General features: G+C 62.8%; 209 protein-coding genes and 2 pseudogenes (2 of these 211 only partly in view). 82 read left to right on the forward strand and 129 right to left on the reverse strand.

Translation table 11 applies throughout. The features are described 5' to 3' along the window. The 7 genes in view from AACZ17_RS00280 to ttcA are tightly spaced (at most 56 nt apart) and all read right to left on the reverse strand, a layout consistent with a single transcriptional unit that may run on beyond the window. Positions 1-831: the 5' portion of a heme lyase CcmF/NrfE family subunit gene (locus AACZ17_RS00280; RefSeq protein ID WP_290743717.1), read on the reverse strand. The gene continues 1158 nt to the left of window position 1, outside the view; only the first 831 of its 1989 coding nucleotides appear in the window; the start codon lies at positions 829-831; its stop codon lies off the left edge, out of view. Further along, positions 828-1295, reverse strand: coding sequence for a cytochrome c maturation protein CcmE (gene ccmE, locus AACZ17_RS00285; RefSeq protein WP_290743723.1), 468 nt, complete (start codon positions 1293-1295; stop codon positions 828-830). Before ccmE ends, AACZ17_RS00280 begins: the two co-directional genes overlap by 4 nt. After that, positions 1295-1498: a heme exporter protein CcmD gene (gene ccmD, locus AACZ17_RS00290; RefSeq protein WP_290743728.1), complete on the reverse strand. Its 204-nt coding sequence runs from the start codon at positions 1496-1498 to the stop codon at positions 1295-1297. Before ccmD ends, ccmE begins: the two co-directional genes overlap by 1 nt. Then, positions 1498-2244, reverse strand: a complete 747-nt coding sequence (locus AACZ17_RS00295; RefSeq protein WP_290743730.1) for a heme ABC transporter permease — start codon at positions 2242-2244, stop codon at positions 1498-1500. Before AACZ17_RS00295 ends, ccmD begins: the two co-directional genes overlap by 1 nt. A 56-nt stretch (positions 2245-2300) precedes the next feature. After that, entirely contained in the window at positions 2301-2984 is a 684-nt protein-coding gene (gene ccmB / locus AACZ17_RS00300) for a heme exporter protein CcmB (protein ID WP_290744827.1), read from the reverse strand. Then, entirely contained in the window at positions 2984-3577 is a 594-nt protein-coding gene (gene ccmA / locus AACZ17_RS00305) for a cytochrome c biogenesis heme-transporting ATPase CcmA (RefSeq protein ID WP_339637490.1), read from the reverse strand. Before ccmA ends, ccmB begins: the two co-directional genes overlap by 1 nt. Before the next feature lie 27 nt (positions 3578-3604). After that, the gene (gene ttcA / locus AACZ17_RS00310) at positions 3605-4447 is read right to left on the reverse strand and encodes a tRNA 2-thiocytidine(32) synthetase TtcA (protein WP_290743732.1); all 843 of its coding nucleotides are present in this window, start codon (positions 4445-4447) and stop codon (positions 3605-3607) included. A 127-nt stretch (positions 4448-4574) separates the two neighbouring features. Between ttcA and AACZ17_RS00315 the strand changes: the two genes are divergently transcribed. Both AACZ17_RS00315 and AACZ17_RS00320 read left to right on the forward strand, forming a co-directional pair. Next, complete coding sequence (locus tag AACZ17_RS00315; RefSeq protein ID WP_290743734.1) at positions 4575-5555, forward strand: malate dehydrogenase; 981 nt, start codon at positions 4575-4577, stop codon at positions 5553-5555. Continuing rightward, positions 5556-6185 (forward strand): TetR/AcrR family transcriptional regulator, encoded by a 630-nt coding sequence (locus AACZ17_RS00320; RefSeq protein WP_290743736.1) that lies wholly within the window; start codon positions 5556-5558, stop codon positions 6183-6185. 13 nt (positions 6186-6198) lie between these two features. On the opposite strand, the gene AACZ17_RS00325 is transcribed toward AACZ17_RS00320, so the two are convergent. Next, entirely contained in the window at positions 6199-8667 is a 2469-nt protein-coding gene (locus tag AACZ17_RS00325; protein WP_339637493.1) for an FtsX-like permease family protein, read from the reverse strand. Positions 8668-8677: 10 nt separating this feature from the next. Further along, positions 8678-9343 (reverse strand): ABC transporter ATP-binding protein, encoded by a 666-nt coding sequence (locus AACZ17_RS00330; protein ID WP_290743740.1) that lies wholly within the window; start codon positions 9341-9343, stop codon positions 8678-8680. On the opposite strand from AACZ17_RS00330, the gene AACZ17_RS00335 reads away from it, so the two are divergent. Continuing rightward, on the forward strand, positions 9342-9974 hold the full coding sequence (locus AACZ17_RS00335) for an arylesterase (protein ID WP_290743741.1): 633 nt from the start codon (positions 9342-9344) through the stop codon (positions 9972-9974). The genes AACZ17_RS00330 and AACZ17_RS00335 overlap by 2 nt on opposite strands. After that, positions 9971-11278, forward strand: coding sequence for an adenosylmethionine--8-amino-7-oxononanoate transaminase (gene bioA / locus AACZ17_RS00340; protein WP_290743743.1), 1308 nt, complete (start codon positions 9971-9973; stop codon positions 11276-11278). The genes AACZ17_RS00335 and bioA overlap by 4 nt, the downstream gene beginning before the upstream one ends. 3 nt (positions 11279-11281) lie before the next feature. On the opposite strand, the gene AACZ17_RS00345 is transcribed toward bioA, so the two are convergent. Beyond that, a complete protein-coding gene (locus AACZ17_RS00345) occupies positions 11282-13150 on the reverse strand; it encodes a hypothetical protein (protein ID WP_290743747.1) in 1869 nt (622 codons plus the stop codon). 140 nt (positions 13151-13290) lie between these two features. Here AACZ17_RS00345 and AACZ17_RS00350 point away from each other — a divergent pair, with 140 nt between their 5' ends. Both AACZ17_RS00350 and dbpA read left to right on the forward strand, forming a co-directional pair. Continuing rightward, positions 13291-15426, forward strand: coding sequence for a YgiQ family radical SAM protein (locus AACZ17_RS00350; RefSeq protein WP_339637496.1), 2136 nt, complete (start codon positions 13291-13293; stop codon positions 15424-15426). A gap of 48 nt (positions 15427-15474) precedes the next feature. Further along, a complete protein-coding gene (gene dbpA / locus AACZ17_RS00355) occupies positions 15475-16866 on the forward strand; it encodes an ATP-dependent RNA helicase DbpA (protein ID WP_290743753.1) in 1392 nt (463 codons plus the stop codon). Positions 16867-17025: 159 nt separating this feature from the next. On the opposite strand, the gene AACZ17_RS00360 is transcribed toward dbpA, so the two are convergent. Continuing rightward, positions 17026-19059, reverse strand: coding sequence for a DUF3604 domain-containing protein (locus AACZ17_RS00360; protein ID WP_290743759.1), 2034 nt, complete (start codon positions 19057-19059; stop codon positions 17026-17028). Between the two features lie 117 nt (positions 19060-19176). After that, positions 19177-20079, reverse strand: coding sequence for a hydrogen peroxide-inducible genes activator (locus AACZ17_RS00365; protein ID WP_290743767.1), 903 nt, complete (start codon positions 20077-20079; stop codon positions 19177-19179). A 126-nt stretch (positions 20080-20205) separates the two neighbouring features. Here AACZ17_RS00365 and AACZ17_RS00370 point away from each other — a divergent pair, with 126 nt between their 5' ends. The 3 genes from AACZ17_RS00370 to AACZ17_RS00380 all read left to right on the forward strand — a co-directional run bounded on the left by AACZ17_RS00370 (position 20206) and on the right by AACZ17_RS00380 (position 22671). Then, a complete protein-coding gene (locus tag AACZ17_RS00370; protein ID WP_290743769.1) occupies positions 20206-20625 on the forward strand; it encodes a rubrerythrin family protein in 420 nt (139 codons plus the stop codon). A gap of 107 nt (positions 20626-20732) precedes the next feature. After that, entirely contained in the window at positions 20733-22055 is a 1323-nt protein-coding gene (locus AACZ17_RS00375; protein ID WP_290743771.1) for a heterodisulfide reductase-related iron-sulfur binding cluster, read from the forward strand. 16 nt (positions 22056-22071) lie between these two features. After that, positions 22072-22671, forward strand: coding sequence for a DUF3501 family protein (locus AACZ17_RS00380; RefSeq protein ID WP_290743773.1), 600 nt, complete (start codon positions 22072-22074; stop codon positions 22669-22671). A 14-nt stretch (positions 22672-22685) separates the two neighbouring features. Here the strand turns inward: AACZ17_RS00380 and hrpB are convergent, their stop codons facing one another. After that, positions 22686-25244, reverse strand: a complete 2559-nt coding sequence (gene hrpB, locus AACZ17_RS00385; protein ID WP_290743775.1) for an ATP-dependent helicase HrpB — start codon at positions 25242-25244, stop codon at positions 22686-22688. Positions 25245-25523: 279 nt separating this feature from the next. On the opposite strand from hrpB, the gene AACZ17_RS00390 reads away from it, so the two are divergent. After that, entirely contained in the window at positions 25524-26303 is a 780-nt protein-coding gene (locus AACZ17_RS00390; protein ID WP_290743777.1) for a lysophospholipid acyltransferase family protein, read from the forward strand. An 18-nt stretch (positions 26304-26321) separates the two neighbouring features. Here the strand turns inward: AACZ17_RS00390 and AACZ17_RS00395 are convergent, their stop codons facing one another. After that, a complete protein-coding gene (locus AACZ17_RS00395; RefSeq protein WP_290743779.1) occupies positions 26322-28061 on the reverse strand; it encodes a DUF885 domain-containing protein in 1740 nt (579 codons plus the stop codon). Between the two features lie 139 nt (positions 28062-28200). Here AACZ17_RS00395 and ptsP point away from each other — a divergent pair, with 139 nt between their 5' ends. Both ptsP and AACZ17_RS00405 read left to right on the forward strand, forming a co-directional pair. Continuing rightward, the gene (gene ptsP / locus AACZ17_RS00400; protein ID WP_290743781.1) at positions 28201-30444 is read left to right on the forward strand and encodes a phosphoenolpyruvate--protein phosphotransferase; all 2244 of its coding nucleotides are present in this window, start codon (positions 28201-28203) and stop codon (positions 30442-30444) included. Between the two features lie 36 nt (positions 30445-30480). Further along, a complete protein-coding gene (locus AACZ17_RS00405) occupies positions 30481-31362 on the forward strand; it encodes a lysophospholipid acyltransferase family protein (protein WP_290743782.1) in 882 nt (293 codons plus the stop codon). Positions 31363-31368: 6 nt separating this feature from the next. Here AACZ17_RS00405 and AACZ17_RS00410 read toward each other — a convergent pair whose 3' ends face one another. After that, entirely contained in the window at positions 31369-32730 is a 1362-nt protein-coding gene (locus AACZ17_RS00410; protein ID WP_290743784.1) for an MATE family efflux transporter, read from the reverse strand. Positions 32731-32945: 215 nt separating this feature from the next. Continuing rightward, positions 32946-33470, reverse strand: coding sequence for a peroxiredoxin (locus AACZ17_RS00415; RefSeq protein WP_290743786.1), 525 nt, complete (start codon positions 33468-33470; stop codon positions 32946-32948). A gap of 132 nt (positions 33471-33602) precedes the next feature. Here AACZ17_RS00415 and AACZ17_RS00420 point away from each other — a divergent pair, with 132 nt between their 5' ends. Next, positions 33603-36839: an amidohydrolase family protein gene (locus AACZ17_RS00420; RefSeq protein ID WP_290743788.1), complete on the forward strand. Its 3237-nt coding sequence runs from the start codon at positions 33603-33605 to the stop codon at positions 36837-36839. An 8-nt stretch (positions 36840-36847) separates the two neighbouring features. On the opposite strand, the gene AACZ17_RS00425 is transcribed toward AACZ17_RS00420, so the two are convergent. Together AACZ17_RS00425 and AACZ17_RS00430 are read right to left on the reverse strand one after the other, a co-directional pair. After that, entirely contained in the window at positions 36848-38254 is a 1407-nt protein-coding gene (locus AACZ17_RS00425; RefSeq protein WP_290743790.1) for a DUF3482 domain-containing protein, read from the reverse strand. After that, the gene (locus tag AACZ17_RS00430; RefSeq protein WP_290743797.1) at positions 38251-39726 is read right to left on the reverse strand and encodes a DUF2868 domain-containing protein; all 1476 of its coding nucleotides are present in this window, start codon (positions 39724-39726) and stop codon (positions 38251-38253) included. Before AACZ17_RS00430 ends, AACZ17_RS00425 begins: the two co-directional genes overlap by 4 nt. Between AACZ17_RS00430 and AACZ17_RS00435 the strand changes: the two genes are divergently transcribed. Next, positions 39725-40603, forward strand: a complete 879-nt coding sequence (locus tag AACZ17_RS00435; RefSeq protein WP_290743811.1) for a WYL domain-containing protein — start codon at positions 39725-39727, stop codon at positions 40601-40603. The genes AACZ17_RS00430 and AACZ17_RS00435 overlap by 2 nt on opposite strands. A gap of 13 nt (positions 40604-40616) precedes the next feature. Here AACZ17_RS00435 and AACZ17_RS00440 read toward each other — a convergent pair whose 3' ends face one another. Genes AACZ17_RS00440 through AACZ17_RS00455 form a run of 4 tightly spaced genes read right to left on the reverse strand, consistent with a single transcriptional unit; the run spans position 40617 to position 44657 of the window. Then, entirely contained in the window at positions 40617-41597 is a 981-nt protein-coding gene (locus tag AACZ17_RS00440) for an NAD(P)H-quinone oxidoreductase (protein ID WP_290743815.1), read from the reverse strand. Positions 41598-41616: 19 nt separating this feature from the next. Continuing rightward, complete coding sequence (locus AACZ17_RS00445) at positions 41617-42363, reverse strand: slipin family protein (protein ID WP_290743817.1); 747 nt, start codon at positions 42361-42363, stop codon at positions 41617-41619. Beyond that, the gene (locus AACZ17_RS00450) at positions 42363-43745 is read right to left on the reverse strand and encodes a nodulation protein NfeD (protein ID WP_290743819.1); all 1383 of its coding nucleotides are present in this window, start codon (positions 43743-43745) and stop codon (positions 42363-42365) included. The genes AACZ17_RS00445 and AACZ17_RS00450 overlap by 1 nt, the downstream gene beginning before the upstream one ends. 57 nt (positions 43746-43802) lie before the next feature. Beyond that, positions 43803-44657 (reverse strand): mechanosensitive ion channel domain-containing protein, encoded by an 855-nt coding sequence (locus tag AACZ17_RS00455; protein WP_290743821.1) that lies wholly within the window; start codon positions 44655-44657, stop codon positions 43803-43805. A 28-nt stretch (positions 44658-44685) separates the two neighbouring features. Here AACZ17_RS00455 and AACZ17_RS00460 point away from each other — a divergent pair, with 28 nt between their 5' ends. From AACZ17_RS00460 to AACZ17_RS00485, 6 genes and pseudogenes are all read left to right on the forward strand, one after another. Next, entirely contained in the window at positions 44686-45654 is a 969-nt protein-coding gene (locus tag AACZ17_RS00460; RefSeq protein WP_290743823.1) for a magnesium transporter CorA family protein, read from the forward strand. Positions 45655-45731: 77 nt separating this feature from the next. Beyond that, the gene (locus tag AACZ17_RS00465) at positions 45732-47348 is read left to right on the forward strand and encodes a wax ester/triacylglycerol synthase family O-acyltransferase (protein ID WP_290743825.1); all 1617 of its coding nucleotides are present in this window, start codon (positions 45732-45734) and stop codon (positions 47346-47348) included. A 10-nt stretch (positions 47349-47358) separates the two neighbouring features. Further along, positions 47359-48813 carry a helicase HerA-like domain-containing protein gene (locus tag AACZ17_RS00470; protein WP_290743829.1) on the forward strand — a complete coding sequence of 485 codons (1455 nt, stop codon included), beginning with the start codon at positions 47359-47361 and terminating at the stop codon, positions 48811-48813. Between the two features lie 125 nt (positions 48814-48938). After that, positions 48939-49487: pseudogene (msrA, locus tag AACZ17_RS00475) on the forward strand (peptide-methionine (S)-S-oxide reductase MsrA); the annotation flags it as partial. A 147-nt stretch (positions 49488-49634) separates the two neighbouring features. After that, positions 49635-50075 (forward strand): peptide-methionine (R)-S-oxide reductase MsrB, encoded by a 441-nt coding sequence (msrB, locus tag AACZ17_RS00480; protein ID WP_290744832.1) that lies wholly within the window; start codon positions 49635-49637, stop codon positions 50073-50075. A gap of 8 nt (positions 50076-50083) precedes the next feature. Beyond that, complete coding sequence (locus tag AACZ17_RS00485) at positions 50084-50893, forward strand: hypothetical protein (protein ID WP_290743836.1); 810 nt, start codon at positions 50084-50086, stop codon at positions 50891-50893. On the opposite strand, the gene AACZ17_RS00490 is transcribed toward AACZ17_RS00485, so the two are convergent. The 12 genes from AACZ17_RS00490 to AACZ17_RS00545 form a co-directional block, all read right to left on the reverse strand. Further along, positions 50857-51549 carry a hypothetical protein gene (locus AACZ17_RS00490; RefSeq protein ID WP_290743842.1) on the reverse strand — a complete coding sequence of 231 codons (693 nt, stop codon included), beginning with the start codon at positions 51547-51549 and terminating at the stop codon, positions 50857-50859. The two genes, AACZ17_RS00485 and AACZ17_RS00490, sit on opposite strands and share 37 nt — an antisense overlap. A 13-nt stretch (positions 51550-51562) precedes the next feature. Next, a complete protein-coding gene (locus AACZ17_RS00495) occupies positions 51563-52345 on the reverse strand; it encodes an FTR1 family protein (RefSeq protein ID WP_290743849.1) in 783 nt (260 codons plus the stop codon). Positions 52346-52354: 9 nt separating this feature from the next. Beyond that, on the reverse strand, positions 52355-52657 hold the full coding sequence (locus tag AACZ17_RS00500; protein ID WP_290744834.1) for a cupredoxin domain-containing protein: 303 nt from the start codon (positions 52655-52657) through the stop codon (positions 52355-52357). Between the two features lie 26 nt (positions 52658-52683). Continuing rightward, on the reverse strand, positions 52684-54000 hold the full coding sequence (locus AACZ17_RS00505; RefSeq protein ID WP_290743852.1) for an ATP-binding protein: 1317 nt from the start codon (positions 53998-54000) through the stop codon (positions 52684-52686). Further along, complete coding sequence (locus AACZ17_RS00510) at positions 53997-54659, reverse strand: response regulator transcription factor (protein ID WP_290743854.1); 663 nt, start codon at positions 54657-54659, stop codon at positions 53997-53999. The genes AACZ17_RS00505 and AACZ17_RS00510 overlap by 4 nt, the downstream gene beginning before the upstream one ends. A 9-nt stretch (positions 54660-54668) precedes the next feature. Then, positions 54669-55463, reverse strand: a complete 795-nt coding sequence (locus AACZ17_RS00515; RefSeq protein WP_290743856.1) for an SDR family oxidoreductase — start codon at positions 55461-55463, stop codon at positions 54669-54671. An 8-nt stretch (positions 55464-55471) separates the two neighbouring features. Further along, positions 55472-56158, reverse strand: a complete 687-nt coding sequence (locus AACZ17_RS00520; RefSeq protein WP_290743858.1) for an iron-containing redox enzyme family protein — start codon at positions 56156-56158, stop codon at positions 55472-55474. After that, the gene (locus AACZ17_RS00525; RefSeq protein WP_290743859.1) at positions 56155-57651 is read right to left on the reverse strand and encodes an AMP-binding protein; all 1497 of its coding nucleotides are present in this window, start codon (positions 57649-57651) and stop codon (positions 56155-56157) included. The genes AACZ17_RS00520 and AACZ17_RS00525 overlap by 4 nt, the downstream gene beginning before the upstream one ends. Beyond that, positions 57648-58361, reverse strand: a complete 714-nt coding sequence (locus tag AACZ17_RS00530) for a thermostable hemolysin (RefSeq protein ID WP_290743861.1) — start codon at positions 58359-58361, stop codon at positions 57648-57650. Before AACZ17_RS00530 ends, AACZ17_RS00525 begins: the two co-directional genes overlap by 4 nt. Before the next feature lie 96 nt (positions 58362-58457). Then, positions 58458-60608, reverse strand: coding sequence for a polyphosphate kinase 1 (gene ppk1, locus AACZ17_RS00535; protein ID WP_290743863.1), 2151 nt, complete (start codon positions 60606-60608; stop codon positions 58458-58460). A gap of 95 nt (positions 60609-60703) precedes the next feature. Beyond that, positions 60704-61933: a spore maturation protein gene (locus tag AACZ17_RS00540; protein ID WP_290743865.1), complete on the reverse strand. Its 1230-nt coding sequence runs from the start codon at positions 61931-61933 to the stop codon at positions 60704-60706. Beyond that, positions 61933-62757, reverse strand: coding sequence for an alpha/beta hydrolase (locus AACZ17_RS00545; protein WP_290743867.1), 825 nt, complete (start codon positions 62755-62757; stop codon positions 61933-61935). Before AACZ17_RS00545 ends, AACZ17_RS00540 begins: the two co-directional genes overlap by 1 nt. A 137-nt stretch (positions 62758-62894) precedes the next feature. Between AACZ17_RS00545 and AACZ17_RS00550 the strand changes: the two genes are divergently transcribed. Then, on the forward strand, positions 62895-64001 hold the full coding sequence (locus tag AACZ17_RS00550; RefSeq protein WP_290743872.1) for an S-(hydroxymethyl)glutathione dehydrogenase/class III alcohol dehydrogenase: 1107 nt from the start codon (positions 62895-62897) through the stop codon (positions 63999-64001). A 15-nt stretch (positions 64002-64016) separates the two neighbouring features. Then, positions 64017-64859 (forward strand): S-formylglutathione hydrolase, encoded by an 843-nt coding sequence (gene fghA, locus AACZ17_RS00555; protein WP_290744836.1) that lies wholly within the window; start codon positions 64017-64019, stop codon positions 64857-64859. Positions 64860-64866: 7 nt separating this feature from the next. On the opposite strand, the gene AACZ17_RS00560 is transcribed toward fghA, so the two are convergent. From AACZ17_RS00560 to pspA, 4 genes are all read right to left on the reverse strand, one after another. Further along, the gene (locus AACZ17_RS00560; protein ID WP_290743879.1) at positions 64867-65670 is read right to left on the reverse strand and encodes an alpha/beta hydrolase; all 804 of its coding nucleotides are present in this window, start codon (positions 65668-65670) and stop codon (positions 64867-64869) included. A 104-nt stretch (positions 65671-65774) separates the two neighbouring features. Then, a complete protein-coding gene (locus AACZ17_RS00565) occupies positions 65775-66299 on the reverse strand; it encodes a PspC domain-containing protein (RefSeq protein WP_290743885.1) in 525 nt (174 codons plus the stop codon). Continuing rightward, entirely contained in the window at positions 66292-66561 is a 270-nt protein-coding gene (gene pspB / locus AACZ17_RS00570; RefSeq protein ID WP_290743892.1) for an envelope stress response membrane protein PspB, read from the reverse strand. Before pspB ends, AACZ17_RS00565 begins: the two co-directional genes overlap by 8 nt. A 62-nt stretch (positions 66562-66623) precedes the next feature. After that, positions 66624-67310, reverse strand: coding sequence for a phage shock protein PspA (pspA, locus tag AACZ17_RS00575; protein ID WP_290743898.1), 687 nt, complete (start codon positions 67308-67310; stop codon positions 66624-66626). A 214-nt stretch (positions 67311-67524) separates the two neighbouring features. On the opposite strand from pspA, the gene pspF reads away from it, so the two are divergent. The 3 genes from pspF to AACZ17_RS00590 all read left to right on the forward strand — a co-directional run bounded on the left by pspF (position 67525) and on the right by AACZ17_RS00590 (position 71082). Further along, positions 67525-68586: a phage shock protein operon transcriptional activator gene (gene pspF / locus AACZ17_RS00580; protein ID WP_290743904.1), complete on the forward strand. Its 1062-nt coding sequence runs from the start codon at positions 67525-67527 to the stop codon at positions 68584-68586. Between the two features lie 82 nt (positions 68587-68668). Next, positions 68669-70132 (forward strand): NAD-dependent succinate-semialdehyde dehydrogenase, encoded by a 1464-nt coding sequence (locus AACZ17_RS00585; RefSeq protein WP_290743910.1) that lies wholly within the window; start codon positions 68669-68671, stop codon positions 70130-70132. 11 nt (positions 70133-70143) lie between these two features. Beyond that, on the forward strand, positions 70144-71082 hold the full coding sequence (locus AACZ17_RS00590; RefSeq protein WP_290743917.1) for a LysR family transcriptional regulator: 939 nt from the start codon (positions 70144-70146) through the stop codon (positions 71080-71082). A 1-nt stretch (position 71083) separates the two neighbouring features. Here AACZ17_RS00590 and AACZ17_RS00595 read toward each other — a convergent pair whose 3' ends face one another. The 7 genes from AACZ17_RS00595 to AACZ17_RS00625 all read right to left on the reverse strand — a co-directional run bounded on the left by AACZ17_RS00595 (position 71084) and on the right by AACZ17_RS00625 (position 81861). Further along, entirely contained in the window at positions 71084-73237 is a 2154-nt protein-coding gene (locus AACZ17_RS00595; RefSeq protein WP_290743924.1) for a PQQ-dependent dehydrogenase, methanol/ethanol family, read from the reverse strand. 17 nt (positions 73238-73254) lie between these two features. Further along, the gene (locus tag AACZ17_RS00600) at positions 73255-75495 is read right to left on the reverse strand and encodes a TonB-dependent receptor (RefSeq protein WP_290743931.1); all 2241 of its coding nucleotides are present in this window, start codon (positions 75493-75495) and stop codon (positions 73255-73257) included. Positions 75496-75663: 168 nt separating this feature from the next. Then, complete coding sequence (locus tag AACZ17_RS00605) at positions 75664-77202, reverse strand: arylsulfatase (RefSeq protein ID WP_290743939.1); 1539 nt, start codon at positions 77200-77202, stop codon at positions 75664-75666. Between the two features lie 114 nt (positions 77203-77316). Then, positions 77317-78669, reverse strand: a complete 1353-nt coding sequence (locus AACZ17_RS00610; protein ID WP_290743946.1) for an aminotransferase — start codon at positions 78667-78669, stop codon at positions 77317-77319. An 80-nt stretch (positions 78670-78749) separates the two neighbouring features. Continuing rightward, positions 78750-78935: a hypothetical protein gene (locus AACZ17_RS00615; protein ID WP_290743952.1), complete on the reverse strand. Its 186-nt coding sequence runs from the start codon at positions 78933-78935 to the stop codon at positions 78750-78752. 9 nt (positions 78936-78944) lie between these two features. Continuing rightward, on the reverse strand, positions 78945-80432 hold the full coding sequence (glpK, locus tag AACZ17_RS00620) for a glycerol kinase GlpK (RefSeq protein WP_290743969.1): 1488 nt from the start codon (positions 80430-80432) through the stop codon (positions 78945-78947). A 1-nt stretch (position 80433) separates the two neighbouring features. Continuing rightward, positions 80434-81861 (reverse strand): aldehyde dehydrogenase family protein, encoded by a 1428-nt coding sequence (locus tag AACZ17_RS00625; protein WP_290743977.1) that lies wholly within the window; start codon positions 81859-81861, stop codon positions 80434-80436. Positions 81862-81972: 111 nt separating this feature from the next. Here AACZ17_RS00625 and AACZ17_RS00630 point away from each other — a divergent pair, with 111 nt between their 5' ends. Beyond that, positions 81973-83112 carry an acyl-CoA dehydrogenase family protein gene (locus AACZ17_RS00630; RefSeq protein ID WP_290743996.1) on the forward strand — a complete coding sequence of 380 codons (1140 nt, stop codon included), beginning with the start codon at positions 81973-81975 and terminating at the stop codon, positions 83110-83112. A 6-nt stretch (positions 83113-83118) separates the two neighbouring features. Then, a complete protein-coding gene (locus tag AACZ17_RS00635; RefSeq protein ID WP_290744003.1) occupies positions 83119-84633 on the forward strand; it encodes an NAD(P)/FAD-dependent oxidoreductase in 1515 nt (504 codons plus the stop codon). A 10-nt stretch (positions 84634-84643) separates the two neighbouring features. Here AACZ17_RS00635 and AACZ17_RS00640 read toward each other — a convergent pair whose 3' ends face one another. Genes AACZ17_RS00640 through AACZ17_RS00650 form a run of 3 tightly spaced genes read right to left on the reverse strand, consistent with a single transcriptional unit; the run spans position 84644 to position 88242 of the window. Continuing rightward, complete coding sequence (locus tag AACZ17_RS00640; protein WP_290744010.1) at positions 84644-85849, reverse strand: CaiB/BaiF CoA-transferase family protein; 1206 nt, start codon at positions 85847-85849, stop codon at positions 84644-84646. 51 nt (positions 85850-85900) lie between these two features. After that, entirely contained in the window at positions 85901-86869 is a 969-nt protein-coding gene (locus tag AACZ17_RS00645; protein WP_290744016.1) for an AEC family transporter, read from the reverse strand. A gap of 35 nt (positions 86870-86904) precedes the next feature. After that, entirely contained in the window at positions 86905-88242 is a 1338-nt protein-coding gene (locus AACZ17_RS00650) for an aspartate aminotransferase family protein (RefSeq protein ID WP_290744021.1), read from the reverse strand. Between the two features lie 160 nt (positions 88243-88402). Here AACZ17_RS00650 and AACZ17_RS00655 point away from each other — a divergent pair, with 160 nt between their 5' ends. Further along, positions 88403-89083, forward strand: a complete 681-nt coding sequence (locus tag AACZ17_RS00655; protein WP_290744028.1) for a glutathione S-transferase family protein — start codon at positions 88403-88405, stop codon at positions 89081-89083. A 32-nt stretch (positions 89084-89115) separates the two neighbouring features. On the opposite strand, the gene AACZ17_RS00660 is transcribed toward AACZ17_RS00655, so the two are convergent. The 14 genes from AACZ17_RS00660 to AACZ17_RS00725 form a co-directional block, all read right to left on the reverse strand. Beyond that, positions 89116-89571: a GNAT family N-acetyltransferase gene (locus AACZ17_RS00660; protein WP_290744035.1), complete on the reverse strand. Its 456-nt coding sequence runs from the start codon at positions 89569-89571 to the stop codon at positions 89116-89118. 2 nt (positions 89572-89573) lie between these two features. Beyond that, positions 89574-90140 (reverse strand): GNAT family N-acetyltransferase, encoded by a 567-nt coding sequence (locus AACZ17_RS00665; protein WP_290744042.1) that lies wholly within the window; start codon positions 90138-90140, stop codon positions 89574-89576. Between the two features lie 30 nt (positions 90141-90170). Beyond that, positions 90171-91601 carry an arylsulfatase gene (locus tag AACZ17_RS00670; protein ID WP_290744048.1) on the reverse strand — a complete coding sequence of 477 codons (1431 nt, stop codon included), beginning with the start codon at positions 91599-91601 and terminating at the stop codon, positions 90171-90173. A 105-nt stretch (positions 91602-91706) separates the two neighbouring features. Next, entirely contained in the window at positions 91707-92099 is a 393-nt protein-coding gene (locus AACZ17_RS00675) for a GFA family protein (protein WP_290744053.1), read from the reverse strand. Between the two features lie 110 nt (positions 92100-92209). Further along, complete coding sequence (locus tag AACZ17_RS00680) at positions 92210-93472, reverse strand: TonB family protein (RefSeq protein ID WP_290744060.1); 1263 nt, start codon at positions 93470-93472, stop codon at positions 92210-92212. Between the two features lie 1523 nt (positions 93473-94995). After that, complete coding sequence (locus AACZ17_RS00685; RefSeq protein WP_290744067.1) at positions 94996-95511, reverse strand: GNAT family N-acetyltransferase; 516 nt, start codon at positions 95509-95511, stop codon at positions 94996-94998. 167 nt (positions 95512-95678) lie between these two features. Next, positions 95679-97181 carry an amidohydrolase family protein gene (locus AACZ17_RS00690; protein ID WP_290744074.1) on the reverse strand — a complete coding sequence of 501 codons (1503 nt, stop codon included), beginning with the start codon at positions 97179-97181 and terminating at the stop codon, positions 95679-95681. Positions 97182-97579: 398 nt separating this feature from the next. Next, positions 97580-98839: an acetamidase/formamidase family protein gene (locus tag AACZ17_RS00695; RefSeq protein ID WP_290744080.1), complete on the reverse strand. Its 1260-nt coding sequence runs from the start codon at positions 98837-98839 to the stop codon at positions 97580-97582. Between the two features lie 335 nt (positions 98840-99174). Continuing rightward, positions 99175-99375 (reverse strand): hypothetical protein, encoded by a 201-nt coding sequence (locus AACZ17_RS00700; protein ID WP_290744096.1) that lies wholly within the window; start codon positions 99373-99375, stop codon positions 99175-99177. A 116-nt stretch (positions 99376-99491) separates the two neighbouring features. After that, on the reverse strand, positions 99492-99902 hold the full coding sequence (locus AACZ17_RS00705) for a type II toxin-antitoxin system RelE/ParE family toxin (protein WP_290744109.1): 411 nt from the start codon (positions 99900-99902) through the stop codon (positions 99492-99494). Positions 99903-100162: 260 nt separating this feature from the next. Beyond that, positions 100163-100576 (reverse strand): hypothetical protein, encoded by a 414-nt coding sequence (locus AACZ17_RS00710; protein ID WP_290744115.1) that lies wholly within the window; start codon positions 100574-100576, stop codon positions 100163-100165. Positions 100577-100685: 109 nt separating this feature from the next. Further along, entirely contained in the window at positions 100686-101675 is a 990-nt protein-coding gene (locus AACZ17_RS00715) for a hypothetical protein (protein WP_290744117.1), read from the reverse strand. Positions 101676-101695: 20 nt separating this feature from the next. Then, positions 101696-102058, reverse strand: coding sequence for a VOC family protein (locus AACZ17_RS00720; RefSeq protein WP_290744118.1), 363 nt, complete (start codon positions 102056-102058; stop codon positions 101696-101698). A 115-nt stretch (positions 102059-102173) separates the two neighbouring features. Then, a complete protein-coding gene (locus AACZ17_RS00725; RefSeq protein ID WP_290744120.1) occupies positions 102174-103241 on the reverse strand; it encodes a hypothetical protein in 1068 nt (355 codons plus the stop codon). An 800-nt stretch (positions 103242-104041) separates the two neighbouring features. Here AACZ17_RS00725 and AACZ17_RS00730 point away from each other — a divergent pair. Together AACZ17_RS00730 and AACZ17_RS00735 are read left to right on the forward strand one after the other, a co-directional pair. Further along, on the forward strand, positions 104042-104629 hold the full coding sequence (locus tag AACZ17_RS00730; protein ID WP_290744122.1) for a HupE/UreJ family protein: 588 nt from the start codon (positions 104042-104044) through the stop codon (positions 104627-104629). Between the two features lie 11 nt (positions 104630-104640). Then, the gene (locus tag AACZ17_RS00735; RefSeq protein ID WP_290744124.1) at positions 104641-105225 is read left to right on the forward strand and encodes a HupE/UreJ family protein; all 585 of its coding nucleotides are present in this window, start codon (positions 104641-104643) and stop codon (positions 105223-105225) included. Positions 105226-105229: 4 nt separating this feature from the next. On the opposite strand, the gene AACZ17_RS00740 is transcribed toward AACZ17_RS00735, so the two are convergent. Beyond that, positions 105230-106942 (reverse strand): FAD-dependent oxidoreductase, encoded by a 1713-nt coding sequence (locus AACZ17_RS00740; protein WP_290744126.1) that lies wholly within the window; start codon positions 106940-106942, stop codon positions 105230-105232. 203 nt (positions 106943-107145) lie between these two features. Here AACZ17_RS00740 and AACZ17_RS00745 point away from each other — a divergent pair, with 203 nt between their 5' ends. After that, positions 107146-107625 carry a cytochrome c gene (locus tag AACZ17_RS00745; protein WP_290744128.1) on the forward strand — a complete coding sequence of 160 codons (480 nt, stop codon included), beginning with the start codon at positions 107146-107148 and terminating at the stop codon, positions 107623-107625. Positions 107626-107637: 12 nt separating this feature from the next. Here the strand turns inward: AACZ17_RS00745 and AACZ17_RS00750 are convergent, their stop codons facing one another. From AACZ17_RS00750 to AACZ17_RS00775, 6 genes are all read right to left on the reverse strand, one after another. Beyond that, entirely contained in the window at positions 107638-108324 is a 687-nt protein-coding gene (locus AACZ17_RS00750) for a cytochrome b/b6 domain-containing protein (protein ID WP_290744130.1), read from the reverse strand. Between the two features lie 6 nt (positions 108325-108330). Beyond that, positions 108331-109068, reverse strand: a complete 738-nt coding sequence (locus AACZ17_RS00755; protein ID WP_290744132.1) for an NUDIX domain-containing protein — start codon at positions 109066-109068, stop codon at positions 108331-108333. Between the two features lie 5 nt (positions 109069-109073). Continuing rightward, complete coding sequence (locus AACZ17_RS00760) at positions 109074-109475, reverse strand: TIGR01244 family sulfur transferase (protein ID WP_290744140.1); 402 nt, start codon at positions 109473-109475, stop codon at positions 109074-109076. 12 nt (positions 109476-109487) lie between these two features. Next, positions 109488-110168, reverse strand: a complete 681-nt coding sequence (locus AACZ17_RS00765) for a DUF3313 family protein (RefSeq protein ID WP_290744146.1) — start codon at positions 110166-110168, stop codon at positions 109488-109490. A 76-nt stretch (positions 110169-110244) separates the two neighbouring features. Then, positions 110245-111000: a sulfite exporter TauE/SafE family protein gene (locus AACZ17_RS00770; protein WP_290744152.1), complete on the reverse strand. Its 756-nt coding sequence runs from the start codon at positions 110998-111000 to the stop codon at positions 110245-110247. Between the two features lie 9 nt (positions 111001-111009). Then, entirely contained in the window at positions 111010-112113 is a 1104-nt protein-coding gene (locus AACZ17_RS00775; RefSeq protein WP_290744157.1) for a phosphoribosylaminoimidazolesuccinocarboxamide synthase, read from the reverse strand. Positions 112114-112288: 175 nt separating this feature from the next. Here AACZ17_RS00775 and AACZ17_RS00780 point away from each other — a divergent pair, with 175 nt between their 5' ends. The 3 genes from AACZ17_RS00780 to AACZ17_RS00790 all read left to right on the forward strand — a co-directional run bounded on the left by AACZ17_RS00780 (position 112289) and on the right by AACZ17_RS00790 (position 115907). Continuing rightward, positions 112289-113314, forward strand: a complete 1026-nt coding sequence (locus AACZ17_RS00780; protein WP_290744162.1) for a phospholipase A — start codon at positions 112289-112291, stop codon at positions 113312-113314. Between the two features lie 103 nt (positions 113315-113417). Then, positions 113418-113846 carry a group II truncated hemoglobin gene (locus AACZ17_RS00785; RefSeq protein ID WP_290744168.1) on the forward strand — a complete coding sequence of 143 codons (429 nt, stop codon included), beginning with the start codon at positions 113418-113420 and terminating at the stop codon, positions 113844-113846. A 3-nt stretch (positions 113847-113849) separates the two neighbouring features. Continuing rightward, complete coding sequence (locus AACZ17_RS00790) at positions 113850-115907, forward strand: TonB-dependent receptor (RefSeq protein ID WP_290744170.1); 2058 nt, start codon at positions 113850-113852, stop codon at positions 115905-115907. A 6-nt stretch (positions 115908-115913) separates the two neighbouring features. Here AACZ17_RS00790 and trpS read toward each other — a convergent pair whose 3' ends face one another. The 4 genes from trpS to tsaB all read right to left on the reverse strand — a co-directional run bounded on the left by trpS (position 115914) and on the right by tsaB (position 119848). Continuing rightward, on the reverse strand, positions 115914-116921 hold the full coding sequence (trpS, locus tag AACZ17_RS00795; protein WP_290744172.1) for a tryptophan--tRNA ligase: 1008 nt from the start codon (positions 116919-116921) through the stop codon (positions 115914-115916). A gap of 94 nt (positions 116922-117015) precedes the next feature. Then, complete coding sequence (locus tag AACZ17_RS00800) at positions 117016-118323, reverse strand: M18 family aminopeptidase (protein WP_290744174.1); 1308 nt, start codon at positions 118321-118323, stop codon at positions 117016-117018. 26 nt (positions 118324-118349) lie between these two features. Then, positions 118350-119150, reverse strand: a complete 801-nt coding sequence (locus tag AACZ17_RS00805; protein ID WP_290744176.1) for an undecaprenyl-diphosphate phosphatase — start codon at positions 119148-119150, stop codon at positions 118350-118352. Continuing rightward, complete coding sequence (gene tsaB, locus AACZ17_RS00810; RefSeq protein ID WP_290744178.1) at positions 119150-119848, reverse strand: tRNA (adenosine(37)-N6)-threonylcarbamoyltransferase complex dimerization subunit type 1 TsaB; 699 nt, start codon at positions 119846-119848, stop codon at positions 119150-119152. Before tsaB ends, AACZ17_RS00805 begins: the two co-directional genes overlap by 1 nt. Before the next feature lie 102 nt (positions 119849-119950). Here tsaB and mobA point away from each other — a divergent pair, with 102 nt between their 5' ends. Further along, positions 119951-120532 carry a molybdenum cofactor guanylyltransferase MobA gene (gene mobA, locus AACZ17_RS00815; protein WP_290744185.1) on the forward strand — a complete coding sequence of 194 codons (582 nt, stop codon included), beginning with the start codon at positions 119951-119953 and terminating at the stop codon, positions 120530-120532. Positions 120533-120603: 71 nt separating this feature from the next. Here mobA and AACZ17_RS00820 read toward each other — a convergent pair whose 3' ends face one another. From AACZ17_RS00820 to rpoE, 17 genes are all read right to left on the reverse strand, one after another. Beyond that, positions 120604-121452 (reverse strand): hypothetical protein, encoded by an 849-nt coding sequence (locus tag AACZ17_RS00820; RefSeq protein WP_290744193.1) that lies wholly within the window; start codon positions 121450-121452, stop codon positions 120604-120606. 188 nt (positions 121453-121640) lie between these two features. Next, a complete protein-coding gene (adk, locus tag AACZ17_RS00825; RefSeq protein WP_290744199.1) occupies positions 121641-122288 on the reverse strand; it encodes an adenylate kinase in 648 nt (215 codons plus the stop codon). 162 nt (positions 122289-122450) lie between these two features. Beyond that, entirely contained in the window at positions 122451-123263 is an 813-nt protein-coding gene (gene mazG / locus AACZ17_RS00830) for a nucleoside triphosphate pyrophosphohydrolase (RefSeq protein WP_290744201.1), read from the reverse strand. Between the two features lie 8 nt (positions 123264-123271). Further along, the gene (gene relA / locus AACZ17_RS00835) at positions 123272-125506 is read right to left on the reverse strand and encodes a GTP diphosphokinase (RefSeq protein ID WP_290744203.1); all 2235 of its coding nucleotides are present in this window, start codon (positions 125504-125506) and stop codon (positions 123272-123274) included. 13 nt (positions 125507-125519) lie between these two features. Then, positions 125520-126419 (reverse strand): cysteine synthase CysM, encoded by a 900-nt coding sequence (gene cysM, locus AACZ17_RS00840; protein WP_339637653.1) that lies wholly within the window; start codon positions 126417-126419, stop codon positions 125520-125522. A 79-nt stretch (positions 126420-126498) separates the two neighbouring features. Continuing rightward, positions 126499-126870: a holo-ACP synthase gene (acpS, locus tag AACZ17_RS00845; protein ID WP_290744207.1), complete on the reverse strand. Its 372-nt coding sequence runs from the start codon at positions 126868-126870 to the stop codon at positions 126499-126501. Beyond that, entirely contained in the window at positions 126867-127595 is a 729-nt protein-coding gene (recO, locus tag AACZ17_RS00850; RefSeq protein WP_290744209.1) for a DNA repair protein RecO, read from the reverse strand. Before recO ends, acpS begins: the two co-directional genes overlap by 4 nt. Positions 127596-127612: 17 nt before the next feature. Further along, the gene (gene era, locus AACZ17_RS00855) at positions 127613-128521 is read right to left on the reverse strand and encodes a GTPase Era (protein WP_290744211.1); all 909 of its coding nucleotides are present in this window, start codon (positions 128519-128521) and stop codon (positions 127613-127615) included. Continuing rightward, entirely contained in the window at positions 128514-129188 is a 675-nt protein-coding gene (rnc, locus tag AACZ17_RS00860) for a ribonuclease III (protein ID WP_290744214.1), read from the reverse strand. Before rnc ends, era begins: the two co-directional genes overlap by 8 nt. A 6-nt stretch (positions 129189-129194) precedes the next feature. Continuing rightward, entirely contained in the window at positions 129195-129581 is a 387-nt protein-coding gene (locus AACZ17_RS00865; protein WP_290744216.1) for a DUF4845 domain-containing protein, read from the reverse strand. A 24-nt stretch (positions 129582-129605) separates the two neighbouring features. Next, complete coding sequence (gene lepB, locus AACZ17_RS00870; protein ID WP_290744218.1) at positions 129606-130445, reverse strand: signal peptidase I; 840 nt, start codon at positions 130443-130445, stop codon at positions 129606-129608. Positions 130446-130449: 4 nt separating this feature from the next. After that, on the reverse strand, positions 130450-132249 hold the full coding sequence (gene lepA, locus AACZ17_RS00875) for a translation elongation factor 4 (RefSeq protein WP_290744220.1): 1800 nt from the start codon (positions 132247-132249) through the stop codon (positions 130450-130452). Positions 132250-132364: 115 nt separating this feature from the next. Beyond that, a complete protein-coding gene (locus tag AACZ17_RS00880; RefSeq protein WP_290744222.1) occupies positions 132365-133765 on the reverse strand; it encodes a Do family serine endopeptidase in 1401 nt (466 codons plus the stop codon). Between the two features lie 31 nt (positions 133766-133796). Continuing rightward, positions 133797-134282 (reverse strand): SoxR reducing system RseC family protein, encoded by a 486-nt coding sequence (locus AACZ17_RS00885; RefSeq protein WP_290744224.1) that lies wholly within the window; start codon positions 134280-134282, stop codon positions 133797-133799. Beyond that, complete coding sequence (locus AACZ17_RS00890; RefSeq protein WP_290744226.1) at positions 134283-135236, reverse strand: MucB/RseB C-terminal domain-containing protein; 954 nt, start codon at positions 135234-135236, stop codon at positions 134283-134285. It lies immediately after the preceding gene. 6 nt (positions 135237-135242) lie between these two features. After that, positions 135243-135845: a sigma-E factor negative regulatory protein gene (locus AACZ17_RS00895; RefSeq protein WP_290744228.1), complete on the reverse strand. Its 603-nt coding sequence runs from the start codon at positions 135843-135845 to the stop codon at positions 135243-135245. A 112-nt stretch (positions 135846-135957) separates the two neighbouring features. Then, on the reverse strand, positions 135958-136542 hold the full coding sequence (rpoE, locus tag AACZ17_RS00900) for an RNA polymerase sigma factor RpoE (protein WP_290744229.1): 585 nt from the start codon (positions 136540-136542) through the stop codon (positions 135958-135960). 262 nt (positions 136543-136804) lie between these two features. On the opposite strand from rpoE, the gene nadB reads away from it, so the two are divergent. The 3 genes from nadB (at position 136805) to AACZ17_RS00915 (ending at position 139491) form a co-directional block, all read left to right on the forward strand. Next, the gene (gene nadB / locus AACZ17_RS00905; RefSeq protein ID WP_290744231.1) at positions 136805-138412 is read left to right on the forward strand and encodes an L-aspartate oxidase; all 1608 of its coding nucleotides are present in this window, start codon (positions 136805-136807) and stop codon (positions 138410-138412) included. Between the two features lie 117 nt (positions 138413-138529). After that, positions 138530-138847 (forward strand): hypothetical protein, encoded by a 318-nt coding sequence (locus AACZ17_RS00910; RefSeq protein ID WP_290744233.1) that lies wholly within the window; start codon positions 138530-138532, stop codon positions 138845-138847. A gap of 68 nt (positions 138848-138915) precedes the next feature. Next, positions 138916-139491, forward strand: a complete 576-nt coding sequence (locus AACZ17_RS00915) for a CBS domain-containing protein (RefSeq protein ID WP_290744235.1) — start codon at positions 138916-138918, stop codon at positions 139489-139491. Positions 139492-139576: 85 nt separating this feature from the next. On the opposite strand, the gene AACZ17_RS00920 is transcribed toward AACZ17_RS00915, so the two are convergent. Then, positions 139577-141136: an arylsulfatase gene (locus AACZ17_RS00920; RefSeq protein WP_339637550.1), complete on the reverse strand. Its 1560-nt coding sequence runs from the start codon at positions 141134-141136 to the stop codon at positions 139577-139579. 54 nt (positions 141137-141190) lie between these two features. On the opposite strand from AACZ17_RS00920, the gene AACZ17_RS00925 reads away from it, so the two are divergent. Further along, complete coding sequence (locus tag AACZ17_RS00925; RefSeq protein WP_290744237.1) at positions 141191-142888, forward strand: carboxypeptidase; 1698 nt, start codon at positions 141191-141193, stop codon at positions 142886-142888. Here AACZ17_RS00925 and AACZ17_RS00930 read toward each other — a convergent pair. Beyond that, the gene (locus tag AACZ17_RS00930; protein WP_290744239.1) at positions 142885-143328 is read right to left on the reverse strand and encodes a hypothetical protein; all 444 of its coding nucleotides are present in this window, start codon (positions 143326-143328) and stop codon (positions 142885-142887) included. The two genes, AACZ17_RS00925 and AACZ17_RS00930, sit on opposite strands and share 4 nt — an antisense overlap. Further along, the gene (locus tag AACZ17_RS00935; RefSeq protein WP_290744241.1) at positions 143285-143545 is read right to left on the reverse strand and encodes a succinate dehydrogenase assembly factor 2; all 261 of its coding nucleotides are present in this window, start codon (positions 143543-143545) and stop codon (positions 143285-143287) included. Before AACZ17_RS00935 ends, AACZ17_RS00930 begins: the two co-directional genes overlap by 44 nt. A gap of 110 nt (positions 143546-143655) precedes the next feature. On the opposite strand from AACZ17_RS00935, the gene AACZ17_RS00940 reads away from it, so the two are divergent. After that, positions 143656-144627, forward strand: coding sequence for a hypothetical protein (locus AACZ17_RS00940; protein WP_290744243.1), 972 nt, complete (start codon positions 143656-143658; stop codon positions 144625-144627). On the opposite strand, the gene ung is transcribed toward AACZ17_RS00940, so the two are convergent. Genes ung through npdG form a run of 5 tightly spaced genes read right to left on the reverse strand, consistent with a single transcriptional unit; the run spans position 144606 to position 150944 of the window. After that, entirely contained in the window at positions 144606-145307 is a 702-nt protein-coding gene (gene ung, locus AACZ17_RS00945) for a uracil-DNA glycosylase (RefSeq protein WP_290744245.1), read from the reverse strand. The two genes, AACZ17_RS00940 and ung, sit on opposite strands and share 22 nt — an antisense overlap. Before the next feature lie 3 nt (positions 145308-145310). Next, positions 145311-148544, reverse strand: a complete 3234-nt coding sequence (gene cofH / locus AACZ17_RS00950; protein ID WP_290744247.1) for a 5-amino-6-(D-ribitylamino)uracil--L-tyrosine 4-hydroxyphenyl transferase CofH — start codon at positions 148542-148544, stop codon at positions 145311-145313. Beyond that, a complete protein-coding gene (gene cofD / locus AACZ17_RS00955) occupies positions 148541-149500 on the reverse strand; it encodes a 2-phospho-L-lactate transferase (RefSeq protein ID WP_290744249.1) in 960 nt (319 codons plus the stop codon). The genes cofH and cofD overlap by 4 nt, the downstream gene beginning before the upstream one ends. Then, positions 149497-150264 (reverse strand): coenzyme F420-0:L-glutamate ligase, encoded by a 768-nt coding sequence (gene cofE / locus AACZ17_RS00960; protein WP_290744251.1) that lies wholly within the window; start codon positions 150262-150264, stop codon positions 149497-149499. Before cofE ends, cofD begins: the two co-directional genes overlap by 4 nt. Beyond that, positions 150261-150944: an NADPH-dependent F420 reductase gene (gene npdG, locus AACZ17_RS00965; RefSeq protein WP_290744253.1), complete on the reverse strand. Its 684-nt coding sequence runs from the start codon at positions 150942-150944 to the stop codon at positions 150261-150263. Before npdG ends, cofE begins: the two co-directional genes overlap by 4 nt. 209 nt (positions 150945-151153) lie before the next feature. Between npdG and AACZ17_RS00970 the strand changes: the two genes are divergently transcribed. From AACZ17_RS00970 to AACZ17_RS01040, 15 genes are all read left to right on the forward strand, one after another. After that, positions 151154-151936, forward strand: a complete 783-nt coding sequence (locus AACZ17_RS00970; protein ID WP_290744255.1) for an SDR family oxidoreductase — start codon at positions 151154-151156, stop codon at positions 151934-151936. Next, a complete protein-coding gene (locus AACZ17_RS00975) occupies positions 151933-153960 on the forward strand; it encodes a pyrroloquinoline quinone-dependent dehydrogenase (protein WP_290744257.1) in 2028 nt (675 codons plus the stop codon). The genes AACZ17_RS00970 and AACZ17_RS00975 overlap by 4 nt, the downstream gene beginning before the upstream one ends. Positions 153961-154167: 207 nt before the next feature. After that, the gene (locus AACZ17_RS00980; protein ID WP_290744259.1) at positions 154168-157593 is read left to right on the forward strand and encodes a DUF1631 family protein; all 3426 of its coding nucleotides are present in this window, start codon (positions 154168-154170) and stop codon (positions 157591-157593) included. Then, positions 157590-158789 (forward strand): hypothetical protein, encoded by a 1200-nt coding sequence (locus AACZ17_RS00985; RefSeq protein ID WP_290744261.1) that lies wholly within the window; start codon positions 157590-157592, stop codon positions 158787-158789. The genes AACZ17_RS00980 and AACZ17_RS00985 overlap by 4 nt, the downstream gene beginning before the upstream one ends. 92 nt (positions 158790-158881) lie before the next feature. Next, positions 158882-159634, forward strand: coding sequence for a fumarate/nitrate reduction transcriptional regulator Fnr (gene fnr, locus AACZ17_RS00990; protein WP_290744262.1), 753 nt, complete (start codon positions 158882-158884; stop codon positions 159632-159634). Between the two features lie 116 nt (positions 159635-159750). Beyond that, positions 159751-160353 (forward strand): Yip1 family protein, encoded by a 603-nt coding sequence (locus tag AACZ17_RS00995; protein WP_290744264.1) that lies wholly within the window; start codon positions 159751-159753, stop codon positions 160351-160353. 54 nt (positions 160354-160407) lie between these two features. Further along, entirely contained in the window at positions 160408-161856 is a 1449-nt protein-coding gene (gene ccoN, locus AACZ17_RS01000; protein WP_290744266.1) for a cytochrome-c oxidase, cbb3-type subunit I, read from the forward strand. Beyond that, positions 161853-162461: a cytochrome-c oxidase, cbb3-type subunit II gene (ccoO, locus tag AACZ17_RS01005; protein WP_290744268.1), complete on the forward strand. Its 609-nt coding sequence runs from the start codon at positions 161853-161855 to the stop codon at positions 162459-162461. Before ccoN ends, ccoO begins: the two co-directional genes overlap by 4 nt. A gap of 5 nt (positions 162462-162466) precedes the next feature. After that, complete coding sequence (locus AACZ17_RS01010; RefSeq protein ID WP_290744270.1) at positions 162467-162646, forward strand: cbb3-type cytochrome c oxidase subunit 3; 180 nt, start codon at positions 162467-162469, stop codon at positions 162644-162646. Continuing rightward, entirely contained in the window at positions 162639-163517 is an 879-nt protein-coding gene (gene ccoP / locus AACZ17_RS01015; RefSeq protein WP_290744272.1) for a cytochrome-c oxidase, cbb3-type subunit III, read from the forward strand. Before AACZ17_RS01010 ends, ccoP begins: the two co-directional genes overlap by 8 nt. A 73-nt stretch (positions 163518-163590) precedes the next feature. After that, positions 163591-165000, forward strand: a complete 1410-nt coding sequence (gene ccoG / locus AACZ17_RS01020) for a cytochrome c oxidase accessory protein CcoG (protein ID WP_290744274.1) — start codon at positions 163591-163593, stop codon at positions 164998-165000. Continuing rightward, positions 164997-165509, forward strand: a complete 513-nt coding sequence (locus AACZ17_RS01025; RefSeq protein ID WP_290744276.1) for a FixH family protein — start codon at positions 164997-164999, stop codon at positions 165507-165509. The genes ccoG and AACZ17_RS01025 overlap by 4 nt, the downstream gene beginning before the upstream one ends. A 7-nt stretch (positions 165510-165516) precedes the next feature. Then, the gene (locus AACZ17_RS01030; RefSeq protein ID WP_290744278.1) at positions 165517-167931 is read left to right on the forward strand and encodes a heavy metal translocating P-type ATPase; all 2415 of its coding nucleotides are present in this window, start codon (positions 165517-165519) and stop codon (positions 167929-167931) included. A 13-nt stretch (positions 167932-167944) separates the two neighbouring features. Further along, positions 167945-168121: a cbb3-type cytochrome oxidase assembly protein CcoS gene (gene ccoS / locus AACZ17_RS01035; protein WP_290744280.1), complete on the forward strand. Its 177-nt coding sequence runs from the start codon at positions 167945-167947 to the stop codon at positions 168119-168121. Continuing rightward, on the forward strand, positions 168111-168824 hold the full coding sequence (locus AACZ17_RS01040; RefSeq protein ID WP_290744282.1) for a sulfite exporter TauE/SafE family protein: 714 nt from the start codon (positions 168111-168113) through the stop codon (positions 168822-168824). Before ccoS ends, AACZ17_RS01040 begins: the two co-directional genes overlap by 11 nt. Positions 168825-168925: 101 nt before the next feature. Here AACZ17_RS01040 and AACZ17_RS01045 read toward each other — a convergent pair whose 3' ends face one another. The 5 genes from AACZ17_RS01045 to ectA all read right to left on the reverse strand — a co-directional run bounded on the left by AACZ17_RS01045 (position 168926) and on the right by ectA (position 173655). Then, positions 168926-169609: an OmpW family outer membrane protein gene (locus AACZ17_RS01045; RefSeq protein WP_290744284.1), complete on the reverse strand. Its 684-nt coding sequence runs from the start codon at positions 169607-169609 to the stop codon at positions 168926-168928. 125 nt (positions 169610-169734) lie between these two features. Next, entirely contained in the window at positions 169735-171177 is a 1443-nt protein-coding gene (locus AACZ17_RS01050) for an aspartate kinase (RefSeq protein WP_339637557.1), read from the reverse strand. Between the two features lie 92 nt (positions 171178-171269). Further along, complete coding sequence (locus AACZ17_RS01055; protein WP_290744288.1) at positions 171270-171674, reverse strand: ectoine synthase; 405 nt, start codon at positions 171672-171674, stop codon at positions 171270-171272. A 56-nt stretch (positions 171675-171730) separates the two neighbouring features. Next, positions 171731-173065 (reverse strand): diaminobutyrate--2-oxoglutarate transaminase, encoded by a 1335-nt coding sequence (gene ectB, locus AACZ17_RS01060; RefSeq protein ID WP_290744290.1) that lies wholly within the window; start codon positions 173063-173065, stop codon positions 171731-171733. 74 nt (positions 173066-173139) lie between these two features. After that, entirely contained in the window at positions 173140-173655 is a 516-nt protein-coding gene (gene ectA, locus AACZ17_RS01065) for a diaminobutyrate acetyltransferase (protein ID WP_290744292.1), read from the reverse strand. Between the two features lie 228 nt (positions 173656-173883). Here ectA and AACZ17_RS01070 point away from each other — a divergent pair, with 228 nt between their 5' ends. After that, positions 173884-174438 (forward strand): MarR family transcriptional regulator, encoded by a 555-nt coding sequence (locus tag AACZ17_RS01070; RefSeq protein WP_290744294.1) that lies wholly within the window; start codon positions 173884-173886, stop codon positions 174436-174438. Positions 174439-174533: 95 nt separating this feature from the next. Beyond that, on the forward strand, positions 174534-175934 hold the full coding sequence (gene sthA, locus AACZ17_RS01075; RefSeq protein ID WP_290744296.1) for a Si-specific NAD(P)(+) transhydrogenase: 1401 nt from the start codon (positions 174534-174536) through the stop codon (positions 175932-175934). Between the two features lie 51 nt (positions 175935-175985). Here the strand turns inward: sthA and dmpG are convergent, their stop codons facing one another. The 6 genes from dmpG to AACZ17_RS01105 all read right to left on the reverse strand — a co-directional run bounded on the left by dmpG (position 175986) and on the right by AACZ17_RS01105 (position 181800). Beyond that, the gene (gene dmpG, locus AACZ17_RS01080; protein ID WP_290744298.1) at positions 175986-177017 is read right to left on the reverse strand and encodes a 4-hydroxy-2-oxovalerate aldolase; all 1032 of its coding nucleotides are present in this window, start codon (positions 177015-177017) and stop codon (positions 175986-175988) included. 14 nt (positions 177018-177031) lie between these two features. Next, a complete protein-coding gene (locus AACZ17_RS01085; protein WP_290744300.1) occupies positions 177032-177940 on the reverse strand; it encodes an acetaldehyde dehydrogenase (acetylating) in 909 nt (302 codons plus the stop codon). A 30-nt stretch (positions 177941-177970) separates the two neighbouring features. After that, positions 177971-178759 (reverse strand): fumarylacetoacetate hydrolase family protein, encoded by a 789-nt coding sequence (locus AACZ17_RS01090; RefSeq protein ID WP_290744302.1) that lies wholly within the window; start codon positions 178757-178759, stop codon positions 177971-177973. Continuing rightward, on the reverse strand, positions 178752-179585 hold the full coding sequence (locus AACZ17_RS01095; protein ID WP_290744304.1) for an alpha/beta hydrolase: 834 nt from the start codon (positions 179583-179585) through the stop codon (positions 178752-178754). Before AACZ17_RS01095 ends, AACZ17_RS01090 begins: the two co-directional genes overlap by 8 nt. Before the next feature lie 21 nt (positions 179586-179606). After that, the gene (locus AACZ17_RS01100) at positions 179607-180830 is read right to left on the reverse strand and encodes an acyl-CoA dehydrogenase family protein (RefSeq protein ID WP_290744306.1); all 1224 of its coding nucleotides are present in this window, start codon (positions 180828-180830) and stop codon (positions 179607-179609) included. A gap of 106 nt (positions 180831-180936) precedes the next feature. Then, the gene (locus AACZ17_RS01105) at positions 180937-181800 is read right to left on the reverse strand and encodes an SDR family NAD(P)-dependent oxidoreductase (protein ID WP_290744308.1); all 864 of its coding nucleotides are present in this window, start codon (positions 181798-181800) and stop codon (positions 180937-180939) included. Between the two features lie 70 nt (positions 181801-181870). Here AACZ17_RS01105 and AACZ17_RS01110 point away from each other — a divergent pair, with 70 nt between their 5' ends. Beyond that, positions 181871-182668 carry a serine protease gene (locus AACZ17_RS01110; RefSeq protein ID WP_290744310.1) on the forward strand — a complete coding sequence of 266 codons (798 nt, stop codon included), beginning with the start codon at positions 181871-181873 and terminating at the stop codon, positions 182666-182668. A gap of 18 nt (positions 182669-182686) precedes the next feature. Here AACZ17_RS01110 and AACZ17_RS01115 read toward each other — a convergent pair whose 3' ends face one another. Continuing rightward, positions 182687-183643, reverse strand: coding sequence for a rhodanese-related sulfurtransferase (locus tag AACZ17_RS01115; protein WP_290744312.1), 957 nt, complete (start codon positions 183641-183643; stop codon positions 182687-182689). Further along, positions 183640-183975: a BolA/IbaG family iron-sulfur metabolism protein gene (locus tag AACZ17_RS01120; protein ID WP_290744314.1), complete on the reverse strand. Its 336-nt coding sequence runs from the start codon at positions 183973-183975 to the stop codon at positions 183640-183642. The genes AACZ17_RS01115 and AACZ17_RS01120 overlap by 4 nt, the downstream gene beginning before the upstream one ends. A 151-nt stretch (positions 183976-184126) precedes the next feature. Between AACZ17_RS01120 and AACZ17_RS01125 the strand changes: the two genes are divergently transcribed. After that, positions 184127-184807, forward strand: a complete 681-nt coding sequence (locus AACZ17_RS01125) for a hypothetical protein (protein ID WP_290744316.1) — start codon at positions 184127-184129, stop codon at positions 184805-184807. Here the strand turns inward: AACZ17_RS01125 and AACZ17_RS01130 are convergent. Together AACZ17_RS01130 and AACZ17_RS01135 are read right to left on the reverse strand one after the other, a co-directional pair. Beyond that, complete coding sequence (locus AACZ17_RS01130; RefSeq protein ID WP_290744318.1) at positions 184776-186158, reverse strand: HAMP domain-containing sensor histidine kinase; 1383 nt, start codon at positions 186156-186158, stop codon at positions 184776-184778. The genes AACZ17_RS01125 and AACZ17_RS01130 overlap by 32 nt on opposite strands. A gap of 6 nt (positions 186159-186164) precedes the next feature. Beyond that, positions 186165-186845 carry a response regulator transcription factor gene (locus AACZ17_RS01135; protein WP_290744320.1) on the reverse strand — a complete coding sequence of 227 codons (681 nt, stop codon included), beginning with the start codon at positions 186843-186845 and terminating at the stop codon, positions 186165-186167. A 124-nt stretch (positions 186846-186969) separates the two neighbouring features. On the opposite strand from AACZ17_RS01135, the gene AACZ17_RS01140 reads away from it, so the two are divergent. Further along, complete coding sequence (locus AACZ17_RS01140) at positions 186970-187431, forward strand: RDD family protein (RefSeq protein ID WP_290744321.1); 462 nt, start codon at positions 186970-186972, stop codon at positions 187429-187431. Positions 187432-187449: 18 nt separating this feature from the next. On the opposite strand, the gene lptG is transcribed toward AACZ17_RS01140, so the two are convergent. Together lptG and lptF are read right to left on the reverse strand one after the other, a co-directional pair. After that, positions 187450-188511 carry an LPS export ABC transporter permease LptG gene (gene lptG, locus AACZ17_RS01145; protein ID WP_290744322.1) on the reverse strand — a complete coding sequence of 354 codons (1062 nt, stop codon included), beginning with the start codon at positions 188509-188511 and terminating at the stop codon, positions 187450-187452. After that, the gene (lptF, locus tag AACZ17_RS01150) at positions 188498-189616 is read right to left on the reverse strand and encodes an LPS export ABC transporter permease LptF (protein WP_290744324.1); all 1119 of its coding nucleotides are present in this window, start codon (positions 189614-189616) and stop codon (positions 188498-188500) included. The genes lptG and lptF overlap by 14 nt, the downstream gene beginning before the upstream one ends. 123 nt (positions 189617-189739) lie before the next feature. Here lptF and AACZ17_RS01155 point away from each other — a divergent pair, with 123 nt between their 5' ends. From AACZ17_RS01155 to AACZ17_RS01180, 6 genes and pseudogenes are all read left to right on the forward strand, one after another. Continuing rightward, on the forward strand, positions 189740-191227 hold the full coding sequence (locus AACZ17_RS01155) for a leucyl aminopeptidase (protein WP_290744840.1): 1488 nt from the start codon (positions 189740-189742) through the stop codon (positions 191225-191227). Between the two features lies 1 nt (position 191228). After that, positions 191229-191657 (forward strand): DNA polymerase III subunit chi, encoded by a 429-nt coding sequence (locus AACZ17_RS01160; protein WP_290744326.1) that lies wholly within the window; start codon positions 191229-191231, stop codon positions 191655-191657. Positions 191658-191690: 33 nt separating this feature from the next. After that, positions 191691-194525, forward strand: coding sequence for a valine--tRNA ligase (locus AACZ17_RS01165; RefSeq protein ID WP_290744328.1), 2835 nt, complete (start codon positions 191691-191693; stop codon positions 194523-194525). 88 nt (positions 194526-194613) lie between these two features. Continuing rightward, entirely contained in the window at positions 194614-194826 is a 213-nt protein-coding gene (locus tag AACZ17_RS01170) for a cold-shock protein (RefSeq protein WP_290744330.1), read from the forward strand. 390 nt (positions 194827-195216) lie between these two features. Continuing rightward, positions 195217-195429, forward strand: a pseudogene (locus AACZ17_RS01175) (cold shock domain-containing protein); the annotation flags it as partial. A gap of 1 nt (position 195430) precedes the next feature. After that, positions 195431-196060, forward strand: coding sequence for a methyltransferase domain-containing protein (locus tag AACZ17_RS01180; RefSeq protein WP_290744332.1), 630 nt, complete (start codon positions 195431-195433; stop codon positions 196058-196060). Here the strand turns inward: AACZ17_RS01180 and AACZ17_RS01185 are convergent. Beyond that, a complete protein-coding gene (locus tag AACZ17_RS01185; protein WP_290744334.1) occupies positions 196038-197342 on the reverse strand; it encodes a hypothetical protein in 1305 nt (434 codons plus the stop codon). The two genes, AACZ17_RS01180 and AACZ17_RS01185, sit on opposite strands and share 23 nt — an antisense overlap. A gap of 144 nt (positions 197343-197486) precedes the next feature. Between AACZ17_RS01185 and AACZ17_RS01190 the strand changes: the two genes are divergently transcribed. From AACZ17_RS01190 to AACZ17_RS01210, 5 genes are all read left to right on the forward strand, one after another. Continuing rightward, the gene (locus tag AACZ17_RS01190) at positions 197487-198962 is read left to right on the forward strand and encodes a wax ester/triacylglycerol synthase family O-acyltransferase (RefSeq protein WP_290744336.1); all 1476 of its coding nucleotides are present in this window, start codon (positions 197487-197489) and stop codon (positions 198960-198962) included. 144 nt (positions 198963-199106) lie between these two features. After that, complete coding sequence (locus AACZ17_RS01195) at positions 199107-200123, forward strand: LysR family transcriptional regulator (RefSeq protein WP_290744338.1); 1017 nt, start codon at positions 199107-199109, stop codon at positions 200121-200123. After that, positions 200116-200934, forward strand: a complete 819-nt coding sequence (locus tag AACZ17_RS01200) for a TatD family hydrolase (protein ID WP_290744340.1) — start codon at positions 200116-200118, stop codon at positions 200932-200934. Before AACZ17_RS01195 ends, AACZ17_RS01200 begins: the two co-directional genes overlap by 8 nt. A gap of 113 nt (positions 200935-201047) precedes the next feature. Then, a complete protein-coding gene (gene rapA / locus AACZ17_RS01205; protein ID WP_290744342.1) occupies positions 201048-203852 on the forward strand; it encodes an RNA polymerase-associated protein RapA in 2805 nt (934 codons plus the stop codon). Between the two features lie 22 nt (positions 203853-203874). Continuing rightward, on the forward strand, positions 203875-205434 hold the full coding sequence (locus AACZ17_RS01210; protein WP_290744344.1) for a leucyl aminopeptidase family protein: 1560 nt from the start codon (positions 203875-203877) through the stop codon (positions 205432-205434). A gap of 54 nt (positions 205435-205488) precedes the next feature. On the opposite strand, the gene AACZ17_RS01215 is transcribed toward AACZ17_RS01210, so the two are convergent. The 6 genes from AACZ17_RS01215 to AACZ17_RS01240 are packed head-to-tail and all read right to left on the reverse strand — an operon-like array spanning position 205489 to position 211818. Further along, positions 205489-206256 (reverse strand): SDR family NAD(P)-dependent oxidoreductase, encoded by a 768-nt coding sequence (locus tag AACZ17_RS01215; protein WP_290744346.1) that lies wholly within the window; start codon positions 206254-206256, stop codon positions 205489-205491. A 31-nt stretch (positions 206257-206287) separates the two neighbouring features. Next, a complete protein-coding gene (locus AACZ17_RS01220; RefSeq protein ID WP_290744348.1) occupies positions 206288-207850 on the reverse strand; it encodes a carboxyl transferase domain-containing protein in 1563 nt (520 codons plus the stop codon). 27 nt (positions 207851-207877) lie between these two features. After that, positions 207878-208660 (reverse strand): enoyl-CoA hydratase/isomerase family protein, encoded by a 783-nt coding sequence (locus AACZ17_RS01225; RefSeq protein ID WP_290744350.1) that lies wholly within the window; start codon positions 208658-208660, stop codon positions 207878-207880. 25 nt (positions 208661-208685) lie between these two features. After that, positions 208686-209819: a CaiB/BaiF CoA-transferase family protein gene (locus AACZ17_RS01230; RefSeq protein WP_290744352.1), complete on the reverse strand. Its 1134-nt coding sequence runs from the start codon at positions 209817-209819 to the stop codon at positions 208686-208688. A 12-nt stretch (positions 209820-209831) separates the two neighbouring features. Beyond that, positions 209832-210605, reverse strand: coding sequence for an SDR family NAD(P)-dependent oxidoreductase (locus AACZ17_RS01235; protein WP_290744353.1), 774 nt, complete (start codon positions 210603-210605; stop codon positions 209832-209834). 37 nt (positions 210606-210642) lie between these two features. Continuing rightward, the gene (locus AACZ17_RS01240) at positions 210643-211818 is read right to left on the reverse strand and encodes an acyl-CoA dehydrogenase family protein (RefSeq protein ID WP_290744354.1); all 1176 of its coding nucleotides are present in this window, start codon (positions 211816-211818) and stop codon (positions 210643-210645) included. A 131-nt stretch (positions 211819-211949) separates the two neighbouring features. Between AACZ17_RS01240 and AACZ17_RS01245 the strand changes: the two genes are divergently transcribed. Genes AACZ17_RS01245 through AACZ17_RS01255 form a run of 3 tightly spaced genes read left to right on the forward strand, consistent with a single transcriptional unit; the run spans position 211950 to position 217052 of the window. Continuing rightward, positions 211950-213119, forward strand: coding sequence for a GGDEF domain-containing protein (locus AACZ17_RS01245; RefSeq protein WP_290744355.1), 1170 nt, complete (start codon positions 211950-211952; stop codon positions 213117-213119). Continuing rightward, positions 213119-214117 carry an AraC family transcriptional regulator gene (locus AACZ17_RS01250; RefSeq protein WP_290744356.1) on the forward strand — a complete coding sequence of 333 codons (999 nt, stop codon included), beginning with the start codon at positions 213119-213121 and terminating at the stop codon, positions 214115-214117. The genes AACZ17_RS01245 and AACZ17_RS01250 overlap by 1 nt, the downstream gene beginning before the upstream one ends. A gap of 49 nt (positions 214118-214166) precedes the next feature. Continuing rightward, positions 214167-217052, forward strand: coding sequence for a DUF748 domain-containing protein (locus AACZ17_RS01255; RefSeq protein ID WP_290744357.1), 2886 nt, complete (start codon positions 214167-214169; stop codon positions 217050-217052). Between the two features lie 7 nt (positions 217053-217059). Here AACZ17_RS01255 and AACZ17_RS01260 read toward each other — a convergent pair whose 3' ends face one another. Both AACZ17_RS01260 and AACZ17_RS01265 read right to left on the reverse strand, forming a co-directional pair. Continuing rightward, positions 217060-217608: a SprT-like domain-containing protein gene (locus tag AACZ17_RS01260; RefSeq protein WP_290744359.1), complete on the reverse strand. Its 549-nt coding sequence runs from the start codon at positions 217606-217608 to the stop codon at positions 217060-217062. Between the two features lie 32 nt (positions 217609-217640). Next, a complete protein-coding gene (locus tag AACZ17_RS01265) occupies positions 217641-218525 on the reverse strand; it encodes a LysR substrate-binding domain-containing protein (RefSeq protein ID WP_290744361.1) in 885 nt (294 codons plus the stop codon). A gap of 114 nt (positions 218526-218639) precedes the next feature. Between AACZ17_RS01265 and AACZ17_RS01270 the strand changes: the two genes are divergently transcribed. Beyond that, positions 218640-219413: a ferredoxin--NADP reductase gene (locus AACZ17_RS01270; RefSeq protein WP_290744363.1), complete on the forward strand. Its 774-nt coding sequence runs from the start codon at positions 218640-218642 to the stop codon at positions 219411-219413. Here AACZ17_RS01270 and AACZ17_RS01275 read toward each other — a convergent pair whose 3' ends face one another. Beyond that, positions 219414-221114 carry a class I adenylate-forming enzyme family protein gene (locus AACZ17_RS01275; protein ID WP_290744365.1) on the reverse strand — a complete coding sequence of 567 codons (1701 nt, stop codon included), beginning with the start codon at positions 221112-221114 and terminating at the stop codon, positions 219414-219416. Between the two features lie 180 nt (positions 221115-221294). Here AACZ17_RS01275 and AACZ17_RS01280 point away from each other — a divergent pair, with 180 nt between their 5' ends. The 3 genes from AACZ17_RS01280 (at position 221295) to AACZ17_RS01290 (ending at position 223396) form a co-directional block, all read left to right on the forward strand. After that, positions 221295-222314 carry a phosphotransferase family protein gene (locus AACZ17_RS01280; protein ID WP_290744367.1) on the forward strand — a complete coding sequence of 340 codons (1020 nt, stop codon included), beginning with the start codon at positions 221295-221297 and terminating at the stop codon, positions 222312-222314. 101 nt (positions 222315-222415) lie between these two features. Then, a complete protein-coding gene (locus tag AACZ17_RS01285; RefSeq protein ID WP_290744369.1) occupies positions 222416-222754 on the forward strand; it encodes a DUF393 domain-containing protein in 339 nt (112 codons plus the stop codon). A gap of 9 nt (positions 222755-222763) precedes the next feature. Beyond that, the gene (locus AACZ17_RS01290) at positions 222764-223396 is read left to right on the forward strand and encodes a flavin reductase family protein (RefSeq protein ID WP_290744371.1); all 633 of its coding nucleotides are present in this window, start codon (positions 222764-222766) and stop codon (positions 223394-223396) included. A gap of 4 nt (positions 223397-223400) precedes the next feature. On the opposite strand, the gene AACZ17_RS01295 is transcribed toward AACZ17_RS01290, so the two are convergent. The 4 genes from AACZ17_RS01295 to AACZ17_RS01310 form a co-directional block, all read right to left on the reverse strand. Further along, positions 223401-223646, reverse strand: a complete 246-nt coding sequence (locus tag AACZ17_RS01295; protein WP_290744373.1) for a DUF2164 domain-containing protein — start codon at positions 223644-223646, stop codon at positions 223401-223403. A 27-nt stretch (positions 223647-223673) separates the two neighbouring features. Then, a complete protein-coding gene (locus tag AACZ17_RS01300) occupies positions 223674-225338 on the reverse strand; it encodes a DUF3336 domain-containing protein (RefSeq protein WP_290744375.1) in 1665 nt (554 codons plus the stop codon). 82 nt (positions 225339-225420) lie between these two features. Continuing rightward, positions 225421-226995, reverse strand: coding sequence for an acyl-CoA synthetase (locus AACZ17_RS01305; protein ID WP_290744377.1), 1575 nt, complete (start codon positions 226993-226995; stop codon positions 225421-225423). A 72-nt stretch (positions 226996-227067) separates the two neighbouring features. After that, positions 227068-227907, reverse strand: coding sequence for an acyl-CoA thioesterase domain-containing protein (locus tag AACZ17_RS01310; RefSeq protein ID WP_290744379.1), 840 nt, complete (start codon positions 227905-227907; stop codon positions 227068-227070). A 99-nt stretch (positions 227908-228006) separates the two neighbouring features. Here AACZ17_RS01310 and AACZ17_RS01315 point away from each other — a divergent pair, with 99 nt between their 5' ends. The 4 genes in view from AACZ17_RS01315 to AACZ17_RS01330 are tightly spaced (at most 30 nt apart) and all read left to right on the forward strand, a layout consistent with a single transcriptional unit that may run on beyond the window. Further along, positions 228007-228792, forward strand: a complete 786-nt coding sequence (locus tag AACZ17_RS01315) for a putative hydro-lyase (RefSeq protein ID WP_290744381.1) — start codon at positions 228007-228009, stop codon at positions 228790-228792. Positions 228793-228822: 30 nt separating this feature from the next. Next, positions 228823-229557, forward strand: a complete 735-nt coding sequence (locus tag AACZ17_RS01320; RefSeq protein ID WP_290744383.1) for a 5-oxoprolinase subunit PxpA — start codon at positions 228823-228825, stop codon at positions 229555-229557. Beyond that, the gene (gene pxpB / locus AACZ17_RS01325) at positions 229554-230261 is read left to right on the forward strand and encodes a 5-oxoprolinase subunit PxpB (RefSeq protein ID WP_290744385.1); all 708 of its coding nucleotides are present in this window, start codon (positions 229554-229556) and stop codon (positions 230259-230261) included. The genes AACZ17_RS01320 and pxpB overlap by 4 nt, the downstream gene beginning before the upstream one ends. Then, a protein-coding gene (locus AACZ17_RS01330) for a biotin-dependent carboxyltransferase family protein (protein WP_290744387.1) crosses the window boundary here: on the forward strand, positions 230258-230686 show its start. Its footprint extends 513 nt past the window's final position; the window shows 429 of its 942 coding nt (coding positions 1-429); it begins with the start codon at positions 230258-230260; its stop codon lies off the right edge, out of view. Before pxpB ends, AACZ17_RS01330 begins: the two co-directional genes overlap by 4 nt.

A 230686-nucleotide genomic window follows, 5' to 3' on the forward strand; every position in this document is an offset into this window, starting at 1 on the left:
CACTGTCCAGCTCTTGAACAGGCCGCGTTTCTCGGTGGCCGCCAGCGAATGCACGAGCGCCGTACCGGCCAGCCAGGGCATGAACGAGGCATTCTCAACCGGATCCCAGAACCACCAGCCCCCCCAGCCCAGTTCGTAATAGGCCCACCAGCTGCCCAGCATGATGCCCAGCGTCAGAAAAGCCCAGGCGACATTGGTCCACGGCCGCGACCAGCGCGCCCATGCGGCGTCCAGTCGACCGCCGAGCAGCGCGGCAATGGCAAAGGCGAACGCAACCGAGAAGCCCACGTAACCCATGTAGAGCAGCGGTGGGTGAATAATCAGCCCGAAGTCCTGCAGCAGCGGATTCAGGTCCTGGCCGTCGGCGGGCGTGCCGGGTAGGAGGCGCGCAAAGGGGTTGGACGTCAACAGTGAGAACGCCAGAAAACCGACGCCGACAAAGCCCATGACCGCGAGCACCCGGGACAGCATCACCAGCGGCAGCTGGGGGCTGAACACCGCCACGGCGAAGGTCCAGAGGGCGAGGATCCAGACCCACAGCAGGAGGGAACCTTCATGATTGCCCCACACGGCGGAAAACTTGTAGTACCAGGGCAGCAGGCTGTTGCTGTTGTTGGCAACGACCTCTACCGAGAAGTCATCCTGCAGGAATGCCCAGGTCAGGCAGGCAAAACTCAGCGACGTAAACACCAGTACGCCAATCGCCAGGTTCGGCGCCAGTGCCATGGCCGTCACGTTGCGACGCCAGCTGCCCCAGAGGGGAACGGTGCATAGCAACACCGACAGGCAAAGGGCCAGAATCAGCGCAAAGTGACCCAGCTCGGGGATCATTGTCCGTACCCCTGCCCGGCAGCCTGTTCGGCCATGCGGGACTTTGACGCCTCCAGCGCCTCGGCCACCTCTGGCGGCATGTAGTTCTCGTCGTGCTTGGCCAGCACTTCCGATGCCTGCAGCACGCCGTTCTCATCCAGCTTGCCGGCGGCAACCGCTCCCTGCCCCTCATCGAACAGGTCCGGCAGGATACCCGTGTAGACCACAGGTACCACAGCCTCGTAATCGGTGACCGCGAAACGCACTTCCAGGCTGTTATCGCTGCGCTGTACGCTGCCGTCAACCACCATGCCACCCACCCGGATATTCTGACCCACCGGCGCCAGGCCGGCTGCCACGTCAACCGGCGGATAAAACAGGTTGATATTGCCACGCAGGGCGTAGGCCATCAGGCCTATCGCGGAGCTGGAGAAGACAACGAGAAACAACACCAACCACAAACGTTGCTTGCGAACCGGGTGCATCACACCTCCTTGCTGGCGCCGGGCGGACTGCCGCCCTCCGAGCGCCGGATTTGCCCCTCAAGCTGCCGCAGGAAACGCTTTTCCCGCCGCCGGGGCGCGTAGACCATGAACACGATCACCCCAATTGTAATGAAGTAGGCGGACCAGACAAACGCACCGTGGCCCTCCATCTGCACGACCGCCGCCAGCGACTCGAAATACATCAGTTGCCCCCCCGCTCGCCAGCCAGCGCCCGGACCCAGGCGGTCCGCTGTTCGCGCTGCAGTATCTCCGCACGCATGTTCAGCAGCAGCGCGCAGGTAAACAGCGCGTAGAATGCGAGAATCATGAACAGCAGCGGATACAGCATGCTGGGGTCGATGGTGCTGCCGCCGGTGAACTTGATCGACGCAGGCTGGTGCAGGCTGTACCACCAGTCCACCGATTTGTAGATGATCGGGATATTCACCGTGCCCACCAGACTCAGTACCGCGCAGGCCTTGGCAGCCAGTGCCTTGTTCTCGTAGGCCTCGTACAGGGCCACTACGCCGAGATACAGGAACAGCAGGATGAGCATGGACGTGATGCGGGCATCCCACACCCACCAGGTACCCCAAGTCGGCTTGCCCCATATGCTGCCGGTGACCAGGGCGATGAAGGTCAGCGCTGCGCCAATCGGGGCACAGGCGCGCATCGCGATATCGGCCATTTTCATGCGCCAGATCAGGCTCACCGCGCCGGCAATGGCCATCACGTAGTAACCGGCCAGTGCCACCACGGCAGCGGGCACATGAATGTAGATGATCCGGTAGCTGTTGCCCTGCCGGAAGTCCGGTGCCGTGAACAGCAGCCCCCAAACGGACCCGGCTACCAGGGCCACCACAGTGATCGGCAGCAACCAGCGAAGAATGGACCCGGAGAGGCGATACAGCCACGGCGGGGACCCGAATTTATGGAAGAGCGTCCACATGGCGCGGGATTATACAGTGACCACAGCGGCGAACAATCCAAATCAGAGGAAATTACTCAGGTATCGACACTGATGCGTAAACCTGCGGCGATGGCCAGCGGAGCCAGCGCGATGGATATGCACAATAACGCACCCAGAATCGCCAGATAGGGCCCCGCCGGGTTACCGTTCAGGGCGGCCTGCACCGCGCTGCTGCCAAAGATCAGCACCGGCATATAGAACGGCAGGATCAGCAGGGAAATCAGCATGCCGCCTCGCTTCAGGCCCACGGTGAGCGCACCGCCAATGCCGCCAATCAGGCTGAGCACCGCAGTGCCGAGCAGCAGGCTGAGGGCCAGCGCGGGAATGGCTGTCGGCGCCAGGCCGAGCATCAGCGCAAACACCGGCGACGCCAGCCCGAGCAGCAGCCCGGTCAGCAGCCAGTGCGCCAGCACATAGGCCAGTGCGGAAAAATACAGCGGCTGGGGCGCCAACAGCAGCTGCTCCAGACTGCCGTCCTCGAGGTCACTGCGGAATACCGCATCAGAGGTCAGCAGATTCGAGAGCAGCGCCACAATCCACAGGATGCCGGGGGCGAAATCCGCCAGCGTGTCAGGTGCGGGACCCAAGCCGAGTGGGAACAGGGCCACCACCATGGCAAAAAAGAGCAGCGGATTGCCAAGCTCTACCGGACGCCGCAACCCGAGCACCAGTTGCCGGCGCACCAGACGAAAACAGAACCCGGCGGCAGAGGCAGGCATCACTGCAGGGCTCCCGTCGCAAGGTCGAGGCGCAGCAGCGGGTACGCCACGGCAATCGGCTGGTGTGAGGTCAGCAACACGCCGCCCCCCTGCTGCAGATGCGCCAGCAGCCGCGCTTCAAGTACGGCGACACCTGCGCGATCTATGGCAGTAAAAGGCTCGTCCAGCAGCCACAGCGGTGCACGGGTCAGGAACAGACGCGCCAGATTGACGCGCCGGTGCTGGCCCGCGGACAGCGCATGGCTCGGCACATCCTCGTAACCGTACAGACTCACCGCTGCCAGCGCCGCATCGATGGCCTCTGGGCTGAAGCCCGCCTCCCCCGCCACATGCCACGCCAGGTTTTCACGCGGCGTCAGCAAGCCCTTGACCGCACTCTGGTGGCCGAGGAACAGCTGTGGTGCGAAACGCTCCACGCTGCCGCTGAAACCGTAGCGCGAGAGCCCGGCAAGAATGCGCAGCAGGCTGGTCTTGCCGGCGCCATTGGCACCCTCGACCTGCACCAACTGGCCGCGCTGCAGTGCCAGCTCAATACCACTGAACAGCTGTCGCCCGCCCCGCTCCAGACCCAGTTCCCGGGCCCTGAGCAACACGTCCCCTGTCGCGCTCTCGCTCGCCACCTAGAGGTTGACGACGCGGATCGCGGGCAGGTGCAGGTCGCGATCAACCTCCGCGCGCAGGCTGGTGAAATCGAACAGCGCCGTATCCGCCAGCTGTGAGGGTGCCACATTACAGATGCCCCGGAAGATGGTTTCGGTGCGTCCGGGATACTGTCGCTCCCAGTCCGCCAGCATCTGCTTGATCTGCACCCGCTGCAGGTTTTCCTGCGAGCCACAGAGATTGCAGGGAATGATGGGGAAGGCCTTGTAATCCGCGTAGGCCGCGAGATCTTTTTCCTTGCAGTAGGCCAGGGGGCGTATCACCACATTGCGGCGGTCGTCGCTGAGCAGTTTCGGCGGCATGGCCTTCAGACTGCCGCCGAAGAACAGGTTCAGGAACAGGGTTTCGACGATATCATCGCGGTGATGTCCCAGCGCAATTTTGGTGGCACCGATATCGGCGGCGAAACCGTAGAGGCTGCCGCGACGTAAACGCGAACACAGGCCACAGGTGGTCTTGCCCTCAGGTATCACCGAGCGCACGATGCTGTAAGTGTCCTTTTCGAGAATGTAGTACGGTACGTCCAGCTGCTCGAGGTACGCTGGCAATACGTGCCCGGGAAAGCCGGGCTGCTTCTGGTCAAGGTTTACGGCTATCAGCTCGAAGTCCACCGGCGCGCTGCTGCGCAAGGCCAGCAGCACATCGAGCATGGCATAGGAATCCTTGCCGCCAGACAGGCACACCATCACGCGGTCGCCCGCTTCAATCATGCCGTAGTCGGCGATTGCATTGCCGACATTGCGCCGCAAACGCTTCTGCAACTTGTTGAATTCTGTTCGTTCTTTTCTGCTGAGCTCGCGCACAACCGCCTGCCGCCAATGCCTGAGAGGGGCGCCATTTTACAGGCAGCGGCTTGTTTTTTCACCCGTTTCACTCGACAATGACGCCCCCTTGTTTGCCAACCACCCGACCCTTGAGGACTCTCTTCCCATGAAAGCACCCGTTCGAGTGACCGTTACCGGCGCCGCTGGCCAGATTGGCTACGCGCTGCTGTTCCGTATCGCCTCCGGCGCCATGCTGGGCGACGATCAGCCCGTGATTCTGCAACTCCTGGACATCACGCCGGCCATGGAAGCCCTCAACGGCGTGCGCATGGAACTGGATGATTGCGCGTTTCCGCTGCTGACCAATATCATTTGCACCGACGACCCTGCCGTGGCCTTCAAGGATACCGACTACGCCCTGCTGGTCGGCGCCCGTCCGCGCGGCCCCGGCATGGAGCGCAAGGACCTGCTGGAAGCCAATGCGGCCATCTTCTCCGTGCAGGGCAAAGCGATTGATGCCCACGCCAGCCGCAACATCAAGGTACTGGTCGTCGGCAACCCGGCGAACACCAACGCACTGATCACCCAGCGCAACGCGCCGGACATCAACCCGCGCAACTTTACCGCGATGACCCGCCTGGACCACAACCGTGCGATGACCCAGATCGCCCAGAAAACCGGCAAGACGGTCAATGATGTGAAGAAAATGACCATCTGGGGCAATCACTCGGCCACCCAGTATCCCGACCTGTTCAATGCCGAAGTGGCGGGCGAAAAAGCCATTTCCCTGGTCGACCAGGCCTGGTACGAGAACGACTTCATCCCCACCGTGCAGCAGCGCGGTGCCGCCATCATCAAGGCGCGCGGTGCGTCCTCCGCTGCCTCCGCAGCGAATGCCGCCATCGACCACATGCGCAGCTGGGCACTGGGCACTGACGGTGACGACTGGGTTTCCATGGGCGTGTATTCCGATGGCTCCTACGGCATCGCCGAGGGTCTGATCTACTCGTTCCCCTGCCGCTGCAGCAACGGTGACTGGGAGATCGTGCAGGGCGTTGACGTCGGCGAGTTCAGCCGCGGCAAGATGCAGGCCACGGAGCAAGAACTGGCCGAAGAGCGAGACGCCGTCCAGCACCTGCTGCCCTGAATGGCAGCGACAGGAACACCCTCTGCCCGCCAGCGGAGCTATCACCATGGCAACCTGCGGGCAGAGCTGCTGGATTCAGCGCTGGAGCAGCTTGAGGCTGCAGGCGCTGATGCCCTGAGCCTGCGGGCCCTGGCCCGCGGCGTTGGCGTCTCGCAAACCGCGCCCTACCGGCACTTCAACGACAAGGGCGATCTACTGGCGGCGCTTGCAGCCGTCGGCTATCGGCGCCTGCTGAACGATCTGCGCAAAGCGGCGGATGACACCGGCGACTGCCCCGAAGAGCAATTGCACGCCCTGGCGCGCAGTTACATCGCCTACGCCGAGCGCTACCCCCAGATGTTCAAGCTCATGTTCGGCCCCGCTGTGCAACCGGCGGAGGCCTATCCCGAACTGCGTGAAGCGAGCCGCGACACCTTCCAGCAGGTGCGCTCCATTCTCCATCACGGTATTGCCCGCGGCAGCTTTCGCGAGCTCGACATCGCCTACCTCACCAACGCCGCCTGGGCGGGCATTCACGGCCTTGCCACGCTGCTGGTTGACGCACCGCAGCTGTTCAAGCGGCACATTGACCTGCCGCGCCAGATCCAGCTCAGCGTGCAGACGTTTATCGACGGTATCAGTACGCACTGACCCGTCGCTCCGGTCAGAGCTCCCGCAGCACCGCCAGCGGCGGACTGGACACCACCCGCCGACAACTGAACACGCCCAGCCCTGCAATCAGCACGGCGCCACCCCCCACGCCCAGGGGCCACATCCAGGGCGAGGGCGCATAGGCCATGCCCATGACCTGTGCCTGCAGTATGTACACTGAGAGCTCCGCGCCGACCGTGGCAAGCAGGCCGGCGAACACCCCCAGCGCAGCAAACTCGATCCACAGCCCACCCAGCACCAGTCGCCGACGGGCCCCCAGCGCACGCAGGATGGAGCTTTCGTGCATGCGCGCGTCCACGCTGGCCTGAACCCCGGCGACCAGTACCAGGGCACCGGCGGCCATAATAACTGCCAACACCAGCTCCACCGCCGCGGACACCTGGCTGACGATCCCGCGCACCTGCTCCACCACCACGTCCATTTCCACCACGGTGACCGTGGGGAACTGGCGTATGAAGCCGTTGAGAAAGGGCTTCTGCTCCGGCTGCAGGTAGAAACTGGTCATGAAGGTGGCTGGGTACGGCGCCAGCAGGCGCGGCGGAAACACCAGCCAGAAGTTGGGATTGAAGGATTGCCAGTCCAGCTCGCGGATACTGGTGACGGTGGCCTCAAAGGCCTCGGAGCCCACCTGGAAGCCGATCCGGTCGCCCAGCCCCACAGCAAAACGCTCGGCAAATTCCACTTCCAGCGACACCTCGGCAGCGTCGCTGTGGGGCGCCCACCAGCGCCCCTCGAGCAGGCTGTTGTCGGCGGGCAGCGTATCTGCCCAGGTAAAGTTTGCTTCGCGCTGCCGGCGCCCTTCCTCTTGGTCGTCTGTCTGCGGCAGGTCTTCGCCGTTGACGCTGAGGATACGGCCGCGAATCATCGGGTACAGCGGCGCGCCGGGTATCTCGCGGCTGCGCAGCATTTGCTCCACACCCTGCACATCCTCCGGCGCGATGTTCAACGCAAAGTGGTTGGGGGTATTCTCGGGGAGTTGGGTCTGCCAGGCGTCGATCAGGGAGGTACGCACCAGCAGGAGCACCAGCAGCAACATGATCGCCATGGCGAAGATTACCACCTGCAGCGCATTGGCGGTGCCGCGCCGCTGCAGACCCGCCAGCGCCAGGCGCCAGATGCTGCCAGCGCTCATGCCAACCAGCCGTCCGCCCCGCAGCAGGGTCAGCGCCAGACCGAGGCCGAGCAGCACAGTGACCGCCAGCCCGCTCAGGACCGCCAGGGTGATTTTCCAGTCGCCGCTGTACCACCACATGAGGCCCGACACGGCGCTGAGCCCCACGGCGTAATCCAGGAGCGTGCGGCGCTGTTCCTGGGGCATGTCACGCCGCAGCACGCGCAGGGGACTCGCCTGACTCAACCGGCGCAAGGGCGGCCAGGCAAAGCACAGCAGGCAGACCAGCGCGGTCGCTGCGCCGATGGCGTAGGGACGCACGCCCGCGGGGCCCGGAGTCACCGGCAACTGCTCCCCGAACAGGGTGAAAAAAGCGGACTGCAGGGCCCAACCCAGGCCACACCCCAGTGCAGTGGCACCCACGCCCAACAGCAACAGGCTGCGCCCGTAGAGACGCGTGATGTTTGCAGATGTCGCCCCGAGGCTTTTCATGATTGCCACATAGTCATTGTGACGCTCGCTGAAACGCCGCGCGGCAAGCGCTATTGCCACCCCCGCGAGCACGACACCCAGACTGCCGGCCAGCAGCAGAAAACTTTCGGCACGTTGCAGGGCCTGACCCAGCCCGGGCTGACCCTCGTTGACGTCCAGCAGCCGCTGCCCCTCTTCCAACTGCGGGGCCAGCCAGCGTTCGAAGCGCTCCACGGCCGGCGGCTCGCCGGCGAACAGCTGCCGATACTCCACCCGGCTACCGGGCTGCACCACGGCGGTCGCCGCAATGTCGTCGTAGTGCATCAACACCCGCGGCCCCAGGCCGAGAAAGGAGCCACCCTGATCGGGTTCCGTGCGCGCCGCCGCCGCAATCCGGAACGACGCTTCACCGACGCTCACGGTATCGCCGATGGCGACACCGAGTAGCGGGAACAGTCGCGAGTCCAGCCACACTGTACCTGCGGCCGGGCCACCGGTGGCAACCTGTACCTGACCGAAGGGCTGCTCGCTGTAGCGCAGCTCTCCCCGCAACGGATAGCGGCTACTCACCGCCTTCACCGAAGCCAGTACCATGCCCTCCTCCCCGGCGTACACCATGGAGGGAAATGTCAGCACCTGCGCCGTATCCAGACCACGACGCCCGGCCTCTTCCAGCCAGGCCAATGGCGCCTCGCTGCCGCTGCGTACCACCCGGTCAGCAGCGAGGAAACGGTGACTCTCCTGCGCCAGCGCGCTCTGCAGGCGGGTGGTGAAGGCGCTGATCCCGGAGACCACCGCCACCGCCAGCACCAGCGCCGCCACCAGCACGCCCAGTTCGCCACCGCGCCAGTCCCGTGCCAGCATACGGGTTGCTGTCATGGACACGGCCCTAGCCTCCGTCAACAAGTGCGCCGGCCGCCAGGCGGAACCGGTGCTGACAGCGCTCAGCGAGGCTCAGGTCGTGTGTCACCAGCACCAGCGTGGTGTTCTGCTCCCGGTTGAGTTCAAACAGCAGATCAACGACGTGGCCACCTGTTGCAGTGTCCAGATTGCCCGTCGGCTCATCGGCAAACAGAATCGAGGGATTGTTGGCAAAGGCGCGGGCGATGGCCACCCGCTGCTGCTCTCCGCCCGACATCTGCCGCGGGTAGTGCTGGATGCGGCCCGCCAGGCCGACGCGTTCCAGAAACGCCTGCGCCTGGGCCAGCGCGTCGCCCTGCCCCTGCAGCTCCAGCGGCAGCATCACATTTTCCAGCGCCGTCAGTGCCGGCAGCAGCTGGAATGACTGGAACACAAAGCCCACATGCTGGCCACGAAACACCGCACGCTGGTCCTCGTCGAGTGCGGTGATGTCCGTGCCGTTAATAACCACGCGTCCGGCACTCGCTTCATCCAGCCCTGCAAGCAGGCCAAGCAGGGTGGATTTGCCAGATCCGGAGGCGCCGATGATAGCCACCGACTCCCCCGACTTGATTTCCAGAGTGATCCCTTTCAGTATCTCCAGCTCGCTGCCGCCCATCGGCACCCGCTTCTGGAGATTTTCAGCCTTGATCATGTCGCGATTCCTTTTCGCACTGATACGCACCACACGCGCCGCCGGATTGTGCCTGCTGCTGGCATGGCCGGGCATGGCGCAGGCAGACAGAACCCTTCTGGTGCTGGGGGATAGTATCAGCGCTGCCTACGGTATGTCTCTCGAACAGGGCTGGGTGAGCCTGCTGGCAGAACGTCTGCGCAGCAGTCACCCCGAGTATACTGTGGTCAACGCCAGTATCAGCGGCGAGACCACCGGGGGCGGGCTGCGCCGGCTGCCGGGCCTGCTCGAGCAGTACAACCCAGAGGTGTTGCTGCTGGAGTTGGGCGGCAATGATGGCCTGCGCGGCCACCCGCCCATGAAGATACGCAGCAACCTGCAGCGCATGACAGAGCTGGCCCAGGAGGCCGGTGCCCGCGTGCTGCTGTTGCCCATGGAGATTCCGCCGAATTACGGCGCGCGCTACACCGAAGCCTTCCGCGACAGTTTCCGCATCGTGGCCAGCCGCACCGGCGCGCAGCTGGGCCCGTTCATCCTCGACGGCGTGGCCACGGATGGAACGCTGATGCAGGACGACGGCATTCACCCCACGGCAGCTGCGCAGCAGCGCCTGCTGGACAACATCATCGACAGCCTGCTGGAGATTCTGTGACAGCAACGGTACACGACTGGACACAGCTGCAGAGCGCAGACGCCGCGCATATCTGGCATCCCTACGCCTCGGCTACCAACCCGCCGGAAGTGTATCCCGTGCGCAGTGCGCGCGGTGTAAGGCTGACATTGAGCGATGGTCGCGAACTCATTGACGGCATGGCCTCCTGGTGGTGCGCCATACACGGCTACAACCACCCGGTGCTCAACCGCGCTGTGCAGGCGCAGCTGGAGTCAATGTCACACGTGATGTTCGGCGGCCTGACACATGCACCGGCAGTGCGCCTGGCGCAGTTGCTCTCCGACATCACGCCGCCGGCACTGGAACGGGTCTTTTTCAGCGATTCCGGCTCGGTGGCCGTGGAAGTTGCTCTGAAAATGGCCATTCAGTACTGGTACTCGGTCGGCCAACCCGGCAAGCAGAAATTCCTCGCCCTGCGCAACGGTTATCACGGTGACACCTTCGGCGCGATGTCGGTCTGCGACCCGGTCACCGGCATGCATCACCTGTTCGGTGACGTACTGCCGAAACACCATTTTGCGCCCGCCCCGGAAACCCCTTTTGGTGAGGCCTGCGACGACAGTGCCATGGCGGCCATGGAAGAACTGCTGGCCAGCCATCACCGGGAACTTGCCGCCGTGATCGTGGAGCCGATTGTCCAGGGTGCCGGTGGCATGCGCTTCTATTCGGCCGACTATCTGGTGCGACTGCGCGCGCTCTGCGATGCCTTCGACGTGCTGCTGGTATATGACGAAATCGCCACCGGATTTGGCCGCACGGGCAAACTGTTTGCACTGGAGCACGCCGGCGTCGAACCCGACATACTGTGCCTGGGCAAGGCCCTGACCGGAGGTTACATGACGCTGGCGGCGACCCTCTGCACCCGGCGCATCAGCGATGGCATCAGCAACGGCGAGGCCGGTGCGTTCATGCACGGGCCAACGTTCATGGGCAACCCACTTGCCTGCGCGACCGCGGTAGCCAGTGTGGAGCTGCTGCTCTCACAGCCCTGGCAGCGCTGTGTTCAGCGTGTGCAGAGCGGACTCGAGGCAGGGCTGGCGCCGGCGCGGGAGATCCGCGGCGTCAGCGATGTGCGTACCCTGGGCGCGATCGGCGTTATCGAGCTTGCCGAGCCGGTGGATATGCGCCAGATACAGCCGCTGTTCGTACAGCGGGGTGTTTGGATACGCCCCTTCGGTCGTCTGGTGTACTGCATGCCGCCCTACATCATGAACGAGACGGACCTGGCCACACTCACCGCCGCCATGGTGGATACTGTCGCTGAAGTCTGCGCGGCCGGCTGAACCTCAGGCCATGAATTCCCCGGCCTGATCCAGCCGGGCGGCGACCCCGACACTGGCCTCCCGTACCGCAGCCCAGTGGTCCAGCGCATCGGCAAAGCCGCAGGCGTATTGACGAAACGTTTCCAGCAACTGGTCTTCACGGCTGCCCTCGGGGACACCGTGCAGCATGGCCGGAGACTGCGGCTGTGCAATCAGCGCCTGGGTTTCGTCCAGCGCGCGCTGCAGGTAGGCCAACCAGGCTTCGGAGCCAATTTTTGCGGCCTTCTGGCGCTGATCGATCACCATGCCCAACTGGTTGGCGTGGCCCCGGGCCACCTCTGTGCGAAAATCCAGCAGCAGGTCGCGATCCGAGCGCGCGGCGAGGCGCCGCGCATCCTCGGCGACGTGACGCAGGCGCAGCAGTGGACCCGAGGCATCCTTGTAATCGATATGGTCTGTGAGAAAACGGGCGAACAGGGACACGCCGCCAGTAGCAGCGATGGGCTCGCGGATGCTGAAATGCCGCCCCTCTACGGGCAGGTGGGGCACGCACCAGGGGTATTCCAGGGCCGTAGCGCGGGGATGAATGGCTTCGACCATGGCACCGAACAGGCGATCCTCACCCCGGAACGCGGGAAAGTACGGCGGCAGCAAGGCGCTGTTGTCCAGCCCCGTCACCTGGGACATGGAGGCCATCTTGATCAGTGACAGGCGCGGGCTTCCCAACCAGTTGCAGCGGTTCTCGATGATATCAACCAGCGATGCCTCCTGGCCCAGGAGGCGCGTCAGGGAAGCGTCCTGCAGGGACAATACCCAGTGCACAGAGGACGTGCCCGGATCGCCCCAGGAACCGGACTGGGTGACCAGAATCGGCGCCGACGCCTCCAGTACGCTGACCAGGGAAGCATTCACACCGTGCAACTGCTGCTCGGAGAGCCCATCGGGACAGGCCGCCGCCACTGTGGCGCCGACTGTGCGCCCCAGCAGGCTGGCGTGACCGCTCAGCGGGTCGAAGTCTGCCGGCACTGCTGCCTGCATCAGGGCATCGCGGTCGGCGAAAAAAGCGGCCTGGCGCGAAGCCGAGCCGGCGATAGCAAGCCCCGGCTCGCTCACGGGCGGCAGCAGCGCCTGACACAGCACATCGTCGTCCATCACGATGGCACGGTAACCGACCGACAGCAGCAGGCTCAGTGTGCGGGCGCGCCCGTAGGTTTTCTGGCCGGACCACTGGGCAGGGTCGAGCAGAAAGCGCAGACCTGCCTCGGCACCGGGCGTGCTGGCGATCAGCCCCTCAAGCAATACCTGCTGTGCGGCCTCGCCGACGTAACGCATGTCAACGGGACTGCGGGTATTGAAGCCCGCCACCAGCTCGCGATTGGCGGCCCGCGATTCTGCCTCGCGCGAATCGTCAATAAGGTAAAGCGCTTCGTGCCGCGTCAGCTTGCCGTTGCGCAGCAGGGACTCCAGCAGGCGCTCCACGGCCGCAGGGCGATCACAGGTGATGAGGAACACACGGGTGGCTGCCGGCTCCGGACCCGCGTCGCCGGAAAGCCGCTCCGCCGCGTCGCTGGCGCGCAACAACATGCCGTTGGCCAGCAGCCCCTCAAGTGCCTGCACCGCCAGCTCGGGACGCCCCTGCAGCTCGGGCCGGCTTGCGGCAAGCAGCGCGGCATGTTCGGCGATCGTGCGAAACGTGGTGCAGCCGGTAAGCCCCTGCACCACCTGGGGCGCCATCATCTGCTGGCGATTGTTGTCGCGGTTGATCACCAGCACCGCCGTGTCACTCATGCGAACAAGCTCGCAGTTGGCGAAGGCCACCAGGGGCTGGTGGCTGGCGGCGAGCGGCGGGGCAAGATCACTGGACATGGCGGCAACATCTGGCTGGGAAAACACGCGCGAAATTCTACCAGAGACGACCGCGCCATGGCGGGGATGCGGAATAATACCGCCGGTCGGCTGTCGCTGCGCGGCAGAACCCGGCCCAATCACGTATAATGGCAGGTCACACTGCCACCGATATCCTCCTCACACCCATGTCGAACAACGCTGACGTCAAGCACCTGTTTTCCTACCGCAAGTACTGGGCGGAATGTTTCGGACCCGCGCCGGAACTGCCCATGTCCCGTGCGGAGATGGATGCCCTGGGCTGGGACAGCTGCGACATCATTATCGTCACCGGCGATGCCTACGTGGATCACCCGAGCTTTGGCATGGCTGTGGTCGGTCGCACGCTGGAGGCCCAGGGGTTCCGGGTGGGCATCATCGCCCAGCCCGACTGGACCAGCGCCGACGCGTTCATGGCCCTGGGGCGCCCCAACCTGTTCTTTGGCGTTTCTGCGGGCAACATGGACTCCATGATCAACCGCTACACGGCGGATCGCAAGCGGCGCAATGACGATGCCTACACGCCGGGCAATGTGGGAGGCAAACGCCCGGATAGAGCGGTGATTGTCTACAGCCAGCGTGTACGTGAAGCCTACAGGGATGTGCCACTGATCATTGGCAGTATTGAAGCGAGCCTGCGGCGCATCGCCCACTACGACTACTGGAGCGACAAGGTGCGCCGCTCCATACTGCTCGACGCCCAGGCCGACCTGCTGCTCTACGGCAATGCCGAGCGGGCACTGGTCGATGTGGCGCACCGGATAGCCGCCGGGGAACCGGTTCAGCAGATCCGCGATGTGCGCGGTACGGCCTTCGTCTGCAAGCGGCTGCCGGCAGAATACCGCGTGATCGACTCTACCCATATCGACGTTGTGGGCCCTGTCGACCCGCCGATAAATCCCTACATCGACACCAGCAGCCCCGCTTGTGCCGAAACCTCCGAGGCTGCCGCCGGCGCTGTCCAGGAGGTGGCTGCCGTGCGTCTCCTCGACCGACCGGAAAGCGACCAGCCAAGCGTGATTCGCCTGCCCGCCTACGAGCAAGTGCGCGACGACCCCGCCCTGTATGCCCACGCCTCGCGCATCCTGCACAAGGAGACCAACCCCTACAATGCGCGCCCGCTGGTGCAGGCACACGGCGATCGGGATGTATGGCTGAATCCTCCGCCCATTCCGCTGGAAACCGACGAACTGGACCTGGTGTTCGAACAGCCCTACACACGCCTGCCCCACTCCAGCTACGGCGACGCGCGTATTCCGGCTTACGAGATGATTCGTCACTCGGTCAACATCATGCGCGGCTGTTTCGGTGGCTGTACCTTCTGCTCCATCACCGAGCACGAGGGGCGCATCATCCAGAACCGTTCGGAGGACTCGATCATCCGCGAAGTGGAGCGCATCCGGGATACCTCCAAGGCCTTCACCGGTGTGATCTCGGATCTTGGTGGCCCGACCGCCAACATGTGGCGCGTCGCCTGCAAAAGCAAGACGATCGAGGCCGCCTGCCGCAAGCCCAGCTGCGTATACCCGGGCATCTGCAAAAACCTGGATACCGACCAGACACCTTTGATCAGCCTCTACCGCCGGGCCCGCGCGGTCAGTGGCGTGAAGAAAGTGCTGATTGCATCGGGATTGCGCTACGACCTGGCCGTGGAAACACCCGCCTACGTCGAGGAACTGGTGAAGCACCATGTGGGCGGCTATTTGAAAATCGCCCCGGAGCACACGGAAGACGGCCCCCTGTCGAAAATGATGAAGCCCGGCATGGGCACCTATGACCGGTTCAAGGTCATGTTCGACAAGTATTCAAAGGAGGCCGGCAAGCAGCAGTACCTCATTCCCTACTTCATCGCCGCCCACCCCGGCACCCGCGATGAGGACATGATGAATCTGGCACTGTGGCTGAAACGCAACAAGTTTCGCGCCGACCAGGTACAAACCTTTTATCCGTCGCCCATGGCGACGGCCACGGCCATGTACCACAGCGGCAAAAACCCGCTGAAGCGCGTCACCCGCCACAGCGACACCATGCCGACCGTGCGCAAGCTGTCACAGCGGCGCCTGCACAAGGCATTCCTGCGCTACCACGACCCGGAAAACTGGCCGGAACTGCGCACGGCACTGAAAAAAATGGGACGCGCCGACCTGATCGGGAACGGCAAGCTTCACCTGGTTCCCCCGCGGCAGCCCGCCAAGCGCCACGCCAAAGTACCGGCCGACACACAGACATTCGCCACCCAGCACAATGGGCTGCCCCGCAACCCAGCACGCAAGCGTCAGCGCTAGCCGCACACGCTGCAACCGACGGCGCCAGACGCCACAGAAGGACACACCTTGACCATTGAATCCTTTGCATCGCTGGCTCTGCGCCCGGCCCTGCTCGACAATCTGGCCTCACTGAATTACCTGTCGATGACAGCGATCCAGGCAGGCAGCCTGCCACCGATACTGGCGGGACGCGATGTCATCGGCCAGGGCAAGACGGGGTCGGGAAAAACCGCCGCCTTTGGCTTGGGCCTGCTGCAGTCGCTGGCAGAAAAGCACTTCGCGGTGCAGGCGCTGGTGCTTTGTCCGACCCGGGAACTGGCAGACCAGGTGGCCGGGGAACTGCGCCGGCTGGCGCGCGCCATCGACAACGTCAAGGTGCTCACTCTCTGCGGCGGCACGCCAATCGGCCCGCAGATCGGCTCATTGGCCCACGGCGCGCATATCGTCGTGGGCACCCCCGGCCGCGTGGAGGAGCACCTGCGCAAAGGGACGCTGAAGCTGGAACAGCTCCGCACCCTGGTGCTGGACGAGGCCGACCGTATGCTCGATATGGGGTTTCAACCCGCGCTGGACGCCATCCTGGAACACGTGCCCGAAGAACGGCAGACCCTGCTGTTCAGCGCGACATTTCCACCCGGTATTGCGGCGATGGCTCAACGCATCATGCGCGAACCGCAGCAGGTGCAGGTGGCCGCCACCCACGGCAGCGACACCATTACCCAGCTGTTCTACCCCGTGGACGATGCCGAGCGTCTGACCGCTCTGCGCCTGCTGCTGCTGGAACAGCGCCCCGAGTCAGCCGTGGTTTTCTGCAATACGCGTGAGGACTGTGCGCGGGTCGCCAGCGCATTGGCACGCGAAGGCTTCAGTGTCGCGGCCCTGCACGGCGATCTGGAGCAGCGGGAGCGCGAACACACGCTGATCCAGTTTGCCAACAAGAGTCTCTCCGTGCTGGTCGCCACCGATGTCGCCGCACGGGGTCTGGATATCGATGCGCTGGACGCCGTGATCAACCTTCAGATTCCCCGGGACCTCGATGTGTACATCCATCGCATCGGCCGCACCGGACGTGCAGGCGGCAGTGGACTGGCCTGCACCCTGTTCAGCGAGCAGGAACGGCACAAGCTGGCGCGCCTCGAAACCCTGCTCGAGGACCGGATAGAAACCTCAGACCTGCCCCCGGCGAAGCTGCTGCAGACCCCGGGCTACAAGCCACCGATGGTCACGCTGCAAATCGACGGCGGCAAAAAACAGAAACTGCGTCCCGGGGACATTCTCGGCGCGCTCACCGGCGATGGCGGTATTGAAGGTTCCGCGGTGGGCAAGATCACCGTACAGGACCGCTGCGCGTTCGTGGCTGTGCGCCGGGGCTTGGCTGGCGACGCACTGCACATCCTCCAGCAGGGCCGGATGAAGGGCCGCAACTTTCGCGCGCGAATCCTGCGCGGGCAGGCCTAGCAGCCTGTCGGACCCAGGCTCATCTGCTGCGGCTGATGGGAATCGGTCCAGAATCCCGCTCGTTTTCGTTAAATAGTCACCACTATTCGCCTCAAACGATCGACGTTCTGCCCTCGATTCCCACACGCCTCGCGACGATGCCCTGAGTCCGACAGGCTGCTAGAGCCCGGAGCGCCCCGACACCCAGATCGGCGAGGACCAGGCCCGCTCCTGAATGACCGGCGAATAGAACGGCTCCTCTGCCGCCGCCAGGCAACAGCGACCGTAGACATCACCCGACGCGCCCTGCGCCTGCGCCCGCGCTGTCGCGGCCTCGGCCTGTGCCGCACACGCCGTTGACAGCGGGTTCACCCCCGCCGCCTGGCACTGTAGCGTGCTCCAGCGGCACGTGGGGTTTTCCAGCACACGGACATAGTAGAAGGCGTCCTCCGTGGCGTTGAAGTCCGGATCCTGCCACACCACACAACTCTGTTTCAGACCCTCGCCGACAGGCGCGCAGCTGTGTGGATCCACCGTGGCGCCGTTGTCGGCGTCGCCCGCAATGTCGAACACGCGCTCGCGCGCCGCGCCATCGCGGTCAACCCAGCCCTTCACCACCTGCACCCGCTGCAGGTCGGTTCCGGGGTAGCGCTCCGTGCCAGTGTCCTTGCCGGCGACCACCAGAAAGCGCAGTTCTTCGGTGGGCGTCTGCACGTGGCCGCCCATGGGGACACCCTGCGCGTAGGCGTTGCTCAGCATGTCCGGGTCTTCGCACATATCGGACGGGTAGCTGCCGGCAAAGAAGCGCACCAGCGGGCGCGTACCACTGGTGGCGTAGGTTTCCCTGCGCCGTATGGCCTCGAACACGCTGTCCCGGGAGTTTTCCTCAGCCCACACCACAGCCAGACCACCGGGGTTGGAGTAGAAGTGATCCTGCACGTTGGCGTATTCCGCGTCGCGACGCCCCAGGTGGCCGGGGTAGTTGTTCTCCTCCGCGCCACCGGGCGCGGCACTGTGCGTGTCCGTACTGCCAATGAACCCCAGCCTGAACGGGTTGCTTCCCAGGGTATCTTCCAGTTGCAGGCCGGCCTTTAACGCATTGCGCACCATATTGCGGGGCGCAAACAGCTCCAGCGGTACCTCCCGCGCGCGCTCGGTCAGGACCTCGCCCTGAATTGTGCCCATCATGTTCAGGTTGTCCGCGGGAATCTGCTCGAAATCGCAGGCTTCATCCACCGTATCCAGGCCCAGCCCCCTGAGCCTGTCGAAGCGACATTCGGACGCCCCCTTGTGCTGTATCAACTCAACAACCGGCTCAAAGAACAGCCTGTCTTCCAACTCCTGGACCGTGCGCGGATCACGGAACATCAACCCGCCGGAGAGGTTCGGATTGTGCGGGATGGACAACACATCACAGCCTGTGCCCGCGTTGATGCAGCGCTCGCGCAATTTCTGCCAGAGGTCGGGAAAACCTTTTTCGTAGGTGTCGTAGACCGAGACCGGTCGCTCGGGCACGTTTGCATTGCGAAAAATCACATTGCGATGCATGTTCTTCTGGTCAAAGGCCTCCGTGTACTCGTAGCCGACAAAGGTGGTGAATGTACACGCCGCGCTGCGATCGTAGTGCGCCTCCGCCGCCTGCTGAATACTGCCCCAGGCATTGAGCTCTGCGGCGTCGCAGTCAGACAGCTTGCAGGCAAAAGACTTTTGCGGCGGTACCTCCAGCTGGCCGCCAAGCCGGGTCCACCAGTGCGCGGCCAGCAACTGGGGCCAGAGTCCCTGCGCGCGAGTCATCGCGCAATGCGGCCACCAGTAGCCGAGTTTTCTCGCGTCCATGGTGCACACATCGATCTGCCCGAGAAACTCGGCGTGATCCGTGACGGCCGCAAAATCCAGCGGCCGTCCAATACGCGCAACAATCGACTGTTCGCCGTTTGCATCAGGCAGCGTGATCGGCTCACCCCTGGCGTAACCGTAGGCGTCCCAGGGATCACGGCGCTGGCTGGACAGATAGGAATCGAAAGAGTAGCTGGTATGCACATGCAGGTCTCCGAACAGTGCCTGCCGTTCGGGCACGACGTGCCGGCAGGGTTCACGGATCTCCGTGGGTTGCCGCATCCCCGCATCCGCCACAGACAGGGTGCTCCACAGAGACAGGCAGGCCAGTGCGCACGGCATGAATGCGCGCTGACGTTGCTTTTGCGTTGGGATCATTTTCCACTCCGGATTCGGTTGACAATGCTTCGGCAGCCCCCTGCCGGGGGATACACCAGGCGGCCGCGACGCGCGACTGCGCGTGCCGAGCACGGGAGGACGCCGCGGGGCCACCTGCTAGACCGCATGGCAACTCTGCACGAAATCACCCAGCATCCTGAACTCCGCCCGTCGCGGCGTCTTGCGCCGCCACATGAGGCCGATGCTGCGCGCCACATTGCGCTCGCTGAATTCGCTGATGCACACATTGGTCCCCGAGAGGATGTGCGCATCCAGGGCCATGCGCGGCAGCAGCGTAATGCCGATACCGTTGGCGACCATTTGCACAATCGTGTTGAGGCTGGTGGCCTGGTACGGCACAGACACATCGGAATCGCGCAGCTTGCAGGCTTCGAGCGCGTGCTCGCGCAGGCAGTGGCCATCTTCCAGAAGCAACAGGCCCTCCCCCTTCAATTGCGCCGTGCGCACGACAGGCTGACTGGCGAGTTCGTGACCCGGTGGGCTGGCCAGCAGAAACTCGTCGCTGAACAGCGTCATGGTTTCCACCCCCTCCGCGGGAAAGGGCAGCGCCAACAGCAGTACGTCAAGCTCACCGTGATGCAGCGCTGTCAGCAGGTGCTGACTGAGGTCCTCGCGAATGAACAGTTGAAAGGCCGGGTGCTGCTCGCGCAACCGGTTGAGCAGGCGTGGCAGGATAAAGGGCGCCACCGTGGGAATAACCCCGAGGCGCATTTTGCCGGAGAAAGGTTCCGCCGCGGCGTCACACAAGGTCACGAGATCTTCAACGTCACGCAGCAGATCCTGGCTGCGGCGCACCACATCCTCACCCAGCGTCGTCAGCAACACCTGCCTGTTGTTGCGCTCCACCAGAGAAACACCCAGCGTATCCTCCAGCTCAAGAATGCCGGCGCTGAGGGTCGACTGACTGACATGGCAGGCCTTGGCGGCCTGACCAAAATGGGCGTGTTCTGCGACTGCGCACAAGTAGCGCAGTTGCTTCAATGTGGGTTGTCTGCTCATACATTCTCAATCGTTTTTATCGATCAGATTTAACCATTTTTTCAACTAGACGAATAGCTGCCAATGGCATAGCTTAAGGCTACCGCACCTCTGTGCCGGCACGTAATCGTCAACAGGAGAAACGCCATGTCCTTGAAAGGCAGTCAAACAGAACAAAACCTTAAAGATGCGTTTGCAGGTGAGTCCCAGGCCAACCGCCGCTACCTGTACTTTGCGGCCAAAGCGGACGTTGAAGGCTACAACGATGTGGCTGCAGTATTCCGCTCCACTGCAGAAGGTGAAACCGGTCACGCCCACGGTCACCTCGAGTACCTCGAGGAAACCGGCGACCCGGCGACCGGCCTGCCGATCGGCGCCACCGCCGACAACCTGAAGGCGGCCATCGCCGGCGAGACGCATGAGTACACCGACATGTATCCCGGTATGGCCAAGACAGCGCGCGACGAAGGCTTCGATGAGATCGCCGACTGGATGGAAACACTGGCCAAGGCCGAACGCAGTCATGCCAACCGCTTCCAGAAAGCGCTGGATTCGCTGGACGCCTGAACCGGTCGCCGGCTCCCGCCGGCACCACCGTCGCTGTACCTGAAAACGGGTTCGTGGCTCCCCTGCGAACCCGTTTTTTTTGACACCCCGCACACGAGGAACTCGCCGTGAGAGAAGGAAGCCTGGAAGCCCCGACACGACACCCGGTTGAATGGCGCTCAGAGGATTTCTGGGACCAGGAGAAACTCGACGCCGAACTGGAGCGTGTCTACGACATCTGCCACGGCTGCCGGCGCTGCGTCAGCCTCTGCGACAGCTTCCCTACCCTGTTCGACCTAGTCGACGAATCCGAGACGATGGAAGTGGACGGCGTTGCGAAGTCCGACTACCACAAGGTGGTCGAGCAGTGTTACCTCTGTGACCTCTGCTACATGACCAAGTGCCCTTACGTTCCGCCGCACGAGTGGGCTGTCGACTTCCCGCACCTCATGCTGCGTGCGAAGGCGGTGCATTTCCGCAAAGAGGGCGCACGCCTGCGCGACCGGGTCCTGACCAGCACCGACCGCACCTTTGGCCTGGCGACAATTCCTCTGGTCGACATCACAGTCAATGCGCTGAACAGGAACGGCACCTTTCGCAAGGCGCTTGAGTCAGGCTTCGGCATTCACCACGAGGCACCGGTACCGACCTTCAACAGCAATACGCTGCGCAAGCGGGTCAAGCCGCTGGTGCGCAACCTGGAGCCCAAGGCGGTGGGAGAAACCACCGGCAAGGTGGCGCTCTACGCCACCTGCTACGGTAATTACAACAGTCCGGAAATTGGCGAGGATTTTGTCAAGGTCTTCCAGCACAACGGTATTCACATCGATATCGTGCCCAAGGAGAAGTGCTGCGGCATGCCCAAGCTGGAGCTCGGCGACCTGGACGCGGTGGAGACGCTGAAGAAGGCCAATATTCCGGTGTTGGCAAAACTGGTTGATGAGGGTTACGACCTCATCGCACCGATCCCCTCCTGCGTACTGATGTACAAGCAGGAGCTGCCGCTGCTGTTCCCCGAGGACCCCGATGTCCAGAAGGTCAAGGAGGCGTTCTACGACCCCTTCGAGTATCTCTGGCTGCGCCACAAGGGCGGCGCGCTGCACACTGAATTCCCCAACGCGATGGGGGATATCGCCTACCAGGTGGCCTGCCACCAGCGAGTGCAAAACATCGGCCTGAAAACCCGCGATGTGCTGCAACTGGTCCCGGGCACCGCCGTCACCGCCCAGGAGCGCTGCTCCGGTCATGACGGCACCTATGCCATCAAACAGGAAACACGCGACAAGTCGATTAAAATTGCACGGCCCGTGGTACGCAAGGTGGACCAGCAGGAGCCCGACCACTTCATGAGCGATTGTCCAATGGCGGCCACGCACATTGCCAACCTGTCGGACAAGGTCGACAGGGCGGAACATCCCATGACGCTGTTGCGCATGGCCTACGGCCTGTAATCACAAGGAGCCCCCCATGAGTCATTTAACCCGCGCCGACCTCTGGTCGCTGGAGCAGTACGCAGAGGAGCGCCCCCGTTTTCGCAGCCAGGTGCTGGAGCACAAGAAAAAACGTCAGCTGGCTCTCGGAGAGCATGCCCGCCTCTATTTCGAAGATGCGCTGACCATCAAATACCAGATACAGGAAATGCTGCGCATCGAGAAGGTGTTCGAGGCCGCGGGCATCAACGAGGAACTGGACGCCTACAATCCGTTGATCCCCGACGGACACAACTGGAAAGCGACCTTCATGATCGAATACAGCGATCCCGCGGAGCGGGCCCGGCGCCTCGCCGAAATGATCGGGATTGAGGACAAGGTATGGCTGCAGGTTGGCAATGGGGAGCGTGTTTATGCGATAGCCGATGAGGATCTCGATCGCAGCAATGAGGTGAAGACCTCCTCGGTGCATTTCATGCGCTTTGAGTTGACCCCGGACATGATCACCGCCGCCAAGCAGGGTGAACCGATCCAGGCCGGCATTGATCACCCCGCCTATCCCGTGGCGGCTTTTGAGATAGACAGCGTGATACGCGATTCCCTCACCGCCGACCTGGAGAGCAGCGCGGTTCACTGAAGCCGCGCCGGCGCTCACCCCCCCGGCATGCGGTTGCGGGTCAGGCGGGTGGCCACCGCGCTCAGTGGGTCATCCGGCCAGGGGTGCTTGGGATAGCGCCCCTTCATCTCCTTCTTTACGTCCGGATAGACATTGCGCCAGAAGGTGGCGAGGTCCTGGGTCACCTGCAGCGGGCGCCGGGCCGGCGACAACAGGTGCAGCTGCAGTGGCTGCAACCCGTTGGCAATCCGGGGCGTTTCCTCACAGCCAAACATTTCCTGCAATTTTACGGCCAGCACCGGCGTATCACCGCTGTAATCAATGCGCAGGCGGCTGCCGGAGGGGACTTCGATCTGCTCGGGGGCCAGACGCTCCAGTTCCCGCGGCAGAGGCCAGGGCAGCAGGACAGACAGGATGCTGTGCAGGTCGAGCCGGGCGAAATCCGAGGCCCGCGCGATACTTCCCAGGTGCGGCAACAGCCATTCCTCCAGCGTCGCGAGCAGTGCGACGTCATCCAGCGCTGGCCACGACGCATCGGGGCCATGGGGCTGCAAACGTCGCAACAGCTTGATCCGGGCCCGCCATTGCTGCAACCAGGGTGTCCAGGGCAACATGCCCAGCCCGCGCCGGCGCAGCAGCGTGAGCAGCGCCTGGTTGCGAGCACCCGGCGGCACGCTGGAGAGCGGCTGTCGCGACAGCAGCAATCGACCCACCTGCCGCCTGCGTTCGGCGACAAACCGATCGCGACCTTCATCCCATTCAGCGCGATCCAGCTCACCTGCCAACGGCGCGAGCACGTCGTCAAAACGCGCGACATTGAGCGCCGCCGCCGCGTAAATGCGGTCCTCGGACTGGCCTTTGACACCCCCGAGGTCCGCCACGGCCAGCCACCGCGAAGCTGCCAGTGGATCGTCATCTGCCAGACTGGCGCTGCGACCATTGGCCAGTTGGAAGCGCCCCGGGGCAGCGCCCTCCCGGGCACAGGCCACACGCTCCGGCCAGGCCAGCGCAATGAGAACCGCCAACTGCTCTTCTGCGGGCAGCGGCCCCTCGCCCAGCGCTGACGAGGCCACGGACGGCGCCTCCGGCAGCGCGTCAGCCAGTTCACGGTAACGCCGGGCCTGCTGCCGGGTGCGCCGATGCCACTCGCGCAGTGGGCCCCGCCGCGGGGTCTCGCCCTGAAGGCTGGCGAGCGCCGGACCCAGGTCCACCCCGGCGCTGGAGAAAGGGTTGCGTTCGGCAAGCAGCGCCGCGAGCAAGGCCGCGGTCTCACCCGCACCCATCGTCAGCCCACGCAGTAACATATGGCCCAGCCGCGGGTGCAGGGGCAGGCTCGCGAGTTGCACACCGTGTTGGGTCAGCTGCCACGGACCCGATGTACGGGGAAATGCCGCCTCGCAGCGCTGCAACACATCCAGCGCCTGTTGCCAGTGTGCCGCGGGGGGCACCTCCAGCCAGGCCAGTTCCTCCGGAGAGGTAACGCCCCAGGCCAGCAGCTGCAGCGCGAGCGGTGCCAGATCCGACTGCCGCAACTCCGGCACACGCTGCTCCTGCAGGGCAGCGTGCTGCGCCGGACTGTAGAGCCGATAGCAGTAGCCCGGGGCCAGGCGCCCGGCCCGTCCGGCGCGCTGCGCAGCGGAGGCCTGTGAAATACGCCGCGTGGTCAGGCGCGTGGTGCCACTCCCCGCATCGAACAGCGCCTGGCGTTCCAGCCCAGTGTCGATCACGGTCGTGACACCCTCTATCGTCAGGCTGGTTTCTGCGATATTGGTTGCCAGCACCACCTTGCGCTGCCCCCGCTCACACGGGGCAATCGCGGCCTGTTGCTGCGCCAGCGAAAGGCTGCCGTAGAGCGGCAGAACGCGCGCATCCAGCGCAGTGTCCGCAAGCCGGCGGTGCACCCGCTGGATTTCCGCCTGCCCGGGGAGAAACACCAGCACGCTGCCATCCCGCTTCGCCAGCGCGTGCCGTACGGCACTTGCCACGGCGGCGTCGATCGGCTCGGCGAGGGAAAGACCGGGGCCGTGTTCGATCTCGACCGGGTACTGTCGACCGCGCGATTGCAACACGCAGGGATCGCGCAGCAAGTCTGCCACCGGCACGCCTTGCAGGGTGGCAGACATCACCGCGATGGACAGCGGATCGTCCTCGCGAAACAGTTCACGACTCTGCAACGCAAGCGCCAGGCCCAGTTCCGCGTCGAGATTGCGCTCATGAAACTCGTCGAAGATCAGCAGACCCACACCGCTCAGCCCGGGGTCGCCCTGCAACCTTCGGGCGAGCACACCCTCGGTAACCACTTCGACGCGGGTGTGGGCGCTGACCCGACTCTCGAGGCGCATGCGATACCCCACCTGTTCACCCACTGCCTCGCCCAGCAGGTCTGCCATGCGCGCCGCTGCCGCACGAGTGGCCACCCGGCGTGGCTGCACCAACAGAATGGATCGCCCCGCCAGCCATGTGTCTGCGAGGAGGGCCAGGGGTACCAGCGTGGTCTTGCCCGCACCCGGGGGAGCCTCCAACACCACATCACGACCCGCAGCCAGCGCCTCACGCAGCGCTGGCAGTACGTCGGTAACGGGCAGTGAAGGCAAGTCTGGCGGCATGCTGCCATGGTAGCCGAGGGCACGCTGCGAACCAATGCTGGTGCATCGTCAGGGGGGTACGCACTGTGCTGGTGCAAGCAGGGGCCTGCGGGAGACCGGAACCCGCCGCCCGGAGCGGCGAGCGCGCCCGCTGTGGGCCGCTGTCACGCGGCTGTCACGCCGCAAGCGCAGGATTACACGCAGGTGGCAGGGTTATTGCTGGAAAAAACCCGGGCACCCGACGGGCTCTGCCCGCCGCAATGATCGGTTCACCATGGGAGATGCTGGATGATGCAGACACAGGTCCTGGAAAAACAGCAGCGGAGCCTCGCAGACCATCCCGCCCTGCCGGATCTTGAATCGGTGTTGCGCACGGTGCTCACCGGTCAGGCCGTCGCCGCCACGTCGTTACTGGGCATGCTCGGTGGCCGACTGGGAACGTCACCACGAAACAACGCCAACCGCATCACTCAGCTACTGGGGGATCTCGGCTGCGGTTTCGCGGGGCTGGAACTCGACATCGACGGTCCTGAACACCTGCGTCAGTCTGGGCCGGTGATCTATGTCTTCAACCACCAGAGTCTGCTGGACGCCATGATTCTGGCGCGTCTCCTGCGGCGTGACGTGGTCCCCTTCTGCAAGCAGGAGATGGCCGGTAAGCCGCTACTGGGTGCCCTGCTGGCGAGGGCCGGGACGATCTTTGTTGACCGCACAGCGCAGGACCAGTCGGCGGTGCTGCAGGCGGGATTGGCGGTGCTGGCTGACGGACGATCACTGGTCATCGCGCCCGAAGGCACCCGCAGCGCCTCGGGAACGTTGCAACCGTTCCGCCACGGCGCGTTTTTCCTGGCGAAAAAGGCCCGCGTGCCCATCGTCCTGCACAATGTGCATGATGCCCTGCCCAAGGGCGGCCTGCTGTTGCGACCGGCAACTGTGCGGGTGTCGGTACTGCCACCGGTTGCACACGATGCCGAGCGCAATGTGCGAGGGTTGTGCGAACAGGTGGAAAATCGCTATCGCAGGCGCCTAGGCCAGCCACCCGGGGCGCGGCTCTGCAGCGCGGGCTGAATCATCAGGGCTGAATAATCAGCCACGCTGCTCCAGCAGCCAGTCATCCATGCGTCGCTCCAGCGCGTCGAGTGGGATCGCCCCTGCGCCGAGCAGGTGGTCATGGAAGGCGCGAATATCAAAATCCTCACCCAACGCCTGCTCTGCGCGCTGGCGAATTTCCAGAATCTTGAGCTGACCGATCTTGTAGGCCAGCGCCTGCCCCGGCCAACCAATGTAGCGATCGATTTCATTGACAATGTCGGCCTCACTCTTGCCGGCATTGGCCTTGAAATAATCGATGGCCCGTTCCCGGCTCCAACCAAAGTAGTGAATGCCCGTATCGACGACCAGCCGCACGGCACGCCACATATCGTAGGTGAGCTGGCCGTAGCGCGAGTAGGGATCTGTATACAGCCCCATCTGGTAGCCCAGGCGTTCGGCGTACAGGCCCCAGCCCTCGACGAATGCCGTCTCGCCGCCGGTGGTGCGGAACATGGGCAGCCCTTCCAGCTCCTGCGCCAGTGCAATCTGCAGGTGGTGCCCGGGTACGGCCTCGTGCACTGACAAGACTTCCATTTCGTATTTGGGGCGCACTTCCGGGCGGTAGAGATTTACGTAGTAATAGCCGGCCTGGGTGCCATTCGCCGCGGGTCGGCTGTAGTACGCCGTAGTGGTGTCGGGTGCGATGGTGTCCGGAATCGGACGCACGCCATAGGGCATGCGCGGCAGCTTGCCAAACAGCTTCACCAGTTCCGGGTCAAGGCGCTTGGAAATGGCCAGGTAGCCTTCAAAGAGCGCCTCCGGTGTCTCGTAATAGAAGCGGGGATCAGAGCGCAGGAAGGTGTTGAAGGCCTGCAGGTCACCCTCGAAACCCACGCTCGCCTTCACCTCCTCCATTTCGGCCAGCAAGCGTGCCACCTCTGCCTTGCCCACCGCGTGAATGGCTTCAGGGGTCATATCCGTCGTGGTGAAATAGCCCGCGAGAAAACGGTACAGCGCCTTGCCATCGGGAAGACTGCCAATGCCCGGCTGTTCGCGACAGGCGGGCAGATAGGTCCCGGTCAGGAAGGCCCGGAATTCGGCGAGCGCCGGGTTCAGCTCGCGATCAATCACCTCGGCAGCACGGCCCTGCAACTCGACCCACTGTGATTCCGGGACACCCTCGGGCGCTGCGCGAAACGGCTTGTAAAACGGGCTGTCAGCCGGTTCACCCGCAAGCAGGCGGTCAATCTGGGCGGGGACCCGCTCCATCACCACCCGCGCCTGGGTGCGCTGCTGTGCAATCCCCTCCTCCAGCACTTCACGGTATTGTGCCAGCAGGGCGGGCATGCGCTGCAGACGCTGCAGCCAGTCCCGATAATCTCGCTCGCTGCTGAAGCGGATACGCTCCTGCAGCGAGTGCAGGTGTTGCGGACCCGAGCGCATGTTGATGGGGATCAGGTGAAGGCCCAGCCTGTACTCACTGCGCTCACTCTGCAGGCGCCGCAGGAGCATGGCATAGCTCAATTGCGCCTGCTCACCGAGCGCGTCCGCGTCAATCGCCTCCAGCTGCGCCAGGAATTCCGCGCGTCGCGTATCGCGCTGGGCGTGGGCAGCAAGGCTCATGTCGCCCCAACGGTCGTTGGCACCCGAATCGCCAAGGTGCGTGCGCAGCTGGGGCGACTGTTCCAGCGTCCAGGCCCAGTGGTCCTCGACGAGCGCCTCGAACTCCTCTGCCGGCGAGGCAACAGCCAGGGAGACGGCCAGCATCAGCAGGCCAAACAGGGTAAATTGCATGTCGGTCTCCAATCCAGAACCGGAATCTGTCCGGCGGGTCTCACAGTTTACGCTTGTAGACTGGTCACGATCGGGCACTATAGCGGATACTGGGGTCACGTGCTTCAACCCCGCCACACAGGCACCGGATCGCCCATCAATGAATACGCTGCAGGAACTGACCCGCATTGTGCAGGCCGCCGCCCAGGCGGACCAGACTGAAGACCAGGTCAAGCTGATTGTCGAAGCCATCCATCGTGCCATTGCCGTGGACGTGTGCAGTCTTTACATCGCCGCGACGGATGGCGCCATGGTGCTGGTGGCCAGTCACGGTCTCGACCAACAGGCGGTCGGCTACAGCCGTCTGCCCGCCGGTCGCGGGCTTGTTGGCCGCGTGGCACAGACCCGACACCCAATCAACGTCGCGGAAGCCGCCTCCCATCCGGATTTTTGCTACCTGGCAGAGACCCGCGAGGACGAGTTCATCAGCTTCTGCGGGGTGCCCGTGGTCAGGGCTGGCGCGGTGATCGGCGTGCTGGTGGTGCAGTCCCGCGAGGGCCGCCTGATGTCCGCGGATGAGCAGGCCTTCCTGGTGACCCTGTCGACCCAGTTGGCGCTTGTGCTGCCTCCAGAACCTCTTGCCGTGCACACTCCTGCCAACGCCGTGCGCCGGGTGCGCGGCGTCAAGGGGGCGCCGGGTACCGGCATCGGCAGCGCCTGGCTGTGCGAGTCTGTCGACCTCTACGCAGTACCTGACCGTCCCTGCGAGGACCCTGCCGCCGCGATCAGCGAATGGCACCAGCTGTTATCGACGGTCAGCCAGGATGTGGAAAATGAACGCAAGGCACTGGGAGAACAACTTTCCGACGGTGTCAGCGCAGTGTTCACAGCCTATCAGATGCTGCTCAATGACCCCGGATTGCGCGTCGGGGTTGAACAGGCGATCGCCGCAGGGCAATGGTTGCCCGGTGCGCTGCGACAGGTCGTGCACCACTACGCCGAGGTATTCCTGGCGATGGAGGACCCCTATCTGCGCGCCCGCAACGAGGACCTGCATCACCTGGGTAACAAGCTCTACCAGTCCTGGGCCGGAACCAGCGGGAACCTGCCCGCGGATGACCACGGCCCCATCGTGCTGGTCGGCGCCAAGGTGAGCGTGTCGGATATTGCCGCCTGTGATCCGGTGCGACTCGCCGGCATCGTGTGCTACGAGGGGTCAAGTCTGTCCCACACCGCGGTACTTGCCAATGCGCTGGGTGTGCCCGCGGTGATGGGCACCGGCAAACTGAAAAACATCGAAGACGGCAGCCCGCTGATCGTGGATGGGAATACGGGGCAGGTTATTCTCTACCCCAGCCCGTCGATTCGCCTGGAGTTCGAGCGGCTGCAACGGGCCGAACAGGCGTTGAAGGGAGAACTCGCGAGCCTGAGAGATGAGCCGGCGACAACGACGGATGGCGAGCGCGTGCGCCTCATGGCCAATACCGGCCTGCTGGCGGATATCTCCCCCGGACTCGCCAACGGCGCGGAAGGTATCGGACTGTACCGCACCGAGATGCCCTTCATGATCAGCGAAACCTTTCCCTCCGAGGAAGAACAGCTGCAGATCTACCGCCAGGTCCTGCAGGCCTACCATGGCCGACCGGTGTATATGCGCATTCTCGACATTGGTGGCGACAAGCCACTGCCCTACTTCCCGATCCACGAGGAAAACCCGGCCCTGGGCTGGCGCGGCATCCGCTTCTGCCTCGACAACAGCTCGCTGCTGATGACCCAGGTCCGCGCCATGCTGCGTGCCGCAGAAGGCACTGCAGATCTGCATATTCTGCTGCCCATGGTCAGTAACAGCGGAGAAATCGCCGCCTTCAAGGGCGTCCTGGACGACGCGCTGCAGCAGTTGCAGGACGAGGACGCGGACGCGCGGAGACCCCGGGTGGGCATCATGGTTGAAGTACCCGCGGCGATCTCGCTGTTGCCGGCCTGGGCAGACAGGCTGGACTTTATCTCGATCGGCTCCAACGATCTCAGCCAATACCTGCTGGCACTGGATCGCAACAACCCCAGGGTGGCCGGTGCCTACGACCATATCCACCCTGCCGTGCTGCAGGAAATCGCCCGCATTACCGCTGCTGCGAAGGCTGGTGGGCTGCCCCTCAGCCTGTGCGGTGAAATGGCGGCGGATCCCGCCGCCGTGGTCTTTCTGCTCGGGATTGGCATTCGCACCCTGAGCATGAGCGCCTCGAAACTGCCCCGGATCAAGTGGCTGCTGCGCTCGATGTCAGCAGAGGACGCCGCCGTGCTCGCGCAGCAGGCACTCGCGCTGGACAACAGTGCCGCTATCCGCGCCCTGCTGGAGGGTGCGCTGCAACAGCGCGGTCTCGGGCGCCTGCTGGGCAGTGAGTGATATACTGCCCGGCTCCTCGGCACAACGGACCATCGCATGACAGCACTCGACAGGGATAACCAGCCACTGGAGGGCGAACGCCTGCAGCGGCACATTGAGCGCGCCCTGGCACTGACCGAGGTGCCACGCAGTCGCGACCTGCAGATCGCCTACCAGATCATCAAACGCTACTTCAGGCCCGAAGTACGGGGGATCGAGCGCATACCCCAACGACCCTGCCTGTTCGTCGGCAACCACAGCCTGTTCGCACTGGATGGCATGGTGGTCGTTTCCATACTGCAGCAGCAGTACGGCCGCTTTCTGCGCCCCCTGGGCGATAAATTCCTGTTTACCCACCCGCAGATGGAACAGGCCCTGCTGGCGCGCGGCGCGGCCATGGGTCACCCCGAAGTCTGCAGCGCACTCATGGCCCACGGCCGGGACCTTCTGGTGTTTCCCGGTGGCGCACACGAAGCGGTGAAGCCAAACCGCCTGCGGTACCAGCTGCAATGGAAGGAGCGCTTTGGCTTCATCCGCATGGCCGCGCAATACGGCTACACCATCATGCCTTTTGGTATTGTGGGGCCGGACGAGTTCTACGACCACCTGATAGAAAGCGAGGCGCTGCCGGATTCGCTGCCGGGAAGACTGTTGCGTCGTGTCGGCCTGCTGACAGAGGACACGCGCAGCGACGCCCTGCCCCCGCTCGCCATCGGTGCACTGGGCACCGCGCTGCCCAAACCCCAGCGCTGCTATCTCGGCTTCGGCCGGCCGGTTGACCTGGCAGCCTATGCGCGCCGGAAACCGGGCAAGGCGCAGCAGCGCAAGATTCGCGATGAAGTCGCCGGCGAGATCGAGGAACAACTGCAGGCGCTGTTGCTGTTGAGAGAACAGCAGCGCAGTGAAAACAGCCTGCTGCGCCGCATACTGACCCTGTAGCGTGGATTATTCGGCCATCACACGGGCCAGCCGGGACGGCCTGCGCCAGGTCGTGCCGCGCAGTCGCAGGAGATACACCAGCGCCAGCGCCAGCAGCATCGCCACAAAGCCCCACCAGCTGACCAGAGGGCCTACGCCGAGATGCTTGATCATCACGTACTGCCCCAGAAGCATCAGCACGTGCAGGGTCATGGAGGTGTTCATCAGCCAGCGGGTATCTCCGGCACCGCGCAACACCCCGCTGCAAACCAGAATCACCGCATCTGCCACCACATAGGTCGCCATGCCCAGCATCATGCTCGCGCCCAGTGCGGCGATGGCGCTGAAATCCTGCTCCGGGGTGGCAAACACCATCATCAGTTCGTACCGGAACAGCACAAAGAACAGGGCCAGCAGCACGGAAAAGCCAAGTGCAACGGTGAAACCGGCTGCGATCACCTGGTTGGCCCGGGTCATGTCCCCCGAACCCACATAGCGCCCGATCATACTGGTGACGGCGATGTTCAGGCCGATTAACGGCACGTAGTTGAGCATGTCCCAGTTGAAAACAATCGCCATGGCCGCGCCCTCGGTGATGCCGTAGGACTGGAACAGCAGCAGAAAGAAATTGAACGTGGCGGCGCCAACAAACGTTTCGAAGCCCGATGGCAGACCGAGCCGCACATAGCGACGGAGAATTCCCCGGTCATAGTGGAATGCCTCAGCGACGTGAAAGCGCTCACGATGGATACGGTTGAAGAAGAAGACCGCATAGATGAGCAGGCTGCACGCCGTGGCGATTACGGTGCCCAGCGCGGCGCCACGAATACCCAATTCGGGAAAGCCGAACTTGCCGAAGATCAGTACCCAGGTGAGCGGTACATTGATCAGCACACCCAGCACATCGGTAATCATCACGACGCGGGTTTTACCAATACCGCAGAAATAGCCCGCCACACAGGCCTTGACCAGGGCAAAGAAGGCGCCGCCCATCATCACGTAGTAGTACTGCCGCTCCAGTATCACCTGTTCCGGCGGGTGCCCCATAGCGGCAAACAGGCCGCCCATACCCCAGGCAATCAGCAGTAACAGGGGTTGGCAGGCGAACGCCATGATGACCCCCTGGACGAGCACGCGCGGGCACTTCTGCAACTGACCGGAGCCGTAATACTGTGCCACCAGCGCCGTCGCGTAGGACATCACGCCAATGAACAGGGACACACTGACAAAAAACGTAACGCCACCACCCAGCGCAGAGGCAATGTGCAGGGCATCAATTCGCGACAGAAACAGGCGGTCGGTGAACACCATCAAGGCAAACGCGCTCTGCGAGACCACCATGGGTAGCGCCAAGCGGAGCAATTCACGTGTCTGGCCTGTGCTGAGCATTGTTATCTCCGACGGCGCGGGCACCGGCCCCGGCAGCTGCGCCCAAAAGCGCGGTCTGCGGGCACCGGCCGCCGTTGCGGCGTCAGCGTTGCTTGAGAAAAAAGGCCGACATTATAGAAGCCGCTCGCGGAAGTGCCAGCTCAGTCAGGGATAAAACGACCAACGGAGGGTGCCGCGGGACGAACGGGGGTCCCGCGGCAGCGTGAACGCAGGGCCTAGCGCTTGGGAATGCCCAGGGCGCCGAGGTTCTCCGCCATGTCCTGTGCGGCCGTAGCGGGGTTGATAGTGCGGTCAATCTTGAGAATGGTGCCATCAGCACCGATGTAAAACGTATGCCGCTTGGCAAAGCCCATCATGGCCAGCACGCCATAGGCCTCTGCCACCTGCTTCTCCGGATCGCTCAGCAACGGAAAATCAGCCTCAGTCTCCTCGGCAAAACGGCGGTTCTCCTCGACCTCGTCGACACTGGCCATAAAATAGCTCACGTCGTATTCCCGAATCAGGTGCCCGTTTTCGGCGAGCGACTTGCACTCAACGGTGCACCCCGAGGTAAAGGCGCGCGGATACCAGGCCAGCACCACTGCCTGTTTGCCCCTGAAGTCGGCCAGCGAATACTGTTTGCCATCGCTGCCCATCAGACTGAACTCGGGGGCGACATCTCCGACCTGCAGTTCTTCCGCGATGGCCGGAGCTGCGCAAGCCAGAGCCAGTAGCAACGCGAGGGATCGAATCAATTCCATAGAAACTCCATGACTGAACAGGGCTGCATTTCACAGCGGGGGAATCACGTAGTATGGTACGCGCCAGGCGGCGGCTGGATCACTGCCTGTGCCCTGACCGCTCTCTTCAAGCCACCGAACCCGGACCCTGCCATGCACTCACTGACCCGAACACTCCTTGGCCTGTTCCTCGCGGGCCTGATCCCAGGCGCAACCGCCCACGCTGACAACGGTAGCACATGGCGCGTCGACCAGCCTGATTTCTCGGCCGCGGCCACCCGCGCCGCTGTCGATGTACGCGAAGGCACGTGGATGAGCATCGACGTCTCCCCGGATGGCAGGCACATTGCCTTTGACCTGCTGGGCAACCTCTACGAAATGCCTATCAGCGGCGGCACCGCAACAGCGCTGACCACGGGGTTCGCCTGGGACATGCAGCCTCAATACAGCCCCGATGGCCGCCATATCGCCTTCACCTCGGATCGCACCGGCGGCGACAACCTGTGGCTGCTGGAGCGCGAGAGCGGAGCACTGCGACAGCTCACCTTTGAAGATTTCCGCCTCCTCAACAGCCCCAGTTGGAGCCCGGACGGCGAGTATCTGGCGGCCCGCAAGCATTACACCACCTCGCGCTCCCTGGGGACTGGCGAAATCTGGATGTACCATGTCGGCGGCGGTGCACAGAACGCCGGGCAGATGCTGATTCCCCGTCCCAGCCCAACCTTCCAGAAAGAACAGGGCGAACCCGCTTTCAGCCCGGACGGCAAAAGCCTGTATTTCTCCCTGAACACGACACCGGGCGACACCTTCATCTACCATCAGGACAGCAATACGGAACTGTTCCAGATTCGCCGGGTTGATCTCGCCAGTGGGGATGTCAGCACCGTAGCGGGTGGCCCCGGCGGCGCAGTGCGCGCCACGCCGTCACCGGACGGCAAGCAACTCGCCTACGTCAAGCGGGTACGGGCGCAGTCACGGTTGTTCGTCAAAGACCTCGCCAACGGCACCGAACGAATGCTGTTCGACGGCCTGGACCTCGACATGCAGGAGACCTGGGCCGTGCACGGGCTCTACCCCACCATGGAGTGGACCCCCGACAGCCGCGATATCGTTTTCTGGGCACAGGGCAAGATCTGGCGTTTGAATACGCTCGATGGGTCCCTGCTGAACGTCCCCTTTGAGGTCAGTGACAGCCGCGACATCTATCCCGCCGTGCGCTTCCCGGTCGAGGTGGCGCCGGAGTACTTCAACACCCGCATGGTGCGCTTCGCCACACCGTCACCGGACGGCAAGGCCATCGTCTTCGAATCGCTGGGCCGACTGTATATCAAGCGTGGCGACGCGGAACCCCGGCGCCTCACGGGGGACGGCGAAAGTGGTTTCGACTACGCCCCCGTGTGGAGTCCCGACGGTCGTGACATCCTGTTCCTGCGCTGGACAGACAGCGAACTCAGCCGGATTCACCGCGTGCCGGCTCGCGGCGGCAAGGCGCGTGCCCTGGATCATCCGAAGGGCCAGTACACGGAACTGGCTATCGACGGCAGCGGAGACACCCTGGCGCTGCGCAAACTGGCCGGCAGTGCCCTGCTCCACCCGGAGTGGTCGGTACAACCCGGCATCTACCTGGTCTCACGCGCCACCGGCGACATGCAGTTTGTCAGCGCACGTGGCGAACACCCCCATTTTGGCCCGGATGGCCGCATCTACGCACAGGAACGCGCCGATAGCGCCTCGGGCCGCGGCAGCAGCACCGCGAGCACGGTGCTCATCGCCATGTCGCGCACTGGCCACGATGTACAACAGGTCGCCAGCGCCGAGCTGGCCACGCGCATCCGTCTGGCCCCCGACGGCCGGCACATCGCCTTCGAGAACGGCCACCAGATGTACCTGGCAGCCGCCGCGCCCACCGCGGGCAAAACGCTGGTGCTCGACGATCCCAGGCCCGCCTTCCCCATCGTACGCCTGAGCCGGGTCGGTGGCGACTACCTGAACTGGAACGCCACGGGGAGCGCAGTGGTCTGGAGCACGGGCCCGACACTGAACACGGTCACCGTCGCCGATGCAATGCGCGCAGACTTTACGCCCCCGGAAGACGGTGTGGATCTCAGCATGCGCGTCGCCAGTGCCCGCCCCGCCACGCGCCTCGCACTCACCAATGCTCGGGTGGTCACGCTGAACAGCGAGCGCGAGGTGATTGACGGCGGCACGGTGCTGCTGGAGGGTAACCGCATCCGCGCCGTGGGCGGTGCCAGCCTGGCAATACCAGAGGGCTTCCGCACTGTGGACCTGGGCGGCAAGACGCTGGTGCCCGGTTTTGTCGATATCCATGCGCACGGACCCTACGGACGTGCCGACATCATCCCGCAGCAGAACTGGGATCTGCTCGCGCACCTTGCGCTGGGCGTTACCACGGTGCACAACCCGTCCAGCGTCGCCTCCCAGGTGTTTGCTGCCGCTGAGTATGCCCGTGCCGGACGCATTCTCGGGCCGCGGATTTTCTCCACGGCTGAAATCATTTACGGTGCGAAATCCACCTATTACTCGCCGGTGGAAACCCTCGACGATGCCCTGGCACACGTGCGCAGGCTCAAGGCGCAGGGCGCAGTGACCGTGAAAAACTACAACCAGCCGCGTCGCGATCAGCGGCAGATGGTTATCGAAGCCTCACGCCGCGAGGGCCTGATGCCGGTCGCCGAAGGCGGGGCCCTGTACCACATGGACATGAACCTGATCGGCGACGGGATCACCGGGGTCGAGCACAATGTCCCTGCCCTGCGCCTGTACGAGGATGTCCTGCAGTACTGGCGACAGAGCGAGGCGGGTTATACCCCCACGCTGGTGGTGACTTTCGGTGGACTGACCTCCGAGGACTACTACTACCAGGACACGGAGGTGTGGAAACATCCCCTGCTCGCCAACTTCGTGCCGCCAGCCGTGTTGCAGCCTCGCTCGGTGCGCAGGCCCATGGCCCCGGAAGCCGACTATCGCGATGACGATGCCGCTGCTGCCGCCAAGGGCTTGCTGGACGCCGGGATACTGGTCAACACCGGTGGACACGGCCAGCGCGAGGGTCTCGCCACACACTGGGAAATGTGGAGTTTCGTGCGTGGCGGCTTCAGCCCGATGGAGGCGCTCGCCGCAGCGACCATCAACCCGGCGCGCTACCTGGGAATGGATGGCGATATCGGCTCACTCGAGCCCGGCAAGTTGGCCGACCTGGTGATCATTGACGGCAACCCACTGGAGGATATCCGCCAGACAGACCGGATCAGCCACGTCGTGCTGAACGGCCGCGTCTATGCGGCGGAGTCGCTGTCCGAGGTATTTACCGGCGACAGCACGCTGCAGCCCTTCTACTGGCAGGGCAGGCCGGAGTCGGCAATTCGCTGAGGTAGCGCTCAGGCCTCAGCCTGCGCCGTGCCACTGCGGGCCAGCATCCAGTCGGCCAGCGCCTGGCGCGCGGCGGCTGCTCGGCGCGGCTGGCGCAGGGACGCAAACCAACGCGCCAGCTGGCGGCGTTCGGCGTCGCTGACATCGGCCAGCAGGGCGCTGTCCAGCTGCAGCGCACTGCGGTCGGCGTGTGTACGGCTGCACAGGCGGTGCTGATGCAGCAGCGCCCTACCCAGCAATACGAAGGGAAAATTCGGGTTTCGCGATGGCCCGTAGCTCACCAGTTTGCCGCCACTGGGAATGCCCTTGACCCTCAGCTGAGCAATCTCGTCGGCATAGCGCAGGGCGGCCACGCCGCCGGACGCAGCGCCCAGCGCACCACTGACCAACGTGCCCAGACCGCCCGTGAGCCCCGCTGTGACGCCGTCCAGGGCCATTCCCGTGCCGCCGCCCAGCAACGCGCCTGCCGAGGCCGCCACCAGTGCCAGCGCGCGACGATCCAGCCCCCACAGATACCATTGCTCCACGTTGAACAGCTCTGACGCCTCCAGATCGATATCCAGCTCACTGCGCTGCAGACGATGGTAATGGTAAACCTCCTCCACCTGGCGACGACAGCGCCGCTCACGAGCCTGTAGCTCACGCTGGTAGCGACTGAACAGGAGGTCCTGCACCGGTTGCACTGGCAGCCCCTCGGGTACGCGCTGCGAGACCTGGAACTCCAGAGCTTCGGCAATCCATTCGGCAATCAGTGCCGCAGCCTCACGGTGCTCGCGCTCGCGTTCCCCCCGCAACACCTCGACCGCGCGGTCCAGTGACTGCCGCCACTGCTCATCGAGGTGCCCAAAGAGGACCAGCAGTTCAAGCTGTTTCGCTGCCTCCGCACGCTGCGCGTTGAACAGACGCACCGTCTGAAAGTACTGCCCCAGGCCGGCCTGCCATTCCGCCACGTAGTCTTCATTGTCGATGGGGTTGATCAGCGCGAGGCTGGGGCGGCCGGTCCAGCGCAGAATTTCCATTTCCGCCTCGTAGTCGGCACCGAAAGGCACAGACCCGTCAACCACGTAAATAATGCCGGCCCCGGCGACAACCGGTCGCAACAGTGCGCACTCATCGTGAAAGCGCGGGTCGTCGCGATGCGCGTCGACAAAGTCGCGTACCGCCCGGGGCCTGCTGGCCGCGTCGGCAGCGTGCGCGCGCAGCCATTCCAGAACCGCACGCGCCCGCTGTATGCCGGGCGTATCCACCAGCGTGTACAGGGTCTCGCCATCGACGCGCATCGGAAATTCCCGCGCTTCGCGCGTGGAGCCCGCACGCGCCTCAATCCCCACGGAATCGTCTCGCGCGAGCGTTGCCACGATGCTCGACTTGCCTTTGTTGGGACGCCCCACCACCGCAAAAACCGGCAGGCTCATGAGATCACCACCGGATTCAGCAGCTGCACATCCACCGTCTGAAACGGCATGGCGCGAGCAAACAGACGCCAGTCTTCCACCTTGCGATGCGGCAAGGGACGACCCGGCAGGGGAACCAGGAGAACACTGCACTGCGGAATGCCGAACAGAGGCTCCAGGAGGTCGGCCAGTTCCGCGACGGGTGGCTCCCAGCCCTTGACCGCAAGATAGAGCCGATCGATATCCGCAAGCCGCAGTGCCGCCAGCGTCCGGCGGTCCGTGGCAAGATCGCTACCGGCAATACCGGCGTGCTGCGCAGGTTGCCCATCCGCCAGCTCCTCGTAGCTTGCCGGCGCCTGTTCGCCGAAAGCGCCAGCCACCTCCAACAGCAAGGTACGCGGCCATGCGACCGGCGCGGCATCGACCCCCGGCTCCCCGGCGCGCGTCTTACCCGGCACCGTGACGCCAGCCTCAGGTGCCGCACCGGTTGCGACCAGCGGCGCCTGCATCCGTGCCAGCACGCGCTCGACACCCGGATAGCTGAGCAGGCTGGCCAGTAACTGGCGTCGGTACAGGGCACGCGACAGGAGGTACAACAACACCCGCGGCAACAGGCTGTACACCAGCAGGCACAGCATCAGGAAACCCCACCAGCCGCGCATTCGCTCCAGACGCTCCGCATCAAGCAGCTGCAACGCCGCGTGATAGCGGCTGCTGCTCAGCAACTCGGGCGCGATCGTGGCGCCGGGAAGCAGGCTGTGCCAGGGCCAGGCAAGCGCGTCTACCAGGGCCTGCATGAACGGGTCGCTGAGTGGGTAGGTGGACCCCCACACAAATCCGTAGTTGTCCACTGCTGGCAAGACGAGAAACGCCGCAGCGGCGCCCGCCGCGAACAGTGCCCCCAGCGCCTGGCCGTGACGCAGGAAGAGCAGGCGCAACAGCGGCTGCGCCTCGCGCAACGCGCGGGCATCGGGCCAGCGCCGCTGCAGGACAAAACGTATCGGCTGTACCGGCGATGCCGGGGGCACCCTGCCCCATAGCAGCTGCAGCAGCACCAGCAGCGATCCCGCCATCAGCAGCCCCTGCAGCCCTACAAACAACAGTAGCCAGAACAGCACGTTGACCAGCGCATTCGCGCTACCGAGTAGCAGCCCCGCCATGGCAGCGAAGCCCCCACACAGCGCCAACAGATTGAGCAGCACCGCAGGATTGGCACGGCTGGCCCACTCCGGCCTGCGCTGCGCCTGCGGGTCCACCGAGTGCAACCAGTGCTGTAGCCGCGTCCAGTCATCCGCGGCACCCTCGCAGCTCCGCCCGATTTCCCGGTCGCGCAGCCGTCGTTGCTCCAGCGACAGATCCCGGTCGTGCTCAAGCTGATTGGCTAGGTGATAAAAGTCACTGATGTCGGGAGAAGCGATTGCCGTGTCCTCAGTATTCGCTGGCTGCACTGCAGTGTACGATACAGGCAATTCAATCTGAACAGGAGCAGCCATGCCAGCAACGCCCACCAACCCGTGGCCCATACGCTGGGACCTGCTGGTACGTTATCGCTACATAGAGACCATCGTTCTGTGGGAGGGTAGACTGACCACGCGCCACCTGTGCGAAACCTTCGGCATTGGCCGCCAGCAGGCGAGCAAGGATATCAATCGCTACATCCGTGACATCGGGCCGGGAAATCTTGTTTATGATTCATCGCTGAAGGGTTACATGCCGGCTGCGGGGTTCAGGCCGCGGGTGACAGAGGGCGTGGCCGACGAGTACCTGCACCTGATGGCGCGCAACAACGAACTGTCCAACGTGTTCGAATCGCTGGCGCTTAACGTCGCAAACATCGAGGTGCTGCGGGTACCGGTGCGCGATGTACGCCCCGAGGTGCTGCGACCCATCATGCAGGCCGCACGTCAGCGCAAACGCCTGGAAGTGGATTATGTGTCACTGCACAACCCCAACCGCGAGGGGCGAATCATCGTGCCGCATACTCTGGTATTCACCGGGCTGCGCTGGCACGTACGTGCCTGGTGTGAAAAGAACCAGGAATACCGCGACTTTGTGCTCAGCCGTTTCCGCGATATTCCGGAGATGCTCGACGACTCCACCCAGGGGGTCGAGAACGACCACGACTGGAACACCCACGTGACGCTGCGTATTGTGCCGGATCCAAGGCTGTCGCCTGCACAGCAGCAGGTGGTGGAGACCGATTACGGCATGCTCGAAGGCGCCCTGCACATCACCGTGCGCGGGCGGCTCGTGCCCTACGCCCTGAAGCTGTTGCACATTGACCCCGAGCCGGCCTCACTGGAAGACCCCATGGCACAGCAGATCGTGGTGGAGAACCGGGAGCAACTCCGGCCCTGGCTATTCAGTTGATCAAAGACCGTTTTCAGCGCACCGTGAGTATGATTTTTCCTATATGGGCGCCGCTTTCCATCAGCTCGTGAGCCGCCGCAGCGTCCTGCAGCGGGAAGGTTGCCGCGATCACCGGCTGGATTTCACCCGCATCCAGCAGCGGCCATATGCGCTCACGCAATTGCGCCGCGATCTCTGCCTTCGCCTCAATCGACTGAGGGCGCAGGGTGGACGCGGTCAGGGTCAGACGCTTCAACAACATGGGAACGAAGTTGACCGGCGCCTCGAAACCACCCTGGTAGGCGATGTTCACAATGCGACCGTCGGTCGCCGCCAGGCGCAGGTTGCGGTTGATATACTCACCGCCGACCATGTCGAGTATGACATCCACGCCGCTGCCAGCGGTCAGCTCCCCGAGCACCTGCTCAAAGTCTTCACAGCGGTAGTTGACCGCGTGGGCAGCACCGAGCCGCACACAGGCCGCGCATTTCTCCTCACTGCCCGCCGTTGCGTACACCGTTGCGCCAAGCGCCCGCGCCATCTGGATCGCGCTGGTGCCGATCCCCGAGCTGCCGCCGTGCACCAACAGGCTTTCGCCGGCCTGCAGGCGCCCGCGCATGAACACGTTGGTCCACACGGTAAAGAACGTCTCGGGAAGGCCGGCAGCCGCGACAAAATCCATACCTGCAGGCAGCGGCAGACACTGCCCCGCCGGGGCAACGACCTGCTCCGCATAGCCACCACCGTTGGTGAGGGCGCAGACGTGGTCGCCAACCTGCCAGCCGACAACGCCCGCCCCCACCGCCACCACGCGACCCGCCACTTCCAGGCCGGGAAGGTCTGATGCCCCGGGGGGCGGGGGGTACAGGCCCAGCCGCTGCATCACGTCCGGCCGGTTGACACCCGCGGCGACAACATCAATCAGAAGTTCGCCGGCACCCGCAACCGGGGCTTCACGACGTGCCATTTTCAATACGGCAGGCGCACCGGGTTCAGTGATTTCAATACATTGCATGGGGACGTGATTCCACTGTCTAGGAGGTAAATTTCTTCATGATATCCACCGGCAGCGGGAACACAATCGTCGAACTCTTGTCACCGGCAATCTCCACCAGCGTCTGCAGATACCGAAGCTGGATTGCGGACTCTTCAGTGGCCAGCATCTTGGCGGCTTCAGCCAGTTTCTCGGCAGCCTCGGCCTCACCGATGGCGTGGATCACCTTGGCCCGACGTTCGCGCTCAGCCTCCGCCTGTTTCGCAATCGCCCGCACCATGGACTCGTTGAGATCCACATGCTTGATCTCGACGTTGGCCACCTTCACACCCCAGGCCTCCGTCTGCTTGTCGAGAATGGACTGAATGTCGTCGTTCAAACGATCACGCTCGGCGAGCATGTCATCGAGATCGTGCTGCCCCAGCACCGAGCGCAGCGTCGTCTGGGACAGCTGGCTCGTTGCCTCAAGGTAGTTCTCCACCTGGATGATGGCCCGCTCCGGATCAACCACACGGAAATAGATCACGGCGTTGACCTGTACCGACACGTTGTCGCGGGAAATCACGTCCTGGGTGGGCACATCCATGACCAGGGTACGCAGGTCCACGCGCACCATCTGCTGCAGCACGGGAATGATGATGATCAGCCCGGGGCCTTTCACCTTGTAGAAACGGCCCAGCATGAAAATCACACCCCGCTCATATTCGCGCAGCACGCGAAACATGGACAACAGCAGCACTATCGCGAGCACAACAAAAGCGCCGGTAAACATCTCGATCTCGAACATCAGGCTTGTCCTTTCTCTGGAGATTGTTCGGATTGACGGCGGACGACCGCAGTCAGGCCGTCGATTGCCAGCACAACGACTGGCTCGTCAGGTTGCAGGGGGGCCTCGCTGCGCGCATGCCAGAGTTCCCCATCCAGCCATACCCAGGCCTCGCCATCGTGCAGGCGTGCCACCTGTGTCGTCATGCCCACCAGGCGCTGCACACCACTGACCACCGCGTGCTTGCGCGCGCGCAAAACCATGCCCAGGGCGAACACCAGCAAGCCGACACTGAATACGGTGACTGCGAGGACGATAGGCAGTGCCAGTTGGTAGGCGGGCAGGTTGGTATCCATCAGCATGATCGAACCTGTCACGAAGGCGGCAGCGCCACCCAGCCCCAACACCCCGAAGCTGGGCGCAAAGGCTTCGGCCGCCATCAGGGCGACGCCGAGCAACAGCAGGCCCATACCGGCGTAGCTGACGGGCAGCATCTGCAGGGCATACAGGGCAATCAGCAGGCTCACGGCGCCAACGATACCGGGCAGACCGATACCCGGATTGTAGAACTCAATGACCAGCCCGTAGATACCGACCAGCAGCAGGATATACGCGATGTTCGGGTTGGTGATGACAGCGAGGAACTCACTGCGCCAGTCCGGCGCCTGATCCACGATGGCCGCGCCAGCCGTGTCGAGAACCCGCGAAGCATCCCCCACATCAACCGCTGTCCCGTGCACGCCCTGCAACAGCAGGGGGATCGAGTCCGCCAGTTGATCGATGACCCCGGCGGCCAGTGCGTCCTCTGCCGGCAGGCTGACCCCGTCGCGTACCGCGCGCTCCGCCCAGTCACCATTGCGTCCGCGCAGCTGCGCGAGGCTGCGGATGTAGGCCACCGCATCGTTCACCACCTTGCGCTCCATCGCTGTACTACCGGCGGCGGGCGGCGGCGCTGCGCCCTGTTCCTCCTCACCCGCGCCCGGCAACCCCGGCAGACCGCCACCGCCAAGCTGCACCGGCGTCGCCGACCCCAGGTTGGTCCCGGGCGCCATGGCCGCGATGTGTGTGGCATAGAGCAGGTACGTGCCGGCGCTGGCTGCGCGCGCTCCGCTGGGGCCCACGTACCCCAGCACCGGGACCGGCGCCGCCAGGACCGCCTTGATCATGTCGCGCATGGCGCTGTCCAGGCCGCCCGGTGTGTCGATGCGCAGTACAACCGCCTCGGCGTTCGCAGCGATGGCGCGCTCCAACGAGCGAGTCATGTGGTCCGCGCTTGCCGGCCCGATGGGACCGTCGATATGAATCACCCAGACCTGCGCCGCAGCAGCGGGGGACGCGAGCACCCAGGCCAGCAGCAACAGGCGCAGCTGGGCGAGACAGCGGTGTAAGGGATACCTTTTCATGCCCCCAGTATAGTGCAAGCACGCGGGCGGCGCCGAGACCAAGGCAAGCCCACTGCCTCAGGAGTTCAACAGGCGAAGCTCACCATTCAGGTGCACATCCCGCTGCGGGAAGGCGATAACCAGCCCATGTTCGCGGAACAGCGCATCGATCTGGAAGCGAAGATCGCTGCGAATCATGCGCAAGCCGCGCTCGGCGGTGGAGTGCACCCAGAAATTGAGTTCGAACTCCAGCGAGCTGTCGCCGAAGTTATCGAATATCACCATCGGCTCCGGTGTCTTCAAGACGTTGGGGTGCTTCTCGGCGACGCGGTACATCAATGTCTCGGTAAGCCGTACATCGCTGTCGTAGGCGACACCGACCCGCACCGCGGTACGCACCAGGTCGTCCACCAGCGTCCAGTTGGTCACGGTGTTTTCGAGCAGCTGGCTGTTGGGAATCAACAGGTGTACGCCGTCGACTCGCCGGATACGCGTTGAGCGGGTGTTGATCGACTCCACCGTTCCGCGCACGTCGCCAAGCTCGAGAAAATCACCGATCTTGATGGGCCGTTCCCACATCAGTATCCAGCCACTGATAAAGTTGTTGATGATGTTCTGCGCACCGAAGCCAAACCCGATCGCGACGGCGCCCGAGACAAACGCGAACGCTGCCAGCGGCACACTCAGCAAATCCAGCGTCGACATGCCGACAATGGCCATGCCGAGGATCAGGTAGGCACGGAAGGCCAGCTGCACCACGTTCGGATCGAGGTTGCGCTTGAGCATGCGCGAGCGCAGGAAGCGACCGCTCCAGAGCACGAAAAAGATCCCGCCCACCAGCAGGGCCAGAACGGTCAGCACCTGGGCCAGGGTAATGGCAACGTCGCCAAATACGATTAGAGGCGCATTGAGGATTCGGTTAAGCTGTTCCATGCAGGGTTCCTTGAAGGGTCACGGACACATGATCAGGGCAAAATTACTCTCACCGCAAGGGCAGTACCAGACAGGCGACGAATCGTTGATCGCCGCCTGGCGGGAACAGGAGAGCAGCGTACTCTGGCTGGACATGGAGGGCGAGCTGACCGCAGAGCGGCAGGAGTTGCTCGCTTCACTCAATTGTGACCGGCTCGCTGTCTCTGACTGCGCCCGCACCCGGCATCCGCCCAAGGTGGAAGAGTTCGACCACGACACGTTCATCCTGTTTCGCGGCATGACCAGCCTGGACGACAACCTGGAATTACAGCCGATGCCGGTCGGCATGTGGGTGGGCAAGCGGATTCTCATTACCAGCCATCCTGGCACCGCCGTCAGTGTAAACCACTTCTGGGACAGCGAGGAACAGCAGTCCCTGCTGAAAACGCCCAATGTCCTCGCGCTGCGTATTCTGCACTACGTGGGTGGGCGATACCTGGAAAAGCTCATGGATTTTGAGGACACGCTGGCCGGACTGGAGGACGCCCTGCTGACCGACCAGACCGATACCGTGATGAAAGAACTGGTGATCTACCGCTCGCGATTGCGCAAGCTGCTGCGCATTTTCAACTACCATGAAGCGCTGGCCGAGCACATTCTGCACAGTGGCACTGTTCACCTGGGTGCCGGCAAGGACAAGAGCCACCACGTGCGGCGCGACCTCTTCGACCGTTGCGAACGGCTGCGAACCCTGTGCTCGATGTACTACGAGATCTGCGGCGACCTCGTCGAGAGCCATATATCGATCACCTCCCACCAACTCAACCAAACCATGAAGATCCTCACCATCATCACAGCGATTTTTGTCCCGCTGAGTTTTGTCGCGGGTCTGTATGGCATGAATTTCCAGCACATGCCCGAGCTGCAGTTCCGCTACGGTTACTTTGTGGTTCTGGGGCTGATGGCACTCCTGGCGGTGGGCATGCTGACGCTGTTCCGGAGGGTGCGCTGGCTGTAATCACGAAATCAGGCCTTTGCGGATAGCCGCATTGACGCTATTGTTTGGTCAAACAGAATAACGAAAGGTCATCCCCCATGCGCCCAGTCAACCTCGCCGATGCCGGCTTTCTGCTGATGGAGAAGCGTCAGACCCCCATGCATGTGGGCGGACTGCACCTGTTCAATTACCCGAAGGGCGTAGACCAGCGCGAGTTTCTGCAACAGGTGCTTGCCGCCCTGCGCACCGAAGAGGAGTATCGGCGGCCGTTTGGTGAGTATGTCACCACCGGTCGCGCAGGTCCCCTGCGGCTGTATTGGGAGAAGGATGAGCACTTCGACATTGACTACCACGTGCGCCACTCCGCCCTGCCCCAACCCGGCCGCTATCGTGAGCTGTTCATGCTGGTGTCGAGGCTGCACAGCACGCTGCTTGACCGCACGCGGCCACTCTGGGAACTGCATCTCATCGAAGGCCTGCGCAACAACCAGTTTGCCGTGTACAGCAAATGCCATCACGCGGCGACCGACGGCGCCTCGGCGATGCACATGATGAACGCCATGTACTCCACCAGCCCCCGCAGTCGAGCACGCCACTCCGCAATGTCCTTCGAAGCCTTCGAGCGCTACAAGGCCAGCCGACTGCCACCCCCCGTGGAGCGTGTGGAGCCGCGCGGGCGGGAGCTGAAGACCGTGCTGGAAGCACTGCGCCAGCAGTACGACACCACAACGAACCTGGTCAGCGCCTTTCGCCAGTTTGGCGGCGCGTTCTTTGGCCGCAGTGGTAACCTCGCCGTGCCCTGGCATCAGGTGCCGCGCACCTCAATCAACACCAATGTCAGCGGGTCCAGGCGTTTCGTTGCCCAGTCCTTCGAGTTCGAACGTGTACGCAGCGTTTGCAAGGCGACCAATGCCACCGTCAACGATATCGTGCTGGCGATGTGTGCAGGTGCCCTGCGGCGCCACCTTGCCAACCTGGGCGAAAACCCCGCGCACTCACTGAAGGCGATGGCCCCGGTCTCACTCCGGGAAGAGAGCGATCTGGATTCATCCAATGCCATAGGGTTCATTACCGCCGACCTGGCAACCGACGTCGCCGATCCGGAACAGCGGCTGCGCAAGATCCAGGCCTCAATGGCGGCGGGCAAGGCACTGTTGCGCAGCATGTCGCAACGCGAGGCGACGCTGTTCATGCAGATTACCCAGATACCCGCCCTGCTCACCTCCGTGCTCGGCGTTGCGGCCAACTTTCCCGCCTTCAGCACCGTGATATCCAACGTCCCCGGACCGCGTGAGCAGCTCTACTGGAACGGCGCCAGCCTGGAAGGCGTATACCCGGCATCCATTGTCTTCGATGGTTTCGCCATGAACATCACACTGGTGAGCTATCGCAAGCAGCTGGATTTCGGCATCGTCGCCTGCCGGCGCTCCATGCCCCAGGTGCAGCGCATTATCGACTACCTCGAGGAAGCGCTGACAGAGCTGGAGGAACTGGCGGGGCTGCGCGTGGCCCCCAGACGCCCGGGCCGTAGCAGGGTAAAAGCGGCAGCCGGCAGCGCCGCCAGGGCATCAACGAAGACCGCAACCAAGACCAAGACCGCGGCCAAAACCAAACCGAAATCCCGTCAGGCCGCTGGCAGCAAGGCCGCGCCGCGCGCCAGGCCAAAGCGCACGAGCAAGCCGAAAACGGCGGGTAGCAAAAGCACAAAAGGGTGACACGCCAGTAATGAACGAGCAAATTCTGATTGGCGGCAACGCCGAAGGACAGTGCGGCCTGCTGCCACGCTACGCCAACCGCCACGGCCTGATTGCCGGCGCTACCGGAACCGGGAAAACCGTCACCCTGCAGTGTCTCGCAGAGAGCTTCTCTGACCGCGGTGTGCCCGTGTTCATGGCGGATGTCAAAGGCGATCTCTCCGGTATCAGCCAGGCGGGAACGCCACACCCCAAAGTGGATGAACGGAACCAGTACATCGGGATTACCGGCTACCAGCAGCGCGGCTTTCCCGTCGCTTTCTGGGATGTGTTCGGGGAGGCCGGGACTCCGGTGCGCACCACCGTCACCGAAATGGGCCCCGCGCTGCTTGCCCGCCTGCTGGACCTCAATGACACCCAGGAAGGTGTGATGAACGTGGTCTTCGAGTTCGCCGACAGCGAGGGCCTGCTGCTGGTGGATCTAGCTGACCTGCGCACAACCCTGGAGTATCTCGCAGAGCACGGCTCGGAACTGGGAGCAGGCTTCGGTGTCGCCAAGGCTTCGGTAAACGCCATTCTGCGCCGGTTGCTGGTGCTTGAGCGCGAGGGGGGACGCGCGTTTTTCGGCGAGCCCTCACTGGAACTCAAGGACTTCATGCAAACCACCCGAGACGGCCGCGGGGTGATCAACCTGCTTGCCGCCAACACCCTCATCCAGAGCCCGCGCGTGTACTCCACGTTCCTGCTCTGGTTGCTCTCCGAGTTGTTTGAAACACTGCCCGAACTCGGGGACCCCGAGCAGCCCGTGCTGGTGTTCTTTTTCGATGAAGCGCACCTGCTGTTCCGCGATGTGCCGCGCGCACTGCTGGAAAAGATCGAGCAGGTCGTGCGCCTGATTCGCTCAAAGGGTGTCGGTGTCTACTTCATCAGCCAGAGCCCCAGCGATATACCGGATTCGGTACTGGGTCAGTTGGGGAACCGTATCCAGCACGCGCTGCGGGCCTACACACCCCGTGAACAGAAAGCCGTGCGCGTGGCCGCGCAGTCATTTCGCGAGAACCCGGCACTGGATACGGTCACCGCCATCACCGAACTGGGCGTCGGCGAAGCGCTGGTGTCCCTGCTGCAGGACAAGGGCATTCCGGCGCCCGTGCAGCGCGTGCTGATTCGCCCACCGTGCTCACGCATGGGGCCTGCGAGTCCGCAGGAGCGCGCTGCGGTTCTGGCACACGACCCCAACCAGCGCCGCTATGCCGAGCCGGTTGACCCCCGCTCTGCCCACGAGGTGTTGCGCGAGAGAGTTGAAGCCGCGAGCGCTCAGGACGCGACGCAAAAATCCGCCAAAGCGAAAACCCGCGGCACAGGTGGACGCCAGAGCACCAGCGAGGCGTTTATCAAGAGTATGGCCCGCAGCCTCGGCTCTGCCGCCGGCAGCAGTCTGGGCCGCAAGCTGTTTCGCGGGCTGCTGGGCTCCCTGCTCAAATAAATCACTGCCACCACCCGATGGAACTCCGCGACCGGTAACGGGGTCTACTGCTGACCGCCGCCGTGTTGTCATCGCCTGAGCGTTGCAGCGCGTAGCAAGCGCGACCTCTCTCAAAGGAGCACACCATGCGTTATACCCTCAGACTGGCGGCCCTGCTGCTGGCCGCCTTTGTCGCAGCCTCACCCGGCCACACCCGATCCGCCTATGCGCCCGCCGATACGGGCCTCGCCGTGGCAACCTTTGCCGGCGGTTGCTTCTGGTGCGTGGAAGAGGGCTTTGAGAAGATACCCGGCGTTGTGGAGGCAGTTTCCGGCTACAGCGGCGGCACCGAAAAGAACCCGGACTACAAGCAGGTCTCCGCTGGCAAAACCGGCCATACCGAAGCGGTGCAGGTGTACTATGACCCCACCGTGATCACCTACGAGGGTTTGGTGGAGGGCTTCTGGCGCTTTATGGACCCCACCGACGCGGACGGGCAATTCGTTGATCGAGGCCGCCAGTACCGCCCGGCCATTTTCTATCACTCCGAGGAGCAGCAGCGCGTCGCGCAGGCGTCACGGGATGCGCTGGAGGCTTCTGGCCGCTACGACACACCTGTGGTCATCGACATTACGCCGTTCACGGCATTCTACGATGCTGAAGACTACCACCAGGATTACGCCAGCAAGAATCCACTGCGCTACCAGTTCTACACCTTCAATTCGGGGCGCTATCAGTTCATAGACCGGGTCTGGGGGGAGGAGCAGACGCTTGATTTCTCCCGTTTTCGTCCTGCGCCTACAGCAGGGGGCAAGCAAACGGCCTTCGATCCTGAACGTTTCGTGCGCCCCTCTGACGAAGTCCTGCGCCAGCGCCTCACCCCCGAACAGTTCCGGGTGGCGCGCCAGGATGGCACCGAGCGGGCCTTCAACAACGCCTACTGGGACGAAAAGCGGGCAGGCATCTACGTGGACATCGTATCCGGAGAGCCTTTGTTTTCCTCGCGCGACAAATACACATCAGGCACCGGGTGGCCCAGTTTCACGCAACCGATCAGCCAAGACAGTGTTGTGGAACGGGACGACAGCAGCTTTTTCATGGCGCGCACAGAAATTCGCAGCCGCTACGCGGACTCCCATCTCGGTCATGTATTTGATGACGGCCCCGCACCCACAGGACTGCGCTACTGCATGAACTCGGCGGCGATGCGCTTCATCCCGCTTGAGGAGATGGCGGCCGCCGGTTACGGCGACTACATTCCCTTTGTGACCGGCGAGGACTGAGGCTCGACATGCACCAGTCCGCGGACGCCGGCGATGCCGCACCACCGAACTCCCTGCGCCGGCTGCCCTGGCTGCTGTGCACTGCCATCATCCTGTTGCAAAGCGCATTCTGGGCGGCGGGGGTGGAGAGTGGCGCCTGGAAGATCCTGCTCGCAGCGCTGGAAATGAGTCTGCTGGGCGGCCTGCTGTGGAATGGCTGGCGCATTCGCCGCTGGGTCTACCAGACCAGCACGGCAGGGCGCCCTGCGGTCGCAGACCTCACCGTCGCGGGGCTCGCTGTGTGTCTGCTCGGCGACGCCGTGAACCGCAATGTCCCGGCGCGCTTCTACAGCTACGACAACGTCGTCCAGCACAGCTATCTGGCGGATTCAGTCTGGTTCTTCTTCCCGGGCTACGCGCTGCTGCTGGCCGCCGTCTGGCTGGCAACCCGGGATCGGGTGTCTCCACGGTGGCGTGCAGTGCCGCTGCTGCTCGCCGCCGCTGGCGGTCTTTTCGCCTTCTTCCAGGTACTCCTGCCAGGCACTGCCGCCTACATTGCCTGGCTTACGGGTGCCTACTCGATCCTGATCGCGCTCATGCTGCCCTGCGCACTGTGGATAGGGCTGGCCTTTGGCCGCCGCGGTCGCTGGGTCGCTCTGGGTGCCGCCATGGCAACGGTCGCCGATGGCATGATCGGCCAGTTCTGGTTGTATGGCAGCGGTCATTATCCCGCCATCGCCTATGCCAACTTCATGGTGTACTTCGTTTCGCAGGCCCTGCTGCAGCAGTTGCCCCTGCTCGCTCAGAACTCGTACTCCAGCACCGCGCGCAGCGTGTAGTCTGCGGTGGTTGCATCCAGGCCCCAGACAACGCCTGCCTCCCAGCGCAGCGCCTGGCGGCTGCCCAGGCGCGCCATGCCCAGCAGCATGGGGCCCAGTGCCCGGGTGTCTTCGCCCAGATAAAGCTCCAGCGCTGGCTCCAGCAGCGGGGAATGACGGTAGCGCGCCTGCAGCGCGGCGGCGGTTTCGAACTCGTCTTCAATGTCATCGCCCCACTCGTAGATGACCCCGAGGTTGGCTGTCGCACTAAAGCGGCCCAGTTCCCGCTCCAGTAGCAAGGTGGTGGAGTACTCCCAGATTTCTTCGTGGCGATACTTTTCCAACTCGAACAGCAGCCCATAATCGAGCAGATACTCCCCCTGCTCTGACAGTTGCCACAATGCCTCCAACTCCCAGGCGTCGATGGTGAATCCGCTGTCGCTGCCTTCCCGGCCGACCAGATACGCTTCGGCAAACACAAACTCCGACACGGCTCGGCCCAGACCGACACGGTGTGTAGCCTGGCGCTGTGCCGCGCTGCCGGGGGGATTGTGTTCCTGCACGGCGCGCCACTCCAGCTCCCATTCCAGCTGTTCCACATAGGGGTGATAGACCTTGTCGACAACACTGCCGTCAGCCAGGGTGACCGCCGGAAACACCGTCAAAACCGCCAGCATCAACCCCCTGCAGCTATTCCCCGACCGCATGTCCTGCCCTCCCTTTACTGCCCCACCAGAGCGCAACACCAGCCAGCGCCAGACTGCCCAGATACAGGCCCACCTGCAGCGCCCCGGGCGTGGCTTCGTAGCCCAGTACGGCGTACAGCAGTTCACCCAAAAACGATTGTTCGCTGAGCAGCCCCGAGCTGTCCCAGAGCGGGGCCTGGTCCGGTAACCAGTCCACCTGTTCCAGCAACAGGGTGGCCTGCATCAGCATGCCGGCGCCAATCAGGGCCAGGGCGGCACAGCAGCCCCCCAGTGCCCAGCGCTGCGGCAAGGCTCGCAGGGCGCCGTAGACCAACACTCCGGCACTGATGCCTATGCCCATACCCAGGGCACTGCCTGCCCAGACGGCAGCCGCGTGTTCACCGAGTGCGGCAAAGGCACGCACGTAGATCTGTATCTCTGCGCACTCGCGCACAATGGCCAGGCTGATGGCAAATGCCATCAGTATCATCAGCAGGCGCGGTCGCCTGTGTGCACGCCAACTGCACGCGAGAATGGGCACCAGCAGCAGGTACACGCCCGCTTGCAGACTGGCATTCACCACCTCCTGACCTGCGCCCTCCAGCGCATCGGTAATCCTCGCGAGAAACGAGGCGTAAAGCGTCACACCCGCCGCTGCCAACGGCACGGCGAGCCACAACCAGCGGTTTCCAAGGCGGATACTGCGTGCGAGGGCCAGCAGGGCACTGACCAGCACCGCCGCCTCCAGCACCTCGCGCAAGACGATAACCACGGAGTTAAGAAACACGACAGGCCCTCATTCCACCACCACCCTGCCCTGCGCCGTACGTGGATTGAATTCACCAAAAAAGGGGTAGACGCCGGGTGCCAATGGCCCGATGAAGATATTGGCCTTGCTGCCTCCGAGAATGACCTTCTCGCGATTCAATTCGTAACTCTCGAACTCCTCCGGCGTGACATCATGGTTGATGACCACCAGTTTCACCTTGGTATTGGCGGGAATAACGATTTCCTCGGGTATGAACAGGTGATCGCGAATTTCCAGCTCAAAAACCGGTGTACGCGCCTGCACCATAGCCGCCGCGAGGCCACACAGCACAGCGCAGGCCCATTGCTGCGCACGCTTCACGATGCGCCCCTCTCGACTGGAAACTGCACCGTGACGGCCAGCCCACTGCCCAGAGGGCTGTCGGCCAGCTGCACCTTTGCACTGTGCAGTTGGACGATATGCTGGGTGATCGCCAGACCCAGGCCGGCCCCGGCGATACTCTCACTGGCACTGGTGCCGACCCGGTAAAACCGCTCAAAAACGCGCTCCCGCTCAGCGCAGGGGATTCCCGGCCCGCTGTCGGCTACCTCCAGCAAAGGCACACCGGCACGGCTGCCGGCAAACACCGCAATTTCGCCGCCCTCAGGCGTATACTTGCGCGCATTGTCGAGCAGGTTGCGCAGCAGAATCGCCAGCATGGTCTCGTCACCCTGCATCACGGCGGACTCGCCCTGCAGCGACAGCGACTGGTGACGCGATTCGAACGCGGGCCACATTTCGGCGGTGACCCGCTGTGCGAGGGTATGCAAATCAACGGTCTGGAAGTTGGCCTTGATCAACTCCGGCTGCGTGCGCGCCAGGTCCAGCAGCTGTTCGACCAGGTGGTGCATACGCTCGATGCCCTCGGTGGCATGTTGCAGCGCACTGCTGCCCGCCGGAACTTCATTTTCCAGATTGTGCAGGTGAATTTTCAGGGCGCTGATCGGCGTCCGCAACTCGTGGGCGGCATGTGAGGCGAAGTGCTTTTCCCGCTGCAGCGCAGCAGCCAGACGCAGCAGAAGGCCGTTGGTCGAGGTAATCACCTGCTGCAGCTCGGTGGGCGGATCCGTATCAGGAAGCGGGGTGAGGTCGTCCGTGGCCTTGCGATTGATCTGCTCGCTGAGCTCCCGCAGCGGCGCCAACCCCCAGCCTACCAGCACCCAGATCAGCAATGCCGCTACCGGTAACCAGAGCAGGAGGGGAATCACGGATTCCAGCACAACGCTCTCGGCCAGCGTGTGGCGAACATCCGCCCGCTCTGCCACCATCCCCCAACGCTGGTCCCCCATGGCAACCGTCAATGTGCGCCAGCGATATCCACCGAAATTGGCGTACCGGTAACCTGCAGCAAACGCCGCAATCGGCGCGTCCGGCGCCGCAGCAGAGCGCAGCACCGGGCGCTCATCCTCCCATATCTGGAAGACAAAGCCTTCGACGCCGCTGCCCGGTGATTGAGACGGTATATCGCCACTCCCGAGGCCGATGAGAATCTCCGCAGAATACTGAAGCTGTGCATCCAGCAGTGCCTCCGCCTTGTCCATGCTGGCCCGGTAACCGTTCAGTGCGGCCACAAAAGACACCAGCGTAAACGCTGCGATCAGCATGGTAACCAGAGAACGGCGTATCGATTTCATTGCCGCGGCACGGTGTAGCCGATACCCCGCACGGTCTTGATAAAGTCGTCCGGAAGTTTCTTGCGCAGGTGGTGAATATGTACTTCCAGCGCGTTGCTGCTCACTTCCTCGCCCCAGCTGTAGAGACGTCCCTCCAGAGACTCGCGTGTCAGGACCTTGCCGACGCTCTCCATCAACGCTTTCAGTAGCATGTATTCGCGCCGCGGGAGATCGAGGGGCTGGTCTCCGACGACGACCGTATGCGCTGCAGTATCCAGGGCGACATGACCCACCGTGAGACAGCTGCTTGCTGCTGTGTTCGACAGGCGCCGTTCTATGACCCGCAGGCGGGCGGCCAGCTCCTTCACATCGAAGGGTTTCGCCATGTAGTCGTCGGCACCGTGATCCAAGCCGCGCACTTTATCGTCAGCCCCGTCCCGAGCGGTCAACAACAGGACCGGCAGGCTGCGGTGCGTCTCGCGCACCGCTCGCAGCACCTGCAGCCCATCCATGTCCGGCAGCCCCAGATCCAGTACCACCATATCCGGCGCCTCCGCCCGCACGGCGGCCAGTGCCTGCCCGCCCGAGGCCACATGGTTCACGGCAAACCCCTCCCGGCTCAGCGCGGCCTGAAGGCCGGCGGCGAGGGATCTGTCATCTTCAACCAGGAGAATACGCATCTGGGCAGTTTACTCGCCGGCACCTCGGGCAGCCAGCGCGTGACGGCGAATAACCGGCAACTGCTTGACCAGTGACTTTTCCACCAGCGACGGAAAGAGGCCGTTCAGCTTGATGAAGAAGCGCTCGGGCCAGCCCACAAATCGAACGCCCCGCGCCGAGTGCAACAGCGCCAGCAACTCAGCCGCCACACGATCGGGATCATCCACGGCTGTACCCAGTTCGGCGTTCATCGCCGCTGTGGGCCCTGCATTCATATCCGTCGCTGTCGCTCTGGGCGCAAGGTAGTGCAGGCTCACGCCGCTGCCGGCGAGCTCGCGGCGCAGCGCCTCGGTGAATCCACGCAAGCCGAATTTGCTCGCGCTGTAGGCCGCGTAACCCGGAAAGCCGATGCTGCCAAATGCGGAACCCACGTTGACCACCCAGCCCCGCCGCGCCTGTAGAACCGGCAACAAGCCCTGCAAGAGCAGCATGGGCACCAAGAGGTTCAGTTCCAGCGTCTGGCGCCATTGCGATTCCTCCTGCTCGGCAAACAGGCCGAAATGATTGACACCGGCGTTGTTGATCAATCCATCGACATCCTGAGCGGCGGCGATGACCGCCGCCCGCCCCGCGGGAGTACCAAGGTCGGCCACCAGCACGCGGTGGCCATCACCCGGTAGCGATGTGCGCAATGCGTTTAGCACACCGCCATTGCGCGACACGAGCAGCAGCGATGCGCCGGCCTCCGCCAGCGCACGCGCGCAGGCCTGGCCGATGCCCCCTGCGGCGCCGGTGAGCAGAACGCGTTGACCTGAAATATGCATGCCGCCACCTACGCTGCGAGGCGCTGCGCCTGATCGGCGCTGACGCTGCGGAACACATCCGCATACAGGTGATAAAAGATACGCGCGCAATGCAGTATCTGCCGCTGATCTTCCGGCTGGTCGATACGGTTCATCAGGTTTTCAAAAAACTGTACGTGCTCGATGTCCAGGGCTCCGTGGGAACGCAGATAGCTGAAGGCCTTGCGCGGCAGGCCGGTGGATACCGCGATCGCGTCCGCAGCGCTGTCGGCGACACGAATGGAGGTCCCTTCCAGCACGTGAACCATGCCAAAAAAGCCCACCGGATTTACCCGATCGATAACGTGATAGGCGTAGGCAACCATCAACTCGGTCGCGCGATTGGGTACGCTCAGGCGGGCCCTGTCGCGGTCATAGCCGCAGGCTTCGATATCGTTGAGGATCCATTCCTGATGACCGAGTTCCTCCTCGATGTATTCAGCCAGCGCCGTGCGCAGCCACTCCTTGTCTCCAGGCATACGCGCCCCCGCCGCCATCAGCAGGGGTACGGTATGCCGGACGTGGTGATAGGCCTGTACCAGAAACGCAACGTAGCGCTCCGTCGTCAGCTTCCCGGCCAGTGCATCACGCACCAGGTCCGTGGCCACCAGGGCCTCACGCTCTGCGAGGGTGGCATTCTGCAGCGTCTGGAAGAAACCATTGCCTGAATCGTTCATGTTGCCAGCAACTCCTTTTCGGGTAGATAACAGGTGTCGAGCGACGCAGCGAAGTGCGCCGCAATCCGGTCCCGGCGCGGTCGCCCGTTTTCGGTAAGCAGTCCATTCTCGGCGGACAGCGGCGATGGCAGGCGAATCCAGCGTTGTGCACGGGCGTAGTCCGGCAGGCCCGCGTTGGCGGCGGCGATGCTGGCGGCAATCTCTGTATCGCTGCAATCAGCCCGCGTCGGGTAGACCAGGGCAACGCAGAAGGGTCGGTCATCACCCAGCACCACGACCTGGCGCAGGCAGCCGTCTGCCAGCAATTCGCTTTCCACCCATTCCGGAGAGATGTTGCGGCCAAAACTGCTGATAAGCAGATGCTTGCGACGACCGGATACGGCCAGGAAGCCGTCCGCATCAATATGGCCCAGATCGCCGGTTGCAACGGGGCCGGACTGCCAGCTCCGGGGGTCATCAAGGTAGCCAAGGAAACGGTTGCCATCGACCACAAGCTCCCCCGCGCTGACGCTGACCCGGACGTGCGGCAGTACCCGCCCACTGGTGCCCGGGCGATCCGCATCCGGGGTATTCAGGCTGACCACAGACGCACATTCCGACAGGCCGTAGCCTTCATACACGGGCAACCCTGCCTGTCTGACCCGGCGTAGCAGGTCTGGCGCAACGCGTGCGCCGCCGACGGCCACAAATGCGAGCGCCGGTGGCGCCTGCCAGCCGCCCCCCAGGGCCTGATCAAAGAGCGTCAGCAATTGCGGGATGACGATCAGGGTCTGTGGGTTGATGCGCGCGAGGCCGCCCAGCAGGCGTTTTGCATCGACGCCGGAGCTGCCAGCGAGACCCAGTTCAGCCGGCGGCGGCAAGACGATACTACCGCCCGCCAGCAGTGGCATATACACACCGGCGATATTTTCCAGCAACGTGCTTAAGGGCAACAGCGAGAGATGACGAGGTGCCGTCAATCCCACGCCTGCTGCCAGCGACTGCGCTACCCGCAGGCACTGCTGAGTAGAAAGACAGACCCCCTTGGGGTTGCCGGTGGAGCCTGAGGTGAACGTGATTTTGGCCGTCCCGGGCGGTATAGCACCGCCTGCGCCCACGTCAAGCCGGAGCACGCTGAGGCCAAAGGGCAGATCCTCCCACTCACCCGCACCGGGCAGCGTTGCCACCGATGGATACAGCGCGGGGCTGGCAATCACCGCCTGCGCTCCGGATGCCTGCAACACGTGGGCGCGCTGGCCAGCGCTGAAAAACGTCGGCAGTGGCACCAGACAGACACCGGCCGCCTGTGCCGCGAGGTCGACACGCACCCAGTTCACCGAGTTTTCCGCAAGCAGCGCAATGCGTTGCAGGCCGGATGCGCGCAGACAGGCCGCCAGCCGGGCAACATCACTCACCAGGTCTGCCGCAGTGACCGTCAGTTGACCATCCTCCAGCACCACCGACTGCGGATCCTGTACCGCGCGGCGTGCCAGAACCTGCTCCAGCGCACTCACCCGGCGTGCTCGCGAAGGGTGGCCGCGAGGGCAGAGATGGTTGCAGCATAACGCTGCAGTTCGGCCGCCATCGTCGGCCGCGACCACGCCTGCTGGTGGGTCAGGCGCATGTCGCCGATCATCACCTGCGGATCGCCTTCGTAGTACCGCCCCCAGTCGCGCGCCGCGGCGCCCAGGCGCTCCGGGCGCGCGGCGCCAACGGCCTGTGGCGTAAAGCCACTGCGGCAGATGGAAAGCCGCACCGCGCGGTTCGCGGCGAAGATGAGATAGCGGATACCCGCCTCATATATCGCTGCAGTGACCAGCAGATACAGCAGTGCACCCTGCCCCGGCTCAGAGGCCGCGAGGTTACCCAGCTCCAGGACATCGCCACGGCTGCAGCGGCCTCCGTGCAGGGCATCAACCGCAGACGTGGCCGGGACATCAAGATACTGTTCACAGAAAAGTGGACCCCGGTTGGCGCTGCGCAGGCCCAGTGCGGCCTGCAGCGTTCCGTCGCGCTCAAGGCTACAGAGCAGCGGCAGAAACGAGAGCACGCGCGCGCCCCAGGCAGCCTGAAAGACGCTGCCGATATAGCGCTCCACGCGCTCGCGGCGCGGGTGCATCTCCTCGCAGGCGCAGAGGGCAAACGGGGCATCCGCCACACCTGCAGCGGCCTGAAAGACGCTGAGGGTGCCACCGTTCGGGATGCTGTGCAGGAAAGCGGTCACTGTCGTACCTCACAATGGACTCATTGGGAGACAGTGTGAGGTACGAAACTTAGAGAAAACTTAACAGAGCGAAGATTGTTTGCAGCGTCGGCGCAGCTAGTGCCGCTTGCGCCGGCGCTGCGGTTTACTGACCGCCGCAGGGGTCTTCGGATAGCGGGGCAATTTACCGCTGGAAAGGTAGCGGTGAATCGATTCCTGGGAGCGGATCATCGCCGCCTTGGCGCGCCGGGGTACGTATTCGTTCACCTGATGTTGGTCGATGATGCGGGCCTTGACGTTATCGTGCCACTGCTGATCGAGGATATCCTGCAAAACCCGCTGTGCGGCCCGGTCGCGGATCGGGCACAGCACCTCAACCCGGTAGTCGAGATTGCGCGTCATCAGGTCAGCGGAACCCAGCAGGTAACGCGGATTGCCCCGGTTGTAAAACACGTAAGCCCGGGGGTGCTCAAGAAAACGGTCGACGATGCTGATGGCTTCGATATTTTCCGAGATCCCCCGCACGCCGGGCAGCAGCGAGCACATGCCGCGAATGATCAGCCTGATCTTGACACCCGCATCGGAGGCCTCGTAGAGCTTCATCACCAGCTGGTTGTCCACCAGATTGTTGCACTTCAGGGTCATCTCCGCCCGGTAACCGGCACGGGCGTTGGCGATCTCCTGCTCTACCAGGTGCATCAGGCCCGGTCGCGTGCTGTGCGGAGACACCAGCAGTGTTCTGTAGCGCGGCCGCTTGTAGGTGAACTGCAGGAAATCAAACACATCGTAGATATCGCGACCAATATTCTGATCGTAGGTCAGCAATGTGAAATCGGTATACAGGCGCGCGGTCTTTTCGTTGAAGTTGCCGGTGCCAATATGGCTGTAATAGCGGATCTGGCCCTCTTCGCGGCGTTCAATGAGCAACAGTTTACTGTGCACCTTGAGGCCGGGAATGCCAAAGATCACGTCGATACCGTTTTCGGTAAGACGCTGGGCCCAGCTGATGTTGGCCGCTTCATCAAACCGCGCCGCAAGCTCCACCACCGCGAGCACGCGCTTGCCGTTCTGCACCGCATTGACCAGCGCATCAATAACGCGCGACACCTTGGCAACCCGGTAAAGGCAGATTTTGATTGTCGACACATTGGGATCGAGTGCCGCAGTTTTGAGCAGGTCGATAATGTAATCGAAGGGATGGTAGGGGTAGTACAGGAACACGTCCTGCTCGCGAATGTTGTCAAACAGGCTGCCGGGCTCATCCAGGCGCGGCAGGCGAATCGGCGGCAGGGGCCTGAACTCCAGGTACTTTGGGCCCACGTTCGGGAAGGACATGAAGTCCTTGGAATTGTGGTAGCGGCCGCCCGGGATCAGGCTGTCGTACTTGCCAAAGCCGAAACGGGAACAGAGATAGTCCAGTAGCCGCTGCGGCATGGCCGCGTCGTAGACAAAGCGCACCGCTTCCGCCTTGCGTCGCTGCTTCAGGCTGCTCTCCATTTTGTCGATGAGGCTTTCCGTAATACCCGGGTCGATCTCCAGCTCCGCGTCGCGCGAGAACTTGAAGCAGTAGGCCGCCGCTTCGTCAATGTGGAACACACCACGAAACATCTGCGGCAGGCAGAAACGAATCACATTATCGAGGGCGATAAACACCTTGCCGGCCCGTCCCTTGCGCTTGGGTATCTGCACGAAACGGTCGAGCCGGTCCGTGGGGACCTCCACGACCGCGTAGTTGTAGTCCTCACCCGAGCGGATATCCAGCGCGAGGTAGATGGACTCGTCATTCAGGGCGGGGATAGCCTGGCCATCACGCAGCAGAATCGGCTCCAGTTCGGGTAATACCGTGCGGGTGAAATAGGCCTGCACAAACGCGGCCTGGCCCGGGTCGAGCTGGCGTTCGTTGACCATGTAGATCTGCCGCGCACGCAGGTCACGCAGCACGGCGTTGTAGGTTTTCTCAAACTGCTTTTGCAGCTCCACGACGCGCTTGAGGATGGCCGCCAGCAGATCCTTGGCACGCTGCTTCGAGGTGGCGTCTGAAACCGTGATCAGGCGTCGCACCTCTGCCACCCGAACGCGAAAGAATTCGTCCATATTGTTGGAGAAAATACCGAGGTAACGCAGCCGCTCGATCACCGGCACGGTCTCGTCCGCGGCTTCCTGCAGCACCCGCGCGTTGAAGGACAACCAGCTGATTTCCCGGGGGATGAACAGGCTCTCGTCGAGATCCGCCAACCGCCTCTGCAGGGAATTGTGGGAGTCCGTCATGTTTGAGCCTCAGTAAAAACGACCAGTCTAGCGCGCCCGCAGACGCAGTAAAGACACTTGCTGCCGAAGCTTGATGAAACTTTTGTGACGGGCACTCAGGTGTAGAACCAGTAGGCGACCACGATAGCGGCCACAATACCGGCCGCATCCGCCGCAAGACCACAGCCGAGGGCGTGGCGAGCGCGGCGGATGCCCACCGCACCAAAGTACACCGCCAGCGTGTAGAACGTCGTCTCCGTGGAACCCTGCATCGTTGCCGCCAGGCGCCCCTGGAATGAATCGACACCAAAGGTGTTCATGGTGTCGATCATCATGGCCCGCGCGCCGGAACCCGACAGCGGTTTCATCAGGGCGGTCGGCATGGCGTCCACCCACAGGGTGTCAAAGCCGAGAAACTGCACACCGCCGCGCAGCAGGCCCAACACCAGGTCCAGCGCCCCGCTGGCGCGGAATACACCGATCGCCACCAGCATCGCCAGCAAATAGGGAATGATGCCGATGGCCGTCTCAAACCCCTGTTTGGCGCCTTCGATAAAGGTGTCGTAGACATTCACCGCGCGCCGGTGCGCAACGACCAGAAACAGCATGATCAGGCTCACGATCAGCAGATTACTGATCAGGCTGGACTGCCGCTGCAGGGCATCGGCACCGAGCGTGGAGAACCAGCCCACCAGCGCCAGCAACAGGGCAAAGGCACCGCCGAGGAAGCCCAGTACAACCGTGTCGCGCAGGCGGATACGCTGCACCCAGGCAGTCACCAGCAGGCCTGCCAGGGTCGAACAGCTGGTCGCGATGAGAATGGGAATGAACACGGCTGCCGGGTCCTCCGCACCCATCTGGGCGCGGTACAGCAATATCGTCACCGGAAACAGCGTCACCGACGAAGTGTTCAGCACCAGAAACAGGATCTGCGCATTGGTGGCAACCTCCGGGCGCGGGTTCAGGGTCTGCAGATCCTTCATTGCCTTGATACCGAGGGGCGTGGCGGCGTTGTCCAGCCCGAGAATATTGGCCGACAGGTTGAGGGTCATGGAGGAGATCGCCGGGTGCCCACGCGGGACGTCGGGCATCAGCCGGGTAAATAACGGCGACAGCAGTCGCGCCAGCCGATCAACAAGGCCCGACGCTTCACCGACGGCGACCACGCCCAGCCAGAAGGCCATCAGCCCGATGAGTCCAATAGCCAGCTCCACGGCCAGCGCTGCCATGTCGAACAGGCTGCTGACCATCCGCTGAAAGACCGCCGCATCGCCGGCCAGCAGCCATTGCACCAGCGCGGCAACAAATGCCAGCAGGAAGAACCCGAGCCAGATACGGTGCAGCATCAGGCCGGCTGCCGCGCAAGAAAATCCAGCACGCGCCGGGCCGTGGCATCCGGGTGTTCCAGCGGAAACAGGTGCCCACCGGGCAGGGTATCCAGTTCCGCAGCCGGCTGCAGTGCCGCCCAGCGTCGCAGCCCGGCGGCGGAAAGGATGTCCGAGTGCTCGCCGCGCAGACCCAGGGTGGGCAGGCGCAGTTTCCACAGGCGCGGCCACACCAGCGGCAGCGAGGAATACACAGCGGCCTCCCAGGCACCGGAGTAGGCCAGTTCCCAATCGCCGTCCGCCGTGGCGCGCACACCGGCACGGATGTAATCCCAGAGAACGTCATCCGAAATTCCGCTGTAGGCACGCTTATCGCGATGGAACGCGTAGGCCTGCTGCACACTGGAAAACCGGCCCGGTCGCCGCAGAGCGCGGCGCACCATCGGAATCCTGGCCAGACGGCTGCGCGGCGTAAGGTTGAGGCCCAACGCCAGGCGCATCGGCATGAACACCGGGTCGAGCAACACCAGGCCACGGAACAGTTCCGGGCGCTTGCAGGCTGCCAGCATGGCCACAACCCCGCCCAGCGAGTGCCCCATTATCCAGACCGGCTCGCCGTCACTGTGTTCCAGCGTGGCAATCAGGTCATCGGCAAACTGGCGCCAGTTGGCGCGCGCCGGCGCCGGTTCCCGCGACCACAGCGGCCGATGGCGATAGCCGCTGACGCTGAAGTGTTCGGCGAGCGGTGCCAGCAGGCGCCTGTAACTGCCGGGGGGATAGCCGTTGGCATGGGCGAAGACCAGCTTCGACCCCGCCCCACCAAAGGATTCCAACCTCTCCTGCATGTCGTTCAGCGTCCCCCGGACTGTCGCTTCAGGCCACCTGCCCCGTGCTGGCGCCAGCCTAATGTAAAACCGCACGCTTGTCCCGCCCGACACCGCGACTTACCATGCCAGACTGTTGCCTTGACCGGGAGTTACCAATGAAAACACGAGCCGCCGTTGCCTTTGCTGCCGGCCAGCCGCTGGAAGTGGTCGAAGTCGACCTCGAGGGCCCCCAGCCGGGCGAAGTCCTGGTGGAAATGATGGCTACAGGCATATGCCACACCGATGCATTCACGCTTTCGGGGGACGACCCCGAGGGCGCGTTCCCTGCGATTCTCGGGCACGAGGGTGCCGGCATCGTGCGCGAAGTCGGCGCCGGCGTGAAATCGGTGAAACCCGGCGATCACGTCATTCCGCTGTACACCCCGGAGTGTCGGGAGTGCAATTTCTGCCTGCACCCGAAAACCAACCTGTGCCAGGCCATTCGGGAAACACAGGGGCGCGGTGTCATGCCCGATGGGCGCAGCCGCTTTTCCCTGGACGGCAAACCCCTGCTGCACTACATGGGCTGCTCGACCTTCTCGAATTTCAGCGTCATGCCCGAGATCGCGGTAGCCAAGGTGCGCGAAGATGCGCCCTTCGACAAGATCTGCTACATCGGCTGCGGGGTAACCACTGGCGTGGGCGCAGTGGTCTACCGGGCAAAAGTTGAACCGGGCAGCAATGTGGTGGTGTTTGGCCTCGGCGGCATTGGCCTGAACGTGCTGCAGGGCGCGCGTATGGTAGGCGCCAATCGCATCATCGGCGTGGACCTGAACCCCGAGCGGGAAGCGCTGGGACGCAAGTTTGGCATGACCGACTTTATCAACCCCACACAGGTTGCCAATGTGGTGGAGGCGATTCTCGAGCTCACCGGTGGCGGGGCCGACTACAGCTTTGAATGTATCGGTAATGTCGACGTCATGCGGCAGGCCCTTGAATGCTGCCACAAGGGCTGGGGGGAGTCGTACATCATCGGCGTCGCCGGCGCCGGCAAGGAGATCGCCACGCGGCCATTCCAGCTGGTGACCGGCCGCTCCTGGCACGGCGTGGCCTTCGGCGGCGCGCGCGGCCGGACCGATGTGCCACAGATTGTCGACTGGTACATGGACGGCAAGATCAATATCGACGATCTGATCACCCATACCATGCCCCTGGATGACATCAACCGCGGCTTTGACCTCATGCATGGCGGACACAGTATCCGCTCGGTTGTCGTGTACTGAGGGCCGGGTATGACGATGAATATCATTGCAGAGCACCGTGTTTTTGGAGGTCGCCAGCTGCGTTTCGAGCACCTGTCGGAAACGCTTGCCTGCACGATGCAGGGGGCTGTTTTCCTGCCACCACAGGCCGAGCAGCACCCGGTACCGGTGCTCTACTGGTTATCGGGGCTTACCTGCACAGACGAAAATTTCACCCAGAAAGCCGGGGCCCAGCGCTACGCCGCGGAGCACGGCCTGGCCATCGTCTGCCCCGATACCAGCCCGCGCGGCGAGGGCGTGCCGGATGACCCGGAGGGTGCCTGGGATTTCGGCCTCGGCGCCGGATTTTATGTCAACGCCACGCAAGCGCCCTGGCAACAGCACTACCGGATGTACGATTACGTCGCCGTGGAGCTGCCCGAGCTGGTGAACAGCCAGTTTCCGCTGGCGGCGGATCGCTGGTCGATCGCCGGCCATTCCATGGGGGGACATGGCGCACTGGTGATGGCCCTGCGCAACCCGGGGCGCTTTGCTGCGGTGTCTGCATTTGCCCCAATCGTGGCGCCGACCCAGTGCCCCTGGGGAGAAAAGGCCTTTGGTCACTACCTGGGTACGGACCGCAGCACCTGGCTGGCCTACGACAGCTGTGCGCTGATTTGCGGCGGAGCGCCGCAGCTACCCATGCTGATCGACCAGGGCGACGCGGACAGTTTCCTGGCGTCCCAGCTGAAAACGCCTCTCCTGCAGCAAGCCTGCGCGGACACGGGCTTCCCGGCAACCATCCGCCTGCAGCCGGGTTACGACCACAGCTACTATTTCATCGCCTCGTTTATCGGCGAGCATATCGCCTTCCACGCCGCGGCGCTGGAGACGGCTTAGCGCCGTTTCACTGCCCGGCGGCGGGATACAGCAGGCTCGACCAGCTGCGTCGCTCGAAAGGCTTCCAGCCGTCTACAGGCTGTGACAGGCGATCGGCAACCAGGTACCAGATGGTCGGGTTGAAGGTCATGCCACAATGGCTGCCGCGCACTTCAATATTCTGGGTGCGCGCATGACCGGCGCGCTGCAGCGTGGTCTGCCAGTTCACCACACCGTCCCCGCGGCTATAAATTGCAGTGGTCGGCACCGGCGGCGCCACATGCAGGATGTTCTGGTCAATCGGCAGCTCCTCCGGCGGATTGAGTGCCGTAAACAGGCGGGCGGGATAGGACGCAACCATCCGGCCTTCACCAAACGGGCTGCCCAGTGAGATGACCTGCCTCACCCGTTCAGGGAAGGCACGCGCCAGTTCCCGGGCAAAAATACCACCGAGGCTGTGCCCTACCAGGGATATAGGGCCCTCATAGCGCTCGGAAAGAAACGTTATCCGCGCTTCCAGGCTTTCCAGCACCCCTTCACGGGGACCCAGGTTGCGGCCGAGGCCCCAGCCGTGGACTGCATAGCCAAGGCGGGTCAGGTAGCGACGAAAGCCGGCGTTGTAGCCGTCGGCGCCGAGAAAACCGGGCAGGACCATCACCGGGTGCCCATCGCCGCGTGGCGCGCGCTCCAGCAGCCGGCGACTCAGCCCCAGCGTGACCACCTCCACCACCGCGCGGTGCGCTTCGGTGAGCGCGAGCAGCGCATGGGGCGGTGGTACAACAGGCTCCCGTACCGCGGGCGCGCTGCTGTCAAAGGTTTCCATCGCCGTCATGCTTTACCCCTCGCAATGCCCACCACCGGGGCAGCTTGCGTAAAAAGAATACGCCCGAGCATAGCGTATCGCAACGGCCGGGGGGAAGCCCCGCAGGGAAACGGCTACAGTCGCGAAATCTCCCGATCCAGTTCAAACTGACGGGACGTCACGTAACTTTCCATGGCTTCCACACGGCGCAGGGCGGCGTCCAGGCGCTCCCGGGCGCGGCGCAGACGCACCGGCCCCGGCTCGCTGTAGCGGAACACTTTGCGCGGCCGATAGTGGTGGTGGCGCTCGTCGTATTCCATCGCCACGCCGGACGGGCCACCCGCAGGCCCGTCCGACACCGCGCCCGCCCTGCTCTGCTCCTGCGGCCTCGGCGCCAGCAACAGCCATGCGCCAAGGTAGGCCCAGAGGGCCAGCGTGCCGGTAAACAGCACGGCGGCAACCCAGAGCAAACGCACCACCCAGTGGGCGATATCAAAGTGATCTGCCAGGCCAGCGCAGACACCGGCAATGCGTCGGCTGCGGGTGCTGCGATACAGATTCATACCCCATCCCGCGTCACGACGCTGGCGAAAACCCCGCTCAGCCGTGCGCCAGTCAGGGCTGTGGCGATCCCGATTGCGCTGGTAATGGTTACTCATCGTTGTACTCCTCATTGCGCGGCGCGCGCTCCGACGGCTTGCGCCATGTGCTGTGGTCGGCATCGAGGATCGTTTCCAGGGCGCCGATACGCTCTGTGAGTCGATCCACCGTGGCCAGAAGGTCTTCAAGATCCTGCCGATCTGCCGCACTCAGGCTCTGGGATGAGCGGTTGACGCTGCGGTAATGCATGGTGATCCAGATCGGAGCCACGATGACCAGAAACAGGATGGTTGGCACAAACATGAATTGCCAGAATTGCATGGACGGTATCCTCGGACGGAGTGGGGAACCCGGCTAAGCCGACAGCTCGATCATAGCAGGCCCTACTGGGCCTTGTTCTCTGCGCTGCCCTGCATCTCGGCCTTCAGTCGCTGCAACTCGTTGCTGATGCGCTCGTCCTCTTCCAGGGATTCGATTTCGGCGGCGAGGTCCGGTGCAACGTCGCGCCCCACATCGAGCAGTTCCAGCTGGCTTTCGAGGTTGTCGATGCGCCGTTCGAAATGCTCGAACCGCTGAAAGGCGGTATCCAGTGCCTCACGGTGCATCTGGCGCTTCACCTTGATCCGCGATTCGACGGTCTTGCTGCGCATCAACAGTGCCTGCTGGCGTGACTTGGCGTCCGAGAGCTTCTGCTGCAGCTGACCAATCTCGGTGCTGAGCTGGGCTATGTGCTCGTCTGCCGCCTGCAACTCGGCTTCCACCACCGCGACTTCATCCTCAATGGCGTGCTTTTCCTGCAACGCAGCCCGAGCGAGGTCTTCGCGCCCCTTGTTCACTGCCAGCCTGGCTTTCTGCTCCCAGCTCTCTGCCTCGGCCTGTACCTGCTGCAGGCGACGCGCAGCGGCCTTGCGGTCTGCGAGCACGCGGGCCGAGGAGCTGCGCACCTCCACCAGTGTATCTTCCATTTCCTGGATGATCAGGCGAATCATCTTCTGCGGGTCTTCGGCCTGGTCCAGCAAGGCGTTGAGGTTGGAGTTAATGATGTCGCTCATCCGCGAAAAAATGCCCATGGTCCTTCTCCCCGGGTCAAGCCCGTTTGCCGTATGCCATTCGTGGCGTTTCCAGGCTGCTTGATACAGGAACCGTGCCAGATCACGTAAGTCGCTGTTTTAACTGGCTAAACGCACTCCACCCGGCCAGAACATGCGTTTGCCGCCTTGATTTACAGGTTATATTTACCTTATAAAGGTTTTATTGACTTATTTTTTTAGGTTTTTGAAACCTATGCGAAGCAACGAAGGCATTATCGGTAGCTCCAGCGCGCTGGCTCATGCACTTGAGCACGTCTCGCAGCTGGCGGGGATCAATCGCCCCGTGCTGGTTCAGGGTGAACGGGGCACGGGCAAGGAGCTGGCGGCCGAACGGTTGCACTTTCTCTCAGCCCGCTGGGCGGCGCCCTTCGTCAAGGTCAACTGCGCCGCGCTGCCCGAGACACTGCTGGACTCCGAACTCTTTGGCCATGAGGCGGGCGCATTCACCGGGGCCACACGACTGCGCCAGGGGCGCTTTGAACGCGCAGATGGCGGCACCCTGTTCCTCGACGAGCTGGGCACCATGCCGCTTCCGGTGCAGGAGAAGCTCCTGCGACTGGTCGAGTACGGTGAATTCGAACGGCTCGGTGGCCAGGAGACCTTGCAGGTCGATGTCCGGGTAGTGGCCGCCACCCATGCGGATCTCCGGGCCCTCGTGGCCGAGGGGCGTTTCCGTGCCGACCTGCTGGACCGCCTGAGCTTTGACGTGGTGCACCTGCCCGCGCTACGGCAACGCCCCGAGGACATTCCCGAACTGGCCCGTCACTTTGCCATTCTCATGTGCAAGGAACTGGGCTGGGAGCTGTTTCCGGGGTTCAGCGCGAGCGCCCTGGAGAGCCTGCAGGGGCACAGTTGGCCGGGGAATGTGCGGGAACTGAAAAACACCGTGGAACGCTCACTGCACCGCTGGGGCAAAAAGTCGCGGCCGGTGGCTGAGATCGTACTGGACCCCTTTCAGTCGCCCTTTGCGCCGCTATCGCCCCCACCGTCCGGGGATCGGACGCCGCCGGAGGCCAGCGCGGCAGCGGAGCTCGCCACACCCGGTATTACCGATTTCAGTGCGCGCATGCTGGCCATCGAGCGTCGCCTCGTCCACCAGGCGTTGGCGGAACACAACCACCACCAGCGGCGCGCAGCACAGGCGCTGGGACTCAGCTATGACCAGCTGCGAGGGCTGGTGCGCAAGCACAAGCTCAGCGGCCGCAGGCGACGCACCCGCCACACCCGCACCGAGGCGAAAAATACCCGCCCTTGAAGCCGCAGCGGGTTGTGCTTCACACTAGCGCGCAGTGTGGGCGGTGCATTGCAGCGGCCCGGAAACTTCAAGGAGCACCGTTATGGATCTTTCACTGTCGGACCCGACCCTGCTGCAGACCCAGGCGTATATTGGCGGCGCCTGGGTGGATGCGGATGACGGCGCCACGTTCCCCGTGAACAACCCCGCCAATGGCGAACTGCTGGTACGCGTGGCGAAGGTAGGCGCAGCTGAAACGCGGCGCGCCATTGACGCCGCGCAACTGGCCATGGACGACTGGAAAGCCCGCCCGGCGAAGCAGCGCGCCGCCGTGCTGCGCAGGTGGTTCGACCTGATGATGGAGCACCAGGAAGACCTCGCCAGAATCATGACCGCCGAACAGGGCAAGGTCCTCGCGGAGTCGCGCGGGGAAGTGGCCTACGGCGCCTCGTTCATTGAGTGGTTCGGCGAGGAGGCCAAGCGCGTCAACGGTGACGTCATACCCGGCCCCGGCTCTGACCGGCGCATCGTCTGCATCAAGCAGCCCGTCGGTGTGGTTGCCGCCATCACCCCGTGGAACTTCCCCAATGCCATGATCGCCCGCAAGGCCGCGCCTGCGCTGGCCGCCGGCTGCAGCATCGTCATCAAACCCGCCAGCGAAACGCCGCTGTCCGCCTTCGCCATGGCCGTGCTGGCCGAGCGCGCGGGTGTGCCTGCCGGCGTGCTGAATATTGTGGCCGGCAGTTCTTCGGCTATCGGCGGCGAGCTGACCAGCAACCCGCTGGTGCGCAAACTGACCTTTACCGGCTCCACGCCCGTGGGCAAGATGCTCGAAGCGCAGTGCGCCGACACCCTGAAAAAGACCTCCATGGAACTGGGCGGCAACGCACCGTTCATCGTCTTCGACGATGCCGACATCGATGCTGCGGTCGAGGGTGCCATCGCGTCCAAATACCGCAACGCGGGCCAGACCTGTGTCTGCTCCAACCGTATTCTCGTGCAACACGGCATTTACGACGATTTCGTGGCCAGGCTGGTTGCCGCGACGCGGGAACTGGCAGTGGGCGACGGGTTCGCTGACAACGTGAAGATCGGCCCCCTGGTGAACAGCGGCGCCGTGGACGACGTGGACGCGCTGGTACAGGCCTCCATCGACGCGGGCGCACAGGTCGCGCTGGGCGGCGGCAGGCACACCCTGGGGGGCTGCTTCTACCAACCGACGATCCTCACGGACGTAACCCGGGATATGCCGGTGTTTCGCAATGAGATCTTCGGCCCCGTGGCGCCCGTGGTGCGCTTTCACACGGAGGCCGAGGCGATCGAACTGGCCAATGACACCGAATTCGGGCTCGCCTCCTACTTCTACACACGGGATATCGGCCGCGTGTGGCGGGTTGCCGAGGCCCTGGAGTACGGCATCGTGGGTATCAACGAAGGGCTGATCTCCAATGAGATGGCGCCCTTCGGTGGCGTAAAGGAGTCCGGCTCCGGACGCGAGGGCTCGAAGTACGGCATGGATGATTATGTGGAAATCAAATACATGCTGATGGGCGGCCTGGATCGATAGGGGCGCCGGATATGCATCCGATTGATACCCGCCAACTGCGCCACGTCCTCATGCTGGCGAAGCACCGCAGTTTTCGCAAAGCAGCAGATGCGCTGTTCATCACGCAACCGGCGCTCACCAAGAGCATCAAGAATCTGGAGCAGCAACTGGACGTCGTGCTCTTTGACCGCAAGTCCCAGAGTGTGGACCCGACGCCGCATTGTGCGGTGTTGATGGAACACGCGCGGCGCATCATGCATGAGCTGGACGACATTCATCACAGCCTCGATGCGCTCTCAGACAGCCTGCGCGGCGAATTGCGGGTGGGCAGCGGCCCTATCGTGGCGCGCGGCCCCATCGGTGACGCCGTGGCGCGGCTGGTGTCCAGGCACCCCGGGCTCAGCATCCGGGTCGCGATCGACAGCTGGGCGGGGTTGGTGCAGCAGCTCCACGCCGGCGCCCTGCACCTCATGGTTGCCGATATCGGTGAGTTCGAGGGCCAGGCAGAACTGGAAGTTATACCGTTAAACCCCATTCGCTCCGTTGCCGCCTGCCGGCCGGGCCACCCGCTGCTGCAGGTTGGCCGGGTGCAGGCAGCGGACCTGACGAACTACCCGCTGGCACTGCCGTCCCTGCCGCGACGCTGGGTAGAATGGTTGCGTGCCAACGCCCCGGAAGGCGCGGATCCGGACAGCTTTGTCGCCCGGGCCTGCCGCATCTACTGCGAGGATTTCAGCCTTATCAGCAAGGTCGTCCTGCACTCGGACTTTATCACCTGCGGCCCGGAACGGATCCTGCGCGATAGCGTTGTGGGGGGGCAGCTCATGGAAATCGACTTTCCGGGCTTCAGTGACATCCTGGTGCGCCCGGGCATCGTCTACCTGCGCAATACCACCCTGCCACCGGCGGGCAGGGCGTTGATCGAGCTGTTACGCTCCGGGGAAGCAGAGCCGGGGGCCCCGAAGCACTGAATCAGCTCTCCCCGGCGCGCACGCTGAGCAGGTAGGCAAGCAGATCCTCGGCGTTGGCCTGGTCGAGGCGCTCGGCGAAGCCGGGCATACCGCCCTGGTGCCGCAAGCCGCCGAGGACGATCGCGCCGAACTCCGCAACGGTCGCATCCGACATGTGACGAAGATCGGGCAGGCTGCTACCGGAGATCGCACGGTCGCCGTGGCACATGTGGCAGTTGCGCATGAACAGCACACGACCACGCTCGATGCTGTCAGCGTCCTCCGGGTCGGCGGCCACGGCGACGGCCGCAGCGCTTTCCTCAGCGACGGTCACCGGGGGCAGGGATGCAGTGCCGCCGGCGCGGAACGCCAGCACGCGTGCGCGCGTCACGGAACCGGCACTGCGTGACGCCAGCTCGCCACCGGCCAGCGCAAAGGCCCCGCCCCAGCCCGCGGCCACCGCCACGAACTGCGTACCGTCAGCGCTGTAGCTCACCGGTGCTGCCACAATCCCTGTCTGCGCCGGAAAACGCCACACAGGTTCGCCATCATTGGCGCGGTAGGCCACCAGTTCGCCCTCGGCGTTGCCCTGGAACAGCAGGTTGCCTGCCGTCGAAAGCAATCCCCCGTTCCAGACGTTATCGTGTTGGATGCGCCAGACCTCGCGCCCGGCGACCGGGTCCCAGGCGCTGACATGTCCCTTGGTCAGCTTGGCGAACGTCTCGCGTATTTCCACGTCATCGGGCATGCCCGCCACCTCGAAAACCACCCCCGTGTTCCAGGCACCTGGCGTGTAGGTGAACTCCGCGTCATGCGCGTAGTTCATGGCGATCTCCTGTGCCGGAATATAGACCAGGCCGGTATCCGGGCTGTAGCTCATCGGGTGCCAGTTGTGGCCACCCAGCGGATGCGGCCACACCAGCGCGGCCTCGCCATTTTCATAGCGCGCCTCCGGGTTCTCCACAGGACGGCCCGTCTCCAGGTCGACACGCTCGGCCCAACTCACCCGGGTATAGGGCTCTGCGGACAGGAGTTCACCGGTCAACCGGTCCAGCACATAGAAAAAGCCGTTTTTGGGCGCCTGCATAATCACCTTGCGCGGCTCACCCTGCCAGGACAGCTCGGCAAGGATCATGTGCTGTGTCGCGGTGTAGTCCCAACTCTCGCCCGGTGTGGTCTGGTAGTGCCAGACGTATTCCCCGGTTTCCGGACGCAGTGCAACAATGGACGACAGGAACAGGTTGTCGCCGCCACCCGGGCTGCGAATACTGCGATTCCAGGGAGACCCGTTCCCCGTGCCGATATACAGCAGATCCGCCTCGGCATCGTAGGCCATTGAATCCCACACCGTGCCGCCGCCGCCGACTTCCCACCATGCACCGCCCTTCCAGGTGTCAACCGCCAGTTCCAGCGCCGGGTGCTCCAGGGGCTTCGAGGGGTCGCCGGGCACCGTGTAGAAGCGCCAGAGCATTTCACCGGTGCGGTAGTCGTAAGCGGAAACATAGCCCCGCACGCCGAGCTCGGCACCGCCATTGCCGATGATCACCCGATCCTTGATCACCCGTGGTGCGCCGGTAATGGAATACGGGCGATCCTGGGGTGTGGTTCGGGTTTCCCAGAGCAGGTCGCCGGAGGCGGCGTCAAGGCCGAGCAGGCGTCCGTCCAGCGTGCCGGAAATGACCACGCCCTTCCACACCGCCACGCCACGGTTGACGACATCGCAACAGAGATTCGAAGCCCACTCCGGGGGAACCTGCGGATCGTGTTGCCAGAGTAGCTCGCCCGTGGCCGCATCCAGTGCGAAGATCTTGCTCCAGGCCGCGGTAACATACATCACACCGTCGGCGATGATCGGTGTCGCCTCGATGCCGCGGTCATCGGGAAGATCGAAATACCAGGCCAGGCCGAGTTCATCCACGTTGCCGGCGTTCAGGTCGGACAGCGGGCTGTAGCGCTGTTCACTGTAGGTACGCCCGTGCGTCATCCAGTTGCCGGGCTCCGCGTCTGCTGCCAGCAAACGCGCCGTATCAACCGCAGCCACTGCCGGTGCCGGCGGTGGCGCGGGCGGCGCAGCCGCAGGCTCGGAGGCTTTTTGCTCGCAACCCACCGCTGCAGCGAGCAGCGCCCCCACCAGACCACACTTCAGCCCCGTTAACCTGCCACTGGAAACTGCCATACCGCCCTCATTTTTTATCAGAAGTTATAGGTCGCCTGCACTGCTACCGTACGCGGACGCTCCACAAAAGCGAAGTAGCTGGTCACCGGCCCGGTCAGCGGTACATCGTTGGCAAAGGTGATGATTTCCTCATCGGTCAGGTTCTTGCCAACCAGCGCCACTTCCCACACACCATCCGCACGACCCAGTGCAATTCGCGCATTCAGCTTGGCGTAGCTGTCCTGCACGGCGTTGGGATCCAGGTCGGGCGCAGCGAAGTACTCATCGGAGTATATGATATCCAGCGTTGACCTCAACTCCAGATTACCGAATACGGGCTGGACAAAATCGACACCCAGGGTGCCACTGAACTCCGGAGTGAACTGGTTGGTATTCCCGGACCAGTTGCAGAATGGCACCCCATCCACCACCTGATCCGCTTGCTGGCCCTTGTAACAGGCACCGTTTTCATAGTCGTCAAACTCGAAGTCGGTATAGGCCAGTGCGCCGGTGAGCCGCAGCTTCTCGGTTAGTTGCCAGCGACCGTCCATTTCCAGGCCCTGGGTGGTCGCTGAAGCCGCGTTCTGCACATCAAAACCCAGCACGCCGTCGAACACGCTGACCTGCAGGTCATCGTACTCGGTGCGGAACAGGGCGATGTTCAACTCCGCCGCGCCGTCCATCAAGCCCAGCTTCGCGCCGAGTTCCATGGACAGCGCTTCCTCTTCCTCAAACTCCAGCGCCGGACCGCCCGCTGGCAGGGTCGCGCGGTTGCTGCGCGCATCGAAGCCGCCGGCCTTGTAACCGGTGGACACGCTCGCGTAGAGCATTGCATCACCCGACACGTCCCACTGCAGGTTCACCATGGGGGTGACCACTTCCTCGTCGCGGTCACCCTTCAGGTCGTGCGGGGTGATGCCGAGGGGTGGCAGCGGCATCCCCAGCTCTGCGAACTCGGGCAGGCCCAGGGGGTTGAAGATGCTGCCATCAGGGTTGCGCAGTGCCACGCGACGTCCACCATCCTTGTCTTCCACCGTGTAGCGCAAACCCAGGGTGGCGCGGAAGGTGTCAGAGATGTTCCAGGTGGACTGGCCAAACACCGCCCACAGATCGCTGTCCGAGAAATATTCACGGTCGATCTCCACGGCAACCGCCGGCAGGGTGATCTGGGCCGGTTCCTCGTAGTCGATTTCCGAGGTCTGGTAGAACACGCCGACGATGTGCTCAAAGGTCTCTCCCAGGGGCGACACCAAGCGCAGTTCCTGGCTCAGCTGCTCGAAATCCTCGGCGGCGGGTGACTGCACTGTGCTGCCCACGCCAAAGTCGGTGTCGACCTCTTCGGTGTAGTCGTAAGCCGACCAACCGGTGATCGACACCAGCTCGTACTCGCCCAGCTGGTAATTCAGGGTCAGTGTCGCATTGTCATAGTTGTTGTCGCTGAACTCCGGGTCCAGCGCGGCCTTGCGCGTGAAGTCGCCCACCACCGGGGTCGCTCCACCCGGCGCAGGGCTGCCGATGATGATGGAGTTGCGGCCCACGGAGTTGAATTCCCCGGTCTCCAGTTTCAGGTCGACCTGCAGGTTGTCGGAGGCATCCCAGCGCAGCGCGCCGCGCACAACGGTTTCCTCGGTCTCCATCTCATCGATATCTTTCGCGACGTTGTCGATGAAGCCGTCCATTTCACGGTAACGCAGGGCGAGGCGACCCGACAGGGTGTCGCTGAGCGGCCCGGAAAGCACCAGGCTGGTCTCCAGCTCACCGTGGTCCGGCTCCAGCAGCGCGGAAACACTGCCCTCGAACTCATCGGTGGGCTTCGCCGAGACGAGGTTGAGAGCGCCGGCGATTGAGTTCTTGCCGAACAGGATACTCTGCGGGCCGCGCAGTACCTCAATCCGCTCGAGGTCAAAGAAGGGCGCACGCAACTGGCGCGGACGGCCGAAGTAAATGCCGTCGACATAGGTTCCCACCGACTGTTCGAAGCCCTGGTTCACCTGCGAACCGACGCCGCGGATGTAGATGTTGGAACCGATCGCCGCCTCGCTCATGGTGAGGTTCGGCACGTACACCTGCAGATCGGAGATGCGGGTGATCCCCGCCTCCTTGAGTTTTTCACCGGATACCGCGTTGATGGATATCGGCACATCCTGCAGGCTCTGGCTGCGCTTCTGAGCGGTCACCACAACCTCTTCCAGCATCTGCGCCGATGCCGCATTGGCCGCACAGGCACAGGCAACCGCCAGAGGCAGGATTTTCATCGTCTTGTCGAATCGGGCAAACATGCGTGTCTCCGTTATTTTAGGAATTTGCGGGAACCATACCGGGCGATCCGGTAAGGCGGAAATGACTAATTGTTATCAGGCGCATAACCGGCGCCTAGCAGACGCCCCGGACGGATGAGCCCGGGGCGCGATTAGCCCGGGGCGCGATTCGCCCGGGGCACGATTAGCCTAGCGGTCCTGGAATGCTGCCTCGAGCACCTGGTCGACCGTGAACGACGCAGGGCGCTGGCGTGGCGGGAACTCCTCCAGCGTGGCCAGGAACTCGGTCAGCTGCATTCTGGACAGTGATATAAAGGGCCCGGCGATGCGCCCCCACCACTCGTTGTAGGCGTTGGAATCCGTGTCCGCACGCTCGAAGGGATCACGGCGCAGGTTGAACAGCTTGGGAATGCGCAGTGGCACGAAGGGATCGCGCCAGACATCGAAGCGGGCTGCGCGCTGTTCGGCGAACACCACCTTCCAGTCGCCAATACGCATCCCGGTGAGCTGGCCGTCATCGCTCCAGTAGAGGAAATTCTCGCGGGGACCGGCCTCCACCTCGCCCGTCAGGTAGGGCAAAAAATTGTAACCATCGAGATGCACGCGGTACTTGCGCCCGTTGACGGTGGTCCCGCGTTTCAGATCCTCAATGACATTTGGCGCGCCCGCTGCGGCGGCCAGGGTGGGCACCCAGTCCATGTGGGACATGATCTCATTGGATACCCTGCCCGCCGGAATGCGACCCGGCCAGCGCACCATGGCAGGCACACGGTAGCCGCCCTCCCAGTTGGTATTTTTCTCACCGCGGAAAGGTGTGATAGCGCCATCCGGCCAGGTGTTGTAATGCGGGCCATTGTCGGTCGAATACACAACAATGGTGTCATCACTCAAACCGAGTTCATCCAGCTGGTTGAGCAGACGGCCGACCAGGGCATCGTGCGCCACCATGGCATCGTTATAGAACCCCTGACCTGACAGGCCACGCTCGGCATCTGCGATGTGGGTGTAGAAGTGCATGCGCGTCGTGTTGAACCAGACAAAAAACGGTTTGTCCTGACGCGCGGAACGACCGATGAAATCCGTTGCCGCCGCCAGGAACTCTTCATCCACAGTCTCCATGCGCTTGCGCGTCAACGGGCCGCTGTCTTCAATGCGCCCGTCGGCGTGGCTGTGGATCACACCCCGCGGGGTAAAGCGCTTGCGAAACTCCGCATCTTGCGGGTAATCGGGATGCTCGGGCTCTTCTTCAGCATTCAGGTGATACAGGTTCCCCATAAACTCGTCAAAACCATGGTTGGTGGGGAGAAACTTATCCTTGTCACCCAGGTGATTTTTGCCGAACTGGCCGGTGGCGTAACCGCGATCCTTGAGCAGCGCCGCCAGTGTCACGTCCTCCGGCTGCAGGCCGATATCGGCACCGGGCATCCCCACCTTGGTCAGGCCGGTTCTGATCGGGCTCTGGCCGGTGATGAAGGCCGAGCGACCCGCGGTACAGCTCTGCTCACCGTAATAATCGGTGAAACGGATACCTTCGCTCGCAATGCGGTCGATATTCGGCGTGCGATAGCCCATAAGCCCGTCACTGTAGGCACTGAGATTGGTCATGCCGATGTCGTCGCCCCAGATCACCAGGATGTTGGGAGCCTTGGCGGAGGCGACTGCGGGAAATCCGAGCAGTAGCAGGGCAAGAAGGCGCCCAGCCGTGCGCTTGAGTGTTATTGTTAACATGTTGTGCGTCCTTATCGTCTCGCTGTTTTATGCCCGATTATAGAGACTGAACAGGAGACGCACAGACACTTGGAGTCATCCGGCCAATAGCCTGAGGTTATGGCGCTTCGATGGTCATTCGCCGCGCAGTAACCCCTCGGCTTGGGCGAACTGCAGTGTGTCATCCAGTGCCCTACCGAGCTTGCTGACCAGTTCATCCACTTGCGACCGCGTGATCACCAGCGGTGGGCACAGGGCTATACTGTTGCCGCCCATGGCACGCACAATAAGGCCGTGCGCCTGAGCCCGCAGAGCGCAGTAGCCGCCCATCGCATTGCCGCTGAAGGCCTCGCGCGTAGTTCTGTTCGCGACCAGTTCCAGTGCCGCGATCATGCCCACACCGCGCACCTCACCCACCAGCGGATGCTCGGCAAACCGTTGCAGCTCTTGCTGCAGGTACCGCCCGGTGTCAGCCGCCCTGGCAAACAGCTGATCGCGCTCGTAGATTTCCAGCACCTTGGACGCCACAGCGCAGGCTACCGGATGCCCCCCATAGGTATACCCGTGACCAAACACGCCGACCGCCGCACTCGGCTCCACCAGCGACTCGTAGATGTCGCCGCTGACAACCGCCGCGCTCACCGGCAGGTACGCGGACGACAGGGCCTTGGCCAGCGACATCAGTTGCGGTTGGATGCCGTAAGTGGTTGCGCCGAAGTCTTCACCGGTGCGACCAAAGCCGCAAATCACCTCGTCATCCCAGAACAGGATGTCGTACTTGCGCAACACAGCCTGCACCTTCTCGAAATAGCCGGCGGGCGGGACGATAACGCCGCCAGCGCCATTGACCGGCTCGGCAATGAACGCCGCAATCGTCTCCGGCCCTTCAGCCAGGATCAGGGCTTCCAGTTCCTCGGCCCGGCGGCTGGCAAACTGCGACTCACTTTCACCGGACAAACCGTCGCGATAGAAATGCGGCGCACCCGTGCGCAGTACCCCCAGCGCATCGAACGGCAGGCTGAAATGCGTGTGATTGGGCAAGAGCCCGGTCAGCGAGGCCGCTGCCACCGTCACACCGTGGTAGGCCCGTTCACGGGCAATGATCTTGTATTTTTCCGGCTGGCCAATGGCGTTGAAGTGGTAGCGCAACAGTTTGACCAGGGTGTCATTGGCGTCGGAGCCTGAGTTGCCAAGGAATACGCGCGCGTTGCTTACCGGTACCATGGCCGCGAGCGTATCCGCCAGTTGCATGGCGGCCGGATGCGTCTTGCCGCCGAACAGATGCGAGTAGGACAGCGTGCGCATCTGCCGGGCCGCAGCCTCGACCACCTCCTCATTGCCGTATCCCAGGGCGGTGCACCAGAGCCCGCTCATACCCTCGAGATATTGCTGACCGTGGTTATCGTAGACGTATACGCCCTCCCCGCGCTCAATGACCAACTGTTCGGTGGCCTTCAAATTGGTGGTGGGATAGATCATCTGCGTCATGGTGGTCACCCGAATACCTGACAGTGAGTGAGAACCGGCTGACGGGCAGGCATATGCCCTGCCTCAACACTCGCCGGTGCCTACAAGGCCTTCACTTTACGCTCACCGCAGCGTGCACAGCAATACACGGTGACCAGGCGACCTTGCTTGACGTCGAACTGTTTGGCCTTGTCGACCAGCCACTTGTGGTGACCGTGGCGACACAGCGTGTTGCCCTTGTGCTTCTCTTTCAGCGAGGGCCTGCGAAAGGTGAGGATATCAGCCACGTGACCTCCTCACAGCAGCGCCCGGGCCAACGCCGCCTGCCAGGAGGCATGCCGTCGACGGCGCGCCGATGCAGAAAGACGCACTGTGAAATCCCGCTCTACCGACCAGATCTTGCGCAAATCTGCCGTGCCGGACCACAGACCCACGCCCAGCCCGGCGAGATAGCAGGCACCGGCCACGGTGGTCTCAATGACCTCGGGACGGATCAGCTTGCGGCCCAGCACGTCAGCCTGGATTTGCATCAGCAGGTTGTTGGCCGCGGCACCGCCATCCACGCGCAGGGGGCGCATGCGCTTGCCGAGGTCGCGCTCCATGGCGAGCAGGATATCGGCATTTTGCAGCGCCATGGCGTCCAGCGTCGCCCGGGCGATGTGCCCGCGACCTGTTCCACGGGTCAGGCCAGTCAGCACGCCGCGTGCGTCAGGCGCCCAGTGTGGCGCACCGAGGCCGGTCAGGGCGGGCACGAACTCCACGCCACCACTGTCGGGAACCGAGGCGGCCAGTGCTTCCACCTCGGATGAGCGTCGAATAAGACCAAGCCCGTCGCGCAGCCATTGCACGGCGGCCCCACACACGAAAGCACCGCCCTCCAGTGCATAGACCGGGTCCGCGTTGCCCAACTGCCAGGCTGCGGTGGTCAGCAACCCGGAGCGGGACTGCAACAGCTCGGCGCCGGTATTCATCAGGATAAAGGAGCCCGTGCCAAAGGTGCACTTTGCATCCCCCGCACTGAAACAGGCCTGACCAAACAGGGCGGCCTGCTGGTCCCCGGCGATGCCGGCGATGGGAATGCCGTCCGGCAGGCCAGGTACGCCACGGGTGTGCGCAACGATAGCGCTGGACGGCACGATGTCCGGCAACACGCCTTCCGGCACCTCGAACAAGGCCATGAGTTCCTTGTCCCAGGTCAGGCGCTGGAGGTTCATCAAAGACGTGCGCGACGCATTCGACACATCCGTTGCGTGCACGGATCCGCCGCTGAGTTGCCAGACCAGATAGCTGTCGACCGTACCTGCAGCCACCCGACCCGCGCGCAGCTTGCGCCCCGCGCCGGGTGTGTTTCGCAGTAACCAGCGAAACTTGCTGGCGGAAAAGTACGGGTCCAGCACCAGGCCCGACTTGCGCCTGACCTGCGCCTCGTGGCCAGCGGCCTTGAGGGTTTCGCAAAAGTCGGTCGTGCGACGACACTGCCAGACAATGGCCCGGTTCAGCGCGTCGCCGTTGCTGCGGTCCCACAGCAACGCGGTTTCACGCTGATTGGTGATGCCAATGCCGACGATGTCCGACGGCTTGCAGACGCGCTTGCGCAGCACACTGCGAATGCCGCGCTGCACCGAGGACCAGATGTCCGCGGCATCGTGTTCCACCCAGCCCGGTTTCGGGTAGTGCTGGGGGAACTCGATGTTGACGCTGGTGCGCAGGCGCCCCGAAGCGTCCATCAGCGCTACCGTGGTGCCGGTTGTCCCCTGGTCTATGGCCAGAATGAACGCCGACATCTCAGCCGCCGAAGCCCTCTACCGCCTTGATTTCAAGGAAATCGGTAAAGCCGTGGGCGCCCCACTCGCGACCGTTGCCAGACTGCTTGTAGCCGCCGAACGGTACGTTGTAACCACCCGTGGCACCGTTGATGTGCACGTTGCCAGCACGGATGCGCGAGGCGACCCGTCGCGCGTGGGCGATGTCACCGCTCTGCACGTAGCCTGCGAGACCGTAGGGGGTGTCGTTGGCGATGGCAATGGCTTCTTCTTCGGTGTCATAGGGAATCATGACCAGTACCGGGCCGAAGATTTCTTCGCGAGCGATGGTCATCTCATTATTGGCCTCGGAGAAGACCGTGGGGCGGACGAAGTAGCCCTTGTCGATACCCTCGGGGCGCCCGGGACCACCGCACACGAGCTTGGCGCCCTCGGCAATGCCCTTTTCAATGAGGCCCTGGATCTTGTTGAATTGCAGTTCAGACACCACGGGGCCCATGGTGGTCGCCTCATCGGCCGGATCACCTACAACCACCTTGGCGCTGACCGCAGCGGCGATCGCTTCGGCCTCAGCCAGACGCGCACGCGGCACCAGCATGCGCGATGGCGCATTGCAGGACTGCCCTGTGTTGGTGTACATGTGCAATACGCCACGGGTGACCGCGGCTTCCAGGTCCGCATCGTCAAGAATGATGTTGGGCGACTTGCCACCCAGTTCCTGGGTGACCCGCTTCACTGTCGGCGCGGCATTCTGCGCCACCTGAGAGCCCGCCCGGGTGGAACCGGTGAAGGACATCATGTCCACATCCGGGTGACGGGACAGCGCGGCGCCGACCGTTGGTCCGTCGCCATTGACCAGGTTGAACACACCAGCCGGCACGCCCGCCTCGTGCATGATCTTCGCGAACAGGTAGCCGGACAGCGGTGCCACCTCGGACGGCTTGAGGACCATGGTGCAGCCCACGGCGAGCGCTGGCGCCACCTTGCAGCCAATCTGGTTGACCGGCCAGTTCCACGGCGTGATCAGGCCACAGACGCCGATCGGTTCCTTGAACAGGCGGTGTTCACCGAGATCTTCCTCGAATTCGAACTCCCGCAGCACCCGCAGGGCCTCCTGCAGGTGCCCCAGGCCGGCATGCGCCTGCGCGGAGACGGCCAGGCTCTTGGGCGCCCCCATTTCCTCACGGATGGCATCGGCCATGTCGTTATAGTACTTCTCATAGGTGGCAACGCAGGACTCGAGCACCGCAATCCTCTCTTCGCGGCTGCTGTAACCCCAGGTATCGAACGCCTTGCGAGCGGCTGCCACAGCGCGATCCACATCGGCTTCACTACCCAGGGAAATGTGCGCACAGACCGACTCATCGGCGGGGTTGATGACATCGTGCGCCTTGGGGGTGACGGGGTCGACCCACTCACCATTGATGTAGAACTGCAGGTATTCGCGCATCGGTACTCTCCATTGCTGATTATGGTTGCGACGTAGTGTAGCACCCGATGAGTGGTCGGCCACTACCCCATGAGGTTATCATTGCGCCACCCTCGATTTGGAGAACCGATCATGCAAAGTGACGAACTGACCCTGTTTCGCGATATGGCCCGACGTGCCTTTGAACAGGAAATCGCTCCCTACTATGAACAGTGGGAGCAGGATCACATGGTGCCGCGCGAACTGTGGCGCACACTGGGTGCAGCCGGCCTGCTCTGCGCTGACATGGACGAAGCCTATGGCGGCGCCGGCACCACGCCCCACGTCACCCTGATGCTGATTGAAGAGCTGTCGCGGATGGGCTTCGGTGGCTTCGCCTCCGGCTTCGGCATCCACTCGAATATCGTCGCCCCCTACCTGGCCCGCCACGGGACCGAAGCACAGAAGCAGCACTGGTTGCCGAAAATGGTCAGCGGTGACGCCGTGGGCGCGCTGGCCATGACCGAGCCGGGCGCCGGCTCCGATGTGCAGGGCATACGCACCAATGCCGTGCGTGACGGCGACGGGTGGATCCTGAATGGTTCCAAGATCTTCATCACCAACGGCATGCACGCTGACCTGGTTATCGTCGCCGCCATTACCGACCCCGGCAAGGGAGCCAAGGGCACCTCCCTGTTCCTTGTCGACACCACCCTGCCCGGCTTTGAGCGCGGCAAGAAGATCGAGAAAATCGGCCAGCACGCATCCGACACCGCCCTGCTCTTCTTCCAGGACATGCGCCTGCCCGCCAACGCACTGCTCGGCGAGGAAAACAAGGGTTTCGTGATCATGATGGAGGAGCTGCCCCGGGAGCGCCTGGGGATTGCGGCGCAGGCCGTGGCCGCCGCCGAGGGCGCACTCGCGTTGACCGTGGACTATGTGCTGGAGCGCAAGGCCTTCGGCCAGGCCATTGGCAGCTTTCAGAATACCCGTTTCAAACTGGCAGACGTGCGCACGCAGATCGCCCTCAACCGCGCGTTGTACGAGCAGTGTGCCGACGAATACAGCCGCGGTGAGCTGACCGCCGACAAGGCGGCCATGCTGAAGCTCGCCTCCTGCGAAATGCAGTGCGACACCATCGACGAGTGCCTGCAGCTGTTCGGCGGCTACGGATATACGGTGGAATACCCTATTTCCCGCTTCTACACGGACGCGCGCATCCAGCGCATCTACGGCGGCTCATCGGAAATCATGCGGGAACTGGTGGCGCGCTCGATACTCGGCCGGGGCTGAGCGCCGATGCGAGCATCGAACAGCGGGCACAGCGCCGATGTGATCATCGTCGGCGCCGGGCTGTCCGGCATCGGCGCCGCAGTACACCTGCAAACCCTGTGTCCCGGCCGGCGCGTCATCCTGCTGGAGAGCCGGCCGCGGGTGGGTGGCACCTGGGATCTGTTTCGCTATCCCGGGATTCGTTCCGACAGCGACATGCATACGCTGGGCTACGATTTCAAACCCTGGGTACACGAACGCGCCATTGCCGATGGCGCATCGATCCTCGAGTACATCAACAGCGCGGCGGATGAGTACGCCGTGCGCGAACACATCCACTTTCAACACACGGTATTGCGGGCGCGCTTCAGCACTGAAACAGCCCGCTGGACGCTGGACGTCGCTGTCACGGATGAACAGGGCGCGGTCCGCGAAGAGTGCTTCAGCTGCCAGTTCCTGCTGCTCTGCTCGGGCTACTTCAACTACGCCCAGGGACACGCGCCGGCGTTCCCCGAACAGGACCGCTTCCGCGGCACCCTGGTGCACCCCCAGCATTGGCCACAGGACCTCGACTACCGGAACAAGCGCGTGGTGATCATCGGCTCTGGCGCGACCGCCATGACGCTGGTGCCGGCACTGGCCCGGGACGCGGCCCACGTCACCATGTTGCAGCGTTCGCCCACCTACGTCATATCGCGCCCCAATCGCGACAAGCTGGCCAACCTGCTGCGGCGCTGCCTGCCCGAGCGCTGGGCCTATGCCATCACACGCTGGAAAAACACCATGCTGCAGCAGTGGGTGTACAGGAAGAGCCGCACCCAGCCGGAGCAGGTAAAGGCACAGCTACTGAAAATGCTGCGCAAGTCCCTCGGGCCGGACTTCGACATCGAGAAACACTTTACCCCCGCCTACAACCCCTGGGACCAGCGCCTCTGCCTGGTGCCCGATGGCGACCTGTATGCCGCCCTGCGCAGCGGCCGGGCGGACATCGTGACCGACCACATCGACCGCTTTACGGAAACCGGTATCCGCCTGCAGTCCGGTGAAACGCTGGAGGCTGATATCATCGTGACCGCCACGGGCCTGCAGCTGTTGGTGATGGGTGGCATCACCTTCGAGGTGGATGGCAAAGCAGTCGATTTCGGGGCGTGCTGGACCTGGCGCGGCATGCTGTTTTCCGGGGTGCCTAACATGGCCCACACCTACGGCTACATCAACGCCTCGTGGACCTTGCGCGCCGACCTCACCGCCCGCTTTGTCGGCCGCCTGCTGAACCACATGGACCGCCGCGGTGTCGCGCAGGTCACGCCCACATTGCGACCCGCCGACAAGGACATGCCGGCGCGCCCCTGGTTAGATGATTTCAGTGCTGGCTACATACAGCGCGCGCTGCACCTGCTTCCGAAACAGGGGGACCGCGACCCCTGGCGCAATTCCCAGGACTACCGCAGGGACCGCAAAACCCTGCTGAACGCACCGCTGGATGACGGCAGCCTGGTGTTCAGCAACCCGACGCACGCAGCCCTGGACAAGACCGGCTAGGCCGCACTGGTCAGCCCGGGGCAATCACCCCATCCGCGGCAAGCTGCGCCAGCTCGTCGTCGTCCAGGCCCAGCAACCCCTGCAGGACATCCCGGTTGTGGCTGCCAAGATCGCCGCCGGGCCATTCCGTGCGTCCGGGCGTCCCGGCGAGGCGCGGCATGATGGCGGGAATTTTCAGCGGTTTGCCGTCAATCTCTACCTGCTCAAACAGCCCGCGGGCCTGGTACTGGGGATCGTTGAGCATGTCGGCAACGGAGTAGATCGGGCCCACCGGCACGCGGGCCTCCTCCAGCACATTGATCACATGGGTCGAGGAATGCTGGCCACACCAGAGCCCCAGCGCCTTGTCGATCTCGGCCTCGTGACGCACCCGGCCGGCATTGTCCGCGAGCGCCGGGTCCGCCGCCATATCGGAGCGCCCCGCTACCGTCATCAGGCGCTTGAAGATGGAGTCGCCGTTGCCGCCGATAACCACGTGCTTGCCGTCGTCACAGCGGTAGGTGTTCGTGGGTACGATACCCGTCACCGTGGTGCCCGAGGGCTCGCGCACCACGCCGGCGCCGTCGTACTCGGGCACCATGCCCTCCAGCAGGTTGAAAATAGACTCGTACAGCGCTACGTCCACCACCTGCCCCTCGCCGCCCGGTTTTACCCGTTGCAGCAACGCCAGGGTGATGCCCAGTGCTGCATGCAGTGCCGCGACGGTGTCACCCAGGCTGATGTTGGGTCGCACTGGCGCCTTGCCTGGCTCGCCATTGATATAGCGAAAACCGCCAAAGCCCTCAGTCACCGATGCGTATCCGGGTTTGCTGGCGTAGGGCCCGGTCTGGCCGTAGCCTGAAATCCTGGCGTACACCAGCCCTGGGTTACGCGCCTTGACCACCTCGGGGCCAAGACCCCACTCCTCCATCGCCCCCGGGCGGAAGTTCTCCACCAGCACATCGGCGCTATCCAGCAGCTGCAGGACCAGCTCCCGGCCGCGCTCACTCTTCAGGTCGAGTGTGACGCTTTTCTTGTTGCGGCCCAGGCTGCGATACCAGAGTGAGGTGCCGTCCTGCACCACCCGCCAGCCGCGGATGGGGTCGCCACCGGGCGCCTCCACCTTGATCACTTCGGCACCGAAATACCCGAGTATTGTGCAGGCAAAGGGCCCCGCCAGCAGCTGGCCCAGTTCTATTACCCGCAGCCCTTCCAGTGGCCTTGTCGCAGTTGTCACGGTTTCTCCCCCAGGCAAAAAACCGGATTATACCCGCACCCGTGGCGCAGGTCAGAGCGGAACCGCTGCCAGGCCGAGCACCACCAACAGGGCAAAACCGGCGGTTACGGTGAGAATGGACAGCAGCGTTGTGAGCACAATCATATTGGATGCCAGAGTGCCATCGCCCCGCGCCGCGACCACCATCACAAAACTCGCCGCGGCCACCGGCGAACTCAGCAGCAGAAACAGCACGCCCAACTGCATGGGCGCCACACCCAGCAGCAGCGCCAACAGCACGCCAAGTGTGGGCCCTACAAGCAGCCGCCAGCCCGCCGCTTCCCAGGTGACTGAACCGGCACTGCGCAGTAGCGAGAGGCGCATGGCAGCGCCGATGCTCACCAGCACCAGCGGCAGGAAACCCTGCGACAACAGCTGACTGACAACGGGCGTAAAGCCCGGCAGTGGTATGCCGGATACGGCATATAACATGCCTGCGCCAATACCCAGCAGCAGCGGGTTGCGAACCAGCCCGTACAGCAGGCCCAGAAACGAGCGGCTACCGCCGTGCGTCACCTGCAGCACCCAGACGGCCAGCGCGTTGTAGAGCGCTGTCATCACGGCGACCGGCAAGGCGGCAAGACTCAAGCCCTGCTCACCGTAGGCTGCATGACAGAGGGCGAAGCCGAGTATCGCCAGGTTGGAGCGAAAGCCGGCCTGCACAAACACACCCAAGACAGGCCGCGCAAAACCCCGCCAGCGCGCATAGAGCCAGCTGAGGCACAGCGTCAGCAGTGTTGCCAGCACACCGGCCAGGAGGTATGTCGCGCCACCCAGCGCCGCGAAATCCACCCCCGCCGCGCTGATAAACAGGAGCACAGGGAGGGCGGCGTTGAAAGCAAATTTCGAGATGGCCTGCACGTGCCGGGGTTGCAACCAGCCCAGTACCCGCAGCGCCAGCCCCAGCATCACCCAGCCGAAGGTTGGCAGGCTCACGGCCGCTGCGGTCAGGGTCAGTTGCAACAGGTTAAGGTCGGGCACGGTAGGCAACAGTCTTTCTCGGGGGCGTACTCCCGCTAAGCCAGTTCGCGCAGGGCGTCGCCGAGGGCTGCCAGCAAACTGTCGATCTGGGCCTCTTCAATCACGAAGGGCAGACCCAATTGCACAGTGTCAGCCCCATAGCGCACATAAAAGCCCTTCTCCCACATACGCATGGCCACTTCAAAGGGACGTCGCGCGGGTTCGCCGGGATAGTGCGCCAGCTGCAGCGCCCCCGCAAAACCGTAGTTGCGTATATCCACCACATGGGGTGCACCCCGCAACTGGTGCAGGGCAGCCTCGAAGTACGGCGCCAGGCGCGCGACCCGCTGCGGCAGTTGCTCCTGCTCCAGAATGTCCAGCGCCGCGAGAGCCGCGGCGCAGGCCACCGGGTGGCCGGAATAGGTGTATCCGTGGGGGAACTCGAGCATGTAGTCGGGCCCGCCCTGTGCCATGAAGGTGTCGTAGATTTCGGCTTTGGCAACCACCGCGCCCATGGGTATGGCGCCGTTCGTAAGCTGCTTGGCCACGTTCATGATGTCGGGGATAACACCAAAGGCGTCGGCACCGGTCATTGCACCACAGCGGCCGAAGCCGGTAATCACCTCATCGAATATCAGCAGAATATCATGCGCCGTGCACAGCTCGCGCAGGCGTTGCAGATAGCCCACGGGGGGTGGAATCACACCCGCAGAACCCGCCATGGGTTCCACGATGACCGCGGCGATATTACTGGCGTCGTGCAGAGCGATCAGCTCCAGCAGTTCGTCCGCACGCGCGGCGCCCTGCGCCGGCATACCGCGGCTGAACAGGGTATCCGGCGACAGGGTATGTGCCAGGTGGTCCGCCTCCACAGCAGGGCCAAACAGTTTGCGGTTGGGCCCGATGCCTCCCACCGAGATGCCGCCAAAGTTGACGCCGTGGTAACCCTTGGCGCGCCCGATCAGCCGGGTCTTCGCGGGCTGCCCCTTCAGCCGCCAGTAGGCGCGGGCCATTTTCAGCGCCGTGTCGGCGGCTTCCGAGCCGGAGTTGGTGAAAAACACATAGTCCAGCCCCGGGGGCGTGAGGGCTTTAACGCGGTTGGCCAATTCGAAGGCCCCGGGGTGCCCGTACTGAAAGGCAGGTGCGTAGTCCAGAGTGAGCAGCTGGCGCTGCACGGCCTCAGCGATCTCCGGACGGTTATGCCCTGCTCCGCAGCACCATAAACCGGACAGCCCATCAAGTACCCGCCGACCGGTGTCATCGATAAAGTGGACGCCTTCCGCCGCCACGATCATGCGCGGGTCGCGCTTGAACTGGCGATTCCCTGTGTAGGGCATCCAGTGCGCTTGCAACTGTTCACGGCTGAGTTTCTGGCGGGCGGCTGTGCCGGTCATGGATAGGTTCCTCGCGATCGCTCCCGCCATTCTAGGCTCAGTTGCGGCCGGTATAAATCTTTATCTGTGCGCCTGGCTCCTTTCTGCCGGGTCACATCTTGCACACTTGCCGGCCAGGCCTCAGGCTGCACCAGCATGCCCACAACCAGCGGAGGCGCCCATGCTGCAACTGTATATCGCCAACAAGAACTACTCCTCCTGGTCGCTGCGGCCGTGGCTGCTTTTGCGCGTACTGGACATCCCTTTCCAGGAACACCTGGTGCCGTTTGGCAGCGGCGATGCGGGCAACGCATTTGCCAGTTTTTCCCCCACCGCCAAGGTGCCCTGCCTGCATGACGGCGACACCGTCGTATGGGACTCGCTGGCGATCACCGAGTATCTCGCGGAACAGGTGCCTGCCGTCTGGCCCGCCGATGGGATTGCCCGCGCCTGGGCACGCTGCGCTGCCGCGGAAATGCATTCAGGATTCCAGGCTCTGCGCGATGTGTGCAGCATGAACTGTGGCATCCGCGTTCAATTACATGACGTACCCGCCCTCCTGCAACGCGACCTTGAGCGCATTGACTCGCTGTGGATGGAGGGGCTTGAGCGCTTCGGCGGCCCGTTTCTCGCCGGATCCGCTTTTTCTGCAGTCGATGCGTTCTACGCGCCCGTGGTTTTCCGACTGCAAACATACCGATTGTCGCTGTCCACGGCCTGCAACGACTACGTCAAACGCGTATTGGCCCTGCCCGGCATGCAGGCGTGGTACGCCGCTGCGTTGGCGGAAACCTGGCGCGACGAGGCCCATGAGCAGGACGCGAAACGCGTGGGCCGGACCCTGGAAGACTTGCGTGCATGATAGCGCCAGACAGGCTCTTTACCGAGCCGCTCTCAAAGACTGAGCTGCATGAACTGGCTGTGGGGGTCATCCTCGTATCCCGCAAAGGGGCCACTGTAGATGAACCCATGACTCTCATACAGCTTTCTCGCGGGCGCGAAGCCGGGCTGGCTGCCGGTCTCCAGACTCAGCAACCGATAGCCTCTGTGTCGCGCAACGGCGATGATGTGCTGCAACAACACCCGCCCGGCACCACGCCTGCGCCTGGCCGAGGGCGTTCGCATCGATTTGATCTCTCCGTGCGTGAGATCGATTTCCTTCAACGCCCCACAACCCATCAAGAGCCCGTTCTCCCAGGCCGTCCAGAACGTGATCCCTGGCTGCTTCAGCCGCTCCAGATCCAGCGCGTGCACGCTCTCTGGCGGGGACCATTCGTGCATGTTGCGCAGATGCTCCTGCAGCAGTTCGATTACTTCACTGGCGGTGAGGTCGTCCTCCCTGATCTGCATGACTATCCCTCGCGCTCGCTGTGAACCAGCTTTTTTTCGAAACAGATAAAAGGACGAGTTCTCCGCGGGAACACCACTTCACCCGCCTCCCGATAGCCGCGCGAGCGATACAGTGAGAGTGCAGCCGCATTGGCTGAGTAGGCATCCAGACGCATAGCATCGTGCTTAAGGGAGCTGGCGTAGCGCTCGGCAAACTCCATAAAACGCCCTGCATAACCCATTCGCCAATAGTCGGGATGCACAACCAGATGGTGCACCACCAGGGCGGACACGCCATGACGCCAATTGCACGACGCATACTCCGGCGGCTGCACAGCATCCAGGCCAGCCCCCACGACGACTTTACCCCCCTGCATACACAGGAACAGAGACCCGTTCTCCACCGCGGCAGAGAGGACTTCCCTGCTCGGGTATTCGTCGTCCCATTGCGCTATACCCAGGCGGTGCATCTCTGAAGTGGCCGCCCGCACGGCATCGAAAACCGCATCGACATGGCGATACGACCCCCGCACCACAGCCAGAGGGGGCGCTGGTGGCACCACATCATCTCCCTTGGCGTTTCTCGCCATGCAGGCTGCCTGAGCTGACGATCATCGGGTCTAGCCCGGGTCGCGCGCTGGTCGATAGGGATCCGGTGTACCCAGCATGATGGGGGGCTCCTTCGCCAGCGTTTGCTGGAAGTCTATAACTTGCGACATTACAACAGGTAGCACCCAGGTGGCGTCAGGTGCAATATTGAAATCTTCCTTCGGGTCCCTGATCACATTATATATGTGTGGAATGTTCAATTTTTGCGGCGCCCCGAACATGCTGTTCAGCTCCACAAAGTGCACTTTCCAGTCGCGCCATTTGTACGCATACAACTCGTCACCGTTGTACACAGGGAAACCTTCACGCACACTCCGACCCTCGGGGGTGAAAAACAGTTCTGACTGGTCCACACCATCTATCAATCTGTCATCAGGAACGCTGTAACCGGCCGCGCGCGCAAAGGTAGGAAGAAGGTCAGTGATATGCACGATATCGTTGCTCACCTTTCCGACGGGAACCCGTGCAGGCCAGCGAATAATAAAAGGGGCCCGCAATGAACCCTCCAGGGCGGTGAAATAGTGGCCTCGCCAGTAGCCCGACGTGCCGTGGTAAGCCGGCACTTCCTCGGGTCCGTTGTCGCTGGCAAATATCACGATGGTGTTGTCACGGATACCCAGCTTTTCCACCGTATCCAGCAGGTCCCCGACATGATGATCCATCTCCACGACACTGTCCGCAAAGTCACCATAGCCGGTAACACCCGCAAAATCCGGATGTGGAAGGGTCGGCAGGTGCACCTGGGTGAGTGGTACAAACGCAAAGAACGGCTGTTCCGACGTGCGCTTTCGTTGCATGAAATCGATCGCCCGCCGTGTCAGCTCGGTATCGATCTCGCGACGGACTGACAGATTGTAGGGCATGACATTTTCAGGGACCTCACCGCGCCTGGCCTGCTGGATAAAGGGCTTGAGACCAACCTCTGCGTCGTACTGGAATTGCGTGCTGTACTGCGCCTCGTCCGTGGTGTTGGCAATCCCGTACCACTCGTCGAAGCCCTGGTCAGTAGGAAAGCGCCCCACAGTATCCCCGAGGTGCCACTTGCCAAACATGCCCGTGGCGTACCCCTGCTCCGAGAGCAGCTCAGCCAGGGTTTTTTCCCATTGCGTCAGACCGTACAGCATGCCCCAGACCACTTTCGTGGTGCCAGAGCGAATCGGATGACGACCAGTCATCAGCGCGGAGCGGCTGGGCGTGCACTGCGGCTCCACATTGAAGTTTGTCAGGCGCATTCCCTCCGCCGCGAGGTGGTCGATGTGCGGCGTGGGCGCGCCTCGAAGCGCTCCACCACCATAGACACCCAGCTCACCGTAGCCAAGATTGTCCACCATGATGAGAAGAATGTTGGGCTTCTCGGCTGCTGCCCAAACGGGCGCGCCGCGGAAACCCACAGTGACTGCCATACACAGAAGCAGCCCGAATCCAAGCCTCGTCCCTTTCATTTCAACTCTCCCATCCATCCGTCATGCTACGGAAACCCAGATTCGCGCCCCTCCAGAGACGAACGCAGCACACTATCCCGCCTCCGCCATCGTGGAGACCGAATGTTACTCAGGCAGCTCATCGTACTTCGGCAAATTATCCTGCCAATGATGCCAGGGGGCCTTGGATGCGACATACACATGAAAATCCGGCTCCTTCGTCGGCAGGTCATCCAGCAGGCCCAGACGAATATTGGTGGTATCCCAGTCGACTTTTTCGTTCAACAGGCAGGAACCGCAACGGCTGCAGAAGGCGACGTGGGAACCGGGATACTTGACGTAGTAACTCATCAACTCCCTACCCTGCACAACGGTTAGCTGCTCTTTTTTCAAGCCGCCGAATACCGAGTTGGCCGAGCCGGAAAACTTCTGGCATTCACTGCAGTGGCAGTAGCCGGCGTACACGAAATCACCCTCAATCTCGAACCTGATACCACCACACAAGCAACTTGCCCTCATGGCTTATGCCTCATCGAAGTGTTTCTGCAATTTTTCCTCGGTGCGGCGACCGAGGTGATTGATCACGAAGGTATTGCCTTATGCCGCAGTGGCACCACCCAAAAAAGCACCTAATCAGCGGGGGGGTCCAATTTGAATGTGAACTTGTTCTGAACCCCATGCCTTTCAACCGCTACACCATCTTCCAGTGTCGGCGCATAGTGGAAGTTTTCCGTGGCCGCGATGGACGCTTCATCGAAAAGCCCTTGGGGGACAGACTCAATCACTCGAATATTCATTGGACGCCCGTCGACGCCAATACAGTACGCCACGATCACATAGCCTTCAATGCCGAAGGCCTGCGCCGCGAGCGGATACGTGGGGGCAAATTTCGCCACACCCTGAGTGTCCAGAAGCTTCTGTATTTCGTCCTCCGAGGGATCAGGAACTTGGACCTGGGCCTTGAACTCGGCGAAAACATTTTTTGCCTCTTCACCGCCGAGCTCGGCCGACCTTGAAAGGTACATAAACGCCGTGTCTTGGTCGATTTCCGTCCCTTGACCACGCTGGTACATTTGGAACAGAACGAACGAGGCGTAGGGCATCCCTCGATTGGCCGCCAGGGTAAACCAGTACAAGGCATCGCGATAACTCTGCGGCACGCCAGCCCCGTTGTAATACAGGGCGCCTAGTATCGATTGCCCATAGGGGTTGTCCAGTTCTGCTGACTGGGTGCACCATTTGACGGCGAGCGCCTGGTCATCGGGATACCCGTGCATGCCATAGCGGTAGCCTTCACATCGCTTGTTCACTTCCGCAATCTCGGCGTGACTCATCGCCTCTCGGGGAAGCTCTGACAGGTCTGTTTCCGCCATTTCGGGGAACGGTTCATCAGATGGCGGACGACCAGGGAACCTGCGCCCTGCATCATTCTCCGGGCGCGGTTCCTGCAGCGGCGACGCAGCGACCTCATCGATCATTGCGTACAGTTCACCCATGTTGTCCTGCAGGTGGGCTGATCCAAGTTCCGCGCTCTTTGCCATGAGCATCGGCATCGTGGCAATCACCTTCCGACCCACTTCCGTCTGGTAGAAGTGACGAATCTCCCTGAGCTCAGCGGCGGTAAAGGCTTCGGCATAAAGTCTCAGAATATCGGGTTTCAGTGCCTCGAAACTCATGTGCTCGCCGTAGAACTTAAGCAAAACATGTCTATACGGCACCATGGCTGGATATTGTTGCAGCTGGACCTCCAGCATCTGAGACATGGTTGGCTCAAAGCCCTGCTCCAAACCCATTACCCTGATCAGTTCAGCAGCCTCGCTCACCGCGTCTGAGTCAGCAGAAGCGGCTGAGCTCATGTACAACAGCGCTGCGAAACTGATGATTTTCAACATTGGCATTACCGCTCCGGTAGTGGGAAAACCCTGTGGATAGCACACCTGTTCGCGGCGCACAAACACACGGTGAGTTGCCCTGCGCTTCACCTGCAACTCCACTCAGTCGGGCATCTATCTTCCACGTCAGACAAGCTACCGCATACGGTGAAAAACTCAGGAAAACATATCGTGCGAATAAAGAGGCTACTGTGGCGCGACAAGCCACCGACGACGCAGGTTGCGCACCAAGCCCCCTAAAACCAATAGTCAGCCACGCAACGACCATCTCGAGGCAGGTCTTGAAATGCACTCAAGCCATCGAAACGATCTATAGGAATATCGGCCACATCATGTGGCTCCGCGAGACGTAGATTTACCGCGATGCGGCGACGCCCTTCCGAATCCTTTCGCTGAGCACGCCAGCACACTACGCAACCGCAGACTAGACAGAAGTGAAACTCGATCGAATCGCCCCGGATATAAACCTGCGTACTCCCCCTGACCCTGATACCTTCATCTTCGAAATCATAGGCCCACAAGACACCGTACCGTCTGCACACCGTGCAGTTGCAAATAGTCGCATCATCTGGCTTACCCTCAAATTGCCAGCCCGTGGCACCACAATGACAACTCCCTCGGATCATTTCAGCTCCCAACTATTACGCCAGCCACATTCTGCAGCTTGGCACCTTGAACGGCGCCAACTGAACGTTGTGCCCAACATGGACTGGTTATCCGCTGCTCCGACTGTCAGCGTATTTCGGTAGCGAATCATCTACCCTATGCCATTCCACTTTTTGACTTGTGTAGATGTGGTATCGCGGTACGACTAAATTGGGATTGTCGAGGCTCGAAACGCTTACCGTTAGGTAGTCTGCGTATTCCAGATGACGATACGTGAGAGAGGTACCACAGTCCGAACAGAAGCCCCGTCGGATTTTCTCGGATGACCTGTACTCTTTCGGTTCGCCTCGAGTCCATTCAATCTGCTCAACCTTATAATCCATCCACACGCCAAACGGCGCGCCGATTGTTCGACGACAGTCCGAGCAATGACAGTAGTCCGAATCGAATGGCATCGCTGAGAGCGAGTACCTGATGGCCCCACAATGACACCCGCCAGTGAACATTTCTCCGCTCTCCTAAAAAACGCGTAACGCTTCAAGCTGAACAGCCACAGCTGACTGGTCTATATGACCGCACCGAGGAAAAGAAGGCAAACTTTCTTCGCACTACAGACCGCTACGATCGAATCGACACCCCTTGGGACATAGGTTGGCTTACAGGACCCCGTAACCGCACCAACTTTCAGAACCGAAGTCGTAACGTTCCATGCGGCAAGGAGATGCCGGCCGATGCCATCGTCCGGTTGACGGCGGGAATGGTAACCCCGCCAACCTTGCACTAACGTTCGGAAGATACGAGCACCGACCGATAGCACTTAAGAGCCCTGGCGAGCACTTTGGCGCGCTCTACTCCAGGATCTATTCACCCCCGTTCAATGACAGAAATTGTTGATCCCGCCCCACTGGAACGCGTCGTTAAGTGGCCGCAACCACATATCTTCGAAAAATTTCTGCTGGTTCCCCATCCTCGACTTCCGAATCCAACACTCCACCATTGCTGATGATCATTCGAGTCGACGCCTCATTGGCTTTGTGGCAATGGATATGAAGCTCTCCGATCCCCCGCTTTCGCGCCTCTTGGATTGTGAGGGCCATCAGGACATTGCCTAGACCCCTGCCTCGATACGACGGCCGAATGCCCAATCCTATGTGGCCACCACAATGCCTGATTCTTTCATTCAGATAGTGGCGCAGGTTCGAGACGCCGATGATCTCGCCGCCCTCAACGAGCCAGAACGTTGAACTCGGGACAAATCCCTCAGGAATGTTGATCCCCTTAGTGAAATCATCAAGACGACGCAGGAGCGCCGCGAAGTCGTTGTGCTCGAAATCCAATGGGAACGGGTAGCGTTCCTCATCGCCCAGTTCGACGATGTATGCGCCGTAGCTTTGCTCGTACTCAGGGTTTGGAAGAATCAGTGCGACTGCCATACGGACACCTAACGCCTGACGCAGCGGCGGCCAAACCGGGCAACGGTTTCGCCGTCCGGCTCACCAGCGGTGCACTGCCGCTTCTTGTTATATGTGCGGGTCACGTTTAGAAACACTCCTAATTGTAATGACTAACGATGTGTTGGACGGCACCAACACGTCAATGTCTAATCTGCGAGCTGAACACGTAGCAAGGGACTCCGCACGGCAGCCCAAAGTATGTGCAGATTTGTGCGCCAGCTCCCGGCTTGTTGCTCGGCATACTCAAGAAGGCGATCCAGGGCCGAGCGCTCATAGTACTGCCCATTGAAAAACAAGCCTTCGATTTTCTGAGTGCTGCGAATGTCGCGCGTTGGATCGGCATTAAGAAGGAGCATGTCGGCAGCCTTGCCTTCTTCGATCGATCCGAATTCATCTTCGACGCCGCTGAAGGTGGCAGCGTTGATAGTCGCCGTTCTCAAGGCATCTATTGGGGACAGGCCAGCAGCGACCAGTTCCACCAATTCCTCATGCACGCTGAATCCGGGAAATATGTACGTATCGAACACATCCGTTCCGGCGAGCAGATTTGCTCCCGCTGCGTGTGCCTGCCCCACATGTTGCTGTGCGAGGCGATACATCTCCGCATTGACATTGCGACCAGAAGCATCACTGCCACTATCCCGCGCCCTATCTGCGTCGGGTTCCCACATGAGCTGCAAGAACAGGTCGGGAATGTACTTCAATCGCGGGTCCGTGCGAAAACTGGAGTCACCCGCCATAGCGCCCATCCGCAAGGTCAGCAGTGTTGGTGTCCACCAGGTATTTGACTCGGCAAATTGTTGCATCAATAGCCGGCAACGCTCGGAGTCGTGTTCGTCAACCAAACGTGCTCGTAGAACTGGGGTATACGCGCCCAATGGGTCATTGAGTGCCCTGAACTCATCGGCGCCTCGATAGCACTCGAAAAGAAAAAGGCGTGCGTGTTCAACGCTGCGCTGGTCGGCTGCCAATACGTCCGCCAGTGAGACCTTGAGTGGGCGATGCCCTTCCAGCGACAGACCTCTAGCCCGCGCTTCGTCCGCCAGCGCGAAATAGGCTGCGGGAGAAATTTCCGAGTAGACCTTTAGTATGTCGGCGCCTGCGTCGGCAAAGAACGCGACCAACTGCCGAGCCTCCAATGGGTTGCGTGCCTTGAAATAGTCCGGGAATCCTTTGGGCACCTCACTGCCACCGTTGATCTGGAAGCTGCTCTGTCCGACGTAGCGCGGAGACAATCCGGCCTGATTGGCAGTGGCCTCATTCCAAGCTTGGCGATCCTCAATGCATGCAAAAAAAGGGTCCGGCTTGTTCATGCATCCCCACAGGTCGCGAACGCCAGTGATGCCATTGGCGATCAACAAGGGATGTTGATGCACCGGAGCAAGTTTTGTGGAATGTGTATGCATATCCCACAGGCTGGGAATCAAGAACTTTCCAGTCCCATCCACAACACGCGTGGCACCGTCCAGATCGATGGAACCAGTCGCGCTTATCGATGCTATCTTCCCATCAACGACCAAGACGCTCTGGAGCGAGGTCACAAGCCCCGATTCAACATCCACAATAGACACATCCCGGATCAAGAACGAACCCGATATTCCGTCCTGCGGCGCTTCCGGTAGGGGCCACGCCAGCAACGCGATGACCAACAGCGCCCCAGCGACCAAGACAATCGCAGCTTTCTGAAAAACCCTAAAACACATAGGTGTTCGCTATATTATGTTTCCGTTTACTTCGAATAACGTCATCGTTTTTTGATTGTCAATCTCTAAATCAGGAGCATGGAACAAAACCGTCCTGCAGACAATTCCACGCGGGGAGCGTCGAAAGTGGGCCTTTGCCGCCCAACGCCAACATCCAGCTCCGATTGAGGCTGACGAGGTTCTGGCGATAGCCAGGACACCGGCAGGGTCACTTGTCAGCCGCAATGACTTGTTATGGGGCACTGTGCCGCAAACCTTCTATCTGAGCGCACCCGCTTCACCAAAAGCAACTCAAACGTCGGCTATCCGCCAACGGCGGCCGCTCGAACCATCAGCAAATTGCACTAGTCGCGCCCGACAAAAATGTCCAACGGCAGCACGGCAGTCACACCAACGTTTGGGACATCCACAAGTTGCGCGATCCGCATATCAACGGCAACACTTGCGATAATATAAGCCTGAGCTCGATCATAACCATATTCCGACACGATGTAGTCAATCATGGCGGCCAGAGCGTTCCGAGCCGCAAGATTGATGCTGCCGGACAGATTGGTTAGACCCGCAATTTTCGGGGAGTCCAGATAGGCGAGATATGATGGAACGACGCCTGCGTCTTTCACCGGGATACCGGTAACGGCGTAGAATCGATTCGACGGAATTGTCAGCACCGACGCGGGACCCTCGTAGTGAGGGCCATGAAACAGATTCGGCGGGTTTTCGGCTATGCGAGCGGTGACAGTCATACTACCGCCCATCTCGATCGCTGTTCCGGCGACTTCTCCATCGCCCTGCGCATAATGAAAATCGCCAACCGCGAGCCCGCAACCATCAACCGGGCATGGCAGATAAACGGTGGTGCCAGTCGTGATGTAGCGGATGTCCATGTTCCCGCCGTGCTCTCGCGGTGGAACCGTTCGCAGGCACTCAGACGATTTACTTGACCCAATTCCACACAACGATGCAGGCTTGGCCTCGTCAGGGTCCGGGTTGAATACGGTGCCGCCCAATTCGAGCAGTTGTGTTTCGCGTGCGAGCACGACCGCGAGTAATTCCTTGTCTGGCAGAGTCGTCACGACACCTGGAAAACTGCGGTTTGGAATACGCACACCTGGCAGAGCGTCGCTAACCGCATAGTCTTCGCTTAAACGCCAGACTACAAAGAGCTCGTCGGTTCCAAATTGGTCGGCGGCAAAACCCAATGGCCCGGCTTGAGTCCAGCCGACCTTGGCAGGCTCGAGACTTTCGATGGTTACGGCCAACACGTCGCCCGCTTTGGCTCCTTTGATAGCGACCGGTCCAGTCAATGCATGGACGATTCCGACACCTTTCCGGGGATTGGCCTTCGCGCTTGAAAACTTGTCCGGGTCGAGAGTCAAATCGAAAGCATCACGACTGTTAAAAACGATGCGTTGGCCGGGTGCTGCTTCCGCAATCATTGGAATATCGGGGTGAAAGCGGTTCATACAGGCCGGATCTTCGGCGCAGCTAACACTCAGGTCACCAACTACAATTTCCGGTGCAGCGATTTCGGCGGCAGCGCTTGCAGGCATGAGCGAAATCAACAGCGCCCCAATAAAAAGACTGGCGGGAAAACTGAATTTCATACGCGCGCTCCTTGACTGACGAAGTCTAGGAGCATAAGCCTTAGCCCCGCTGAAGTCACTCTAACTTCATTTACTCCCTCGGCGAACAGCGACAATGGTTGGTGGCGTATTTGAACGCCCATGGTAACGGGCGTTCAACATGGAGCGACAGCTTGCGCAAAAATGCCGAAGGCATGCGCGCGGTGCCGCGGAGTGTTGAACGTCCCAGTAAGCCAAAGGCGAACGAGTTGACCTACTTGTTATGTTTTTCGCCTTCACCATGATTTCTGATACCGGTTTTTTTGTAGCGGATGATGCTGGAAAGCGCATGCTTGATAAATGGATACTCGAAGCCTTTAGGAAAGAAAACCTGATTCCGACATTAAGGCAAGTGCAATCCCAAGCACGAGAATACCCCCGATAATAGAAAACCCTAAGGGAATGCCGTAGTACCAGCAAACAACTGCGCCAGCCCCAGTGCCTACACCGAAAGCAATCACGAATTTGACGATTGCGCCAATGCCTTCCCTTAGCAGATCTTTAAGAAATTCAAGCATTATTTACTCAATATTCTCTCATTTCGATAGGCTGTTTTTACTTATAACGCCGCAAACAGCGACGAGCGCACGTGAGTCCGGCGGCTTTAGCCGCGAACTGCTTTGACTTGTTATGTTTAAGACTCACGAGATACCCAATAGTCAGGACGGCGGTGAAGATGAGCAATTGCCACGATAACAATTTCATCTTGCTCCGGACTATAGTGATAGATGATACCGTACGGGAATTTGGCGATTAGACATCGCCGTGTCCCTGGACTGAACTGTTGGTAAGCAATCGGAAACTGTTGTATACGAGAAATAGAACGGAGAACCTCACTACGAAATCTGCCTCCAAGACCGATTTGTTCTGACTCGTAGTAGGTCACCGCCTCTTCAAACTCGAGCTGAGCGAGCTTGAGAAGTTTTATCTCCACCTCAGGATGTCTTAAAGACGTCAGCGAGGGGAACGGCGGGTTCTCGGCCGCTTCTATAGGCAGACAACCTTGATTCGGCTTCTGACGCCCAAATAGCATCAAGCTCAGCATCAGGCTTATCCAGGCTCAAAAGGATCTGCTCAGCAACCACTGCCCGCTCCAGAGCGGGAAGCTCAAGTGCCTGATCTATAAGAACATTCGCAGCATCTGACATATGCCCTTCCTCGTCAACTAAGACTCACAAGCCATGGTAGCTCTGTGAGTTTCCCGAGTAAACATAACGCCTTGCGCATCGGCACGAAAACCGTGTAGCGGTTTGCGTGTCCGGCCCCGCCATGGGCAGACTGCCGCAACTTGTTATGGTTCCGAGGCTAGACATTTATGACTCTCTGATAGAGAAACACAATTGCCTTGCCTTCCCTGAAAAGAACATATCCAGCTCGCTCTGTACTTTCTCCCACTTCTCTAAATGGTAGAAGCTTATCTCCTTCCTTCCAATTCCCCAGCAAGCACGAATAGCTGCTGCTTTCTTCCCCGTTCAGATATCCCATAGCCGCAGATAGGTAAGCTGATTCTTCTCCGGGTAACGGCTTTACGTCGGAGAGATACAGCATGTCTTGCGCACTCTCTTCCAGCGCTCGCCTCGTTAGTTCCATAGGTGAAATTGGCTCGTCGTAGTCAATCTCCCCGATTCCGCCCAATTCGAGTGTATTCAGATGAGCGCCACTACAGTTTTGGGGATCTCCTATTGCGTGATTTGAAATCAAACCGATGAGTAAAACCATGAGTGGAATGCGACGAAGGTGGGCCATATGATTAGGAACCATAACGCCGTGCTCTGGGGCAAACTGGAGCGCAGCGTAAGTTTGTCACTAGCAGCACCTTGTTAAGCATTTACTTACTCTCCGCCTCAAGCTTTTCAACTTTTTCTCTAAAAGCGCTCGATAAAAACGAAAATGCCTTCTGGCGGAGGCCGCCAAACTCTTTATTTACGATTTCTTCACCGTCAACAATTTGAGCGATTCGAGGCTTTTCTAGTTTTGGAAAAGTAACCCCCATCGTTTCACACTCGCCGGTGCCATTCCTCGTAATTTGGTAAAATTCCTTCGTTTTGAAATTTAGGTTTAAGGCAGTAACTCTACATCCGCTGCCAGGATCACTTGGCACTGCATCTACAATATCATCAGACCAATTTGTAATATCGTAATACTGAGGAGTATCTTGCATTACGTTAAATGTCTGGCTCCACGAGTCATCTTTTGGAAATACTAGGTATAGTTGATTTAGCTCGCAGTATTTGTCTGCCTTGTAGCACTTAAGCTGAACATGGTTAACTGGCCAAGCAATTCGTTCATCGTGAATCATCATTGTTCCGCTAACGGTTGCATAGCTATCAGTTTTTCTACTGCTATAATCGGAAGGAAATGAAACTCTTGATAATTTCTGAAAATCTGAGCGTTTCTCCAGATTGTATATCTGCCAAACAGTTAAAACTCCTGTAGCTTTATCGCCCAAGTCCTTCTGGAATGACTTCACAGCTCCTTCATAATCACTTACACCTGCGTACATCAAAGTATTCAACTGCATTGCAAACAATAAATCAGCTCCTTTTGAAAGTCCGTTTCTTGCGGCAAAAGAATACATCATAGGAACTGAGCTACTACGCTCCTCTTCAGGTAAGTCAGCCAATTGCTGTGGTGTGTAATTTCGGTATTTCTCGACAGCAGCATCATCTGCGATAGCCACACAGGCTGAAGAAATAACAGCCATCGCTAAAATGATTCTGGATAAATGCACTGATTGCTCCTTATGCTTAACGCCGGCGTTCAGCTGCACTTGAGGCTGACGGGGCTCTGCCGCCAGGCAGAGGTCCGGCAGGGTCAAGTGTCAGCTGCAATGACTGGTTAGGCTGCAGCATTGGCACTCACCATCACGTAGTAGCCGTCAGGATCACGCAGCGCAAACTCCTGCGTTTCAGTCCCAGGATTCATATGCGGTTCCTCTTCCAGACTCTCGACTAGGCTTCTCGCACGGTCGAGTGACGCGTCAAAGTCATCGACACGGAAGAATAGCAGCAGGCCATTGCCAGGCTTGGCGGTGTCCGGACTAGCAAGCGGCGGATGCTCGTGGTCGCCCCACCGATGGAGGCATAGCAGCACTGTCCCGTCTGAGTCGACGATCTGACCGAAGTAGTCGTGGGCAGGGCTGGACTGAGGCAGGCCGAGTAGGGACTGATACCAGGTGAAGCTGCGTGCGACATCCAACACGCCGACGATTGTCCATAAACGCCTCACCGACCTCGCCCCTGCTGCCTAACGCTCGCATTTGCGGATGGATTGTAGCGCAGCGGAAAGCCAGTCCGCCAACATGCACTTGTTAGGCTTATTCACTTAGCCTCCGAATCAATGTCCTAACCCAAGACATAGCATTTTCTATTGCCCAATCGGTTTGTGGAATTGACAAAGAAGGCATAGGTTCGCTACCAGGGCCATGCCCTAGAGAGTTCCTAACCTTTCGAAAATAATCTTTTAAGATATCGGCCTCCCAAGGATCAATATATCTACCGTTCTTTTTGCTCACTAGGTTATCTATATAGTTTGAAGCTCCGTTCTCACTCCCTGTGGACCAGCCTTTCTGATCTGAAACTATTTTTATTGCACTTTCTAGCGCTTTTGCTGCGAACAATGCTGGATCTTTATCGTTTGAGTCTCTTCGATCTAAGGCCTCTTTCATGTCAATGTCGACATTTTTCCATAAAGGATCTGCCACTAACTCCCAAAATGGCTTTGCTATATTGTTTTCGATAATTTCGTCTGTAGAAACTTGTATAAAACCATTGTGCAACGTCAAAGGCGCCCTAGCTCTTCGAAACCGTTCATTAACTTCTTCTACTAGAAGAGAGTAGGATTCGTTCTGAGTTTTATTCCAAGCTTTAACCCCGTCTACAGCGCTCCCCGGCACTCTCATGCCACGTTTTGGTATTGCATCTCTCAGCTTTGCTTCTAGAATTGCTTCCGGAAGATTTTCGTTAATTTTTTCAATTTCCTCATAGCGCCAACGCATCGCAAGCTCAATAAAACTGATTCTCTCTTTGATAAATCTATCTGGATCATGGTGATCGCTAGGACAGTCCGATTTTACGAATTTCTCGCATGCATAGTCCCAACCAAAGAAACCGCTGACAGGTATAGATTGGCCTAGAGCGTTTTGATTTGTGTACGAGTAGTATCTTGTAAAAAGCTCATCAACACCTAGCTCTCTAGATAGCCTGTCGTGAAGTGTTTTCCATTTCACTTCATTCGCTTCGATCTTTTTCCCATTCGAGTCATAGTACGGAATTGCTTCTTTTACGATTCCAAATAGTTGATTTAGTAAGCGCTTTTCTAGCTCGCCAAATCCTTTCCATATTGGAAAGTCTATATATCTATATGAAAAAATATCGGTAAGCATAATTCCTTCTTCTTACTGGTGCTCTGGCAATCACAGGAGCCTAACGCTGCCAGCAGCGGCCGAAAAGCCGTGCAGCGGGTTTGAGGTCCAGCGACCAACGGGAGCAATGCTGACTGGCCTTGTTATAAGCATTTGATATCACATCAAATCTCGCTCTTATGTTTTTTGCTATTTTTACGTGCTACCCAGAGATAGATAACCATCACGAGGCTGACCAACAAACACAATGTAGAAATTTTAAAAACAAGCTGTATGCCAGTATTAGGGCAGCCCCACATACAGGTAAACAATAAACCTGTAACCGAAAGAGCCAGAATCAAAATGTTTACTACTACAGCAAAAAAGTACTTCATCGCTCACCCGAGCTTATAACAGCGTATTAGCAAGACCAAGCCGACTAACTCCCGGCTTGCTAATTCCAGAATTGAACGGCCCATTCCCACGTAAAACTCCAGCATTTCATCCACATAGAACCCCAGATCCCCAGCCGCCCGGAGTTAGCGCGCCCAAACCATTCCGCCCCACCATCATATCCACCGCCAAAACCCTTAACGGTTTCAAGGCGTTACAGCCTCTCGGCCTCAATCCAGCCCCGGGCCGCTGAAAAGCCACGTTAATGCTTATACCACGCACACTTGAGCAACCAAAACACGCCGTGCGCCCGGTCAGGCCACCACTCACTGGAGGGTCATACCGGGTGCAGATTCAGCGCATCCTTATTCGCTCTTGGCGCTCGGCAGAGCATTCATCTTCAAGGCCAGACAAGCTATCCTGCCATGCAAAATTTCAGGAGAAATATCATGCAGGTAGGCAAACTAATCTGGGGCGCCGCTCTTGGCGTGTTACTTGCCAGCAACGCGCAGGCGCATTCGGCGGCCGATATTGGAGGCGGGTTTGTGAGTGGCCTGCTGCACCCGGTGCTGGGTTGGGACCACGTGGCGGCGATGGTCGCGGTTGGGCTTTGGGGCGCCTTTCTGGGCTCGCCGGCAGTGTGGTTGCTGCCGGTGGTGTTCCCCCTGGTGATGGCCGTTGGCGGTGCGCTGGGGCTCGCCGGGGTAGACCTGCCCGGTGTGGAAATCGGCATCGCGGCATCGGCTCTGGTGCTGGGGGCCATGATCCTGCTCGCCGCCCGCCCGCCGCTGTGGATCGCCGGCCTGCTGGTCGCCAGTTTTGCTATCTTCCATGGCCACGCCCACGGGACGGAGTTGCCCGATGCGGCGAGCCCGCTGGCCTACAGTCTGGGATTTGTGATCGCCACCGGTCTGCTGCACCTGTCAGGCATAAGCTTCGGGCTGCTGGTGCGCTGGCCGCTGGGCCGCAGCGCGGTGCGTGCCGCCGGTGCGGTGATCGCGCTGGCCGGAGGCTTGTTCCTCTGGCAGGCCGTTTGAATCCGTTATCTTTGTCCCGTCTGGCAGGGGCGCTCGCCCTGTGCTGCGCAGCGTTTCCCGCCTGGTCACATGCGCCCATGCAGGGCGTTGGCGACTTCTATGGCGGCATACTGCACCCGCTGGTGGTGCCAGCCCATGTGCTTTCCCTCGTGATGCTGGGCCTGCTGGCCGGCCAGCGGGGAATGGCAGCGGTGCGCAGGACATATCTGGGCTTCCTGCCGGCACTGGTAGCGGGGCTGGCGCTCTCGGGCGCAGGGGTAGCCGAGGATCCGGAGCCGCTGTTGTTACTGGCCTCGGCCCTGATGGGTCTACTGGTGGTGTTACAGTGGCGTCTGCCCCCTGGCCTGTTTCCCCTCATAGGCGCTACCGTGGCACTGCTGCTGGGGTTGGACTCCGCGCCGGAGGGGCTGGCGCCGGCCCCCTACGTGGCAACTCTGGCGGGGACGGCTCTGGGTGCCTTTGCCTGCCTGTTGCTGGTAGCGGATCTCAGTGAGCGCGCCTCGCCGGGTTGGCAGCGTATCGGGTTGCGGGTGCTGGGATCCTGGGGAGCCGCCAGCGCGACGCTGGTCTACGCGATGCGCTGGCTGGTGCCCTGAGGTATCAGGCGTCCTTGAACCCGGTAATGGCTTTGGCCGCCTGATAGGCAAAGGTCATGGCCGGCCCGAGGGTTGAGCCGGGGCCGGGGTAACAGGGCAGCGTGGGTGCACTGCAGTTACCGATGGCATACAGGCCGGGAATTACCGAGCCGTCCTCACGCAGCACCTGCGCATGGGCATTACACACCATGCCCCCCTGGGTACCGAAGTCACCCGGGTCCACCTTCATCGCGTAGTACGGCGGCTTGTCGATCGGTGCCAGACAGGGGTTTGGCGTGACACGCGGATCGCCGTAGTAGCGGTCGTAGGCCGAGTCACCGCGATGGCAGTCCGGATCCACCCCGGTCACCGCGTACTCGTTCATTTTCGCCACGGTGGCCGCCAGGCCCTCCGGGTTCACGCCAATCTTGCGTGCCAGCTCGGGGATGGTGTCAGCCTTGGCAAAAAAGCCCTCGGTCTCATAGCGTTTTGGCACTGCCCAGTCGGGGCGGAAAGTGCTGTTGTACAGCGGGCCAACGAAGTAACGCGCGCGGAAGTTGGCATCGAAAATCTGCCAGCTGGGGTTACAGGGGTTTTCGTCGCTGTGCTTGGCGAAGGTCTCTTGCTGGAAGGCCATATAGTTTTGCGATTCGTTACTGAAACGCTCACCCGCTGGATTCACCACGATAGACCCTGGATACGACTTCTCCATGATACTCAGGCGCGGGATGGTTTCGCCCGGCACGGAGATGGTGTTGCACCACCAGGCCTCATCAAGGCGGTGCATTTTCGCGCCCAGCCGCTGGCCTTCGAGGATGGCATCACCGGTGTTGTCGAGGGTACCCGCACTCCAGCGGTGGTCCGTGGGTTTGGGCAGGTACTGTTCACGCATGGCCTGGTTGTGTTCGAAGCCACCGGCAGCCAGTATCACGCCTTTGCGCGCCTGTATGCGCAGGGTTTCACCGTTGCGGGTGACTTCGATACCCGTGACCACGCCGTCCTCATCGATGACCCGGCGCATGGGGGTGCTCAGCCAGAGCGGAATATCCCGATCCTGCATCGAGGCGCGCAGGCGCGCCACGCCGGCACAGCCGGTGGCGAGGCGACGGTGATACTTGTCCTTCAGGCGCCAGGGAATATCGGCGACGTAGGCAGCCACCAGCTTCAGCGCGGTTTTCCACCAGCCGGGCTGCTGGCCGATCAACAGCGCGGCTTCCACCTGGGTAAAGCCGATCAGCCCCCCGAGGTGCATCATCGGGTGGGTGCGCCGCAGGCGGCGCCATTCCTCACCCAGCTCACTGGCCGGAAAGGTCTCCGGTTCCATGGAGCGGTGTCCCACCATCGCGCCCTCGAGGTTGGTGTAGTAATCCGGGTAGTGCTCGAGCGTCACGTAGCGCACGCGTGTGCGCTCGTGCAGAAAATCCACCATTTTCGGGCCATTCTCGAGGAAGGCATCCAGCTGGTAATCCGGCACCTCCTCCTCGGTAATCAGCTGACGCAGGTAGGTGCGTGCATTTTCCAGCGAATCCTCGGCACCGGCTTGCCGTGCGTAGCGGTTACAGGGAATCCAGACACCGCCCCCGGAAATGGAGCTGGTGCCACCGTACAGGTCGGACTTTTCCACCACCAGCACATCGCGCGTGCCCATCTCATAACTGCAAAGCGCTGCCGTGAGCCCGCCATTTCCGGATCCCACCACAACCACATCAAAACTGTAATCCCACTGCTGAGCGCTCATGCCATACCTCGTACCAATGCATCGCCCATGGTAGCCCACTGCGCGGCCTTTTCCGCCGTGGTCGCCCCCGTAACACAAGGCAGGTTCAAAAAGTTGGCCGGCGCCCTTGGCCTCGGCAGCGGAATCGAGCGCGGCGCCTGCTTGCCAGCAGGTGGCAAGGCCCTATAGGATGGGCTGACGTCCTGCTAACAAGAGAGCGCACCATGAGCAAATCCGTCCTGAAGCCTGTTGCCGCACTGGTCTCGGTTGCCGCCCTGGCACTGTCGCCCCTAGCGTTGTCGCACCTCGACGAGAATGAATTTCACCAGTCCTACCGGCAGTCCTATTTTGCGCTGCTGGGGGCCAACTTCGGACCCATGGGCGCCATGGTGAAGGGCGAGATGCCCTGGAACCAGGAACAGCTGCAGGGCTTTGCCGATGATTTCAATGCGGTCGCTTCGCTGAACCTGCTGCGCGGCTTCCCCGATGGTTCCGACAAGGGCACCACCCGTGCAAAACCGGAAATCTGGGAAAACCGCGACGACTTCGCGCAGAAACTCAGTGACATGCAGGCCGCTGCCAAGGACCTGGGCGTTGCCGTGAAAGGGGGTGATCGAGCGGCAATCGCACAGCAGGTCGGCGCAGTCGGCCAGACCTGCAAGGCCTGCCACGACGAATACAAGTCGAAAGACTACCTGTACTGATCGGGCCCGTCCCTACCACATCCGCGGCGGCGGCGGTGCCTGTTGCAGTATCCACCAGAACAGGCCGCTGACCGCAGCAAGCAACAGCAGCGCCCGCCACCAGCCGACCACGGGCGCTTCCCCTTCCCTGCCTCGCGCGCGCCCCAGCCACATGGCCTGCAACAACTTTTCGCCCAGACGCCACTGATGCCAGCCCACGGCCAGCAGGTGCACCGCGACCATCGCCAGCAAGGCATTGAACGCCCATTCATGCACCACACCGAGAAAATCCCGGGTGCTGCTATCCACCGCATAATACAGCGGTCCGTCAAACAGAATCCGGTCACTGTTGAACAGCCCGCTAACGGCCTGGGCCAGTAACAGCGTGAGCAGCACCACGACCGACCATCCACCCAGTGGGTTGTGACCCGGGCCCGCCGGTATCCGCCCGCGGAGATACCCCAGCACCGTGCGTGGCCCGCGCAGGAAATCCGTGAAGCGGGAATGGCGGCTGCCAATCAGGCCCCAGCCGATGCGAAACACCACCAGTACCAGCAGGGTATAACCCACCCACTGATGCCGCTCCATCTGGCCTTCTTCCGCAGTCCACCACGCCAGGGGCAGGAGCACGGGGAGCGACCAGTGAAACAGGCGCGTGGGCCAGTCCCAGAGCGGGAATCCCGCGCCGCCACGTTTGCCTTTGTCCAGGGACTCACTCACGACGCTTCAGGGACCAATCAGGCAGGGATACTCGGCCGCCACGTCCTCGTAAACGTAGCGCCAGCGCTTGTCTTCAAGCACTGCACGGTGACGGGCGCCGGGGTAGCTGCCATCGCCGCTCTCATAGCCCGCGTCGCCGCGGAACATGACAAAAACCTGCCCGTCGGCATGACAGAAGCGCGGAAACACCGACTGCGGTGGCCGCGAACGCTCAATGCGCAACAGTTCCTCGACGCTGGCATAGCGCGCCAGGTCACAGAGGGTGATGTAGGTTGGCGGCAATACGCCGAGTTCACCGGCATCGTGCTCCCGTACCGCCTGCGCCACCGCGAGCCAGCGCGCTGCATGAATCTCGCTGCCATCGATTCTGGCCTCGGCGTCGGCCGCCACCGGCGCGGCATAGATCCAGGTGGAAAACCGCTTGGGCTCGACCACCGGCGTGGTCCAGTGGCTGATGAGCACCATATCCTCCGGCGAGGGTCGCAGCCCCGCCTCTTCCTCCGCCTCCCGCGCCGCCGCGATGCGTGTGGCACGCTCTTCGTCGCCAGCCGCCTGCTGCAGGTCACCGGCTTCCAGTGCACCGCCGGGAAACACCCAGTACCCTCCGGCAAACAACAGGGCCTTGTTGCGCTTGAGCAGTAGTGTTTCCAGCCCATCGGGACCGTCGCGCAGCAGTACCACGGTGCTCGCAGGGCGAGCGGGCGCCGCCGTTGCCTGCGACGCCTGCTCGTGACCGGTGTTCACAGCGTTCAGCGCTGCCCGACCATGGACAGGTCGTAGCCGAGGCTGCGGGCGCGCTGCACCGCCTGCGGGAAGTCTTCCGCTGGGCGAGTCGCCAGCCACAGGTTGATGGAGCGGGTGCCGCTGCGGCAGAACGCCAGCACGGGACCACTGGCGCTGTCGAAAGTCGCCGCCAGCCGCGCCAGGTCGGGACCGGGGAAGTTCATCCCGTTCACCGGGTAATACACGTAGTCGAGGCCACTCGCCGCGGCAGCGGCGGCAAATTCGGCCGAGCTTGGCTGGCCGGGGGCCTCGCCGTCGGGACGATTATTCACCAGCACCCGGTACCCCGCTGCCGCGATTGTCGGTACGTCCTCCAGATTGAGCTGCTCGGACACCGCGACCTGCGGCGTGACCTCAACGATTCTCATGGTCTCTACCCCTTATCCAGCCGCAGCGGACCCGTCGCGCACGCGGTCGAAACCGTCACGCAGCAAATCGGCCCAGCGCCGCAGAATGCGATTGAATTCCGCCCGGTTGGTCACGCTGCTGGTCCATTGCAGCGTCCCCTGATCGATACCCCGGCGACGATCGACAACACGCGCCTGCACTTCACCGGTCACACCATCGACCATCTCCAGCACCAGCGTCATTTCGCCGGCCGAGGTGGTGTAGCTGCGGGTGCGGGCGGCGGACTGCACGTCTGGCGCGTTGATATCCAGGTTTACAATGGCCGGCTTCAGCACCAGGGTGTCCTCACCTTCCGGCGGCGTATCGACCAGCGAATAGGCCGGTGGCTTGGTCAGAGCGGCGCGGAACTCCTCGTCACAGGCAGTGGCGACATCGCCGCGAATACGGTCTGCATCCTCCTGGCTGATGCGCGTGGTCACGCTACGGCTGTTCTGGTTCTGGTCACGCAGCCAGTTCCGGCGAAAGGCCACTTCGCAATCGTCCACCTCCACGTGCTGGTAGTGCGCAAGGTCGGCGCCCGGGCGTACATACACATCGGCAAAGCGGTAGCCGTCTACACGGGCCAGGCCATCGTCGGTTACCTCGGGCGACGTCGCGCAGCCCGCAACCATGGCGCAGGCCAGCAGGATTAAAGCTGTCATGGGTTGAGACATGGATCTCTCCTTTTCAGTCATCGGTCACTGCCCGAACTATAGGCAATCCGCGAGCGGTATACCACCGTTTCATCGGTCAGGCGAGCAGCCCGGACACGCCGTCCCAGAGGAGCTTCACGCCCAGCACCACGAGGAAAAAACTGATCACCCGATAGTAGAACCCGGCAGGCGAGCGCTTCACCAGCGCGTGCCCCAGCCGCACGCCGAGGGGCGCCAGGGGCACCAGAATGAGTGAGTAGAGCAGATTGTCGAGGGTGAACTGCCCCAGCCAGTAGTAAGGCAGCAGTTTCACCAGGTTGACGACGGCGAAAAACAGGCCGGCGGTACCGGCGAAGACCAGCGGCGGCAGGCCCTTGGGCAGCAGGTACATGGTCAGTGGCGGGCCACCTGCGTGGATGCTGAAGCTGGTGAAACCCGCGAGGGTGCCGAACAGCGCGGCGGGAGCGGCGCGATGGCGCTGGCTGGCCCGTGCAGCAAAGCCCAGTAGCTGCTGTGCACCGAACAGCGTGGAAATCAGGCCCACCAGCACACGCATGTAGTTGTCGTCCATGGCACCCGCGGTGAGAAAGCCAAGACCAATTCCCACCAACGCACCGGGCAGCAGCAGCTGCAGCGCGCGGCGATCGAACACGCCCCAGTACGTCCGCACCACCACCGCGTCCATTACCACCAGGATGGGCAGCAGAATCGCCGCCGCCTGGGTCGGCGACATGACCAGCGCCATCAGCGGCACTGCGAGGATCGCCACAGCACCGCCAAAACCGCCCTTGGCGATGCCATAGAGCATCACCGCGGGAACACTGACGAGGTAAAACGCAGGATCGGTGAGCACGGGGTCGGCTCAGGCCAACAGCCCGAACTCACCACCGAGAATGTCCAGGATCTCGCGGCGGGGATCATCACTACGGGGCAAGGGCTGGCCGGTGATTTTCTCCGCGAGCCCGGTATAGGTGGCGGAAACCTGCTGGAAGACGTCGGCCGGCAGGCGCGTATCGCGGGCCAGTGCGAGGCGCTCCGGCATGCGGTCCTTGTTCAACAGAATATCGGGGTCAGGGAAGTGGTTCAGCAACAGCTGGCGAAACCCTTCCTTGGAATTTTCCACAACCCGCCCGTCGCGCCAGGCAGGGCCGTCCCAGATGCGCGAGGAATCGGGGGTTCCCACCTCATCCATGTAAATCATCTGCTGTTCGCCGGCGGCGTTGGTCACATAGCCGAACTCGAATTTTGTATCGACGAAAATCTGGTCGAGCGCGGCCAGCTCACTGCTGATGACGTTAAAACCGGCACGCAACAGCGTTTCGTAATGGCTGACATCCCCCGCTGAACGAAACCCGAACGCGCTGAAGTGGTCTACCAGTGCGGCCCTGGCGATGTTCACATCGTCCTGTTCGGGCACTCCGGGGATGCCGCGCAGAATACCCTTGGTGGACGGTGTCACCAGCAGATCAGGCAGTTTCTGGTCGCGCTGCAGACCGTCGGGCAGGCGCAGACCGCAGAATTCGCGCTCGCCCTTGCTGTAGGCGCGCCACATGGATCCGGTGATGTATTGCCGGGCGATCGCCTCAATCATTACCGGCCGCGCTTTCTGCACAATCCAGACCAGCGGATGCGGTGTTTCGAGAATATGACTGGGCGCCAGCCCCTGCTCCCTGAAGCGCTGGAACCAGTGGTTGGAGATCGCGTTCAGCGCCGCACCCTTGCCCGGCACGCCGGCGAGGCCCTCCTCGCCCTCCCAGATGCATTCGAAGGCCGAAATACGGTCGCTGATAACCATCACCGCCAGCGGCGTGTCGGCGGCGACCGGATAAGCCCGCTCGCGGATCAGCCGTGCGCTGTCCCCGGCGGTAAGCCAGTACACGGAGCGCACCTTGCCGGAATGCACGGGGGCACCCACACGCAGTGGAAGGTCGTTGTTCACCGCCAGCACAGTGTGGGCAAGGCTCATGGCAGATTCCCGTAGGGCGCTCCGACAAAGCGCGATGTAATGACAGAACCGCCGTGCAGGCGGTTCCACGCGAGGGGCGATTCTAACAGAGCCGGGCCGGCCGGGGCACCTTGCCTGTCACTGCGGACACGGTTCCGTTAGACTACGCGATGATAAACGGACTACCCCGGATCTGATGAAGAAGCCTTGCTACGCCCTCCTTCTGCTGCTCAGCCTGTCGGCCGCCCCTTCCGCACTGGCGGAAAATTGCGTCAGCATCAGCGACGACCAGGCTCGCCTCGCCTGTTACGACACTGCGGCCGGACGCAGTGCCCCGGGCACGCCCAACACGGCCGAGTCGTCGCTGGGATGGGGAGCGGATGAGGACGACACGCTCGATGAAGAAGCCGTCGAACCGGTCAACCTGGCCGAGGAGGAGCTGCTATTCGGCAAGCGCATCGCCGAGGAAGCTGAGCTCACGGGCAACGCCTGGGTGATTACCCCCCATCACCGCAATTACCTGCTGCCACTCACCTACGCCGACACACTGAACCGCGAGGCCTGGGCCCTGCAGCAGCCGGACGAGCCGATGGACCGGCTGGAGGCCAAGTTCCAGCTGAGCCTGAAAACCATCGCCTGGGAGAACATCCTGGGGCGCAACAACCACCTGTGGGTGGGGTACACGCAACGCAACTGGTGGCAGGTGTACAACGAGTCATCGCCGTTTCGCGAAACCAACTACCAGCCGGAGGTATCCCTGTCCTTCGCCAACAACTGGCGATTCTGGGGTTTTACCAACACCCTCTGGGACGTCGGCTTCGTCCATGAGTCCAACGGCCAGGGCGGTGATCTCTCACGCAGCTGGAACCGCATCGTCGCGGGCGCCGCCTTCGAGCGTCGCCGCATGACATTGAACCTGCGCGGCTGGTACCGGATCCCGGAAAGCAGCGGCAGCGACGACAACCCCGATATCGAGGACTACCTGGGCTACGGCGACCTCACCGGCATCTGGAAGTGGGAGCAGCACGAGTTCGCGGTTCAGGTACGCAACAACCTGCAGGCAGATAATCGTGGCTCGGTGCAGTTGGAGTGGACTTTTCCGGTCAATCGCCGTTTCAAGGGCTACGTGCAGTATTTCAACGGCTACGGAGAGAGCCTGATCGACTACAACCTGCACCAGAGCCGCATCGGCTTCGGCGTATCGATGACCGATTTGCTATAATCCCGAGCTTTTATCGCGCAGCCAGCCTCCCGCGCGGGGAGGACTTTCTGCGCCCCGACGCGTACACTGCGTCCCTCACAAAGCCACTACCCACATCGCGACTATGAGCACACCCAACACACCCTATGCGATCCTCGGCGACGCCGGCATACGACGCCTGTGTGAGGATTTCTACCGCATCATGGACAGCAGACCCGAGGTGCGGGAACTCCGCGCCATGCACGCCGACGACCTCGGCCCTGTCACCGAGCGGCTCACCGACTATCTGACAGGCTGGATGGGAGGCCCCCCGCGCTATGCCGAAAAGCACGGCGGTGTCTGCCTGACCGAGCCCCACGCCCCTTTCCATATCGGCCCGAAAATGACCGAGCAATGGCTCTGGTGCATGGAACAGGCGCTGGAGGAAGGCGGTGCCAGCGATGAGCTGAAAACCATGCTGCGGGTGCCCTTCCAGCGCATTGCGCAGGCAGTGCAGAACCGCGACAACGACGACTCACCGCGCAACAACCCCAACATTATCGCCGCAGGATAAGCCATGCACGTCAACAGAACACTGGCGGGCGCCCTGGCCGCAGCCCTCTATGCTGCAACAGCCAGCAGTGAGCCCGTCCTGGAACAGGTCATCGTCAGCGCCAAGCGCATCAGTGAAGATGCCAGCCGATTGCCGCTGGCCTGGTCGGTCATCAACGATGAAGCGCTGACCCTGATCGGCCACACGCACCCCAACGAAATCATGCAGCAGGTGCCCGGCGCCTGGATCAGCCGAGGCAACGGCCAGGAAAGCCTCACCGCGCTGCGCTCCCCGGTGCTGACGGGGGCCGGCGGCTGTGGCTCGTTCTTCATGGCCGCGGATGGCATCAGCCTGCGCGCGCCCGGTTTCTGCAACGTCAACCAGTTGTTCGACGCGAACATTGAACAGGCCGGCCGCATCGAAGTGATCAAGGGGCCGGCAGGGGCCAGCTATGGCTCCAACGCCATGCACGGTGTCATCAATGTACTCAGCGCGGCGCCTGATCCTGCGGCAGGACAGCAACTTGCCGTGGAAGCCGGGCCGGACGATTACTACCGGACAAAGCTCAGCCTCAACCACGCCGCGGGGCGACACGCCTTCAGCCTGCGCGGCAACGTTGCTACCGACGGTGGCTACCAGGACGATTCGGGTTACGACCAGGAGAAACTCACGCTGCGCCACGACTACGCGGGTGACATCTGGAACATCCGTACGGTGCTGGATGGAGCCAACCTGAACCAGGAGACGGCAGGGTTCATCCAGGGCTTCGAGGCCTACAAGGACGATGATCTGCGCCGCAGCAACCCCAACCCGGAAGCCTACCGGGACGCCTGGTCTCTGCGCCTCTACAGTGAGGCCAGCAGAAACATCGGGCCAGACATGCAGCTCAGCATCACCCCCTACCTGCGCCGCAACCGGATGGAATTCCTGCAGCATTTCCTTCCCTGGCAGCCCGTGGAAACCAACGCTCACGAATCACTCGGCCTGAGAACCGCGCTGCACGGCGAGCAGGGTAATCTGAGTTGGGTGGGCGGCGTGGACCTGGAGATCACCGAGGGTTCCCTGCAGGAGGTGCAGGACCAGCCCTTCAGCCCCAACCAGCCGCAGGGCGTGCATTACGACTACACCGTGGACGCCAGTGTCGGCGCCGCCTGGAGCCAGCTGAACTATGCGCTGTCCGAGCGCTGGACGCTGGATGGTGGCCTGCGCGTGGAGTACACGCATTACGACTACGACAATCGCGGCCCCGCAGGCTCCGTCTGTGCGCCGGAAGCGACCGCCTGCCGGTTCTTCAGGGTTGCCGACCGCACCGACAGCTTCACTGACTGGTCCGTCAACGCGGGGGCCAGCTACCTCCTGCGCCCCGGCCACAGCGTTTACCTGCGCGCCGCCAACGGCTTCCGGGCACCGGATACCAGCGAGTTGTACCGTCTGCAGTCAGGCCAGTCGGTCGCCGACCTCGACTCGGAGGTGATGGACAATATCGAAATCGGTCTGCGCGGCGACAACGGCGCCGGTTTCGGCTACGACCTGTCGCTGTACCACATGAACAAGGACGAGGTCATTTTCCAGGACGCGGACCGCCGTAATGTCAGCGGTGCTCGCACCGAGCACACGGGGCTGGAAATCAGCCTCGACTACCGCAGCCAGGATGCATGGTATGCACGCCTCGACGCCACGGCCGCACGCCATCGCTATGCCAACGATGCGCTGCCGCTGGGCGTGAATGAATCCATTGACGGCAACGACATCGACACCGCGCCGCGCCTGTTCGGCAGTGCGCGAATTGGCTGGGAGTTCGCCGCGCGACACGGCAGCACACCGGTGGCGGAACTGGAATGGGTGTACATGGACGAGTATTACCTCGAGCCGGAAAACGCCTTCGAATACGAGGGGCACTCACTGCTTAACGTGCGCCTGAGCGCGCCCCTGACCCGCAACCTCGGCGCCACATTGCGGGTGACCAACCTGCTGGATGAAGAGTATGCGGAGCGTGCGGATGTCGGTTTTGGCAACTACCGCTACTTCGTGGGCCGGCCACGCGGGGTATTCATGGAGCTGCGCTACAACTGGGGCGTATGACCGGCATCAGCGCATCGCGCTGATGCCTACGGCCTCGCGCACCTGCGCCAGCAACGGTACGCTGAAGGCCCGCGCGCGCTCGGCACCCCGCTGCAGGACAGACTCGATATGCCCGGGGTCGCCGAGCAGGGCCTCGTAGCGCTCGCGCGCCGGCGCCAGTGTCGCATTCACCAGTTCGAACAGCTGCCGCTTGGCTTCGCCCCAGGCGATACCCGCTTCAAAGTCGGCCCGCATACGCGCGGTCTCCTCCGCTGAGGCAAACGCGGACCAAATCTGGAACACGGTTGAATCGTCAGGGTCCTTAGGCTCGCCGGGCTCCAACAGGTTGGTCTTGATCTTGTTGATCGCCTTGCGCAGCTGCTTTTCCGGGAGAAACAGCGGAATCGTATTCTGGTAGCTTTTACTCATCTTGCGACCATCCAGGCCCTGCAGGACCGCGACATGCTCTTCAACCACGGCCTCGGGAAGCGTGAACAGCGGGGCAAAATGGTGATTGAAACGCTGGGCGATATCCCGCGCCATCTCCACGTGCTGGATCTGGTCGCGACCGACAGGTACCCGATGCGCACCGAACATGAGGATATCCGCCGCCATCAACACCGGGTAGCTGAACAGCCCCATGGTAACGCCAAAATCCGGGTCCTCACCCGCCTCCTCGTTGGCCTGGGTCGCAGCCTTGTAGGCATGCGCGCGGTTCATCAGCCCTTTGGCCGCGTTGCAGCACAGAATCCAGGTCAGCTCGGTGATTTCCGGGATATCCGACTGGCGATAGAACACAGCCCGCTCGGTATCAAGCCCAAGCGCCAGCCAGGTGGCGGCAATTTCCTTGCTGGACTGACGCACCTGGGCCGGGTCCTGACACTTGATCAGGGCATGGTAGTCGGCAAGGAACAGAAAGGACTCTGTCGCCGGGTCCTGTGAGGCGGCAATCGCCGGGCGTATCGCCCCGACAAAATTGCCCAGATGCGGCGTCCCGGTGGTGGTGATGCCGGTGAGAACTCGTTGTGTTGTCATGAATATCCTGTACATTGACGGCCAAACAGCTGCGGCCGCCAGTTTATCCTGTGCACCCGGCAGTGGCTACGCGCACGGCAGCCGGGGAGCGAGCTCAGGCTGGCGTCAGCCTGCCGGGGTGGTTGTAGAAGCGCTGCAAAACCCGACACAGCTGCGCGGCGTCGTCGCGCCCGGCCAGTTCACGAACCGAGTGCATGGCGAACGTGGGGACACCGATATCCAGCGTGCGGATACCCGTGCCACCGGCGGTAATCGGGCCAATGGTACTGCCGCAGCCCATGTCCGAGCGGACCACAAAGCTCTGCACCGCCACGCCCTCCTCCTTCGCCAGCAGGCGAAACAGACCCGCCGTCTCTGCATTGGTGGCGTAGCGCTGGTTGGCGTTAATCTTGATGACCGGGCCGGCATTCAGCAGCGGGCCGTGGTTATCGTCGTGCTTGTCGGCATAGTTTGGGTGGATGCCGTGGGCGTTGTCTGCGGAAATCATCAGCGAGTTTGCCACCAATTGCGCCAGCGTCACCTCGTCAGGCACCAGCCGCCGCAGCGTGGAGAGCAGCAGCGGACCCTGGGCTCCCGAGGTGGACAGGCTGCCCACTTCCTCGTGATCATTGCAAACCAGCAGACAGCTCTGACGTCCGTCTGCCGCCAGCAGTGACTGCAGCCCGGTAAAACAACTCAGCAGATTGTCGAGGCGGGCCGAGGCGATGAACTCCTCGTGCAATCCCACCAGCGCCGGAGGCTGTGTATCGTAAAAGCAGAGCTCGTAGTCCAGTACTTCCCGTACAGCACAGTCCGGCTGCTCCATCAGCAGGCGATCGCGCAGGAGTTCGCGAAACGACGGCGTGCCCGGCTCTGCCTGCAGGGCCAGTACCGGCAGGATATCTGTCTGCGGGTTGATGCTGCGCGACTGGTTGGCCTCCCGGTCGAGATGGATGGCAAGACTGGGGATTACCGCCAGCGGACGACGGAAATCCACCGTGGCGGTACGCAATGCACCCGCCTGATCGGCATAGCTGACCCGCCCCGCGAGCGACAGATCACGGTCGAACCAGGGGTTGAGCAAGGCACCGCCGTAGACCTCCACGCCCAGCTGGAAGTATCCCGCCCGCCGCTTCTCCGGAGCGGGCTTGACCATCAGGCAGGGGCTGTCGGTATGCGCACCTACCATGCGCATGCCGCCCTCGGGAGCCGCCTCGGAACCGACGGTAAAGGCGACAATGGAGCTATCGTTGCGCGTCAGGTAGTAGCGCCCCCCCGGCTCCAGCGACCAGGACTGGTCTGACTGCAGCGCGCGGAACCCCGCAGACTGCAAGCGGCTCACCAACGCGCTGACCGCATGAAATGGCGTGCTGGCGGCAGCGAGAAAGGCCAGCAGCTCGCGGTTGAACTGATCGACATGCATGGGTACTGCGCCTCCCGGAAACAACGTTAAAACAGCCACAGCGCGTACAGCACCGCAGCCAGAGCAATGCGGTAGTACACGAAGGGCATCAGGCCTACCCGTTCCAGCAGACGCAGGAACAGGCCGATACAGGCGTAGGCGGTGACGGCCGCCAACAGGGCAGCAGAGAGCATCAGCACCCAGTCTACCGCAGCACTCGCCTGCACCAGTTGTACGCCCTTCAATAATCCGGCACCGGCAATGACAGGTATCGAAAGCAGGAAAGCAAAGCGGGCCGCCGTGCCGCGATCCAGGCCCAGTAACAGGCCCGCCGTCAACGTCACTCCCGAGCGCGATACACCGGGCACGGGCGCCAGCGCCTGTGCCAGCCCGATGGCCAGAGCGATACCCAGGGTGAGGGTCGCGAAGGACGCGGCATGCCGGGCATGTCGATCCGCCAGCCCCAGAAGCAGGCCGAACAGCAGCGTGGTCGTCGCAATGACGGGCAACGTGCGCAGCTGTGATTCGATGACGTCGTCTGCGAGGAAACCGACCACGCAGACGGGCACCGTGGCAAGTGCCAGATACAGCACCAGGCGCGTGTCCTCGTTCCTGCCCCGACCCTGCAGCAGCCCGAGGCAGCTGCCGGCCATGGCGCACAGATCACGCCGGTAATACAACACCACGGCAAGCAGGGTGCCCACGTGCACCGCAACGTCAAAGGTCAGGCCCTCATCCTGCCAGCCCAGAACCAGCGAGGGAATGACCAGGTGTGCGGAACTGGAGATGGGCAGGAACTCGGTAACGCCCTGCAGGAAAGCGAGGAACATGGCCTGTAGCACATCCATCAGCCGCGTGGCCCCTGCTCGGCGAGCTTCTTCCAGCGCACCTCGTCGCGTACATAGACCGGGCAAACCGCCTCGGCGCGCTGCCATTCCCCGGCCAGAAAGGCGCGCTGGGCAAGTGGCAGAATGTCCTCGGCACTCGGCAGTAACTCACCGTGGACGGTGCTGAACAGATCCCGGCAGTTGCCAGGCATCTGCTCGAGATAATGCAGGCCACTGCCCACCGCGACCAGCGACTCCTTCACGGGAAGAACCAATTCCCCGGGGTGGCAGGCTGACGCCGCGGACGCCGCTTGGGGCAAACCATCAACAACCCGGTACAGTCCCCAGTAAAGCTCGCCGATGTGCGCATCCAGGGTGCTCAATACCCAGTCACCCTCGCCTGCCAGCCCGAGGCGAATGGCAGACTGCACCTGCGCGGCGAGCGTGGACACCGGCAGGGCGGGCAATTGCGCGGCGTAACAAATGCCCTGAGCGGCGCTGGCCGTAATGCGCAGGCCGGTGAAGGAGCCGGGGCCAGAACCATAGGCCACGGCGTCGAGATTACCAGGCCCTTGCGGCAACAGTTCACGCAGCATACCCAGCAGGAGCTGGTTGTGGCGGCGCGGCGCATGCTCCAGTAAAACACGCACGGTGTTGCTGCCCGACAGTGCAACGGAGCAGGCGTCGGTCGAGGTATCAATCGCGAGAATACTTGTCATGGATTCGCTACACGAGACAGGTGACAGCACAGGCCGCGCGCACGCAGCCCCTGTATTGTGCGATTATCTCACAGCAAGCGAGTGGCCTGAACCTGGGAGAGCGTGAAACGGTTGAATAATGTGCAGGGCAATACGCGCCTCACCGGCGTGATTCTGGCGGGTGGTGCCGGGCGACGCCTGGGCGGCCGGGACAAGGGACTGCTGCACTGGCGCGGACAGCCACTGGTTGCACAGGTCGCCGCACGCCTGCGTCCGCAGGTGGGTGAGCTGTGGATCAACTGCAATCGTAACAGGGACGACTATATTCGCTATGCAGACCGGGTTTTCAGCGACCTTACGGAGGCGTTCGGGCCCCTCGCCGGCTTGCGCTCACTGCCCGATATCAGCTCATCGCTGCTACTCGTGACGCCCTGCGACACCCCCCTTCTGCCCCTGGACCTGGGCGAGCGTCTGCTGCGTGCACTGGAGGCCTCGCCTGAGGCTGACATCGCCTACGCTTCAGCAGCGGGAGACGCGCACTACCTGCACGCCGTCCTGCGGCGTCGGGTACTGGCTGGGCTCCCGGACTACCTGGGATCCGGAGGTCGATCGGTGCAGGGATGGTACGCGTCACAACATACCGTCACAGTCGAATTCAGCGGTGCTGACTTTCTCAACTGCAATACGCCCGAGGCTTTCGACTGAGGCGAGCCGCTTACAGGCAAAAAAAAAACCGCAGCGGGCTACCGCTGCGGGGCTGTGTTGCGGAGGTGGCCTCAGGCCTGCTTTTTGGCTGCTGCCTTACGCTTTGCGGTAGCCGCCTTTTTGGGGGCAGCCTTGGCCTTGGCTTTCGTCTTGGTCTGGGCTTTGGCGGCCTTTGGCTTGCTCGCCGCGGCCTTGGTTTTCTTGGGTTTGGCGCTGGCAGCGGCAGACTGCTTCGCGCTGGGCTTTGCTGCCGCCTTCCTGGTGCTCGGTTTGCCGGCGCGAGACAGCGCTGAATCCACACCGGATGCCACCGACTTGCGTCCACTGCGGGCTTTGCCGAACGCGGCCTTGGCAGCGGCCTCGGCTTTTTTCTCTGCTGCGCGCAACTGGCCCAGGACTTTCTTTTCCAGCGCCGAGAGTTTCTCGGCATCAGCCTTGGCGCGCTCTTTGCTCCACTGACGGGCGTGCCTGGCCAGCGCGCGCGCCTTGTCCGCTTCAGCCTTGGCGGCAAGCTCTGCCTTCTTGGCCAGAATACGCTCCTCGGCCGCAACGCGGTGCGCCGCCAGCTGCGCCTCGGCAACCAGTTCCTTCACGCGCTGGCGCATGCCATCAAGCTTGCTGCGCGCACTGTCGAGGCGGGAGTTGACCCGATCCACGGTCTTGCTTGCGGCTTTGCGTGCGCGTGCGTCCGCGTCGCTGCGCGCGGCTTTCAATTTCGCGCGCGCCTCGGCAAGGGCTTTCTTTTCCGACTCTACAGTGGCCTGCAGTTTCGCCAGCGCGTCACGCGCGCGCTTCTCGGCGGCGGCTGCGGTTGATGATTTCTTGGCGGTGGCGACAGCCGCCTTCTTGCGTGGCGCCTTTTTCACCGGCGCTTTACGTGTGCCGGTCTTTGCTTTCGCCTTGCCTTTGGCCGTTGCCATACGCGATCTCTCCAACTGTTGGTGTTTCCAGAGTTGCTCGCAAAATAGCAATATTCAACTGCGCTTACAACTGCACATTTGTCACGCAGCCGCAAACCGGCGAACGTGACATTGCCGGGGCCTGCAGAAAAAGCACGTTCACCTGCGCTTGAGTTGCGCCCGGGTGCGAGCGCGACGGCTGGAAATACTCAGCGGCCCAATGCCGCGAACACTTTGCGACGAATATCTTCGACGCTGCCAACACCTTCCACACGATGGCAGGCGGGTGCGCGCGGGCCCGTCATGGACTGGTAGAACTGCACCAGCGGACGCGTCTGCTCCTGATAGACCTGCAAACGCTTGCGGATGGTCTCTTCCTTGTCATCATCACGCTGCACCAGCGGCTCGCCACTTTCATCATCCAGTCCTTCGCGCTGTGGCGGATTGTGCAGCACGTGGTACACACGACCGGATGCGGGGTGCACGCGGCGACCGCTCAGGCGTGCGACGATTTCCTCGTCCTGCACTGCGATTTCAACTACGTGATCGATATCAACGCCGGCGTCGACCATGGCTTCTGCCTGCGGAATGGTGCGCGGAAAGCCGTCGAACAGGAAACCATTGGCGCAATCCGGCTGTTTGATGCGCTCCTTGACCAGACCGATGATAATGTCATCCGACACCAGTCCACCTGCATCCATTACCGCCTTCGCTGCAATTCCCAGTTCGGTTTGGGCTTTTACCGCAGCCCGCAGCATATCCCCTGTGGAAATTTGGGGAATACCCCAGGTTTCGGTGATGAACTGTGCCTGGGTGCCTTTACCGGCGCCGGGAGCGCCAAGGAGTATTAATCGCATGCAGGTGAATCCTCGAGGTTATCGTGCAGCTCTGGCCCGTGCCGCTGCGCAGCGTAGCAATCTGGCCATACAAACGGGGGGCCTAACCATACACAGGGGCAGGTTTTTGCACAAGCCCCGCCGGGGCAGCCCGCCTCAGCAGCCCCGCTCAGGCAGCACGGCCTAATCGCGCGCCTTGGCCGCCACCCACAGCGCCTCGAGCTCACTGGTTGTCAGCGCCGCAAGCCCGCGCCCATCCGCTTCCGCCAGCGCGGCCTCCATCACGCGAAAACGCCGTTCGAATTTGGCGGATGCGTGGCGCAGTGTGCTCTCGGCATCAAGGCCGAGCCGGCGCGCCAGGTTCACGCAGGTAAACAACAGGTCGCCCATCTCGTCGGCAATCGCTGCCGTATCGCCTGTTGTTATGGCCTCCCGCAGTTCGTTGCGCTCCTCGTCGAGCTTTTCCAATACCGCACGAGCATCCGGCCAGTCGAAGCCCACCAGCGCAGCGCGCTTCTGCAGCTTCTGTGCACGCGGCAAGGCCGGCAGTGCCACCGGAACATCATCCAGCACACCACGTTGTGAGCGTGCCGCGCGCTCCTCGCGCTTGATCGCTTCCCAGCTGCGTTTCACCTCGGCAACCTCACACTGCGCTTCCACACGGCCTTCGATATCGCCGTCGGCAAAGACGTGCGGATGGCGCCGCAACAGCTTGTCTACCAGTGTGTGCACGATCTCCTCGAAAGAGAACAGGCTCTGCTCGCGACCCAATTGCGCATAGAAAACCACCTGAAACAGCACGTCGCCCAGCTCTTCCGCGACGTGCGGGTAGTCGCCCTGTTCAATAGCGGCGGCAAGTTCGTAACACTCTTCCAGCGTCGAAGGGACAATACTCTGAAAATCCTGGCGCAAATCCCAGGGACAGCCGCCATCGGGATCGCGCAGGCGCTGCATCACACGCAGCAGGTCGGCAATAGTGTAGGGCGTATCGGGCATGGCGTGACTCACTCGGACACCCTGGCAACGGACACCACGTTGCTCAGGCGGCTGATGCGCTCGAGCAGCTTGGACAGGGCGCCAAGGTCAGGCACTTCCACGGTGAGGCGCATGGTCGCAGTGTGTTTTTTCTTGTTGGTCTGAGTGGAGATGGCGAGGACATTGATCCGCGCATTGGCAAACAGGTTGGTGATATCACGCAGCAGACCCTGTCTGTCATAGGCCTCGATGGCGACATCCACTTCGTAGTTCTCGCGCGGTGACTCACCCCACGCCACTTCGATCACGCGCTCGGGAGCGCTCTCCTGCAGACCGAGCAGGCGCGCGCAGTCGCTGCGATGGATACTGACGCCGCGAATGCGTGTGATAAAACCGGTAATGGCATCTCCGGGCAGCGGCTTACAGCAGCCGGCCATATGCGTCAACAGATTGCCAACACCCTGCACACGGATCTGTCCGCGGGAGAGCGGATCGCTGCCCGGTCGCGCCACCTGCAGCTGCGGCTCCGCGCGTTTTTCCACCAGCGACTGCGCCGCATTCAGCACAGTGGAGTAGGCGAGATCGCCAGCACCCACGGCTGCGTACATATCGTCAACGGTAGGCATATGCACTTTATCAGCCACGCGACGGTAATCCACACTGGTCAGGGCCAGGCGACGAAACTCGCGTTCCAGCAGGTGTCTGCCGGCATCCACGTTATCCTCGCGCGCTTGCGCCTTGAACCACTGCTGCACCTTGGCCCGCGCCCGCGAGGTGCGCAGGTAGCCCAAACCGGACTGTAGCCAGTCACGTTTGGGCACACCCTGACGGCTGGTGAGGATCTCTACCCGCTCCCCGGTCTGCAGCGTGTAGGTCAAGGGCACAATGGTGCCGTTGACCTTGGCGCCCCGACAGCGGTGGCCGATTTCAGTGTGCACGTGGTAGGCAAAATCCAGCGGTGTGGCTCCATGCGCAAGGTTTACCACGTCGCCATTAGGCGTGAATACGTAGACGCGGTCCTGCGCCAGATCCGAGCTGAACTGCTCCACCATGTCACCGCTGTCGCCGATAACCTCGTTCCAGTCCAGCACCTGACGCAGCCAGGCAATTTTCTCTTCGTAGCTGCTCGCGAGGTTCGTCGGCACATCCGACTTCTTGTAACGCCAGTGTGCGCAGACGCCCAACTCGGACTCTTCATGCATCTGGGTGGTGCGAATCTGTACTTCCAGTATCTTCCCCTCGGGGCCGATTACCGCCGTGTGCAGAGAGCGATAGCCATTTTCCTTGGGGTTTGCGATGTAGTCATCAAACTCATTGGGAATATTGCGCCACAGCCCGTGCACCAGCCCCAAAGTCGCGTAACAGTCCTTGATTTCGGGCACCAGAATGCGCACGGCCCGAATGTCGTAGACCTGTGAAAAGCCAATACCCTTGCGCTGCATTTTGCGCCAGATGCTGTAGATGTGTTTGGCGCGACCGCTGATATTGAATTGCAGCCCGGCCTCGCCGAGCACGCGCGTCAGCTCCTCCGTCACCCGGGCGATATAGCGATCACGCTCGAGGCGCTTGCCGTCCAGCAGGCGAGCAATCTTGCGGTAGGCGTCGCCGTAGATGTAGCGGAACGACAAGTCCTCCAGTTCCCACTTGAGATGGCCGATACCCAGCCGATGTGCCAATGGGGCATAGACATCGAACACTTCGCGTGCGATCGGCCAGCGCCGCTCTTCCTCATCGTTCTTCACCGCGCGGATGGCGCAGGTACGCTCTGCCAGCTTGATCAATGCCACGCGGAAATCGTCCACAAGTGCCACCAGCATCTTGCGGATATTGTCTTTCTGGCCGTGGGGCTGACCGAGTACGGGCGAGTCAATCTGTGTTTTCAGGTCGCTGATGGCCGCCATGCGCAACACACCGCTGAGCAGGTGGCTGACACCGGCCCCGAAACGCTGTTCTACATCCTCAAGCGGGAGGCGCTCTTCCCGCACTGCGCGGTAGAGAATGCCGGCCACTAGGCAATCAGTGCCCACATGCAGTTCCGCGAGAATCAGCGCGATATCCAGGCCCGCGGCAAAACAGTCCGGGTCGTGGGCCCAATCGGGCAGATCGCGCCCGGGCCGGCTACTGGCGCTGCGCACCAGGCGACAGGCCTCGAGCAGGCGGTTCTCGTCATCCTCGCGATGCAGTATCGGCAGCTGTGCCAGCCAGCGCTCGAGATCTATCTCGCCAGTGGGTGTAAGGTGAGATTGCTCCCGGACTCGAACCATACTGCAGCGTGCCTCAGGAGGCGGCGAAAACGCCCGTGGACAGGTAGCGGTCACCGCGGTCGCAGACGATGGCGACGATGACCGCGTTATCGACTTCGGCGGAGACTTTCAGTGCCGCAGCGATGGCACCGCCGGAAGATACGCCGCAGAATATGCCCTCCTCCCGCGCCATGAGGCGCATGTGGTGCTCGGATTCCTGCTGCGAAATATCCATGACCCGGTCGACACGCGCCGCATCAAAAATTGCCGGCAGGTAAGCCTGCGGCCAGCGACGGATGCCGGGAATGCTCGACCCTTCGACGGGCTGCAGACCAATGATCTGGATGTCCGGGTTCTGCGCCTTCAGAAATGCGGACACGCCCATGATGGTGCCGGTGGTGCCCATGGATGCGATAAAGTGCGTGACTGTGCCTGAGGTCTGGCGCCAGATTTCCGGGCCGGTGCCACGATAGTGCGCCAGGGGATTGTCCGGGTTACCAAACTGGTTCAGCACGCGACCCTTGCCCTCTGCTTCCATCTTCAGGGCGAGGTCACGCGCACCCTCCATGCCCTCGGCCTGGGTCACCTCGATCAGCTCCGCGCCGTAGGCGGACATGGCCTGCTTGCGCTCGCTACTCATGTGCGCGGGCATGATCAGCAGCAAGCGGTAACCGCGAATCGCGGCCGCCATGGCCAGCGCAATGCCGGTGTTGCCGCTGGTCGCTTCAATCAGCGTATCACCGGGGCGGATGTCTCCGCGGGCCTCGGCCTCGGCGATCATGCTCAGTGCCGGACGGTCTTTCACCGAGCCCGCAGGGTTATTGCCCTCCAGCTTGGCCAACAGGGTATTCGAGGTCGCGCCGGGGAGACGCTGCAGCCTCACCAGCGGCGTGTTGCCGATGCACTGCTCTATTGTGGGATAGTCGGACATGATTCACCGTAACCCGGGTGGCGGGCCAGTATAGCGATTTTCCCGGCCGCGGGCATGTTCTGCGGCGGATCGGCCTGCCATCTCACTGCAGTGCGGCAAATGCCACCACATAGGCCTGCTCGTCCGCCAGCGAGAGCAGCACCCCATGGCCCCCGCGACGCTTCACGACCTCGGCTGCCCCGCCATGGAGCACCACCAGCGGAGCGCCCTGTGCGTCGTGCTGTATCTCGATGTCCTGCCAGCTGACGCCGCGACCGATCCCTGTGCCCAGCGCCTTGGCTATCGCTTCCTTCGCCGCAAACCGCTTGGCCAGCAGCCGCACCGGCTGCTGGCTGGCGTGGTACTCGGCGCGCTCAGCGGGGGTGAGGATACGCTGCACGAAACGGTCTCCGAGCCGCTCCACCACGGCAGCAATGCGTTCGATTTCAAGAATGTCCGTGCCCAGGGCAATCACTGCTGACGCCCGGCGTGACGAAACTGGCGGAAAAGCTCGCGGCTGTGCAGCGGTCGCTCACCCAAATGGCTGGCCAGGGCCTGTCGCAAGAGGCGTTTGGCCGCCATACTGTATTCACCGTCGTACTGCCCCGCGGCAATACCCAGCAGATCGGCCCCGGCAAAACGAGTCCCCTGCGCCGCAACTGCGTCGCTACAGGCGACCAGGCCAAATTCGGCCTGGTACTGGTACCAGCGCCCCGGCTCTACCGGCAGGCCGCTGTGACCGTCATGGGCGGGATCGAAACCGTAACCCAGCGCATCCAGCAGGCCAAACTCGAAGCGGCGCAGGTCGGCTTCCGTTGAGGGGTTGCAGGCCAGGCCGCCGAGGGTGTTGCCATAGAGCGCGAACAGCTCGGGTTGCGGGTCGTGTCGCTGCAGCAGTCGCACCAGTAATTCATTGAGATACAGACCGCTGAACAGCCGTTCAGCGCGCAGCGCCGGCAGGGCGCCGGCGGGCTCCACTGCCAGCAACGGTTTCTGCTCGGCGCGACCGGAAAAACTGACCAGCAAGGGCCTGAAGGGCTGCAGCAGGGATGCCTGGCTGCCCCCGCGGCTGCGGCGCTGGGCGCCGCGTCCGATCAGCGCCACACGGCCGTGCTCTGCGGTGAACATATCCAGCAGAAGACTGCTGTCGCGGTAGGGGCGACTGTGCAACAGGTAGGCAGGCTGGAGGGAGACGCGCATAGGGCTGGCGGCACCCGTCAGCGATCGTCGTAACCGAGGCTGCGCAAGGCGCGCTCATCGTCGGACCAGCCCGACTTCACCTTCACCCACAGCCGCAGCATCACTTTGCTGTCGAACAGGCGCTCCATGTCACGACGCGCATCCGTGCCAATACTGCGCAGGCGACTGCCGCCTTCACCGATCAAAATGCGCTTCTGCCCGTCGCGCTCGACCAGGATCAGGGCCGAGATGTTGAGAATTGCGCCCTCCTGCCGAAACTCCTCGATCTCCACTGCAACGGCATAGGGCAACTCGTCACCCAGCTGACGCATGATCTTCTCGCGCACCATCTCGGCCGCCAGAAAGCGCTGGCTGCGGTCGGTTATCTGGTCTTCGGGAAAGAAATGTGTGGACTGCGGCAAGCGCTGACGGATTTCGCCTTCGAGCGCGTCAAGATTCTGCCCGCGCAGCGCCGACAGCGGCACAATCGCGGCCTCCGGCATTTTTTCCGCGAGGGCCTGCAGGTGGGGCAGCAGCAGCTGTTTGTTCTCCAGCAGGTCAACCTTGTTCACCACCAGCAGCGTTGGCAACGCCGCCTGCCTGACACGCTGCAGCACCCACTCGTCTTCGTCTGTCCACGCCGTGCGGTCCACCACCATGACAATCACGTCGACATCGCGGATGGCACTGCTCGCCGCTCGGTTCATGTAACGGTTGATGGCCCTCGCCTCGGCCTGGTGCAGGCCCGGGGTATCGACAAAAATGATCTGGCAGTCGTCTTCGGTTTTGATCCCCAACACCTGGTTGCGGGTTGTCTGGGGTTTGCGCGAGGTAATGCTGATCTTCTGTCCCAGAAGATGATTCAGCAGCGTGGACTTGCCCACATTGGGCCGCCCTACAATCGCCACATAGCCACAGCGCAAGGCCGTCTGCGTTGCATCAGACATCAGACAGCGCCTCCAGCGCGGCTTGTGCGGCGGCCTGCTCGGCCTTGCGGCGGCTGCTCCCGCTACCCGGGAATGCGCCAGCGGGCGCCGGCAGCCTGCATTGAATGTGAAACCGCTGGTTGTGGTCTTCGCCTTCAACGGCGACCAGTTCGTAGGCGGGCAATGCCAGGCCCCGCCCCTGCAGGAACTCCTGCAGCCGCGTTTTATGGTCCTTGCGCGCCGCCCCCGGCTGCACCCCCTGCAGGCGGCTGTCGAACCAGCGCAACAGGCACTCACGGCAGGCGTCCACCCCACCGTCAAGCAGAATAGCGCCAGTCACCGCCTCCAGCACGTCGGCGATGATGGAGCCGCGCTGGTGCCCACCGCTCTTGCGCTCGCCCAGCCCCAGCCGAAGGTATTCGCCCAGTTCCAGCTCCCGGCCCACCTCGGCCAGTGTGTCGCCTTTCACCAGGCTGGCACGCAACCGGCTCAGGTCTCCTTCCCGTGCCTTGGGCAGACGCCGATACAGCGCTTCCGCGATGACGTGATTGAGGATGGAGTCGCCGAGAAATTCCAGGCGCTCGTTGTTCGTGCCCGATGCGCTGCGGTGGGTGAGAGCCAGCTGTAACAGCGCCGGATCGCTGAAGGTATACCCCAGCAGGCGTTGCAGGTGGGCCAGCTTATCCATGCAAGGTCAGGAGCCGTCCCCGGCGCCCGCCTGCAGTTCCAGATCATCAAAGCGGATAACCGCGTCGATTTTGCCAAACAGGGGGATGCGTGCTTCGTAATTGGCATCTATCCAGGTCTTGCCGTCCTTGCGAAACACATCGATTTCGCTCGGTTTGAGCCCGTATATCTGGTTGGTGTTGAACAGGTTGTCGAGCTTGCGGCGTATATCGGCGATGGTGTCGACATCGGGGTTATGTTCATTTGCTACCCGCGTCACAACGTCCTTGACCGTCATGTACTCAAAGTAGCTCGGCCCCATCTTCAGGCCGCACATGACGAAGAACCCGACCATGATGGCGACCGTGAGCATTCCCAGAAACGACATTCCCGATTGCTTGTGACGCAATTTCATACCCACCCCCGCGAGCTGGCTGACTTATTGGATAGACCCTACGCGACTGAAGCTGGGGACACTGAACAGGGAGTCCCAATGCATCCAGATCGCGAAGGCCTTGCCTACTATATCCCGTTCCGGGACCTGACCCCAGACCCGGCTGTCGCTGCTGTTATCCCGATTGTCACCCATCATGAAATAGTGGCCCGGTTTGACGACAACGCTGAAGTCGCGTGCAGGACGCAGCTGGTCTACCTGCATCAGGTGCGCAGTCTCGCCCAATGATTCCTGGCTGACCTGAAAGCGCGCTCCGGCGCCGGGCAATACGGCGAGATTCTCCGTCGCGACAGGCTCACCGTTGACCGAAAGACGCTTGTTGCGATAGCTGACGGTGTCCCCGGGCAGGCCGATCACGCGCTTGATGTAGTAGGTGTCATTCATGTGTGGCGGGAAAAACACCATGACGTCCCCGCGCTGGGGCTCGTTCAGGTCCATAACCTTGGTTCTGATCACCGGCAGCCGCAGGCCGTAGGTGAACTTGTTGACCAGAATATAGTCCCCCACTTCCAGTGTCGGCACCATTGATGAGGACGGGATCTGAAACGGCTCGACAATGAATGAGCGCAGCACAAAGACCACGAAGAGGACCGGAAAGAAGGAGCGGGAGTACTCCACCAGCGCTGGCTCCGCAGCCGTACTGGCAAGTTGCGCGTCATAGGCCAGGGCGTCGCGGCTGCCCTCCTGCGCCCAGCCGGGAAAGGTGGTACGCAGCGTATCCCGCTGCCGTCGGCGCTTGGGTGCGAACAGCAACGCATCCAGCAGCCAGATACCGCCACTGCCAAACACCAGGATCACGAGGATCAGTGGGAAATCTATGGTCATCGTGCTATCCGTCCACCTTGAGCACAGCCAGGAACGCTGACTGCGGTATCTCTACGTTACCCACCTGCTTCATGCGTTTTTTACCCGCCTTCTGCTTCTCCAGCAGCTTTTTCTTGCGACTGGCATCCCCGCCATAGCACTTGGCCGTAACGTTCTTGCGCAGCGCTTTCACGGTCTGTCGGGCGACCACTTTGCCGCCGACCGCCGCCTGGATCGCCACATCAAACATCTGCCGCGGGATCAGTTCCTTCATTTTTTCAGTCAACACCCGGCCCCGGTGCAGAATATGGTCTCGGTGCACAATCACGGCCAGGGCATCCACACGCTCGCCGTTGATCAACACATCCAGCCGCGACAGGCTGGCCGCCTCGAAGCGGTCAAAGCTGTAGTCGAGTGAGGCGTATCCGCGGCTTACCGACTTCAGCCGGTCGAAGAAGTCCAGCACGACCTCCGCCAGCGGAATGTCATAGACCACCGACACCTGGCTTCCCAGGAACAGCATGTCCTTCTGCGTACCCCGCTTCTCGACACAGAGGGTAATGACGTTGCCGAGGTAATCCTGCGGCACGAGGATGTTACAGCGCGCGATGGGCTCGCGCATTTCCTGGATGTCACCGGCTTCGGGCAGGCGCGAGGGGTTGTCCACCTGGACGATTTCGCCGTTTTTCTTGATCACCTCGTAGATCACCGTCGGCGCCGTGGTGATCAGGTCGAGGTCGTATTCCCGCTCCAGCCGCTCCTGGATGATCTCCATGTGCAGCATGCCCAGAAAGCCGCAGCGAAAGCCAAAACCCAGGGCATCGGACGTCTCCGGCTCGTAAAACAGGGAGGCGTCGTTCAGGGTCAGCTTGGCCAGCGCGTCGCGGAAATCCTCGTAGTCATCGGAGGAGATGGTAAAGATGCCGGCGTAGACCTGCGGCTTGATTTTCTTGAAGCCCGGCAAGGCGGGCACGTCGGGATGCTGGGCGTTGACCAGTGTGTCGCCCACCGGCGCGCCCTGGATCTCCTTGATCCCGGCCACCACAAAGCCCACTTCACCCGCCTGCAGGATATCCGTCTCCAGGCGCTTGGGCGTGAAGATGCCGACCCCATCCACCTGATGCACCTTGCGCGTGGACTTGGGCATGATCTTGTCGCGCTTGCGCAGCACGCCCTGCTTGACCCGAACCAGAGACACCACACCGAGGTAATTGTCGAACCAGGAGTCGATGATCAACGCCTGCAGCGGGGCCTCCCGGTCACCTTCCGGCGGCGGGATTTTCTCCACCAGGTATTCCAGCGCATCTTCGATACCCATACCGGATTTGGCGCTGACCAGGCAGGCTTCGGTGGCGTCTATGCCGATGATTTCCTCGATTTCCTTGCGCACCTTGTCGGGGTCTGCCTGGGGGAGGTCCATCTTGTTGAGAATGGGCAGCACCTCAAGGCCCTGCTCAATGGCCGTGTAGCAGTTCGCGACCGACTGCGCTTCCACCCCCTGCCCGGCGTCGACAACCAGCAACGCACCCTCACAGGCAGACAGGGAGCGGGACACCTCATAGGAGAAATCCACGTGTCCGGGCGTATCGATGAAATTGAGCTGATAGACCTGGCCATCGCGCGCGGTGTAGTTGAGGGTGACACTCTGCGCCTTGATGGTGATACCGCGTTCGCGCTCGATATCCATGGAATCGAGCACCTGAGCGCCCATTTCACGGGCGCTCAACCCGCCGCAGTGCTGGATAAAGCGGTCTGCGAGGGTAGATTTGCCGTGGTCGATGTGGGCAATAATGGAAAAATTGCGGATGTGGCTGAGTTCACTCACTCACGTTGCTCGGTCAGGATCATTGGGTGCTGGCGAAAAGACGCGAGATTGTAACCCAATGCCCTCCCTGCCGCCATGCCATCGGCGGAAAGCCGAGGGCATGGCGGCAGTTCGCTCAGTCGCGCAGTTTCAGACCGATGAACAGCGGTGAGCCACGGCGGATCAGCCGCAGGGGGACGGAATCGCCAGCGGAGAGCCGCTTCTCTGCACGCTGGAAACTGTCCACATCCTTCACCGGGCTGGCGCCAAGCATGGTGATCACGTCACCGGGGATCACGCCCGCGTCCGCCGCCACTGAATCGGGCGCCACCTGGCGCACCACCACGCCCCCGGAAAGCCCCAATCGCTCCAGCGCTTCCGGACTGGCATCCTCCACCACCAGCCCCAGGCGCCCTGCTCCGGCGTCGCCGCCGCGCTCGCTGCGCAGGGCAAAACTGTCATCGGCGTCCAGGCCACCCACGGTCACCCGCAGGGTCTTGCGCTTGCGATCGCGCATCACATCTACCGGCACTGTCTTGCCCGGCGCGACCAGACCAACCACGTGCGGCAGGTCCGATGACGTGGGTATATCCTTGCCGTCAAATCGCAATATCACATCACCCGGCTGCAAGCCGGACTTGGCGGCGGGGCCATCCTCGGCGATCTGTGCCACCAGTGCACCCTGCGGCCGATCGAGGCCGAACGACTCAGCCAGCGTTTTGTCCACATCCTGTATGGTGACCCCCAGCCAGCCGCGCGTTACGCGGCCTTTCTCCTGCAGTTGGGCAACCACGTTGCGCACAACACTGGAGGGGATGGCGAAGGAGAGGCCGATAGAGCCACCACTGCGGGTGAAGATCTGGGAATTCACGCCGACCACCTCGCCCTTGAGGTTAAACAGCGGGCCGCCGGAGTTACCCGGGTTGATGGCCACATCGGTCTGTATAAAGGGCACGTAGTTCTCGCCCTCCTCGGTGGGCAGGCTGCGCCCCATGGCACTGACGATGCCCGCCGTGACCGAGTAGTCCAGGCCAAAGGGAGAGCCAATGGCCAGCACCCACTCGCCCACTTTCAGTGAGTCCCCAGCCTCCAGGCGCAGGAATGGCAAATCCTCGGCAGCCACGCGCAGCAAAGCGAGATCCGACCTGGGGTCGGTGCCAACCACCTCGGCCTCGAACTCCCGGCGGTCGATCATGCGCACCAGAACGCTCTCCGCCCCGTCGACCACGTGGTTGTTGGTAACAATGAAGCCATCCTCGGAAATAATGAACCCTGACCCCATCGACATGCGCTGCCGCTGCGGAGGAACGTCGCCGCGGTACTCGAAAAACCGCCGCAAATACTCGGGAATCTGCTCCATATCGGGTTGCCCACTGGCCGCACGGCCCGCGGAGTGCTCCACGATGATCTTGACGACGGCCGGGGAACCTGTGTCCACAATGCGGCTGAAGTCCGGCAGTGACTGCGCAGATACACCCGGCGCCAGCAGCGCGAGGCACAGGAAAAAGGCGGTCGACAAGCTTCTACTCGAGATCATTCGTTCAATCCTTGGTCAGTAAAAACGTTTTTCAGGTCACGTGCAGCGCATGCGCAACACCGGCGCGGCGCAGCGGAGCGCCCATCAGAACGGGCTGCAGGCGGCGGTCATTGCGGTGGCGCCAGGCGTGCCAGCGCACGACCAACAGGCCGATAGCGAAGCCACCCAGCATGCCCAGCCCCGCGGCCAGATCGGGCGACAGGGGCAGCCAGCGCGCCGCCAGGGCGGCCCCCGCGAGCAGGGTGAGCAGCGGCAACATGTAAACCACCAGGGAGCCCCGCACAATGACCTCATCGGGGATACCGATCTCGACTTCATCGTCGATCCGGTATTCCGCGGGAGAAAACTGGCCGGGCAGCACGCGCACCAGGCCAACCTGACCGTCACGGATACGATTCAGCAGCCCATGGCCACAGCCCTTTTGCGCCGCGCAGCTGCCACAGGTGCTGCGGCGGATGGTCTCCACCCACAGGCTGTCTGCCTCAAGTGCGACGACGCGGCCGGTTTCGATCAACATTCAGCGCGCCACCCGGATGGAGTCCGCCACCATACGTGCCGTGTTCACCGGCACCTCGCCGATGACGGTCACCAGCACCGGCTGATCGGCGAGGTGCATGCCGCGCGTGTAGGACAGCGAGCTGCCGAGTCTCGCCAGGCCTTCGCCGGGGCGCAGTTCCCGCGGCAGCTGTTCGAGAAACACGGAGAACACCGCAAGTCCGTCGGTGTAGGTGCGGCGGGGACCGGCGGGATCGACAGTGTCCGTGGCGGTAAATCCGCCGGGCAGCCAGCTCACGGTCCAGGGCACCGTGAGGCGCGCGCCGGCCGCCGGGTAATCGGGATGTGGGTGCGAGGCGGGGTGAATCGTCTCCATCCCCTGCCGCGGCTCAAGCGGCTCACCGTAGCTCAAATCCGCGAACTGGAAGCGCTCAAGCACCTTGTCGCCACGGCCCAGGGTACTGGCGCGCAGCATCAATGCGGTTTCCTTGTCCAGTTCGAGCAGAAACCCGTAGCGGTACATGTCGCGCGGCTGGATTTCCAGCTTGACCGACTGACGGCCCGCGATGCGCTCTCCGGGGCTGAGTTGGAAGCGGTAGTACCCGGCAAGGCCGCAATCACCCGGGTCTACCCGATCTCCCAGGTTCAGCAGGCGCTCTCCGGGGTGCGTGCAGTTGAGCGGGTGATGGGAGCGGATCACCTGGGCACCCTGGCCGGTGAGCCGCGTCAGATGTTCGGATGAGTACCCGTCGGCAAGTGAGCGGGCCACCTGCACGACCTGCATATCGTCGCCGCGCTGCAGCGTGACAACGCCGTGATAGGCCACCTCGCTGTGGCTTCGGGCCATACGGGCCAGCCAGTCAAGCGCTTCGGTATCAACCTCAGAGCAGGCCGCGCGTTGCGCGGCGGCACTTGACGCACCGAGCAACAGCCCACAGACAAGACTGGAAGCAAGCAACCAGTTCAGGCACTTCACGCGGGTTTACTCCTCGATCTGGGGAACGCGCGCAAACGGAATCAGGCCCTGCGGGGAATTGAGTGCTGCGTGCTCCGCGTGCTCCTGCATGTACTGATACATGCGCTGACGCGCCAGCTCGCGATAGGCTGTGCGTGCCGCCGGCTCCAGCTGCGGAACAGCCTGTGCGCCGTAGCTCGCGCGCATCGGCACAGCACCGAGGCTATTGACAAAGCCCACGGCCGAAACGCCACTGGCGGCCACCGGCGTGCTGGCGGCATCGGGGCTTCCCGCCTGGTACAGCTGCTGCCCCCCCAGCACAACCACTGCGGTGACCGAGGCGGCTACCGCAAGGCTGGCCAGGGGCCGCAGCCAGCGCTCGCGCAGGCCGGAACGGGGCTCTCCTGCGCCCGCCTCAGCGGCGAGGGCAGCGCTGACACTGCGGGAAATATCCAGCCCGGCATGGCCGACGGGCTGCCCTGCCATCACCGATCGGGCGACCTGGTAGCGCACCCAGGTCTGGCGCAACTCGGCGTTGTGCTCAAGTTCGCCCAGTACGCGATGCAGTTCCAGTTCCGTCGCTTCGTCGTCCATCAATGCCGAGAGAGACTCACGCAGTTGTTCTGTCATTACCCACATCCTCTGCCTGTTGTACCGGCTCTGTCAGTTACTTCAAATACACGGGGGCAGTTCGCACATTGCCCTGCCCGACCTGCCTGCTGTGCTGTGGCGCCGCCTGCCATCACGCCACACCGTCGATCTGCTGGCGGACCTGCCGGTCTATCGCCTCCCGGGCGCGGAAGATGCGTGATCGCACCGTGCCGACAGGACAGTCCATGATCTCCGCGATATCCTCATAACTGAGACCATCAAACTCGCGCAAAGTTACCGCGGTGCGTAAATCATCCGGCAATTCGGCAATGGCCCGGTCGACAACCTGCTTGAGCTCCTCGCCGAAGAGCGCGCTTTCGGGTGTCTCGATCTCGCGCAGCGCCGCGCCGCCTTCAAAGTACTCCGCATCATCGATCTCGACATCGGAACCCGGTGGCCGCCTCGAGCGTGCCACAAGATGATTCTTCGCCGTGTTGATGGCTATCCTGTACAGCCAGGTATAAAACGCGCTGTCGCCACGAAACCGCGGCAGCGCCCTGTAGGCCTTGATGAACGCTTCCTGCGCCACATCCTGCACTTCATCGGCGTCGTGCACATAGCGGCTGATCAGGCTGAAAATCTTGTGCTGGTATTTCAGCACCAGCACATCGAATGCCCGCAAATCGCCCTTCTGTACTCGCGCCACGAGTTGCTGGTCGGTCTCTGCCGCTGTCACTCCGTGACTCCTTTCCTGCTCAACGCCAGCATTTCACTGCTGCGAACCGGCGGCCCGGTAGCGACCACTATTTGGACAATCACACTCACGCCACGATGCCTGTAAGAGGGGCTGTTGCCCAAAAAGTTCCACAATGGTGTATTTCCTTAATCCGGGATACCTCGTTTATACTCGTCATCCCGGTGACCTGCTGTAAGCTGTGTTACGTAAGTTATTGAGCAACATAATATATTTCACATCCTGAGGCAGCAAGCACCCACTCATGTCCGCCACTTCCCTGCAACACGATGTCCTGATCATTGGCGGCGGCGCTGCCGGACTCAGCGCCGCGCTGCGCCTGCCTGGCCATTTGCGGGTCGCCCTGGTCTGCAAGGGAGACCTCAATGAGGGTTCAACCTACTGGGCCCAGGGCGGGATGGCCGCCGTACTGGATTCGTCGGATACCGTGGATTCGCACGTCGCCGACACCCTGGTCGCGGGCGCCGGCCTGTGCAACCACGAGGCCGTGCACTTCACCGTCAGCCACAGTCGCCGCTGTGTCGAGTGGCTGGTGGAGCAGGGTGTGGACTTCGACCTGCGACACGGCGCGTCAAGCGAGTTTCACCTCGCCATGGAGGGTGGACACAGTCACCGGCGCATTATCCACGCAGCTGATCGCACCGGTCGAGCAATTTCTGAGGTACTGACCGAGCGCGTGCTTGCCGCGGACAACATCGATGTGTTCCCCCACCGGGTCGCCGTAGACCTGGTCACCCACGGGGGGCGCTGCGAGGGCGCCTATATCCTCGACCGCGAACGCGACCGTGTCGACCTGTTCCAGGCCCGGGCCGTAGTGCTGGCCACCGGCGGTGCAAGCAAGGCCTACCTGTATACGAGTAATCCCGACGGCGCCAGCGGTGACGGCATTGCCATGGCGTGGCGCGCGGGCTGTCGCGTTGCGAACCTGGAATTCAACCAGTTCCACCCCACCTGCCTCTACCATCCCAAAGCGAAGTCTTTCCTGATTACCGAGGCGATTCGCGGCGAAGGCGGAAAACTGCGGCTGCCGGACGGCAGCCAGTTCATGCACAATTTCGATCCCCGCGCGGAGCTGGCGCCGCGGGATATCGTGGCCCGGGCCATCGACCACGAGATGAAGCGACTGGGCGTGGACTGTGTGTTTCTCGACATATCACACAAGCCGCGCGCCTTCCTCGAAGAGCACTTCCCGACCATCACCAGCCGCTGCATGGAGCTGGGTATCGACATCGCACGCGAACCCATTCCGGTGGTACCCGCTGCACACTACACCTGTGGAGGTGTCATCGTGGACACCGCCGGCCGCAGCGATGTGAGCGGGCTCTACGTGATTGGCGAGGCCTCCTGTACAGGCCTGCACGGTGCCAACCGCATGGCCAGTAATTCATTGCTGGAGTGCATTGTCTTTGCCGAGTCCGCCGCCGCGGATATCGCCGCCACCATCGCGGCCTGCCCCGATCCGCGGCCCGCCCCACCCTGGGACGAGAGCCAGGTAACGGATTCCGACGAGGACGTGGTGATCTCGCACAACTGGGACGAACTGCGGCGGTTCATGTGGGATTACGTGGGCATCGTGCGCACCAACAAACGCCTGGCGCGTGCGGAGCATCGCATCCGGCTGCTGCAGGATGAAATCAACGAGTATTACAGCAACTACAAGGTCAGCAATGACCTGCTCGAACTGCGCAACCTGGCGATGGTCGCGGAACTGATGATCCGTTGCGCGCAGGCACGCAAGGAAAGCCGTGGCCTGCACTACACCCTCGACTACCCGGAACTGCTGGAGCAGGCAGAGGACACCGTGCTCATACCCCACGCACCGGCCGCCGGTATGCCGTCCAGCGCCCGCTGAGGCGCGCTGCGCCAGCGGCCGCCGTGCAGGGAAACCTGTATTAATACCGTTATTCCCGCTGAGAGCACGCACGACATCGGGTGTACCGTTTTACCGGTGGTTGAGGGGTGTTGGCCAATGCAGGGCATTCACAACGCAAACAGGCAGTGGCTGAAGGGGCTGGCTCCCCTGTTCTTCCTGCTCATCTGCGCCCTCGGTAGCGCACTGAGTTCAGTGGCTGCGACGAACGACACCGGAGCGGGCCTGGCAAGCTACGGTGACATCATCGACACCTCGCTGTTCGAGGACAGCAAAGGCGAGCCGGCACTGCCCGGTCGCGCAGTCACCGCGCTGGTCGATACCGGATACCACGTTGCTGCCTGCACCGCCCTGCGCAGACCGGCCACTGCACACCCCTATCCCCCCCAAAACCCCAGGGCTCCGCCCGTTCGCTGAATCTCTCCGTCACCCTTTTTTCTGACACAACAAGGGTCCACGCTCGCGTGTGCCCCGGGAGATATTCAATGGACGCTTACAAATCACTGCACACACTGCCGCTGACCGAGGTCAAACGCATTCACCAGCCCGAACTGCCGCGCGATCTGCAGCCTTCCAGCCCGGCCAGTAAAGCCCTGCTGGATTTTGACTTCACCGCGCCCCCACTGCTGGAAAGCAACACCGGTATTGCCGAAGCCCTGATGCTGCTGGACCGCGAGCACGCCAGCCTGAAACTGGTCATCAACATGGATGAACAGTTGAAAGGCATTATCACGCGCCGTGACCTGGTCTCATCGCGGCTCATGCAGGTGGCTGTTGCCACCGGCAAGGTGCGCCAGGACCTGACGGTAGGCGACGTCATGACGCCCTGCTCAACGCTGCAGGGCGTGCGGCATGACCAGGTGTTGCACGCCAACGTTGGCAGGATTCTGCAGACCATGCAGCACCTTGGCCAGGACTACCTGATGGTGATTGCCAATGACGGCGTGAGCCTGCGCGGCCTGCTGGATGCGCGACAGATCGCCCGGCGACTACAGGTTGACTATCAGGATCGCATCCAGGCCCGCTCTTTCGCCGACATCTGCGAAGCCCTGCTGCACTAGCGCCGGCCAGGGCGGGCCCGAAGCACAGGCTCAGCTCGGACCCGGCGCAGGCCGGGGGATAGCGCTCAGCGAATCAGCGTCTGGCTCAGCCGCCTGCCGCCTGCGCGGCGGTGGCGCGCATCTGCTGCATTTGCTGCATCTGTTGCATGATGCGGTCAATCGTGAAACTCGCCGTCGGCTGCCGCGGCGGGAAATCGCGGAACGTGGCCAGCCACTTGCCAACCTCCTGCTGCACCGGCACGAACAACCACAGCTGATCGGCAAAGAAGCGCGAGTACAGGCCGGAATCGATGGACGTTTCATAGGGGTCGCTGCGCAGGTTGATGATGCGCGGGAAATTCAGCGCCTCGCGCGGGCCGCTCCAGCCCTGCATGGCCCAGGCGAAATGCAGCTTCCAGTCGCCCCAGCGCAGCGCATTGAAGTTGGCGTTGTCGTCAAAGTAGAACAGGTTGTTGCGCCTGCCGGGGCCCTTGCCAGCCAGCAGTTCCGTCTGGTCGTAGCCGTCGAGATAGACCTTGAAGGTCTTGTTGCCCGCGCGATGTCCGCGCAGCAGTTTGTCCTTGATGTCGGGTTCACCCACGGCGGTCAGCAGCGTGGGCAGCCAGTCGAGGTGGGAGAAGATATCGTTGATGATGGTTCCCGGCTGGACCACACCAGGCCAGCGGATCATTGCCGGCACCCGGAAGCCCCCTTCCCAGGTAGAACCCTTCTCACCGCGAAACGGCTCAACACCCCCGTCCGGGTAGGTATTGGTTTGCGCACCGTTATCCGTCGAGTAGATCACGATCGTGTTGTCGGCGATGCCCATCGCGTCCAGGGTGTCCAACAGCTGCCCGACGTGGTCGTCGTGCTCCATCAGGCCATCCGCGTACAAACCGTAACCGGATGCGCCGTCCCACTTCGGCGCCAGGCGCGTCCAGTTGTGCATGCGCGTGGCATTGAACCAGACAAAAAACGGTTTCTCGTCGCGCTGCGCGCGGCTCATAAAATCGATCGCCGCATCGGTGAACTCCTGGTCCACCGTTTCCATGCGCTTGCGGCTCAAGGGACCGGTGTCCTCAATGCGGCCATCCGCATAGGAACGGATCACACCGCGCGGTGCAAAGCGTTTGCGGAACTCCGGGTCTTTCGGATAGAAATACGTCTCAGGTTCTTCCTCGGCATTCAGATGGTAGAGGTTGCCGAAGAACTCGTCGAAGCCGTGATTGCTGGGCAGGAACTCGTCCTTGTCGCCAAGGTGGTTCTTGCCGAACTGACCGGTGGCATAGCCATGTGGCTTGAGCAGTTCCGCAATGGTGGGGTCCTCAGCCTGCAGGCCGATTTCTGCGCCCGGCATGCCCACCTTCAGCAGCCCCGTACGCAGGGGGTGCTGGCCGGTGATGAATGCGGAGCGCCCGGCGGTGCAGCTCTGCTCACCGTAGTAGTCGGTAAAACGCGCGCCCTGCTGCGCGATGCGGTCGATATTCGGCGTACTGCCACCGAGCATACCCTGATGGTAGGCGCTGAGATTGGACCAGCCGATATCGTCCCCCCAGATCACCAGAATATTGGGTTTCTGGCCGGCCGCGACCACTGTGCCCGCACCCAGCAGGAGCAGCGTCGCGCACAGGTGCAGCCAGCTGCGAAGCAGATTACGCATAGTCATCCTTATTATCCTGTCAAACACTGGACATCCATTAGGACACGACAGGCCTCCGCGATGCCACTGCAACGGCGGAATGACCTCGGCAGGGCACAAATACCCAAACCCGCAGCCTACCCGCTGCCCACCCACGCCACCGCTTTGGAACCCGCCGCTGTCACCCTTGCGCGCCGCGCAGGACTTGCTACGCTACGCCCGCCCATTGCCGAGGAAGGCCACATGACCCCCTGCCACATCAGCCTGCGATCCCTGCTGGCAACACTCTGTTTCAGTGCCGTCCTGCTGCTGACCCCGCCGCCGGCGGCCGCTGATGACAGCGCAGGCACGACCAGTAAAACCCAAGCTGTACCGGCACCCCTGCACGTCGAAACCAGCGGGCGGGTGCGTATCGACGGCAGGAACATCGACTATCGCGCAACTGCCGGCACACTGGAGATGAAGAATGACGACGGCGAGGTAATCGCGCACTACGGCTACACGGCCTACGTGCGGACAGGCACAGACAAGCGCAGCCGCCCCCTGCTGTTCGCCTACAACGGCGGGCCCGGTTCCGCCTCGATGTGGCTGCACATGGGCATTCTCGGGCCGCAGCGCACCGTGGTTGAAGACACCGCCTTCAGCACCCGGGGGCCCTTTCGCTACACCAACAATGAACACAGTATTCTCGACAAGGCTGATCTGGTCATGATCGACCCCGTCGGCACAGGATTCTCACGCGCCGTCGGCAAGGGCAAGGGTGAAGACTTCTGGGGCGTCAGCAAGGATATCCAGACAGTCTCCGACTTTATCGCGCGCTACATTACGGCAAACGGCCGCTGGACGTCTCCCAAGTATCTGCTCGGGGAGAGCTACGGCGGCACTCGCAGCGGCGGTGTGGCCTGGGATCTGCTCAACCGGCACAGCATTGCGCTGGACGGGGTGGTGCTGGTCTCACCCTACATGGACTACATCGCCGGCAGCGCGGGCAGCCCGAACGACCTGCCCTATGTAAACTACCTGTCCACGTTTGCCGCCACGGCCTGGTATCACGGCGTCAGCGAATTTCGCCCCGAGTCGCTGGAAACGATGATTGAAGAGGCCGAGCGCTTCGCGCTGGAGCAGTACGCGCCGCTGCTGCTGCAGGGCAACGCCGCCAGCGCCGCGGCGCGCGAGGAGGTGCTGCGCGGCCTGCAGCGACTCACCGGCATCAGCGCGGATTACTGGGAGCGGGCCAACCTGCGCATCGATGAGGCGCGCTTCGCCAAGGAATTGCTGCGCAGCCAGCGCAAAACTGTTGGTCGCATCGACTCCCGCTTTGTCGGCGACGGGATCAATCATGTGGCCGAAGACTTCATGTATGATCCCTTTTTCCCCGCCGTCGGCCCGGCCTTTGTCGCCACATTCAACGACTACTATCGCGAGGTGGTCGGGGTGAAGACTGACCTCACCTACATCACCTCGGCAGACCTCTGGCAGGCGTGGAGCCAGGAACACACCCATCCGGGCCCGGTGGGCACGCAGCCCGTCGCCAACACGGCGGTGGATCTGGCCTTTGCAATGACCCAGAACCCCAATATGCGCGTGCTGGTGCAGCAGGGCTACTACGACCTGGCCACCCCACTGGGTGCCACGCGCCATTTCCTGCGACATATGGATCTGCCGGAGAAGCTGCGCGGCAATATCAGCGAAGCGTACTACGAGGCGGGACACATGATGTACCTGCACCCTCCGTCCCTGCAACGCTTCAAGGCTGATCTCGCACACTTCATCCGTTAGCGGACACGCGCTGCGCGAGGGCGGTAGACGAGCCACCAGCGGCGCAGTGCGCGGTAGTCGGCGTCATCAAAGTCAGCGCCCCAGAGCCACAGATAGTGGCGTCGGCGGCTGCCCAGCGGCACCCAGGCCAGTACGCAGACACGCGGCAGCAGGACAGCATCCGGCTCAAAAGCGACCGGTGCCAAAGGGCTGCGGCAAGGGCCGCTCAACCAGCACTGCTGCGCATGGATCTCCAGGCGCCAGCGGTAACTGGGCCGCGGCATGCCCACCCGGGCAATGACCGCCCAGGCGGGTAACGCCGCCAGCGCATACACCCCATACCCGCGCGTGGCCACCTCGGCGATGGCCAGCAGAAGCAGCAGGCAGAGCAGACGCCAGCAGGGTTGTGGTCGACGGTCAGTCCAGGTCAGGACGAGTGAAGGTGAGTATGCTGCGAACAATGGCGGCCAGCTCCGGATCCTCGGGCACCTCCCGGCGCAGGAACCAGCCAAACAATTCCTGATCCTCGCAGAGCATCAGTTGACGGTAGCGTTCCCGATCGACGGCATCGAGCTGCGGGTAGCACTGGTTGACGAATGGCTCCAGCACAAGATCGAGCTCCAGCATTCCGCGACGGCTGGCCCAGCGCATGGGATTATGGTCTTCCGTGTCGAGCATGACAGCTCCCATTGGGTACGCAAACATCAAAAGCCGCTATTATAGCCCGTCGTCGCCACGCGCGGCCAAGCCGTGGCCCCAGTACACAGACAGGAGGTGCAAAGCATACCGTGACAGACCAACACAGCCCCGACTGCCCCCAGAGCAAGCGACTGCTGACGCCCCTGGCTTCCGAAGCGTTGCTGGAAGTTAGCGGGCCCGATGCCGTGAGTTTCCTGCACAACCAGGCCAGCTGCGACATTCGGCAGCTCGCATCGGACGCCGCCTGTTACGGTACTTTCTGCAACCCGCAGGGCCGCGTGCTCGCCGATTTCGTCGCTCTCGCCACGGCACCCGATACGCTGCTGCTGCGCCTGCGCGCGGAGATACTCGAGCGCACACTGGACAACCTGCGTCGCTTCGCCGTGTTTTCCAAGGTACAGCTGCGCAACGCGAGCGAGGACTGGCAGCTGCTGGGGATTCAGGGGCGGGAGCTGGCCAGCGCGTTGGGCGCGCGGCTCCCGGCGTTTCCTGCAGCCCCACTGATCTGGACGCACAGTGCAGACGCCATTGCCCTGCGAACCACGGGCGATCCCGACGCCGTGGAACTCTGGGTGCGCAGCGCCGCTGCGAGCGAGTTGCTCAGCGCACTCAAGGCACAGTTCGCCCTGCAGGCGGATGAAAGCGCCTGGCAGGCCGCCACCCTGCGACAGGGTGTCGCGCGGCTGTCTGCCGCAACCAGCGGCGAGTTCCTGCCGCAACAGCTGAATTACGACCTCATCGGCCACATCAACTTTCGCAAGGGCTGTTACCCCGGGCAGGAAGTGATTGCACGCATGCACTACAAGGGCAAGGCGAAGCGCCGCATGCTGCTTATGACAGCGCCTGCTGGCACTGCGCTGCGCGCGGGTGATGCACTGTACCGGGCCGGCCAGGCGCAGCCCGCCGGCACGGTCATCAATGCCGCGCGTCCGGACAGTGGCGCACAGCTGGTCCTGGTATCCACGACCGAGACCGCAGTGGAGGACGGGCTGCTCACCGCGGCCGAAAAGGGCACCGCACTGGCGCTTCTGCCGCTTCCCTATGCAGTGCCTTTTGGCTGAGGTGGCAGCTCCCAGTCGATGGGCGGCTGTCCTTGCCGAGCCAGCCAGGTGTTGGCCGCGCTGAAATGACCGCAGCCAATAAAGCCACGGTGCGCGCTGAGTGGCGAGGGATGGGGCGCGGTCAGTACGCAGTGGCGATCGCGGTCAATGGCCGCGCCCTTGCGCTGGGCATAACTGCCCCAGAGCATGAACACAACGCCGCGGCAGTGGCGGTTGACCAGGTCCACCACGCAGTCGGTAAAGGTTTCCCAGCCCTTGCCCTGATGTGAGGCTGCGCGGCCCGCAGCGACGGTCAACACGCTGTTCAGCAGCAGGACTCCCTGATCTGCCCAGGGAATGAGGCAGCCCTGCTGCGGGCGCGGTATGCCCAGGTCTCGTTCCAGTTCCTTGAAGATATTCTGCAGCGACGGTGGCAGCGCAACGCCAGGACGCACAGAAAAGCACAGGCCGTGGGCCTGGCCGGGGCCATGATAAGGGTCCTGCCCCAGTATCACGACCCGTGTGCGCTCCAGCGGGGTGTGCGCAAAGGCGTTGAATATCTCGGCGCCCGGCGGGAACACCTGTACACCGGCAGCCTTTTCCGCCTGCAGGAAAGCGCGGAGTCCGCGCATGTAGGGCTTTTCAAACTCCGGGGCCAGATGCCTGAGCCAGCTCGCTTCAAGCTGTACACGCGAGGCCACGACTCAGTTACAGGCCGCCATCAGTACCACCTGCTCTGGCGGGGTGGCGACGGGTAGATCGGCGTGCGGCAACAGCCGTTTGTCACGGGCGAATTTCCCGGCGTCGGCGTTTTCTATCGTCACCAGGGGAATGGCTGCATCCGCCGCGATGCGGCGCTCCGCGGCTGCATCACCATACAGGGTGGTGCGCAGTCGTGGGCTGCGGCCGAGTGCATGGATGCGCGCCTCCATCACTGCGGGTGCCCACTCCTGGCCGTGGGCCGCGCCGGCAGCCCGCGTGATGCTCTCGTTCATCAGGGTACCACCGAGATCATTGGCACCGGCGTTCAGGCAGACATCCACGCCCGCCTCGCCCATCTTGACCCACGAGGTCTGGATGTTGTCGATAAAGCCGTTCAGCACCAGCCGCGAAACCGCGTGCATGAGCACCGCCTCGCGGAAGGTTGGGCCGCGCCGGGCCTTGCCGCGCAGGAACATCGGGGCTTCCATGTGCACGAAGGGCAAGGGCACCAGTTCGGTAAATCCGCCGGTGCGCGCCTGCAGTGCGCGCAGCTGCAGCAGGTGTCGCGCCCAGTGATGCGGCTGTTCGATATGCCCGTACATGATGGTTGCAGTAGTCCGGAAGCCGATGCTGTGAGCCGTTTCCATCACCTCCAGCCACTCCGCCGTGTTCAGTTTGTCCGGACACAGCGTGGCTCGCACCTCGTCATCGAGGATTTCCGCCGCGGTTCCCGGCAAGGTTCCGAGACCTGCAGCCTTGAGCTGGCGCAGGTAATCCACCAGCGGCAGACCCAGTGTTGCGGCGCCCTGCCACACTTCCAGCGGTGAGAATGCATGAATATGCATATCGGGAGTCGCTGCCCGTACCGTGGCCAGAATATCCAGATAGGTCTGACCCGTGTAATCCGGGTGGATACCACCCTGCATGCAGACCTCTGTGGCACCCCGCGCCCAGGCTTCGCGGCAGCGCCGCGCGATCTCGGTGGCGCTGATATCGTAGGGCCTGCCACGCAGTTCCTCGTTGTGCTTGCCCTTGGAAAATGCGCAGAACTGGCATTTGAAGTAGCACACGTTGGTGTAGTTGATATTGCGGTTGATGACATAGCTCACCGCGTCGCCACAGCGCGCCCGGCGCAGGCGATCCGCTGCCTCAACGACAAAGCGGAACTCGGGACCACGGGCCGCAAAAAGACGCACCACATCAGCCTCGCCAAGGGGCTCCGCGCGTTCGCATCGCTCCACCACGGCGCGCAGTTCGGACGTAACCGCAAAGGCGTTCAGGGGCGACGAAAGCAGTGCTGCCTCAACTGCCGGAACAGGCGCCTCCTCTCCCGGAACCCAACTGTCGCGCCGCGCAAACCCGGCGGCATCCTGCAGCCTGAGCACCGGGGTGCGCAGGGCGGGGTCGAGCCACCGTGATGCCTGCTGCACATAGCCGGGGTAGATCGTCAGGCGCTGCTCCAGGAATTTACCGGCCGCCGCCGTCTCCCGGGCGAGGTGGTCCAGATGCGGCCAGGGGGCCTCGGGATTGACGTGGTCTGGCGTTACCGGCGAGACGCCACCCCAATCGTTGATACCCGCTGCAAGCAATTGCGGCAGAACGCCGGGGCTGAGATTGGGGGGCGCCTGCAGGTTCATATCGGGACCAAAGAGGATGCGCGCCACGGCCAGGGTCCAGAGCAGGTCTTCCAGGTCGGGTTCCGGCGCACCGGCCATCAGGGTACCGGGCTTGGCACGGAAGTTCTGCACAATCACTTCCTGCAAATGCCCGTGCTGCTGGTGCAGCCGGCGCAGCGCCAGCAGGGACTCAATACGTTCACGCCGGGTCTCACCAATACCGATAAGAATACCGGAAGTGAACGGCACTGAAGCCTCGCCGGCCAACTGCAGAGTGCGCAGGCGCTCCGCAGGCAGTTTATCCGGTGACCCGTAGTGCGGCATGCCCTTTGCACACAGGCGTTCGGAGGCAGACTCCAGCATGATGCCCATAGACGCACTGACCGGTCGCAGCGCGGCGATTTCTTCCGCTGTCATGCAGCCCGCGTTGATATGCGGCAGCAAGCCGGTTTCTTCGAGGATACGTCCAGCGACATGCGCCACGTATTCGAGCGTTGTGGCGAAACCCATCTCGGCCAGTGCCTCGCGCGCCGCCCGGTAGCGCAACTCGGGCCTTTCACCCAGCGTCAGCAGCGCTTCCTGGCACCCCTGCGCCGCACCGGCGCGGCACAGCGCCAGCACCTCGTCAACACTGAGGTAAGGCGCCGCGACCTGCCGGGGGGTCGTGGCGAAGGTGCAGTAGTGGCAGACATCGCGGCACAGGCGCGTGAGGGGCACAAACACCTTGCGCGAGTAGGTCACCACCTGGCCGTGACCACGGTCGCGAAGCTCACCTGCGAGTGCCACCAGGCCGGGCGTATCGGTGCACTCCGCGAGGGACAGGCAGGCCGCCTCGGAGGGCTGTACACCGCGCATGAGTTCGGTGCGCAAAGCGGTCAGATCGAAGCGCGGTGCCGCTGCCGCCGTCGCACCCGCCAGTTGTCTCGCGGGGGCAGACTGCCCTGCCCAGGCACGGGTCAACGCACCGGGAATGGTCTCCGGCGCGGCTCGCAGACGCTCCAGGTCACGCGGGGTGTCGATATCGCGCGCCAGCCCGGCGCGCAACAGTGAACCCGCCGCAAGGCCCTGCCGGCGGGCCCACTCGAGGTGTCGCGCGCAGGAGTCGCCGCCAAACGAAAACGCTGGCCGCAGGTCCGCTCTGAACAGCAACAGGTTGGTTCCAGTGCCCGCCTCATCACAGGCCACCAACAAGCCACTCCCCGCTTCCTTTCGGGCGAGTGCAGCGTCGATATCTTCGGGGGTGAGAAATGGCAGGTCGGCATGCATGACCATCAGCAGGGCATCTGCAGGCACAACGTCGGCACGCAACCGCTCGCAGGCCGCTTCCAGCGCCAGGTTGAGCGCCTGCAGCGGCGCCCCTGCCGCAGCGGGGGTCGCGAGCAGGGAGGATTCCGACCAGAGGCGAACCTTGCCACCAGTGGCCAGGGTACCTGCCTCCGGGGCGTCTGAAATGAGGGTAATCGAGGCCACGCCCGGATGTGCTGAGAGCACACCCACGACATCGCCAGCCATCGCCAGCACCAGCGCCCGTCGCTGTGCCGGTGGCAGCGCCTCGGCCAGACGGGTCTTCGCCGTTTCCAGCTGCTTCAATGGCAGCACCACGTGCAGCGGCGACGTCACAGCAGCTCCAGGCAGGTCTTCGCCAGCGCCTGTTTGCTCGCGCGCTCCTGCATGACGGTTGATCTCACCTGCACCTCCATTCCAAGCGCCGCAATCTCCGCTGCCAGTGTAGCGTCACTGTGGTCGATAACAAACGTCGTGACGAGGCCGGGGTAATGCCGCGCGTAGTGTTCTGCCACGCCGCCGGCGGTCACCGGCATCCCGAGTTCCGCCATCATCTTCGCCGCGGGACCTTTCAACGCCTGCCCGGCAACAATAGGGGCGACCGCCACAACACGGGTGTTGCACTGTCTCAGGGTCTGCCAGAAATTGTCCAGCTGCAGTATCGGGTCGATACTCACAAAGGGATTGGAAGGACAAATAATCACGCCAGCCAGATCGGACGCGCTGCAGAGCGCGGCCAGTGAAGGCTGCAACCGGGCGGTATCGATATCACGGAAGCGGAAACCACTGACCCGCGGACGACACTGTTCACGCACGAAGTACTCCTGAAATGCCAGTTCCCCCGCATCGGTCTGCACCAGGGTAGGCACCGGATCATCGCTCATGGGGTAGACCTGCGCCCGCACACCCAGGCGGCGGGCCAGTTCAGCCGTCACGGCGGACAGGGTCCCGCCGCGCGCCAGTTCGCCGGCGCGCCAGAGGTGTGTCGCGAGGTCCCGGTCGCCCAGGCGAAACCAGGTGTCAGCTTCCAGGGTCTGCAGCGCCTGCAGCACCTCCCAGGTCTCCCCGGCCAGCCCCCAGCCCCGGGTCGTATCGTTGCGCCCTGACAGGGTGTACAGCACCGTGTCGATATCCGGGCAGATGGTCAAGCCGAGGTGCTGGAAATCGTCTCCGGTATTGCAGGCGATGTGCAGGCGCTCTGCCGGCAGGCAATCACTCAACCCCAGGCACAGCTTAGCACCGCCCACCCCACCGGACAGCGCCAGCACGGGACCTGCAGCGGTCGTGCTCACCGGAACATGTCCTGCTCACGGGGCCGCAGCAGCGCACGCGCGTCCCGCGAGGACGCGCGCAGGCGCGCACCGCGGGCCAGCACCACCGGCAGGCCCTCAGCCGCCTGGCCTTGCACCAGCGATGCCGCCGCGGCCAGCTCATCGGCCACAGCCGGCTCCGTCACTTCCAGCCGGTTACCAAAGCGGTCACAACCCCCAATCTGGTTGAACAAGGGATCGAGACCCGCGGTGCCCAGTGCCAGCCCCACCGTACCGACCCGCCAGGCCCGGCCGGCGCTGTCGTTGATGATCACCTGGGGACGCAAGCCGCAGAGCACGCCCAGGTTGTCGCGCAGGCGCGCCGCGGACGCATTGCTGTCCTCTGGCAACAGCAGCACCCGGGGGTCGTCAGTGGCGTTCTGGATATTGGAGCGGTCGATGCCGGCGTTGGCATGCACATACCCCTCACGGTGCTCGACAATGATGACCCCCTTGCGCACGCGCAAGACCGCCTGCGATTCATCGAGAATCAGCTGTACCAGCCGGGGATCCTTGTCCGCCTCGCGGGCAAGTTCGAGAGCGCGTTCGCCGGGGACAACGTCAGCGAGCCGACGGTAGCGGTTCTCCGCCTTGGAGACGATTTTCTGCGCCAGCACAAGCACGTCGCCGTCCTGCAACTGCAGGCGGTTGTGCTGGAGGCTGGCGTAAATCAGTGCGGCAAGGTCATCCCCCGGTGCGACTTCGGGAAAGCCCTCCAGGGGAATCAGTTCAAGCCGTGCACTCATCCATGGCTGTCCAGACCGGAGATGCGGATACCGGCGTGGCAACTGTACTGTTTGTTGATCGTGATCAGTACCGAGGTCAGCGCTTCCGCTGCAGCGGCATTGGCGATCATACCGGCGTGGAAGCCGCGCAAACCCGCCGCCTCGACCAGGGTAATGACCGCAGCGCGGGCTTCCTTCTTGTTGCCACACACCAGCACATCACAATCCACCGCCCCTTCATCCTGCAGGTGCGCTGCGGCCACGTTCTGGAACGCGGAGACCACGTCCACACCCTCGCCAAGAAGGTCCTGTGCGATCTGGCCCGCGCTGCCCTCAGGCGGCAGCTGCACGCGGGCCACGCGTGGCGGCACCAGCGGCACGGTGACGTCGATCAGGATCTTGCCTTGCAGGGCCGGTGCGACCAGCTCCAGGGTGCTCTTCTGGTGGCTGAAGGGCACCGTGATCGCGACGATATCCGCAGCCTCGGCAGCCGCCAGGTTCTCCATGGACTCCACGTTCACCGTAGCACCGCGCGCAGCCATCACCTGGCGCAGGTCACTGGCGGCCTGCTCCGCTTTCTCCTGGGTGCGCGAGCCGATGATGACCCGATATCCCGCCTGCGCCCAACGCCGCGCCAAACCCGTGCCGAGATCACCGGTACCGCCAAGAATGGCGAGTACAGGAAGAGATTCTGTTGTCATAACTGTCTACGTCCTGGTTGCTGGATGGAGGGGCGAGCAGTTCAGCAAAGTCTACCGACCGCGTGTCTGTTCGCCCGAAAATGACCGCATGACCGTCGCCGTTTCCGCTTTTCTGTGGACCGGGTTAGGATGCGCGAGGCCGTCGCATATTAGGCAATTCACACGCCGATCACAAGTTGCCGGCCATCCCTGACAAGGAGCAAGATATTATGCACAACCCGATGGATTTCAGCGGCCGCGTGGTCCTGGTGACAGGCGGCGGCAAAGGTGTTGGCCGCGGCATCAGCGAACGATTCCTCGCGGCGGGCGCCGAGGTTGCCATCTGTGGCCGCAATCCTCCCGACCAGCTGCCGGCCGCGAACGGCCGCGAGGCCTTCTTCGTCCCCTGCGACGTGCGCAAGTACGACGAACTGGAGACGCTGATCGATACCGTGGTCGCACGCTGCGGACGGCTTGACGTGCTGGTCAATAACGCCGGCGGCGCGCCGCATGCGGACGCGGCGACGGTCTCTCCGCGTTTCCACGAATCCATCATTGCCCTCAATCTGACCTCGGCGCTGCACGCCGCCCAGCTGGCCAATCGGGTCATGCAGGGGCAGGCGTCGGGTGGCAGCATCATCAATATCGCCAGCGTCAGCACGATCAGGCCCTCTCCCGGCACAGCCGCCTATGGCGCAGCCAAGGCGGGACTGGTCAACCTGGGCCACTCGCTGGCCGTGGAGTGGGGCCCCCTGGTACGCATCAATGCCATCATCGCCGGCCTGGTGGAAACCGAACAATCCCACCTGCACTACGGCGACGCGGCCGGGGTGGCCGCCGTCGGCCGCACCATACCGCTGGGCCGCATGGCAGTACCGGAGGATATCGGCGATGCCTGCCTGTTTCTGGCATCACCCCTCGCCTCCTACATCAGCGGCACCAGCATTGCCGTGCACGGCGGCGGGGAGAAACCCGCCTTCCTGCAGGCTGCCAACACCTCGACCGGCTCGTGAACCGTTATCGCGGCCTCGCTGCACTCCTCGCTGCCCTTGCCCTGGCCGCTGGCTGTCATGCCGCCACCGACACCGCGCCGGCACACCCTGCGGCAGCCGATGCTGCGGCAGCCGATGCTGTGGCAGCCGACGCTGCGGCACAGGGCTGGCCGCATTACGGCGGCAGGGAGGCAGCACAGTATGCCGACCTGACCGACATTACGCCGGAGAACGTCGACCAGCTGGAGCTCGCCTGGAGCCACCACTCTGGCGATTTCAGCGACGGCAGCGGGGACTGGGGACTGACCTCGCTGCAGGTGACGCCGATCGTGGATGGTGACAGCCTCTATTACTGCACACCCTTTGGTCGCGTCTTTGCGCTGGATGCAGAGACCGGCGAGGAGCGCTGGGTGTTTGATCCCGATGTGCAGAATCGGCGCAGTGGTCTCTACCCCGCCGTCTGTCGCGGCGTGGCGCTGTGGCGGGCCGCCGCGCCCGAGGAGGCTGCCGCCCACTGCGGGACACGCATTCTCTACGGCACCCGGGACGCCGAGTTGATCGCCCTGGATGCGCGCAGTGGGCAACCCTGCGAGGATTTCGGCACTGCAGGTCGGGTCTCGCTGAAGGAGGATATCCAGGGCGGCGAACCGCTGGTGTACTACCCCACGTCACCGCCCTGGATACAGAACGACCTGGCGATTATCGGCGCGCTGGTACCGGACAATGAACGCAAGGATGTGCCCTCCGGTGTGGTGCGCGCCTTCAGCGTGCGTAGCGGCGAGCTGGTCTGGGCCTGGGAGCCTGTCACCGAGGCCTACCGGGCGCGGCATCGCGACAGCCTGGGCCGCGCACGCTACCACCAGGGCAGTCCCAACGTGTGGGCGCCGATTGCCGGGGACCCGGAGCGCGGTCTGATCTATGTCCCGACGGGCAACCCCGCCCCGGACCTGTTTGGTGGGGAGCGCGATGGCATTGACGCCTACGGGTCCTCCGTCGTCGCGCTGGATGCCAGCACCGGCGAGGTGCGCTGGCATTTCCAGACCGTGCATCACGACGTCTGGGATTACGACGTTGCCTCCCAGCCCACGCTGTTTCGTATTCCCGGCGTGGGCGCCGGCCGCGCGGGGCTGGCGCAGGCCACCAAGATGGGCCATGTGTTCCTGCTTGATCGGGAAACCGGCGAGCCGCTGTATCCCGTCGAGGAGCGGCCGGTTCCGCAGAACGGTGTACCGGGCGAGACCCTCTCCCCCACCCAGCCATTCCCGACACACCCGGCGCCGCTGCACCTGCCCGCCAGGCTGGGCCCGGAAGACATGGATGGGCTGGTCTGGCTGGACAAACTCGCCTGCCGCAGAGCGCTCGCGCGCTATCGCTCGGAGGGGATGTTCACGCCACCGAGCCTGGAAGGCAGCGTGCTTTATCCGAGCACCACCGGCGGTATTAACTGGGGCGGCGCCAGCATTGACCCCCAGCGCGGCCTGCTGATCGTCAACCAGATGCACCTCGCGACGGTGGTACAGCTCATTCCGCGAGCCGAGTACGATGCCCTCAACCCCTCGGCGGGCTACCCGATCGAGCACTACCCCATGCGAGGAAGTCCCTATGGGGTGCGCCGGTTCCCGCTCTTCTCTCCGCTGGGCGCACCCTGCAACCCGCGTCCCTGGGGCAGCCTGACAGCCGTTGATCTGGTCTCCGGGGAGGTCGCCTGGACACGCCCCCTGGGCACGACCCGCGGGCAGGCGCCCTGGCCGTTCTGGTTCGAGGCGGGCTCCCCCAATGCGGGCGGTCCGCTGACCACTGCATCCGGCCTGGTCTTCATCGCGGCCACCACCGATGCCTACCTGCGCGCGTTTTCCAGCGCCAGCGGCGAGTTGCTGTGGCAATACGACCTGCCGTACACCGGCAACGCCACGCCGCTGAGCTACCGGGCCAGAGCCGGTGGCAGACAGTTTGTCGTGCTGGCTGCGGGCGGCCATGGCTGGTCCGCCGCCGGTGACGCAATCCTGGCCTTTGCGCTGCCGGAAAAAACCTCCGCCGCGCCCTGAGCGCGGCCGCCGGCGCCCGACAGCGGCGCTTGTCGCCGGGTTTGGTGCAGGTATACTGCGTGCATTCGTTCGCCGTGGCGGGAGCTTCCCCATCCTATATAGAGCTGACATGTCACCTGCCCCCCTTTCCGCGATCCGACTCCGCGCGTCCGTCCGGGGCTGCCGCACGGCGTGGCCCACTCCACCACCGGCCACGGAGAAACCCGCGTGAACGCGTTTGATACCTACCGCCAGATCAGCGAGCGGGAGCTCGAGCGCCGCTTTGCCCGGTTCCTGGAAGAACTCACCGAAAACCTGCTGCGCTCTGCACCCTCGCCGCGACAGGGGCAGATATCGCGCACCCAGGTCACCGATGCCATCGGCATTCTGCAGATCCACCAGCGCGGCATGGTTGGCAGTTTCTTGGGGCACTACCGCGGCTTCCACGACAAGCTGACCCCCCCCGCTGCTGAGCTAAACCACTGGTGGGATGTCATGGACGACAGTGGCACCATGGATCTGGTGGATCTCCACACCTTCGAAAACTACCTGGCCGTCGACCGCCTCGCGCACGTCGGAGAGGACCTGCACCGCATCGGCATGGAAGCCCTGCAGATTCGCGTGGCGGATCTGGTGCAGGTCGATCCGCTGACCCTGCGACTGCCCGAGCACGTCGCCCAGCTGGCGCGTGCGCTGCAGCTGGTGCTCGAGGAGTACCGCATACCGCAGCAGCTCACCCAGCGCATCTATGACCTCTTTGCCCGCCTGTTCGTGCGCAATCTGGACAGTCTGTACCGGCACCTGAACGAGATCCTCGAACAGGCCGGGATACGACCGGACCTCGAGGGACAGATACTCGCCAACGGCTCCCTGCTGCGCAAGGCCGACGAACGGCCCGATCGCAGCCGACGGCGACAAGCTGCAGGCGACGCAACGGCTGGCGCGGGAGGCGGCGGCAGCGCTGAGCAGCGTCCTGAAAAGCTGTATTCCTCCGTGATCAATGCGCTGAACTTCAAGCGCAAGGTTGAGCAGCCGCCGGCACAGGCCGGCGCCGTCATCGATACAGAAAAATTGATCAACGCACTGGCCCTGCTGCAGCAGCGTGGTGAATCGCCACAGGCGGCTCGGGGCGAGACCGCCGTCGCGGATTTCCTGCTGGGCCAGACACCGGAACTTGCAGGCGATGTTGCGCTGAGCGCGGACAACCGCAACCAGCTGGAGATGATCGACAGCCTGTTCGAGACCATCCGCTCACAGCTGGATGTGAGCAGCGAATTGCAGCCCGTGCTGAGCAACCTGCAGCTGCCCCTCGCCCGGCTGGCGCTGACCGAACCGCAGTTTTTCCTGCAGCCGGACCACCCGGCGCGCACGCTGGTGGACAAGCTGGCGGCACTGGGCAGTTCGGCTAACTTCCCGAACCGAATGCTGGAGAGCCGCGTCGCCGAGATTGTCGCGGCGATTGTCCGCGACTATGACGGCGACTCCGCAGTGTTCGCCGCAGCGCTTGAACATGTTGAACGCCTGTCACGACAGCAATCGCAGGCGCATGCGCGCAATATCGAACGGGTGGTCAAAACCCAGGAGGGCAAGGAGAAACTGCGCCGGGCGCGCGACGCGGTGGAAACCGTAGTGCGGGATTGCCTCCCCCCCGGGCAGATCCCCCGGATACTGCAGGACCTTATCGATCAGGGCTGGCGCGACCTGATGGTGCTGACCCACGTCAAACAGGGCGTGGACAGCGACGAGTGGGAGGAGCAGCGACGCACCCTGCAGCTGCTGACCACCTGGTTGCTGGAGCAGCAGCGCGGCGAGGTCAGCGAGGACCAGTGCGTCGAACGCAGCCTGGAGGCAGAACCCTTCATCGACCTGATGGAGCAGCAGATCAGCAGCGCGCTGCCCGGCAACGTGTCCATTCAGGCCGTATTCGATGAACTGCGCGGCGTGCTCGCCGGCGACATAGCGGTCGAACTGCTGCAGCGTGAGGGCGAGGCCGATTCCGGCGCCGGCGATGAACCGGAACCCACGCGCGAGGAGCGCCTGGCGAAAACCCGGCGCCTGCGCCGCTGGGTGCAGCGGGTGGACAGCCTGGGCAAGGGCATGTGGCTGAATTATCGCGACAAAGCCGGCGTCAAACACCGTATTCAGCTGGCCTGGATCAGCGACGACCGGGAACGCTTCCTGTTCGTCAACGATCGCGGGCAGAAGGTCGCCGAGCTCAACCAGGTGCAACTGGCACGCCAGCTCAGTCGCGGGGCGCAGCCGCCGGCGCCGGCCGACCGCCTGTCCGTCGTCGACCAGAGCATGTACAACACGCTGGAGGATGTGCAGCGCACCCTGAGTTTCGCCCGCAACCACGACCCCCTCACACGCCTGATCAACCGGGACACCTTTCTTGACCAGGTGGGTCGCGCGCTGCGCCATGCCCATGCACACAACTCGCAGCACGCCATCCTGCTGCTCAATATCGACCGCTTCGGCCTGGTGAACGAGATCTACGATCGCATCAGCGGCGACCAGGTACTGCTGGAGTTTTCGCGCCTGCTGGCACAGCTGCATGGACGCAAGACCTCCTCCGCCCGCCTGGAGGAAGACACTTTCGCGATTCTGCTTGTCGATGGCGACACCGAGAAGGCCCAGGCACTGGCGGAACAGGTGCGCAGCGACATCGCCAATGGCAGTGTGGATATCGACGGCGAGAAGGTCAGTTTCACAGTCTCCGTGGGCATCGCCCCGATTCAGGACTACAGCCCGGATGTCGACGCAGTCATGGCCAACGCCCAGGCTGCGGTTACCCAGGCGAAGCAGCTGGGCCGCAACTGTGTACACCTGTACCAGCCCAGCGAGGATACGGTGCGCAACCTGCGCAGCGAGCAGCGTCGCTCACGCAAGGCGCTGGAGGACGAACTGTCCAGCGAGCGCTTCATGTTGCGCGCGCAGCCCATTGTGAAAACGGCAATGACCGGCGAGAGCGCCACAACGCGGCACTACGAGCTGTTGCTGGCCATGCGGGACAAGAGCGGCAAGCTCAGCTCGCCGCAGAACTTCATCACCTCGGCCGAACGCCACGGCATCATGACGCTGGTGGACCGCTGGGTGGTACGCGAAGCGTTCATGTGGATAAACTCGTTGATGGACGCACAGAAAGTCGTCCCCAGTGTGGCCATCAACCTGTCCGGGGCCAGCGTTACCGACGACGCCTTCCTCGACTTCCTGTTCGAGCAGATATCGGAGTTCGGAGTCGGCACCAACCGCCTGTGCTTCGAAATCACCGAAACCGGTACCATTTCCAACCTGGTGAAAGCGGCGGATTTCGTGCGGGCTTTCCGCAATATCGGCTGCAAGTTCTCTATCGATGATTTTGGCACCGGGCTGGCCAGCCACAATTACCTGCGCGAGCTGCCGGTGGACTACGTCAAGATCGACGGCAGCTTCATCACCAGCATCGACCAGGATAGCAACGACTACGCCATGGCGCGTTCGATCAACGACCTCGCCCACTTCCTCGGACAGGAAACCATTGCCGAATCCGTGGAGAACGAGAACATCATTCGCAAACTCCAGGAGATTGGCGTTGACTACCTGCAGGGCTGGGGTATTGGTCGACCGAAACCGCTTGCGGAGGTCACCATGGATCTGTCGAGTATCGAAAAATGAGCCCGCGGGGCGATCCGCTGGATGTCGCATCGATCGGGGCTGTGCCCGCTGCCTATGACGATCTGGTGGCCGCCCTGTACCGCGGCCCACTGGAAAACCCACCCTGGTCCACAGCGCTCCCCCTGCTGCGCAGCCTGGTTGATTGCCAGGTTGTCTCACTGGTCCTGCGGCCACCCGCGGAAGACGATCGCGGCGTCATCCTGAACAGTGTGCGGCCAGCGGCGGACGGCGCGTCCGCCCGGCCGCTTTCCGACCCGGCGGATTGGGAGGTCACCGCCTACCGCGAACAGTTCTTCGCGCTGGACCCGTTCGTCAATCTGCCGCCCGACAAGGTGGTTGCACTGGAGGACATTCTCAGCGACGATGAGCTGGTCGCCTCGGAGTATTACGAGCACTACCTGAAGTCCGCCGGGCTGTTTCGCATTCTCGGCCTGGACACGGTGGAGCCCGGAGGGATGCTGGCACGCCTGCGATTTTCCCGGCGTCACACCGAGCCGCCCTTCAACGACGACGAGCGCGCCGCCATTGCCCGCATCGCGCCCCACCTGCGTCTCTCCATCCAGCTGTATGCCACCCTGGGGCGCACCGCCTCGGAGCGCAACCTGTACGCCGGCGCCGTGGAACAGCTGGCGGTGGCCACCATCGTGCTCGACGAGCAGGGCCGCGTCCTCAGCGCCAACACCGTCGCACGCGCCCTGCTGGAAGGCGACAACGGCCTCAGCATACGTGGACAACACCTGGTCATTGAAGGACGGGACAAGAATCGCGAGCTGCAGACCGCACTGGATACCATCATCAAGGCCCTGCACCGGGGTGAGGCGTCCGTCATCCATGCCCTGCGTGTACCTCGGGGCGGCGATCGGGCACAACTGGGGCTGGTACTGCGCCCAGTCCCGGTTTCAGAGTGGGGTGAGGGCCAGTCCAGCCCCTGCGTTGCCGTGTTCATTTCCGACCCGGACCTGAATGAGCCCAGCTCTCAGGGCACCCTCGGCCAGCTGTTTGATCTCACCCCTGCCGAGGCCAACCTTGCCATCCTGCTGTCGCGGGGACTGAGCCTGGCTGAGGTGTCTGAGGCGCAGAATATCTCGCAGCACACCGCCCGCGCACAACTCAAGTCCATCTTCGCCAAGACCGGGGCTTCGCGGCAGGCGGAACTGGTGCGACTGGTGCTGAAAAGCGTGGCCTCGCTGGGCTAGAAAATCGTTTTGCAAGCCGGCCCACAGAGGTTCAGTAGCCCCGCCAAATACACTATACTGCGCGTTACAAACCAGGGGAGTCACGCATGTCCATGCGCCTGCAAGATGTCAGTGAAACCGCGCCCTTGCGCTCGTGCACCCACGAGTACAAGGTCAACTGCGAAACCTGCCGCCTGAGCAAAATCTGCCTGCCACTGGCCATCAACCACCAGGATCTGGAACAGCTGGAAAGCATCATCCAGCGCAGCAAGCCGCTGCAGAAGAACGAACTGCTCTACCACGAAGGTACGCCGTTCCAGTCCATCTACGCCGTGCGTTCGGGTGCCGTAAAGGGCTATCGCACCACCAGCGACGGTCGCGAGCAGGTTACCGGCTTCTATTTTCCCGGTGAAATCCTCGGTATGGACGGCATCAGCAACAACAGCCACGCCTCCTCGGCGCGGGCGCTGGAGACCTCGGCCATCTGCGCCATACCTTTTGATTCCCTGGAGCGCCTGAGCGCCTCCATGCCCAGCCTGCAGCGCCACCTGTTCCAGCTCATGAGCCGTGAAATCACCGAGGATCAGCTGCTGATCACACTGCTCAGCAAAAACTCCGCTGACGAGCGCGTCGCCACCCTGTTGCTCAGCATTGCCAGCCGCAACGCGCGGCGCAACCTGAGCGCCAGCCAGTTCCGCCTGCCCATGTCGCGGGTGGATATCGGCAACTACCTGGGCCTGACCGTGGAAACCATCAGCCGGGTCTTCAGCAGGATGCAGAAAAACGGCATCCTCTGCGTCGACAACAAGGAAATCGAAATCCTGGATCAGGAAGCCCTGCAGCTGGCAGCCAACATCGCCAACTGACACCTCGAGCGGGACGACCCCGCCGATTCTTGATCTGCATCATGGCCGCGGGCGTGCGGCCCGGTACACTTCGCCTGTGCCCGGCACCAGTCATTCTTTGGGGAGAAAAAAAACACATGATCCAGCACACGATCGGTCTTCTGACCAAACCCGGCGCCCAGTGGCGCAGCGTTGCCGGCCTGCCGACCAGCAGCCAGAACATCCTGGTGCTCTACCCCTGGTTGCTCGCCCTGATTCCTGCGGTTGCCTGGTATTTCGGCACCACTGACGTGGGCTGGACAGTGGGCAACGGGCCCGCCATACGCCTGACCTATGACAGCGCGCTACAACTCTGCATCCTGTTCTACTTCGCCATGGTCGGCTGCGTCGTCGCGGTGGGTTACTTCATCCACTGGATGGCGGGCACCTATGGGGCGGAAACATCTTTCGCCAAGGGCATCGTGGTCGCGGGTCTCACCGCTACACCGATGTTTGTCTTCGGCGCGGCGGGGTTCTACCCCCTGCTCTGGGTCGACCTGCTGATTGGGGTGGTAGCGGTGAGCTGGTCTGTGTATCTGCTCTACCTGGGCATCCCCATCATGATGAATATTCCGGAGGAGCGGGGTTTCCTGTTCTCTACCGCCGTGGTCGGTGTCGGCCTGGTTATCCTGGTATCGCTGCTGGTGACCACGGTGTTCCTCTGGGATCTCGGCGCCGGGCCAGCATTTACCGATGTGTAAAGGCATTTATCGAGCGGGCGATCTGCCTGACATTACTGACAGTGGAAACAAGACATGAGTGAACTCAACGCTGCACTGGAGCACTCGACCTACAACTACAAGGTCGTTCGCCAGTTTGCCATCATGACGGTCGTGTGGGGTATCGTGGGGATGCTGGTTGGCGTCCTGATCGCCGCCCAGCTCGCCTTCCCCATCCTCAACTTCGACCTGCCCTGGACCAGCTTCGGGCGCCTGCGCCCGCTGCACACCAACGCGGTGATCTTCGCGTTTGGCGGCAGCGCGCTGTTCGCGACATCGTACTACGTGGTTCAGCGCACCACCCAGGCGCGGCTGATTTCCGACAAGCTGGCGGCCTTCACGTTCTGGGGCTGGCAGGCGGTGATCGTGCTGGCGGCGGTGACGCTGCCACTGGGGATGACCTCTTCCAAGGAATACGCCGAGCTGGAATGGCCCATCGACCTGCTGATCGCCGTGGTCTGGGTCAGCTACGCCATCGTGTTCTTCGGTACCATCGCCAAGCGCAAGGTGAGCCACATCTACGTCGCCAACTGGTTCTTCGGCGGGTTCATCCTCACCGTGGCGGTCCTGCACATCATCAATAGTGCGGCGATTCCGGTGGGCCTTACCAAGTCCTACTCGGCCTACTCCGGCACCGTGGATGCCATGGTGCAGTGGTGGTACGGGCACAACGCGGTGGGCTTTTTCCTGACCGCCGGCTTCCTGGGCATGATGTACTACTTCGTCCCCAAGCAGGCTGAACGCCCCGTATACTCCTACCGCCTGAGTATCGTGCACTTCTGGGCCCTGGTCGCCGTCTACATCTGGGCCGGCCCTCACCACCTTCACTACACCGCCCTGCCCGACTGGGCCCAGAGCCTGGGCATGGTCATGTCCATCATCCTGCTCGCTCCCTCCTGGGGCGGCATGATCAACGGCATGATGACTCTGTCGGGCGCCTGGCACAAACTGCGCACCGATCCGATCCTGCGCTTCATGGTGGTCAGCCTGTCCTTCTACGGCATGTCTACCTTTGAAGGCCCGATGATGTCGATCAAGACGGTAAACGCCCTGTCCCACTATACCGACTGGACCATCGGCCACGTGCACTCCGGTGCCCTGGGCTGGGTTGCCATGATCTCGATCGGCTGTATCTATCACCTGATCCCGGTCCTGTTCGGCAAGGAGCGCATGTATAGCACGGCCCTGATCAACACCCATTTCTGGATGTCGACCATCGGTACGGTACTGTATATCGCCTCCATGTGGGTCAACGGCATCCTGCAGGGCCTGATGTGGCGCGCCTACAACGATGACGGCACACTGACCTACACCTTTGTCGAGTCAGTCGCCGCGAGCTACCCGGGCTACCTGGTTCGCCTCGCCGGTGGAGCCATCTTCTTCGGCGGTATGTTGATCATGGCCTACAACGTCTACATGACCACGCGCAAGGATGTCGCCGCACAGCCCCTGCCCGCTGGTGCCGCACAGGGGAGTCACGCATGAAGCATGAAGTCGTAGAGAAGAACGTTGGCCTGATGATGATCCTGATCATCGTGGCCATCAGCTTCGGCACCTTGGTCGAGTTGGTCCCGCTGATGTTCATCAAGCAGACCAACGAGCCGATCGCGGGCCTCAAGCCGCTGCCTGCCCTGGAACTGGAGGGGCGTGACATCTACATTCGCGAGGGCTGCAATAACTGCCACTCGCAGATGATTCGCCCATTGCGTGCAGAAACGGAGCGCTACGGTCACTACTCGGTTGCCGGTGAGTTCGTGTATGACCACCCCTTCCTCTGGGGCTCCAAGCGCACAGGACCGGATCTGGCCCGGGTCGGCCAGCGTTACAGTGACGACTGGCACCGCGCCCACTTCTACAACCCCCGTGACGTGGTACCGGAATCCAATATGCCTGCCTACCCCTGGCTGTTCGAACGTGAAGTCGACGGCACGGTCACCGGCAAGAAGATGAATGCCCTGCGCACCGTGGGTGTGCCCTACACCGATGAAGACATCGCCGGTGCAGAGGCCGCAGTCGCCGGCAAGCTGGAAATTGATGCCCTGATTGCCTATGTGCAACAGCTCGGCACGCTGCTGCAGACGAGGCGCTAGGGATTATGGATATCAACGACCTTCGGGGTCTTAGCACTGCCATGCTGCTGTTCGCCTTTATTGGCCTGTGTATCTGGGCCTGGAGCAGCAAGCGCAAGAAATCTTTTGACGAGGCTGCCAACCTGCCCTTCGCAGATGAGGAACTGAGTCAACGTAGCACGCAGGAGGAAGCAAGGAATGGCTAGTTTCTGGCACTGGTGGATCATCATCCTGACCACCGTCACCATCGTCGGCATTACCTGGATCCTGCTTGCCAACCGCAAGCGCGGTGAAGGCACTACCGAACAGACCACAGGCCACGCGCACGACGGCATCGAGGAGTATGACAATCCGCTCCCGGCCTGGTGGTTCTATATGTTCGTGATCACCATCGTCTGGGCTATCGGCTACCTCATCGTTTACCCCGGCATGGGCAACTACCCCGGGCTGATCGGCTGGACCCAGCTTGAGCAGCACCGTGAGGAAGTCGCCGCTGCGGATGAACGCTACAGTGAAATGCGCAGCCGCTACCTGGCCATGTCCGTTGAGGAGATTGCCAAGGATCCCGCGGTGGTGAAAATGGGTTCCCGCCTGTTCGGCAACAACTGTGCACAGTGTCACGGTGCAGACGGCAAGGGGCGCTATGGCTTCCCCAACCTGACCGACGACGACTGGCTCTGGGGCGGGTCACCGGACGCCATCAAGACCGCCCTGCTCCAGGGGCGTCGTGCCGCCATGCCCGCCTGGGCCAGCGTGTTGGGCGATGATGGGATTGCAGAAACCACCGAGTACGTGGTGTCACTGAATGGACGCACCGCGGACCCGGAGCTGGCGGCAGCGGGCGAAAAGCACTTCCAGATGTACTGTGCTGCCTGCCACGGCCCGGACGGCAAGGGTAACGCCATCTTCGGCGCCCCGAACCTGACCAACGGCATCTGGCTGTACGGCGGCACCCGCGAGCAGATCGCACACAGCCTGCGGGCGGGGCGCAACGGCGTCATGCCCGCCTTCGGCGACAGTCTGACCGAGGACAAAATCCACATCCTCACAGCCTACGTGTACAGCCTCAGCAACTAGGCCCCTCCGCCGGCCTTCCATTCGGAAGGCCGGCATCACGACGCCTCGCGTCATGTCTCTTCGGTAACGCGGTATGAACGACAAACAGCTTATTGACGTGCAGGAAGTCGCGCCGGCGGAAGTCAGCGAGATCGACCTCTACCAGCGCCGTGAAAAAATCTACACACGCAAGATCGAGGGCTTTTTCCAGCGCATCCGGCTGTACACCGGCTGGCCGCTGCTGCTGGGTTATTTTCTGCTACCCTGGCTGTCCTGGGATGGCCGCCAGGCGGTATGGTTCGACCTGCCGGAGCGTAAATTTCATATCCTGGGCCTGGTTTTCTGGCCCCAGGACTTCCCCCTGCTCGCTTTCATGTTGATTATTGCCGCGTTCGGATTGTTCGCCGTGACCGTGTTTGCCGGCCGCGTCTGGTGTGGTTACACCTGCCCGCAGACCGTGTGGACCAGCATTTTCATGTGGATCGAGCAGCGTTTCGAGGGTAGCCGCAACCAGCGCATGCGCCTCGACAAAGCGCCGTGGTCGCTGGAGAAAGTGGTCCGCAAGAGCCTCAAGCACGGTGGCTGGCTGTTTATGGCATTCCTGACCGGCATGACCTTTGTCGGCTACTTCTATCCGATTCGCGAGCTGCTTCCGGACCTGCTGACCCTGTCGGCCGGGCAGTGGGGCGTGCTGTGGACGATTTTCTTCACCTGCGCCACCTATATCAACGCGGGTTGGATGCGCGAACAGGTCTGCAAGTACATGTGCCCCTATGCGCGCTTCCAGTCCGTCATGTTCGACCAGGATACGCTGATCGTTTCCTATGATCCGGGCCGCGGCGAGCCCCGTGGTTCACGCAAGCGCGATGCCGACCACAAGGCGCAGGGGCTGGGCGACTGCATCGACTGCAACCTTTGCGTGCAGGTCTGCCCCACCGGTATCGACATCCGCAACGGGCTACAGTATGAATGCATCGGCTGCGCCCTGTGCATAGACGCCTGCAACTCTGTGATGGACAAGATGTCCTACCCCCGAGGGTTGATCAGCTACACCAGCGAACATCAGTTGCAGGGTGGCAAGACACACTGGCTGCGCCCACGTATGATCGGCTACGTGCTGGTGTTGACGGTGATGGTCAGCCTGTTCAGCTACCGCGTCATCAGCCGCGTGCCGTTGGAGATGACGGTGATCCGCGACCGCAACGAACTGTACGTGACCACCATGGACGGCAACATCGAGAACATCTACACGCTGAGCCTGGTGAATATGGAACAGTCGATGCATGAATTCGAGATTGGTGTCAGCGGTATTGATGGTGCCGAAATTATCGGTGAGACATTGCACACGCTGGACGGCGGCGAAGTACGCAGTATCAATCTGCGGGTACGTGTAGCGCCGGAGCGGCTGTCTCGCCCCAGCACCGAAATCGAATTCACGGCACGCGCGACGGACCGCGAGTCCCTGCAGGTCAGCTCCGAATCACGCTTCATGAGACCCTTATGAACAGACCCCGGTATGCCGACGACGACACCCAGCCCTGGTACCGCCAGTTCTGGCCCTGGTTCCTGATTGCGCTGCCAGCCGCTGTGGTTGTGGTCAGCATGCACCTGATCTACACCGCCTATAACCACGCCGACGACCTGGTCGTGGATGAGTACTACAAGGTCGGCCTGGCGATCAACCAGCAACTGGGCCGGCAGGAACGGGCCAGGGCGCTGGGCATCACCGCAAACCTGATGCTGACACCGGGACAGGTGACCGTGCATACGCCCGAGGGAGCGGTGTCCGATGCCACACTCGAGCTGGTGCTCTCGCATCCCATTGAGTCCGACCGTGATTTCACCGTGAGCCTGCAACGGGTTGGACCAGGCGTCTATAACGCTGCCCTGCCCGCGCCGGTGGCCGAACGCTGGCACTGGATACTCCGGGATGGTGTAGAGGGTACATGGCGACTGGACGGCATCGTGGAATCCTCCGACCTGCTGCAACAGGGCGTCCAGGAAACGCTGTGAGCCTGTCATGACGGGCGCGCAACCCTGCTTTCACTGCGGCGAGCCGGTGCCGCCGGGCACCGGCTTTGCCGTGGCGATCGACGGCATCCGCCAACCGATGTGCTGCCCGGGCTGCAGCGCCGTTGCCAGCCTGATAGCCGGCAGTGGCATGGGCGGTTTCTACCGCCAGCGCACCGCCTACAGTGAAAAGCCAGCCAGCGATGCCCCGGCAGCGACACCGGATGAATACCTGCTCTACGATGACCCCGCCCTGCGCGCGCAGTACTGCCGGCGTGAAAACGATCACAGCGAATACGCCAGCCTGCTGCTCGGCGGTGTGACCTGCGCCGCCTGCACCTGGCTGATCGAACAGACCCTGCAGCGCGAAGCCGGCCTGCTCGACGCCCAGGTGAACCTGCAGCAGCAGCGCCTCAGCGTGCGCTACGACCCGCAGCAGCTGCAACCCAGCCGGCTGTTTGCCGTATTGGAATCGCTCGGCTACCGTGTGCGCCCCTTCCAGGCCAGTGCACAGCGTGCACAATTGGAGCAGGAATACCGTGCCGACCTGCGCCGAGTTGCCGTCGCCGGCATCGGCATGATGCAAGTGGGCATGTTCGGCATTGCCCTGCACGCGGGCGACCTGCAGGGTATCGCGCAGGAATACCAGATGCTCTTGCGCAGCGTCAGCCTGCTGGTCGCCAGTTTTGTCGTCGCCTACTCTGCACGCCCCTTCTTCGTCACCGCGTGGCGACACCTGCGCCAGGGCGCCCTGGTGATGGACCTCCCGGTCGCGCTGGCCATTGGCCTGGCGTTCGTGGCCAGCGTATGGGCAACGTTCACCGGCAGTGGTGAGGTGTATTTCGATTCCGTTGTGATGTTCACGTTTTTCCTGCTGCTCGGTCGCTTCTTCGAAAAGCGCGTCCGGCGTCGCCATGCCATCGCCTGCCAGGATGCGGAGAGCCACCTGCCACTGGCGGTTCTCGTACAGCAGGAGGACGGTCGCTGGCTGCGCCAGTCGCGACGACAGCTACAGCGCGACGACACGGTGAGAGTGCGCGCCGGTGAAATCATCGCGGTCGACGGCACGGTGGTCACAGGCAGCAGTGCGGTGCGCGAGGACACGTTCAACGGCGAACACGTACCGCGCACTGTCGAACCCGGGGATTCGGTATTTGCCGGCACGCTGAACCTCGAGGGAAGCATCGACCTGCGCGTCGACCAGCTCTATGAAAACAGCCGCCTGGCGGCACTGCAGAACAGCGTGGACCGGGCACAGCGTGCCAAGCCGGCACTCGCCCGCATGGCAGACCGCCTTTCCGCCTGGTTCGTGGGCGCCATCCTCATCATCACCGCGGTCACCGGCGTGGTCTGGAGCCAGATAGCGCCCGACCAGGTGCTGTGGATCTGCCTTGCGGTACTGGTGGTCAGCTGTCCCTGCGCTCTGGCGCTGGCCACACCCGCCGCACTCACCGCTGCAGCCAGTGCACTGCGGGCGCAGGGCATCATCGTACACGGCGAGAACGCCATTGAAGCGCTGGCACATGCAAAGCGTCTGGTCTTCGATAAAACCGGCACACTTACCCAGGGCAGGTTGCAGCTGGAATCGGTCATTCCCTGCACAGCGGGCGAGCGCGAACCGGACCTGATCGCTGTGGCCACGGCCTTGCAACAATACTCCAACCACCCTATTGCCAACGCGTTCAGCGGGGACGCTGTTGCGGGGCTCAGCGCACCGCGCTACGTCACGGGCGCCGGCGTGGAGGCCCTGTGGCGCGGTACGCGCTATCGTATGGGCAGCGAACGTTTCTGTCGGGAGCTGGCACCCGGGCTGCCACCGCCGCCCGACGCAGAGCTGTATTGGGTGGCGCTCTGTGCCGGCGACAGGCCGCTGGCCTGGTTCGGGCTATCCGACCCGCTGCGACCCGAGGCCGCTACGGTCGTAGTGGCCGCGCGCGAGGCCGGCCTGTCACTGGCGCTCCTGACCGGCGACAGCTCCGCCGCGGGTCGCCGCCTGGGCAGCCAGCTCGGGTTCGACTTCGTCGCCACGGGGTTGTCGCCCGAGGACAAAATGCAGCAGGTGCGGCGCTGGCAGGAGGCCGGTGAGGTGGTCATGGCCGTCGGCGATGGGCTCAATGATGCGCCACTGCTGAGCCTCGCCGATGCCTCGTTTGCCGTAGCCAGTGCCACGGACCTGGCACGCGCGCAGGCTGACTTTGTTGTCGACGACGACAATCTCCACGCCGTCACCCGCAGCCTGGCCAAGGCCCGGCAGTGTGTCAGGGTCATCCGCCAGAATTTTATCTGGGCACTGAGCTACAATGGCCTCGGCATACCCTTGGCTGCACTCGGCTATATTCCACCCTGGGCGGCAGCGCTGGGTATGTCGCTCAGCTCGCTGATTGTGGTCATGAACTCGCTGCGCCTAAACCGGGTGCAGCGCTGAGGTAGCGTCGTCTATGGAAAGCCTGTATCTGCTGATTCCGGTTGCGCTGGTGTTTTGCGTGATCGTGATCCGCCTTCTTATCTGGGCCATCGACAGCGGACAATACGAGGATCTCGACAAGGAGGCTTCGCGCATCCTGATGGACGAGGAGCAGAACCACCGCAAGAATGAGGATAGCGATGATCGCTGAACTGGGCAGTGCCTTCGCGCTGGGACTGGCGGGTGCCGGACATTGCCTCGGCATGTGTGGTGGCATTGCCGCGGCCCTGCAACTCGGTGGGGTAAAAAGCACCGGCATGACCCTCGCCTACCACGCTGGCCGTATCGCCAGTTACACCGCACTGGGGGCGGCGCTGGGCTTTGCTGCGGGCAGTATCGATATTGCCGGCTGGACGCTGGCGCTGCGCTACCTCGCCGGTATCCTGCTGATCGCCATGGGGCTCTATATTGCCGACTGGTGGCGCGTGCTCACCTGGCTGGAGCGGGGTGGAGCAGTCCTGTGGCGGCCGGTGCAGCGCTGGTCACAGTCACTGCTGCCGCTGCGCCACTGGTACCAGGGCGCTGCGCTGGGGCTGTGCTGGGGTTTGATGCCCTGCGGACTGATCTACAGCAGCCTGGCCTGGGCAGCCACTGCGCAGGAGGCCAGCCAGTCCGCGTTGATGATGCTGTTTTTTGGCCTGGGTACGCTGCCGGCCATGCTCGCTACCAGCTTCGGCGCAGGCGCCGTGCAAACGGCGCTGCGGCGCAAGGGCTTGAAGCTGGCGCTGGCGTTACTGTTGATCGCCTCGGGATGCTGGACGGTCTACCTGACGGCGGCACATGCGGGGCACGGCGCCCACGCCATGCAGCAGGAGACAAGCCCTGACGCCATGGACCACAGCCACCATCACTGAATACGGGCCCGGAACGGGAAACTGAATCGGGAAAAACGCGGGAACCGTCGGTAAGCAGAATCGGCGGAGGTGCACAGGGTGCGCACCTCCGCTGCACCTGCCTAGAAGCGGTAGGCAATACCGACGTTGTAGACCCAGGGATCGATATCGACATCAAACGCCACCGTACCGACATCGGTGCGGATCTTCGCCGTGGTGTCGATGTCGATGTACCAGACCGCAGCATTAATGGCCCAGTTGTCCGACAGCGGAATGTCCACACCGACCTGCGCCGCCAGGCCGAAGGAATCATCCAGCGACAGATCGGCCTCGGTGGCACCCAGCAGGCCATTCAGGGCGCCCGCAAGCGCCGGATCCACCTTCTCGTCGAAAATAAACGTGTAGTTCACGCCCGCACCGACGTAGGGCTGCCAGCCCTTCTGGCCACCGCGCGGATACCACTGCATGCTGACCGTGGGCGGCAGGTGCTTGATTGAACCCGCGGGAATACCGACACCGTCGACCGTGATATCGTGCTCAAAGGGCGTCGCCGCCAGCACTTCAATCGCCCAGTTGTCCGTGACCATGTAAACCGGGATGATACTCAGCTGGGTGTCGTTATCGACAGAGACACCGGGCAGCACGGTGGGTGGAGCTGTGGGCAACACGATGCTGTCACTGTCTTCGTCCGGCGCCACCGTCACGGCACCTGCGCGCAGTATCCAATCACCTTGCTCGTAGGCGGCCGCATTCACAGCCATGCCCGCGACAACCGCCGCCAGGGCGAGTTTTGTTACCTGTTTCATCATTCACTCCTCAATATGGACCAGGGTGTCCATCACCCTGTGTGCAGGTTAAGGCAGCTACGGATTACAGGCATTGATGTCGGTCAACGCCGCGCGCATTGCGCGCGGCTGTCAGGGGGGGGGAGTCAGGAGGCCAGACAGATGGCGCGACCGTGGTCGTGCGGCTCCACCAGTGTGGCGTGCAGGCCGCGAATTGCCTGCTCGTAGTCATCGTCGTTGACGATAAACTGAATGTCCACCTGGCGCATGGACTGGTGAATTGCCAGCACACTGATGTCGTGCTTGGACAGGGCGGCGACGGTCCGTGCCAGCAGGCCGGGCACCTGCATGTCGCTGCCGATGGCCGAGACGATCGCCACCTTCTGCTCGCGGATTTCAGCCTCTGGAAACATCTCCTGCAGGGCTTTCTTGATGCGTTTCACCGTCTTCAGGTTGACGTCCAGGTAGTGGGTGACCGTGTTGGCATTGATGTCCTTGCCCACGATGTGCCCCTTGAACCGCTGCACGTAGCGCAATATCTCGGTGTCATAGTGGGCAATGATCCCCGCCATGTCCTGGTCGAAAAGCTCCAGGGCATACACGCCGCGACAGCCGGCAATGATCTCCACGCAGGCGGTGTCACTGACATAATCGCCGGTAATCAGGGTGCCTGTGTGCTCTGGCTCAAAGGTATTCTTGACCCGCAGCGGAATGCCGTTCTGGCGCAGGCCCTTGGCTGCCTTGGGATGAATGGCCTCCATACCGAGATTGGCAAGCTGGTCCGCTACATCATAATTGGTGCGCCCGATGGGTACCGCGTTGTCCTCCCCAACCAGCCGTGGATCCGCACTGCTCAGGTGGAACTCCTTGTGAATGACCGCCTCGCGGGCGCCGGTCAAAACCGCGATACGGCTAAAGGTCATCTCGCTGTAACCGCGGTCGAACTGCGTGATCAAGCCCTCGCTGCAGTGTGCATAACCCGTCACGACAGGCAGTTCAGTCTCGAGGTCAATGTCTGCAAAGGCCTGTTGAACGCAGGCGTCCAGCGGCTGGCTGCCGGCACCCTGCCAGCCGCTCAGGTCGACAAACCGGGTATTGAGTCCATCGCGACGCAACAGCGTTGCCATGTTCCAGGCGCTGTGCACCTCGCCGACACTGGAAAGCATCTCGCGCACCGTCACCAGGTGGTCTTCCACCGAAAAGTGCCCGTGCCCGCAGAGACTGTGCAGATCTTCCAGGCACTTGCGCGCGTTCTCGAGGCGCTCGCCAATGAAGTCGTTGGCTTCCTGCAGGGCTTGCGCCTCGCCAAACAGCTCCGCGTTGATGGCAAACATGCTGTCGCGCACGCCGTCCAGCGCCTCTTCCCAGCTGCGGTCCTGGAAGCTGCTGGCAAACAGGCCGTAGACGCCGGGCTTGCCGTCTTTCTTGTGCTCCAGCAACTTGTTGGTGATGCCACCATAGGCGGACACGACAAAAATGCGCTGGTACGGCGTATCGCCATTGCGCTGGCCGAAAACAATGCTGTCACGAACGGCGGCGTAGTCGCTCATGGACGTGCCGCCAATTTTTTCCACGGTATGCGTGTTCACGGATCCCCCCGTCTTGCGCCCGGAGCGCAGTTCCGCACTGCGCCCACCGGGACCGGCCGCTTGTACTATGTTTGAAACCTCAGCCATGGGACTCATGCCCCCACGCGGTCAGCGTGCAACTCGTAGGCGCCCTCCGCGTTGTGCACTTCGGTGCCGTGCAGCGGCGGGTTGAACACGCAGGCCATCTTCATTTCCTTGGTGGCTCGCAGCTTGTGTTCATCGTGCTTGTCGAGCACGTAGAGCGTGCCCGGGGCGATCGGGTACACCTTGCCATCGGCCAGGGTTTCGACTTCGCCCTCTCCGGAAATGCAATACACCGACTCGAGGTGGTTCTTGTAGTGCATGCGGAAATCCGCGCCGGCGTAAATGGTCGTGATGTGGAAGGAAAAGCCCATGTTGTCATCCTTCAACAACAGGCGTGTGCTGTCCCAATTACCCGCGGGATCCTTGATCATGCGGCCTTCCCGGGCCGCCGTATCCAAATCTCTTACAATCATCCTGCAATTCTCCAGTTCGTGTACGTGTCCATCACCGCCCTGCGCGGCCGCGGCGATCAGCTCGCTTTGCGAAACCGGTCGTCGTCCGAAACGCTGTAGTCGTCTTCGAAAAAGTCCACGACCTCCGGGATTTCTCCTTCGGAAGCACACACCTCGGCGATCGCCTGCTCGACAATATCAATGCCTCGCTTGAGGTTTTCCCTGGAGATGGTCAGCGGACACAGGAACTTGACGACCTGGTCGTCTGCACCGCTGGTCTCGATCATCAGACCCTTGGCAAAGGCCTTGCGGGTGATGCGTCCGGCGATTTCGCCGTTGACACAGTTGATACCCTGGAACATGCCGCGGCCGTGAGTGCTGAAATTGCCCTCCCCATACCGCGCCACAATGGCGTCCAGACGCTCCGAGACGTAACGCCCCTTGGCCTGCACCTCTTTGGCGAAGGTGTCGTCGGACCAGAAGTGGTCAATCGCGGCCTTGGCGGTCACAAACGCAAGATTGTTGCCGCGGAAGGTGCCGTTGTGCTCACCCGGCTTCCACTGGTCGAGCTCCGGCTTGATCAATACGACCGCGAAGGGCAGTCCGTATCCGCTGAGCGACTTCGACAGCGTGACGATATCCGGCTTGATACCGGCTTCCTCGAAGCTGAAGAAGGTTCCGGTGCGGCCGCAGCCGGCCTGGATGTCGTCCACAATCAGCAGCATGTCGTGCTTGCGGCATACGACCTCCAGATTGCGCAGCCACTCAAAGCTCGCGGCGTTGATGCCACCCTCGCCCTGCACGGTTTCCACCAGCACAGCAGCCGGCGCATCAATGCCACTGCTCGAATCCGAAAGCACCTTGTCCAGATATGCTGTGGTGTCGATGCCGTCGCCGAGATAACCGTCGAAAGGCATACGGCTGCTGCCACTGAGACTCACGCCAGAGGCGCCGCGGTGGTGTGAATTACCCGTGGCCGCCAGCGACCCCAGGCTGACGCCGTGGAAACCGTTGGTGAAAGAGATCACGTTTTCGCGGCCGGCAATGTTGCGCGCCAGCTTGAGCGCGGCCTCCACCGCGTTGGTGCCCGTGGGACCCGTGAACTGGACCACGAACTCCAGGTCGCGCGGCTTCAGGATCTTCTCGTTGAAGGTCTCCAGGAACTCCGCCTTTGCCTTGGTGTGCAGGTCGAGACCGTGGCTGATACCGTCGGCCTCGATGTAATCCAGCAGCGCCTTCTTGAAGGCCGGGTTGTTATGGCCATAGTTCAGTGTGCCGGCTCCGGCCAGGAAATCGAGGTATTGCGTACCGTCCTCATCGTACAGGTACTCGCCCTGGGCCCGGTTGAATACGCGGGGGAAGGAGCGGGCGTAGCTGCGAACTTCGGATTCAATCTCTTCAAAAATCTTCATGTGTCATCCTCTCGTTAAATCTGTGTGCTGTTACGGTGAAAAACGTCTCGTGCGGCGGACGCGCTGTGGCCCCGTCAGCGCCCCACGGCGCGCAGCAGCGGGCTGGACAGCGGCCCGATGCGCGCGCGGATCTCGCTGTCATGGCTGCCGTTGAAATGGCGTTCCCGGTCGAACCATACCGTACGCTCCAGCGTTGCGCCGCGCCGACCGGCAAAGCTTTCGAACAGCTTCCATGATGCGGCGTTGTCTTCGGTGATAGTCGTCTCCATATGCTGAATCCACTCGTTTCCCGGGCGGTCCACGATCGCATCGAGCATGCGCCCGGCCAGTCCGCGACCTCGGCCACTCTCGCCCACCGCTACCTGCCATACGAACAGGGTGTCAGGCCGTTCGGGAATACGGTGCCCGGAAATGAAGCCCGCGACTGTGCCGCCGGCCTCCGCGACCACTGATGTCGCTGCGAAGTGCGAACACTGGACCAGGTTGCAGTAGGCGGAGTTGGTGTCCAGCGGCGGACAGGCTGCGATGAGTTCGTGCACTGCCATGCCGTCTGCCGCGGTGGGCACGCGTAATCTCAGGTCGTTCGCCATGATCTATTTGCCCTCAAATATTTAGTACGCTAAACATTATAACCAAATTTAGCGCACAACGAAAATCCTGTTAGTTTCTTTTTACCTCTTTTAGCCGTTTTTTATGGCATTTTGATGAATTTTTTGTTTTTTGTTTACTAAATATTTACAGTGTGCCGGCACGTTTGCCATTTTTCCCAGAGTCGAGGCGGCTGCCACTAACATCGCAGCGGCTTCCGGAGGTACACTATGTGGATTCACGCAACGGAGAGGAGCCTCCTGTTGGCCCGTATCGATGATGTCCTGGTCGCGCTGCGACGTGTAATCCGAGCCACCGACCTGCATTCGCGACATCTGGCCAAGACCACGGGACTCACGGCGCCACAGATCCTGCTGTTGCAGACCATCCGCCAGCGTGGTGAAGTCACCATCGGCGAGTTGGCCACCGATATCAGCCTGAGCCAGGCGACCGTGACCACAATACTCGACCGGCTGGAAAAGCGCGGTCTGGTCTATCGCAAGCGCTCGGATACCGACAAACGCAAGGTACACGCCCACCTGACACCCCGGGCCATGGAAGTACTGATCAGCGCACCCATTCCGCTGCAGGAACAGTTCAAGCGCCAGTTCGACGAACTGCAGGAGTGGGAGCAAACCATGATCATCTCCTCCCTGCAGCGCATCGCCAGGATGATGGATGCCGAGCATATCGACGCGGCGCCCGTGCTGGACGTCGGCACACTGGACCGACAGGATAACCACTGCAACGCCGAGGCCGGCGAGCCGGGGGACAAAACCCGCTAACCCCGCCACCGGCGGAATTTACCTGAACCCCCGCCCGGGCTAGAATGCTCCACCTTCACGGCCCGGTGTGGCCGCTGGGAGTGAGGGCAGAGGGCATGGGGAAAAACAACACGTTTGACGTACTGGTGATCGGCTCCGGTCCGGCGGGTGAGAGCGCCGCGCTGAACGCCGCCAAGCACGACAAGCGGGCAGCAGTCATCGAGGACCGCCCGCTGGTCGGCGGCGGCTGTGTGCACCGCGGCACCATCCCTTCCAAAGCCCTGCGCCACGCCGTCAAGCAGCTGATCCGCTTCAATACCGGAAAGCTGTTTCGCGAGATTGGTCACAGCCGTCAGATACCCTACCCTACGGCCCTCTCCGTCGCTACCGGCGTGATTGAGCGGCAGGTCGATATGCGCAGCAAATTCTATGCGCGCAACGCCATCGAACTGCACCTCGGCAAAGCGAGCTTCATCGACGCACACACGCTCGCCGTGCGCCGCCCCGACGGCATCACCGAGCGCCTCACCGGAACGGATATCGTCATTGCCAGCGGTTCCCGGCCCTACCAGCCAGACAACGTCGACTTCAGTCACCCGCGCATCTACGACAGCGACACCATACTCGACCTGCAACACACCCCGCGGAAGCTGCTCATTTATGGCGCCGGGGTCATCGGCTGTGAATACGCGTCGATTTTCAGTGGTCTGGGGGTCAAGGTCGAGCTCATCAACAGCTTCGACAACCTGCTGGCCTTCCTGGATGACGAGATCTCCGTCGCCCTGAATTACCATCTGCGCGATATGGGCGTGATGGTCAGGCATCGTGAGGAATACGAGGCCGTGGAAGCGAGCGACCGCGGGGTAGTGCTACACCTGAAATCGGGGAAACACCTGCGCGGCGATGCCCTGCTGTGGTGTAACGGACGCACCGGCAACACCGATGAACTGAATCTTGAAGCTGTCGGGCTCTCCGCGGACCAGCGCGGGCAATTGCAGGTGAACAAGCATTACCAGACCGCAGTACCGAATATCTACGCCGTGGGCGACGTGATCGGCTGGCCCAGCCTGGCCAGCGCCGCCTACGACCAGGGGCGTTCCGCCGCTGCGGTGTCCCGCGGCAAGGCGAGTACCCGCTACGTGGATGACGTGCCCACGGGCATCTACACCATCCCGGAAATCAGTTCTGTCGGAAAGACAGAGCGGGAGCTCACGGACAGCCGGGTGCCCTTCGAAGTGGGCCGCGCCTTCTTCAAGGACACCGCGCGCGGGCAGATTTCGGGGGAAGATGTGGGCATGCTGAAAATCCTGTTCTGCCCTGACACCCTGAAAATCCTCGGCATACACTGTTTTGGCGCAGAGGCGACCGAGATCATTCACATCGGCCAGGCCATCATGAAACAGGCAGGGGACGGCAATACCCTGCGCTACTTTATCTCCACCACCTTCAATTACCCGACCATGGCAGAGGCCTATCGCATTGCGGCCCTGAATGGGTTGAACCGGCTGACGGGATGAGTCGCGGGCGGCGGATGCAACCAGCCGCCGCCCGCCGGCGGCGCTGCTGACTCAGGCGCTGTCGCGGGCCCGGGCCATATCCATGGCCAGGTCTTCGATCATGTCTTCCTGGCCACCCACCGTACGACGGCGGCCCAGTTCCACCAGAATATCCCGCGCGGAGAGACCGTACTTGGCGGCGCTGCGCTTGGCGAACAGCAGGAAGCTGGAGTACACCCCGGCCCAGCCCAGGGTCAGGGAATCGCGGTCCACGCGCACCATGTGGTCCATCAGCGGGACAATCAGGTCTTCCGCCACATCCATGGCCTTGAACAGGTCGACACCGGTCTCCACGCCCATGCGGTCACACACCGCGAGGAAGACCTCCAGCGGCGTGTTGCCTGCCCCTGCCCCCAGCCCCGCAAGGGAGCCGTCAATGCGCGTGGCACCGGCCTCCACCGCAGCAAGGGAATTGGCAATCCCCATGCCCAGATTGTGGTGGCCATGGAAACCCAGTTCGGTCTCGGGCTTCAGCTCCTTGCGCGCCAGCGCGATGCGCGAGGTGACGTCGTCAGGCAGCATGTAGCCCGCGGAGTCGGTGATGTATACACAGTTGGCACCGTAGGACTCCATCAGCTTCAACTGCACGACCAGTTCTTCCGCCGGAATCATGTGGGCCATCATCAGGAACCCCACCGTATCGAGGCCGCTGATCTGCGCCGCCATGCTGATGTGCTGCTCGGAGACATCGGCCTCCGTACAGTGTGTGGCGACGCGAATCGTCGAAATACCGCAGTCCACCGCCATCTTCAGGTGGTCCACGGTGCCGATGCCCGGCAGCAGCAGCGCGGACACGCGGGTCTTCTTCACCGCCTTGCACACCGCGGTGAGGTACTCCTGGTCGCTGGCCGCGGGGAAACCGTAGTTCACCGACGCGCCCCCCAGACCGTCACCATGGGTCACCTCGATCAGCGGAATCCCCGCTTCGTCCATGGCCACCGCGATCTCGACCATCTGCTCCACGGTGATCTGGTGCTGCTTGGGGTGCATGCCATCGCGCAGCGACATATCGTGCACCTGGATTTTCCTGCCCTGTAAATTCATTGCGTCTCTCCCCTTCATGCCGCTGCCGGCACAAAGCGACCGGCCAGTATTTCCTCGGCATACATTTCTGCCGTGCGCAAGCCGGCCGCTGTCATGATGTCGAGGTTCCCCGCATAGCGCGGCAGGAAGTCACCGAGGCCGGCCACTTCCATATAAATACTCACCCGTTTGCCATCGAAGGTGGGCCCGTTCTTCAGGGTGTAACCGGGCACGTACTTCTGCACCTCGGCCACCATCTCGTGCACCGAGCGGGTGATCGCCTCCTGGTCCGGGTCATCCACCGTCAGGCAGTGGATGGTGTCGCGCATGATCAGCGGCGGCTCTGCGGGGTTGATGACGATGATCGCCTTGCCCTTCTGCGCGCCGCCGATCAACTCAACGCCCTTGGCGGTGGTGCGGGTAAACTCATCGATGTTCTTGCGCGTTCCGGGGCCCACGGAGCGCGAGCTGACGGTTGCCACAATCTCACCATAGCTCACTGCCTGCACACGACTCACCGCAGCGACCATGGGAATGGTCGCCTGCCCGCCGCAGGTCACCATGTTGACGTTCATGGCCCGCTCGGCCACGGCGTCCTTGAGATTGACCGGCGGCACACAGAACGGGCCGATGGCCGCCGGTGTCAGGTCAACCATCACCGCGCCCTCGGCATTCACCTTGCGGCTGTTGTCCGCATGGACATAGGCGCTGGTGGCATCAAAACAGATCTGGATATTGTCTTCGCGCATGTGGGGTACCAGGCCATCGACCCCTTCACAGGTGGTCTTGATACCCATGTCACGGGCCCGCGCCAGCCCGGGCGAATCCGGATCCACACCCACCATCCAGACCGGTTCAATCACCTCACTGCGCATCGCCTTCATCAACAGGTCGGTGCCGATGTTGCCGGGGCCGATAATGGCCGCCCTGATTTTCTTACTCATTGCTCATCTTCCACATCAGTGTTCAGTTGATCACACAAACCGGCAGCTGCACTCACCGATTCCCTCGAGTTCCAGGCGCATGCTGTCACCGGCCACGACCGGGATCAGCGGTGCCAGCGAGCCGGACAGGATCACTTCACCGGCCTTGAACGGGATACCGAACTCGCCCAGCGTGTTGGCCAGCCATGCCACCGCCGTCAGCGGATTACCCTGCACTGCACTGCCGAGCCCCTCGGAGTGGAACTCGCCGTTCTTCCAGATGCGCATCTTCAGGTTGGGCAGGTCGAAATCCCGCGGGTCCACCGCGTTCTGGCCGAGCACATAGACGCCGCAGGAGGCGTTGTCCGCCACCGTGTCCTGGATCTTGATTTCCCAGTTGCGAATGCGCGAATCGACGATTTCAAAACAGGGCATGATCGCTTCGGTGGCGTCCAGGACATCCTGTTCGGTCACCCCGGGGCCCTGCAGGTCCTTCTTCAGGCGAAAGGCGATCTCACCTTCCGCGCGGGGCTGAATCAGGTGCCCGGCCACCGGAATGTCGGCGCCATCCGGAAACTCCATGGCATCGGTGAGAAAGCCGAAATCGGGCTGAAACACCCCCAGCATGTCCTGCACGGGCTTGCTCGTGACGCCGATCTTCTTACCCACCACACGCTCCCCGTCCCGCTCCACACGCAGGTTCAGCATGTGCAGACTGATGTGGTAGGCATCGTCAATGGTGATGTCCGGAGCGCGCTCGGTGAGCGGCGCCAGGGTACGGAATTCGCGCAGTGCGCGATAGAGCTCATCGCCCAGAGCCATGCGGCCGGCCTTATCCATGACGCAGGAACTCCACACATTCGCGATTGAACAGGTCCTCGTGCTCCACCATCACCCAGTGTCCGCACTCGGAAATCAGGATGAGCCGCATATGCTTGAGGTTCTTGGCCATCGCCAGAATCCCGTTCTCCGGCATCATTTTCTCATTCATGCCCCAGAAGCCCAGCACCGGGCACTGGATTTCCGCCAGGCGCGGGGTGAGCACCGGAATCTTCATGCTCGCCATCACGTGGCCGTTCATGATCTGCATGATCTGCATACGCTCTTTCACCAACTCGTCGGTGGCATGCCGCGGATCGTACATCAGTCCAGTGGCGAACAGGTCCTTCATGACCTCGTGGGTTACCGGCTCGCCGGAGCCAAACACCTTGAACACCTTCTGCATACCGGGCATTTGCTGGTATTCATGCAATTCACTCAGGCCACCCGGCGCCATCAGGATCAGCTTGTCCACCAGTTGCGGATGCTGCAGCGCCAGCCCCAGGGCCACCGCACCACCCAGCGAGTTGCCGACCACGGTGCAGCGCTCTACGCCTACGGTATCCAGCGTCTGTTTGATGCACTCCACGAAAAAGTCGAGTGTATGATCGACATCGTCGGGCTTGTCGGAGAAACCGTAGCCGATGTGGTCGGGAACGATGCAACGATAGCCTGCCTCGACCAGTGCCGGGTAGTTGCCCTTGAAATTGCTGTGGCCGCTCGCGCCCGGGCCGGAGCCGTGCAGAAACACGACCACATCGCCCTGCCCCTCATCGAGGTAGTGAATGCGGTAGCCGTTGGCGCAGTCCGCGTAATTGCCCTCGGGTAGCAGTCCCTTGTATGCCATATTGTTCACCCCTGTTAGAGATCAGATCGCGTAGTCGTGGTTTTCCTCGCCAAACAACACGCCACCCATATTGTCGGCGAAAGGCAGTGAATTGTTGGCCACATGCGCCTGGCTCGCCAGTATATCCAGATGCCGCGCGAGCAGTTCGCTTCCGAGACGGATGCCACCGCTGCCCGCCGCCTTCAACATGCGCCCCGAGAGCTCGAGACAGCGGTCGGCCACAACAGCGGAATCGTAACGATATCGAACCCGATCTTCCACAGGAATAGGCTCACCGGCGCGTGTGCAGGCCATCATGGCGTCGAAATTACGCAGCATCGTGAGCTTCATCTCCTCAATGGAGGCTTTCACCTCCGCTGCCAGGCGGCGTACGGCGGGATCCGCGCTCATGATATTGGGGCCGATGCGCCGCGTTTTGGCCACTTCCACAAAATCGTCAAGTGAGCCCTGCAGGGCGCCGAGACTGGCTGTGCACACGGCGCGCACGAACACCTGCATGAACGGGAGGCGGTACAGCGGCGCGTCGTTGACCGCGTTGCCCGGATTGTCGCAGTGGTAGCCGTCGATGGAGCGGTGCGTGCGGTGCTCTGGCACGAAGACGTCGTCCACCACCACATCGTGACTGCCGGTTCCCTGCAATCCCACTACGTCCCAGTTATCCACAATCGCGTAGTCGCTCGCCGGCACCAGGAAAGTGCGGTAATTCATCATGTCGAAGGGCGCGTCCGCCGTGGGCACCACCGCCCCGAGAAACGCCCACTGGCAGTGCTCGCTGCCCGAGGAAAAACTCCAGCGACCGCTGAGCCGATACCCCCCCTCGACCGGCGTCACCTTGCCTACCGGTGCGTAGGACGACGAGATGAGCACCGACGGGTCGTCCCCCCAGACATCCGCGGCGGCACGGTCGTCAAACACGGCGAGTTGCCAATTATGCACCGCAACCACGCCCAATACCCAGGCGCTGGACATGCAGTGCCGGGCGATCTCCAGCCCCACGCAATAGAAGACCTGCGGATCCATGGCGTAGCCGCCCCACTGCTCCGGCTGCAACATCTTGAAAAAGCCTGCGTCGTGGAAATCGGCGATGGTTGCCGCCGGCACTTTGCGCTCGGCGCGGCACTGGGCAGAACGCTCCCGGAGCACGGGCCCGAGCGCGCGGGCAGCCTCGAGAAGGGCTTCGGCGCGCGCCGAACCCAGACTGTAGGTATCCGCCGCGGATATCGCGCCGGCTGATGAAGTGGCCATGAGAACCTCCTGGTGCCTGTTATTGCTATTGTCGATGGCGACTGTACGCCCGAATGGTCATTAAACGCGAGGCGCGGTCGAGCAGCATCCTCTATTTAAGGTATGGCTACTCGACCACCGCGTCTCCGAAAGTGGTCGGCGGCCCGAAAAATGCGCGGTGTGATGGCGGCTGGTTGCCGTTGATGTCCTGCACACCGTAAGCCTCACCGAGTTCGGCACCGATGCACACCGTGCCACTGTGAGCCATTCTCTCCGGGTCCGCCCACAGGGCCGCAATCACCCGGCCACTGAATTCCGGGTGCTCCGCGGTCGCCATCAGATCCGCATACTTGTCCGGCTCGGCGTCGAATACCTGCTGCGTGCGCTCGGTCAGCAGCAACCCCATCCACAGGGAAATCACCGCAACATTGTGCGGGCGAAAGTCCACCGCCATATCGTGCGCCATCTTGTCAATCGCGGCCTTGCCGGCGCCATAGGCGGGCCCGTGCATGTAGATGCGTCCACCGAAGGATGACGTATTGACGATCAACCCCTCACCGTTGGCGAGCAGCAGGGGAGCAGCATACCAGCTTGCCGTGTAGTGCGAGCGCATGCCCACGTCCCAGAGCGTGGTCAGATCCAGCGGCTTTTCCCAGAACGGCCCGGTCTCGGTGAGCGCCGGATGCAGGCTGGTCGCGTTATTCACGAGGACATCCAGCCGGCCCTGCTCCTGCTGCACGCGTGCGAACAGCGCGGCTACCTCAGCGTCCACGCTGTGGTCGCAGCGCACCGGGACTGCGACCCCGCCCGCAGCTTCAATCGCCTGCGCCGTCTCCGTCAGTGAACCGGGCAACGCGGCCTCGCCAGCGGCCCAGCTGCGGCCGGTGATGTACACGGTGGCACCGGTAGCCCCCAGGGCCAGTGCAATCCCCTTGCCAGCGCCCCGACTGGCCCCTGTCACCACCGCAATACACTGTTTGCTCTGCTGCATACTCACCTCTGCTTGCTTGCCCGGCCACATTCGCCGACCATGCTACTGACCCCGATCGCGATGACCAAGCATGCACCGCACAAGCCTGACCAACATGTTGAGCCATACTGGAAAAAAAGCCCTGGCCCGCGGTCTCGCGCTGACGCTGGCGCTGCTCATCGGCGCCGGTACGGCGGGCGAAGACCCGCGCCGACAACTGTCCGTGGATTCACCGCGCTGGCTGTCTGCCATAGGCCAGCTCAGCGTGCCCGGCCTGAAAACCGAACAGGGGCATGCCAGCCACCACACCGAACGGTGCAGTGCCACGCTGATCACGGCCGATGAAAACGCTGAGGCTGAACTTATTGTGACCGCCTGGCACTGCCTGGAGGCCTACCGCGACCTCAGCAAACGCATTACCTTCACCCTCCTGCCCGGGTCCCCGGCGCCACGCATCATCAGCGCGCGCCCGGTCGCGGACGGCGGCAGCATGGCGGCTGACTGGGCCCTGCTGCGCTTGACGGAATCGGTAGCGCGCACGGATATTCCAGCGCTGGCGCTGCACCCTGGGCTGGCCGATACGGAGAAAACCGTACTGATGGCGGGTTATTCCAGAGATGCGGGTGTCGGCGCCGGGGGCCGTATCCTGAGCTACGACCCCGCTTGCCGCATCACGCGCAGCAACGCCGCGCTGGGCTACAGTGACTGCCGGGCACACAAAGGCGCCTCCGGCGGCGCCGTGATACAGCTGAACGATGACGGAGAGCCGCTCCTGAGCGGCATTATTTCGGAGGGTGATGGCCTGCAGGACAGTCGCTTCGTCCCCATAGCGGTGGTGCGGGATGCGCTGCCGGCCCGGCTTTCGCCAGCGCACCCGCAACGCCCCTAAGGCACCGCGACTGCCGGATCAGGACTCCCCGGCGGCCGCCGCAGTGCGCCGCTGCCGCAGTGGCGGAGCTGCTCCCACGTGCGGCTCGCCGCGCTGCGCTGCCAGCTCCATCTGCCGCTGACGCTCCGCAAACCGGGCCTTCTGGTCATCGGTCAGGCTGTCGTAGCACTGCGGACAACACACCCCGCGCTGATAGCGGCTCGAGGCCTTGTCGGCCTCCGTGATCGGATGGCGACAGCCATGGCACTGGTCATACTGGCCCTTTTCCAGCCTGTGATTGACGGCCACCCGGTTATCGAAGACGAAGCACTCCCCTTCCCAGGTGCTCTCGGCCTCCGGCACTTCCTCGAGGTATTTGAGGATACCGCCCTGCAGGTGGTAGACCTCCTCGAACCCTTCCTGCAGCATGAAGGCAGACGCCTTCTCACAGCGGATCCCGCCGGTACAGAACATCGCCACCTTGCGGTGCTTTGCGGGGTCGAGATTTTCACGCACGTAGGTTGGAAACTCGCGAAAAGACGTGGTTTGCGGGTCTACCGCGCCGCGGAAGGAGCCGATACCGTATTCATAGCGGTTGCGCGTGTCCAGCAGCAGCACCTCGGGGTCATTGACCAGATCATTCCAGTCGCGAGGCGCCACATAGGTACCCACCACACGATTGGGATCAATACCGTCGATGCCCATGGTGACGATTTCCCGCTTCAGCTTGACCTTCATGCGGTAGAACGGCATCGCGGCATCGAGCGATTCCTTGTGCTCCAGTGCGGCCAGCCGGGGGTCGCTTCGCAACCAGCCAAGCACGCGGTCAATCCCCTCCCGGGAGCCGGCAATGGTACCGTTGATACCCTCTGCGGCGAGCAGCAGAGTGCCCTTGACACCGGCTTCCAGACACACATCCAGCAGGGGCTCGCGCAGGGCACGGTAGTCGTCGAGGGTGACAAAGCGGTAGAGCGCCGCAACGACAGTGTCCGTCATGACTGCGCCTCCCGTGACTCCGCCTTGCTCCCGCCCAGGCAATCCGGTGAAGCCGGTGCAGGTTGCTCCCGTGCCTGCCACTCCGGGGGTGAGTAGGTGTGCAGGGCCAGCGCGTGCACCGGCCCCTGCATCTGCGCCGCCAGCAGGCCGTAGACCTGCTGGTGCCGGGCTACCTGGCGTTTGCCGGTGAAGGCATCGCTGACCAGGACGACACGGAAATGGGTTTCTGAATTGGGGGGCACGCTGTGCATGTGGCTTTCATTCACCACCTCCAGATGCACAGGGGCCAGGCCGGTGACCAGCTGTTCCCGAATTTGCTCTGCAACGGACATAAAACCTCCAGAATTGTGGGGTCAATTTTACCCGAGATCGGTGCACGGCGGTACTCGCCTGCGGCAGCATGTCACCGGCCACCGGGTGGCGCTTGGTCTGCCCGCCGTCAACGCCTATACTCAAATCAGGCAAGGGCAGGCAGGACGACCCATGGATATCCGCTACGATGTCATGTTCGCAGGAGAACTTCTCGACGGTCAGGACGAGGCCACCGTGCGTCGCAACCTGGGGCGACTGTTCAAGGCTGGCGACCAGACCCTCGACAAGCTGTTCAGCGGCAAACCGCAACTGTTGAAGCGGGGTTGCGATGCCGATGTGGCACGCAAGTATCGGGAAGCGATCGAGAGCGCCGGCGGCAAACCGATCATCCGGCAGGTGAGCCAGGACACCCCATCGGGCCTGACCCTGGCTCCGCCGGGCAGCGATGTACTGCGCCCGGAAGAACGGGCAGTAAAGCCCAGTGCGGTTCCCTCGCCACCCTCACTCGATGTGGCCGAGGTGGGTGCGCGCCTCGCCGCGCCGAGTGCGCCACCTCCTCCGCCCCCGGACACCAGTCACCTCACACTGGGCGAGGTCGGCGATACGATTCCCACGCTGGAGCACAACACGGCAGCGGCACCGATCCCCGACTCGGGGCTGTCGCTGGCAGCGCCGGGGAGCGATCTGCTTGAAGGGACCTCGCGACCCGCGGCACGCGAGGTGGACGTCTCCGGGATCAGTCTCGCGCCGCCCGGCGCCGACGTGCTGGAATCGCAGTACCGCAAACGGGACACCGCCGCGGCACCGGACACCAGCGGCATCAGCCTGGCTGATCCTCCACCGGCAAAATAACCTCCACACGCAGCCCCGGCTCGTTGTCATCCAGCGCGATCCGCCCGGCGTGATAGTGCACGATCGCCTGCACAAGGCTCAGGCCCAAACCGTGCCCGGGCTGCTCGCCACGACTGGATTCGACGCGGAAAAAGCGCCTGAACACGTTCTTGCGATCCAGCGGGTCGATACCCGGCCCGGAATCGGCCACCACAATCTCGTTGCCCTCGGGCTGTCGCGAAAGCCCGACCTCGATCTGCCCGCCGTCGGGTGTGTACTTGATGGCGTTGTCCAGCAGATTGGCGCACATCTGGAACAGCAGATCGGTATCGCCCGGGCAGGAAATACCTGTCGCAAGCGATAGCCGCAGCTGGATATCGCGCTCATTCGCCACCGGCTCATACAGCTCCACCACATCGGCCAGCACGCTGGACAGGTCCACCTGGGCATGTACCGGTGGGCGACTGCCGGATTCCAGTGCCGAGATACGCAGCAGCGCATTGAAGGATGACAGCAGGCTGTCGCAGTCTTCAATGATACGATCCACCTCGTCCTGCCCCGTGGCGTCCAGCCGCTGCCGCAGCTGGCTCAACTGATTGCGGATTCGCGTCAACGGTGTGCGCAGGTCGTGCGCGATGTTGTCGGAGACCAGGCGCACGCCCTGCATCAATGATCCGATCTGATCCAGCATCTGGTTCATCGCCCGCGCCAGCTCCCGCGGGTAACCGTGCTTTCCCGCCACCGTAAGGCGCTGGGAAAAGTTCCCGCGCACAATGCTCGACAGCTCACTGTTCAAACGCTCAAACCGGTGCAGCGTGGTAGCGGCACTGAAAAACCCGCCCACGATCCCCAGCAACAGGGTGGCGATCATGGCCCTGAACAGGGTGTTGAAGACCAGACCACCACTGGCAATCGCATCGGCGTAATTACGCGCGACCAGCGCATTGACTCCGCCACCCAGCTGCGCCCGCCGGGCAAGGAAATCAACGTCTACCGGCTCGCCCCAGTTCAGTAGCGCCAGCTGAAAGCCGAGCCAGCCACCGGAAAATTCACGGTAGCGCGGCGTCTGCGCCAGATCGCCGGCAATCTTGTTGCCATCCCCGTCGACAATCAGGTAATTGAAGCGCCCAATGGTCGGCAGGTTGCGCTGGTCCTCCAGATACTGCTCCACGCCCCGCAGCTGTTGCCCCGCGTACACAACCTGCAGGGTTTCCAGTTCATCGAGGATGGACGACCGGAGCTCGCTGAAGTAGCCGTAACTGAAATAGCCGTAGAGTACCGCAAGGAGCAGAAACACCGTGGCACTGAGCGCCGTGACATACTTGGCGATATAGCGGAAAGTCAGGCTCTTGACGACATCCAGGACCCGCATGATCGTCTACACCGCGCCCAGCGTGTATCCGGCACCGCGTACGGTGGTCAGCAGCTGGGGCGAAAAATCGCGGTCGATTTTCTGCCGCAGGCGGGACACGTGCACATCGATCACATTGGTCTGCGGATCGAAGTGATACCCCCATACGTGCTCCAGCAACATGGCGCGGGTCACCACCTGCCCCTCGTGGCGCATGAGATACTCCAGCAACTTGTACTCACGCGGTTGCAGGCTGATCAGCTCGCCCTGACGCCGTACCTCCTGGCTGAGCAGGTCCATCTCCAGGTCAGCAACCTGAAGACGTGTTGCCACCTCGCCACCCAGCTCCCGCGCGTGTCGCGCCAGGATTTCCAGGCGCGCCAGCAATTCCGCCATGGCAAACGGCTTTACGAGATAATCGTCGGCGCCACAATGCAGGCCCTGCACCCGGTCGTCGACGCTGCCCAGAGCGCTCAAGAGCAGCACCGGCGTGCGCTGCCCCTCCTCGCGCAGCAGGCGCAGCAGGGCCAGTCCGTCCAGCCGCGGCAGCATGCGGTCGACCACCAGCACATCGTGCTGGCCGCTACGCGCAGCCGCTAGACCTGACTCACCGTCAGCACAGTGGGTACAGGTATGCCCGGCTTCCTGCAGCTCCGACACAATAAAATCGGCCACCGCGCGGTCGTCCTCCACCAGCAGCACGTTCATTTGTCCATCCCCTGCCTGATTGATGCCGCAATGTAGCACTGCGGGGCGCGGCGGAACAATTTACAATCCGGTAATGCGCGCGCGGTGCTAGACTCTCCGCGCCTTGAATTCAGCAGGAGCCAGCATGCCCGAACAGGAACCGATTGCGCCCCCTTCGCTACTGCGCAGGCTCGCCGCATTGCTCTACGACACCCTGCTGGTGATTCCGCTGATCGGGGTCACCGTTGCCCTGGCCAGTGCTGTGGAAATGTGGGTGCTGGGCGTCGAGGAAGGCGTCGACTACTACCAGATGAATCCGCACATCGTGCAGTTGCTGAGCGTCTGCTGTGTGGCAGTGTTCTTTACCCTGTTCTGGCGCAAGGGGGGACAGACACTGGGTATGCAGGCCTGGCGGATTAAACTCGTCGACGAGCAGGGCCAAATTCCCGGCACCGGGCGCTGCCTGCTGCGCTGCGCAGCCACACTGGTGTCGCTGCTGCCCGCAGGTCTGGGCTATTGGTGGTGCCTGTTCGACAAACAGGGGCGCTACTGGCACGACACCCTGAGCGGCACCCGACTCCAGTTGCTGCCCAAGGCGAAGAAATAGGCCGTCAGCCCAGGCTTCTCAACGGGTCCGCAGGAGCAGCACCACCCCTGCGCCAATACACAACAGCACAGGCGCCAGTGCGGCGTAGAGCGGCGGGAAACCGAACACAAGGCTGGCGGGACCCAGCAGGTCTTCGCCGATCTGGAAGGTCACGCCAACGAGCACGCCGGCAAATATTCGCAAACCCAGGGTACCGTCGCGCAGCGGGCCGAAAATAAACGCGATCGCGACCAGCACCAATCCGGCAATGGAGGCGGGTTGCAGCAACTTGCGCCACATGGCGAGTTCGAAGTCATCGGCATCCAGACCCTGCTGCTGCAGGTAGAGGCTATAGCGCTGCAGATCAATCAGTGGCAAACGTTCCGGGGAAACGACTTCCATAGTCAGTAGTTGTGGTGTGATACCCGTGTCCCAGCGCAGGGTCTCGGCGCGTGTACGGGTCGTCGCCCAACTACTGAAATCGGTTTTTACCACGTCCTCCAGCACCCAGTGGTCGCCGGCAAAGCGGGCACGCGGCGCGGCAAGTGACGACACCATGCGCCGTCGCTCATCCAACTGCACCAGCAACACCCCACGCAGGGAGGTCTCACTCTCCACCGCGTTGAAGTACAGGTAGGAATCGCCTTCGCGGTTCCAGATGCCGTAGCGGCCGGCGAGCCCGCCGGGCGCGCTTTGCGCCAGCGCACGACGGCTCTCGGCCAGTTGCTCGGCAGGCGGCGCCACCACCTCCCCCAGCGTGAATCCCGCCAGCGCCACCAACAGGGCGTACTTCATGACCACCACAACCAGGCGCGCGATCGATACACCTGCACCGCGCATGACAGTGAGCTCGCTGGCCGTCGCCAGTTGCCCAAGGCCGACCAGGCTTCCAATCAGTGCTGCGGAAGGTATGAATTCATAGAGGCGACCGGGGATCGTCAGCAGGACATAGCGCGACACTTCCAGGAACGTGTAGGTTTCGCTGAGGTTGCCGGATTCATCGATGAACACGGAAACCACGTCGATGCCCACAATGACCAGCAGCACCAGGAAAATGGAGGCGAGCAATGTCCGCCCGATGTACCAGTCAAGCAGGCGCATCGACGCCTCCCCGGGAACGGGCGCTGCGCAGGCGTCGGCGCAGGGTGTCACCGTAGAGCAGCACCAGGGCGAGCGTGGCGTACAGCAGATGCACCGCCCAGAACACCAGAGGGCCCGCGCCCTCCTCCATGGCCGAACGCGCCTTGGTCAGCAAGACCAGGTAAATGAGGTACAGGGCGAAGGCGGGTGCCATCTTGATGTAGCGACCGCGCCGGTGATCCGTGCGGCTGAGGGCGAGCGCGATGATGGCCACGATGGGCACGGTGACCGGCAGTGACAGGCGCCAGTGCAGCGCAGCCCGCTCCTCCGCAACGGTCGAGTCAAGCAGCGCCCGGGTGGGCCGCGCATCGACCCGCGGGACACTGCGAATACCGCCCTCCGGTTCGGGAATACGCTCGCCAAAGCGCTCGAACTCCACCACCTCGTAGTCAAGCTCGCCGGGCTGCCCGCTGTAGCGGTAACCATCGCGCAACTCCAGGTAGCGCGCCCCAGTCTCGGGGTCGAGCACAATTTCGCCCTCTGCGGCCACGGTGATGGTCAACCGGGTACCTCCACCCGCTGCTGCCGACTGCTGCGACAGAAACACGGAATGCATCACACCGCTGTCCGGATCGATGCGCTCGGCATAGCTGACCACGCCGCTTGACTTGCGGTTCTGGAAGCGGCCTGCAGCCAGCGTTTGCAAGCCCTGGGATGTTTCCGGATCATCCAGCAGCGCCGATGAGCGGGCGGCCCCCAGCGGCGTCACCAACAGGCTGAGCAGGGCTACCAGGGCCATCACCAGCAGCGCCGACACCAGCGTGTAGCCGGCCAGCCGCGTGGGGCTGACGCCACAGGCCGAAAGCACCACCATTTCACTCTCCACATACAGCCTGCCATAGGCCATCAATATGCCGAGAAACAGGCCCAGGGGGAGAATCAGTTCAAGGAAACCGGGCAGGCGAAAGAACATCACCGGCAGCAGGATATCGCCGGCGAGGTTGCCCACCGCTGCTTCGGCGAGGTATTTGACGAAGCGTCCGCTGAAAATGATCACCAGCAGTGTAAAGCTCACCGCAACAGTGTGTTGCAGGACATCGCGGGTCAGATACGCCAGGATTTTCATGCGGGCCCAGGTTGCAAGGCGGCAGGCACCTGATCGGGGCCGCCGCCAAAGGTTCAGTTTCTTCGCCGTACATCATACACTAGCGCTCTTTTCCCCGCCCACGAAAACTAGCAGGCACCGATGATGAGCACACTCACCTTTACTACCGCCCGCGCCAGCGCTGACCCGGCCAAGACAAAAACCCGCTGCGCCATTGTCGCCGTGTTCGGCAATGAGCTGTCCGCGACCGCGGAGGCCCTGGACAGCGCCGGCACGCTGCGCGCCGCACTCAAACTCGGCGACTTCAAAGGCAAGCCGGGGGAAACCCACATGCTGCCCGGAATCGGCAATGCCGAGCGCGTGATGCTGCTGGGCTGCGGCGAGCGCGCACAGTTCAACCCGGCGGTCGCGCGTGACGCTGTGCAGGGGCTGAGCACCGCTCTGAACGCCTGCAGTACAACCGAGGCGCTGCTGCATGCTGCCGATATGCTCGGCGACAACGTAGAGGGCGCCTGGCTGCTGGAACTGGTCGCGCGCACCATCACGGTTGGCAGCTACCGCTACACGCGCACCCTGTCCAAGCCCAAGGATCCCCTTGCGCTGAAGAAACTGGCGGTCAATCCCGGCAAGGGCCTGTCCAGCCAGAAGGCGCAGACGGCGCTGGACCAGGGCGCAGCGCTGGGCCGGGGAATCAACTACACCCGTGAGCTGGGCAACCTCCCGGGCAACATCTGTACGCCGACCTATCTGGCCAGCGAGGCGCGCAAGCTGTCCCGCGGTAACAGCAAAGTGCGCACCCAGGTGCTGGAGGAAAAGAAGATGCGCGAGCTGGGTATGGGCTCGTTGCTGTCGGTGTCTGCCGGCAGCGACGAGCCCGCCAAGCTGATTGTCATCGAGTACCGGGGCGGCAAGTCGGGCAGCGCGCCCCAGGTACTGGTGGGCAAGGGCATTACCTTCGATTCCGGCGGCATTTCCATCAAACCCGGGGCGAAGATGGATGAGATGAAGTACGACATGTGCGGGGCGGCAAGTGTGCTGGGCACCCTGCAGGCGGTGATTGACATGGCGCTGCCGCTGAACGTCACCGGCATCATCGCCGCGGCAGAGAACATGCCCAGCGGCCGGGCCACCAAGCCGGGCGATGTGGTCAAGAGCATGTCGGGAACCACCATCGAGATTCTCAATACCGATGCCGAAGGCCGCCTGGTCCTGTGCGACGCGCTCACCTTCGCCCGTCGCCTCAAGCCCGCCGCCGTCATCGACATCGCAACCCTGACCGGTGCCTGCGTCGTCGCGCTGGGCTCCCATGCCTCGGCGGTCTATGCCAACAACGACGCGCTGGCCGAGCAGTTGCTGCAAGCCGGGACAGCCACCCACGACCGCGGCTGGCGCATGCCACTGTGGGAGGATTACCGCAAACAGCTCAACAGCAACTTTGCGGACCTCGCCAACATCGGCGGACCCGAGGGCGGCTCAATCACCGCCGCCTGCTTCCTCGCCGCGTTCGCCGAGGGCTACCCCTGGGCGCACCTGGACATCGCCGGCTCCGCCTGGAACAGCGCGCCCAAGGGGGCCACCGGGCGTCCCGTCGCGATGCTTACCCGCTACCTGCAGGATCGGGCTGCAGGCTGACATGACCCGGGTCGGGTTCTACGTGATCCAGCAGGCCGGCGAGGCACGTCGCCTGCAGGTCGCCGCCCGCCTCGCCGACAAGGCGTTTCAGCGCGGACACCGCATCTACATCCACGCCCGCGACCAGGATCAGGCGCAGGCACTGGACACCCTGCTCTGGGGGTTTCGGCCCAGCAGTTTCCTCCCCCATGGGCTGGCCGGCGACCCCGGCTCCGACCTTGTGGCAATCGGCTGGGGCGAAGAGCCTGCCAGGCACGATGACCTGTTGATCAACCTGCAGCTTCAGGTGCCGGCATTTTTCGCCCGTTTCCACCGGGTCGCCGAAGTGGTGACCCAGGACGATGCCAGTCTCGCAGCGCTGCGGGAATCCTGGCGCTTTTACAAAGCCCGAGGTTACCAATTGGAAAAGCACGACCTCAGCGGCGTATAATCCCGCGCTTTTCGCACCCGGACAGCTGACGCGATGGACAAGACTTTCCAACCTGCCGCAATAGAATCCCGCTGGTACGACCACTGGGAACAACAGGGGTATTTCAAGCCCGGTGGCGGCGACCGCAGCTACAGCATCATGATCCCACCGCCGAATGTCACCGGCAGCCTGCATATGGGGCACGGCTTCAACAACGCCATCATGGACTGCCTCGTGCGCTACCATCGGATGTGCGGCGACAATACCCTGTGGCAGGTCGGCACCGACCACGCAGGTATCGCAACGCAAATGGTCGTGGAGCGCCAGCTGGCGGCGGACGGTGTGTCGCGCCACGATCTGGGCCGCGAAGCCTTCCTGGGCAAAGTCTGGGAGTGGAAGGCGGAATCCGGTGGCAACATAACCCGCCAGATCCGGCGCCTCGGCTCCTCGGTTGACTGGAGCCGCGAACGGTTCACTATGGACCCCGGTCTCTCCGCAGCGGTCGGCGAAGTCTTTGTACAGCTGTATGACCAGGGACTCATCTACCGTGGCAAGCGCCTGGTGAACTGGGATCCGGTTTTCAACACCGCCATCTCCGATCTGGAGGTGCTGAATGAAGAAGAACAAGGTTCACTCTGGCATTTCCGCTATCCACTGGAGGGCGAGGCAGGGCATCTGGTCGTCGCCACCACACGGCCTGAAACCATGCTCGGCGACAGCGCGGTCGCCGTGCATCCGGAGGACCCGCGCTACCAGCACCTGATCGGTAAACAGTTGCGCCTCCCCGTGACCGGGCGCCTGGTGCCTATTATCGCCGACGACTATGTGGACCCGGCGTTCGGTTCCGGATGTGTCAAAATCACCCCGGCACACGACTTTAACGACTATGAAGTCGGCAAACGCCACAACCTGCCGTTGATCAATATCTTCGACCGCAATGCGCACGTTCTCGGCGAGTTCACCGTACTCACCTTTGAGGGCTACGCCGCCCAGCATGGCGAGCAGGCACCCGCGGCGTACGCAGGCATGGAGCGTTTCGAGGCGCGAAAGGCCATCGTCGCCGAGTTCGAAGCGCTGGGACTGCTGGAGAAAATCGAGCCCCACACCCTCAAGGTACCTCGCGGTGACCGCTCCGGTGCCGTGGTGGAGCCATGGCTTACCGACCAATGGTACGTCAAGGTGGCAGACCTGGCGAAGCCCGCCATCGCCGCTGTTGAAGACGGCAGTATCCAGTTTGTGCCCAAACAGTACGAGAACATGTATTTCGCCTGGATGCGCGACATCCAGGACTGGTGCATCAGCCGTCAGCTCTGGTGGGGGCACCGCATTCCGGCCTGGTACGACACACACGGCAAGGTCTACGTTGGACGCAATGAAGCCGAAGTCCGGGAAAAATACGCCCTGGACACAGGTACCGAACTGCTGCAGGACGAGGACGTGCTGGACACCTGGTTCAGCTCGGCGCTGTGGACCTTCTCCACGCTGGGCTGGCCCGAGGATACCGAGGAGCTGCGCACCTTCCACCCCACCAATGTGCTGGTGACCGGATTCGATATCATCTTTTTCTGGGTGGCGCGGATGATCATGCTCACCCTGCATTTTCTCAAACACCCGGACGGCAGCCCGCAGGTGCCGTTCAGGACCGTGTATGTACACGGCCTGGTGCGCGACTCCCAGGGCCAGAAAATGTCCAAGTCGAAGGGCAACGTACTGGACCCGATCGACCTGATCGACGGCATCGAGCTCGAGCCGCTGGTGGCCAAGCGCACCCAGGGCATGATGCAACCGCAACTGGCGAAAAAAATCGAGCAGCAGACACGCGCCGAGTTCCCCGAAGGTCTGGCCGCCTACGGCACTGATGCGCTGCGCTTCACCTTCTGCTCGCTGGCCTCCACCGGCCGTGACATCAAGTTCGACATAGGCCGCATTGAAGGCTATCGCAACTTCTGCAACAAGATCTGGAACGCGGCGCGCTACGTGCTGATGAACTGCGAGGGGCAGGACTGCGGCACTGACGCGAGCCTGCCCCTGCAACTCAGCCTCGCAGACCGCTGGATTCTCTCACGCCTGCAGGAGACGGCGGGTGCGGTAGCGAATGCAATCAACCAGTACCGCTTCGATCTCGCCAGCCAGGCGCTCTACGAGTTCATCTGGAACGAGTACTGCGACTGGTATCTGGAACTGTCGAAACCGGTGCTCTGGGACGAGCAGGCGGCACCCGAGCAGCTGCGGGGAACGCGCCACACCCTGATCACCGTGCTGGAAACCTGGCTGCGATTGCTGCACCCCTTCATGCCGTTTATCACCGAGGAGATATGGCAACGCGCCGCGCCACTGGCAGGCATTACCGGTCCCAGTATCATGCTGCAGCCCTGGCCGGAGAGTGATGCCGGCGCCGTGGACAGTGCCGCGAATGCGGAGATAGAATGGCTCAAAGCGGTGATTGTCGGCATTCGCAACATCCGGGGAGAAATGAACGTGCCGCCGGGCCGGGGTCTGGAGCTGATGTGTCGCAACGGGAGCGATCTGGATCGCGAGCGGCTGCGGAACAATGCCGGTTTCCTGAAGAAGCTCGCCCGGCTGGACAGTATTGAATGGCTGGATGCCGATGCCCAGGCACCGGTTGCCGCCACGGGACTGGTGGGAGAGCTGGAACTTCTGGTACCGCTTGCCGGGCTTATTGACCGCGATGCCGAGCTGGCCAGACTGGGCCGTGAGGTGGAAAAGCTCGAGAAGGAGCGCGGCCGACTGCAGGGCAAACTGGGCAACAGTAACTTTGTTGACCGGGCACCGCAGGATGTGGTCGACAAGGAACGGGAAAAACTGGCAGCGCTGGATCAGGCGCTGCACAAGCTGCGCGGGCAAGCCGAATATATCGCGCAGCTGTAACGCACACACTCGGTGCAAGCATTCAGAACCCGTCGCAGACATGCGCCGGGAATAATAAAAAGTGGCAGGAAATACCGAGGAAAGGGGTATGAATGAACGTGTAAGTGGCACGGTGAAGTGGTTCAACAACGCCAAGGGGTTCGGCTTTATAACCCGCGAGGAAGGCAGCGAAGACGTGTTCGTGCACTTCCGCTCCATCCAGGGCGAGGGGTACCGCACTCTCAATGAGGGTCAGACTGTAGAGTTCAGCCTGGTGGAGGGTCCCAAGGGCCTCCAGGCCGAGGACGTACAAAAGCTCTGAATTGCAAAGGCTGTCGCTCAAGGCCCCACGCAAAGCTTTCGGTTTAACCTGTATCACGCTGACTGCCCGGGGCGACAGCCGCCGCAGGGCCGGCCAATTGCGCCCGCCGCTCCATCACTGGCGCCAATCCATTAACTGACGAGGAACACCATGCGCTTCATCCCCCAACTGATCATCACGCTGCTCATTGCACTGGCACTCACCGCGCTGGCGAGTTCCCTGCTTGGCATACCCTTCCCGGATCCCACCCTGCTGATACTGTTCGTGGTGGCCACCACCAGTTCCGCACTGCTGGGCGCACTGTGGCCGGTGGCGGCAACACAAGGCCCACAGGCTGCAAACAACCGGCAGGAAAAACCACGGCGTGCGGCCCGGCCGTCCACGGGCAACCGCGAACAGGGCACTGTCAAATGGTTCAACAGCGCCAAGGGCTTTGGCTTCATCACCTGTGACGATGGTCGGGAGGTGTTTGTGCACTTCCGGTCAATTCGCGGCGAGGGCCGCCGCAGCCTGCGCGACGGTGAGCGCGTGGCCTTCCACACCGCCGCCAGCGACAAGGGCCCACAGGCTGAGGATGTGGAACTGCTGGAACGGTCGCACTGAGGTGGCGGCAAACAGCGGGGGTCCGCGCACCGAACGCCGCTTTCGCGGCATGATCATGCCCACCGCTGCGCATCCGGCAATACGCCGCGTTCGCCGCCGCGGCAACCTGCCAAGCATTCATGGCAACAAGTTGTGGAAGTCCAGCTGCCTGCTGCTGGACTATTTGCAGAAACACCCACCGGCACACGCCGCCCGGGTGCTGGACGTCGGCTGCGGCTGGGGCATTGCCGGCATCTGGTGCGCCTCAAGACTGGGCAGCGACGTCACCTCACTGGATGCAGACCCGGACGTCTTCCCCTACCTCGAGGCGGTGGCCGCCCTGAACGGGGTCAGCACGCGTCACCAGGTCAAACGTTTCGAGCAGATCAGCACCCGGGAGCTCGCGGGCTACGACCTGTTGCTGGCTGCTGATGTGTGTTTCTGGGATGAATTGGTGCGCCCGGTGACCAACCTGGTCAATCGCGCCGTGAAGGCCGGCGTGAAGACCATTGTCATTGCCGACCCCGAGCGTTCGACGTTCCTCGAGATGGCACAGGGCTGCGTGGATCGGCACTGCGCCGAGCTTCTGCCCTGGCGCTGCCGCGGCAGTGTTGAAGCGCGCGGTGCGCTCATGGTGCTCGAAAACGCCTGATGGCTTCAGGGTCGAGGTAGCGGTAGCTCCGCTCAACGTCGGTGCTGGCAACCGGCACGCCTTCCTCCAGGCGCGGGCGGAAGCGGGTTCTCAGCAAGCCGCGGTAGAGCCGCATGGCGAAACCCTTGTCGGCCTCGTCGTAGGCTTCGGTTTCGACATCCCGGGCCACGCCCCGCTCATTGATGCTGTAGCGGGCGCTGACCAGCACACCGCCCTCACCCGGGTCGCGCAGAAAGGCGCCGTTGTCAGGTAATTCCACCGGACTGCCGAACCACTCCTCGAGCCGTGCCCGCTGACCGGTCGCCTGCAGGTGCGCTGCCACGGCGCGGTAATCCTCCAGCGCATCGCCCTGTGCACCGTTCCACTGGCGCCAGTCAGCGAGTGCGAGCCAGGCGCGGGCACGCAGCGCCTCATCGCGTACATCCTGTGCTGCAATGAACTCAACCAGCAGTTCCGTGCCACGGCCCTCCGCAAGACGCTGAAGGGTAATCAGCCGCTGCTCATAAACATCCAGCTCCTGCAGCGGCTCCTGGCGAAACCCAAAACCCACTGGGCCGTCGCTGCGCGAAGAAAAAGCGTCGGGGCGGGCCTGGGCCTGTATCAGGTACAGATTGCGCAGCTGACTGTCGATGAGCAGCCAGCGCTGCTCCGCGGGCAGTGTGTCACGGGCCGCGGTCAACAGCTGTTCGTTGGTCTCATAGAGTTGCACCAGGCGCCGGTGGTCGCTGGCGTCCAGTCCGCGCCGCAGGGCCTCGCGCTGCCAGCGAAAGTACTCCGCTGCCGCGCGCGCGTCGGGCTGCTCGCCCGCGCCGCCAAGCAAGCGGAAGTAGTAGTCATAGCGCGCGTCCAGCGCGCGCCAGTCGCCCAGGCTGCGATGCACAGAAAACAGCTCACGGACCAGCGGCAGCTGATTGTCGCTGTACAATCCCTCATTCACACGCAGCACGTGCAGGGCGCGGTTGAAGGCGCGCGCCGCGCCGACACTATCCCCGGACCGGGACAGGCTGCGCCCCAGGTCGGCGAGTGGCTCCGTCAGAGCGGGGGCATAGGGCCCCTGCTGCATCTCCAGTTCATCGAGCCGCTGACGCTGCAGAGCCGCCGACTCGGGAGCACTGACCGCGGCGACATCCACGCGGCGTGCAACCGGCGCCTCATCGGGCCATGCCTTGCCGGCGAGGATGAAATCATGGCCATAGCTGGCGCCGGGAGCGGCATTGACCTCAGCAACCGGCGCTACCCCTAGCAGCACGACACAAAGCACGGCCACCCATTCCCGGACCACTGCAGACCCCTCCTGCCTCATCGCCTACCTCGCTACCTCGCACGTCCTGCGGATCTCGCTAGAGCATCCGAATCAATGATGATATAACGGCTTCCACGCAGACACATCTTCCATAAGTCCTCAGCCGGCAAACCGGAGCCCACGATGAAACAGCTAGGTATTCTGGACGCGGCCTTCATCAACCTCGAACGGGGCAACACGCCGCAGCACATTGCCAGCCTGGGTATCTATGACCCTTCGACAGCGCCGGGCGGCAAGGTTCGCTTCAAACAGGTCATTGCCACGTTTGAACGCCGGCTGGACAACCAGCCCCTGTTCCGCACCCGGTTGGTACAGGTACCCGGCGGCCTTGATCGTCCATACTGGGTCAAGGACGAGCGCTTCGATGTGGAGTTCCACCTGCGGCATATCGCGCTGCCCAGTCCGGGAGACTGGCGCCAGCTCTGTATCCAGGTAGCCCGCCTGCACTCCCGTCCGCTGGACATGTCGAAGCCGCTCTGGGAAGCGTATATCATCGAGGGTCTGGATCGCATTCCCGGACTGCCCAAGGGCAGTTTCGCGGTGATGATCAAGATCCATCACTCGCTGGTGGACGGCATGGGCGGCAACAGCATCGCCGCGCTGATACACGACCTGGTGCCGTCCCCGGACCATGCCGCCAGTCCCGAGTCGCTACCGCGCCTCGTGGATATCACACCCGGCATGGCGGAGTTGCTGTCCCGCGCTACCGTCAACGGGATCAAGAATGTGGCCGGCGTTGTCAGTGGCGCCGCGAGCAACTCATTGCAGCTGGCACGCTACGCGGCGGGAGTGGTCAAGGGCGACTATCCCGGCCTGGACATGCAGGCCCCCAAAACGCGCTTCAACGCACCGGTGAGTCCGCACCGGGTATTCACCGCCGCTGAATTCAAACTGCAGGACTTCAAGACGATCAAGGATGCCGCCGGCGTCAAGCTCAACGATGTTGCCCTGGCCGTGGTCGGCGGTGCCCTGCAGCGCTATCTCGAGCAGTGTGGCGAGGCCCCCGACGCCGCGCTATCCGCCGCGATTCCCATCAACATGCGCGCCCGTCGGGCGTCCACTGAAGATCACAACCAGGTCGGTTCCGTGTTCACCTGCCTGCATACCGATATCGCCGACCCGGCAGCCCAGTTGCAGGCCATTCACCACAGCTCGCTGGATGCGCAGAAAGCCGGTAGCGTCAGCCCGCTGGTCGACATGCTGAAACTCGCTGGGGTGTTCACCCCGGCACTGACCCGCCCGGTCGCGAATTTCTGGGCGCGCAATCATCTCTCCAGCTACCTCCCGGTCAACGTGTCGACCGTGGTCTCCAACGTCGCCGGACCCGACCAGCCCCTGTACTGTGCGGGGGCACGCCTGATGGACTACTACGGGCTCGGTGTACTCACACCCGGTATGGGCATCTTTCACATGGTGTTCAGCTATTGCGGCAAAGTTACCGTCTCGGTACTCGCTGACCGCGCCATGCTGCCAGATCCCGAGCACTACCGGGACTGCCTGGAGGACGCCTGTCAGGCGCTGGCCCTCGCGGTATTGCCTGCGACAGGACGGCAATCGGCAGCGCGCAGGCAAAAAAAACCCGCCAGACGGCGGGTTTGAAACTATCACTTGCTGGACCTGGATGGTCGCCTCCGTCGCTGTCGACGGAAACGCTCATGACATGGGAGTAGAATAGGTAGCCTCTCGATATATATCCAATGTATTTTTCTTATGTTTGCCATGAAAATGATTCATAATTGAGCGGTGGACACCCTTAATCTGCACAAAACCGACCTGAATCTGCTGGTGGCCCTGCACGCACTGCTCGAGGAACGCAGTGTATCGCGGGCCGCGGAACGGCTGCACATTACACAACCGGCAATGAGCAAAACCCTGAGTCGCCTGCGCAGCCTGTTTGGCGACCCCCTGTTCACGCGCAGCCAGCGCGGCATGCAACCCACACCGCGCGCGCTGGAGCTGGCGGCAGAACTGGGCGGCGTACTGGACGATATCAACCGACTGGTTTCGGGCTCGCGCTTTGACCCCTACACCTACACGGGCGAAATCACTGTGGCCCTCTCCGAGTACGTGGGTATCGCGCTGCTCCCGGAATTTATCCAGCGGCTGCATCGGCTGGCGCCGAGGCTCTCCATACGCACGATCACGCGCCTTGAGCATCAGCTTGAGGCGCTGGCGACCGGTAGTCTGGATTTTGCAATCCACATCGCTCAGTCTCACTACCCAGCGGACTTTCGGGTGCAGCAACTGGTGAGCGCGCCCACCGCGATTCTGGTGCGCGCAGGACACCCTCTGACCCAGGGTGAGATCAGTTGGGACCGGCTGGCCAGTTTTCCGCTGATCCGCGTTTATATCCCCGACCTGGAGCAGGCCGAGCTGGCGCGCAGTTCGGATGCGTTCATGCGCGTACGCAGCCCCCTGCAGGGATCGCTGGAAACCTCGCATCTGATGACGGCGATGGAGGTGCTGCGCAGCACTGACTATTTCCTGCCGGGCCCGGCCTATGTGCTGCAGAACACCCACATCACCAGCGGCATCGTTGCGCTGCCGACACCGCCGGGCAGTGATTACACGTTGAACTACATGCTGGTGGCGCACCGCCGCACGGATCAGTCACCCCTCCACCAATGGCTGTGGGAGCAGATCACGGACACCATCACCGAACTGGAAACACGCGCGCCGGACAGCAGCGGCGGCGGACCCGCACTCGCCAGGCGACCCACGCGGGCGCCGCAAACCCGTACCCGGAGGTCGCATGGGTAACAGCAAGCGCCGCGACATACCGCTATTCGCCACCCCGCTGATCGAGACCCACTGCCATCTCGACTACCTCGAACCGGAGGCACTGCAGGACACCCTGCTGCGCGCCCGCAGTGTCGGCGTTGAGCGCATCGTGACCATTGCCGTCTCTGCGGACAACCTGGACCGCGTGCTCGCTTTAACCCGCAGGGCGCCCGACATATGGGGCACCCAGGGAATTCATCCTCACGAAGCCGAGGGCTTCAATGCCCGCGTGGCAGCCAGGATTCGTGAGCAGGCACAGGACGCAAGGATCGTGGCAATCGGGGAAATCGGCCTGGATTATTACTACGACCACGCCGACCGAAGCGTGCAGCGAAAGGTGTTTGCCGCACAGCTCGCCCTGGCCGCGGACCTGGACCTGCCGGTCGTTATACACACCCGTGACGCCGATGAAGATACCCGTGACATTCTCGCCGAGTACGCACCGCAGCTGCGGCGCAAGGGCGTGATCCACAGTTTTACCTCGGGGCTGCCATTGGCCGAGTTCTGCCTGGAGGCCGGTTTCATGCTGGGATTTAACGGGATCACCACCTTCAACAGCGCCGACAACGTGCGCGCCGTGGTCACCGCAACGCCGCTGGAGCAACTGGTGCTGGAAACCGACGCACCCTACCTGACCCCGGTGCCTTACCGGGGAAGGCCCAACGCCCCGTTCTACCTGCCCTTCATCGCTGAACGCGTGGCCAGCGTGCTGGATGTGCCCGTCGAGACTCTGCTGCAGGCCGCCTATCGCAACAGTCTGGCGCTGTTTTTCCCCGAAGAGCGGGCATAAACGCGGCAATTTCGGCGCAGAAGCGCCGCAAGCCTCAACCCGGCTGCCCGTCGATGGTAGACTAGGCGTCTTTTACGGGCCGAAACCAGGGGCCCTGCAGCATACGGGACGCCATGGAATACATCGTAGGTCAACGCTGGGTCAGCCATGCCGATGCGCAGCTGGGTCTGGGGATCATCGTCGAGGTCGAACCGCGACGCGTCACACTGAGTTTTCCGGCGGTGGGTGAGGAGCGCACCTACGCTGCAGACAGCGCACCGCTGACCCGGTTGCGCTTCAAGGTGGGCGACCACATTTCGACCGTGCACGGCAGCGAGCTGGCGGTGACGGCGGTCACCGAGAGCGCCGGACTGCTGCTCTACACCGGCACTGATCACCACGATGCACAGCTGACGGTCTCCGAACTGGAACTTGACCCTTTCGTACAGATTACGACGCCGCAGCAGCGCCTGTTGAACGGCCACTTCGACAAAACCAGTGACTTCGCCCTGCGGGTGGCCACCCTCTCGCATATCGACCGGCTACAGCGCTCCCGCGCACGGGGGCTGATGGGTTCCCGCACCAGCCTGCTGCCGCACCAGGTGTATATCGCGAACGAAGTGGGGCAGCGCTACTCCCCGCGGGTGCTGCTGGCCGATGAAGTCGGTCTGGGCAAAACCATTGAAGCCGGCATGATCCTGCACCAGCAGCTGCTTACGGGCAGAGCTTCGCGGGTGCTGGTGCTGGTGCCACAAACGCTGCTGCACCAGTGGCTGGTAGAGATGCTGCGTCGCTTCAACCTGCATTTCTCCCTGTTCGATGCCCAGCGTCTGGACACCTCGGATCCACTGGAGCTGCTGGACGAAGACCCACTCATGGAAGCCGATGGGGAGAATCCTTTCGAGGCGGAGCAGCTCGTGCTGTGCAGCCTCGACCTGTTCCGGGACTCACAAGCGCGACAACTGCAGGCGTTGCAGGCGGACTGGGACCTGGTGGTCGTGGACGAGGCGCATCACCTGCACTGGTCCCCGGAGCAACCCGGTGAGGACTACCGTTTCGTGGCCGCACTGGCACGCCAGAATCCGGGGCTTCTGCTGCTCACCGCCACACCTGAGCAGGTCGGTCTGGAGAGCCACTTCGCGCGCCTGCAACTGCTGGACCCGGAGCGCTTTCACTCGCTCGAGGCTTTCCGCGAGGAAGAGCAGCAGTACCGTCGCTGGAGCGACCTCACCCTGAGCCTGGAACGCGGCGAGCGACCGGCTGACCTGCCCGCAGGGCTGGACCCGGATGCACCCGCCGACACCCTGATCGAACAGATTCTAGATCGCCACGGCACCGGGCGGGTGATGTTCCGCAACACGCGCGCTGCCATCAGCGGCTTTCCCCAACGCGTGCTGCACCGCTACCCGCTGCAGCAACCCGATCCGTACCGTCATGCCAACAGCGACCTTGCCGAGGCACTGCACCCCGAAGCCCCCTACCACGATGACAGCTGGGTGGGGTTCGACCCCCGCGTGGCCTGGCTGGAGCAAACCCTGAAAGCCCTGCGCCCGGCAAAGGTGCTGGTGATTTGCGCCCGGGCGCAAACAGCCGTGACGCTGGAGCATCATCTGCACCTGCGCGCGGGCATCCGCTCCGCGGCGTTCTATGAGGGCCTGTCCATCATCGAGCGGGACCGGGCCGCAGCCTACTTCGCCGACGAATCCGCCGGGGCACAGACCCTGGTTTGTTCGGAAATTGGCAGCGAGGGGCGCAACTTCCAGTTTGCCCACCACCTGATCCTGTTCGACCTGCCGCTCAATCCCGACCTGCTGGAACAGCGTATCGGCCGTCTCGACCGCATCGGCCAGGCCCAGGATGTACAGATTCACGTGCCGTATCTGGCCGACAGCGCCCAGGAGGTACTGCTGGAGTGGTATGACCGGGGCCTGAACCTGTTCCGGGAAAGCTGCTCCGCGGGCACCATGATTTTCGACCGCTTCGCATCGCGCCTGCTGCCGCTGTTGCAGAAACCGGACGACAGCCTGGAATCGCTGATCGCCGATACCGCGGCCTTCACCCTGGAGACACGACGGGAGCTGCGGGAGGGGCGCGACCGGCTGCTGGAGCGCAACTCCTGCAAGGCCGAGGTGGCCGGCGAATTGATTACCGAAATCAGCAGCCAGGAGGCCGGCGACGAGCTGCAACAGTACCTCGAACTCCTGTGTGAGGCCTATGGTGTGGAACACGAGCATCACTCGGACCGCGCCCTGGTGCTGCGTCCAACGGACCATATGCTGACAGGTCACTTCCCGCACCTGCAGGAGGATGGCACCACCGTCACCTTTTCACGGAGCAAGGCTCTGGCGCGCGAGGATATGGCCTTCCTCACCTGGGAGCACCCGATGCTGGTGGAGGCGATGGACATGGTGCGCTCCACCGAACTGGGCAACGCCGCCCTGGGTACTATCAAACTCAAGGGCATCGCCCCGGGCACCATGCTGCTGGAGTGTGTGTTTACCGTCAATTGTGTCGCGCCCCGCAGTCTGCAGCTGGAACGCTTCCTGTCCCTGTCTCCCCTGCGCCTGCTGGTCGATGCACGCGGCAAGGACCTGGCAGCACTGGTACCGCACGAGCGCCTCAACGGCCTGGTCGAACGCGTCAACAAGAGCACGGCCCTTGCGATCATCAAGCAGGTGCAGCAGGAAGTGGACAACAAGATGCTACTCGCCAGCCGCCTGGCGACCGAGCGCCTTGCTCCACTGCTCGCCGACGCCGAGCAACAGATGCGTGCAGAACTGGGCGCCGAGCTGGAGCGACTGCAGGCCCTTCGCGCGGTGAACCCGTCCATCCGACAGGAAGAACTGGACCACCTCGCCTACCGGATTGAGGAATCGGCACTGCACATCGCCCATGCCAGCCTGCAACTACAGGCACTGCGCCTGATCATCACCACCTGACACCAAGGAGGATTCTCCCACCATGAAGACTATGCTTCGCTACAGCGCAGCCGTCGGCCTGCTGCTCGTCGCCTTTGTTGCACAGGCCGACTATCTGCAGACACAGAACCTGTTCAGCGCGACACCGCCCGCCGAGGCGGACACTGTGGTGGTGCTGGTGCCACTGTCTACCGACAGCAGCCCCGCTGCGCCCGCCGTAGGGTCGGCAGAGACGGTGGCCCAGTTTCAACGCGCGGTAGAGGCCCAGGCGTTTACCGGTGCCCTCGGCGAACAGTTCGAAGTGCTCGCTCCCGCGGGAATGAACGCGAAGCGACTGATTGCCCTGGGAGTGGGCGACGGCGCGGCGCTGCAACGGGCAGATGCGGAGTCCGTCGGCGCGGCCCTGGCACTGCACCTGGCGACGCGACCTTCAAGCACCGTGGCGGTCAACACCGGGCTGCTCCCGCAGAATGACAGTCACAGCGCCCTGGTCGCTGCCGTGGCACACGGCGCTGACCTGGCGAACTACCGCTTTGACCGCTACAAGTCTGCACCGGAGCCGCGTCCGGCACAGACCTATCATTGGCTGGTGTCCGACCCACAAGCGGCCGAGGCGCGCTATGCGCAGCTGCGGGCCCTTGCGGAGGGCGTCTTTACCGCCCGGGAACTGACCAACCTCCCGGGCAGTGACGGCTACCCCGCCGCCTTCGCAGACCATGTCAGGCAGCGTCTCGAGCCCCTCGGGATAACAATCACCGTGCTGACACCCAAGCAGATTCTGCAGGAGGGCATGGAAGCACTGTACGGCGTCAGCCGCGGCAGCCAGCACGGCTCCCACCTGCTGATCGCGCAGTGGCGTGGCAGCAAGGACGCACCGATCGCGCTGGTCGGCAAGGGCATCACCTTCGACAGCGGCGGTTACAACCTGAAGCTGGATGCTGAATCCCTGCTCGCCATGACCGGTGACAAGGCCGGTGCCGCGGCAGTGGCGGGTACCCTGGAGGCGCTGGCGCGCCAGCGCGCGCCGGTGAACGTGGTCGGCATAATGCCGCTGTCACAGAACGCGGTGTCGGGCACTGCACAATTGCCCGGTGATGTGGTGACATCCGCTAGCGGTATCACCATCGAAATCGCCAACACGGACGCCGAGGGGCGCCTCGTGCTCGCGGATGGTATCTGGTACGCGCGGGAAAAATTCAAGCCACGGGTTATCGCCGACATCGCCACACTGACCGGCTCCAAGGTCCGTGCCCTCGGCCGGGACTACGCCGCAGTCTTCAGCACCGACGATGCACTCGTCGACAGCGTGACCCAGGCAGGCGAGTTGACCCGTGAACGGGTGTGGCGCCTGCCGCTGGGGCCGTATGAAAAAATCATTGAGAGCACAGTGGCTGACATCCGCAACACGGGCTCCCCCGGCGCACAGGCGGGCGCGGTTTTCCTGCAGCAATTTGCCGGCGACACGCCCTGGGTGCATGTCGATATGGCCGGGAATGGCCGCTATGACGCCACCAGCAAACCGCCCCTGACCGGCGCGACGGGCTACGGCGTGCGCCTGCTGACCGAGTGGGTGACGCTCTACGCGAACTCGACTGCGGAGTGAATTCGGGCGCCTTACCCTGCCGCCGGAACGCGCAGCGTAACGGCGGCGGGCACCTCAGGCGTCCGCAACCAGACCACCATCCAGCACCAACACGTGGCCGGTCACCCAGGCAGCGGCCCGGGAACTGAGGTAGATCGCGGTGCCCGCCGCATCCTCCGCGGACCCCATGCGGCTGATCGGAAAGCTCTGCACCAGCTCCGCCTCATGCGGCAGCAGGTGCGCCGTCATCTTGCTCGGGAACAGTCCGGGAGCAATGGCGTTGACGTTGATACCCTCTTTGGCCAGGTCGGCACCCAGTTGCCGGGTCAGGTGGTGGACCGCCGCCTTGCTTGCGCTGTAGCCGTAGTTATTGCCGTGGGCATTGGTAATCCCGTTCACCGAACCGATATTGATCACGCGGGCCGGGTCGTCGTCGCGGCGCCCGGCGCGCAGCAGCGGCAGCATTTGCTGGGTGAGAAAGAAGATTGATTTGACATTCAGGTCCATCACCTTGTCCCAACCACTCTCCGGAAATTCGTCGATGGCAGCGCCCCAGGTTGCCCCGGCGTTGTTGACCAGAATATGTACCGCAGGCTCCCGCTCTCTCAGCGCCGCGGCAAACGCGGTAATCCCCGACAGGGTGGAGAGGTCCGAGGGGATCGCAATACACTCCCCCTGTGCGGACAGGCGCTCCGCGGTGGCTTCAAGCTCCTCCGCCTTGCGCGCTGTGATATAGGTTTTAACACCGTTAGCCACGAAGCCCTCGGCAATCATGGCACCTATACCGCGCGAACCGCCGGTGACGACGGCCACTTTTCCACTGACGTTAAACAGGTTCTGCATGGGTCTTCTCCAAGTCGTGTGAAAACAGGGTTTATGGCGCCGCTGGCCCGAAGACGCCAGGCGACGGACAGATGCCCGCGGTCCGCAGGGCACGCAATACTTCAGCCCGGGTATCCGCCGGGTCGATAACCGCGTCAATCTCCAGAAACGATGCGGCTTCCGTAGCTTTGCCGGCCTCGTACATTTTCGCCAGCAGTTGCTCGAACAGCTGCTCGCGCTCGGCGGGATCTTTCACCGCCTCCAATTCCTTCCGGTAGCCCAGGCGCACTGCGCCTTCGAGCCCCATGCCACCGAACTCCCCCGTGGGCCAGGCAGCGGCGTAGACGGGCGCCAGAAAGCTGCCCCCGGTCATGGCCATGGCACCCAGCCCGTAGCCCTTGCGCAGGAAAACCGCCACCACCGGCACCTGCAAACGGGCCCCGGTGGTAAACAGCGAGGACATGCGGCGCACCGCTGCCTGCCGTTCGCTCGCCGGCCCCACCATGAACCCCGGGGTATCCGTCAGCGACAATACCGGCAGGCCAAAGGCATCGCACACGCCCAGAAAACGAGCCGCTTTTTCCGCCGATTCGGCATCCACCGCTCCACCCAGCTGCTGACAGTCGTTGGCAATCAGCGCGACCGGCAGACCCTCGAGCCGGATGAATCCGGTGATGATGCTGCGCCCGTAGACGCGACGCAATTCGAGGAACGACCCACTGTCCGCCAGCGTCTCGATGACCTTGCGCACCGGGTAGGCCCAGCGCCGGTCGTCGGGCACGGCAGCGCGCAACGCGCTCTGGTCGACGCAGGACCACTCGCGCACTGGCCCCTGGAAATACCCCAGCAGCTGCCTGGCCAGGGCGGTGGCATGCGCCTCGTTATCGGCGGGAATATCCACAACGCCGTTTTTTAACTGCTCCTCCAGCGGGCCGATGTCGGTGGCGGCGACCTTGCCCAGTCCACCGCCCTCGATCATGGCCGGCCCGGCCATGCCAATCCAGGATGAGCGCGTGGCGATGGTGAAGTCGGCACAGCCAAAAAGCGCCGCGTTACCGGCAAAGCAATAGCCGTTGTTGACTGCGATTCGCGGCACCCGGCCGGCCAGTCGCGCCCAGGTTGCAAAGGACTCCACATGCAGCCCGGCAATGTGTGTCAGCACATCGGTGTCACCGGGACGGCCACCCCCTCCCTCGGTGAACATGACCACCGGCAGGCGGTGCTGCTCGGCAAGTTCACACAGGCGGTCCAGCTTGCGGTGATGGAAGAAACCCTGGGTACCTGCCAGAACTGCGTAGTCGTTGATCACGACCGCAGCGCGAGCTGCCTGCATCCCCACCTGGGCCGCGTTGATGGTTGCGGTGCCGGTGATAATGCCATCGCCAGCGGTGCTGCTTTGCAGCTCCAGATAGTCGCGCCGGGTGCGCTGCGCCGCCACCGCCAGTTGCCCATATTCCTGAAAGCTGTCGTCGTCGACCAGATCACGGAGGTTTTCGCGAGCCGTGCGATACCCTGCGGCATGCCGCCGGGTCCGCGCCTCGGCGCGGTATTCGTCCTGGGTGCGCAGCAGACGCTCGCGCAGCGCCTGTAGCTCGGGGCGCAGCTCTTCCGTCATGCGGTGACGGCGGGCACGCGGCCCCGCCTACTTGCCCTGCCAGACAGGTGCGCGCTTCCCAATGAAGGCTTCGACACCCTCTTTTGCATCGGCGCTGCCAATGCAGATTTTCTGCAAGCGGGCCTCTTCGGATATGGTCGCCGACAGATCCTGCTCCAGCGCAAAATTCAGGGATTCCTTGGCATACCGCAGGGCCAGCGGGGCCTTGGCAGCGAGTTCCTGCGCCCAGGCGAGTGCCTCCGCGACCAGGGCATCCGCAGCGACCACGCGGTTACACAACCCGAGTTCACGACAGCGCTGCGCGGCCAGTTTCTCGCCGGTGACAATCAGCTCGTAGGCGCGCTTGCGACCCAGCGTCCTGACCAGATGCCAGGTGGCACCGCCATCGGGGACCAGGCTGATGGCCGCGAAGGCCTGATACACGTAGGCGTTTTCGGCCATCACGGTAAGATCGCAGCCCATGGCGAACGCGCTGCCCACACCTGCCGCAGCGCCATTGACGGCGCTGATCCAGGGTATCGGCGCTTCGTGGATGGCCAGCAGCACCGGCTTGTATTCGCTGTTGAGCTGGTGCTCTACATCGAAATCTGCGCCAGTCACTTCACCCAGGTCTGCACCCGCCGAGAACGCCCGCCCGGCGCCGGTCAGCACGGCGACGCGGATACCCGGGTCCGCATTCACTTCGTTGACCGCCAGCAGTATGTCGCGCCGCAGCGCCGCGTTGAACGCATTCAGGTTATCCGGACGGTTCAGGCTGACCAGGGCAACCTGGTCGAAGCGCTCCACCGTCACTGTTTCATAATTCGCCATGCTTATTTCCTCATTGCCCTCAGTTTCAGCCAATAGTGCCTGCGTCACGTAGTGCGCGAATCTCACTCTCGGCGAATCCCATGGCGGCCAGTGTAGCAGCCGTATCCTCGCCCAGGGCACGCGGCCCGTGCGCAACGCTGGAAGGCGTGCGACTGAAACGCGGCGCCGGGGCCGGCTGGGTGACGCCATCCACCTCGATGTAGGTGTTTCGGGCGACGTTGGCCGGGTGACTGGGTGCCTCCGTGAAGGACAGTACCGGCGCAAAGCACACGTCAGTGCCCTCCATCAGTTCACACCACTCGGCCTGTGTTTTCTGCTTGATGATCGCCGCCAGCTTTTCTGTCATCTCTGGCCAGCGCGCCGCGTCGTGCTGGTTCGCAAAGTCCGCTTCGGGCAGCTCAGCGAGCTGCATCAGCAACGCGTAGAACTGCGGCTCAATCGAACCCAGGGAGATGTAGCGACCATCGGCACACTCGTAGGTGTCGTAAAAATGGGCTGCGCCGTCCAGCAGGTTGGCCTCGCGCTGGGAGGCATCCCAGGCACCAACCGCTTCAAAGCCGTGGAACATCCACATCAACTGCGCCGCGCCGTCGACCATCGCCACGTCAATCACCTGACCCTTGCCCGAATTGGCCGCCTCCAGCAGAGCCGCCAGCACACCGTTCACCAGCAGCATGCCGCCACCACCCATGTCGCCGACCAGATTCAGCGGCGGCACCGGCTTTTCGTTGCGACGGCCGGTGGCAAAGAGTGCCCCGGTGAGGGAGATATAATTGATGTCGTGCCCTGCAGCGCGTGCCAGTGGCCCGTCCTGCCCCCAGCCGGTCATGCGTGCAAACACCAGACGGGGATTGCGCGCCATGCAGGCATCCGGCCCGATGCCCAGCTTTTCGCAGACTCCGGGGCGATAGGGGTCGATGACGACATCCGCATTCTCAACCATGCGCAACAGCGTCTCGACGCCTTCCGCCTGCTTGAGGTTCAGCACGACGGACTTCTTGCCCCGGGCACTGACGTCTTTCAACTGCTTCAGATCGGCAGCATTGGCACGCTCAATGCGAATCACCTCGGCACCCATGTCGGCCAGCATCATGCCACCCATTGGGGCAGGGCCGATGCCGGCCAGTTCGATTACGGTAAATCCGTTCAAAGGTCCCATGGTGACGCCCCCCTAGCGCGGCTGCATGCGGATGGCGCCATCCAAGCGGATGCATTCGCCATTGACGTAGTCGTTCTCGGCGATGAAAACCGACAGGTGCGCAATCTCCTCCGCGCGACCAAGGCGACGCGGGTAACAGACACTGCTGGCCAGTGAATTGTAGGCCGCTTCCGGCAGGCTTTCGAACAACGGCGTGTGGATCAGGCCCGGCACGATAGTGTTTACCCGGATTCCGTAACTCGCAAGGTCGCGCGCCATGGGCAGCGTCATACCAACAATACCGCCCTTGCTGGCGCTGTAGGCCAGCTGGCCAACCTGACCCTCCATCGCCGCGATAGACGCCGTATTGATAATGACACCCCGGCCGTCGTCGCCGTTCACCGGCGCGTTCTTTGCCATCTGCTCGGCGGCATAGCGGGCGACATTGAAGGTGCCCACCAGATTCACGTTGATCACCGGCAGGAACTGGTCCAGCGGGAAGGGCCCATTCTTGCCCAGGGTTTTGCAGGCGCTGCCGATACCGGCGTAATTGTTGCAGATGTGCACCGCGCCGAAGGTGTCGACAACGCCCGCCACCGCCTCACGCACCGAGTCTTCATCGGCCACGTTGACACTCCAGAAGGCGACGTTGTCGGCTCCGAGGGTGCTGATCACCTCCTGCGCGTTGGCTTCATTCAGGTCGAAAATGGCGACCTTGACGCCTTTTGCCACGTAGGCTTCGACTGTGGCCCGGCCAAGACCGGACGCACCGCCGGTAACGATGGCTACTTTTCCTTTCAAATCCATGATGTTCTCCTGCTCGATATAGTCAGTGTTGCTGTGATCAGAAATTCCGCGTGTTGAACGGCGTGTAGTTGTCCGAGAGACAGTCACGGCTGATGATGATCTTCATCACCTCGGAGCTGCCTGCGTATATCGTCGAGATCTTGGCATCCGTGCACTGGCGGCTGATCGGGTATTCATCCATATACCCGGCGCCGCCGTGCAGCTGCACACCGAGGTCCGCAGCGGCAACCTGCAACTCACTGGTAACCAGCTTGGCCTTGGCGGCGTCCACAGCCGTCAGCGCGCCATTATTAAACGCGCGCACGCACTGGTCGACAAAAATCTGTGCAATATCGAGCTGTGTACGCATTTCCGCCAGTTTGAACTGGGTATTCTGGAACGCCGCCAGCGGCTTGCCAAAAGCCTTGCGCTCGCGCACGAACTCTGCGGTCAGATCCCAGGAGAGCTGCGCCGCCGACAGGTAGCCACAGGCTCCGATCAGGCGCTCCTCCGCCAGCCCCTCCATCAGGTAGATAAACCCCTTGCCAGGCTCGCCCAGGACATTGGCCTTCGGCACCTTGACATCGTTGAAGAACAGCTCGGCGGTATCCTGCGCCTTCAGGCCCATCTTCTTCAGGTTGCGCCCACGCTCAAAGCCCTCCATACCCCGTTCAACGAGAAACAGAGTCATGTGATGGGGATTGTTTTCGGGATCGGTTTTTGCGGCAACAATCACCACATCGGCGTTGATGCCGTTGGAAATATACGTCTTGGAACCGTTCAGCACCCAGTGATCATCATGCTCCACCGCGCTGGAGCGCATGCCGGCCAGATCGCTGCCGGCGTCGGGCTCGGTCATGGCAACAGCGAGAATGCACTCTCCACTCACGCAGCGCGGCAGAAAACGCTGGCACTGCTCCTCATTGCCGAAACGGGTGAAGTAGGGTCCAACCAACCGACTGTGCAGCGTGCTGTACCAGTCCCCCGTACGCGCGTAGGCCGCCTCCTCAATGATGATCTGCTCGAAGCGGAAGTCCGGGTCTCCCATGCCGCCATACTTCTCTTCCGGCCACACCATCAGAAAGCCCTTCTCACCGGCCTTGCGGAAAGCAGAACGGTCGACAATGCCTGCCTCTCGCCAGGCCTCCATATGTGGCACAATCTCCGCAGCGAGGAACTTGCGGTAGGCATCACGGAACATGATCTGCTCGTCCGTGAAATCGCGTTGCAACATGATCAATTGCCTCTGGTAGTTACAGGAACAACACCGCAGTATGGTGAGCATGGAACAGAGCAACAATGACCCGTGCAGACAATTTTATTGACTTAAACTGACAGCCCTCTGCGGCCGAGCCCTAGCCCGACATGACGAGTAGCCTGTTCGATACCATCAACGCCCTGCACTACGGCGCAATGTTTGCGCTGGTCGGGTCCCAGTTGTTCATTCTGCACGTGTTGAGTGGTGTTAGGCCACCCCCCGCAGGGCTGGGGCTGTTCACCCTCTATTTCCTGCTGGCACTGTTCGCCGGCGCAGCCGCAGCAGTGACCGGTCTCACGGCGTTCTCTGTGCCGCCGTCCGTCCCCTTTGTCGCATCACTGCTGAGCAGCAGCCTGCTGCTTCTCGCCGGTATGTCGCGCAGTGCTGCGGGCACCGGCCGTGTGCTGCTCGGGCTGCTGGTCGCTGCCAGCAGCCTGGGTGTACTGGCGCTGGCGCCACCGCGCTCCGCACAGGTCTATGCTGCAAGCAGCATCCTCCTCGGCGGTGCACTGGCTGTGCTGCATGCGCGGCGCAGCTGGCGCGAACGCAATGCGGGGGACGCGCTGGTCGCAGTGGCCGGGCTCCTCCTGTGCCTTGCAATGCTCGAGTCCTTGCGCCAGCTGCACACCGGAACACCCCAGCCCTTTGGCGGCGCCGCCGCGACACTGCTGGGGGCCGCGCACGTGCTCATTGTCCTGGGCTATCTCGCTGCGGTTCTGCTGGAACAGCAAGCGCAACTGCGACGCATGAATACACTCGACCCATTGACCCGGCTGCTCAATCGACGCGGTCTGGAAAGCGCACTGCACGTCACCCTGGCGAACGCTGCCCGACACGGGCAGCCCACCGCGGCGATCATGCTGAACATCGACCACATGCGCCAGCTGAACAATAATTTCGGTGACGGCGCAGGCGACCGGGCACTGCAGCAGGTGGCGCGCTGCCTTGAGGCGGAATGTCGCGCCAGCGACGCCATTGCCCGCTACGACGACGACACCTTCCTCGCTGTCCTGCCCAACTCCACCCTCGACTCGGCCCGCAGGCTGGCCGAGCGCATCCAGCAGCACCTTGCCACCTCAGGGCTGCATGTCGATGAGCACCCCATACCCCTGACCGTGAGCCTGGGCGTCGCCGACACACGGGCCGAAGGCACGCTGGAACAACTCTGCGCCGACGCTCGACGGGCGCTGACGCTCGCCAAGCACACCGGGCGTAATCGCGTGGCGGCTGTCGAGCACAAACCGATGCAGATCTCGCGCAATGGCAGGCCCGCCTGATGCGTGACCTGTCGATCTCGGTGTACTTTGCGCGTGCAGTGCTGCGCAACGCGGTGGCGATTGGGCTCGACCCGATGGAGCTGCTGCGCAAGAATCGCATCTCTCCGCGACTGCTGCTCGAGGAAGGTGCGCGCATTTCCATCGAGCGCTACGCCGACCTTCAGGTGAGTACCATGCTCGCCATGCAGGATGAATCCCTCGGCTATTCCTCGCGCCGGCTGCCCATCGGCACATGGTCCATGATGTGCCATGCGGTGATCGGCTGCGAAACGCTGGGGCAGGCTCTGAATCGCTACTGCCGCTTTTTCCAGCTGTTCGACTCGTCGCCCTGGCCCGGTTTTATCGAAGAGGCGGACGCAGTTCAGCTGCGTCTGCAGGCGCATGGCACCACCGCGCTGGAGCCCTGGCCCGTGGAGCTCATGCTGTTCAATGCCCACCGGTTCGGCAGCTGGCTGGTGCAGGAGCACCTGCCGATCCAGGCAGTCAACCTGAGTTACCCGCCCGCAGCACGCCCAGAAGACTATCGGCACATGTTCCTCGCCAATCCGGTTCACTTCGAGGCCGAACACTGTGAACTGGTGTTCTCGGCGAACCTGATGGAAAAGCGCATCACACAGTCTGAGCAGGGACTGCGTCACTATCTGCGGCACCCGGCACTGATGATGCTCACCCAGGATTTCCCGCGCAACAGCTGGACTGCGCGGGTTCGCGACCAGATCCGCCACAGCCTGCACGAAATGCCAGAGTTGAGCACCGTTGCCGAGATCCTGGATATTCACCCGCAGACACTGCGGCGTCGACTCTCCGCCGAGGGCACCACCTTCAAGGACATCAAGAACCAGCTGCGGCGCGACACGGCGCTGCACTATCTCGGCAAACAGGGCATCTCGATTGAGGAAATTGCCCACCGCTCGGGTTTCTCCGAGGCCAGTGCGTTTATCCGCGCATTCAAGAGCTGGACCGGCCTGACGCCCTACACCTACCGCAAGGGCCTCTAGGCGCACCCTGCGATCACAGTCGCAATTGCCGTATAGTAGGCAGCCGACCATGACTTCTGGAGGTCAATCCGTGTACCGCGTCGTGAAAGGGCTGTTGTTTGCCTGGGTCGTGTATCTAGCCTGCAGCGTGCTGATTGTACTGCCGGCACTCAACATCCTGCCGCACCGATTCCTGCAGGATCACTACGGTCGACAACTGGGTACCGAACTGATTCTCTTCAACCCCTTTACGCTCGCTGTCGAGGTGCGCGAAGCGACACTCAGCGAGCCGGAGGGTGGTCCATTTCTGGCCTTCAGTCATGCCGAGGTAAATCTGTCACTGGCCTCACTGGCCGGGCGTGGCCTGGTGCTGGATGGCGTCGCCCTGGACGGTCTCGACCTGCATCTGAGACGGCAGGCAGGCGGCGCGCTGAACATCGCCGACTTCCTGCCACAGAACAGCGATAGCGAGCCGGCGGAAAAGGACACTGCGCTGCCCGGCATCACCATCGGAGAGCTGTCCCTCGACGCCACACGCATCGCGGTAACCGATCACCTGCACCCTGATACCTACAGCACGCACCTGGACGGATTCAGCTTCGCGATAACGGATCTGTCGACGGTGAAGCCAGGGGGCCAGCCCTACCAACTGCGCGCCGGCACCGAGGGTGGCGGCGAGCTGCGCTGGGAGGGCGAACTGTCCATCCCCGCCGGGCAGAGCAGCGGCCACCTGCAACTGAAGCACATCGACCTGCGACCCGCGCTGCGGTTTGCCGGACCCTGGGTAGCCTTCGAGCTGCACAGCGGACAGCTTGACCTGGGGCTCGACTACACGGTGGACTGGTCGGAGGCACTGCGCTACACCGTAGCGGGCGGCGCCCTGACACTCAGCGACATCACCCTCGCGCCCGAACAGGTGGCGCAGCTGCCGGACACAGGGATCACACTGCAAACCCTTCAGGTGACCGGCGTTGCCGTAGACAGCACACCGCAGACAGTCACCCTGGACAGGCTTGGCATCAACGGACTGACGGTCGAGGGCTGGAGCGAAGGGAACCGTGTCAGCCTGACCGACATGCTGCTGCCCGTCGCTGCGGAGCAGGCCCCGGGCACCACGCCGCAAGCGCCCGCCGAACCGACAGAGATGGGTTGGACACTGCGGCTCAAACTCGCCGCCCTGCAGCAGGGCGAACTGCGCTGGCGCAGCGAGTTCACCGACCCGGCGCTGCTGCGCTTTACACCTGTCACCGCCGAACTGCGGAACCTGCACTGGCCCGCTACCGCGCCTTCGGCGCTGACCCTGTCACTTAAGGTCAATGACGCGGCCCGTGTCGACCTCGCGGGTGCACTGCATGCAGGCGACGGCTCCGGGGATATCGCCTTCGCCCTGGAGGCGCTCCCCCTGGCCTGGTTCGCCCCCAATCTCCCCGATGTCCTGCAGGCCCGGATCAGCAGCGGCGAGGCGCGCACCAGCGGCACCGTACAGCTGCTGAACTTCTTTCCCGAGAGTATCACTGCGGACGGGGCTGTCAGCGATTTCTCCATGCGCCTGCGCGGTGCGGAAAATGCGCTGACCCGCTGGGACAGCGTTTCCTGGACCGGTCTGGCGGTGCAGCCTGAGGCACGCAGCGTCAACCTTGCCGAACTCCACATCGAAGGCTACGAAGGCCAGTTACACATTGAGGAGGATGGACAGATCAACCTGCAGCGCCTGCTCGCTGAGAACGCTGCGAACAGCGCAGAGGCACCGGATGGGGACGCGCCGCAAGACGGGGGGGAAGCCGTCGCGGCGGCCGAGCCCGAAGCCGCATGGACAGCTGACCTGCCGGCGATCTTTGTAGCCAACAGCACGCTGGATTTCCTCGACGAGTCGCTGCCCATTCGCTTCCGCGCGGTGATTGGCGACCTGGATGGCACGCTCAGCAACCTCAGCACCCGCCCCGGCCAGGCACTGACAGTGGACCTTAAGGGCTCGGTGGACGGCTATGCACCGGTAACGCTTGAGGGCACGGCGAGGCCGTTACAGAGCCCGCCTGCACTCGACCTCGCCCTGCACTTCCGGGGCCTGGACATGTCGCGCCTGACGCCCTACTCGGGCACCTATGCCGGTTACGCGATCGAAGATGGCGTGATGACCGCTGACCTGCAGTACGGCCTGGAGGATGACCGTCTACAGGGCAACAACCAGATCGTCATCAAGCAATTGCAACTGGGGGAACGGGTGGACAGCAGCAAGGCGATGGATCTGCCCCTGCGACTGGGGATTGCCCTGCTTACCGACAGCAACGGGGTTATCGATATCGCCGTGCCCGTCAGCGGCGATGTCAACAACCCCCAGTTCAGCCTGGGCAGCGTCATTGCCGGCGCCTTTGTCAACCTGCTGACCAAAGCGGTTACCGCGCCCTTCGCCCTGCTTGCGAACCTCGTGGGCAGCAGCGAGGATCTGGACACCGTGGATTACGCCGCTGGCAGCAGCGCGTTGGACACACATGGCGAGGGCAAGCTGCGAGACCTCGCCGCCGCCATGCAGCAAAGGCCGGAATTGCACTTGCAGATTAGCGGCCGCCTGGAACTGGACAGCGATCGCACGCAGTTACAGCGCCAGCTGTTCGACGCCGCCCTGCTTGAGGCCGGCCTGGCCGTCGAAGACATCCGCGACCGCACGCGAGCCTGGGAAGATACAATACGCGATCTCTATGGCGGGCTTGCGCTGCCTCCCCCGAACGGAGAGACGGCAGACGCACCGTCCGTATTACAACAGGCGCGCATCGTCCGCGACCAGTGGCCAGTACCTGACGCGGCACTGGTGCAACTCGCGCAGCAGCGCGCCGCCACGACGCGGGACTTCTTGCTGCAGACAGGCGTCGATGCGTTGCGACTGGAGATCGTGCCGGCGGAGAACAGTGACACCGCAGAACCTTTCAGCGGCGTCGAGCTCGCCATCACCGTGGACTGATGCGGCGCTACTGGCCAACCGGTATCAGCAAACCCTTGCAATAGCGGCACAAATAGCGGGCGCGCCCCTCGCGCATGCGGTTGTGGCGCACCGTCGAGACCGCGTGCTCACGACAGCCGCAGTGGTAGGGATGGCGCTGCTGGCGGCGCATCGGCACCCCGTCCAGCGCCAGGTCGAAGGTCACCTTCGGCGGCACGCCGAAGAGCTGCATCATGCGCCGCCACTGTGGTCCATGTGGTTTCAGGCGCCGGTTCGGGTAGTGCACATGCACCGCGTAATGAGCGACCTCATGAGGCACGGTGTGTTGCAGGTTCTCCTGAAAATGCCTGGCAAAGATCCACGGGTTGTAGCGGATGCTGCACAGCCCGCGCTGTACACGGAACATGCCAGCCGTGCTGCCACGCAGGTCGAAGAGGACCACAGGCTGCGGCAGAGAACGCTGCAGCAGCAGCGCGGCCTGGTCTACCCAGCGCTGCGTTGCCTGGACCACCTGCCCGCGCTGCACCGCGTCAATCGGCTCAATGGGCACCTGCCCGTTGTTATCGGCGTTCAACATGCACCTAGTGTACCTGCCTTCGCGGCGGCTGTTCACTGCGCCTGTTCATGGCACAGTGCCAGCCACTGGCGCAGGGCGGCAGTGTGAAACTTCTGGCGGTGCAGAACGATATGCAGGCGCCGCGTGAAATCACGTCCGGGGACGCGTAAGGGAACCAGTGAACCCCGGGCAAAGGCCTCCACCAGACTGATTCGCGACAGGCACCCCACCCCGAGACCCGCTTCCACAGCGCGCTTGATAGCCTCGGTATGCTGCAGTTCCAGGACAATGCGCAGCGCGGGCAAAATACCGTGCATGGCGCGGTCGAAGGTTTGTCGGGTACCTGAACCGGGCTCGCGCACGATCCAGTCCAGCCCCAGCAGGTCGTCATCCGATAGCGCCTGTTTTCGCGCCAGCGGGTGGCCGGGAGCGGCGAACACGGTCAGTTCATCCATCTGCCAGGGTTCACAGCTCAGGTCAGGGTGACTCAGTTCCCCTTCTACCAGGCCGATATCCAGCGCATAGTGTGCCACCCTGTCGGCGATCGCTGCGGTGTTCGCAACGCTGAGCGCCACGTCGGCCGCTGGATAGCGGGCGCGGAAGGCGGCGATCATCGGTACTGCGAGGTAGTTGCCAATGGTGAGCGTGGCCCCCACCTGCAAGCGACCGCTGACCTCCTCGCCTGACAGCGCCTGCTCCAGCGCCCCCGCGCGCGCCAGCAGTTCCTCGGCCGCCGGACGCAGCTGGCGGCCCAATTCGCTCAGGCGCAGCCGCTTGCCCACCCGGTCAAACAACTGCACATCAAATTGCTGCTCGAACTCGCGCAGTGAACCACTGGCTGCGGACTGGGACATCGCCAGTGCCGAGGCCGCGCGGCTGATGTTTTCATGCTGTGCCGTGGCCACAAAGACCTCCAGCTGCCTCAGGGTGTAACGCATGCAGCGCCCATATATCTTTAAAACCGATATATTATATTCATAAAACTCGTTTTACCAATATACAAATGCCGCCTACAGTTGCGCCATCACGTCAACACGGGCAGGAGATCAGCAATGGCCACGCTACTGCGGGAACGGGTCACCGATGTACACCACTGGACGGACCGCCTGTTCAGCTTCAAGACCACGCGCAACCCGGGGTTCCGCTTCGAGAACGGCCACTTCACCATGATTGGGCTGGAGCGGGAGGGGCGCCCCCTGCTGCGGGCCTACAGCATGGCCAGCGCCAACTATGAAGACCAGTTGGAGTTCTTCAGTATCAAGGTCGCAGATGGTCCACTCACCTCGCACCTGCAGAACATCCGTGTCGGCGACGAACTGCTGGTCAACAGCAAGGCGACGGGAACGCTGGTACTCGACAACCTCCTTCCCGGGCGTAACCTGTACCTGCTGGGTACCGGCACAGGGCTGGCCCCTTTTCTCAGCATCATCAAGGACCCTGCCATTTACGAGCGTTTTGAGCGCGTCGTTCTGGCCCACGGCTGTCGCAACGCCAGCGAACTCGCCTACCAGGACACCATCACCCGGGGGTTGCCCGAACACGAGTACCTCGGCGAGGAGATTCGCAGCAAGCTGACCTACTACCCTACCGTGACCCGGGAACCCTACCGCAATACCGGGCGCCTGACCGACCTGCTGGGGAATGGCAAATTACCCGCGGATGTGGGCCTGCAGGACATTGACCCGGAACACGACCGCTTCATGCTGTGTGGTAGCCCGAGCATGCTGAAAGACATGGGGACGCTGCTCAATGCACGGGGCTTCCACGAATCGCGCCACGGCAAGGCGGCGCACTACGTGATCGAGCGCGCCTTTGTGGAAAGCTGATCACTGCGCGTCCTCCACGCGCAGTGTCTCGCGGAGCTCCCGCTTGAGAAACTTGCCACTGGCGTTTCTCGGCAGCGGCTCCGCCAGGAACCAGATATGGCGGGGAACCTTGAACGCAGCGAGCTGACCGGCGCAGTGGGCACGCAGCTGCGTGGCGTCGAGCACCGCACCCGGGTGTAGATGCACGGCAGCGCCCACCTCCTCGCCGAGTCGTTCATCGGCGACGGCAAACACCACACACTCCGCCACGGCATCGTGCGCAAAGAGGGCGTTTTCAACTTCCGCACAGTAGACGTTTTCGCCGCCTCGCAGCACCATATCCTTGGCGCGGTCGACCAGAAAAATAAAGCCGGCTTCATCAATCCGGGCGATGTCGCCGGTATGCAGCCAACCCTCAGTGATCGTCTCCGCTGTCGCGTCCGGCCGGTTCAGATACCCCTTGATCACCGGCGCGCCGCGCACCCACAGCTCGCCAATGGCATTGACACCCAGGTCCTCACCGGAGGGCCCTACGCACTTGACCTCCAGGGTAGGCATGGCTGGCCCGACACTGGCTGGCTTGTCGACAAAGAAATCCGCGGAAACCGCAGCGATGATGCCGGAGGTTTCCGTCATGCCGTAGCCGGTATTGGGCCGGGCGGCGCGCGACCGGGTCTGTATTTTTTCCACCAGATCAGGCTGCAACGCTGCGCCTCCGCCGCCCAGCACCAGCAGTGACGAGGTGTCCCGACGGGCAAAATCCGGGTGCATCAGGATTTCTCGGGCCATCATCGGCACCCCGGTGAAGCTGCTTATGGCCTCCGCTTCAATCAGGCGCAGCGCCTCGGCCGCATCCCACTTGTACATGTGTACCAGCTTGCCGCCAGCCAGCGTGGTGGCATGGGCAACACAGTTATTCGCGGTCACGTGAAACAGCGGTGTCGCCAGCAGGGCATTGGGCGCGGGCGCGGAGCCGGGCGCCGGCGGCGGCTTGCCACTGGCCAACGCAGCCGCCATGGGCTGTACCGTATTGATAAATGCCACATTCATGACATTGGCGACACAGCCCCGGTGCGTCAGGCGTGCCCCCTTTGGTCGTCCGGTGGTACCGGAGGTGTAGAAAATACAGGCGTCATCGTCCGGATCGATGCTGACGGCGGGCATGTCCGGTGCCGCATTGACCAACTCCGTCCAGTCGGTGGCCCAGTCCGGCGCCTCATCCTGCAGACGCACGGCAACCACGTTGAGCGCGGGGAAGTGCTCACGGATTTCGGAAAAGCGCTGCAGCCGCTCACGGTCACAGATGAGCAGCGTCGGCGCCGAGTCTTCCAGCGCATAGGCCATTTCCTGCGCAACCCACCAGGCATTCATGCCAACGACCACGGCTCCCATCGAGGTCACGGCCCAGTAGGCGAGCATCCACTCGGGAAAATTGCGCATGGCAATCGCCACACGATCACCCGGGCGCACCCCGGCATCGTGCATCCAGCGTGCGATGCTCGCGGTGAACGTGTGTGCTTCGCTGTAGGTGCAGCGCTCGCCGCCGTATACCAGATACTCCCGGTCCGCATGACCTGCGGTGCTCAACCAGATTTCCCGCAGCGAGGGCGGCGCGTGCCGATAATTGCGGATTGGCACCCCACGAACCGTCACGGTTTCGACTTCAAACGGCTGCCCGGGGGCTGTCAACTGTTGCCATGCCTGCTTCAAATGCTCGTACACGCGTAAACCTCTGTTAGACTTGTTTGCGGGAGGAGCCAGCAGCATACCCGGACGGGAACGCCCGCTCAACGCTCCCGGCCGAGTGTCGGCGCGGGTCAAGATTTTTGTCGCCCCGTGTCATTGTAGCGTCTGCTACCCCTCGCCAGACTAGCCCGTTAACCGATGACGACAGGGAATATCATGAGCTCGCAGCAACTCGACACCAAACGCCTCGCCGCTTACCTGGCCGATTACCTGCCCGGGATGCAGCATGGCCTGACTGCGGAGAAGTTCCCTGGCGGACAGTCGAACCCCACGTTCAAACTGACCGCCGACGGCCGCTCCTACGTGTTGCGCCGCAAGCCCCCGGGTGAGTTGCTGCCGTCTGCGCACGCGGTCGACCGCGAGTTTCGTGTGATCCGCGCACTGCAGGATACCGACGTGCCGGTACCCCGAACCCACGTACTCTGTGAGGACGAATCCGTCATCGGCTCCATGTTCTACGTCATGGAGTTCATGGAGGGCCGCATCCTCTGGGACCCGCTGCTCCCGGAGGCTGGCAGCAATGAAGAGCGCGGTGCATTCTACGATGCCATGAACAAGACCATGGCAGCCCTGCACTCAGTGGATGTGGATGCCGTAGGACTCTCCGACTACGGCAAGCCGGGCAACTACTTTGAACGTCAACTGGCACGCTGGACCCGCCAGTACCGCGCCTCGGAAACCGGAACCGTGCCCAACATGGAGACCCTGATAACCTGGCTGTCTGCGAACATGCCGGAGGATGACGGCACCGTGAGCCTGGTGCACGGCGACTACCGGCTGGACAACATGATGTTCCACGCGACTGAGCCGCGCGTCATCGCCCTGCTGGACTGGGAGCTCTCCACCCTGGGCCACCCCCTGGCCGATCTCGCCAACCAGTGCATGGCCTGGATGCTGCCCCGCGACAGCGCAATGAAAGGCCTGGGCGGTGTGGACCGTGCGGCACTGGGGATACCCAGCGATGAGGAGTACATTGCACGCTACTGCGAGCGCACCGGACGTGCAGGCATCGAGAACTGGAATTTCTACCTCGTATTCTCGCTGTTCCGCCTGGCTGCGATTGTACAGGGCATCAAGAAGCGGGCGCTGATAGGCACCGCCTCCAGTCAGGAAGCAGACGCCAGGGGCAACCTGGTGGAACCGCTGTCACAGCTGGCCGTCGACCTGATCCACTAGGCTAAGCCGTGCCGCGCGCTGGCGCCTCGGTGTCGAGGCATCCAGCGGCGCCAAACCTGCGTATTGTCCGGCATACGCTTTCAACCCGCTGAGTGCCCTGCATGCCTGACACGCTCTACTACGATGGCCAGTGCCCGCTGTGCAACCGGGAAATGGCGAAACTTGGGCAGTTGTGCGATGCCGAGCTCCAGCTCAAGGACATCCACAACCTGGCCGAGGAAGATGGGCTTCCAGACCGGGAGACACTGCTGAGAACCCTGCACCTGAAGACAGCCAGCGGTGAATTGCTGACAGGTATCGATGCCAATGTCATGGCCTGGCAACATACCCGGCTGGGGCCCTTGTGGCGCTGGCTGCGCTGGCCGCTGATTCGCCCACTGGCCGACAGTATCTACCGCTTCTGGGCAGAGCGCCGCTACCGGCGCCTGTACCCCGACTAGGACGTTCACATGCGCTTCACCGCAAACGACATCGCAACCATGGCGTCGCGCTACCGCGCCGCCCTGATCAATTCGCTCAGCGGCTTCAAGCCGGCCAATCTGGTGGGCACCGCTGACGCTGCTGGCAGCAGCAATCTCGCCATTATCAGTTCGGTCGTGCACCTCGGCTCTCATCCGCCCTTGCTGGCGATGATCATGCGACCCAGCCCGGTCGAACGCCACACGCTGGAAAACATCCTCGACACCCGCTGCTACACGATCAACCACGTTGCGCAGCACTTCATCGAGGCAGCACACCAGACGGCGGCGCGCTATCCGCGAGAACAATCGGAATTTGCAGCGACGGGGCTGAGCGAGCACTGGATGGAGGGGTTTGCCGCGCCCTTTGTGCAGGAGGCCAGCGTGCGCATGGCCCTGCAGCTGCGGGAACATCAGCACCTGCGCATCAATGATACGCACCTGCTGATCGGGGAGGTGGTGCTGGTGGAGGTGCCTGATGACTGCGTTGCCGACGACGGTTCCGTAGACATCAGCGCGGCAGGCACCGTCGCACTCAGCGGATTGGACAGTTACTACAGCACCCAACGCCTGCGACGCATGGCCTACGCCAAACCGGATCTGCCGCCGCGAGCCATCGACTGAGGTTTCAGTCTTCGGCCTGGGCAAGCTCCTGTACCTGATAATCGAGTTCGCCCATCTTTTCGGTAAACAGGCTCATGGCGTCAGACAGACCGCGATTGTAGAAATACGGTCCCAACTCCTCAGCGAGGAAATCCACCAGAAACTCGGCATCGAAACTGCCGATGTCCTGCTGCAGTTCCTCGTTAAGGTAGCGCTTGACCTTCGCCGCCATACGCTCTTTCTGTTCCCGGGAGAAATCCAGGGGTTTCATGCGGCGGCCCGCATCAGGGCGGCCGGATCATGCCACCGCACGCCCGGGCTCTCCCGTCGCGTCCTTCTTGCCGGGGGCTGAAGGGCTCTTGCGCCGCGACTTGACTCGCGCCTTGGCGGCCTTGCGAGGCGGCTTCGAGGCAGCAGCCTCCAGCGCCGTGAATTGTTCCCGCTGAGCTTCCCGATCCGCCCGCGTCGGCGGTGGCCGACGCCGCGACGCCCGCGGTCGGCGGTACTGGCCACTGTCGGGCCGCAGATCACCGTATTCAAAGCGGTTCAGTATCTCTTCCATGGTACGGCTGATCTTGGTGCAGATGCGGATCGCCTCAATGTTGGGGAATGCCGAGTGCGCGCCCCCCTCCATCAGTGCCACCAATTCCTTTTCAGACAGGTGAGAAAGAATCTTCGCCGGGTTGTACCAGCGGAAGCTGGGCACAATATTGATGTCGCCGCTGTACTCCTGATCGATCAGTGAGTGAATACCGTTCATCAACAGGTTGAAACGCGGCCAGTTGTCACCGTTTTTCTGCACCATGCCGCGGTAGAAGTTAAGCACTTCCCGGCCGATACCCACGCCCAGACTGCCGAGGGCGGCACTCAGGCCATTGCTCTTGCGATTGCCGCGCAAAAACGGGGTGGCAATCGGGTTCACCATACTGACGATATAGTGGTTGGTGCTGTATAGCCGCGACAGTCGTTTTGCCGGCAGATCATCGGCAATGGACCCGTCCACCCATTTGCGCGTGGGCAGGTAGGGCTGCGCCTCTCCGTGCACGTTCTTCGCCATCAGCATCACGGGCGGGAACACGCCCGGTACCGCACAGGACGCCATCACCGCCGAACGCACGTAGACGTTGGGCGACGTGATGGCATTCAGCAACCTGGAGCGCTGATGGGTCTCTGCGGGCGCAACGGTAATACTGATCTGGCGCCCGGTCTTTTCATAGGCTTCCTGGAAAGTGATCTCCGGGATGAGCCGGGCGACGATGTTTTCCAGATCCCGCACGTCAATCTGCGGGTTGCGACCCAAAAACATGCGTGAGAACACACTCGCTTCACGCTCCGCCTCAAAATGCACGTTGCTGGGGTCAAAAAAGTGCCGCAGCTCTTCATCCGTATGCGACCCGACCACGCCCGCGACCAGTGAACCGGCGCTGGAGCCGGAGATCACCCGCGGCAACAGGCCCTGCTCGAGCAGCGTCTTGACTACGCCAAGATGATAGAAGCCCAACACGCCGCCGCCGCTCAACATCAGGGCCGAACGGCCAAAACAGATATTGGCGCGGTAAAAGAAGTCGAGCTTTTGCTGCAGCGTGACATCGTCACTTTTCAGTTCGGCGAGGTAACGCAGCGAGTCCGCAACCTCGTCGATATACTGCTCAATCAGGTGTTTCGTGCCGAATTTGGCGTTCTGGTAGAGCGAGCTACGGCCCATGCCGCCCATATTGCCGTGGATGCCCTCGTTCAGGGTGAACAGCAGGCCCTGATAGTCGTGCCGGGAACGCAGGCTGCGCAGACGGTCGAGGCGCAGGCGAATCTGGCTGTAATCGTACTGCGTGGTCTGGTCCACCTCACGCCAGCGGCGCTTGCCGGACAGCTCGTCATGGGCAATGGCGGCTTCACGCCACTCTTCGTACGATGAACAACTCGCCATCTGGCGTTCCAGTTGGGCAAGTTTGCGTGATGTTCTCATTGGCTACCTCGTTGCCGGAGACCTTGCCCCAAGCATACTGCAAAGACCACACGCGTTACAGGTTAATTCTGGCCACACCCCATCAGGAAGGCGTGTCGTTCTCCCCGGTTTTCGGCAGATCACGGTGCGCCCCGCGGTATTCTTCGACCAGATGCCGCTTGTAGAGCTTGCCGTTGTCCATGCGCGGCAGCTGCTGGTGGAAATCCAGCGAGCGCGGCAGCTTGATATGGGAGATGCGTTCGCGCAGCCATTCCATGATTTCGATGGCCACCTCGTCAGTGGCATCCGCCCAGTTCATTGGCTGTACGACCGCTTTCACCTCTTCACCGAACTCGTCATTGGGAATGCCAAACACCGCGACATCCGCGACCTTCTCGTGGGTGATGAGCAGATTCTCGATTTCCTGCGGGTAAATGTTCACACCGCCGCTGATGATCATGAAATTCTTGCGGTCCGTAAGGTAGAGGAAGCCATCCCTGTCGACGTAGCCCACGTCGCCCGTTGTCGCCCAGCCGCGCTCATTGAAGGCTTCGGCAGTCTTGCCCGGCTCTTTGTGGTAGTTGAACTGGGCCTGGTCGCCGCTGAAATAGACGGTGCCGATTTCCCCGGGCGGCAATTCATTGCCCTCATCATCCACGATGTGTACCGCGCCCACCAGGGCGGGGCCGACAGAACCCTTGTGTGTAAGCCAGTTCGCAGAATCGATGATGGTGATGCCAATGCCCTCGCTGGCCGCGTAGTATTCGACAATGACCTCGCCCCACCAGGCGATCATCTGTTCCTTGACCTCCACCGGACAGGGCGCCGCGGCGTGGATCGCAAACTGCATGCTGCTCACGTCGTAGCGCTTGCGTACCTCCTCGGGCAGCTTCAGCATGCGCACAAACATGATCGGCACCCACTGGCTGTGGGTCGCTCGATGTTCTTCGATAAGCGCCAGCGCGGCTTCCGCATCGAACTTCTCCATGACCACCGTAGTACCGCCCTGGTACAGCGTCATCATGTTGTAGTGCAACGGTGCGGCGTGATACAGGGGCGCCGGCGACAGGTAGACAGTTTCCTCGCCAAAGCCGAACACGGCCCCGAGTGTGCCCGCCAGCGGGTGCGGCGCATTGACATCGTCACTGGGCGGCGGCAGAAACACGCCTTTGGGCTTGCCGGTTGTGCCCGACGAGTAGAGCATGGGAACGCCATTGGCCTCGTCGACGATGCGCTCGGCGGGCTGCAGGGCAATGCTGTCATCCCATGACTCGTAGCCGTCGGCAAGGCCGTCCACCATATAAAAGTGCTGGATCGCCGATGTCTCCAGTGCAAGGATTTCGCCGGCGACCGCTGCCAGTGCGTGGGACGCAATGAACAGTTTTGCCCCGCAGTTCTCCAGAATATAGGCGGTTTCATCCCGCTTCAGGTGGGTGCTGATCGGCGTGAACACAAGGCCGGCCCGTTGCGCACCCCAGCAGATTTCCAGAAACTGGCGACAGTTCACCAGCATCATGCCGATGTGGTCACCCTTCTTCAGCCCCAGAGAGCGGAACAACTGTGCCGCCTGGTTGCTGCGCTCGTCGAGCTCGGCATAGGTGACCACCTCGCCAGAGCCACCCATGATGATGGCAGGCTTGTGGGGATAGGTTTCGGCAGTGATGGCGGGGTGTGGCATGTCACGATCCTTGCTGCTGTCTAGGCGATGTGGCGGGCCATCATAAGACGCCGCATGCAGCGTGGCAACGTATCAGCGCTGCCGCATCAGGCCCTGCTGGGACACGGATGCCACGAGCACACCGTCGCGGTTGAAGAAGCGGCCGTGCGCAAGGCCGCGACCCGCCGCCACGCGCTCCGCCTCCACCGTATGCAGCAGCCACTCATCGGCACGTACCGGCGCGTGGAACCAGAGGGCATGGTCGAGGCTGGCCACTTGCAGGTTCTGCTGCAGGAAGGAGCGCCCGGTGGCGGCGAGGCAGACATCAATCATCAGCGTGTCGGAGAAATACGCGAGCAGACTCGCATGCACCGAATCCGGGTGGTCTACCCGACCATTGGCCCTGACCCAAAGTGCCAGAGACGGCGGCAGCGGGTGCGGATTGTGCCAGTCCACGGGCGTCAGCATGCGCACATCAAGGTCCTCCCCGGTCACCAGCGGAAACGCGTCGTCGATGTCACCGGATTCCAGGGCACGTTGCCGTTCGCTGGGCAGGCTTTCCGGCGGCGGCACGTCAGGTGCCGAGCGCTGGAAGTCATCGCCGGCGCCGGTTGTCTGGAAGGATACCGAAGACACCAGTATCGGCTTGCCGCGCTGCAGTGCCACCACGCGTCGCGAGCTCAGGCTGCCGCCGTCGAGCGCCCGATCCACCTCGAGGCGGATAGCCTCGGCGGGATCACCCGGACGCAGGAAGTAGGCGTGTTGCGAGTGCACCGCGCGTTCGGCACGCACCGTGGCGGCCGCCGCCTGCAGCGCCTGCGCCAACACTTGCCCACCAAAGACACGGGGCGCCCTGGGATGCATGTTGTCGGCGACAAAGACATCCTCACTGACGGGTCGCGGGGTCAATACCTGTAACAGCTGGTCGAGCATGAGGTTAATCCACTATGATGCAAACGATGGGGTGAACATTATCCGGGATACAGCGCGTCGGCTCCACACGCCTTTCCCGTTTGACAACCGAGGACTTCAATGCAAGCGTCACTGACCCCTGCGGCACTGCGCCAACGCATTCGCGGCGGCGAGCACACGGGCAACACCTCGGGCTGTGCGCCCGGCTTTGTCCAGTGCAACATCGTCATCCTGCCACAGGCGTGGGCGCATGATTTCCTGCGTTTTTGCCAGGCCAATCCCAAGCCCTGCCCCCTGCTGGCGGTCAGCGCGGCACCGGGAGACACCGCCCTGCCGCGCTTCGGCGACATCGATATCCGCAGCGACGTACCCCGTTACCGCGTCTTCCGCAACGGTGTTTTCGAAGAGGAACGTGCGGACCTGCATGCCCTCTGGCAACCGGACCTGGTGACCTTCGCCCTCGGCTGTTCCTTTTCCTTTGAAGAGGCCCTGCTCGCGGACGGACTGGAAGTGCGCAATGTCTCGGAGGGCGTCAACGTGCCAATGTACCGCAGCACCCTGCCCTGCACAGCGGCCGGCCCCTTTGCCGGCAATATGGTGGTGAGCATGCGCCCGATGCGCGCTGCTGACGCGATACGCGCTATCCAGATCTGCACCCGGTTCCCCGCCGTGCACGGCGCTCCGGTTCACCTCGGCGATCCGTCCCTGATCGGCATTGCCGACCTGCACCGCCCCGACTATGGCGACGCGGTGACTATTGCCGCGGACGAGCTTCCGGTATTCTGGGCCTGCGGGGTAACCCCCCAGGTGGCGCTGGAACAGGCAAAACCGCCCCTGGCAATCACCCACAGCCCCGGCTGCATGCTGGTTACCGACCTGCGCAACAGCCAGCTGGCCGTACTCTGATCGACCACGCCCCTGACAGGAGTCGACTGCATGTTGCTCAACTGTGATCTCGGCGAAAGTTATGGAAGCTGGCGTATGGGCCTGGACGACGCGGTCATGCCCCATATCGACCAGGCCAACATTGCCTGCGGCTTCCACGCCGGCGACCCGCTGACCATCGACCGCACGCTGGCGCTGGCAGCGCGACACGGGGTCGGCGTGGGCGCTCACCCGGCCTATCCGGACCTGGTCGGCTTCGGCCGTCGCAGCATGGCCCTCAGCGAAGACGAGTTGGCCAGTAGCCTGCGCTACCAGATCGCTGCACTGGACGGCATGGCTGCCTGCCACGGCCTGCAGATCACTTACGTGAAACCCCACGGGGCCCTGTACAACGACATGATGGCCGACCGCGCTGTGCGCACAGCGGTCATGCGCAGCGTGGCTGGCTATCACAGACCGCTGGACCTGATGCTGCAGGCGACGCCGCAGGCGGAGAGCCACCGCGAGGAGGCGAGGGAATTCGGCCTGACCCTGCTCTTCGAGGCCTTCGCAGACCGTTGCTATGCCGACGACGGTCACCTGCGGTCCCGGCGCCTGCCCGACGCCGTGCACACGCGAGAGCGCATGCTGGATCAGGTGCGGCAGATCCTCGAACACCGCAGTGTCACCACCCATGGCGGTAAGTCCCTGGTGCTGGCCATAGACTCGCTCTGCGTACACGGCGACAATCCCGAAGGTGTAAACGCCATTCAGGAGATAAGGCAGCTGATTGCAGGGGGCGCATGACAGCCATGCAGCTGCGACACGCCGGTGAGAATGCGATCCTGATCTCCTTTGCGACTGAGGCGGGCGACGAACCTGCCGGCCCGCGCGAGGCGGCACAGGTACGAGCGGCCGTGGAGGCTGCTCGCGACACCCTGGGCGATGACCTGATTGACCTCGTCCCATCCTACGCATCATTGCTGGTGATTTACGATGCCCTGCGCACAGACCATTTGAGCGTCACACAGCGACTGCAGTCCCTGCAGCCGGTCATTGACGAAGCCATCGCCGCCGAGGGTGGCCGGGAAATCGTGTTACCGGTGTATTATAGCGCCGAGAGCGGCGCAGACCTGGAGCGGCTGGCCAGGGAGTGCGGGCTCGCTATCGAGGAGGTGATTGCGCTGCACAGTGCAACCGCGTACACCGTCTATGCCATTGGCTTTGCTCCCGGCTTCGCCTACCTCGGCCACGTCGACCCGCGGATCGCCGCACCGCGACTGGCTACACCCCGAAAACGTGTGCCGCGCGGAGCCGTGGCCATCGCCGATCGCCAGACCGCGGTCTATCCCGCCGTTTCGCCGGGCGGCTGGAACCTGATTGGCAACTGCCCGCAACGCCTGTTCGATCCAGAACACACTCCGCCCATGCCGGTTGCCGTAGGCGACCGGGTTCGCTTCGAGCCGATTGATCGAGAGCGTTTTCTGGCGCTGGGCGGTGAACTGTCATGAGCCTGCGCGTCCGCCAACCCGGCGTGCTCAGCCTGCTGCAGGATCGCGGGCGCTTTGGCCAGCATCACCTGGGCCTCACCACAGGCGGCCCCATGGATCTGGAAGCCTTTCTGCTCTGCCAGCGGCTGCTCGGCAACAGCGCCGACTGCACGCTGCTCGAATGCAGTTTTGGTGGCCTTGAGGTGGATGTGGACACGGACACCCTGCTCTGTGTAACCGGTGCTGATGCCCCCCTCCTCGTCAATGGAAAGCCCGCAGACCTGTGGACCACCCACCGGGTGCACAGGGGCGACCGGGTGCAATTGGGCCACCCCCAGCGGGGTTGCCGAAATTACCTCGGTGTGGTCGATGGCTTTCAGGTGGCGCCGCAGTTCGGTAGCACCGCGACCGTCCTGCGTGAGGGCATCGGGGGACTGCGCGGTGAG

Source organism: uncultured Haliea sp. (genome assembly GCF_963973825.1).
Taxonomy (GTDB): domain Bacteria; phylum Pseudomonadota; class Gammaproteobacteria; order Pseudomonadales; family Halieaceae; genus Haliea.

Coding starts and splice junctions, on each gene's coding strand:
- AACZ17_RS00760 (WP_290744140.1), bottom strand. CDS start 109,475: ATGAGAATCGTTGAGGTCACGCCGCAGGTCGCGGTGTCCGAGCAGCTC.
- AACZ17_RS00695 (WP_290744080.1), bottom strand. CDS start 98,839: ATGAAATTCAGTTTTCCCGCCAGTCTTTTTATTGGGGCGCTGTTGATT.
- ccmB (WP_290744827.1), bottom strand. CDS start 2,984: ATGCCTGCCTCTGCCGCCGGGTTCTGTTTTCGTCTGGTGCGCCGGCAA.
- AACZ17_RS01290 (WP_290744371.1), top strand. CDS start 222,764: ATGCGCTTCACCGCAAACGACATCGCAACCATGGCGTCGCGCTACCGC.
- AACZ17_RS01250 (WP_290744356.1), top strand. CDS start 213,119: ATGCGTGACCTGTCGATCTCGGTGTACTTTGCGCGTGCAGTGCTGCGC.
- AACZ17_RS00910 (WP_290744233.1), top strand. CDS start 138,530: ATGCAGGGCATTCACAACGCAAACAGGCAGTGGCTGAAGGGGCTGGCT.
- AACZ17_RS01320 (WP_290744383.1), top strand. CDS start 228,823: ATGTTGCTCAACTGTGATCTCGGCGAAAGTTATGGAAGCTGGCGTATG.
- AACZ17_RS00650 (WP_290744021.1), bottom strand. CDS start 88,242: ATGACCGGCACAGCCGCCCGCCAGAAACTCAGCCGTGAACAGTTGCAA.
- AACZ17_RS01225 (WP_290744350.1), bottom strand. CDS start 208,660: ATGGCGAATTATGAAACAGTGACGGTGGAGCGCTTCGACCAGGTTGCC.
- pspB (WP_290743892.1), bottom strand. CDS start 66,561: ATGCAATTCTGGCAATTCATGTTTGTGCCAACCATCCTGTTTCTGGTC.
- AACZ17_RS00985 (WP_290744261.1), top strand. CDS start 157,590: ATGAGCCCGCGGGGCGATCCGCTGGATGTCGCATCGATCGGGGCTGTG.
- AACZ17_RS01210 (WP_290744344.1), top strand. CDS start 203,875: ATGAAGACTATGCTTCGCTACAGCGCAGCCGTCGGCCTGCTGCTCGTC.
- AACZ17_RS00730 (WP_290744122.1), top strand. CDS start 104,042: ATGCAGGTAGGCAAACTAATCTGGGGCGCCGCTCTTGGCGTGTTACTT.
- AACZ17_RS00585 (WP_290743910.1), top strand. CDS start 68,669: ATGGATCTTTCACTGTCGGACCCGACCCTGCTGCAGACCCAGGCGTAT.
- AACZ17_RS00435 (WP_290743811.1), top strand. CDS start 39,725: ATGCCAGCAACGCCCACCAACCCGTGGCCCATACGCTGGGACCTGCTG.
- adk (WP_290744199.1), bottom strand. CDS start 122,288: ATGCGATTAATACTCCTTGGCGCTCCCGGCGCCGGTAAAGGCACCCAG.
- AACZ17_RS01260 (WP_290744359.1), bottom strand. CDS start 217,608: ATGTTGAACGCCGATAACAACGGGCAGGTGCCCATTGAGCCGATTGAC.
- ccoN (WP_290744266.1), top strand. CDS start 160,408: ATGAGTGAACTCAACGCTGCACTGGAGCACTCGACCTACAACTACAAG.
- AACZ17_RS01285 (WP_290744369.1), top strand. CDS start 222,416: ATGCCTGACACGCTCTACTACGATGGCCAGTGCCCGCTGTGCAACCGG.
- AACZ17_RS00420 (WP_290743788.1), top strand. CDS start 33,603: ATGCACTCACTGACCCGAACACTCCTTGGCCTGTTCCTCGCGGGCCTG.
- sthA (WP_290744296.1), top strand. CDS start 174,534: ATGGGGAAAAACAACACGTTTGACGTACTGGTGATCGGCTCCGGTCCG.
- AACZ17_RS00785 (WP_290744168.1), top strand. CDS start 113,418: ATGAGCACACCCAACACACCCTATGCGATCCTCGGCGACGCCGGCATA.
- AACZ17_RS00295 (WP_290743730.1), bottom strand. CDS start 2,244: ATGTGGACGCTCTTCCATAAATTCGGGTCCCCGCCGTGGCTGTATCGC.
- AACZ17_RS00350 (WP_339637496.1), top strand. CDS start 13,291: ATGTCGAACAACGCTGACGTCAAGCACCTGTTTTCCTACCGCAAGTAC.
- AACZ17_RS01055 (WP_290744288.1), bottom strand. CDS start 171,674: ATGATTGTAAGAGATTTGGATACGGCGGCCCGGGAAGGCCGCATGATC.
- AACZ17_RS00520 (WP_290743858.1), bottom strand. CDS start 56,158: ATGAACGATTCAGGCAATGGTTTCTTCCAGACGCTGCAGAATGCCACC.
- nadB (WP_290744231.1), top strand. CDS start 136,805: ATGTCCGCCACTTCCCTGCAACACGATGTCCTGATCATTGGCGGCGGC.
- AACZ17_RS01295 (WP_290744373.1), bottom strand. CDS start 223,646: ATGAAACCCCTGGATTTCTCCCGGGAACAGAAAGAGCGTATGGCGGCG.
- AACZ17_RS00490 (WP_290743842.1), bottom strand. CDS start 51,549: ATGCTGGCGGTTTTGACGGTGTTTCCGGCGGTCACCCTGGCTGACGGC.
- mazG (WP_290744201.1), bottom strand. CDS start 123,263: ATGCCCGATACGCCCTACACTATTGCCGACCTGCTGCGTGTGATGCAG.
- AACZ17_RS00405 (WP_290743782.1), top strand. CDS start 30,481: ATGACAGCACTCGACAGGGATAACCAGCCACTGGAGGGCGAACGCCTG.
- AACZ17_RS01100 (WP_290744306.1), bottom strand. CDS start 180,830: ATGGCCACTTCATCAGCCGGCGCGATATCCGCGGCGGATACCTACAGT.
- AACZ17_RS00590 (WP_290743917.1), top strand. CDS start 70,144: ATGCATCCGATTGATACCCGCCAACTGCGCCACGTCCTCATGCTGGCG.
- AACZ17_RS00335 (WP_290743741.1), top strand. CDS start 9,342: ATGTCGCGATTCCTTTTCGCACTGATACGCACCACACGCGCCGCCGGA.
- AACZ17_RS01280 (WP_290744367.1), top strand. CDS start 221,295: ATGAGCTCGCAGCAACTCGACACCAAACGCCTCGCCGCTTACCTGGCC.
- AACZ17_RS00670 (WP_290744048.1), bottom strand. CDS start 91,601: ATGAAAGGGACGAGGCTTGGATTCGGGCTGCTTCTGTGTATGGCAGTC.
- AACZ17_RS01230 (WP_290744352.1), bottom strand. CDS start 209,819: ATGGGACCTTTGAACGGATTTACCGTAATCGAACTGGCCGGCATCGGC.
- AACZ17_RS01115 (WP_290744312.1), bottom strand. CDS start 183,643: ATGACGGACACTGTCGTTGCGGCGCTCTACCGCTTTGTCACCCTCGAC.
- AACZ17_RS01160 (WP_290744326.1), top strand. CDS start 191,229: ATGACCCGGGTCGGGTTCTACGTGATCCAGCAGGCCGGCGAGGCACGT.
- AACZ17_RS00425 (WP_290743790.1), bottom strand. CDS start 38,254: ATGAGCCTGCCGGTTTTTGCGGTGGTGGGGCGTCCCAACAAAGGCAAG.
- AACZ17_RS01095 (WP_290744304.1), bottom strand. CDS start 179,585: ATGGCATACAAGGGACTGCTACCCGAGGGCAATTACGCGGACTGCGCC.
- AACZ17_RS01200 (WP_290744340.1), top strand. CDS start 200,116: ATGGGTAACAGCAAGCGCCGCGACATACCGCTATTCGCCACCCCGCTG.
- AACZ17_RS01190 (WP_290744336.1), top strand. CDS start 197,487: ATGAAACAGCTAGGTATTCTGGACGCGGCCTTCATCAACCTCGAACGG.
- AACZ17_RS00470 (WP_290743829.1), top strand. CDS start 47,359: ATGAACGAGCAAATTCTGATTGGCGGCAACGCCGAAGGACAGTGCGGC.
- AACZ17_RS00325 (WP_339637493.1), bottom strand. CDS start 8,667: ATGACAGCAACCCGTATGCTGGCACGGGACTGGCGCGGTGGCGAACTG.
- AACZ17_RS00970 (WP_290744255.1), top strand. CDS start 151,154: ATGCACAACCCGATGGATTTCAGCGGCCGCGTGGTCCTGGTGACAGGC.
- dmpG (WP_290744298.1), bottom strand. CDS start 177,017: ATGAATTTACAGGGCAGGAAAATCCAGGTGCACGATATGTCGCTGCGC.
- AACZ17_RS00700 (WP_290744096.1), bottom strand. CDS start 99,375: ATGCTTGAATTTCTTAAAGATCTGCTAAGGGAAGGCATTGGCGCAATC.
- AACZ17_RS00920 (WP_339637550.1), bottom strand. CDS start 141,136: ATGACTATGCGTAATCTGCTTCGCAGCTGGCTGCACCTGTGCGCGACG.
- AACZ17_RS01235 (WP_290744353.1), bottom strand. CDS start 210,605: ATGGATTTGAAAGGAAAAGTAGCCATCGTTACCGGCGGTGCGTCCGGT.
- tsaB (WP_290744178.1), bottom strand. CDS start 119,848: ATGACAAGTATTCTCGCGATTGATACCTCGACCGACGCCTGCTCCGTT.
- relA (WP_290744203.1), bottom strand. CDS start 125,506: ATGGTTCGAGTCCGGGAGCAATCTCACCTTACACCCACTGGCGAGATA.
- fghA (WP_290744836.1), top strand. CDS start 64,017: ATGAATATCATTGCAGAGCACCGTGTTTTTGGAGGTCGCCAGCTGCGT.
- AACZ17_RS00805 (WP_290744176.1), bottom strand. CDS start 119,150: ATGGATGTGCTACAGGCCATGTTCCTCGCTTTCCTGCAGGGCGTTACC.
- npdG (WP_290744253.1), bottom strand. CDS start 150,944: ATGACAACAGAATCTCTTCCTGTACTCGCCATTCTTGGCGGTACCGGT.
- fnr (WP_290744262.1), top strand. CDS start 158,882: ATGCGCCTGCAAGATGTCAGTGAAACCGCGCCCTTGCGCTCGTGCACC.
- rnc (WP_290744214.1), bottom strand. CDS start 129,188: ATGGATAAGCTGGCCCACCTGCAACGCCTGCTGGGGTATACCTTCAGC.
- AACZ17_RS01105 (WP_290744308.1), bottom strand. CDS start 181,800: ATGCAGCAGAGCAAACAGTGTATTGCGGTGGTGACAGGGGCCAGTCGG.
- AACZ17_RS01165 (WP_290744328.1), top strand. CDS start 191,691: ATGGACAAGACTTTCCAACCTGCCGCAATAGAATCCCGCTGGTACGAC.
- AACZ17_RS00680 (WP_290744060.1), bottom strand. CDS start 93,472: ATGTTGAAAATCATCAGTTTCGCAGCGCTGTTGTACATGAGCTCAGCC.
- AACZ17_RS00780 (WP_290744162.1), top strand. CDS start 112,289: ATGAAGAAGCCTTGCTACGCCCTCCTTCTGCTGCTCAGCCTGTCGGCC.
- AACZ17_RS01255 (WP_290744357.1), top strand. CDS start 214,167: ATGACTTCTGGAGGTCAATCCGTGTACCGCGTCGTGAAAGGGCTGTTG.
- AACZ17_RS01085 (WP_290744300.1), bottom strand. CDS start 177,940: ATGAGTAAGAAAATCAGGGCGGCCATTATCGGCCCCGGCAACATCGGC.
- AACZ17_RS00915 (WP_290744235.1), top strand. CDS start 138,916: ATGGACGCTTACAAATCACTGCACACACTGCCGCTGACCGAGGTCAAA.
- lptG (WP_290744322.1), bottom strand. CDS start 188,511: ATGCGCCTGCTTGACTGGTACATCGGGCGGACATTGCTCGCCTCCATT.
- AACZ17_RS00445 (WP_290743817.1), bottom strand. CDS start 42,363: ATGTTCGAGATCGAGATGTTTACCGGCGCTTTTGTTGTGCTCGCGATA.
- ccoS (WP_290744280.1), top strand. CDS start 167,945: ATGGAAAGCCTGTATCTGCTGATTCCGGTTGCGCTGGTGTTTTGCGTG.
- AACZ17_RS01040 (WP_290744282.1), top strand. CDS start 168,111: ATGATCGCTGAACTGGGCAGTGCCTTCGCGCTGGGACTGGCGGGTGCC.
- AACZ17_RS00380 (WP_290743773.1), top strand. CDS start 22,072: ATGAGTCATTTAACCCGCGCCGACCTCTGGTCGCTGGAGCAGTACGCA.
- AACZ17_RS00545 (WP_290743867.1), bottom strand. CDS start 62,757: ATGCAGGAGAGGTTGGAATCCTTTGGTGGGGCGGGGTCGAAGCTGGTC.
- AACZ17_RS00540 (WP_290743865.1), bottom strand. CDS start 61,933: ATGCTGCACCGTATCTGGCTCGGGTTCTTCCTGCTGGCATTTGTTGCC.
- pxpB (WP_290744385.1), top strand. CDS start 229,554: ATGACAGCCATGCAGCTGCGACACGCCGGTGAGAATGCGATCCTGATC.
- AACZ17_RS00550 (WP_290743872.1), top strand. CDS start 62,895: ATGAAAACACGAGCCGCCGTTGCCTTTGCTGCCGGCCAGCCGCTGGAA.
- AACZ17_RS00995 (WP_290744264.1), top strand. CDS start 159,751: ATGATCCAGCACACGATCGGTCTTCTGACCAAACCCGGCGCCCAGTGG.
- AACZ17_RS01130 (WP_290744318.1), bottom strand. CDS start 186,158: ATGCGGGTCCTGGATGTCGTCAAGAGCCTGACTTTCCGCTATATCGCC.
- lepB (WP_290744218.1), bottom strand. CDS start 130,445: ATGACCATAGATTTCCCACTGATCCTCGTGATCCTGGTGTTTGGCAGT.
- AACZ17_RS01155 (WP_290744840.1), top strand. CDS start 189,740: ATGAGCACACTCACCTTTACTACCGCCCGCGCCAGCGCTGACCCGGCC.
- AACZ17_RS00605 (WP_290743939.1), bottom strand. CDS start 77,202: ATGTTAACAATAACACTCAAGCGCACGGCTGGGCGCCTTCTTGCCCTG.
- AACZ17_RS01265 (WP_290744361.1), bottom strand. CDS start 218,525: ATGCGTTACACCCTGAGGCAGCTGGAGGTCTTTGTGGCCACGGCACAG.
- AACZ17_RS00410 (WP_290743784.1), bottom strand. CDS start 32,730: ATGCTCAGCACAGGCCAGACACGTGAATTGCTCCGCTTGGCGCTACCC.
- AACZ17_RS00440 (WP_290743815.1), bottom strand. CDS start 41,597: ATGCAATGTATTGAAATCACTGAACCCGGTGCGCCTGCCGTATTGAAA.
- AACZ17_RS00745 (WP_290744128.1), top strand. CDS start 107,146: ATGAGCAAATCCGTCCTGAAGCCTGTTGCCGCACTGGTCTCGGTTGCC.
- AACZ17_RS00370 (WP_290743769.1), top strand. CDS start 20,206: ATGTCCTTGAAAGGCAGTCAAACAGAACAAAACCTTAAAGATGCGTTT.
- rapA (WP_290744342.1), top strand. CDS start 201,048: ATGGAATACATCGTAGGTCAACGCTGGGTCAGCCATGCCGATGCGCAG.
- AACZ17_RS00935 (WP_290744241.1), bottom strand. CDS start 143,545: ATGCTCGACACGGAAGACCATAATCCCATGCGCTGGGCCAGCCGTCGC.
- lptF (WP_290744324.1), bottom strand. CDS start 189,616: ATGAAAATCCTGGCGTATCTGACCCGCGATGTCCTGCAACACACTGTT.
- ectB (WP_290744290.1), bottom strand. CDS start 173,065: ATGAAGATTTTTGAAGAGATTGAATCCGAAGTTCGCAGCTACGCCCGC.
- AACZ17_RS00630 (WP_290743996.1), top strand. CDS start 81,973: ATGCAAAGTGACGAACTGACCCTGTTTCGCGATATGGCCCGACGTGCC.
- AACZ17_RS00485 (WP_290743836.1), top strand. CDS start 50,084: ATGCACCAGTCCGCGGACGCCGGCGATGCCGCACCACCGAACTCCCTG.
- AACZ17_RS01315 (WP_290744381.1), top strand. CDS start 228,007: ATGCAAGCGTCACTGACCCCTGCGGCACTGCGCCAACGCATTCGCGGC.
- AACZ17_RS00880 (WP_290744222.1), bottom strand. CDS start 133,765: ATGATCTCGAGTAGAAGCTTGTCGACCGCCTTTTTCCTGTGCCTCGCG.
- AACZ17_RS00655 (WP_290744028.1), top strand. CDS start 88,403: ATGCTGCAACTGTATATCGCCAACAAGAACTACTCCTCCTGGTCGCTG.
- AACZ17_RS00450 (WP_290743819.1), bottom strand. CDS start 43,745: ATGAAAAGGTATCCCTTACACCGCTGTCTCGCCCAGCTGCGCCTGTTG.
- AACZ17_RS00600 (WP_290743931.1), bottom strand. CDS start 75,495: ATGTTTGCCCGATTCGACAAGACGATGAAAATCCTGCCTCTGGCGGTT.
- AACZ17_RS01135 (WP_290744320.1), bottom strand. CDS start 186,845: ATGAACGTGCTGCTGGTGGAGGACGACCGCGCGGTGGCCGATTTTATT.
- AACZ17_RS00510 (WP_290743854.1), bottom strand. CDS start 54,659: ATGCGTATTCTCCTGGTTGAAGATGACAGATCCCTCGCCGCCGGCCTT.
- ccoP (WP_290744272.1), top strand. CDS start 162,639: ATGGCTAGTTTCTGGCACTGGTGGATCATCATCCTGACCACCGTCACC.
- ccmE (WP_290743723.1), bottom strand. CDS start 1,295: ATGCACCCGGTTCGCAAGCAACGTTTGTGGTTGGTGTTGTTTCTCGTT.
- AACZ17_RS01220 (WP_290744348.1), bottom strand. CDS start 207,850: ATGACGGAAGAGCTGCGCCCCGAGCTACAGGCGCTGCGCGAGCGTCTG.
- AACZ17_RS00365 (WP_290743767.1), bottom strand. CDS start 20,079: ATGAGCAGACAACCCACATTGAAGCAACTGCGCTACTTGTGCGCAGTC.
- era (WP_290744211.1), bottom strand. CDS start 128,521: ATGTCTGATGCAACGCAGACGGCCTTGCGCTGTGGCTATGTGGCGATT.
- pspF (WP_290743904.1), top strand. CDS start 67,525: ATGCGAAGCAACGAAGGCATTATCGGTAGCTCCAGCGCGCTGGCTCAT.
- AACZ17_RS01125 (WP_290744316.1), top strand. CDS start 184,127: ATGGATATCCGCTACGATGTCATGTTCGCAGGAGAACTTCTCGACGGT.
- ectA (WP_290744292.1), bottom strand. CDS start 173,655: ATGGCGAACGACCTGAGATTACGCGTGCCCACCGCGGCAGACGGCATG.
- trpS (WP_290744172.1), bottom strand. CDS start 116,921: ATGACAACACAACGAGTTCTCACCGGCATCACCACCACCGGGACGCCG.
- AACZ17_RS01310 (WP_290744379.1), bottom strand. CDS start 227,907: ATGCTCGACCAGCTGTTACAGGTATTGACCCCGCGACCCGTCAGTGAG.
- AACZ17_RS00665 (WP_290744042.1), bottom strand. CDS start 90,140: ATGGCGAGAAACGCCAAGGGAGATGATGTGGTGCCACCAGCGCCCCCT.
- AACZ17_RS01300 (WP_290744375.1), bottom strand. CDS start 225,338: ATGAGAACATCACGCAAACTTGCCCAACTGGAACGCCAGATGGCGAGT.
- AACZ17_RS00800 (WP_290744174.1), bottom strand. CDS start 118,323: ATGCATGTCGATCAGTTCAACCGCGAGCTGCTGGCCTTTCTCGCTGCC.
- AACZ17_RS00625 (WP_290743977.1), bottom strand. CDS start 81,861: ATGCGCGAATACCTGCAGTTCTACATCAATGGTGAGTGGGTCGACCCC.
- AACZ17_RS00685 (WP_290744067.1), bottom strand. CDS start 95,511: ATGGCAGTCGCACTGATTCTTCCAAACCCTGAGTACGAGCAAAGCTAC.
- AACZ17_RS00505 (WP_290743852.1), bottom strand. CDS start 54,000: ATGAAATCGATACGCCGTTCTCTGGTTACCATGCTGATCGCAGCGTTT.
- AACZ17_RS00455 (WP_290743821.1), bottom strand. CDS start 44,657: ATGGAACAGCTTAACCGAATCCTCAATGCGCCTCTAATCGTATTTGGC.
- AACZ17_RS01140 (WP_290744321.1), top strand. CDS start 186,970: ATGCCCGAACAGGAACCGATTGCGCCCCCTTCGCTACTGCGCAGGCTC.
- AACZ17_RS00610 (WP_290743946.1), bottom strand. CDS start 78,669: ATGACGCAGATGATCTATCCCACCACCAATTTGAAGGCCACCGAACAG.
- AACZ17_RS01010 (WP_290744270.1), top strand. CDS start 162,467: ATGGATATCAACGACCTTCGGGGTCTTAGCACTGCCATGCTGCTGTTC.
- AACZ17_RS00925 (WP_290744237.1), top strand. CDS start 141,191: ATGCCACTGCAACGGCGGAATGACCTCGGCAGGGCACAAATACCCAAA.
- AACZ17_RS00330 (WP_290743740.1), bottom strand. CDS start 9,343: ATGATCAAGGCTGAAAATCTCCAGAAGCGGGTGCCGATGGGCGGCAGC.
- AACZ17_RS00565 (WP_290743885.1), bottom strand. CDS start 66,299: ATGAGTAACCATTACCAGCGCAATCGGGATCGCCACAGCCCTGACTGG.
- ccoG (WP_290744274.1), top strand. CDS start 163,591: ATGAACGACAAACAGCTTATTGACGTGCAGGAAGTCGCGCCGGCGGAA.
- AACZ17_RS00710 (WP_290744115.1), bottom strand. CDS start 100,576: ATGGTTTTACTCATCGGTTTGATTTCAAATCACGCAATAGGAGATCCC.
- AACZ17_RS01110 (WP_290744310.1), top strand. CDS start 181,871: ATGCACCGCACAAGCCTGACCAACATGTTGAGCCATACTGGAAAAAAA.
- AACZ17_RS00320 (WP_290743736.1), top strand. CDS start 5,556: ATGGCAGCGACAGGAACACCCTCTGCCCGCCAGCGGAGCTATCACCAT.
- AACZ17_RS01070 (WP_290744294.1), top strand. CDS start 173,884: ATGTGGATTCACGCAACGGAGAGGAGCCTCCTGTTGGCCCGTATCGAT.
- AACZ17_RS00390 (WP_290743777.1), top strand. CDS start 25,524: ATGATGCAGACACAGGTCCTGGAAAAACAGCAGCGGAGCCTCGCAGAC.
- AACZ17_RS01240 (WP_290744354.1), bottom strand. CDS start 211,818: ATGTTGCAACGCGATTTCACGGACGAGCAGATCATGTTCCGTGATGCC.
- AACZ17_RS00820 (WP_290744193.1), bottom strand. CDS start 121,452: ATGGCAACGGCCAAAGGCAAGGCGAAAGCAAAGACCGGCACACGTAAA.
- glpK (WP_290743969.1), bottom strand. CDS start 80,432: ATGTCGGCGTTCATTCTGGCCATAGACCAGGGGACAACCGGCACCACG.
- AACZ17_RS00515 (WP_290743856.1), bottom strand. CDS start 55,463: ATGCATATTTCAGGTCAACGCGTTCTGCTCACCGGCGCCGCAGGGGGC.
- AACZ17_RS00675 (WP_290744053.1), bottom strand. CDS start 92,099: ATGAGGGCAAGTTGCTTGTGTGGTGGTATCAGGTTCGAGATTGAGGGT.
- AACZ17_RS00775 (WP_290744157.1), bottom strand. CDS start 112,113: ATGAGCCTTGCCCACACTGTGCTGGCGGTGAACAACGACCTTCCACTG.
- AACZ17_RS00415 (WP_290743786.1), bottom strand. CDS start 33,470: ATGGAATTGATTCGATCCCTCGCGTTGCTACTGGCTCTGGCTTGCGCA.
- AACZ17_RS00395 (WP_290743779.1), bottom strand. CDS start 28,061: ATGCAATTTACCCTGTTTGGCCTGCTGATGCTGGCCGTCTCCCTGGCT.
- AACZ17_RS01305 (WP_290744377.1), bottom strand. CDS start 226,995: ATGCCACACCCCGCCATCACTGCCGAAACCTATCCCCACAAGCCTGCC.
- AACZ17_RS00790 (WP_290744170.1), top strand. CDS start 113,850: ATGCACGTCAACAGAACACTGGCGGGCGCCCTGGCCGCAGCCCTCTAT.
- AACZ17_RS00885 (WP_290744224.1), bottom strand. CDS start 134,282: ATGTTGATCGAAACCGGCCGCGTCGTCGCACTTGAGGCAGACAGCCTG.
- AACZ17_RS00895 (WP_290744228.1), bottom strand. CDS start 135,845: ATGACAGAACAACTGCGTGAGTCTCTCTCGGCATTGATGGACGACGAA.
- AACZ17_RS00360 (WP_290743759.1), bottom strand. CDS start 19,059: ATGATCCCAACGCAAAAGCAACGTCAGCGCGCATTCATGCCGTGCGCA.
- AACZ17_RS01170 (WP_290744330.1), top strand. CDS start 194,614: ATGAATGAACGTGTAAGTGGCACGGTGAAGTGGTTCAACAACGCCAAG.
- ppk1 (WP_290743863.1), bottom strand. CDS start 60,608: ATGACGGACTCCCACAATTCCCTGCAGAGGCGGTTGGCGGATCTCGAC.
- ccoO (WP_290744268.1), top strand. CDS start 161,853: ATGAAGCATGAAGTCGTAGAGAAGAACGTTGGCCTGATGATGATCCTG.
- AACZ17_RS00865 (WP_290744216.1), bottom strand. CDS start 129,581: ATGAAATTGCGTCACAAGCAATCGGGAATGTCGTTTCTGGGAATGCTC.
- AACZ17_RS00705 (WP_290744109.1), bottom strand. CDS start 99,902: ATGCTGAGCTTGATGCTATTTGGGCGTCAGAAGCCGAATCAAGGTTGT.
- ccmD (WP_290743728.1), bottom strand. CDS start 1,498: ATGTATTTCGAGTCGCTGGCGGCGGTCGTGCAGATGGAGGGCCACGGT.
- AACZ17_RS01215 (WP_290744346.1), bottom strand. CDS start 206,256: ATGCAGAACCTGTTTAACGTCAGTGGAAAAGTGGCCGTCGTCACCGGC.
- AACZ17_RS00740 (WP_290744126.1), bottom strand. CDS start 106,942: ATGAGCGCTCAGCAGTGGGATTACAGTTTTGATGTGGTTGTGGTGGGA.
- AACZ17_RS00660 (WP_290744035.1), bottom strand. CDS start 89,571: ATGCAGATCAGGGAGGACGACCTCACCGCCAGTGAAGTAATCGAACTG.
- ptsP (WP_290743781.1), top strand. CDS start 28,201: ATGAATACGCTGCAGGAACTGACCCGCATTGTGCAGGCCGCCGCCCAG.
- AACZ17_RS01025 (WP_290744276.1), top strand. CDS start 164,997: ATGAACAGACCCCGGTATGCCGACGACGACACCCAGCCCTGGTACCGC.
- AACZ17_RS00635 (WP_290744003.1), top strand. CDS start 83,119: ATGCGAGCATCGAACAGCGGGCACAGCGCCGATGTGATCATCGTCGGC.
- cofE (WP_290744251.1), bottom strand. CDS start 150,264: ATGAGTGCACGGCTTGAACTGATTCCCCTGGAGGGCTTTCCCGAAGTC.
- AACZ17_RS01045 (WP_290744284.1), bottom strand. CDS start 169,609: ATGAAACAGGTAACAAAACTCGCCCTGGCGGCGGTTGTCGCGGGCATG.
- recO (WP_290744209.1), bottom strand. CDS start 127,595: ATGCGCGTCTCCCTCCAGCCTGCCTACCTGTTGCACAGTCGCCCCTAC.
- AACZ17_RS00315 (WP_290743734.1), top strand. CDS start 4,575: ATGAAAGCACCCGTTCGAGTGACCGTTACCGGCGCCGCTGGCCAGATT.
- AACZ17_RS00460 (WP_290743823.1), top strand. CDS start 44,686: ATGATCAGGGCAAAATTACTCTCACCGCAAGGGCAGTACCAGACAGGC.
- AACZ17_RS00765 (WP_290744146.1), bottom strand. CDS start 110,168: ATGTCTCAACCCATGACAGCTTTAATCCTGCTGGCCTGCGCCATGGTT.
- AACZ17_RS00725 (WP_290744120.1), bottom strand. CDS start 103,241: ATGCTTACCGATATTTTTTCATATAGATATATAGACTTTCCAATATGG.
- AACZ17_RS00465 (WP_290743825.1), top strand. CDS start 45,732: ATGCGCCCAGTCAACCTCGCCGATGCCGGCTTTCTGCTGATGGAGAAG.
- AACZ17_RS01245 (WP_290744355.1), top strand. CDS start 211,950: ATGACGAGTAGCCTGTTCGATACCATCAACGCCCTGCACTACGGCGCA.
- AACZ17_RS00560 (WP_290743879.1), bottom strand. CDS start 65,670: ATGACGGCGATGGAAACCTTTGACAGCAGCGCGCCCGCGGTACGGGAG.
- AACZ17_RS01030 (WP_290744278.1), top strand. CDS start 165,517: ATGACGGGCGCGCAACCCTGCTTTCACTGCGGCGAGCCGGTGCCGCCG.
- AACZ17_RS00595 (WP_290743924.1), bottom strand. CDS start 73,237: ATGGCAGTTTCCAGTGGCAGGTTAACGGGGCTGAAGTGTGGTCTGGTG.
- AACZ17_RS00430 (WP_290743797.1), bottom strand. CDS start 39,726: ATGGCTGCTCCTGTTCAGATTGAATTGCCTGTATCGTACACTGCAGTG.
- AACZ17_RS01270 (WP_290744363.1), top strand. CDS start 218,640: ATGGCCACGCTACTGCGGGAACGGGTCACCGATGTACACCACTGGACG.
- AACZ17_RS01090 (WP_290744302.1), bottom strand. CDS start 178,759: ATGGATAAGGCCGGCCGCATGGCTCTGGGCGATGAGCTCTATCGCGCA.
- AACZ17_RS01120 (WP_290744314.1), bottom strand. CDS start 183,975: ATGTCCGTTGCAGAGCAAATTCGGGAACAGCTGGTCACCGGCCTGGCC.
- pspA (WP_290743898.1), bottom strand. CDS start 67,310: ATGGGCATTTTTTCGCGGATGAGCGACATCATTAACTCCAACCTCAAC.